The sequence below is a fragment of the Micromonospora sp. WMMD734 genome (assembly GCF_049178975.1).
Classification (GTDB): Bacteria; Actinomycetota; Actinomycetes; order Mycobacteriales; family Micromonosporaceae; genus Micromonospora; species Micromonospora wenchangensis.
On sequence record NZ_JBMHMK010000001.1, the window covers coordinates 1,089,275 to 1,319,960 of the forward strand.

At 73.3% G+C, this 230,686-nt stretch carries 140 protein-coding genes, 3 pseudogenes and 1 riboswitch (2 of these 144 cut by a window edge); of the genes and pseudogenes, 89 read left to right on the forward strand and 54 right to left on the reverse strand.

All coding sequences use genetic code 11. The features are described from left to right. Together ACN267_RS04735 and ACN267_RS04740 are read right to left on the reverse strand one after the other, a co-directional pair. Nucleotides 1-9,100, reverse strand: a pseudogene (locus tag ACN267_RS04735) (SDR family NAD(P)-dependent oxidoreductase) (its annotated part extends 962 nt beyond the left edge of the window); the annotation flags it as partial. 52 nt (nt 9,101-9,152) lie between these two features. Further along, a complete protein-coding gene (locus ACN267_RS04740; protein WP_421488018.1) occupies nt 9,153-22,628 on the reverse strand; it encodes an SDR family NAD(P)-dependent oxidoreductase in 13,476 nt (4,491 codons plus the stop codon). A 154-nt stretch (nt 22,629-22,782) separates the two neighbouring features. On the opposite strand from ACN267_RS04740, the gene ACN267_RS04745 reads away from it, so the two are divergent. The 4 genes from ACN267_RS04745 to ACN267_RS04760 all read left to right on the forward strand — a co-directional run bounded on the left by ACN267_RS04745 (nt 22,783) and on the right by ACN267_RS04760 (nt 27,770). Then, nucleotides 22,783-23,181 (forward strand): YybH family protein, encoded by a 399-nt coding sequence (locus ACN267_RS04745; protein WP_204961473.1) that lies wholly within the window; start codon nt 22,783-22,785, stop codon nt 23,179-23,181. 183 nt (nt 23,182-23,364) lie between these two features. Further along, on the forward strand, nt 23,365-24,543 hold the full coding sequence (locus tag ACN267_RS04750) for an acyl-CoA dehydrogenase family protein (protein ID WP_204961474.1): 1,179 nt from the start codon (nt 23,365-23,367) through the stop codon (nt 24,541-24,543). 172 nt (nt 24,544-24,715) lie between these two features. Then, nucleotides 24,716-26,134 carry a flavin monoamine oxidase family protein gene (locus ACN267_RS04755; protein WP_421488019.1) on the forward strand — a complete coding sequence of 473 codons (1,419 nt, stop codon included), beginning with the start codon at nt 24,716-24,718 and terminating at the stop codon, nt 26,132-26,134. Nucleotides 26,135-26,276: 142 nt separating this feature from the next. Next, on the forward strand, nt 26,277-27,770 hold the full coding sequence (locus tag ACN267_RS04760; RefSeq protein WP_421488020.1) for an aldehyde dehydrogenase family protein: 1,494 nt from the start codon (nt 26,277-26,279) through the stop codon (nt 27,768-27,770). Between the two features lie 61 nt (nt 27,771-27,831). Here ACN267_RS04760 and ACN267_RS04765 read toward each other — a convergent pair whose 3' ends face one another. The 3 genes from ACN267_RS04765 to ACN267_RS04775 form a co-directional block, all read right to left on the reverse strand. Further along, nucleotides 27,832-29,082, reverse strand: a complete 1,251-nt coding sequence (locus ACN267_RS04765) for a cytochrome P450 family protein (RefSeq protein ID WP_281896273.1) — start codon at nt 29,080-29,082, stop codon at nt 27,832-27,834. 200 nt (nt 29,083-29,282) lie between these two features. Next, nucleotides 29,283-30,164, reverse strand: a complete 882-nt coding sequence (locus ACN267_RS04770; protein ID WP_204961478.1) for an NAD(P)-dependent oxidoreductase — start codon at nt 30,162-30,164, stop codon at nt 29,283-29,285. A 126-nt stretch (nt 30,165-30,290) separates the two neighbouring features. After that, a complete protein-coding gene (locus ACN267_RS04775; protein WP_281896275.1) occupies nt 30,291-30,791 on the reverse strand; it encodes a flavin reductase family protein in 501 nt (166 codons plus the stop codon). Between the two features lie 299 nt (nt 30,792-31,090). Here ACN267_RS04775 and ACN267_RS04780 point away from each other — a divergent pair, with 299 nt between their 5' ends. Beyond that, nucleotides 31,091-32,635, forward strand: a complete 1,545-nt coding sequence (locus tag ACN267_RS04780) for an aspartate aminotransferase family protein (RefSeq protein ID WP_307821457.1) — start codon at nt 31,091-31,093, stop codon at nt 32,633-32,635. Between the two features lie 185 nt (nt 32,636-32,820). Beyond that, nucleotides 32,821-33,120, forward strand: coding sequence for a winged helix-turn-helix transcriptional regulator (locus ACN267_RS04785; RefSeq protein ID WP_421490388.1), 300 nt, complete (start codon nt 32,821-32,823; stop codon nt 33,118-33,120). 102 nt (nt 33,121-33,222) lie between these two features. On the opposite strand, the gene ACN267_RS04790 is transcribed toward ACN267_RS04785, so the two are convergent. After that, nucleotides 33,223-35,376, reverse strand: a complete 2,154-nt coding sequence (locus ACN267_RS04790; protein ID WP_204961481.1) for a BTAD domain-containing putative transcriptional regulator — start codon at nt 35,374-35,376, stop codon at nt 33,223-33,225. 767 nt (nt 35,377-36,143) lie between these two features. Between ACN267_RS04790 and ACN267_RS04795 the strand changes: the two genes are divergently transcribed. The 8 genes from ACN267_RS04795 to ACN267_RS04830 all read left to right on the forward strand — a co-directional run bounded on the left by ACN267_RS04795 (nt 36,144) and on the right by ACN267_RS04830 (nt 45,020). Continuing rightward, the gene (locus tag ACN267_RS04795) at nt 36,144-37,316 is read left to right on the forward strand and encodes an acyl-CoA dehydrogenase family protein (protein ID WP_204961482.1); all 1,173 of its coding nucleotides are present in this window, start codon (nt 36,144-36,146) and stop codon (nt 37,314-37,316) included. 41 nt (nt 37,317-37,357) lie between these two features. Then, entirely contained in the window at nt 37,358-37,756 is a 399-nt protein-coding gene (locus tag ACN267_RS04800; RefSeq protein ID WP_281896287.1) for a YybH family protein, read from the forward strand. A gap of 216 nt (nt 37,757-37,972) precedes the next feature. After that, a complete protein-coding gene (locus ACN267_RS04805) occupies nt 37,973-39,748 on the forward strand; it encodes a fatty acyl-AMP ligase (RefSeq protein WP_421488021.1) in 1,776 nt (591 codons plus the stop codon). Then, on the forward strand, nt 39,745-40,713 hold the full coding sequence (locus ACN267_RS04810; protein WP_204961484.1) for a beta-ketoacyl-ACP synthase III: 969 nt from the start codon (nt 39,745-39,747) through the stop codon (nt 40,711-40,713). Before ACN267_RS04805 ends, ACN267_RS04810 begins: the two co-directional genes overlap by 4 nt. Nucleotides 40,714-40,799: 86 nt before the next feature. Next, nucleotides 40,800-42,377, forward strand: coding sequence for an acyl-CoA carboxylase subunit beta (locus ACN267_RS04815; RefSeq protein ID WP_204961630.1), 1,578 nt, complete (start codon nt 40,800-40,802; stop codon nt 42,375-42,377). Next, a complete protein-coding gene (locus tag ACN267_RS04820) occupies nt 42,374-42,655 on the forward strand; it encodes a hypothetical protein (RefSeq protein WP_204961485.1) in 282 nt (93 codons plus the stop codon). The genes ACN267_RS04815 and ACN267_RS04820 overlap by 4 nt, the downstream gene beginning before the upstream one ends. A 23-nt stretch (nt 42,656-42,678) precedes the next feature. Beyond that, the gene (locus ACN267_RS04825) at nt 42,679-44,424 is read left to right on the forward strand and encodes an acetyl/propionyl/methylcrotonyl-CoA carboxylase subunit alpha (protein ID WP_204961486.1); all 1,746 of its coding nucleotides are present in this window, start codon (nt 42,679-42,681) and stop codon (nt 44,422-44,424) included. A 158-nt stretch (nt 44,425-44,582) separates the two neighbouring features. Then, the gene (locus tag ACN267_RS04830; protein WP_204961631.1) at nt 44,583-45,020 is read left to right on the forward strand and encodes a cold-shock protein; all 438 of its coding nucleotides are present in this window, start codon (nt 44,583-44,585) and stop codon (nt 45,018-45,020) included. A gap of 43 nt (nt 45,021-45,063) precedes the next feature. On the opposite strand, the gene ACN267_RS04835 is transcribed toward ACN267_RS04830, so the two are convergent. Genes ACN267_RS04835 through ACN267_RS04860 form a run of 6 tightly spaced genes read right to left on the reverse strand, consistent with a single transcriptional unit; the run spans nt 45,064 to nt 51,092 of the window. After that, the gene (locus tag ACN267_RS04835; RefSeq protein WP_421488022.1) at nt 45,064-46,644 is read right to left on the reverse strand and encodes a hypothetical protein; all 1,581 of its coding nucleotides are present in this window, start codon (nt 46,642-46,644) and stop codon (nt 45,064-45,066) included. After that, on the reverse strand, nt 46,644-46,967 hold the full coding sequence (locus ACN267_RS04840; protein ID WP_204961488.1) for a YciI family protein: 324 nt from the start codon (nt 46,965-46,967) through the stop codon (nt 46,644-46,646). Before ACN267_RS04840 ends, ACN267_RS04835 begins: the two co-directional genes overlap by 1 nt. Beyond that, nucleotides 46,964-48,286: a hypothetical protein gene (locus ACN267_RS04845; protein WP_204961489.1), complete on the reverse strand. Its 1,323-nt coding sequence runs from the start codon at nt 48,284-48,286 to the stop codon at nt 46,964-46,966. The genes ACN267_RS04840 and ACN267_RS04845 overlap by 4 nt, the downstream gene beginning before the upstream one ends. A gap of 43 nt (nt 48,287-48,329) precedes the next feature. Further along, entirely contained in the window at nt 48,330-49,187 is an 858-nt protein-coding gene (locus tag ACN267_RS04850) for an SDR family NAD(P)-dependent oxidoreductase (protein ID WP_204961490.1), read from the reverse strand. Next, nucleotides 49,184-50,164, reverse strand: coding sequence for an alpha-ketoacid dehydrogenase subunit beta (locus tag ACN267_RS04855; protein ID WP_204961491.1), 981 nt, complete (start codon nt 50,162-50,164; stop codon nt 49,184-49,186). The genes ACN267_RS04850 and ACN267_RS04855 overlap by 4 nt, the downstream gene beginning before the upstream one ends. After that, entirely contained in the window at nt 50,157-51,092 is a 936-nt protein-coding gene (locus tag ACN267_RS04860; RefSeq protein ID WP_204961492.1) for a thiamine pyrophosphate-dependent dehydrogenase E1 component subunit alpha, read from the reverse strand. Before ACN267_RS04860 ends, ACN267_RS04855 begins: the two co-directional genes overlap by 8 nt. 130 nt (nt 51,093-51,222) lie before the next feature. On the opposite strand from ACN267_RS04860, the gene ACN267_RS04865 reads away from it, so the two are divergent. Next, a complete protein-coding gene (locus ACN267_RS04865; RefSeq protein ID WP_204961493.1) occupies nt 51,223-52,353 on the forward strand; it encodes a mandelate racemase/muconate lactonizing enzyme family protein in 1,131 nt (376 codons plus the stop codon). Between the two features lie 65 nt (nt 52,354-52,418). Here ACN267_RS04865 and ACN267_RS04870 read toward each other — a convergent pair whose 3' ends face one another. The 6 genes from ACN267_RS04870 to ACN267_RS04895 all read right to left on the reverse strand — a co-directional run bounded on the left by ACN267_RS04870 (nt 52,419) and on the right by ACN267_RS04895 (nt 58,169). Then, a complete protein-coding gene (locus ACN267_RS04870) occupies nt 52,419-52,739 on the reverse strand; it encodes an L-rhamnose mutarotase (RefSeq protein WP_204961494.1) in 321 nt (106 codons plus the stop codon). A 26-nt stretch (nt 52,740-52,765) separates the two neighbouring features. Next, complete coding sequence (locus tag ACN267_RS04875; protein ID WP_088644292.1) at nt 52,766-53,599, reverse strand: carbohydrate ABC transporter permease; 834 nt, start codon at nt 53,597-53,599, stop codon at nt 52,766-52,768. Then, nucleotides 53,596-54,552, reverse strand: a complete 957-nt coding sequence (locus ACN267_RS04880) for a carbohydrate ABC transporter permease (protein ID WP_204961495.1) — start codon at nt 54,550-54,552, stop codon at nt 53,596-53,598. The genes ACN267_RS04875 and ACN267_RS04880 overlap by 4 nt, the downstream gene beginning before the upstream one ends. 62 nt (nt 54,553-54,614) lie before the next feature. Further along, nucleotides 54,615-55,910, reverse strand: coding sequence for an ABC transporter substrate-binding protein (locus ACN267_RS04885; protein WP_232377010.1), 1,296 nt, complete (start codon nt 55,908-55,910; stop codon nt 54,615-54,617). 28 nt (nt 55,911-55,938) lie between these two features. Next, nucleotides 55,939-56,925 carry a Gfo/Idh/MocA family protein gene (locus ACN267_RS04890; protein ID WP_204961496.1) on the reverse strand — a complete coding sequence of 329 codons (987 nt, stop codon included), beginning with the start codon at nt 56,923-56,925 and terminating at the stop codon, nt 55,939-55,941. Beyond that, nucleotides 56,922-58,169 (reverse strand): M20 metallopeptidase family protein, encoded by a 1,248-nt coding sequence (locus ACN267_RS04895; protein WP_421488023.1) that lies wholly within the window; start codon nt 58,167-58,169, stop codon nt 56,922-56,924. Before ACN267_RS04895 ends, ACN267_RS04890 begins: the two co-directional genes overlap by 4 nt. Before the next feature lie 111 nt (nt 58,170-58,280). On the opposite strand from ACN267_RS04895, the gene ACN267_RS04900 reads away from it, so the two are divergent. The 3 genes from ACN267_RS04900 (at nt 58,281) to ACN267_RS04910 (ending at nt 64,144) form a co-directional block, all read left to right on the forward strand. Then, entirely contained in the window at nt 58,281-59,105 is an 825-nt protein-coding gene (locus ACN267_RS04900) for an amidohydrolase family protein (RefSeq protein ID WP_421488024.1), read from the forward strand. Nucleotides 59,106-59,250: 145 nt separating this feature from the next. Then, nucleotides 59,251-60,624 (forward strand): glycoside hydrolase family 43 protein, encoded by a 1,374-nt coding sequence (locus ACN267_RS04905; protein ID WP_421488025.1) that lies wholly within the window; start codon nt 59,251-59,253, stop codon nt 60,622-60,624. A 97-nt stretch (nt 60,625-60,721) separates the two neighbouring features. Further along, on the forward strand, nt 60,722-64,144 hold the full coding sequence (locus tag ACN267_RS04910) for an NACHT domain-containing protein (RefSeq protein WP_421488026.1): 3,423 nt from the start codon (nt 60,722-60,724) through the stop codon (nt 64,142-64,144). Nucleotides 64,145-64,162: 18 nt separating this feature from the next. Here the strand turns inward: ACN267_RS04910 and fxsT are convergent, their stop codons facing one another. The 4 genes from fxsT to ACN267_RS04930 form a co-directional block, all read right to left on the reverse strand. After that, entirely contained in the window at nt 64,163-68,098 is a 3,936-nt protein-coding gene (gene fxsT, locus ACN267_RS04915; protein WP_421488027.1) for an FxSxx-COOH system tetratricopeptide repeat protein, read from the reverse strand. After that, a complete protein-coding gene (locus ACN267_RS04920) occupies nt 68,095-69,285 on the reverse strand; it encodes a TIR-like protein FxsC (protein ID WP_204961502.1) in 1,191 nt (396 codons plus the stop codon). The genes fxsT and ACN267_RS04920 overlap by 4 nt, the downstream gene beginning before the upstream one ends. Before the next feature lie 260 nt (nt 69,286-69,545). Beyond that, entirely contained in the window at nt 69,546-71,852 is a 2,307-nt protein-coding gene (locus ACN267_RS04925) for an FxsB family cyclophane-forming radical SAM/SPASM peptide maturase (RefSeq protein ID WP_421488028.1), read from the reverse strand. Nucleotides 71,853-71,857: 5 nt separating this feature from the next. Then, a complete protein-coding gene (locus ACN267_RS04930) occupies nt 71,858-72,031 on the reverse strand; it encodes a hypothetical protein (protein ID WP_204961504.1) in 174 nt (57 codons plus the stop codon). 289 nt (nt 72,032-72,320) lie between these two features. Here ACN267_RS04930 and ACN267_RS04935 point away from each other — a divergent pair, with 289 nt between their 5' ends. Further along, complete coding sequence (locus tag ACN267_RS04935) at nt 72,321-73,265, forward strand: hypothetical protein (RefSeq protein ID WP_421488029.1); 945 nt, start codon at nt 72,321-72,323, stop codon at nt 73,263-73,265. Nucleotides 73,266-73,313: 48 nt separating this feature from the next. On the opposite strand, the gene ACN267_RS04940 is transcribed toward ACN267_RS04935, so the two are convergent. Further along, nucleotides 73,314-73,703, reverse strand: a complete 390-nt coding sequence (locus tag ACN267_RS04940) for a helix-turn-helix domain-containing protein (RefSeq protein ID WP_307821459.1) — start codon at nt 73,701-73,703, stop codon at nt 73,314-73,316. A 123-nt stretch (nt 73,704-73,826) separates the two neighbouring features. On the opposite strand from ACN267_RS04940, the gene ACN267_RS04945 reads away from it, so the two are divergent. Next, nucleotides 73,827-74,480 (forward strand): NAD(P)-dependent oxidoreductase, encoded by a 654-nt coding sequence (locus ACN267_RS04945; RefSeq protein ID WP_421488030.1) that lies wholly within the window; start codon nt 73,827-73,829, stop codon nt 74,478-74,480. Nucleotides 74,481-74,570: 90 nt separating this feature from the next. Here ACN267_RS04945 and ACN267_RS04950 read toward each other — a convergent pair whose 3' ends face one another. Next, on the reverse strand, nt 74,571-75,956 hold the full coding sequence (locus tag ACN267_RS04950; RefSeq protein WP_421488031.1) for a short-chain fatty acyl-CoA regulator family protein: 1,386 nt from the start codon (nt 75,954-75,956) through the stop codon (nt 74,571-74,573). Between the two features lie 239 nt (nt 75,957-76,195). Between ACN267_RS04950 and aceA the strand changes: the two genes are divergently transcribed. From aceA to ACN267_RS04970, 4 genes are all read left to right on the forward strand, one after another. Then, on the forward strand, nt 76,196-77,467 hold the full coding sequence (aceA, locus tag ACN267_RS04955; RefSeq protein WP_421488032.1) for an isocitrate lyase: 1,272 nt from the start codon (nt 76,196-76,198) through the stop codon (nt 77,465-77,467). Next, on the forward strand, nt 77,464-79,071 hold the full coding sequence (gene aceB / locus ACN267_RS04960; protein ID WP_421488033.1) for a malate synthase A: 1,608 nt from the start codon (nt 77,464-77,466) through the stop codon (nt 79,069-79,071). The genes aceA and aceB overlap by 4 nt, the downstream gene beginning before the upstream one ends. A 152-nt stretch (nt 79,072-79,223) precedes the next feature. After that, a complete protein-coding gene (locus ACN267_RS04965) occupies nt 79,224-80,765 on the forward strand; it encodes a glycoside hydrolase family 43 protein (RefSeq protein ID WP_421488034.1) in 1,542 nt (513 codons plus the stop codon). Nucleotides 80,766-81,021: 256 nt separating this feature from the next. Next, nucleotides 81,022-82,653, forward strand: a complete 1,632-nt coding sequence (locus ACN267_RS04970) for an ABC-F family ATP-binding cassette domain-containing protein (protein ID WP_421488035.1) — start codon at nt 81,022-81,024, stop codon at nt 82,651-82,653. Nucleotides 82,654-82,689: 36 nt separating this feature from the next. Here ACN267_RS04970 and ACN267_RS04975 read toward each other — a convergent pair whose 3' ends face one another. The 3 genes from ACN267_RS04975 to ACN267_RS04985 all read right to left on the reverse strand — a co-directional run bounded on the left by ACN267_RS04975 (nt 82,690) and on the right by ACN267_RS04985 (nt 87,346). Beyond that, a complete protein-coding gene (locus ACN267_RS04975; RefSeq protein WP_281903002.1) occupies nt 82,690-83,667 on the reverse strand; it encodes a ribonucleotide-diphosphate reductase subunit beta in 978 nt (325 codons plus the stop codon). A gap of 53 nt (nt 83,668-83,720) precedes the next feature. Beyond that, entirely contained in the window at nt 83,721-86,096 is a 2,376-nt protein-coding gene (locus tag ACN267_RS04980) for a ribonucleoside-diphosphate reductase subunit alpha (protein ID WP_204961512.1), read from the reverse strand. 121 nt (nt 86,097-86,217) lie between these two features. After that, nucleotides 86,218-86,431: riboswitch (cobalamin riboswitch) on the reverse strand. Between the two features lie 27 nt (nt 86,432-86,458). Then, on the reverse strand, nt 86,459-87,346 hold the full coding sequence (locus ACN267_RS04985) for a helix-turn-helix transcriptional regulator (RefSeq protein ID WP_204961513.1): 888 nt from the start codon (nt 87,344-87,346) through the stop codon (nt 86,459-86,461). A gap of 129 nt (nt 87,347-87,475) precedes the next feature. Between ACN267_RS04985 and ACN267_RS04990 the strand changes: the two genes are divergently transcribed. Then, nucleotides 87,476-88,378, forward strand: coding sequence for an oxidoreductase (locus tag ACN267_RS04990; protein ID WP_421488036.1), 903 nt, complete (start codon nt 87,476-87,478; stop codon nt 88,376-88,378). Between the two features lie 54 nt (nt 88,379-88,432). After that, a complete protein-coding gene (locus tag ACN267_RS04995) occupies nt 88,433-89,152 on the forward strand; it encodes a hypothetical protein (protein ID WP_281896346.1) in 720 nt (239 codons plus the stop codon). A gap of 54 nt (nt 89,153-89,206) precedes the next feature. Here the strand turns inward: ACN267_RS04995 and ACN267_RS05000 are convergent, their stop codons facing one another. The 5 genes from ACN267_RS05000 to ACN267_RS05020 all read right to left on the reverse strand — a co-directional run bounded on the left by ACN267_RS05000 (nt 89,207) and on the right by ACN267_RS05020 (nt 95,564). Next, nucleotides 89,207-89,773, reverse strand: coding sequence for a TetR/AcrR family transcriptional regulator (locus tag ACN267_RS05000; protein ID WP_204961516.1), 567 nt, complete (start codon nt 89,771-89,773; stop codon nt 89,207-89,209). A 7-nt stretch (nt 89,774-89,780) separates the two neighbouring features. Further along, a complete protein-coding gene (locus ACN267_RS05005) occupies nt 89,781-91,970 on the reverse strand; it encodes a PEP/pyruvate-binding domain-containing protein (RefSeq protein ID WP_421488037.1) in 2,190 nt (729 codons plus the stop codon). A 326-nt stretch (nt 91,971-92,296) separates the two neighbouring features. After that, on the reverse strand, nt 92,297-94,087 hold the full coding sequence (locus ACN267_RS05010; protein WP_421488038.1) for a sensor histidine kinase: 1,791 nt from the start codon (nt 94,085-94,087) through the stop codon (nt 92,297-92,299). Continuing rightward, a complete protein-coding gene (locus tag ACN267_RS05015; protein ID WP_204961519.1) occupies nt 94,084-94,773 on the reverse strand; it encodes a response regulator transcription factor in 690 nt (229 codons plus the stop codon). The genes ACN267_RS05010 and ACN267_RS05015 overlap by 4 nt, the downstream gene beginning before the upstream one ends. Nucleotides 94,774-95,006: 233 nt before the next feature. Further along, complete coding sequence (locus tag ACN267_RS05020) at nt 95,007-95,564, reverse strand: hypothetical protein (protein ID WP_421488039.1); 558 nt, start codon at nt 95,562-95,564, stop codon at nt 95,007-95,009. A gap of 124 nt (nt 95,565-95,688) precedes the next feature. Here ACN267_RS05020 and ACN267_RS05025 point away from each other — a divergent pair, with 124 nt between their 5' ends. Further along, entirely contained in the window at nt 95,689-96,279 is a 591-nt protein-coding gene (locus ACN267_RS05025; protein WP_421488040.1) for a DinB family protein, read from the forward strand. A 48-nt stretch (nt 96,280-96,327) separates the two neighbouring features. Here the strand turns inward: ACN267_RS05025 and ACN267_RS05030 are convergent, their stop codons facing one another. From ACN267_RS05030 to ACN267_RS05045, 4 genes are all read right to left on the reverse strand, one after another. Next, on the reverse strand, nt 96,328-96,996 hold the full coding sequence (locus ACN267_RS05030) for a DUF2306 domain-containing protein (RefSeq protein ID WP_421488041.1): 669 nt from the start codon (nt 96,994-96,996) through the stop codon (nt 96,328-96,330). 131 nt (nt 96,997-97,127) lie between these two features. Then, nucleotides 97,128-97,799 carry a response regulator gene (locus ACN267_RS05035; RefSeq protein WP_421488042.1) on the reverse strand — a complete coding sequence of 224 codons (672 nt, stop codon included), beginning with the start codon at nt 97,797-97,799 and terminating at the stop codon, nt 97,128-97,130. After that, complete coding sequence (locus ACN267_RS05040) at nt 97,796-98,926, reverse strand: sensor histidine kinase (RefSeq protein ID WP_421488043.1); 1,131 nt, start codon at nt 98,924-98,926, stop codon at nt 97,796-97,798. Before ACN267_RS05040 ends, ACN267_RS05035 begins: the two co-directional genes overlap by 4 nt. A gap of 82 nt (nt 98,927-99,008) precedes the next feature. Continuing rightward, nucleotides 99,009-100,118 (reverse strand): FAD-dependent monooxygenase, encoded by a 1,110-nt coding sequence (locus ACN267_RS05045; protein WP_421488044.1) that lies wholly within the window; start codon nt 100,116-100,118, stop codon nt 99,009-99,011. Nucleotides 100,119-100,192: 74 nt separating this feature from the next. Between ACN267_RS05045 and ACN267_RS05050 the strand changes: the two genes are divergently transcribed. The 11 genes from ACN267_RS05050 to ACN267_RS05100 all read left to right on the forward strand — a co-directional run bounded on the left by ACN267_RS05050 (nt 100,193) and on the right by ACN267_RS05100 (nt 119,908). After that, nucleotides 100,193-100,795 (forward strand): TetR/AcrR family transcriptional regulator, encoded by a 603-nt coding sequence (locus tag ACN267_RS05050; RefSeq protein ID WP_204961530.1) that lies wholly within the window; start codon nt 100,193-100,195, stop codon nt 100,793-100,795. Nucleotides 100,796-101,530: 735 nt separating this feature from the next. Further along, nucleotides 101,531-109,018 (forward strand): beta-ketoacyl synthase N-terminal-like domain-containing protein, encoded by a 7,488-nt coding sequence (locus ACN267_RS05055; RefSeq protein ID WP_421488045.1) that lies wholly within the window; start codon nt 101,531-101,533, stop codon nt 109,016-109,018. A gap of 2 nt (nt 109,019-109,020) precedes the next feature. Then, a complete protein-coding gene (locus tag ACN267_RS05060) occupies nt 109,021-110,235 on the forward strand; it encodes a hypothetical protein (protein WP_421488046.1) in 1,215 nt (404 codons plus the stop codon). Next, nucleotides 110,229-112,094 carry an FAD-dependent oxidoreductase gene (locus ACN267_RS05065; RefSeq protein ID WP_204961533.1) on the forward strand — a complete coding sequence of 622 codons (1,866 nt, stop codon included), beginning with the start codon at nt 110,229-110,231 and terminating at the stop codon, nt 112,092-112,094. The genes ACN267_RS05060 and ACN267_RS05065 overlap by 7 nt, the downstream gene beginning before the upstream one ends. A 37-nt stretch (nt 112,095-112,131) precedes the next feature. Continuing rightward, nucleotides 112,132-113,130, forward strand: coding sequence for an NAD(P)-binding domain-containing protein (locus tag ACN267_RS05070; RefSeq protein WP_204961534.1), 999 nt, complete (start codon nt 112,132-112,134; stop codon nt 113,128-113,130). A 1-nt stretch (nt 113,131) separates the two neighbouring features. After that, the gene (locus ACN267_RS05075; RefSeq protein ID WP_204961535.1) at nt 113,132-114,514 is read left to right on the forward strand and encodes an aminotransferase; all 1,383 of its coding nucleotides are present in this window, start codon (nt 113,132-113,134) and stop codon (nt 114,512-114,514) included. 29 nt (nt 114,515-114,543) lie between these two features. After that, entirely contained in the window at nt 114,544-115,980 is a 1,437-nt protein-coding gene (locus tag ACN267_RS05080) for a diaminopimelate decarboxylase (RefSeq protein WP_204961536.1), read from the forward strand. Between the two features lie 3 nt (nt 115,981-115,983). Continuing rightward, entirely contained in the window at nt 115,984-116,862 is an 879-nt protein-coding gene (locus ACN267_RS05085) for a hypothetical protein (protein WP_204961537.1), read from the forward strand. A gap of 6 nt (nt 116,863-116,868) precedes the next feature. Further along, the gene (locus ACN267_RS05090; protein ID WP_281896371.1) at nt 116,869-117,915 is read left to right on the forward strand and encodes a TauD/TfdA family dioxygenase; all 1,047 of its coding nucleotides are present in this window, start codon (nt 116,869-116,871) and stop codon (nt 117,913-117,915) included. After that, nucleotides 117,912-119,132 carry a phosphoserine transaminase gene (locus ACN267_RS05095; RefSeq protein ID WP_421488047.1) on the forward strand — a complete coding sequence of 407 codons (1,221 nt, stop codon included), beginning with the start codon at nt 117,912-117,914 and terminating at the stop codon, nt 119,130-119,132. The genes ACN267_RS05090 and ACN267_RS05095 overlap by 4 nt, the downstream gene beginning before the upstream one ends. After that, nucleotides 119,129-119,908 carry an inositol monophosphatase family protein gene (locus ACN267_RS05100; RefSeq protein ID WP_421488048.1) on the forward strand — a complete coding sequence of 260 codons (780 nt, stop codon included), beginning with the start codon at nt 119,129-119,131 and terminating at the stop codon, nt 119,906-119,908. Before ACN267_RS05095 ends, ACN267_RS05100 begins: the two co-directional genes overlap by 4 nt. Here ACN267_RS05100 and ACN267_RS05105 read toward each other — a convergent pair. The 3 genes from ACN267_RS05105 to ACN267_RS05115 form a co-directional block, all read right to left on the reverse strand. Further along, nucleotides 119,895-120,380, reverse strand: a complete 486-nt coding sequence (locus ACN267_RS05105; RefSeq protein ID WP_204961541.1) for a YbaK/EbsC family protein — start codon at nt 120,378-120,380, stop codon at nt 119,895-119,897. The genes ACN267_RS05100 and ACN267_RS05105 overlap by 14 nt on opposite strands. Nucleotides 120,381-120,585: 205 nt before the next feature. Further along, nucleotides 120,586-121,857, reverse strand: coding sequence for an MFS transporter (locus tag ACN267_RS05110; protein WP_281896379.1), 1,272 nt, complete (start codon nt 121,855-121,857; stop codon nt 120,586-120,588). Continuing rightward, on the reverse strand, nt 121,854-123,017 hold the full coding sequence (locus tag ACN267_RS05115) for an ATP-grasp domain-containing protein (RefSeq protein WP_281896382.1): 1,164 nt from the start codon (nt 123,015-123,017) through the stop codon (nt 121,854-121,856). The genes ACN267_RS05110 and ACN267_RS05115 overlap by 4 nt, the downstream gene beginning before the upstream one ends. A gap of 588 nt (nt 123,018-123,605) precedes the next feature. Between ACN267_RS05115 and ACN267_RS05120 the strand changes: the two genes are divergently transcribed. The 8 genes from ACN267_RS05120 to ACN267_RS05155 all read left to right on the forward strand — a co-directional run bounded on the left by ACN267_RS05120 (nt 123,606) and on the right by ACN267_RS05155 (nt 131,758). Then, nucleotides 123,606-124,316, forward strand: coding sequence for a ThuA domain-containing protein (locus tag ACN267_RS05120; protein WP_204961544.1), 711 nt, complete (start codon nt 123,606-123,608; stop codon nt 124,314-124,316). Beyond that, the gene (locus ACN267_RS05125) at nt 124,286-125,389 is read left to right on the forward strand and encodes a Gfo/Idh/MocA family protein (RefSeq protein WP_421488049.1); all 1,104 of its coding nucleotides are present in this window, start codon (nt 124,286-124,288) and stop codon (nt 125,387-125,389) included. The genes ACN267_RS05120 and ACN267_RS05125 overlap by 31 nt, the downstream gene beginning before the upstream one ends. A gap of 125 nt (nt 125,390-125,514) precedes the next feature. Next, nucleotides 125,515-126,180 carry a GntR family transcriptional regulator gene (locus ACN267_RS05130; RefSeq protein WP_204961546.1) on the forward strand — a complete coding sequence of 222 codons (666 nt, stop codon included), beginning with the start codon at nt 125,515-125,517 and terminating at the stop codon, nt 126,178-126,180. Nucleotides 126,181-126,312: 132 nt separating this feature from the next. Next, nucleotides 126,313-128,148, forward strand: coding sequence for an allophanate hydrolase (gene atzF, locus ACN267_RS05135; protein ID WP_421488050.1), 1,836 nt, complete (start codon nt 126,313-126,315; stop codon nt 128,146-128,148). Between the two features lie 36 nt (nt 128,149-128,184). Then, entirely contained in the window at nt 128,185-128,874 is a 690-nt protein-coding gene (locus ACN267_RS05140) for a cysteine hydrolase family protein (protein WP_421488051.1), read from the forward strand. Nucleotides 128,875-128,883: 9 nt separating this feature from the next. After that, on the forward strand, nt 128,884-129,576 hold the full coding sequence (locus ACN267_RS05145; protein WP_281896391.1) for a cysteine hydrolase family protein: 693 nt from the start codon (nt 128,884-128,886) through the stop codon (nt 129,574-129,576). 12 nt (nt 129,577-129,588) lie between these two features. Further along, on the forward strand, nt 129,589-131,259 hold the full coding sequence (locus tag ACN267_RS05150; protein WP_421488052.1) for a regulator: 1,671 nt from the start codon (nt 129,589-129,591) through the stop codon (nt 131,257-131,259). Nucleotides 131,260-131,353: 94 nt separating this feature from the next. Continuing rightward, nucleotides 131,354-131,758: an AtzH-like domain-containing protein gene (locus ACN267_RS05155; RefSeq protein ID WP_204961551.1), complete on the forward strand. Its 405-nt coding sequence runs from the start codon at nt 131,354-131,356 to the stop codon at nt 131,756-131,758. A gap of 23 nt (nt 131,759-131,781) precedes the next feature. Here the strand turns inward: ACN267_RS05155 and ACN267_RS05160 are convergent, their stop codons facing one another. Next, the gene (locus ACN267_RS05160) at nt 131,782-132,852 is read right to left on the reverse strand and encodes a GNAT family N-acetyltransferase (RefSeq protein ID WP_421488053.1); all 1,071 of its coding nucleotides are present in this window, start codon (nt 132,850-132,852) and stop codon (nt 131,782-131,784) included. 31 nt (nt 132,853-132,883) lie between these two features. On the opposite strand from ACN267_RS05160, the gene ACN267_RS05165 reads away from it, so the two are divergent. After that, nucleotides 132,884-133,390 (forward strand): MarR family winged helix-turn-helix transcriptional regulator, encoded by a 507-nt coding sequence (locus ACN267_RS05165; protein WP_421488054.1) that lies wholly within the window; start codon nt 132,884-132,886, stop codon nt 133,388-133,390. Here ACN267_RS05165 and ACN267_RS05170 read toward each other — a convergent pair. Both ACN267_RS05170 and ACN267_RS05175 read right to left on the reverse strand, forming a co-directional pair. Next, complete coding sequence (locus ACN267_RS05170) at nt 133,387-134,331, reverse strand: acyltransferase domain-containing protein (protein ID WP_421488055.1); 945 nt, start codon at nt 134,329-134,331, stop codon at nt 133,387-133,389. The two genes, ACN267_RS05165 and ACN267_RS05170, sit on opposite strands and share 4 nt — an antisense overlap. A 58-nt stretch (nt 134,332-134,389) precedes the next feature. Continuing rightward, nucleotides 134,390-134,956 carry a CPBP family intramembrane glutamic endopeptidase gene (locus tag ACN267_RS05175; protein WP_204961555.1) on the reverse strand — a complete coding sequence of 189 codons (567 nt, stop codon included), beginning with the start codon at nt 134,954-134,956 and terminating at the stop codon, nt 134,390-134,392. Between ACN267_RS05175 and ACN267_RS05180 the strand changes: the two genes are divergently transcribed. Further along, the gene (locus ACN267_RS05180) at nt 134,860-135,768 is read left to right on the forward strand and encodes an alpha/beta fold hydrolase (RefSeq protein ID WP_421488056.1); all 909 of its coding nucleotides are present in this window, start codon (nt 134,860-134,862) and stop codon (nt 135,766-135,768) included. The two genes, ACN267_RS05175 and ACN267_RS05180, sit on opposite strands and share 97 nt — an antisense overlap. A gap of 18 nt (nt 135,769-135,786) precedes the next feature. On the opposite strand, the gene ACN267_RS05185 is transcribed toward ACN267_RS05180, so the two are convergent. The 3 genes from ACN267_RS05185 to ACN267_RS05195 all read right to left on the reverse strand — a co-directional run bounded on the left by ACN267_RS05185 (nt 135,787) and on the right by ACN267_RS05195 (nt 140,166). Beyond that, nucleotides 135,787-136,953: a S8 family serine peptidase gene (locus tag ACN267_RS05185; RefSeq protein ID WP_204961557.1), complete on the reverse strand. Its 1,167-nt coding sequence runs from the start codon at nt 136,951-136,953 to the stop codon at nt 135,787-135,789. Beyond that, nucleotides 136,950-138,443, reverse strand: coding sequence for a S8 family serine peptidase (locus tag ACN267_RS05190; protein WP_421488057.1), 1,494 nt, complete (start codon nt 138,441-138,443; stop codon nt 136,950-136,952). The genes ACN267_RS05185 and ACN267_RS05190 overlap by 4 nt, the downstream gene beginning before the upstream one ends. Before the next feature lie 139 nt (nt 138,444-138,582). Then, on the reverse strand, nt 138,583-140,166 hold the full coding sequence (locus tag ACN267_RS05195) for a hypothetical protein (protein ID WP_421488058.1): 1,584 nt from the start codon (nt 140,164-140,166) through the stop codon (nt 138,583-138,585). Nucleotides 140,167-140,378: 212 nt separating this feature from the next. Between ACN267_RS05195 and ACN267_RS05200 the strand changes: the two genes are divergently transcribed. Beyond that, nucleotides 140,379-141,830 carry a S8 family serine peptidase gene (locus tag ACN267_RS05200; RefSeq protein ID WP_421488059.1) on the forward strand — a complete coding sequence of 484 codons (1,452 nt, stop codon included), beginning with the start codon at nt 140,379-140,381 and terminating at the stop codon, nt 141,828-141,830. 34 nt (nt 141,831-141,864) lie between these two features. Here ACN267_RS05200 and eccCa read toward each other — a convergent pair whose 3' ends face one another. Then, nucleotides 141,865-145,914, reverse strand: coding sequence for a type VII secretion protein EccCa (gene eccCa, locus ACN267_RS05205; protein ID WP_421488060.1), 4,050 nt, complete (start codon nt 145,912-145,914; stop codon nt 141,865-141,867). Nucleotides 145,915-146,087: 173 nt separating this feature from the next. Between eccCa and eccD the strand changes: the two genes are divergently transcribed. The 16 genes from eccD to ACN267_RS05285 all read left to right on the forward strand — a co-directional run bounded on the left by eccD (nt 146,088) and on the right by ACN267_RS05285 (nt 190,590). Then, complete coding sequence (gene eccD, locus ACN267_RS05210) at nt 146,088-147,479, forward strand: type VII secretion integral membrane protein EccD (protein ID WP_421488061.1); 1,392 nt, start codon at nt 146,088-146,090, stop codon at nt 147,477-147,479. Nucleotides 147,480-147,483: 4 nt separating this feature from the next. Beyond that, complete coding sequence (gene eccB / locus ACN267_RS05215) at nt 147,484-148,878, forward strand: type VII secretion protein EccB (protein WP_421488062.1); 1,395 nt, start codon at nt 147,484-147,486, stop codon at nt 148,876-148,878. 63 nt (nt 148,879-148,941) lie between these two features. Next, on the forward strand, nt 148,942-149,238 hold the full coding sequence (locus ACN267_RS05220; RefSeq protein WP_204923310.1) for a WXG100 family type VII secretion target: 297 nt from the start codon (nt 148,942-148,944) through the stop codon (nt 149,236-149,238). A 31-nt stretch (nt 149,239-149,269) separates the two neighbouring features. Then, complete coding sequence (locus tag ACN267_RS05225; RefSeq protein WP_204961564.1) at nt 149,270-149,566, forward strand: WXG100 family type VII secretion target; 297 nt, start codon at nt 149,270-149,272, stop codon at nt 149,564-149,566. Between the two features lie 60 nt (nt 149,567-149,626). Continuing rightward, nucleotides 149,627-150,013 carry a hypothetical protein gene (locus ACN267_RS05230; protein WP_421488063.1) on the forward strand — a complete coding sequence of 129 codons (387 nt, stop codon included), beginning with the start codon at nt 149,627-149,629 and terminating at the stop codon, nt 150,011-150,013. 4 nt (nt 150,014-150,017) lie between these two features. Beyond that, a complete protein-coding gene (locus ACN267_RS05235; protein ID WP_421488064.1) occupies nt 150,018-152,159 on the forward strand; it encodes a hypothetical protein in 2,142 nt (713 codons plus the stop codon). 24 nt (nt 152,160-152,183) lie between these two features. After that, entirely contained in the window at nt 152,184-154,262 is a 2,079-nt protein-coding gene (locus ACN267_RS05240) for a hypothetical protein (RefSeq protein WP_421488065.1), read from the forward strand. Between the two features lie 83 nt (nt 154,263-154,345). Beyond that, nucleotides 154,346-154,792 carry a YbaB/EbfC family nucleoid-associated protein gene (locus ACN267_RS05245; protein WP_204961568.1) on the forward strand — a complete coding sequence of 149 codons (447 nt, stop codon included), beginning with the start codon at nt 154,346-154,348 and terminating at the stop codon, nt 154,790-154,792. Continuing rightward, nucleotides 154,792-155,124, forward strand: coding sequence for a hypothetical protein (locus tag ACN267_RS05250; RefSeq protein ID WP_204961569.1), 333 nt, complete (start codon nt 154,792-154,794; stop codon nt 155,122-155,124). Before ACN267_RS05245 ends, ACN267_RS05250 begins: the two co-directional genes overlap by 1 nt. A gap of 114 nt (nt 155,125-155,238) precedes the next feature. After that, nucleotides 155,239-180,474 carry a hypothetical protein gene (locus tag ACN267_RS05255; RefSeq protein ID WP_421488066.1) on the forward strand — a complete coding sequence of 8,412 codons (25,236 nt, stop codon included), beginning with the start codon at nt 155,239-155,241 and terminating at the stop codon, nt 180,472-180,474. Between the two features lie 31 nt (nt 180,475-180,505). Beyond that, nucleotides 180,506-181,594, forward strand: coding sequence for a hypothetical protein (locus ACN267_RS05260; protein ID WP_421488067.1), 1,089 nt, complete (start codon nt 180,506-180,508; stop codon nt 181,592-181,594). Next, complete coding sequence (locus ACN267_RS05265; protein ID WP_421488068.1) at nt 181,591-182,679, forward strand: hypothetical protein; 1,089 nt, start codon at nt 181,591-181,593, stop codon at nt 182,677-182,679. Before ACN267_RS05260 ends, ACN267_RS05265 begins: the two co-directional genes overlap by 4 nt. A 6-nt stretch (nt 182,680-182,685) precedes the next feature. Continuing rightward, the gene (locus ACN267_RS05270; protein ID WP_421488069.1) at nt 182,686-185,238 is read left to right on the forward strand and encodes a hypothetical protein; all 2,553 of its coding nucleotides are present in this window, start codon (nt 182,686-182,688) and stop codon (nt 185,236-185,238) included. Between the two features lie 121 nt (nt 185,239-185,359). Then, on the forward strand, nt 185,360-188,737 hold the full coding sequence (locus ACN267_RS05275; RefSeq protein WP_421488070.1) for an AAA family ATPase: 3,378 nt from the start codon (nt 185,360-185,362) through the stop codon (nt 188,735-188,737). 202 nt (nt 188,738-188,939) lie between these two features. Then, a complete protein-coding gene (locus tag ACN267_RS05280; RefSeq protein WP_421488071.1) occupies nt 188,940-189,557 on the forward strand; it encodes a sigma-70 family RNA polymerase sigma factor in 618 nt (205 codons plus the stop codon). An 82-nt stretch (nt 189,558-189,639) separates the two neighbouring features. Continuing rightward, a complete protein-coding gene (locus tag ACN267_RS05285; RefSeq protein ID WP_204961576.1) occupies nt 189,640-190,590 on the forward strand; it encodes a hypothetical protein in 951 nt (316 codons plus the stop codon). On the opposite strand, the gene ACN267_RS05290 is transcribed toward ACN267_RS05285, so the two are convergent. The 3 genes from ACN267_RS05290 to ACN267_RS05300 form a co-directional block, all read right to left on the reverse strand. Further along, a complete protein-coding gene (locus ACN267_RS05290) occupies nt 190,587-192,326 on the reverse strand; it encodes a ricin-type beta-trefoil lectin domain protein (protein WP_204961577.1) in 1,740 nt (579 codons plus the stop codon). The two genes, ACN267_RS05285 and ACN267_RS05290, sit on opposite strands and share 4 nt — an antisense overlap. A gap of 187 nt (nt 192,327-192,513) precedes the next feature. Next, nucleotides 192,514-194,091 carry a class I adenylate-forming enzyme family protein gene (locus ACN267_RS05295; RefSeq protein WP_421488072.1) on the reverse strand — a complete coding sequence of 526 codons (1,578 nt, stop codon included), beginning with the start codon at nt 194,089-194,091 and terminating at the stop codon, nt 192,514-192,516. Next, entirely contained in the window at nt 194,081-195,625 is a 1,545-nt protein-coding gene (locus ACN267_RS05300) for an NAD(P)-binding domain-containing protein (protein ID WP_421488073.1), read from the reverse strand. The genes ACN267_RS05295 and ACN267_RS05300 overlap by 11 nt, the downstream gene beginning before the upstream one ends. 63 nt (nt 195,626-195,688) lie before the next feature. On the opposite strand from ACN267_RS05300, the gene ACN267_RS05305 reads away from it, so the two are divergent. The 11 genes from ACN267_RS05305 to ACN267_RS05355 all read left to right on the forward strand — a co-directional run bounded on the left by ACN267_RS05305 (nt 195,689) and on the right by ACN267_RS05355 (nt 207,641). Then, a complete protein-coding gene (locus ACN267_RS05305; protein ID WP_281896457.1) occupies nt 195,689-197,206 on the forward strand; it encodes an aromatic amino acid ammonia-lyase in 1,518 nt (505 codons plus the stop codon). Next, nucleotides 197,196-198,758: an NAD(P)-binding domain-containing protein gene (locus ACN267_RS05310; protein ID WP_204961581.1), complete on the forward strand. Its 1,563-nt coding sequence runs from the start codon at nt 197,196-197,198 to the stop codon at nt 198,756-198,758. The genes ACN267_RS05305 and ACN267_RS05310 overlap by 11 nt, the downstream gene beginning before the upstream one ends. Nucleotide 198,759: 1 nt before the next feature. Further along, nucleotides 198,760-199,821 carry an alpha-hydroxy acid oxidase gene (locus ACN267_RS05315; protein WP_421488074.1) on the forward strand — a complete coding sequence of 354 codons (1,062 nt, stop codon included), beginning with the start codon at nt 198,760-198,762 and terminating at the stop codon, nt 199,819-199,821. Further along, on the forward strand, nt 199,818-201,155 hold the full coding sequence (locus ACN267_RS05320; RefSeq protein ID WP_307821460.1) for a cytochrome P450: 1,338 nt from the start codon (nt 199,818-199,820) through the stop codon (nt 201,153-201,155). Before ACN267_RS05315 ends, ACN267_RS05320 begins: the two co-directional genes overlap by 4 nt. Further along, nucleotides 201,152-202,417 (forward strand): cation:proton antiporter, encoded by a 1,266-nt coding sequence (locus tag ACN267_RS05325; RefSeq protein ID WP_421488075.1) that lies wholly within the window; start codon nt 201,152-201,154, stop codon nt 202,415-202,417. Before ACN267_RS05320 ends, ACN267_RS05325 begins: the two co-directional genes overlap by 4 nt. 74 nt (nt 202,418-202,491) lie before the next feature. Next, complete coding sequence (locus ACN267_RS05330) at nt 202,492-203,139, forward strand: response regulator transcription factor (protein WP_239486328.1); 648 nt, start codon at nt 202,492-202,494, stop codon at nt 203,137-203,139. After that, nucleotides 203,139-204,419 carry a sensor histidine kinase gene (locus ACN267_RS05335; RefSeq protein ID WP_421488076.1) on the forward strand — a complete coding sequence of 427 codons (1,281 nt, stop codon included), beginning with the start codon at nt 203,139-203,141 and terminating at the stop codon, nt 204,417-204,419. Before ACN267_RS05330 ends, ACN267_RS05335 begins: the two co-directional genes overlap by 1 nt. A gap of 130 nt (nt 204,420-204,549) precedes the next feature. Beyond that, entirely contained in the window at nt 204,550-204,957 is a 408-nt protein-coding gene (locus ACN267_RS05340) for a YciI family protein (protein WP_281896466.1), read from the forward strand. A 3-nt stretch (nt 204,958-204,960) separates the two neighbouring features. Then, nucleotides 204,961-206,106 carry an RNA polymerase sigma factor gene (locus ACN267_RS05345; RefSeq protein WP_281896467.1) on the forward strand — a complete coding sequence of 382 codons (1,146 nt, stop codon included), beginning with the start codon at nt 204,961-204,963 and terminating at the stop codon, nt 206,104-206,106. 214 nt (nt 206,107-206,320) lie between these two features. Next, nucleotides 206,321-206,446 (forward strand): hypothetical protein, encoded by a 126-nt coding sequence (locus ACN267_RS05350; protein ID WP_255554102.1) that lies wholly within the window; start codon nt 206,321-206,323, stop codon nt 206,444-206,446. Nucleotides 206,447-206,573: 127 nt separating this feature from the next. Next, nucleotides 206,574-207,641 (forward strand): TauD/TfdA family dioxygenase, encoded by a 1,068-nt coding sequence (locus ACN267_RS05355; RefSeq protein WP_204961588.1) that lies wholly within the window; start codon nt 206,574-206,576, stop codon nt 207,639-207,641. A 189-nt stretch (nt 207,642-207,830) separates the two neighbouring features. Here the strand turns inward: ACN267_RS05355 and ACN267_RS05360 are convergent, their stop codons facing one another. Both ACN267_RS05360 and ACN267_RS05365 read right to left on the reverse strand, forming a co-directional pair. After that, nucleotides 207,831-210,164, reverse strand: a complete 2,334-nt coding sequence (locus tag ACN267_RS05360; RefSeq protein ID WP_421488077.1) for a cytochrome P450 — start codon at nt 210,162-210,164, stop codon at nt 207,831-207,833. An 81-nt stretch (nt 210,165-210,245) separates the two neighbouring features. Beyond that, nucleotides 210,246-211,328: an NAD(P)-dependent alcohol dehydrogenase gene (locus tag ACN267_RS05365; RefSeq protein ID WP_204961590.1), complete on the reverse strand. Its 1,083-nt coding sequence runs from the start codon at nt 211,326-211,328 to the stop codon at nt 210,246-210,248. Nucleotides 211,329-211,400: 72 nt separating this feature from the next. Here ACN267_RS05365 and ACN267_RS05370 point away from each other — a divergent pair, with 72 nt between their 5' ends. The 12 genes and pseudogenes from ACN267_RS05370 to ACN267_RS05425 all read left to right on the forward strand — a co-directional run. Next, nucleotides 211,401-212,870 (forward strand): aldehyde dehydrogenase family protein, encoded by a 1,470-nt coding sequence (locus ACN267_RS05370; protein WP_204961591.1) that lies wholly within the window; start codon nt 211,401-211,403, stop codon nt 212,868-212,870. Next, a complete protein-coding gene (locus tag ACN267_RS05375) occupies nt 212,867-214,102 on the forward strand; it encodes a PucR family transcriptional regulator (RefSeq protein WP_421488078.1) in 1,236 nt (411 codons plus the stop codon). Before ACN267_RS05370 ends, ACN267_RS05375 begins: the two co-directional genes overlap by 4 nt. 173 nt (nt 214,103-214,275) lie before the next feature. Then, on the forward strand, nt 214,276-215,298 hold the full coding sequence (locus ACN267_RS05380) for a zinc-binding dehydrogenase (RefSeq protein WP_281896499.1): 1,023 nt from the start codon (nt 214,276-214,278) through the stop codon (nt 215,296-215,298). Next, nucleotides 215,295-216,770 carry an amidohydrolase family protein gene (locus tag ACN267_RS05385; protein ID WP_421488079.1) on the forward strand — a complete coding sequence of 492 codons (1,476 nt, stop codon included), beginning with the start codon at nt 215,295-215,297 and terminating at the stop codon, nt 216,768-216,770. Before ACN267_RS05380 ends, ACN267_RS05385 begins: the two co-directional genes overlap by 4 nt. Next, a complete protein-coding gene (locus ACN267_RS05390) occupies nt 216,767-217,846 on the forward strand; it encodes a BMP family ABC transporter substrate-binding protein (protein ID WP_421488080.1) in 1,080 nt (359 codons plus the stop codon). The genes ACN267_RS05385 and ACN267_RS05390 overlap by 4 nt, the downstream gene beginning before the upstream one ends. Nucleotides 217,847-217,883: 37 nt before the next feature. Further along, nucleotides 217,884-219,473, forward strand: coding sequence for an ABC transporter ATP-binding protein (locus tag ACN267_RS05395; RefSeq protein ID WP_421488081.1), 1,590 nt, complete (start codon nt 217,884-217,886; stop codon nt 219,471-219,473). Next, a complete protein-coding gene (locus ACN267_RS05400) occupies nt 219,473-220,801 on the forward strand; it encodes an ABC transporter permease (protein WP_421488082.1) in 1,329 nt (442 codons plus the stop codon). Before ACN267_RS05395 ends, ACN267_RS05400 begins: the two co-directional genes overlap by 1 nt. Then, nucleotides 220,798-221,712, forward strand: coding sequence for an ABC transporter permease (locus ACN267_RS05405; RefSeq protein ID WP_421488083.1), 915 nt, complete (start codon nt 220,798-220,800; stop codon nt 221,710-221,712). The genes ACN267_RS05400 and ACN267_RS05405 overlap by 4 nt, the downstream gene beginning before the upstream one ends. A 279-nt stretch (nt 221,713-221,991) precedes the next feature. Beyond that, nucleotides 221,992-222,936 carry an alpha/beta fold hydrolase gene (locus tag ACN267_RS05410; RefSeq protein WP_421488084.1) on the forward strand — a complete coding sequence of 315 codons (945 nt, stop codon included), beginning with the start codon at nt 221,992-221,994 and terminating at the stop codon, nt 222,934-222,936. Between the two features lie 4 nt (nt 222,937-222,940). Further along, nucleotides 222,941-224,188: a sensor histidine kinase gene (locus ACN267_RS05415; protein ID WP_421488085.1), complete on the forward strand. Its 1,248-nt coding sequence runs from the start codon at nt 222,941-222,943 to the stop codon at nt 224,186-224,188. Further along, on the forward strand, nt 224,185-224,787 hold the full coding sequence (locus ACN267_RS05420) for a response regulator (protein ID WP_421488086.1): 603 nt from the start codon (nt 224,185-224,187) through the stop codon (nt 224,785-224,787). Before ACN267_RS05415 ends, ACN267_RS05420 begins: the two co-directional genes overlap by 4 nt. Nucleotides 224,788-225,057: 270 nt before the next feature. Further along, nucleotides 225,058-225,276, forward strand: a pseudogene (locus tag ACN267_RS05425) (helix-turn-helix domain-containing protein); the annotation flags it as partial. Between the two features lie 6 nt (nt 225,277-225,282). On the opposite strand, the gene ACN267_RS05430 reads toward ACN267_RS05425, so the two are convergent. The 3 genes and pseudogenes from ACN267_RS05430 to ACN267_RS05440 form a co-directional block, all read right to left on the reverse strand. Continuing rightward, complete coding sequence (locus ACN267_RS05430; protein ID WP_421488087.1) at nt 225,283-226,260, reverse strand: hypothetical protein; 978 nt, start codon at nt 226,258-226,260, stop codon at nt 225,283-225,285. Then, nucleotides 226,257-228,821: a pentapeptide repeat-containing protein gene (locus ACN267_RS05435; RefSeq protein WP_421488088.1), complete on the reverse strand. Its 2,565-nt coding sequence runs from the start codon at nt 228,819-228,821 to the stop codon at nt 226,257-226,259. Before ACN267_RS05435 ends, ACN267_RS05430 begins: the two co-directional genes overlap by 4 nt. A 509-nt stretch (nt 228,822-229,330) precedes the next feature. After that, nucleotides 229,331-229,501: pseudogene (locus tag ACN267_RS05440) on the reverse strand (IS3 family transposase); the annotation flags it as partial. Between the two features lie 179 nt (nt 229,502-229,680). Between ACN267_RS05440 and ACN267_RS05445 the strand changes: the two are divergent. Next, nucleotides 229,681-230,686, forward strand: partial view of a helix-turn-helix domain-containing protein gene (locus tag ACN267_RS05445; RefSeq protein ID WP_421488089.1) — the 5' portion only. The gene runs 206 nt beyond the window's last position; the window shows 1,006 of its 1,212 coding nt (coding positions 1-1,006); the start codon lies at nt 229,681-229,683; its stop codon lies off the right edge, out of view.

The following is a 230,686-nucleotide window of genomic DNA, read 5'->3' on the forward strand; positions in this document are numbered from 1 at the left end:
GGATCTTGGCCAGTGCCTCCCGGCCGAGCCGTGCGTCGCCCACCGTCAACAGCCGTCCGACGTCGCGTCGGCGGGCCAACTGGGCGGCCAGGATCCGACCCGGCGTCGTCTCCGCCCCGGTCAACAGGACGGTGCCCGTCGGGTCCAGGACGCAACCCGGGCCGGCCGGTCGGGTGGCCTGCCGCAGCCGGGGCACGTAGAGCCGGGTGCGGCGCACCGCGACGTCGGGTTCGTCGAGGCCCAGGACCGCATCGACCAGGTCGGGAGCGACCTCGTCGGCGTCGGCGTCGACGAGGACGAACCGGCCCACGGCGGAGCGTTGCCGAACCCGCAGCAGCTCCCGGACGGCGCCGGTGGTGGCGTCGGGCATGTCGTCGTCGTCGACCCGCACCGCGCCGCGGGTGACGACCACGAGCGGCCGGCCGTCCGGCACGGTGTCGAGCAGGTCGGAGAGCCAACCGGCGGCGGCGTGCACGGCGTCGGCGACGGGGGCGTCGAAGCGCGGGAGCTCGGCCACCGTGGCCCCACCCGGCCGGTGCGTCGACATCTCGGCCGGCTGCCAGCCCAGGGCCAGCAGGGCCGGGGCGGCCGGGGACAGCTGCTGCGGCGCGACTGCCGTGTAGGTCAGTTCGTCGACCGTGCCCACGAGGTCGCCGTCCCCGTCGGTGAGCCGGACCCGGACCCTCCGCTCGTCGAGCACGGTGACGTCGGCGTGGACCGCCACCGGGCCCCGGTGCCGCAGGTGCACCCCGCGCCACCCGGTCGGCACCAGGACCGTCCCCGCCTCGACCGGGAGCAGGTCGCTGTGGACGGCCGCGTCGAACAGGACGGGATGCAGCCGGTAGCGGCCCGCCTCGTCGTGGAGGTGCTCGGGCAGGGCGACCAACGGGCCGCCGGTCGGCGCAGCGGTCGGCGGCTCGGGGGGCTCCGGGGCCAGCACACCGGTCCCGTGCACCTGCCACGGGCCGTCGTCACCGGGCCGCACGTACACGCTCACCGGGCGTCGCCCCTGCGCGTCCGGGGTGGCCACCCGTACCTGGAGCGCCAGGGTGTCCTCCGCGGGCAGCACCAGGGGGCCGCTGAGCGTGAGCTGTTCCAGCAGGGGCGTGCCGCCCCGCCCGCCGGCCTCGACCACCAGTTCGGTGAGGGCGGCAGCCGGCAGGACCTCCTCCAGCCACGGCAGGTCCCGTCGGGAGATCCGGCTGTCGAAGGTGAGATCGTCACCCGCGAGGGCGACTGCCGCGCCGAGCAGCGGGTGACCGGTCGCCGTACGGCCGGGGCCGGTGTCGGCCCGCGTCTGCGCGACGGCCCAGTAGCTGCGGGTCTGGAAGGCGTAGCGGGGCAGCTCGACCCGGGTCGCGCCGGTCCCGGCGAACCAGGCGGCCCAGTCGACGGGCACCCCCCGCGCCCAGGCCGTCGCGACGGCGGACACCAGTGACCGCGTCTCGGACGTCCGCCGGTGACCCGTCGCAACGGCCCCGTCGACCAGCGCGGCCAGCGTCGTGTCGGGGCCGATCTCCAGGAACGTGGTCACTCCCAGCTCGCCCAGGGTCGCCACCGCGTCGGCGAACCGGACGGTGGAGCGGATCTGGTTCGTCCAGTACCCGCCGTCGCTCCACTCGTCCCGGACGGGCCGGCCGGTCACCGTCGACACGGCGGGAATCCGTGGCGTCGCGTACCGCACCGCGTCAGCCGTCTCGGCGAACGCCTCAAGCATCGGCGTCATCAGCGAGGAGTGGAACGCGTGCGACACCGCCAGCCGGCGTACCCGCCGACCCCGCCGCGACCACGACGCCTCCGCCTCGGTGACGACGGCCTCGGGGCCGGCCAGCACCAGCGACCGGGGGCCGTTCACCGCCGCGACGTCGAGCCGGGGCTGCCCCTCGGCGACCTCCGCCTCGGTCGCCTCGACCGCCAGCATCGCCCCACCGGCGGGGAGGTCCTGCATCAGGCGGGCCCGTGCGCCGACCAGCGTGGCGGCGTCGGTCAGGGACAGCACGCCGGCCACGTGTGCGGCCGCCAGTTCACCGATGGAGTGTCCGGCCACGAAGTCCGGGGTGACGCCCCACGAGGACAGCAGCCGGAACAGGGCGACCTCGAAGGCGAACAGGGCCGGCTGGGTGTAGCCGGTGTCGTCGAGGCCGTCGCCGGAGTCGACGACGTCCCGCAGTGGACGGGGCAGCAGCGGGTCCAGGGCCGCGCACACCTCGTCGAAGGCGGCGCGGAACGCCGGGAAGGTCTCCCGCAGTTCGCGACCCATCCCCACCCGCTGCGCGCCCTGGCCGGTGAACAGGAACGCCGTGCGCACCTGCGGCGGGACGACAGTGCCCGACACCGAGCCCAGGCCGGCCAGGATCTCCTCCCGGTCCGCGCCCACGACCACGGCCCGGACCGGCAGCGCCGCGCGCCGGGTCAACGAGTACGCCACGTCGGTGGGGTTGAGGTGGGGGTGGTTGGTGAGGTGGTGGTGGAGTCGGGTGGCTTGTTGGGTGAGGGTGTGGTGGTTGTGGGCGGAGATGATGAGGGGTTGGTGGGGTGGGGGGTTGGTGGTGGGTGGTGGTGGGGTGGGTGGGGTGGGTGGTTGTTCGAGGATGACGTGGGCGTTGGTGCCGCTGATGCCGAAGCTGCTGACGGCGGCGCGGCGGGGTTGGCCGGTGTCCGGCCAGGGCTGGGGTCGGGTGAGCAGGGCGAGACCGGAGGTGGTCCAGTCGATGTGGGGGGTGGGTTCGTCGGCGTGGAGGGTGGGCGGCATGTGGGTGTGGTTGAGGGCGTGGGTGAGTTTGATGACGCCGGCGACGCCGGCGGCGGCCTGGGTGTGCCCGATGTTGGACTTGAGGGCGCCAACCCAGGCGGGTCGTTGCGGGGTGTGGTGTTGCCCGTAGGTGTGCTGCAGGGCTTGGGCTTCGATGGGGTCGCCGAGTCGGGTGCCGGTGCCGTGGGCTTCGATGAGGGTGATGTCGTGGGGTTGGAGTCCGGCGTTGTGGAGGGCTTGGTGGATGACGCGTTGTTGGGCGGGTCCGTTGGGTGCGGTGAGTCCGTTGGAGGCGCCGTCTTGGTTGATGGCGCTGCCGCGGATGATGGCGTGGATGTGGTGGCCTTGTTGTTGGGCGTCGGTGAGGCGTTGGAGGAGGAGGAGTCCGGCGCCTTCGGACCAGCCGGTGCCGTCGGCGTGGGTGGAGAAGGGTTTGCAGCGTCCGTCGGGGGCGAGTCCGCGTTGGCGGGCGAATTCGGTGAAGGTGTGGGGTTGGGTCATGATGGTGGCGCCGCCGGTGAGGGCGAGGTCGCATTCGTGGTTGCGGAGTGCGGTGGCGGCGAGGTGGAGTGCGACGAGTGAGGATGAGCAGGCGGTGTCGATGGTGATGGCGGGGCCTTGGAGGCCGAGGGTGTAGGCGATCCGCCCCGACGCCACACTTGCCGCGCTACCACCCGCCAGATATCCCTGTAGCTCCTGCGGTAACTGCTCCAGGCGGGAGCCGTAGTCGCTGTACATGGTGCCGATGAAGACTCCGGTGTTGGTGCCGTGGAGGGTGGTGGGGTTGATGCCTGCGTGTTCGAGGGTTTCCCAGGCGGTGTGGAGGAGGAGTCGTTGTTGGGGGTCGGTGGCGGTGGCTTCGCGGGGTGACATGTTGAAGAATTCGGCGTCGAATTGGTCGGCGTTGTGGAGGAAGCCGCCGTGTTGGGTGTAGGTGGTGCCGGGGTGGTCGGGGTCGGGGTGGTAGAGGGTGTCGAGGTGCCAGCCTCGGTTGGTGGGGAATGTGGTGATGGCGTCGGTGGTGGTGGTGATGAGGTGCCAGAGTTCGTCGGGGGTGTTGGCGTTGCCGGGGTAGTGGCAGCCCATGCCGATGATGGCGATGGGTTCGTCGGTGGTGTGGGTGGTGGTGCGGGTGACGGCGGTGGTGGTCGCGGTGGTGTTGGTGAGGCGGTCGAGCAGGTAGCGGGTCAACGCCCCCACCGACGGATGGTCGAAGGCCAGCGTGGTCGGCAGCGTCAGCCCGGTGGCGGCGGCGAGCTGGTTGCGCAGCTCGACCGCCGTCAACGAATCCAGCCCCAGTTCCTGTAGCGGACGCTCGGCCACCAACGCCACGGCGTCGGCATGGCCCAGGACACCCGCCAACCGGGTCCGGACCAGGTCCGCCACCACCCGGTCGCGTTCGGTCACCGACAGCGCCGCGAGCTGCGTGCCGAGGCCCTGTCCGGGGGACGCCGACGCCCGCGCCGACGGACGCCCCGCCGGTACGAGACCACGCAGCAGCACCGGTGGCTCGGCGCTACGCCGCAGCTGTCCGAGATCCAGGGCGGTGGCGGCGTACAGGGCCGCACCACCGGACAGGGCCTGGTCGAACAGGGCCAGTCCGGCGGCGGAGGAGAGCGGACGCAGCCCGCTGCGGGCCAACCGGCGCAGGTCCGCCTCCGCCAACCGCCCGGTGAGTCCGCTCGACTGCTCCCACAGCCCCCAGGCCAGGGAGACCGCCGGCAGGCCGGCGGCCCGCCGGTGGGCGGCGAGCGCGTCGAGGAAGGCGTTACCGGCCGCGTAGTTCGCCTGACCGGCGGTCCCCACCAGACCGGCGAGCGAGGAGTACAGCACGAACGCCGACAACTCCCGGTCGAGGGTGAGCTGGTGCAGGTGCCAGGCCGCGTCGACCTTGGGTCGCAGCACCGCGTCGACCTGCTCGGCGGTGAGCGCCGTGAGGACGCCGTCGTCGGTGACACCTGCGGTGTGTACGACCGCCCGCAGCGGCCGGTCGGACGGCACCGCACGGAGCACCTCGGCCAGCGCGTCCCGGTCGGCGACGTCGCAGCCGGCGAAGGAGACCTCCGCGCCCAGCGCCGTCAGCTCGTCCCGCAGCGCGGCGACGCCCTCGGCGCGGTCACCGGCCCGACTGACCAGCAGCAGTCGACGGGCGCCGTGGGCGGTCACCAGGTGCCGCGCGACCATCGCACCGAGCACGCCGGTGCCCCCGGTGACCAGCACCGTGCCCTCGTCGAACCGGGGCGGGCGGGCCTGCGCGGCCGTCGCGCCGTCCTCCCGCCGGCCGACGCCGACGCCGTCCGCGGGGCCGAGACGGGGCACCAGCAGCTGGCCGTCGCGGATCGCCACCTGCGGCTCGCCGCCGGCCACCGCCCCGGCGAGCTGCGCGGCGGTGGCGTCGTCGTCGAGGTCCACGATGGTCAGCCGGCCGGGCTGTTCGGTCTGCGCGGAGCGCAGCAGCCCCCACAGGGCGGCGTGGGTCAGCGTGGGGGAGTCCCCGGGCCGGGCCGCCACCGCGCCTCTCGTCACCACCACCAGCCTGCTGTCGGCGTAGCGGTCGTCGGCCAGAAAGCGTCGGGACACCCCGAGCGCCCAGCTGACCGTGGCGTGCGTCCCGGCCACCACGTCGTCGGCGACGTCCGACGGTGTCACGGCGATCAGGACGTCCGGCGGCTGCGCCAGCTCGGTCAGCTCGGCGTGCACCGGCCAGGTTCCCCCGGGGTCGGCGTACGCCAGCGAGGCCACCTCGGGCCCGGTGCCGAGCAACGCCCAGCGTCGCCCGGCCCCGGGGTCCACCGGGTCGGCCGGCTGCCACCGCAGGCTCCACAGCTGACCCGGGCGGCCCGGTCCGTCGTCATCGGCGGCGACGGCCAACGGTCGCAACGACAGGGCGTCGACGGTGGCGACGGGCCCACCGGCCCCGTCGGCGACCAGCACCGCCACGGTGTCCCCGCTGACCGGGGTCAGCCGCACCCGCAGGGTCGTCGCGCCGGCGGCCCGGACCCGGACCCCCGCCCAGGCGAAGGGCATCCGGGCCGGCAGGTCGTCGACGACCCCGGGCAGGAGCGGGTGCAGCGCGGCGTCGAGCAGGGCCGGATGGATCGTGAACCGGTCCGGGTCGTCGACAGTCACCTCCGCGTACCGTACGTCGCCCTGCCGCCACAACCGACGCAGGCCCCGGAAGGCGGGCCCGTAGGTGTAACCGGCCGCGACCAGGCGGTCGTACGCCCCGGTCAGGTCGACCTCGTCCGCGCCGGCCGGCGGCCAGTGGGGCAGGCCCTCCGGTGTGGACGTCCCGTCCGAGGTGAGCAGACCGGTGGCGACCGGGTACCAGTCGGTGTCGACGGTCCGGGCGTGGATGTCGACGCGGCGGCTCCCGTCGTCGCCGGTCGGGCCCACCACCACCTGCACCTGCGCCGCCCCTTCGTCGGGCACGACGAGCGGGGCGAGCAGGGTCAGCTCCCGGACCGTGGTGAGCCCCGTCTCGTCGGCCGCGCGGACCGCCATCTCCAGCAGGGCGGTCCCCGGCACGACCACCCGGCCGTGCAGGAGATGGTCGGCCAGCCAGGGTTGGGTGTCGGCCGAGAGCCGACCGGTCAGCAGCACCTCGTCGGTGTCGGCCCGGCGGACCACCGCGCCGAGCATCGGATGGCCCGCCGGGTCGAGACCCAGCCCGGTGGAGTCGGCGGCGGCCGGCCGGGGATCGAGCCAGTAACGGCGGTTGTCGAACGCGTACGGGGGCAGGTCGACCCGGTTGACGGCGGCGTCGGCGAAGTACGCCGGCCAGTCCACCGACACGCCGCGTGTCCACAGCGCGCCGGCGGCGGCCACCACCGCCTGCGGCTCCGGCCGGTCCCGCCGGCAGGTCGGCACCGCGCCCTCGGCCAGCACCGACAGCACCGCGTCCGGCCCCACCTCCAGCAGGGTGGTCGCCCCCTGGGCGCGCAGCGTCGCCACCGCGTCGGCGAACCGCACGGTCGCCCGGACCTGTCCCGCCCAGTACCCCGGGTCGCCCCATTCCCCGGTCACCAGCGCCCCGGTCACCGTCGACACGGCGGGGATCTCCGGCACCGCGTAGCTGAGGGTGGCGGCCGTCTCGCGTAGGGCGGGCAGCATCGGGTCCATCAACGCCGAGTGGAAGGCGTGCGAGACCGTCAGGCGGCGGACCCGGCGTCCCCGGCCGGCCCACTCGACGCGGGCGCGTTCGATGCCGTCCTCGTCGCCCGCGAGCACCACCGCGCGCGGCCCGTTCACCGCGGCCACGTCCAGCCCCTCCGGCAGCCACCCGAGCAGTTCCTGCTCGTCGGCCTCGACGGCGAGCATGGCGCCGCCGGGTGGTAGGGCCTGCATCAGTCGGGCCCGGGCGGCGACGAGGGTCGCGGCGTCGTGCAGGGTGAGTGTCCCGCTGACGTACGCGGCGGTGAGTTCGCCGACGGAGTGTCCGGCGACCAGGTCGGCGGTGATGCCCCACGAGGTCAGGAGCCGGTAGAGGGCGGTTTCGAAGGCGAACAGGGCCGGCTGGGTGTAACCGGTGTCGTCGAGGCCGTCGCCGGAGTCGACGACCTCGCGTAGGGGCCGGGGCAGCAGGGGGTCCAGTGCGGCGCACACCTCGTCGAAGGCGGCGCGGAACACGGGGAAGGCCTCCCGTAGTTCGCGTCCCATGCCGGTGTGCTGCGCGCCCTGACCGGTGAACAGGAAGGCGGTGCGACCTCCGGTGGCGGCGGTGGTCGGCGTCGCGGTCGCCAGCGCCGCCAGCAGGGCCGCCCGGTCGGTGCCGGTGGCCACCGCCCGCACGGGCAGCGAACCCCGGTGCGCCAACGACAGGGCGACGTCGCCGGCCTCGACGTCCGGCTGCTCCCGGAGGAACTCCGTCAGGCGGTCCACCTGGGCCCGCAGGCCGTCGGCGGTCCGGGCCGAGACCAGCCACGGCGTCACCGGCAGCGGCCCGCCGGTCGCCGGTGGCTGCTCGGGCGCCTGCTCCAGGACGACGTGGGCGTTCGTGCCGCCGAAACCGAACGACGACACGGCCGCCCGGCGCGGCCCCTCGCGCTCGGGCCAGGGTCGGGCCTCGGTCAACAGCGCGAGCCCGCTGGTGGCCCAGTCGACGTGCGGGGTGGGCTCGTCGGCGTGCAGGGTGGGGGGCAGCAGGCCGTGCCGGATGGCCTGGACGACCTTGATGATGCCGCCGACCCCGGCGGCGGCCTGGGTGTGCCCGATGTTGGACTTCAACGAGCCGAGCCAGGCGGGCCGGTCGGGGGAGTGGTCCTGCCCGTAGGTGGCCGCGAGGGCCTCCGCCTCGATGGGGTCGCCGAGGCGGGTGCCCGTGCCGTGGGCCTCGATGAGATCGACGTCGGCGGGGCGGAGCCCGGCGGCGTCGAGCGCGCGCCGGATGACGCGTTCCTGGGCGGGGCCGCTGGGCGCGGTGAGGCCGTTGGAGGCCCCGTCGGAGTTGACGGCGCTGCCCCGCACGACGGCCAGCACCCGGTGGCCGTGGCGCAGCGCGTCGGTGAGGCGCTCGACGAGCAGCAGGCCGACCCCTTCGGACCAGCCGGTGCCGTCGGCGTGCGCGGAGAACGACTTGCACCGCCCGTCGTCGGCGAGGCCGCGCAGGCGGGAGAACTCGACGAACGCCACGGGCGTCGACATGACGGCGACCCCACCGGCCAGCGCCAGGTCGCATTCGCCCCGCCGCAGCGCGGTCGCCGCCAGGTGCAGGGCGACCAGTGACGACGAGCAGGCCGTGTCCACGGTCACCACCGGGCCCCCCAACCCGAGGGTGTACGCCAACCGGCCCGAGGCGATGCTTCCGGCGCTCCCGCTGAACAGGTGACCCTGGAAGCCGTCCGGCGGCAGGTCGGGCCGGGAGCCGTAGTCGCTGTACATGGCGCCGGTGAAGACTCCGGTGTTGGTGCCGTGGAGGGTGGTGGGGTTGATGCCTGCGTGTTCGAGGGTTTCCCAGGCGGTGTGGAGGAGGAGTCGTTGTTGGGGGTCGGTGGCGGTGGCTTCGCGGGGTGACATGTTGAAGAATTCGGCGTCGAATTGGTCGGCGTTGTGGAGGAAGCCGCCGTGTTGGGTGTAGGTGGTGCCGGGGTGGTCGGGGTCGGGGTGGTAGAGGGTGTCGAGGTGCCAGCCTCGGTTGGTGGGGAATGTGGTGATGGCGTCGGTGGTGGTGGTGATGAGGTGCCAGAGTTCGTCGGGGGTGTTGGCGTTGCCGGGGTAGTGGCAGCCCATGCCGATGATGGCGATGGGCTCCTGCTGCCGGTCCTCGACCTCCTGGAGGCGGCGTCGCGCCTCCCGCACGTCCGCGACGGCCCGCTTCAGATATTCGCGGAGTTTGTCCTCGTCAGCCACGTCTTCCCAACTCTCCGGGTTCGTTGCGTCAGGGCCAGGTGCGGGCGGCCGGTCAGTCGCCCTCGTCGATCAGCGCGAACAGCTCCTCGTCACTTGCCACGTCCAGGTCGGCGTCGGCGTCGGCGTCGGTCGTGACGACCCGGAGCAGGTCGCGCAGCCGCGCCGTGATCGGATCGTGTGCCTCGCCCAGGACACCGCCCTCGACCGCCGCCCGCAGGGTCTGACCGAGGCGGTCCAGGTCGGTCAGCAGCGCCTCGGCTTCGGCCCCCTCGGCGGGTCCGACGAGGTCGTCGATGAAGGCGGCGAGGGCGTCGACCGTGGGATGGTCGAAGACCACCGCGGCGGGCAACCGTACGCCGACCGCGTGGCCGAGTCGGTTGCGCAGCTCCACGGCGGTCAGCGAGTCCAGGCCCAGGTCCTGTAGGGCCCGGGCGCCGTCGAGTCCGGTCGGGTCGCCGTGGCCGAGGACTGCCGCCACCTGGTTACGGACCAGGTCGGTGAGGACGTGCCGGCGCTGCGCGGGTGGCAGGTCGGCCAGTCGCGGACCTGCGGGCGCACCGGTGGCCGGCGCGCCGGACCGGGGGCGCGCGGGGGCGGGAACCAGTCCGCGCAGCATCGGGGGCACCTCGTCACCGGCCCGCAGCGTGGCCAGGTCGAGCCGGGTCAGCGCGTACGCCGGATCGTCGCCGGACACCGCGGCGTCGAAGAGGACCATCGCCTCGTCGCTGGCCAGCGGTCGCAGACCGGACCGGCTGAGCCGTTGGCGGTCGCCGTCGGTCAGGTGGCCGGTCAGCTCGCTCGCCTGCTCCCACAGACCCCAGGCCAGGGAGGTGCCGGGCAACCCCTCGGCGCGTCGGTGGGCGGCGAGCGCGTCGAGGTAGGTGTTGCCGGCCGCGTAGTTGGCCTGCCCGGCGGTGCCCAGCACCCCGGCCACCGACGAGTACAGCACGAACGCCGCGAGATCCAGGCCGAGGGTGAGCTCGTGCAGGTTCGCCGCCGCCGTCACCTTGGGGCGCAGCACCCCGGCCAGCTGGTCGTCGGTCAGCGCGGTCACCACGCCGTCGTCCAGCACCCCCGCCGTGTGCACGACGGCGTGCACGGGATGCTCGGCGAGGACGGCGGCCAGCGCCGCCCGGTCGGCGACGTCGCAGGCGGCGAACCGGACCCGGGTCCCCGACCCGGCCAGTTCCTCGGCCAGCTCCGCCGCGTGCGGGGCGTCCGCCCCCTGCCGACTGACCAGGAGCAGGTCCCGGACGCCGTGCTCGTGCACCAGGTGCCGGACCAGGACCCGGCCCAGTGAGCCGGTCGCACCGGTGACGAGGACGGTGCCCGCGTCCCAGCGCGGCCCCTCGGACCGGGGTCCGCCGGTGGCGCGGGCCAACCGGGGTACGAACATCTGCCCGGCGCGGACCGCCACCTGCGGCTCGCCGAGGGCCACGGCCGCGCCCACCACCGCCTCGTCGGGCTCGTCCGCGTCGACCAGGACGATCCTTCCCGGTTGCTCGGTCTGCGCGGAGCGGACCAGGCCCCACACCCCGGCCTGCGCCAGGCCCGCGCGGGTCGGTGGGCCCGGCCCGGCCGCCCCCCGGGTCAGCAGGACGAGCCGGCCGTCGGCGAACCGGTCGTCGGCCAGCCAGCGCTGTACGACGTCGAGGGCGTGCCGGACCACCGCACCCGGATCGGCGTCCGTCGCCAGCACGGGCACCACCACCAACGGGGGCACCGCGTCCCCGGTGACGGCGAGGTCGTCGGTCCACCACTGGGCCGTCGGCCGGGCGGGCGGCCCCGCCGGCGCCGGCACCCAGTCGACCCGTAGCAGCGCGTCCGCGACGACGTCGCGCCCCGGCTGTGCGACGGGTGGGCGCAGGGTCAGTGACCCGATCCGGGCGACGAGGGCGCCGCCGCCGTCGGTGACGGTCAGCGCCACGGTGTCCGGGCCGGTCTCCACGAGCCTGACCCGCAGGGTCGTCGCGCCCGCCGCCACGACCCGCACCTGCGACCAGGCGAACGGCACGAGGGAGCGTCCGTCGTCTCCGGCGGCGATCGGCAGCAGTGGGTGCAGTGCGGCGTCCAGCAGCGCCGGGTGGACGACGAAGCCTCCGGCGGCGGCACGGTCCGCCTCGTCCAGCGCCACCTCGGCGTAGTGCACCGCGTCGGCACGCCACATCCGGCGCAGGCCACGGAACGCCGGGCCGTACTCGTGGCCCTGTTCCGCGAGCCGGTCGTAACCGCCGTCGAGGTCCACCTCCACGGCGTCCGGCGGTGGCCAGGCCAGCAGGTCCGCGGCACCGGCGTCCTGCGCCGGGGCGACGGTGCCGGTGGCGTGGGACGTCCACGGCTGCTGCCCGTCGGCACGGGCGTGCAGTTCCACCCCGCGCGCGCCGTGCGCGTCCGGTTCGGTCACGAGCAGTTGCAGGTGCAGGGGTCCGTGGTCGGGCACCACCAGCGGCCGGAGCACCGACAGCTCCGCCACCTGTGCGCAGCCGATCTCCTCGCCGGCCCGGAGCACCAGTTCCAGCAGGGCGGTGCCGGGCAGCAGCACCACCCCCTGGATGCGGTGGTCGGCGAGCCACGGCGCGGTGGCCAGGTCGACCTGACCGCTGAACACGTGGGCGTCGCGTCCGGCCAGCTCCACGGCGGTGTGCAGCAGCGGATGGCCCAGGCTGCCACCGTCGGCGGCCGGCGTCGGCAACCAGTACCGTCGGGTGTGGAACGCGTACGTCGGCAGGGTGGTCCGGCGGCCGCCCGGGAACACCGCCGTGGCGTCCCACGGGGTGCCGGCGAGCCGGAGCCGGGTGAGCGCGGTGGTGACGGCGGACGACTCGGACGTCCTGGCATCGAGCAGCGGGGTGAGGACGAGGTCGGGGTCGGCGTCGGGCAGGCACTCCCGGGCCAGCGCGGTGAGCACGCCGGCCGGACCGATCTCCAGGTAGCCGCCGACCCCGAGCGAGTCGAGCGACAGGACGCCCTGGTGGAAGTGGACGGTGCCGCGGATCTGCCGGGCCCAGTAGTCAGGCGTGACCAGTTCGGCGGGATCGGCGAGGGCGCCGGTGAGGTTCGACACGATCGGGATCGACGGCTCGTGGAAGGTCAGCCCGGCCAGCACGGTACGGAACGCGTCGAGCACCTCGTCCATGTGCGCGGAGTGGAAGGCGTGACTGACCGGCAACCGGTGTGTCCTGGTGCCCCGGGCCCGCAGCGTCGCGGCGAGGGTGTCCACCGCGGCGCGGTCCCCCGAGGCGACTGTCGCCGCCGGTGCGTTGAGCGCCGCGACGGCCACCCCGGCCGGTGCCGGCAACTCGGCTATCGCGGAGCGCACCTCGTCCTCGCCGGCCTGCACCGCCAGCATCGCGCCGTCCTCCCGGGCGGACTGCATGAGCCGGCCACGGGCGGCCACCACCGTGCAGGCGTCGCGCAGGTCCCAGACGCCGGCCAGGTGGGCGGCGGTGACCTCACCGATCGAGTGCCCCAACAGGTAGTCCGCCCTGATCCCGTACCGCTCGACCGTCCGGTACAGCGCCACCTCGACGGCGAAGAGGGCGGCCTGGGTGTACCTGGTCTGGTCCAGCAGGGCGGAGTCGGCGGTGCCGGGTTCGGCGAACAGCACGGTCCGCAATGGGCGGGGCAGTTCGGGGTCGAGGTGGGCGCAGACCGCGTCGAGGCTCTCGGCGAACACCTGGTGCTGCGCGTACAGCTCGCGGCCCATGCCCAGCCGCTGGCTGCCCTGGCCGGTGAACAGGAACGCCACCCGTCTGCGGTCCGGGCCGGCGAGCCGGCCGTGCAGCACGCCGGGACCGGGCTCCCCGGCGGCCAGGGCGGCCAACCGGGTCAGGAGTTCCGTCCGGTCGCCGCCGACCACGGCGGCCCGCCACGGCAGCACCGCCCGCGTGGTGTCCAGTGAGAAACCGACGTCGGTGGGGTTGAGGTGGGGGTGGTTGGTGAGGTGGTGGTGGAGTCGGGTGGCTTGTTGGGTGAGGGTGTGGTGGTTGTGGGCGGAGATGATGAGGGGTTGGTGGGGTGGGGGGTTGGTGGTGGGTGGTGGTGGGGTGGGTGGGGTGGGTGGTTGTTCGAGGATGACGTGGGCGTTGGTGCCGCTGATGCCGAAGCTGCTGACGGCGGCGCGGCGGGGTCGGTCGGTGTCGGGCCAGGGTCGGGCGTGGGTGAGGAGTTTGATGTTGCCGGTGGTCCAGTCGACGTGGGGGGTGGGTTCGTCGGCGTGGAGGGTGGGGGGGAGGGTGGCGTGGCGGATGGCTTCGATCACTTTGATGATGCCGCCGACGCCGGCGGCGGCCTGGGTGTGGCCGAGGTTGGATTTGAGGGAGCCGAGCCAGAGTGGTTGGTCGCGGTGTTGTCCGTAGGTGGCGAGGAGGGCTTGGGCTTCGATGGGGTCGCCGAGTCGGGTGCCGGTGCCGTGGGCTTCGATGAGGGTGATGTCGTGGGGTTGGAGTCCGGCGTTGTGGAGGGCTTGGTGGATGACGCGTTGTTGGGCGGGTCCGTTGGGTGCGGTGAGTCCGTTGGAGGCGCCGTCTTGGTTGATGGCGCTGCCGCGGATGATGGCGTGGATGTGGTGGCCTTGTTGTTGGGCGTCGGTGAGGCGTTGGAGGAGGAGGAGTCCGGCGCCTTCGGACCAGCCGGTGCCGTCGGCGTGGGTGGAGAAGGGTTTGCAGCGTCCGTCGGGGGCGAGTCCGCGTTGGCGGGCGAATTCGGTGAAGGTGTGGGGTTGGGTCATGATGGTGGCGCCGCCGGTGAGGGCGAGGTCGCATTCGTGGTTGCGGAGTGCGGTGGCGGCGAGGTGGAGTGCGACGAGTGAGGATGAGCAGGCGGTGTCGATGGTGATGGCGGGGCCTTGGAGGCCGAGGGTGTACGCGATCCGCCCCGACGCCACACTGGACAGGTTGCCGGCGAGCAGGAAACCCTCGTGGTCCTTCGGCGGGTTCGGCCGCCCCGTCGCGTAGTCGTCGTACATGGTGCCGATGAAGACTCCGGTGTTGGTGCCGTGGAGGGTGGTGGGGTTGATGCCTGCGTGTTCGAGGGTTTCCCAGGCGGTGTGGAGGAGGAGTCGTTGTTGGGGGTCGGTGGCGGTGGCTTCGCGGGGTGACATGTTGAAGAATTCGGCGTCGAATTGGTCGGCGTTGTGGAGGAAGCCGCCGTGTTGGGTGTAGGTGGTGCCGGGGTGGTCGGGGTCGGGGTGGTAGAGGGTGTCGAGGTGCCAGCCTCGGTTGGTGGGGAATGTGGTGATGGCGTCGGTGGTGGTGGTGATGAGGTGCCAGAGTTCGTCGGGGGTGTTGGCGTTGCCGGGGTAGTGGCAGCCCATGCCGATGATGGCGATGGGTTCGTCGGTGGTGTGGGTGGTGGTGCGGGTGACGGCGGTGGTGGTCGCGGTGGTGTTGGTGAGGCGGTCGAGCAGGTAGCGGGTCAACGCCCCCACCGACGGATGGTCGAACACGACGGTGGCGGGTAGCCGCAGCTGCGTGGCTTCGCCGAGCTGGTTGCGCAGCTCGACGCTGCCCAACGAGTCCAGCCCCAGATCCTTGAACGGACGGTCCGGGTCGATCCTGCTCCCGTCGGGGTGCCCCAGGGCCCTCGCCGTCAGCTGCCGCACCAGTTCCCGTACCCGTGGCTGGCGGTCCTCCTCGGCCAGGGCGGTGATCTCGGCGGCGAGGCCCTGCGCCGCCCCGCCCGCCACCCGGCCCGCCTTAGCCGCCGGCCGTGCGGGTTGCCCGGGCCGGGTCCGGCCCCGCAGGACGGCGGCCACGGTGTCGTCGGCCGAGCCGTGGGCGCGGGTGACGATCCCCGCCGGCACCAGCAGCGCGTGGTCGGTACGCGCCACCGCCGCGTCGAACAGCGCCAGACCGGCCTGCGGCGACAACGGCGTGACCCCGGCCCGGTGCCACCGGCCGACGTCCGCGTCGGTGAGTCGCGCGCCCATCCCGGCCGAGGCGTCCCACAGTCCCCAGGCCAGTGACACCGCCGGTGACCCGGCCGCCCGCCGGTACGCGGCGAGCGCGTCGAGGTACGCGTTGGCCGCCGCGTAGTTCGCCTGCCCCGGCGTGCCCAGCAGACCCGAGACCGAGGAGAACAACACGAGGGTGACGGGTTGCCCGCGGGTCAGCTCGTGCAGGTGCCGGGCGGCGGTCACCTTCGGCCGCAGCACCGTGTCGATCTGCTCCGGGGTGAGGGCCTGCACCGTCGCGTCGGCCAGCACACCCGCCGTGTGCACGATCGTCGTCAGCGGATGGTCGGCCGGAATGTCGTCGCGTACGCGCAGGAGGTGGTCGCGGTCGGTGGCGTCCGCGGCGACGATCCGCACCTCGGCGCCGGCGTCGGTGAGTGCCGCCGACAGCTCGGCGGCACCGGGGCTGTCCGGTCCGCGCCTGCTGCTCAACACCAGCCTGCGCACCCCGTGCGTCGCAACGAGATGACGGGCCAGCAACGCGCCGAGCCCTCCGGTGCCACCGACGATCCACACCGTGCCGTCGGCCCCGGGAAACGGCACGGGTGGGGTCGGCCCGGGGTCGGCGAGCGGCGTCAACCGGGGCACCCGCAGCTGCCCGGCCCGCACCGCGACCTGCGGTTCCCCGGTCGCGAGCGCGACGCCCAGCAGGTCGTCGCCCCGGTCGTCGAGGTCCACCAGGACGAACCGGCCGGGATGCTCGGCCTGGGCGGAGCGCAGCAGACCCCAGACGGGCGCGGCGTCCAGGTCCCCGATGCCCTCACCGGGGCCGGTGGACACGGCGTGCCGGGTGACGACGGCCAGTCGGGTGTCGAGCAGTTCCGGATCGGCCAACCAGTCCTGCACGAGCCGCAGCACCCGGGCCGTGGTCGCGTACGGCTCCCGCGGACCGGGGTCGTCGCCGCCGGGGCGCACCACGGCGAACGGCGTGTTCCGGGCCGGCCCGGGATCGTCGGTGATCTCCACCCACGAGGGGACGTCTCCGGCCGGAGCCGCCACGGCGGGCCACTCCAGGACGTGCAACCGGCCCCCCGGGTCAGCGGTGAGCCGGTCGGCCGGCGCCGCGCGCAGGGTGAGGGCCCGGACGGTGGCCACCGGCCGGCCGGTGACCTCGGCCAGTTCCACCGTGGCCGCGTCGCCGTCGGCGTCGGTGATCCGGACCCGGACGTCCGTCGCCCCGGTCGCGTGCACCTGGACACCGGCCCAGACGAACGGCAGGTTGATCAGGTGACCGGCGTCCCCTGGCGCACGGTCCAGGACCAGGGCGTGCAGGGCGGCGTCGAGCAGGGCCGGGTGCAGGGCGTACCGGGCCGCCTCGTCGCGCAGCTCGGCGGGCAGGCTGATCTCGGCGTACCGGTCCGCGCCGTGCCGCCACCGGGCACGCAGGCCACGGAAGGCCGGGCCGTAGTCGTAGCCGAGGGCGGCCAGTTCCGGGTACGCGTCGTCGCCGGCCTCGGCCACCGCCCCGGCCGGCGGCCAGGCCACCGGCGTCGGCGGGGCCGCCCCGGCGGGGCTCAGCGCACCTGACGCGTGCCGGGTCCAGTCCGTCCCCGCCGGCCCGGTCGTCTCGTCGGCGGCGTAGATCCCGACGTCGCGGGTGCCGTCGGGGCCGGGTGCCGCGACCACGACCTGCACCCGGACGGGACGGTCGAGCCGCAGCGGCACCTCCAGGGTCAGCTCGTCGAGCTGCGGTGCGCCACACCGCAGCCCGGCGGCGACGGCGAGTTCCACCAGCGCCGCGGCCGGCAGCAGCACCGCGCCGCCGACCACGTGCCCGGCCAGCCAGGGCTGCTCGGCCAGGCTCAACCTGCCGACGAGCACCAGTTCGTCGCGGCCGGCGACGGTCGTCCCGGCCCCGAGCAGCGGGTGACCACCCCGGTCGAGGCCGAGGCCGCGCGGATCCGGCGTCGGGTCGCCGGCCAGCCAGAACCGGGTGCGTTGGAACGCGTACGTGGGGAGTTCGACGGTGCCGGCGTCAGGCGTCAGCGCCGACAGGTCGACCGTCGCGCCGGCCACGTGGGCCTGCCCCAACGCGGCGACGAACGTGCCGGTCTCGGCGAGGTCACGGCGGAGCACCGGCACGACGGCCACCGGCTCGTCGGGGAGGCAGTCGTGCATCAGCGGGGTCAGCGCCGCGTCCGGTCCGACCTCGACGAACAGTCCGGCCCCCGCGTCGCGCAGGGCGCGGGTCGCGTCGGCGAACCGGACCGTGTCGCGGATCTGCCCGACCCAGTAGTCGGCGGCGGCGAGGTCGCCGTCGGTGACGAGCCCGCCGGTGACCGTGGACACGAACGGGATGCGCGGCGGGTGGTAGGTGACCCGCCTGGCGGTGACCCGGAACTCGTCGAGCACCGCGTCCATGTGTGCCGAGTGGAAGGCGTGGCTGACCGCCAACGTCCGGGTCCGGCGGCCCTGCGCCGCCCAGCGCGTGGTGACGTCCGCGACCGCCTCGCCGTCACCGGAGATGACCACGGCCCGTGGCCCGTTGACCGCCGCGATGCTCACCGCGTCGCCCCACCCGGCAAGGTCGGGTCGGAGTTCGGCCTCACCGGCCTCGATCGCGGCCATCGCGCCGCCGGTCCGCGCCGCCTGCATCGCCCGTCCCCGGGCGGCGACCAGCCGCGCCGCGTCGTCAAGCGACCACACCCCGGCGACGTGGGCGGCGGCGAGCTCCCCGATGGAGTGTCCGGCGACCAGGTCCGGCACCAGCCCGTGGTGTTCGAGCAGTCGGGTGAGGGCGACCTCGACCGCGAACAGGGCCGGCTGGGTGTACGCGGTGTGGTGCAGCCGGTCGGCGTCCGCCGTGCCGGGCGCGGCGAACACGACGTCCCGCAACGGCCGGTCGAGGTGGGGCGCGAACGCGGCGCACACGGCGTCGAACGCCGCCGCGAAGACCGGCGCGGCGGTGTGCAGCTCGCGTCCCATGCCGAGGCGCTGGGCGCCCTGGCCGGTGAAGACGAACGCGGTCCGGTCCGCCCGCCTGGCGGTCCCGACGAGCACCGACCGGTGTGGCCGTCCCTCGATCAGGGCGTCGAGGCCGGCGAGGAGTTCGGTCCGGCCGGTGCCGAGCACCACGGCCCGCTCCTCGAAGGTCGTGCGCGTGGTGGCCAGTGAGCGGGCGACCGAGGCGGGGTCCACCCCGGGCGTCCCGGCCACCCGGGCACGCAGGCGACGGGCCTGGTCGGTCAGCGCCGCCCGGTCCCGGCCCGAGACCGCCCAGGGCACGGGGAACGGCCCGGGTGCCTGCGGCGGGGGCTCGGGCCACGGCTCGCCCTCCTCGATCACGACATGGGCGTTCGTACCGCTGATGCCGAACGAGGACACCGCCGCCCGGCGGGGACGCCCGGTGCGTGGCCACGGGCGCGCGGTGGTCAGCAGCTCCACCGTGCCGGCCGACCAGTCCACGTGCGGTGTCGGCCGGTCGACGTGCAGGGTGCGGGGCAGGGTGCCGTGCCGCATCGCCTGCACCATCTTGATCAGCCCGCCCACCCCGGCCGCCGCCTGGGTGTGGCCGATGTTCGACTTGAGTGACCCCAACAGCACCGGGCCGGTGCCGTCCCGGTCCCGGCCGTAGGTGGCCAGCAGCGCCTCCGCCTCGATCGGGTCGCCGAGCCGGGTGCCGGTGCCGTGTGCCTCGACCGCGTCGATGTCGGCCGGTGTCAGCCGGGCGTCGGCGAGCGCGGCACGGATGACCCGTTCCTGGGACGGTCCGTGGGGTGCGGTGAGCCCGTTGGAGGGGCCGTCGGAGTTGACCGCCGTGCCCCGGATGACGGCCAGCACCGGGTGACCGTGGCGGCGGGCGTCGGAGAGCCGTTCCACCACCAGCATCCCCACCCCCTCGGCCCACGAGGTCCCGTCCGCGGCGGCGGCGAACGGCTTGCTGCGCCCGTCCGGGGCGAGGCCCCCCTGGCGGGAGAACTCGGCGAACATCCCGGGGCCGGACATGACCGCCGCGCCGCCGGCGAGCGCCATGGACGATTCGCCGGAGCGCAGCGAACGCACCGCCGTGTGCAGGGCGACCAACGACGAGGAGCAGGCGGTGTCGATGGTGAGGGCCGGCCCGAGCAGGCCGAGCTGGTAGGCGATGCGTCCCGACATCAGGCTGCTGGTCGAGCCGGTCAACACGTGACCGGCGACCTCGTCGGCCGCGTGGTGCATCCGGGGTCCGTAGTCCAGGGTGGTGCCGCCGACGAACACCCCGGTCCGGCTGCCCCGCACCGATCGCGGGTCCAGACCGGCCCGTTCCAGGGCCTCCCATGCGGTCTCCAGCAGCAGCCGCTGCTGGGGGTCCATCGCCAGCGCCTCGCGGGGGGAGATGCCGAAGAAGTCGGCGTCGAACAGCGCGGCGTCGTACAGGAATCCGCCCTGGTCGACGGTGCCGGGTGGGGTGCCGTCCGGGTCGGCGGAGAGGTGCTCGGGCCACCCCCGGTCGGTGGGGAATCCCGCGACGGCGTCGGTGCCGTCGGCGACCAGTTGCCAGAGCTCCTCGGGGGAGCTGACCCCGCCGGGGTAGCGGCAGGCCATGCCGATGACGGCGATCGGTTCGACCGGGTCGGTGGGGGCCTGCGGAACGTCGACGGTCGGCTCACCGGCGGGGTCGAGCCGGGTGAGCAGATGGTCGATCAGCTCACCCGGGGTGGGCCGGTCGAAGAGCAGTCCGCTGGGCAGTGCCAGGCCGGTCGCCGCGGACAGGGCGTCGCGCAGCTCGACCGCCATCAGCGAGTCGAAGCCGAGGTCCCGGAAGGTCTGCTCCAGGGCGAGGTGACGTCCGGCGTCGGCCCCCAGGACCGCGTTGACGTGGGTCTGGACCAGCTCGGTCAGCGCCGCCGGGTCGGCCGGCGGCACGCGCCCGACGGTCGACGCCGCGAGCGCCGGTGCCGGTGCGGTCGGCTGCCGGGCGGCGGTGGCCGGTGCGGCGTCGGCCGGCGCGGGGGAGTCGCCGTCGCGCAGCCAGTGCCGTTCCCGTTGGAACGGGTAGGTCGGCAGGGCGATCCGCCGCGCGTCGTGCCGGCCGTGCACGGCGGCCCAGTCCACCTCGGCCGCGCCGGTGACGAACACCCGGGCCACGGCGTCGAGCAGGGTCCGCGTCTCGTCCCGGCCGGCGCGCAGCGCGGCGACCGCGGTGGAGCCCGCCCGGTCGACCACGGCGGCGTCGACCAGGGCCGCGCAGACCGCGTCGGGACCCAGTTCGAGGTACGTCGTGACGCCGTCGGCCTCCACCGCACGTACCGCGTCGAGGAAACGGACCGGACGTCGCACCTGGTCGACCCAGTACCCCGGGTCGGTCGCCTCCGCCGCGTCCAGCGGCCGACCCAGCACCGTGGAGACCACGGGTATCCGTGGTGGCCGTAGCTCCAGGGTGGCGACGACCGCCCGGAAGTCCGCGAGCATCGGTTGCATCAGCGGCGAGTGGAAGGCGTGGGAGACGGTGAGGCGACGACTACGACGCCCCAGGCCGGCCAGTTCGGCGCTGACCGCGTCCACGGCCTGCGCGGTGCCGGAGACCACGACGGCCTCGGGACCGTTCACCGCCGCTATCCCGGCGACGTCCCGGTACGGTTCGAGCAGGGCCGCGACCTCCTGCTCACCGGCCTGGACGGCGACCATCGCGCCCCCGGCGGGTAGCGCCTGCATCAACCTGCCCCGTGCGGCGACCAGGGTCGTGGCGTCGGCCACCGACAGCACGCCCGCCACGTGCGCCGCCGCCAGCTCGCCGATGGAATGGCCGACGAGCCGGGCCGGCCGGACCCCCCAGGACTCGACGAGCCGGTACAGCGCCACCTCCACCGCGAACAGGGCGGGCTGGGTGAAGCCGGTCTCGTCGAGATCCTCGCCCGAGGCGATCACCTCGGCGAGCGGACGGTCCAGGTGCCGGTCCAGGTGTGCGCAGACCTCGTCGAACGCCGCGGCGTAACGCGGGAAGCGGGCGTACAGCTGCCGGCCCATGCCGGCCCGCTGGCTGCCCTGACCGGTGAACACGATGCCGAGCGCACCGGGTCGGGCCGTCGCCGTCACCAGACCGGACGCCGGTCGGCCGGCGGCCAGCGCGGCCAGCCGCTCCCGGAGTTCCCCGCTGTCGTCGCCGAGCACGACGGCCCGGTGGGCGAACCGGGCCCGGCCGGTGGCCAGCGTCCAGCCGACGTCCACGATGTCCGGGTCGTCGGCCGCGACGGCCGAGCCCAACCGGTCGGCCTGGGCGCTCAGCGCCGCCCGGTTGCGGGCGCTGAGCACCCAGGCGACCGGTGCGGGGGCCGGGTCGCCGTCGGGTCGGGCGACGTCCGGGGCCGGCGGGGCCGCCGCGACGACGACGTGGCAGTTCGTGCCGCCCATGCCGAAGGAGCTGACCCCGGCGATCAGCCGGCGCTGCGGGTGCGGCCACGGGGTCAGCTCCCGTTGCACCTCGATACCGAGTTCGTGGAACGGGATCGCGGGGTTGGGCCTGGTGAAGTTGCGGTGCGGCGGAAGCTCGCGGTGTACCAGGCTGAGCAGCACCTTGAGTAGACCCACGATCCCGGCGGCGGCCTCGAGGTGCCCGACGTTCGTCTTCGCCGACCCGATGCGCAGGGTCTGCGCCGCCGGCCGGCCCCGCCCCAGCGCGTCGCCGAGTGCGGTGGCCTCGATCGGGTCGCCGAGCGGGGTGCCCGTGCCGTGCGCCTCGACGTACTGCACTTCGCCGGGCTCGACACCGGCCCGGCGGTACGCCTCCCGCAACACCTCGGCCTGGGCGTCGGCGTCGGGCACGGTGAGGGAGGGGGCGGCCCCGCCGTGGTTGACGGCGCTGCCGCGGATCACCCCGTAGATCCGGTCGCCGTCGGCCACGGCGCGGTCCAGCGGTTTGAGGACGACCACCGCGCCGCCCTCGCCGGGCACGAAGCCGTTGGCCCGCGCGTCGAAGGCGTAACTCTCCCCGTCGGGGGACAGCGCGCCGAACCGCTCCTGTACGACGGCCTGCTCGGCCAGCAGGTCCAGGGTCACGCCGGCGGCGATGGCCATGCCGGACTCCCCGCTGCGCAGGCTCTCGCAGGCCAGGTGCACGGCGACGAGTGACGAGGCCTGCGCGGCGTCGACCGTCACGCTCGGCCCGTGCAGGTCCAGGAAGTACGAGACGCGGTTGGCGATCACCCCGCGGTTCAGGCCGGCCATCGTGTGGGCGGTGACGGCCCCGGTCCCCTGCCGGTACAGCAGGTTGGCGTAGTCGTCGCGTAGCGCGCCCACGAAAACGGCCGTGTCGCTGCCCCGCAACGTCTCCGGCGCCGTCGCCGCGTCCTCCAACGCCTCCCAGGCGAGTTCGAGCACGAGCCGTTGCTGCGGGTCCATCGCCGCGGCCTCGCGTGGCGAGACCGCGAAGAACTCGGCGTCGAAGTCCCCGACCTGGTCGAGCCGACCACGGCGGCGTCCGTCGGTCCCCGTGCTCAGCCCACTCGCACCGGCGCGGAGCAGCGCCCAGAAAGCACCGGGGTCGGCGGCGGCCGGTAGCCGGCAGGACATTCCGATAACAGCGATAGACGTCAAAGCGCTTTTCCTTACCGGAGGAGGCGTTGGCTGGGCGCGGTGGCGTGATCTTCTCAACGTCATCCTGCGGTCGGTTGCTCAATGGGTGGTCATTGGCGGGTAACCATTGATGCCCGTTGACCCGATTTCTGCGTAATGACGGACGGTGGGCGCGCGATGAATTCGCGTCGCTAATTTCACTCGTAAGCCGTTTGCCGAGGACGCCGGGAGGCCCCAGATGACCACCGCCATCGACCACGAAAGTCTCGTCAGGAGTGCCGAGGAACACGGGAACCGCTACATCGAGGCGTTCAACAGCGGCGACCTGGCCGTGATCGACGCGATGTACACCGAGGACGCCATCTCGGTCTGGGAGCCCGGGAACCCGCTCAGCGGCGACGCCCGCCGGGAGGCGCTCGCGGAGTTCATCGCGCAGCGGCCGAGGATGACCGCCACCCTGCGTGAGTCGCACGTCACCGGGACCGCCGCGTTGCTCGTCGTCGACTGGGCGATCGACGTGCCCCTGGAGGACGGCGGCACCGAGCACCTGGAGGGCGTCGGCCTCGACGTGCTCCGGATGGGCCCCGACGGGAACTGGCGTTTCGCCGTCGACAACCCGTTCGGCACGGACGCCTGACCGTCCGGTCCGGACCCACCCGCCGCCGCACCGCACCCGCCCGGGTGCCGACCGGTCGGTTCATCAACCGGTCATCGAACGGTCATCGCACCCCGCCCCCGCGGCGATTGCCGTGCGATGACCGCCCCTCGTCACACTTCATCACTGTGTCCGCGGTGATCCGCAGGAAGCCAGGGAGACCCCATGACAGGCAGCGAGACCGAGTCGACGGCCGTGCGTGACGCGGTTCGTACGATCGTTCCGCGACTGCGCGACAACGGCACTCAGGCCGAGGAACAGCGCTGGATACCCGACGAGAACATCGCCCTGCTGGAGAAGGCAGGGGTGTTCCGGGTCGGTGTGCCCAAGCGGTTCGGCGGGATCGAGGCGTCACTCGCCGAGCAGTTCGCGATCGTCACCGAGATCTCCCGGGGCTGCGCCTCCACCGGATGGGTGGCGGCGGCCTGGATGGAGGGGGCCTGGGTCGCCTCCCTCTACCCGGACGAGGTGCAGGCGGACATCTACGCCTCCGGTGCGGTCCGCATCTCCGGCGGCCTCGCCCCCACCGCGATGTTCACCGAGGTCGAGGACGGGTTCCTGCTCAACGGCAGCTGGGGTTTCAACACCGGCTGCCGGGGCGCCGACTGGAACTTCGTGGCCGGGGTCCGTGAGCTGCCCGACGGTGAGATGGAGCCGCTGTACGCCCTCGTGCCGATGGACAAGTTCGAGATCGCCGACGACTGGCACGTCTCGGCCGCCGCCGGCACCGGCAGCTTCACCACCTCGGCCACCGACGTGCACGTGCCCCGCCAGTACGTCGCCAGCGCCGAGGAACTCGTCACCGGCACCACCGGGGGCCGCTCGAACGTGGGCGCGACGGGTCGCAACTACGGGCTGATCACCTATGTGGCGGCGCTGTCGATCGCCGTCTACGTCGGTGCCGCCCAGGGCGCGTACGACACGTTCGTGGAGCGCCTGCCGGGCAAGCCGATCGCCTACACCAACTGGACCGACGCGCGTGAACACCCGCTCGTCCAGCTCAAGGTCGCCGCGGCGGCGAACGCGATCACGGCGGCGCAGGCGTTGGCCGCCGGGTTCGTCAAGCGCCTGCAGCAGCGCGCCGACGCCGGTGAGCATCCGTCGGTCGAGGACAGCGTCACCGTGCGCGGCCAGGGGGGTTTCGCGTTGCGGTTGCTCAAGGACGCCGTCGAGGACCTGCACGACGTCAGCAGCGCCTCGTCGCTGGTGCGCAGTCTGCCGTTCCAGCGCTTCTACCGGGACCTGGAGGGCCTGTCCCGGCACGGGATGATGACCCCGAACACGAATCTGGAACTGCACGGCCGACTGTTGCTCGGCCTCGATCCGGACACCCTGTTCCTCTAGGACGGCCCGCCGCCGCGTCGGGCCGGTCACCCATCCGCCGGCCGAGCCGGCATCCGAGCCCCCCGCTGTCCAGCGGGGAGATCAATCCGACACACCGCAACCCGCCCGACGCCGCCCGGTGTCAGGCGGGTTGCGGTGGCCCGACCTTTCCGGGGGGAAAGTGCACGCGTCAGTGCAAGGAACACGCTCGACCGGCTCCGGTAACAGCCGTCGTACCTTCCTGAAGGGCGCCGGAGCGGCCCTTCTCGGTGCGGCGACCGGCCTGCCCGTCGCCGCGCGGGCAACCGCCGGCTCGCCCCGCACCGTCACCGATGCCATCATCATCGGAGCCGGGTTCGCGGGCATCACCGCCGCCCGCGATCTCAAGGAAGCCGGCCTCAGCTCGGTCATCCTGGAGGCCCGTGGGCGTATCGGCGGTCGTACCTGGAGCTCCACGTTCGCCGGGGCACCCATCGAGCTCGGCGGCGAGGCCATCGACCCGAAGCAGCCGCACGTCTGGGCGGAGGCCGCCCGGTACGGGATCGGCACCACCTCGGACGGCTCGATCGACAGCTTCGTGATGCCCCAGGGCAACGGTTTCGTCATCCTGCCGCCCGCCCAGGCGTCGGCCCAGCTCTCGGCCCTGTTCACCCCGTTCTTCAACGGGGCCGCCAGCCTGTTCCCGAACGCCTTCAACCCGTTCGCCGGTGCCGGTGCCGGGCTGACCACCGCCGACCAGTGGTCCATGCGGACCCGGCTCAACCAGCTCGGCTACTCCCCGGCGGACGAGGCGTGGATCAACGGGACCACCGCCGGCCTCTCCGGCGGGTCCAGCAGCCGGGGCGCCTACACCATGCTGGCCCAGTCCTGGGTGCTGGCGGGCAACTCCTACCAGGGCTACGTCAGCATCAACACCTACGGCCTGCAGGGTGGCACCATCGCCCTGCTCAACGCCATGCTGGCGGACTCCCAGGCGACCCTGAAGCTCAACAGCCCGGTGCTGGCGGTGATCCGCAACGGTTCCACCGTCTCGGTGTTCACCAGCACCGGCCAGGAGTACGTCGCGCCGCGCGTCATCGTCGCCGTGCCGGTGAACCTCTGGAAGACCATCGCGTTCGCGCCGCTGCTGCCCTCGGCGTACCTGTCGGTGTCCCTGGCGGGCATCGGCGTGCCGAAGAGCAAGAAGATCTTCATGCGGATCAGTGGTGGCGCGGCGGGTTCCTTCATCGCGCACCCGCCCGAGGGATTCCCCATCTCCACCACCGTGCCGCACACCGAACTGCCCGACGGCACCCGGATCGTCTTCTGCTTCAGCACCGACTCGTCGGTGAGCGGCACCAGCGTCAGCCAGATGCAGTCCCTGATGCAGCAGTTGTCCCCGGGTGTGCAGGTGCTCGCCACCACCGCGCAGAACTGGGGGACCGACCCGTACTCCCTCGGTGGGTGGTCCTGCCGGCAGCCCGGCCAGCTGACCGGCCCCTACCAGAGCATCCAGCAGCCGCAGGGCCGGATCGCCTTCGCCGGCAGCGACATCGCCAACGGCTGGAGCGGCTACATCGACGGTGCCGTCGAGTCGGGCAAGCGGGCGGCACAGCAGGCGCTCGCGATGTGATCCGCAACGCGGGACGGGTGCGCGTCGAACCGACGGGCACCCGTCCCGGGTGACCTTCCGGCCGGCATCGACACCGTCGATGCCGGCCGCCGTCTCTCCGCGAAGCAGCACCCCGTCGCGGACCCACGAAGGAGCAGCAACCGTGGACCAGTTGACCTCGACCCTCAGCCCGGCCGTCAGCGCGTTCGTCAGCCGGCCCCGGCACCTGTTCATCGGCAACCGGTTCGTGCCCGCCGCCGACGGCGCGGCCCTGGCCACGGTGGACCCGTCCACCGGCCGGCACCTGGTCGACGTGGCCCACGCCGGTGCGGTCGACGTCGACCGCGCGGTCACGGCCGCCCGGGACGCGCTCGACGGCGAGTGGGGGAGCCTCCCGGCCGCCGCGCGGGGTCTGCTGCTCGCCCGCCTGGCGGACCTCGTCGAGGCGCACGCCGGGGAGTTCGCGGAACTCGAGGCGCTCAACTCGGGCAAGCCGGTGACCGCCAACGAGTACGTCGACGTGCCGGCCGCGATCGAACACTTCCGCTACTACAGCGGTTGGCCCAGCAAGCTCGAAGGGGGCACGATCCCGGTGATCGCCCCCGACACCCTCTGCTACACGCGGTTGGAGCCGGTGGGGGTCTGTGCCCAGATCATCCCGTGGAACTTCCCACTGATGATGGCGGCCTGGAAGTTGGCGCCGGCGCTCGCGGCAGGGTGTTCCGTGGTCCTGAAACCCGCCGAGCAGACGCCCCTGACAGCGCTGCGGCTGGCCGAACTGGTGGTCGAGGCCGGTTTCCCGGCCGGCGTGGTCAACGTCCTGCCCGGTGACGGGCGGACCGGCGCGGCGCTGGTGGCCCACCCGGGGGTGGCGAAGGTGGCGTTCACCGGATCGACCGAGGTGGGCCGGGAGATCGCCGCCCGGGCCGGTGCCGACCTCAAGCGGGTCACCCTGGAACTCGGGGGCAAGAGTCCCAACATCATCCTGGACGACGCCGACGTGCCCGCCGCCGTGGCCGGCTCGTACGAGGGGATCTTCTTCAACAGCGGGCAGAGCTGTGTGGCAGGTTCCCGGCTGTACGTGCACCGCAGCTGCCACGAGCAGGTGCTCGACGGTCTCGTCGCGGCGACCCGGCAGGCCGCGGTGGGTCCGGCCCTGGAGCGGGGGACCCAGCTCGGCCCGCTCGTCTCGGCCGAGCAGTACCGCCGGGTCCGCGGCTACCTCGTGGACGGTCTCGCGGCCGGTGCCACGATGGTGGCCGGTGAGGTGCCTCCGGCCGAGCCGGCCGACGGCTACTACGTCCGACCCGTGATCTTCACCGACGTGACGCCTGACATGCGGATCAGCCGGGAGGAGATCTTCGGACCGGTGCTGGTGGTGACGCCTTTCGACGACATCGACGAGGTCGTCGCGCTGGCCAACGACACCCCGTACGGGCTGGCGGCGGGGGTCTGGACCCGCAGCCTCGGCCGGGCGCACCGGCTCGCGGAGCGGATCAGGGCCGGCATGTTCTACGTCAACACGTGGGCGGCGGGGGATCCGGCCGCTCCCTGGGGCGGCGTCAAGGCCTCCGGCATCGGCCGGGAGATGGGCCGGGCGAACCTCGACGCGTACCTTGAGGTGAAGACGGTCTGGGCCGGTTACGGCCAGCTCTGACGCACGTCGGCCCCGGACCGCTGCCACACCGTTGTGCGGCGGTCCGGGGCCGACGTGCCGCTCAGGCGACCGGCACGGGATCGAGCAGGACCGGCAGTTCCTGGTGCCCGTTGGACACGAACGAGGTCAACCGGGGGATCTCGTCCGCCGGCCGGGCCAGGCGTAGCCCGGCGAACCGCTCGAACAGCGCCGGCAGGGCGATGCGCGCCTCCAACCGGGCCAGTGGCGCGCCCAGGCAGTAGTGCACCCCGTGGCCGAATCCGATGTGGTCACCCCGGGTCGCCCGGGTGATGTCGAAGACGTCGGCGTCCTCGCCGTGCACCTTCGGGTCCCGACCCGAGCCGGCGAACGAGATCATGATGGCGTCGCCCTTGGTGAACTTCACCCCGCCCAGCTCGAAGTCCTCGACGGCGTACCGCATCGGCAGGTTGGCGAAGGGCGCTTCCGAGCGCAGGGTCTCCTCGATGACGTCGTCCCAGCTCGCCGCGCCGGACCGGACGAGCTCACGCTGCTCCGGGTGGCTGAGCAGGGCGAAGATCGCCTGGTCCAGGAGGTTGGCGGTCGTCTCGTGGCCGGCGGTGAAGGTCAGCAGGATGGTGTCGACCAGTTCCCGCTCGGTCAGACCCGGGCCGTCCCGGTCGTCCCGGGCGGCGATCAGCCCACTGATCAGATCCTCGCCGGGGCTCTGCCGCCGCTGCTCCACCAACCGGGCCAGCACGGTGTAGACGCGCTCTTCCAGCAGGGGCGCCTCCTCGGGCGAGATCGCCCCGGTCAGCCACCTGCCGATCATGTCCAGCAACTCGTCCCGGATGGCGTCGGGGACGCCCAACAGTTCGGAGATCACCCAGGTGGGCAGGGCGTAGGCGTACTCGGCCCGCAGGTCGACCGGCCCGTCCTTGCCCTGCGCGGCGATCGAGTCCAGCAGGGTGGCGACGATCTGCTCGATCCGGGGACGTAGCGCGTTCGTCCGGCGGGCGGTGAACGCCTTGGCCACCAGCCGGCGGAGTCGGCTGTGCTCGGCGCCGTACGCGGTGATCATGTTTCGGTCGGCGACCCACATCGCCAGCGGCCAGGTCCGGGCCAACTCGCCCTCGCCGTTCTCCCAGGCCGGCCAGTGCTGGTAGGTGTCCCGGGAGACGCGGGGGTCGGTCAGCAGCGCTTTGATGAGCGCCGTGTCGGTGACCGCCCAGACGACGACACCGCCGGGCAGTTCCACCTGGGTCGCCGGCCCCCGGCGGCGCAGCGCGGCGGCCTCGCCGTGCAGGTCGGTGCCGGTCGGGTCGATCGTGTAAGGGCATCGTTCGTCGGACATCGCAATCCTCCCGAGATGGATCGATGGATGGTGACCGGGCGGATCGACCCTATGGAGCAGGGTGTAATCCCCAGTTCATCGATCGCTCTCCGTGGGTGCACTGGTGCGCCGATGACCGGTGGGAGAACGCGCCGGGCCCGGGCCGTCCGTCGGAGGCGTCCCGGGCCCGGCGCGTCAGAAACGACCGTGCGGCAGCTGGATCAGGGCTTCTTGATGACCTCGATCAGGCTGGCCAGCGCCTCGTCGCCGTGCCCGCTGTCGGCCCGCTCCTGGAGCATGTCCCGGATCGGGATCATCACGTCCGGCCGGAGTCCCTGGCCCTTGCTGGCCTCCACCATCTTGGCCAGACCGACCGCGTTCAGCCCCACCGTGGAGATGGTGGTCGCGTACTGGCCCGCGTCGACCTGCTGGGCGGCCCCCTTGATGCTGGGCAGCACCACGTGGGTGATCCAGGACTCGGCGAACGGCGTCAGCGCCGCCGCCGGGATGCCCTCGCTGGCGAGCATCGCGAAGCCGTGCAGCGCGCCGGCGAGCGACGACCACAGGATGCCGAGCAGCGAGAGGTCGTACAGGCCGGCGACCCCCGGGTCCTCGCTCAGGAAGATGCTGTTGCCGCCGAGGACCTTCAGGGTCGACTCGTAGGTGTCGAAGACCTCCTTCGAGCCGCCGTAGAACAGCAGGGTCTGGGGGAGCCCGACGGCCGGCGGCACCGTCATGATGTAACCGTCGAGGTACTTCGCGCCGAGGGACTGGGCCCACTGCGCGGCGCCCCGGGCGTCCTCCGGCACGCCGGAGGTCAGGTTGACGATGACCTTGCCGTTGAGCGACTCCTTCACCGGCTCAAGGATCTCGTGCAGGGTCTGGTAGTCGACCACGCAGGCCACCAGGACGTCGCTCGCGGCGACCGCGTCGGCGATCGTGTCCGCACGGCTCGCGCCCTGCTCAACAAGTGCGTCCGCCTTGTTGGCGGAGCGGTTCCACACCGTCGTGCGGTGGCCGGCCCTGAGATATGCGCCCGCCAGTGCCGCCCCCATCATTCCGAGGCCGATCACCGAGACGGGTACGCGGTTTTCTTCGGACACCAGTGCCACTCTCCTCTGTGTTCCTGAAAAGGCAAAAAGACTGTCGGTGCTGGCCACGCAGAAAGCGCCCGCCATCGCCGATGCCACTTTTGGAGCCTAGACGCCGGCATGTGGGCACTCAAGTACTTACTGCAAAGTATGTGACCGGTTGTCGGTCGTCGCCGCCGCCGAAGTGCTGCCGATGCTGTGGAACGCACCGCCGAAGAACAGCAGACCAGCCCCGTCGTGGCCGATTTCCGCGCCGATCACCGAACCGACGAAGATGGTGTGGTCGCCGGAATCGTGGGCCTCGAACAAACGGCATTCCAGCCAGGCCAGGGCACCCGAAATGAGGGGTGCGCCGGAGGCCGGTCCCGGCCGGTGCGGCAGTTTCTCGAACTGGGCCGCTCCCAGGGGCCGGCGACGGTCGGCGAAGTGACGGGCCAGGTGCTCCTGGTCTGCGCCGAGCACCGAGACCGCGAAGTGCTCCGCGGCGGAGATGGCCTTGTGCATGACCGCGCTGTGCGCCACGCAGCACAGGATCTGCGGTGGGTCCAGTGAGACCGAGGCGACGGCGTTGGCCGTCATGGCGTGCAGGTTGTCGCCTCCGACGGTGACAACCGTCACCCCCGTGGCGAAGCGGGCCATCACCTCTCGCAACGAGCGGTGCATGGACGTCCTCCCGTCTGCGCGGTCGGCCGGACGGCGTGCCGGTCCGGTGCGGATCGAACAACGCACCTGTCGGCTCACGTTAACCAGCCGGGCGCACGTCGGGTTCATCGAATGGTAATTCCGGTGGCCGGTCGGCGTGTGGTCGTAGGTTACCGGCGCGTTACCGCCTATTGAGGGCCGCCCCGTCGGGTGGCGTTAACCTGTTTGCGGTTGCGAAAACGGCAGCCGTCCAGGTGCGATCGACCGACGACAGGACCGGAACCGGCATGCAATCCGTGACACCAGAGCAGACCCTCGCCGAGCCAGCGATGCAGGAATTGCTGAACATGCTCGGCATCAATGTCGAATACACCCGGGCCGAGGGCGACACCCTGCGGTACGTCGGCCCCGACGGCACGCCGGAGACGGTGGTGGACTATGCCGGTGGCTACGGTGCCCTGGTCCTCGGTCACAACCATCCCGCGCTCGTCGACACCGCCGTGACCTTCCTGAGCGAACGCCGTCCGGTGCTCGCCCAGGCGTCCCGACAGCCGGCGGTCGACCAGATCGCCGCCCGGCTCAACGACATCGTCGGCCGTGAGTTCGGCACCGACGAGCGCTACTTCGCCATCTTCTCCAACAGCGGCGCCGAGTCGATCGAGGTGGCGCTCAAGCACGCGGAGTTCGACCGGGTGCTGCGGGTGCGCTCCCTGCTCGACGAGGTGGAGGCCCACATCGCGGAGGTGGCCGCCCAGGCGCAGACGGTGGCTCCGCCGCCCGGGTCCGGGGCCGACCTGTCCACCGTCCTGTCCGGACTACGGCGGGACAACGCCGAGGCCGCCGCACGACCGCCGGTGTTCGTCGCCCTGGCGGGCTCCTTCCACGGCAAGCTGGTCGGCAGCGTGCAGTTGACCCACAACCCGAGTTACCGCACCCCGTTCGCCGGCCTCGCGCCCGCCGCCCGGTTCGTGTCCCTGGACGACCTCGACGCGTTCGACCGCATCGCCGAGGAGACCCGCACCGTCCTGCGGGACGTCCGGGTCGTCGACGGCGTCGCCGTGGTCGTCGAGCGCCCGATCCCGGTGGTGGCGGCGTTCGTCATGGAGGTCATCCAGGGTGAGGGCGGCATCCGGGTGGTCACGCCGGCCCAGGCGGACCGCATCCGGCAGGGGTGCGCGGCGTTGGACTGCCCGATCGTCGTCGACGAGATCCAGAGCGGTCTGGGGCGTACCGGCGCGTTCTTCGCCAGTTCCCAGATCGGCTTCGCGGCCGACTACCTGACCCTGGCGAAGGGCCTCGGCGGCGGTATCACCAAGACGGCGGTGACCCTGGTCGCGCAGCGGCGCTACCGTCGCGACTTCGCGCTGGTGCACAGCTCCACGTTCGCCCGCGACGGCCTGTCCACCGCGGTCACCGCGCGGGTGCTGGAACTGCTGGAGGCGGAGAACGGTGCCGCCTACCTGCGTGCCAAGGAGAAGGGCGAGAAGCTGGCCGAGATCTTCCACGACCTGCGCCGTCGCTTCCCCGGGGTGGTCCGCGAGGTCCGGGGGCGGGGGTTGATGCTCGGGTTGGAGTTCGACGACCAGTCCGGTTCCGCCGCACCGGCCATCGCCGGTGCCTCCGCCAACGGCATGCTGGGCTACGTCATCTCGGGCTACCTGCTGCGGGTGCACCGGATCCGCACGTTCCCCACCGCGAGCGCGGCGAACACGTTGCGGTTCGAGCCGTCGCTCAACCTCGCCGACGCCGACATCGAGCGGCTCCGGGTCGCCTTGGAGGCGCTCTGCGTCGCCCTGCGGGACCAGGACGAGCAGGCCCTGATGGGTGGTGGGGCGGGGTGAGGGGTGCGGCGAAATCGTCACGTGTCGTCATTTTCACCGCAACACAGCGCGACCGTACGACTCTCGCGCGCTAGACTCTACGGACACCGGAACTCACGGGGAGAGTGCCGCCGGCCGGTCGGGGAGTGAATGAATTGAGTGTCAGGGTGCGGCCGACACATTGTGGTCTGGATGCCGCGATCGAGGTGATCAGCGGCAAGTGGAAGGTCGTCATCCTATGGGCCCTCAGTGACAGCCATCGACGGTTCGGTGAGCTGAGGAGGCTCATCGGAGTGAGCGAGAAGGTGTTGTTCCAACACCTGCGCGAACTCGAGGCCGACGGCATCGTCCGTCGGGAAGCCTCCGAGGACCTGCCGATGCGGGTGGAATACTCGCTGACCGACCGGGGGCAGGCACTCAACGACGCGCTCAAGCCGCTCGGGGCGTGGGGTCGGGAATACCTGCCGGCCCGGGCCGTGCCCGTGCCCGTGCCGCGCGACAGCTGACCACCAGGTGCGGACAGGCCCGGCCCGCGCCGGGTGGCGGTTCCTCGACAGTGGTGGCCCGGTCGGCAGCCGCCACCCGACCGCTGCCGCGGCGGGGCGGGGTCACATCGACCGGGCACCGGAGGGGTATCCACTGAGGAAGTGCCGTGCCGACCGGGTGGCCAGCAGGGATCTGACGTAACCGCGTAGTTCGTCGGGACGGTCGCCCTTGATCACGCTGAGTGCGCGCCGGAACCAGTGCGTGGACTCGCGGGGTTGCAGTGGCGAGCTGGAGTGGACGAAGTCGACCAGTTCGTCGATCGCGGCGTCGGACAACGCCTCCAGGGTGATGGTGGTGAAGTTCTGCTTGCCCCGTCCCCAGTCGGGGCGGCGTTGCAGCAGTTCCGGGGTGGCCGCGGCCACCACCAGCAGCGGCACTCCGATGAAGTCGGCGAGACCGTCGACCATGAGCAGCAGGTCGTCGTCGCTGCGGTGCAGGTCGTCGATGAGCAGCAGCACCGGGCGGTCGAGCGGTGTCCCCTCCAGGAAGTTGCCCCACCGTGCCAGATCCTCGCGTACGTCCACCGCGAGGCCGGGTACGGGTTCGTCGGCCACGAACGGGGTGATGCACCGCAGCACCCGGTCCGCGTGCTCGTCGCTGTCGGCCAGCCGGCGTACCGTACGGGTCAGCCGTTCCATAGCCCGCTCCGGCGCGTCGGTCGGCCGGATCTCGCACAGCGCGCGGACCAGCGCGGCCTGGACGGCGAAGACCCCGTCCCGCCCCGGCAGCTCCGCCGGGTCGGCGCAGACGTGCGCGAGGTGGACCCGGTGACCGAACATCCGCTCCAGCTCCGCCAGGTATCTGGTCTTGCCGCTGCCGGGCTCGCCGAGGGCGGTGACGAAGTGCGGCGTACGCCGGTGGCGGGCCCGGTCCAGGAGCCCACCGAGCAGGTCGAGCTCGAATCCGCGTTCCACGGTGGGGATCGTGTCCAACCCGATGGAGGTGGGTCGGAAGCCGCGTACCCGCCATTCCCCGGGGTCCGCGGTCGGCTGACAGTCGATGATGGACGCGGTGTCCGTCCGGGTGGTGGCGCAGACCCGGATCTCACACTCCCCGGTGCGCAGCAGCATCGCCTGGGAACGGTCCAGTAGCGTCCCGCAGATTCCGGCCGGGCCGTCCGGCCGGTTCGGCATGAGCGCCTCGCCGGTGACGACGGTGGCGCGGAAGGACACCCGGTGGCCGTTGGGTGGTACGTCGCCGGCTGCCGGCGTCTCCACCGGGTGCCAGCGGTTGCGGATGGCCATGGTGGCCAGGACGGCCCGCTCGGCGTCGTCGCCCCGGGCGCCGTCGGCGTCGAAGAGCCCGACGGTGACCGAGCCGATGGTGGTGGAGACCGATCCGCCGAACCGCTCCACCGTCTCCCGTATCCACTGGCTGGCGCCCTCCAGCAGCCTGTCGAGGGCGGCGGCGTCGAGCCTGGTGGTCCCGGTGTCGATGTGGCTGCGGATCAGCATGACGCTGACCTTCCGCCGCTCGCTGCGCAGCGGCTCCGGCGGCTCCTCGACGATGGCCGAGGCCCGGGCCGGTGACGCGAGTGCAGCCGGGCCGTCGAACGCGGCGGCCCTGCGTCGGACGCCCATCGGCTCGGGGTCGGCCCTGCGGTGGACCTCGATGACCTGACCGGGCGGCACGCTCAGTAGCCCGTGGGTCGCCAACTGGTTGGTGTCGTCCAGGTTGAGCTCGGGACTCTGGTTGAGGATCGCCTGTTGCAGCAGTTGCAGCTCCCGGCCGGGTTCCAGGCCGAGTTCCTCGGCCAGCATGGTGCGGGCCCGGGCATACACGTTCAGGGCGTCAGCCTGCCGGCCGCAGCGGTACAGCGCCAGCATCAGCAGCCGGCAGGACCGCTCGCGCAGCGCGATGCCGTCGAGGTCGTTGCCGAGTTCGTTGATCACCCCCTGGTATCGACCGCAGGAGATGTCGGCGTCGAAGTAGTCTTCGAGCGCGTCCATCCGGGCATTGTGGAGGTTGCCCAGTTCCGGCCAGACGATGCCGGCCTCCGCGAGGTCCGCCAGGGCCGGGCCCCGCCAGAGGCTCAGTGCGTTGCGCAGCGCGACCGCGGCGGCCTCCGGTGAGCCGGCTCTGAGCCGACGGTTCCCCGCCTCGGCGAGCCGCTGGAACCGGTGCAGGTCGACGCTCTCCGGGTCGACGACGAGCCGGTAGCCGGGTGACCTGGTCAGGAGGTTGGGTACGTCGCTGCCCGGGGCCGGTTGGAGCACCCGTCGGCGTAGGCTCCAGACAGCGTTCTGCAGAATCTTCCGCGCTGAGACCGGCGCGTCGTCATCGGGCCAGAGCGCGGAGATCAGTTGACTGGTGGCGACAGACCTATTGGCCTGCAACAACAGATAACCGAGCGTGGCCCGTTGTTTTGTTCCTCCCAGGACAAGCGAGTGTTCCTCATCTATCACTTCCAGCGGTCCGAGGACGCGGAACTGCACATTGCCCCCATGTAAAAGGCTCGCGGGTGTGGGTCGGATGACTGTTTCTGCGGTGAAGGCAGCCGTCCGACGTCAGTCGGAGCAGGCGCGGTCTCGGTCGAAGCTCCGACGGGGCGATGCTGTGTGGCCAGGTCTGGTGGAGAAGGCAGCAGTTGGCCAAAATCTGACGTGCTACAATCCCCGCCCTCATTACGGCTCGGCCGCAGTCGCACCCATAAAGATTAGGTCAGTGGCAACCTGGAGGTAAGTGCTTACTTCTAGGTAAGTAAACAGGTTGCCGGGTGCGGGGCTGAAACCCGCTCATCGCCACCGCGCCGTGTGCGTGGTTGCCGCTGGTGAGCGCCCGGATCCAGTTTCTCGATGACGTCCACTCTTAGGTAACCGGACATCCACCTGCACCTCATCGGCATCGAGAATGAACGATTGATTACCGACAGTACAGGACTGTCCTGCAATAATTCTACAGGCTTGCTGAGGCGGGCCTCCCGCTACCGCCATGCGGATTCCTGCTGCGGTTTAACCATCTCGTAACGATTCGAGGGATGTAAATGCAACAAGCCAAGGATGACGTGCTCGCCGCCGTACGCGACATCGTACCCAAGCTGCGGGAGAACGGCCTGGAGGCGGAGCAGCGGCGCTGGCTGCCCGAGGAGAACCTCGCCCTGCTGGAGAAGGCGGGTGTCTTCGCGATGGCCACTCCGCAACGGTACGGCGGGCTCGACCTGTCGCTGGCCGAACAGGCGGAGGTGCTCGCCGAGATCGCCCGTGGCTGCCCCTCGTCCAGCTGGGTTTCCATGGTCTGGGCGTCGAGTGCCTGGATGGTGACCCTGTTCCCCGAGGAACTGCAGGACGACATCTTCACCCGGCCCGGGGTCCGGATCTCCGGCGGATTCAGCCCGACCGGCACGCTCGTGCCCAGCGGCGACGGGTACGTGCTCAACGGGACGTGGGGCTTCAACTCCGGCTGCCGCGGCGCGGACTGGAACATGATGCTGGCGATCGTCCAGCGTCCGGACGGCACCACCGACGAGGCCATCGCGCTGGTGCCGATGGACCGGTTCGCCATCGCCGACGACTGGGTCGCGTCCTCCCTGACGGCGACAGGCAGCTCCACCACGACCGCCACCGACGTCTTCGTGCCGGCCCACCACGTCGTCATCCCGGCCGAGGCGGAGGCCGCGATGGCCGCCGGAATCGAACTGCCGCCGCCGCCACCCGGGCGCGGGTACGGGCTCTACAGCTTCCTGTTCGCCCAGTCGGTGGCCACGTTCATCGGCATCGCCCGGGGTGCGCTGGACATCTTCCTGGAGCGGCTGCCCGGGCGCGGCATCAGCCAGACCCAGTGGACCGACCAGAGCCAGCATCCGCTCACCCACATCCAGCTCGGTGCCGCCGCCAGCCGGATCGCGGCCGCCGAGGCGCTGTGCCAGCAGATGTACGGCCTCCTCCAGGACCGGGCCGACCGGTACGAGGAACTGACGCTTGCCGAGCGGGCCGCCATCCGTGGCCACAGTGCCTACGCGGCGCAGCAGGCCAAGGAGGCGGTGGAGATCCTCTACAACGCCAGCGGCGCGTCGGTGATCAAGCGGGCGGTGCCGTTGCAGCGGTTCCACCACGACATTCAGGGCCTCGCGCTGCACGGCTGGATTCTGCTCAGCACCAATCTGGAGGTACAGGGCCGGGTCATCCTCGGCCTTGACCCGCAAACCCCGCTGCTCTGACGCCCCGCGCAGCGGCCACCGACAAGCCCAGGAGGAAAACCGTGGACAACCTCGTCGACTCCACCATTCCCGACGACCCCGACCTGCAGAACGATCTGTTCGTCAAGGTGTTCAACTCCGGAAACGGCGCGCTCTATGACTCCATGTACACGGAGGATGCGGTCTCGAACATCTCCGGCGCACCGCTGTCGGGCAAGGCCCGAACGGATTTCTTCGTCGACTTCCTCGCCACCGGACCGAGGATTCGTTCGAAGGTCCTGCAGACCTACACCACCTCCGACACGTCCCTTCTGATCGTCGACTACAGCCTGGACATCCCCGGGCCGGACGGTGAGATGACGCACATCAACGGGACCTGCACGGATGTGCTCGTACGCAATGAGGAAGGCGACTGGCGACTGGCCGTGGACCGTCCGGTGCCGTCCGAAGATCATTCCTGAGAATTCACGGGTGGCCCGGCGCCGGAGGTGGTCCGTCCGGGGCCGGGCCGCTTCCGCAGGTGGCCTACGGAGAATTCTCGGTGACTTCGACGTTACCGCGGTCGCGGAAGGCATTCGCTCGTGTGGACAGCCCGTCGCCCGAAGCGATGGCGATTCCGTTTGATCCGTGGCCGTGGCAGTGCGTGACGGTCCCGGCGCGACAAGGAGACGCAGACGATGGCTAGCAGCCTGCTCCACCCCTCCGGTCCGGAGACCCGGACCCTGCCGGACGTGTTGCGACTCCGTGATGCCACGGAGCCGGACACGACCGCGTACGTGTTCCTGCGGGACGGCGAGGAACCCGAGGAGACCCTGACCTTCCGGCAGCTCCACGACGCGGCGACGGCCCGGGCGGCCCGGTTCGCGGCCCTCGGGCTGACCGGCCAGCGGGCGGTCCTGCTCTACCCCTCCGGCCTGGAGTTCATCCGCACCCTGCTCGGCTGCATGTCCGCGCGGGTGGCCAGCGCCCCGATGCAGGTGCCCCGCCGCCGTGACGGGCTGGCCCGGCTGCGCCGCATCGCCGACGACGCGCGTACCACCACGGTCCTGACCACGCTGGCGGTGAAGACCGACCTTGAGTCGCGCTTCGGCGACGCACCCGAACTGGCCGGACTCGCCCTCGTCGCCACGGACGACGCCCCGTCCGCGCCGCCGCCGCCCGACTGGGGCGCGGTCGCGCCCGGACCTGACGACATCGCGTTGCTCCAGTACACGTCGGGTTCGACGGGCGACCCCAAGGGCGTCGTGGTGACCCACCGGCACTTCATGCACAACGCCCGGGAGACCGACGAACTGTGGCCCTTCGCCCCCGACGGGAAGGTGGTCAACTGGCTGCCCCTGTTCCACGACATGGGGATGCTCTTCGGTGTGGTGCTGCCGCTGTGGGCCGGGGTGCCGTCGTTCCTGATGGCACCCGAGTCCTTCATCCGCCGGCCCGCACGCTGGCTCGAAGCCATCGCCCGGTTCGGCGGCACCCACTCCGCGGCCCCCAGTTTCGCCTACGAGCTGTGCGTGCGCGCCGCTGCCGAGGGCGGCACGGGTGCGGTTGGCGACCTGTCCCGCTGGCGGGTCGCCGCGAACGGGGCGGAGCCGGTCCGCTGGGGGACGCTCACCTCGTTCGTCGAGGCGTTCACCCCGCACGGATTCTCCGCCGAGGCGATGTGTCCCGGCTACGGCCTGGCCGAGAACACCCTGAAGGTCACCGGCAGCAGCCAGCACCGCCCCCCGAAGGTCCTCTGGGTCGATCCGGGCGCGCTGGCCGACGGGGTGGTCACCCTCGCCGACGGACCGCGGGTCGACCCGGTCCCTGCGGTGAGCTGCGGGGCGACGGTGCCGTCCACCACGGTACGCATCGTGGACCCCACCTCGCGCGCGCAGTGCCCGCCCGGCCGGGTCGGCGAGATCTGGGTCAGTGGCCCCTGTGTGGCCGGCGGCTACTGGGGGCGTCAGGAACTGTCGGAGGAGTCCTTCCGGGCCCGCCTGCTCGACGATCCGGACACCCCGCACCTGCGTACCGGCGACCTCGGCTTCCTGCACGACGGCGAGTTGTACGTCACCGGCCGGCTCAAGGACGTCATCATCCGCAAGGGCCGCAACCACTACCCGCAGGACATCGAGGAGTCGGCGGAGCAGGCGGTCCCCGGGCTGCATCCGAACTGCGCCGCCGCGTTCTCCGTCGACGACGGCACCTCCGAGCGGCTGGTGGTGCTCATCGAGGTGGACGGGCGGGTGCTGCGCTCGCCCGGCCTCGCGGCGGCCCGGGAACTGGTGCGCGCGGCGATCTGGGAGAAGCACCGGTTGGAGGCCGACGAGATCCTGATGCTGCGCCGGGGCGCGTTGTCGAAGACCTCCAGCGGCAAGGTGCAGCGGCGCGCCTGCCGTCGGCGCTACGAGGAGGGCACACTGGTCGCGCTGCCGGTCAACGCCGTGCCGACGACGGGAGCCCACAGGTGAGCGGGCTCCGGGGGTCGGCGATCCTCGGTGTCGGTGCGTACCGGCCGAGCCGGGTGGTCGGCAACGACGAGATCTGCGCCCGGATCGACTCCTCGGACGAGTGGATCCGCAAGCGGTCCGGCATCGTCTCGCGGCGCTTCGCCGACGACGGGGAGACCATCGTCGGGATGGCGGCGGAGGCGACCCGCAAGGCGGTGGCGCAGTCCGGGACGCATCCCCGGGACGTGGACGCGGTCGTGCTGGCGTCCATGTCGATCCTCGAACAGTCACCACCGTCCGCCCCGAGGGTGGCCACCCTGATCGGGGCCCGTAACGCCGCCGGGCTGGATCTGAACGCCGCCTGTTCGGGCTTCTGCTACGGCCTGGCGGTCGCCGACTCGATGGTGCGCTCGGGTCAGGTCGACCGGGTCGTGGTGGTGGGTTCCGAGCGGATGAGCGACATCGTCGATCCCGACGACCGGGGCACCGCCTTCCTCTTCGGCGACGGGGCCGGCGCGGTGGTCGTGGGGCCGGCGGAGAACCGGGGGATCGGGCCGGTCGTCTGGGGGTCCGACGGGGAACGCCACGAGATGATCGCCCACGACGGGGCGTGGCGGCACGGCGGGGCCTGGCCCTACATGAGGATGGCCGGGCCGGAGGTCTTCCGTTGGGCCACCCGGCTGGTCCCCGAGACGGCGACCCGGGCGCTGGCCGCCGCCGGTGTACGGGCGGACGATCTCGGGGCGTTCATCCCGCACCAGGCCAACCTGCGGATCGTCGAGGCTGCCGCGCGCGCCCTGGGGCTCGGTCCGCGCACCGTGGTGGCCCGGGACGTGGTGCACGCCGGCAACACCTCGGCGGCGTCCATTCCGCTGGCCATGGACGACCTGCTGTCCCGGGGGGCGGTCGCGGCGGGGGAGTCGGCCCTGCTGGTCGGCTTCGGCGCCGGGCTCACCTACGCCGCCCAGGTGGTGACGCTGCCGTGAACGCGACACCACAGCCGGGCGCGGGACGCACCGCGCCGGACCCGACGTCGACCGGGCCGACCGCGACCGGGCGGTCCTCCGACGCCCTGGGCACGGACGACGGCTCGACCACCACCGCCGGGCGGCTCGCGGAGCTGGTCCGCCGCCGCGAGTCGGCCCACCACCCGGACGACGGACGGGCCGTGCGACGGCAGCACGACAAGGGCAAGCTGACGGCCCGGGAGCGGATCGAGGCGCTCCTCGATCCGGACTCCTTCGTGGAGCTGGACGCGTTGGCCCGACACCGCTGCCACAGCTTCGGGATGGAGCGGGAGCGCCCGTACGGCGACGGGGTGGTGACCGGTCACGGCACCATCGACGGTCGCCGGGTGTACCTGTTCGCCCAGGACTTCACGGTCTTCGGCGGCAGCCTCGGTGAGGTGTACGGCGAGAAGATCATCAAGGTGATGGACCTCGCGCTGCGGACCGGCACACCGATCATCGGCATCAACGACTCGGGTGGTGCCCGCATCCAGGAGGGGGTGGTGTCGCTGGCCTACTACGCCGAGCTGGTCAAGCGGCACGTCCAGGCATCCGGGGTGATTCCGCAGATCTCCCTGATGACCGGCCCGTGCGCGGGTGGTGCGGTGTACGCGCCGGCCATCACCGACTTCGTCGTGATGGTGGACGGCATCTCGCACATGTTCGTCACCGGCCCCGAGGTGCTGCGTACGGTCACCGGGCAGGAGGTGGACCGGGAACTGCTGGGCGGTGCGCACAGCCACAACACCATCTCGGGAAACGCCCACCACCTCGCCGCCGACGAGAAGGACGCGTTCGAGTACGTCCGGCTGCTGCTCGGGCACCTGCCGTCGAACAACATGACCGACCCGCCGGTGTTCGCCGTGTCGGAGCGCGCGGACGCCGCCGAAACCGACGCCGCCCTGGACACGCTCATCCCCGACGACCGCAACCGGCCGTACGACATGACGCAGGTGGTGCGGGCGGTCCTGGACGACGGTGAGCTGCTGGAGGTCCAGCCGCTGTTCGCCCGCAACATCGTCTGTGGGTTCGGCCGGGTCGACGGGCACAGCGTCGGCGTGGTGGCCAACCAGCCGATGCAACTCGCGGGGGTGCTCGACATCGACGCCAGCGAGAAGGCGGCCCGTTTCATCCGCACCTGCGACGCGTTCCACATCCCGGTGCTGACCTTCGTCGACGTCCCCGGCTTCATGCCCAGCCTGGAGCAGGAGCAGGGCGGCATCATCCGGCGGGGCGCGAAGCTGATCTACGCCTACGCGGAGGCCACCGTGCCGATGGTCACCGTGGTCACCCGCAAGGCCTACGGCGGGGGGTACGGGGTGATGGGCTCCAAGCATCTCGGCACCGACATCAACCTGGCCTGGCCCACCGCCGAGATCGCCGTGATGGGTGGGGAAGGGGCGGTCAGCGTCCTGCACCGGCGGACCCTGCGGGACGCCGCCGACCCCCGGGCCGAGCGGGAACGGCTGCGCGCGGAGTACGAGCGGACGTTGTGCAACCCCTACGTGGCCGCCGAGCGGGGCTACATCGACGCGGTGATCCTGCCCAGGGAGACCCGTACCCAGGTGGTCGAGGCCCTCCGTGCGCTGCGCGACAAGCGGGTCGACCGGCTGCCCCGCAAGCACGGGAACATCCCGCTGTGACCGGGCGGGACCTCCGTGGCGGGCGGTACCCGCAGGGGGCACGGCCCGGGCACGGTCCGGGGCGGCCGGACCGGCCCGCCGGGGACCGGGCGGACCTGACGGTACGGGCCGACGCGACGCCTGAGGAGATCGTGGCGGTCCTCGTGGCGGTACAGACACTGGCCGCGCCGCCCGCCGACCGGCCCCCGCAGCGGGTACGGGCGGCCCGGGTCGCCGTGCTGCGCCGGTCCCTGCCGGTGGACCGCAGCGCGACCGCCTGGCGCCGGGGTGCCCGGTGAGGACATCGACGAGGGGAGCAGGCGTGCGCAAGGTACTGATCGCCAATCGGGGCGAGATCGCCGTACGGGTGGCCCGGGCGTGCCGTGACGAGGGGCTGGCGAGCGTGGCGGTCTACGCCGACCCGGACCGGGACGCCCTGCACGTCGCCCTGGCCGACGAGGCCTACGCGCTCGGCGGGGACACCCCGACGACCAGCTATCTCGACCCGGACCGCATCCTGCGGGCCGCCGCCCTGGCCGGCGCGGACGCGGTGCACCCGGGGTACGGCTTCCTGTCCGAGAACGCCGACTTCGCCGAGGCCGTGCTCGCGGCGGGCCTGACCTGGATCGGGCCGCCGCCCGCGGCCATCCGTGCGCTGGGCGACAAGGTCGCCGCGCGGGCGATCGCCCGCCGGGTGGGCGCCCCGCTGACGCCTGGTACGCCGGGGCCTGTCGACTCCGCCGACGAGGTGCTGGCGTTCGCCCGGAAACACGGGTTGCCGGTCGCGGTCAAGGCGGTGCACGGTGGGGGCGGTCGGGGGTTGAAGGTCGCCCGTACCCTCGATGAGATCCCCGCGCTGTTCGAGTCGGCCGTCCGCGAGTCCGTTGCCGCGTTCGGGCGGGGGGAGTGCTTCGTGGAGCGTTTCCTCGACCGTCCCCGGCATGTGGAGACCCAGTGTCTCGCCGACCGCTACGGCACGGTCGTGGTGGTCTCCACCCGCGACTGCACCCTGCAACGCCGGCACCAGAAGCTGGTCGAGGAGGCGCCCGCGCCGTTCCTGACCCCGCAGCAGGACGCCGAGCTGCGGCGGGCGTCGCGGGCGGTCCTCGCCGAGGTCGGCTACGTCGGTGCCGGGACCTGCGAGTTCCTGGTCGACAGCGACGGCAGCATCTCGTTCCTTGAGGTCAACACCCGGCTCCAGGTCGAGCACCCGGTCAGCGAGGAGGTGGCCGGCATCGATCTCGTCCGGGAGATGTTCCGGCTGGCCGACGGTGCGCCGATCGGGTACGACGACCCGCCGGCCCGGGGCCACTCGATCGAGTTCCGGATCAACTGCGAGGACCCGGGGCGCGGGTTCCTGCCGACCCCGGGCACGGTCACCGCCTACGTACCCCCCTCGGGGCCCGGCGTCCGGGTCGACACCGGGGTACGCAGCGGCAGCACCGTGGGACCGTCCTGGGACTCGCTGCTGGCCAAACTGGTGGTCACCGGCGCCACCCGGGACCAGGCCCTGCAACGGGCCCGCCGCGCCCTGGCCGAGTTCACGGTGGAGGGCCTGGCCACCACGTTGCCGTTCCACCGTGCGGTCGTCGAGGACCCGGCCTTCGCCGGACCCGCGCTGCTGGTCCACACCGAGTGGATCGAGCGGGACTTCGACAACCGGCTGGAGCCTCACGACCGGCCGACCGCCGCCGGGACGGAGGAGCCCGCCCGCCGGCAGGTGGTGGTGGAGGTCAACGGCCGGCGGATGGAGGTGTCGCTGCCGGCCGCCCTCGCGGCGACGCCCGCCGGGTCGGCCCCGCCGGCGCGGCCCCGTCGGCGCAGCGTCGCGCAGGCCCGTCCGGCGGTGTCGGGCAGCATGGTGACCGCGCCGATGCAGGGCACCGTGGTCAGGATCGCGGTGGTCGAGGACGAACCGGTGGAGGCCGGCCAGCTCCTGGTCGTGCTGGAGGCGATGAAGATGGAACAGCCGGTGCTGGCCCACCGGGCCGGTGTGGTCAAGAACATGCAGGTCGAGGTGGGCGCGGTGCTGCCGGCCGACGGCGTCATCTGCGAGGTCATCGACTGACCGGTGGTGTTCGGCGGGCGGTGGCTGCGCGACCGGTGCGGTGGGGGACCGGGCCTCCCTTACCATGGGTACCGCGCCGATGACGGTGCCCCTAAGCTGGTTCCCGTTGCGGTGGTTCTTCTGTTCTGGTGGCTCTTGTTCGTGGGGTGGTGGTCGCGGTGGCGGTCGGTACGATTCTCAGCTTCGACGACGTGAAGGGGTACGGCTTCATCAGCCCGGAGGGCGGTGGTGAGGACGTCTTCGTGCACGCGAACGACTTCGGCGACCAGCGTCCGTCGGTCGCGCCCGGGATGCGGGTGGAGTTCGAGTCGGTGGAGGGCAACCGCGGGATCAAGGCGCTCTACGCGCGCCTGCTCAACCCGGGGGCCCCGGTCGCGTCGCGCCCGTCGGCGTCCGCCGCGCCGACGGTGACCCGGCTACCGGTGACCGACCGGGGCGACGACGACGAGTGCGACGTCCTGACCGCCTTCACCTTCCGGTCCAACATCACGGAACTGCTGGTGGAGCAGGTGCCGACGCTCACCGGTGCCCAGATCAGCCAGATCCGGCAGCACCTCACCCAGTTCGCCCGTTCCCACGGGTGGATCGAGGACTGACCCCGTCCGGTGCGGGCCCACCCCCGGTGGGCCCGTGCCGGCGTCAGCCGGCGGCGTAGGCGTACCGCGAGGTGCGCTCGGCGAGCCAGAGCCACCGCCGCCGCACCTCGCCGCTGGTGGCCGCGACCATGCCCAGCGCGTCGGCGGACACGGCGGCCAGCGCCGTACCGCTCGCCGCCGGGTCGTCGAGCAGCGCCGCCCCGTCGCGGAACGCCTCCGCCTCGGCCGCACCGCCGAACCGGGGCGCGACCTCGTCGCGCCAGAAGTCCGCCCAGGCCAGCCCCGGGTTCCAGGAGAACCGGGCGTACGCCAGGTAGCTGATCTCGTTGGTCGGGTGGTAGGCGGACGGTTCGGCGAAGATGGTCAACCCGCGCATCCCGGCCGAACCGGACCGGGCTGCCATGTCGGAGTACATCTCGGGCACCCAGGAGTGGCGCTGCCGGTTCCACTGCGAACCGGCGTGGGTGCGCAGCACGTTCGTGGTGTGCGGGAGCCGCTCGACGTGCGCGGCGGTCAACCGGTCCCGCTGGTCGTACCAGAAGGCCCGGTTCACGCAGTACTGGTAGGCGACGTCGTCGGGCAGGTCGGCCAGGGGCTTCTGGGCGTCGAGGTCGAAGATGTTGTCCCAGTACACCTCGACGAGGTGGCGCAGCGGCACCCCGGCCGGGCCGGGCCGGCGTGCCGTCGCCAGCAGCGTCGGGTAGACCGACCGCATCGCCTCGTACGACCAGGAGGTGCGCTCGCCGCCGGTGCGGGCGGAGCACCGGGCACAGGCGCAACTGCCGTAGTCGCCGGTCTCGAAGTTGATCCCGCCCACCGGCAGGGTGTCGAGCAGCCAGTCGATGGCGTCGCGGTGCCAGGCCAGGTTGTCCGGCTGGGACGGGCAGGCCGCCATCATGTACTCGCTGGCCGGGAAGTGCAGGTCACCGAACTCGTCGATGTCGAAGCCGACCTTCTTCGGCAGTTCGGCGGCGAGGTCGGGGCGCTGCCGCAGCCAGGTGGCCAGGTTGTAGCGGTGCCGGCCGTCGAAGTAGATCCCGCCGTAGGCGTTGATCCCCACCCCGGCGATGATCCGCACGCCCCGGGCGTTGGCGTACTCGCACAGGTCACGGGCCGCGGTGACGCCGCCGTGGGCGTCGCGCAGCAGCCCGTACACGACGATGCCGCCGATGCGTTCCCGGGAGCAGAAGTCGACCAGGCGGCGGTAGTCCGCGCCGAACGCGTCGGCCGACTTCGCGTACGGGTTGAGCGCGCCGATCTCCTGCTGACCGAGCTGCCGGGTGTCCCAGTTGGTGGAGTGGTCCCAGGTCCACAGGGTGCGCAGCGGCAGTCCGGGGGCGCTCACCGTGCTGCCCACCGGCAGTCCGGCGGGGGTGGCGGCGGCGAGCAGGGCGCGGGCGGCGTACACCAGGCCGGCGAACGGGTCGCCGACGAGCCGGATCTCACCCTGTTCCGGCACGTCGACGCGGTGGCCGCCCTCGGGCAGCGCCGGGTCGGCGACGAGCCGGACCGGCACCGCGTCGACGCCGCCCTCGCCCCACGCCGCGCGGAGCAGGTCGGCGGCGAACGGGGCGTGTTCGGCCCCGAGCACCCGGACCCCGGAAAGCTTTCGGAACGACGACATCATGACCTCCCGATGGTCGGTGCGGTGGCGGCCAGGTAGTCGACCACGTCGATCGCGGTCCACACCCCGTGCCGCCAGTAGGGGTCCTGTTCGAGGTGGGCGCGGGCGGCGGGCGCGTCGGCGGCCCGTAGCACCAGCACCGAGGCGCGCAGGTCGGCGCGGGCCCCCACGACGAGGGCGGTGCCGTCGGCGAGCAGGTCGCGCATGTGCGCCAGGTGCGCGGCCCGGTGCGGGTCCCGCCGGAGCGCGGCGTCGGCGGCGAAGGTGGCGGTGACCAGGTAGGTCGGTACGAAGAGCAGCTCCCCGGTGGCGGGGCGGCTCACCTGTCGGCTCCGATCGCGCCGAGCAGCCGCTGCATGGCGACCCGGTAGACGGTCTGCGGGCGGCCCGCGCCGGTGCTGACGTGCACCCCGACCTCCTCGGCGAAGCCGGCCGCGCGCAGCGCGTTGAGCAGCCGGCGGGCCGAGCGGGCCTCCACCCCGTACGCGTCGGCGAGGCCCCGGGCGGTGATCTGGTCGGGGTCCATCTGGTGCAGCGCCTCCAGCAGCCGTCGGGTGGACAGCGGTCCGATCCGCAGCTGCTCGGAGACGCGCAGCATGCCCGGGCCGGTCTCGCGCAGCCGGGGACGCACGGCGGTCTGCCGGCTGGAGTGGACCTCCCCGTCGGGGAAGACCACGTGGGTGTCGCCGCTGTGCCGGCCCAGCGCCAGGGCCTTGCGGGCGTTGTCCTCGGCGGCGGCGATGGTGGTGCCGGCGCCGAAGCCGACGGCGTGCTCGACGTCGATGCCGCGCAGGGTGAGCAGCGAGGCGTGCCCGTCGCGGTGCCGGGCCAGGGCGCTCTCCACGGTTCCCCGGGTGGTGGTGATGATCATCGTCCGGTCGTCGACGGTGGCGAGTCGGCCGCGCATCCGTTCGGCGTGCTCCAGCAGCGCCTCGCGGACCCGTAGCCGCTGCCGCTCGGCCTGGTACGGGTCCTGTGCCCGCTGGGTGGGGGCGCCCAGGTCGACCATCATCACCGCGATCTGGGTGGCCCGGGACTGGCGTACCTCGGCGGCGAGCCAGGCCCGGCGCAGCGCGTCACGGACCGACGCCCGGGTGTGCTCGACGCGCCACACCGGCACCCCGCTGTCGGCGAGGTCCCGGTGCACCGCGCCGAGGCAGGTCAGGCACGCCTCGACCGCGCCGGAGGCGTACCGTTCCCGGTGGTAGGCGGTGATCTCGTCGAGGCCGGAGAAGAGCAGCCCGGACGAGTCGGCGATGGGCAGGATCTCGGTGGGCGGCTCGACCTCGATGTCGTGGTACGTCTCCCGGACGGTCTCCGCCTCGATGGTGTCGACGCTGACCCGGGGCAGCCGCCCGCCGGTGGCCAGCAGCATCCGCGACAGCGTGCGGTAGAGGTCGATGCCGGCGTGCCGGACGTAGTCGATCTCGGCGCGCAGTTCCCCGGTGGCGGTGGCGAAGGTGTACGGGATGCGTCCGGTGAACAGCAGCACCTGGCACATCTCGTCGAGTTCGCGGGCCAGCTCGGGGGCCTGCTCCGGCCGGGTGTACGCGCGGGTGGTGATCGACTCCGCGCGGCCCTCCCCGGCCGCGACCTCCCGGACGAGCCGGATCGAGTCCTCCGGGCCGATGATGCCGATCACAATGCCTCCACGTGGTGTGCCGCTGCCCTGGTGGGTGGGGTGCTCAGCCGGTACAGACCGTGCCGGTGAGGCCGGCGCTCGCCGACGACGCCAGCAGGACCAGCGCCGAGGCGACGTCCTCGGGGCGGCCCAGCGTGGCCTCGACGGCGGCGATCCGTCCGCCGTCGGCGCCGTTGGCCCGTGCCTCGGACAGCGACCGCCGCATCAGTGGCGTGTCGATGTCGCCGGGGCAGAGCGTGTGCACCCGGATCCCCTGTGGACCGAGCTGGCGGGCCAGTGTGAGCGCCAGACCGTGCAACCCTCCCTTGCTCGCGCCGTAGGGTACCGAGCCTGAGCCGGTCTGCACGCCCGCCTTGGAGCCGACCAGCACGAGCACCCCGCCGTGGGGGAGCAGGTGCCGGGCGGCGTGCTTGGCGACCAGGAACGGACCGGTGAGGTTGACGGCGATGACCTGGGCCCAGAGCGCGACCGGCACGTCCCGGACGTCGAGGCCCTGCCCGCGCATCACCCCGGCGACGTGCAGCACGGCGTCGATCCCGCCGAGGTCGGCGGCGGCGGCGTCGAGCGCCTCGGCGACCTCGGTCTCGACGCTGACGTCCACCCGGTGCGCGCAGGCCCGGCCGCCGCCGTCGCGGACCTGCGCGGCGGCGGTGTCCGCGCCGACCGCGTCGGCGTCGAGCACGGCGACGGCCGCGCCGGCCGCCGCGGCGGCGGCGACGGTGGCCCGGCCGATGCCGGACGCGCCGCCGACGACCACCACCCGCCGGCCGGCGAGCAGACCGGCGGGTGCGGTGCCGGGGGTGCCGACGCCGGCCGGCGGGGTGCCGTCGTGCGGGTCCGCGCCGGCCGGCCGGTGTGCGTCGGGTGCGCCCGCGGCAGCGGGCGGGACGGCGTCGTTCACGCCCGGACCGTCCGACGGACGGCGTCGGCGACGGTGGCCGCCTCGGGCACCACGACGGCCTGGAGGGCGGGCGCGGCGGGCATCGGCACGTCCGGTGCGGCGACCCGGGCGATCGGGGCGCGCAGGTCGGTGAAGCACTCGGTGGCGGCGCGGGCGGCGATCTCCGCGCCGAAGCCGCCGGTCAGGTTGGCCTCGTGGGCGACGACCAGCCGGCCGGTGCGGGCCACCGACGCGGCGACGGTGTCGAAGTCGAGCGGGTTGAGCCAGCGCAGGTCGACCACCTCGACGTCGATGCCCTCCTCGGCCAGGGCGCCGGCGGCGTCGAGGGCCGCCGAGACCATCCGGGACCAGGCCACGACGGTGACGTCGGTGCCGGGGCGGACCACCCGGGCCCCGCCGACGGGCTCGACCGGGGCGTCGGTGCGGACCGGGCCCCGGGTCGGGTAGAGCATCCGGGCCTCGGCGACCACCACCGGGTCGTCGCTGACCACGGCGGTGCGCAGCATCTGGTACGCGTCGTCGGGGGTGGCCGGCAGGGCGACCCGCAGGCCCGGGGTGTGCGCGAAGTACGCCTCCGGCGAGTGTGAGTGCTGGGCGCACGCCCCGGGGGAGTAGCCCTGCTGCATCCGGATCACCAGCGGGGCCTTCCACCGGCCGGCGCTGGAGTAGTGGATGGTGGCGATCTGGTTGACGATCTGGTCCATCGCGACGAACGAGAAGTCGGCGTACATGATCTCGGCGATGGGGCGCAGTCCGGTCATGGCCGCGCCGAGGGCCATGCCGAGGAAGCCGGTCTCGGAGATCGGGGTGTCGAAGATCCGTTCGGAGCCGAACCGCTTGTGCAGTCCCTTGGTCGCGCCGAAGGGGCCGCCGGGCAGCGCGACGTCCTCGCCGAAGTAGATGGTGTCGGTCCGGCTGTCCAGGGCCCAGGTGAGGGCGGCGTTGACGGCCTGGATGTAGCGCAGCGACTCAGACATAGACGTGCTCCTCGGCGGTCGCCGGGTCCGGGTGGGGGACGGCGCGGGCGGCGGTGACGGCGGCTTCGATCTCGGCGGACACCTCGGCGTCGATGGCGTCGAGCCGGGCGGTCAGGTCGGCGTCGGCGGCCTGGCGGATGCGGGCCAGGGGTTCGCGTTGCCGGGCGGCGGCGATCTCGCCGGCCGGGCGGTAGTGCTGCACGTCGCCGCTGTAGTGGCCGACGAGGCGTTCGGTCATCGCCTCCACGATGGACGGGCCGGAGCCCTCCCGGGCCCGGTCGACGGCCTCGGTGACCGCCTCGGCGACGGCGTCGGGGTCGTTGCCGTCGACGACCCGGCCGGGCAGGCCGTAGCCGGCGGCCCGTTCGGCGAGCTGCTTCACCCGCACCATGTCGGAGATCCGGGACATCTCGGAGTAGACGTTGTTCTCCAGCACCAGCACCAGCGGCAGGTCGAGCACGGCGGCGAGGTTGAGCGCCTCGTGCACGTTGCCCTGGTTCATCGCGCCGTCGCCGATGCTGACCACGCTGACCGCCCCGCTGCCGGTGCGCTGGGCGGTGAGCGCCGCGCCGGTGGCGATCGGCACGCCCGCGCCGACGATGGAGTTCTCGCCGACGAACCAGCGTCCCGGGTCGGACAGGTACGGCGAGGCCGCCCGTCCGCCGCACAGGGCCGAGTCGCGTCCCATCATCTCGGCGAACAGGCCGGCGAGGTCGACGCCGCGGGCGATCGCCCAGCCGTGGCCGCGGTAGGTGGCGGTGACGTGGTCGCCGTCGCGCAGCGCCCGGCACGCGCCGACCGGGATGGCCTCCTGGCCGTTGCACAGGTGGATCGAGCCCGGGATCTCACCGGCGTCCTTGAGGGCGGTCAGCCGCTCCTCGAACCGGCGGATCCGGGCCATCAGCCGATAGTCGTCGAGCTGCCCCATCACACCCCCAGAGATAATTGAGCCCTATTCCGGCTCGTTGGTTGAGGAGCCTAGACCAGCAGTCCAGGGCTATGGAAGAGTGCACAAGCAAGTTTGTGGCCGTTATTGGTCTCTAATTGGGGGAGTCGGCATGGAGATCGTCGAGGTGGAGTCGGCGGTACGCGGAGACGCGCACTTCGTCCAGGTACGCACGTCCGACGGGCGGACCGGGGTGGGCCAGTCCGCGTGCTGGGGATACCCCGACGCGGTGCACGCCGTGGTGCAGACGTTCCGGCCGTACCTGCTCGGGGCCGACCCGGACCGCATCGAGCACCACTGGCACCACCTCTACCGGATGGGCCCGTTCCGCGGCTCGGTGCTCACCGCCGCCGTCTCCGCCGTCGACCTGGCGCTGTGGGACCTGCTGGGCAAGCGGCTCGGGGTGCCGGTGTGGCAGTTGCTCGGCGGCCGGGTCCGCGACCGCATCCGGCTGCACCTGCTGCTGCCCGGCACCGGCGCGCAGGCGCTGGCCGAACAGGCCGCCGCCGCGGTCGCCGACGGCTTCACCGCCGTGAAGTTCGACCCGCTGCCGGCCGCCTACGGCGACCTGTCGCAGGCCCGGCTGGTGGCCGAGACCGAGGCCACCACCGCCGCCGTCCGCGACACCGTCGGCCCGGACGTCGACCTGCTCATCGAGCTGCACCGCAAGCTCACCCCGTTGCAGGCGCAGGCGGTGGTGCCGGCGCTGGCCCGGCACCTGCCGCTGCTGGTCGAGGACCCGATCCAGATCGACAGCGTGAGCAGCCAGGCCGAGGTGGGCCGGCGGGCGTCGGGCGTGCCGATGGCCAACGGGGAACGGCTGCACACCATCTGGGAGTTCAAGGAGCTGCTGGCCCAGGCCGGCGCCCAGTACGTCCGGCCCGACGTCGGGCTGGCCGGTGGGCTCAGCCACGCCCGCAAGATCGCCGCGCTGGCCGAGGCGCACCACGCGGCCGTGGTCACCCACAACTGCCTGGGTCCGCTGCTCACCATGGCCTCGGTGCAGCTCGACACGGTCATCCCGAACTTCGTCACCCAGGAGTACTCGCCGCTGGACGACCAGCTCGCCGACGGCCCGGCGCGGGCCTGCGTCCGCCGTGAGGGCGGGTTCCTGCCGGTGCCGCAGGAACCCGGCCTGGGCGTGACCCTCGACCTGACCGACACCCGCCCGCTGGACCTGACCGGCCGGCCGCTGACCCGCATCCCGCTGCGCGCCGACGGTTCGGTGGCGTACGCGGTCTGACGGCGGGCACCGCGACGGCCCGGCCGGGATCTCCCCGCCGGGCCGTCGTGACGTGGTCGCGCCGCTCACGGCGGCGGCTGCCCCGGGTGGTGGAACACCGGGTACGCCCACAGCGGCTCACCGTCGGCGTCGGCGATCTCGGCGAACAGCTCCGACAGCGACGCCGTCCAGCGGGCCTGCACCGGCGAGGCGGCGGTCACCGCGCGGGCGTGCGCGAACCCGTGACGGGTCCGCAGCACGCAGATCAGCAGCAGGTCGTGCCGGTAGATGTGGTAGTCGTAGACGCCCGCCTCGTCGAGCAGCGCGGACAGCTCAGGCCATATCCGGGCATGCCGCCGCTCGTACTCGGCCTGCGCGCCGGGGCGCAGCCGGTACAGGTGGCACACCTGCTCACCCGGCCCGGCCGCCGGCGTCACTTGCCGGAGCCGGCGAGCGCGCCGGAGACGAGTTGCCGCTGGAAGACCAGGTAGACGATCAGCACCGGCAGCAGCGCCACGATCAGGCCGGCGCTGACCAGCGGGACCGACACGTCGTACTGGCCGCTGAGCAGGGAGACGCCGACCATCAGCGTCTTGCTGTCCGACCCGCCCATGATGACCAGCGGCAGCAGCAGGTCGTTCCACATCCAGACGAAGTTGAAGATGGCCAGCGCCGCGATGGCCGGGGTGGCGATCGGGGCGAGCAGCCGGAACAGGATGGTCAGGTGCCCCGCGCCGTCGACCCGGGCCGCCTCGATCAGCTCGTCGGGCACCTGCTGGAAGTAGCCGGCGAGCTGGTAGGTGCCCAGCGGCAGCCCGAACGCCGCGTACGCCAGGATCAGACCCTGGTACTGGCCGGACATGCCCAGGTCCAGCACCGTCTGGTAGAGCGGGTAGATGATCGCCTGGCTGGGGATGGTCAGCGTCACGATGATCAGCAGGAAGACCACCTTCCCGCCCCGGAACCGCAGCTTGGTCACCGCGTACGCGACCAGCAGGGCGGCGAGCACCGACAGCACCAACCCGCCGAGCGTGGTGACCAGCGAGTTGAGCAGCAGCCGGGGCATGTCCATCCGGCGGAACGCCTCCAGGTAGTTCTCGAAGGTGATCCCGGCCGGCAGGCCCAGCGGGTCGTCGGCGAAACCGGACTGCGTCTTCACCGAGCTGACCACGGTGAACAGCAGCGGGTAGATCGCCGCGACGGCGACGACGACCAGCGCGAAGGTCAACAGGTAGCGCCCGATCCGGGCGAAGTGTCGCGGGTTCATCGCGGCTTACGCGTCCCCTCGGTGAACATGTGCCGGACGCTGAAGATCGACAGCACGGCGACGAAGACGAACAGGGCGATGCCGATGGCCGAGCCGTAGCCGCGGTCCAGGAACTGGAAGGTGGTGAGGAAGACCAGGTACTCGGGGAGCATGGTGGCGTCGCCCGGCCCACCCTGGGTCAGCGCGTAGATCAGCGGGAACAGCCAGATCAGCACGCCCGAGGCGCACAGCACGCTCCAGTACGCCACGGTCGGGCGCAGCATCGGCACGACCACCGACCACAGCCGCCGGAAGAACCCGGCCCCGTCCAGGTAGGCCGCCTCCAGGGTCTCCTCGGGGATGGTGGCCAGGCCGGCGAGGTAGGTCATCACGCCGAGCCCGAAGAAGCTCCACAGGGCGACCGCCACCAGCGAGAACAGCGCGCTGTAGCGGCCGTTGAGCCACTCGATCGCCAGCGGTTGCAGGCCGACGAACCGCAGCAGGGCGTTCAGCGGTCCGTCGGGGGCGAGGATCTGCCGGAACATGATGCCGACCACGATCGGCGCGATGGTGTACGGCACGAAGTACACCGCCCGGAAGAACTTCCACCCGGGCGACCGTTGGTGGATCAGCAGCGCCAGGATCAACGGGAGGACGATCCACACCGGCAGGGTGGCCACCACCAGCAGCGCGTTGCGGAAGCTGGTGAGCACCATCGGGTCGTCGAACATCCGGGTGTAGTTGTCCGCCCCGGCGAACTCGCTGCCACCGAAGCCGCTTGACGACTCGAAGCTGGTGACCACCCCCCGGACCAGCGGCACCAGCTTGAACAGCACGGCCAGCACCACGGCGGGGAGCACCAGGGCGGCGCCCAGCCACCACTCCCGGGCGTGCCCGGGACGCCGTCGGCGGGTCGGCGCGGGTCGGCCGTCGGCGGCCACCGGGTCCGACACCGGCGCGGTGGAGATCGTCATCAGGGTTCCTCTCCCCGGGTCGGGCGGGCGGGGCGACACCACATCGCCCCGCCCGCCGGTGGTCACTTGCCCTGCTTCTTCGTGGGACTGCGCTCCAGCGCCTGCTGCATCTGGTCGGCCCACTTGTCCACGGTGAGCTGGCCGAGGGTGACCTGCTGCCAGCCCCGGGCCAGGGCATCGGCCTCCGGGCCGGAGAGCATCACGCCCGCGTGCAGGGTCGGCTGGGCGACCAGCTCCTGGATCTTGAGGAAGGCCGGCGACGACGGCAGCAGCGCCTTGTCGACGGTCCTGTTCAGCGGCTGGCCCTTGCCGTACTTCACCCAGAGCTCGCCGTTCTCCTTACCGGCGAGCCAGCTGATGAACTCCAGCCCGGCCTGCTTCTTCTCGCTCCACTGGGTGACCCCGTAGACCGCACCCTCGATGCCGGAGAACTTGCCGGCCAGCGGCGCGGCCGGGTCGATCGCCGGCCAGCGGGTGACGCCGAGCTTGTCGTCGCCCAACGCCTTGCCGAACGCCTCCCAGTTCACCGCGTCGGAGATGATGGTCCCGGCGAACGCGGCGTCACCGCGCTGGAAGATGTCCGCGCCGTCGGGCAGCATCGTGATCGACGGGGCGTTCTTGTTGGCCCAGCCCTTGGTGGTGATCTCGGCCAGCTTGCCGAGCACCGACACCAGCTTCGGGTCCTTCCAGGACAGCTTCCCGGCGAGCAGCGCCCGGATGTCGTCCTCGGTCAGGTAGTTACGGGCGATCTCCGGGAAGTCCCAGTACGCGGGGAAGGTGCCGGACAGTCCCAGCGCCAGGCAGGTCTTGCCGGCCTTCTTCACCGCCTCGCAGGCGGCCCCGAACTCGTCCCAGGTGGCCGGCGGCTGCTCCGGGTTCAACCCGGCGGCGGTCAGGACGGCCTTGTTGTAGTACAGGACGTTGCCCTGGTAGGAGAACGGCACCCCGTAGCAGGTCTTGCTCGTGTCGAAGCCCTCGCAGGCCCCGCTGTAGGTGACCAGGTCCTTGGTGATCTCGGCGGCCTTGTCACCCAGCGGCACGTACGCGCCGCGCCTGTCGAACAGCTCCAGCCCGGCGTTGTTGGCCATCACGTCCGGCCCCGACTGCGAGGTGATGTACGGGCCCTGCACCTCGGGGTACTTGTCGAACGGGACGGACTGCATCTCCAGTTTGATGTCCGGGTGGCTGCCCTCGAAGCTGGTCTTGACCTGCTTCCAGTACTCGGCCCCACCCGGCTCCCAGGTCAGCACCTTGAGGGTGACCGGGCCGTCGGCGGCGTCGTCGCCACCGCATCCGGTCAGCAGGGCGGCGGCGGCCATGCCGGCGGCGAGGGCGCCGGCCAATCTCCGTCGAAACATCGGTTAGCTCCTGTCACAGGTGGGGGGCTCAGGGGAGTCGGCGGACCGCGCCGCCGCTGTCGGCGCTGCCGGCCACGGCCTCGGCGACCTGCACCACGTGCAGTCCGTCGGCGAGCGGGACGACCGCCGTCGGTGCGGTGCCGTCGATCCGGCTCAGGAAGTGCCGCAGCTCGGCGGCGAGCGCGCCGCCGCCGTCGACCGGGGACAACAGCCAGTCCGGCGCCTCGGTCGGCTCGCCCTGGACGAGCAGCGTGGGGTGGCCGAGGTCGACGTGGGCGACCCCGTCGGTGCCGTACACCTCGACCAGGTCCGAGGTGTGGTGGGGAGTGTTCTCGGGAAGCAGGTAGCTGTTGCGGATCGACGACACGACGTCGTTGGCGTGTCGCAGCTCCGCCCACACCAGGACCGGGGTGGCCGATCCGGGTCGGGTCCGGGCCGCCGCGCGGACCTCGACCACCGGCGCTCCGGCGTACCAGAGGGCCAGGTCGATGTCGTGGACGGCGGTGAGCAGCGCGGGGTGTTCGCGCGGGAAGAGCCGGCTCAGGGTGCGGGGCCGGTCGCGGCGGGACGACACGGCGAGCACGTCGCCCAGCCGGCCGGCGCGGATCGCGTCGTGCAGGGCCCGGTGCGGCGGGCTGTGCCGCAGAATGTGCCCCGGCTGGCAGAGCACGCCGGTGCGGCCGGCGGTGGCGACGATGGCGGCGGCGTCGGTGACGGTGGTGGCCAACGGCTTCTCCACCAGCACCGGCACCCCGGCGTCGAGCAGCGCCACGGCCACCGTCCGGTGCGCCGGGCCGGGCACGCAGACCGAGGCGGCGTCCGGCGTCGCGTCGGCGAGCAGGCCGGCGACGTCGGCGTACGCCTGCGGCACCTGGTACTGGGCGGCCACCCGGGCGCGGGTCGCGGGGTCCGGCTCGACCAGGGCGGTCACCGGCACCCCGAGCGACCGGTACGCGGCCAGGTGCCGGACCCCGAACGCCCCGGCCCCGATCACGGCCACCGACGGGCGGCTCACGCCCGGACCGCCTCGACGGCGTCGGCCCGGTCACCCGGGCCGGGCCGGCCGGCCCCGGCGTCCCCGTGACCGTCGGAAGCGGCCAGCCGGCCGTCGAGCACCGCCCGGGTGAGCCGCTCCAGGGCGGTCACCCCGACGTGCAGGCAGCGTTCGTCGACGTCGAACGCGCCGGAGTGCAGCGGCGCGCCGCCCTGCTCGCCGGTGACGCCGAGCTTGACGTACAGGCTGGGGCCGAGCGCGGCGAGCAGCGCGAAGTCGTCGGTGGTCAGTGGGGGTTCGGTCAGGTCGGCGACCTCGACCACCCCGGGCAGTTCGGCGCGGGCGAGCGCCACCAGGGCCGCCGCGTTGCGGACCGGGGGCATCTCGTTGGCCCAGGTGAACCGCAGCCCGAGGTCGAGCGCCGCGGCCTGCTGCCGGGCGATCCGCTCGATGACCTCCTTGAGCCGGGCGCGGACGGCCTCGTCGTGGGTGCGCAGCGTGCCGGTGGCCTCGGCCCGTTCGGCGACCTGGCTCTGGCTGGCCCCGCCGGCGATCGTGCCGATGTTGAACGCCACCAGCTCATGCGGGTTGCGGGAGCGGGCCACCCCGGCGTGCAGCAGGTTGACGATGCCGGCGAGACCGAGGATCGCGTCGCGGCCCAGGGCCGGGGTGGCGGCGTGCGCGGCCCGGCCGGTCACCTCGAACCGGAACGCGTCCTTGGCCGCCATCGCGGTCACCCGGTCCACCCCGATCGTCCCCACCGGCAGGTCCGGCCAGCAGTGCAGGCCGAGGACGGCGTCGAAGCGCCGGTCGCGCAGGGCCTCGTCGGCGAGCACCGCGGCGGCGCCGGAGGTCGCGCCGAACGGGATCTCCTCGGCCGGCTGGAACAGCACGGTCACCGAACCCCGGGCGGGCGGGTCGGCGGCGAGCCGGGCGGCGACGCCGGCCATCACGGTCATGTGCACGTCGTGCCCGCAGGCGTGACAGACCCCCGGGTTGGTCGACGCCCATCCCACCTGCTTGGCGTCCTGCACCGGATAGGCGTCCATATCGGCCCGAAGCAACACCGACGGTCCTTCGGCATGTCCTTCGATCTCCGCGAGCAGGCCGGTGCCGGCGACGCCGGTGCGCACCCGGGCGATCGGCGCGAGCCGCCCGGCGAGCACGGTGGCGGTCTGCTGTTCAGTGAACCGCAGCTCGGGGTGCTGGTGAAGCTGCCGACGCAGCCGTACCAGATCGTCAACGTCCTCGTGCGCCTGCACCACGCGGTTCACTCCTCGCCTACGTCCGATAATCCGGACCTAATTGAGACAAGAACCTAAGCGAGGGGTCCTCCCGCGTCAATGGGCAGCTCAGAATCGGTTATGGTCCGCCCCATGGAACGCGCCGACGCCCACCTGCACCTGTTCGCCGACGGTTATCCCGGCCGGTACGGAAGGTCACCGGCCGGGGGTGACGAACTCGCCGTCTACCGGACGTTGCGCCACGAACACGGCATCTCCCGGGCCCTCGTGGTCGGCTACGAGGGCGGCCCGGAGTTCACCGGCAACAACCGGCACCTCGCCCGGCTCGCCGCCGCGCACGACTGGATCGCCCCGCTGGCGTACGTTCCGGTCACCGGCGTCGACCCGGCCGGACTGGACCGCCTCCGGTCGGCGGGATTCGCCGGCCTCGCCGCATACCTGCCGGACCCGGCCGCCGCCGACGCCTTCGCCGGGTGGCTGACGCAGGTCGCCGGGGCGCTCACCGACGCGGCAATGGTCCTCAGCCTCAACGCCCCACCCGAGGCCGCCGGACGGCTCGGCCGGGCGCTGGCCGCCCTCGACGGCTGCCCGGTGCTGTTCAGCCACCTCGGCCTGCCCGGCCGGCAGCCGGCCGTCCCGGACCTCCCGGCCGCCGCCGACCGGCTCGCCCCGCTGACCGACCTGGCCCGGCTGCCCCACGTCGGGGTCAAGGTCTCCGGCCTGTACGCCGTCAGCGACCCCGCCGAGGGCTACCCGCACCCCGCCGCCCGACCCTTCGTCGCGACGCTGCTGCACCACTTCGGCGCGCGCCGGCTCTACTGGGGTTCCGACTTCGCCCCCAGCCTCGACCACGTGTCGTTCGCCCAGACCCTGCACCCGGTCGGCCTCGACGGACTCTCCGCCGCCGAGGCGGCCGACGTGTTCGGCGGCAACCTGTTGCGCGCCCTGGACGGCTGAGCGGGAGTCGACCGGCCCGGGGCGCGATGCGTCCGACCTGCGGGGCAGGGGGGACCGGGCCCACCGAGACACTTGACGTCATCGATGTCAGCGATACCGTACGGGGACCACCGCCACCCCGCCTCCACCACCCCGAGGTGACCCGTTGAAGCGTCGTACCCTGCTGTCCGCCACCGGTGCCGCCCTCGCCGGCGCGACCCTGCTGCGCCCCACCGCCGCGTCCGCCGCCCCCGGCGACGGCTATGTCATGGCCTACTTCACCGAGTCGCCGAACATGACCGCCGCCAACTACGGCCTGCACCTCGCCGTCAGCACCGACGGCCTGAACTGGACCCCGCTGAACCAGAACCGCCCCGTCGCCACCCCGACGCTGGGCAGCCGGGGCCTGCGCGACCCGTTCGTCCTGCGCAGGCAGAACGGCGGCTTCGTGGTGCTCGCCACCGACCTCAACGGCACCGACTGGAACTACCAGAGCCAGTACCTGCACGTCTGGGACTCGGTCGACCTGCGCACCTTCACCGGCTACCGGCTGCTCAAGGTGCACTCCCTGGCCACCCACGCCTGGGCGCCCGAGGCGTACTGGGACCCCGGGCGCGGGCAGTACGCGGTGGTCTACTCCGCCGTCACCGGCGGCCGTAACGTGCTGATGGTCAACTACACCGCCGACTTCGTGACCGCGTCCGCCCCGCAGACGTTCTTCGACCCCGGCTACGACGCCATCGACGGCAGCTTCGTCAGCGTCAACGGGGTCAACTACATGTACTTCAAGAACAACACCAACAGCACCCTGCTCGGCACCCGTTCCACCACCCTCGACCCGGGCAGCTTCAGTGTCCACACCGCCGCCATCGGCCCCGGCCGAGGTGTCGAGGCCCCGCAGATCGTCAAGTCCCACACCGCGAACACCTGGTACCTGTGGGGCGACACGTGGAGCCCGAACGGGCGGTTCTTCTGCTGGCAGACCGGCAACGTGGCGGGTGGCACGTGGAGCCTGCTCAACGACCGGGCGTACACCCAGCCGTTGAACTCCAAGCATCCCGGGATCACCCCGGTCACCGCGGCCGAGCTCACCGCGCTCACCGCCGCCTGGGGGCTGCCCACCTGGAACCGGATCAAGTCGTACAACTTCCCGGACCGCTACCTGCGGCACGCCGACAACGTCGGACGCATCGACACGTACCCGTTCGAGCCGTACCAGGACCAACTGTGGACCCTGGTGCCCGGCCTGGCCGACCCGGCCGGGGTGTCGTTGCGCTCGGTGAACTACCCCGACCGCTACCTGCGCCACTACGACTACACGATCCGGCTGGCGGCCAACGACGGCACCAGCGCGTTCCGGGGCGACGCCACGTTCTACCGCACGGCCGGCCTCGCCGACTCCTCGTGGACGTCGTTCCGCTCGTACAACTTCCCCGACCGGTACCTGCGCCACTACGCCTACCTGCTGCGCATCGACCCGCTCACCGGCAGCTCACCGGCCACCGACCGGCAGGACGCCACCTTCCGGATCGGCTACTGACCCCCCGGGTGCTGCCAGCGGGTGAATGTCCGACAGCGCCCGGTCACCGGGTTGCGTATCCTCAGTGGATCCGACCCCCCGCAGCGGAAGGGGCGGCATGCCGCGCCGTTCGAGCCTCAGCTATCGGGATGCGTTACGGCTCCTGGCTCCCGGCAACGCCCGCATCACCGACGCCGGCAAGATCGTCAACGTGGGGATCCTGGGAGCCGGAGCGCTCACCAACGGTGCGGCGTTGGCCCTGCTCGGTCCGACGAACACGCTTCTGCAACTCGTCCGCGACGCGACAGGCAACCAGGCCGGCCGGATCAGGTCCTCCGGGGGGAAGTCCTACTACGAGCTGCTGGAGGCCAGCCACACGGTCCTGGCCTTGGCCGCCTTCTTCGACGGCTTCCGGGACGAGGTGGGGCCGGGCTTCGACCGGCTGGAACTGACCGATGCCGAGAAGACGGCCATGGCGTCGGCCGGTCGTCGTCAGCGCACCCTGCCGCAGGAGATCGACGCAGGACACTTCCCGCTGCCGTCGTCGGTGTACGGCATGGGCGATACCCGCCGCGACATGAAGAAGGCGTACGTCCTCCTGCACGATGCCACCATCGCCTTCTGCGAGGGTCTCGCCGCGTGGAGCGAGGTGCGGCGCGGGCTGGACCTCACGTCGCTGCGGTCCCGGGTCGTCGAGCGCAGCATGCAGTACTACGAGGCCCGGTTCGACCGCCTCGCCGCCGACCTTCCGGAGTTCGGATTCCGGATGCTCCGGCAGGAGATCGAACACAACCGCAATGACAACCGGCAGCTGTCCCTGGACGTGACGCACCGGTTGGACGCGTTGGCCGAGCTGTCGACGAACCTGTCGGGGCTGGTCGGATCGGCACCGGCCGACCGGCCCGACATGCTCCGCGAATCCCTCGACCGGCTCACCGCGTCACTGACCGCGGTGTTCCGCCAACCGTTGCTGAGAATCAAGGACATCGTCTTCGACCTGCGCCTGCCGACTGTGGAACACGGCTTCATCAGCCCCGACTTCCGGATCGCCACCCAGGACAAGGACGCCGCGCCGGAGCGGGACCTGTGGTGGGCGGAGCAGCAGCGAAGCAGTGACCTCGTCGGCTTCCTCTCCGACTACCTGACCGATCCGGCGAGCCTGCACCGCCCCCTGCTGGTGCTGGGCCAGCCGGGGGCGGGAAAGACGCTGTTGACCCGGGTCATCGCGGCGCGGCTGCCGGCGACCCGGTTCACCGCGATCACCGTGCCACTGCGTCGGCTGTCGGGTGCCACGTCGCCGACGGAACAGATCGAGTCCGCGATCGAACAGGTGATGGACGAGCGTATCCGGTGGGCGGACCTGCGCCGGGCCACGAGCAACACGACCATCGTGGTGGTGTTCGACGGGTTCGACGAACTCGTCCAGGTCAGCGGCACGGCCCACGCCCAGTACATCGAACGGGTCGCCGAGTTCCAGGAGGCCCAGTGGGACCTGGGCTGTTCGGTCATCCCGATCATCACGTCCCGGATGCTGGTGATGGACCGGGTCAGCGTCCCCCAGGGCACCGTGCTGGTCCGCCTCGAAGACCTGACCGACGCACAGGTGCACACGTGGGTGGCCGCCGTCAACACCGCCAACGAGAAACAGCCGGGCTACCGACAGCTGGCGGCCCAGGATCTGCTGTCGCACGGTGAACTCGCCCACCAACCGCTGCTGCTCACCCTGCTGGCCATCCATTACAACGAACACCGCGTCGACCGTCGCCCCGAAGCCGGGATCTCGCGGTCCGACCTCTTCACCGGTCTGCTCACGGCCTTCATCCGGCGGCAGGTCGCCGAGAAGTCACCTGACACCCTCGACCAGCACGAGCGGGACGCCCGTGAACACCGCCTGCGCCACGACCTGGCGGTCACCGCGTTCGCCATGTTCAACCGCAACCGCGAAGTGGTGAACCGGGCCACGCTCCGGGCCGACCTGGACTGCTTCGGCGGTGGCGTCGGTGACGGCTCCCGCTTCGAACTCGGTGACGTGCTCGGGCCGGAACAACTCGTCACCGCCGCCTTCTTCGTCGTGTACGGTCCGGACGACCTCCAGGGCGAGGACACCCGGCGGACGTACGAGTTCCTGCACGCGACCATCGGTGACTTCCTGATCGCCGAGTACGTGGTGGGATCACTGCGCGAACTCGCCGACCTGCACCGGCGCACCCGCACCCCCACCAGCTTCGGCCACCAGCTCGACACCGGCCAGTTCCGTGCCCTGCTGTCCCACCAACCCCTGGTCAAGCGGGAGGCGGTGGTCGCCTTCGTCGAGGAACTCAGTTCCCGGCACCCGGAGGAGCGCAGCGGCATGACCGCGGCCATCGTCGGACTGCTGGCCGGGGCCCGGCAACGGGGCAACCTCGCGGGGGTGGACGGCTACCGGCCCGCTCCCTTCGACCCGGTGCGGCTGCTCGCCGCCTACACCGCGAACCTGGTGACGCTGGCCGTGCTGGTGTCGGCCGACGGCGTGCCGTACACCGACCTGATGGACGACGACACCTGGGTGTCCACCGTCCGGCTGTGGCGGGCAGGTCTGGCCGAGAAGGACCAGGTGACCATGCTCAGCTGGTTCGGGCGGGACGTCGACGGCCGGGTCGGACGACGGCGGGTCCGCCGGGCCGGCATGTCGGTGGCCGCCGAGGAGGCCCGGCTGCTCGGTGACGTCACCACCTACGGTCAGCTCCAGGCCGGAGCGCGGGCCTGGCGTGACCGACAGCCGGACAGCTTCGAGGCGGCCCGCTTCCACGCCGAACTGGTGGCGCTGGCCACCAGGCGGTGGCCGGTGCCGTCCCTGCGTCACCTCATCCTCTACGACGAGCTGAGCTACCGGCGGCTGTGGGAACGGGCCGTGGACCGTCCCGACGCGGTGTCCAGCACGAGCGCCACGCTGCTGCTGGAGTGCCTGGCGGAGGACGCCGCCCAACTGCCCCGGGAGGTGGTCTGCGGGCTGACCCGGGTGGCGCTGACCCGGGTGCCCAGCTCGGTGACCGCACTACCCGAGCTGATCATCGCCTGTCCCTACCTGATCGACGAGTTTCCCGCCCTGCTCGATCTCATCGGCGTTCCCGAGGACCATGCCGTGCTGCACGCGCTGATCCTTCGGCGCGGGCTCGACCGGCTCCCGGAGCGTCACGTCCCCCGGGTGCGGACCGTGCTTGCCGACATCGAGGCGCGGCTGGCCGAGCTTCCCCTGGAGGACGGCGTGGTCTCGGCCGAGATGGCCGAGCAGTTCGCCGCCGCGCAGGTCGACAACCGCACCGCGCTGTGGCTGCTGATGGCGTTGGGCGAGTACGCCGATCTCGCCTGGCACAAGATTCCGCCCACCACGATGGCCGAACTGCTCGCACACCGGCTGCCTGACGAGTTCCTCGACGAGGGGAGACTGCGTCGTCTGCTTCTCGACTATCTGCGGGCGCACGGCCGGACACCGGCGGAGCCCACCCTGCCCGCCGCCCGTGCGGCGCTGCGCCTGCTCGGGCAGACTCCGCCTGCGACCTAGCCGGGGACCGGGCGCGGGTCAGATCGGATGGGGGTCGATGATGCGGCGTTGCAGCCGACGCTGGCGTACGGTGTCCACGGCCGGGTGGTGCTCACCCATCCGGTAGGCGAGCTCACGGATGACCGCCTCGATCTCTCCCCGCCGGCCGGAACCGGTCCGGTCCTGCATCAGCAGCAGGTTCGCCCGTGACCGCAGCGTGTTGGGGTGATCCGGGCCGAGCCTGTCGACGAGGCCCTCGCAGGCGTGCCGCAGCAGGTCGAGCGCCTGCCTGTCGGCGGCCTCCCGGCCTTCCGGGGGGTCCGGCTGGTCGGCGAGACAGATGCCCAGGTTCATCCACCCGGAGAGCGGATACGGATGGTCGGCACCCAGCACGGTCGCGAGCGCCGCTGCCGAATCGCCGGCGAGCTGCCGCGCCTGCGCGAAGTCACCGGCCCGGCGGGCGACCATGGCCAGGTTGACCAGACAGACCAGGGTCAACGGATGGTCGGAGCCGAGATTGCTCTGGTAGATGCGGTGCACCTCGGTGAGTTCCCGGCTGGCGCGTTGGAAGAGGTCGAGGGTGAGCAGGTTGATGGACAGGCTCAGCCGGCAGGTCAGGGTCTCGGGGTTGTCGGGTCCGAACCGCTGGGTGAGCAGTTCGTAGGCGGCTTCGAGGAGGGGGTCCGCCTCGACCGCGTTGCCGGCGGCGCGCAGCGAGACTGCCAGGTTCGTCTGCGTCCGCAGGGTGATCAGATGCTCGGGGCCCGCCGTGTGCAGCAGATCCTGGTGCACACTGCGCAGCCGGGTGACCGATTGTTCGTAGTCGCCCGCGTCGCGCATGTCGATGCCGACGTAGGCGGACGAGGCGAGCGCGTCCGGATGGTTCTCGCCCAGGATGGCACGGCGGCCGGCCACCACGGCCTCGTCGTTCCTGCGCGCCTCACGGAAGCGCCCCATCAACCGCTGGGTGCTGGCGAGGTTGTTGAGGGCGGCCAGGGTCCGGGGATGCTCCTCGGTGAAGTTGCGCTTCCAGGCGTTGAAGGTGCCCTCGTCCAGCCGCAGGGCCTCGCTGTACAGGCCGAGACCGCGCAGGTCGCGGGCCAGCCCGCCGGCCGTCATCAGGGTGTGCGGGTGGTCCTCACCGAGCAGCTCACGCTGCGCCGAGAGCACCTGCTCGTCGAGCGCCCGGGACTGCGTGAACTGCCCCAGGAAGGCGAGGATGTTGGCGAGGTTGAACTGTAGGTGCAGCAACTGTCGGCGCAGGTCGTTGCGCGCGGACTCGTCGGTCTCCGCCGCCAGTAACCGCTCCCACGCGTCGGCGACCTCCTGGCCGAGCAGCCGGCCGCTCTCCAGGTCACCCCGCAGCATCAGGTAGCGGACCCGGTCGATCATCAGGGAGCGTACCTCGACCCGGCTGCTGAGCAGCGCCTTGGAGGCCTCCAGGTGCGGCCAGATCACCCGGAACCGGGGCCATCCCTCCGGATCGTCGACCTCGCCGTCCGGGCGGGCGGCGGCCAGCACGAGGTGCACCTGGCGATGCGCCTCGGCGAGTTCCTCCTCGGTCATCCGGGACCGCACGGCGTGCTGCAACAGGCGGTGCATGATCACCAGTCCGCCCCTGCCCCGCTCGCCCCCCGCCTGGGTGTCGGCGCGCAGGTCGACCCGGACCAGGGCGAGCCGGTTCGCCTGCTGCACCAGCTGTTGACGGACCAGCCGTTCCTTGGCCTGGGGATGGAAGGGCACCAGCGCCTCGGCGAACTCGTCGCTGTAGACCAGGTCGGCGGAGATCTCCGGCGCGAGCACCGAACACAGTTGCAGCACCCGGTAGGCCGCCGGACTTCCGGTCCGCAGGTGGCTCAGCGACAGTTCCCAGGTGGCCTCCACCGAGACGTTGCTGTTCGGCTCCATCACCGCACCCGGACCGAAACGGGTGATCTCGGCGAGGTAGTCGTCGACCGAGTGGCCGGTGTCAGCCAGCCAGGCCGCAGCGGCGGTCACCGCGATCGGCAGGTCGCCGAGCAGGGAGGCGACCCGGTCGGCCTGCTCGGCCCGCATGTTGGGCACCCGCTCCATGAGGTGCTGGATGCTCTCCGGCCGTTTGAACACGTCGACCTGGACGGTGGCGGCCCGCTCGATCCACTGGAGGTTCCGTGACGTGATCAGGACGTGACCCCTGCCGTCCGGCACATACGGCAGGACGCCCTCGACCTCGTCGGCATTGTCCATGATGAGCAGCCACCGCAGATCGGTGTGCCGTAACGCCTGGAGCACCAGCCGGGCGTTCTCCCGGTTCGACTCCGACAACGGCACGCCCAGGTGGGGCGCCAGGTCACCGATGGCGGACTCGATGAACGGCACCTGGTCGGCGTCGATCCACCACACCATGTCGTAGGCGGCGCGGTAGCGGTGGGCGTACTCCAGCGCCAGCTGACTCTTGCCGATGCCACCCATGCCCTGCAACGTCACCGGACCGGTGCCGGCCAACACCACCTTCGGGCTGCTGCGCAGCAGCGTACGCAGTTCGCGCAGGTCCTCCTCGCGACCGGTGAACCGCTTGTTGCGGCCCGGCACCTCGAAGACGGTGTTGTCGCGTCCGGGGAAGCGGGGTCCGGTCGGCAGTTCGATGTCGTCGGCCAGCCCGTCCCGGCCGACGAGGCGCAGGATCCGTGCGGCTGCCGTCCGCGCCTCCAACCCGGCGACCGAGGCGGCATGCGCGGCCGGCACGTTGGCGAGCCGCCGGACGTCGGCGACGTAGACCACCAGCGGGACCTGGTCGGGTGACCGGTCCGCCGCCGCGAGCACCGCCTCCTCGTTGGCGTTGGCCTCGGAGACGATGATCAGCTCGCGGGCGGTGCCGGGCACCACGTCGTCGACGAACCACGGGTCGGTCACCCGTACGTCGGCCGAGGCGAGCAGGTGGCCGATCCACTCCGCCCAGACCCGGTCGTAGGGTGCGTGGCGCAGCAGGATCTCGTTCTCCACCGACGTGGCCGTACGGGTGAAACGGACGTTGATCCGGTCGCGTACCGTGCTGCTCATCGGGGGCAGCGAGTCGACCTCCCCCCGGGTGATCTCCCGGGCCAGGACCTCGTACGCCGACAACAGCGAGCCGTTGACGCCTGGCTGGTCGGCGAAGGTGGCCAGCAACTCCTCGTAGGCGTAGAAGGCCTGGTAGGGAACCTGCATCCGGGCCCAGTACCGGTCGCGCTCAGCCTCGTTCATCCCGCTCGGCAGACCGCTGAAGCGCTGCTGGGCCACGGCGCGACCGGTGTCCGCCTTGACCTTCTCCGCGGGATCGATCCGCATCGGCACGGGCAGCACCCGGATCTGTCGCGCCTCGGAGCGGTGCTCGACCAGGCGGGCCACCGTGGCTGCGCCGCTGATGCCCTGGTCGCTGAGCGTGAAACAGGCGACGAGGATGTCGGGCAGTTGCATGGTGCAGATGTCGGCGACGTCGGAGAAGCCGGTGCGGCTGTCGATGAGGACGTAGTCGTAGTTGCGCCGCATGTCGGCCCGCAGCGCGTCGAAGAAGTGCCCGCCGCCCTGCCGCTCGTAGAACTCGTCCCAGTTCATGCCGGCGAGCGCGCCGGCGTAGTCGTTGTTCTGCTGGCCGGCCGAGAGGAAGTCGAGGGTGCCGTCACCGGGGAAGTTGGACCAGTTCAACGAGAAGGAGTACTTGTGGACCCGCGCGTACTGCTCGTGCCAGCGCTCGTCGCCCTTGTCCTGCACGGTGGCGGTCGCCCACTCGTACTCGCGGATCAGGTCGATCACCCCGCCGGTACTCTCCAGCGCGTTGCGGTCGATGAACGGTGTGAAGAAGCGCGCCAACCCGGGTGATTCGAGGTCCCAGTCGACGGCCAGCACCCGCTTGCCGTTGGCGGCGAGGATCCAGGCGACGTTGGCCAGGGCCATCGTCCGGCCGGTGCCGCCCTTGTAGGAGTAGAAGGTGACGACCTGTCCCTCGCGTCGGGTCATGTGTCCATTCCTTCGTCGGGCAGGGGGTGCTCCGAGAGCCGGGGTTTGCTGATCGGCGGCCCCGGTGGCGGGTAGGCCGGCCTCGCGTCGAGGTAGCGGCGTCGCATCCGGTCGACCAGGCCGAGAATGCCGGCCTGCCACTCGGCGTGCGTCGTCACCGCGAGGGGCCGGGCCGGTGCGGGGATCATCGCCACCGTCCGGTCGAGTAGCGCCGTCGCGTGTGTGCGGTGGTTCGGCACCGAGGCGTCGACGATCACCACGACGCCCACCCAGTTGCGGAGGCAGTCCACGGCTGCGCGGACGGCCTCCGCACCGTCGTCGGTCTCGACCACCAGTGGATCGATCATGATCACGCCGGGACAGTCCCGGAACAGATCGGTGTCGGGTACGAAGTCCCGGACATCGATCGGCAGCCGTAACCGTTGGGCGGCGTCGGTCACGTCGTCGACGACCGGCCGTTGGCCCGGGAACGGCCGCCACCGGTCGGCGTGGGTGTGGAACCGCCCGTTGAGCCGGCCCGGGCTCGACGGCTGGTCGGGGGCGATCACCACGGACCGGAAGGGCACCTCGCTGGTGGGGGACGAGGGCACGTCGGTGCGCCCGGAGGGCGGCTCCGCCGGCTGCAACGGTGTCCGCTCGGCGGTGTCGACGATGTGCCGGGCCAGCCGGCCCAGGAGTTCCTGGTAGGCCTTCTGGTGGGTCTGCAACCGGCAGAGCGCGCTCATGCCGTCGGCGACGTAGGCGTCCACGTCGGTGCCCATCGCCAGGGCGCGGGCCTGGTCGGGCGCGTGGACGGCTGCGGGCGACGGGGTCCACAGCACCGGGAGGATGTTGTCCCCGTCGGTCGGTCGACCGGCCCGTTGCAGCCGTTGCCGGAACCACTCCCGTTCCCGTCGCGTGTCGTCGCGGTTGAGATAGTCGGGTGAGTAGAGCGGAACGAACACCTCGGCCTCCGCGAGCGCCAGCCGCCGCTGTTCCGCCCGGTCCTCCGGTGGACGTACGGTGAAGGCGGCGAAGCCACGCCGGCGTAACCGAACTCCCGGCTGCCCGTCGATGGCCAGGTTGAGGTCGTGGTAGAAGCGACGCACCCAGTGGTCGCCGGGGGTGCGCTCGTTGTGCGTCGGTGGGGGGACGTAGCTGAGGAAGAAGTAACGGGTGCCGGCGGGGAGGGGTCGGTCATGGTTCACGTCGACACGACCCTGTGCGCGCGGACAGAGCGTCCCGACCGCCAACCGGCAATGATCACGCTCTGCTCTCCAGTCGACACGTTGTGGAGTGTATCGATCAGAGTAAAGACGTTGCCCTGCGGTGACCAGGTCTTCACCTGACGACATGACGGACCGTCCATCGGCCCTCAGGGGCGCGGTCGCCGCCCCTGAGTCGACGGGCGCGGACGCCCCGTTGCCCGGGTCGCCGCCAGGTCGGTGCGTCGTGCGGGCGGCGACGGTCAGGAGGGCCAGCCCGTCACGCAGTGGGCGATGCGCCGCAGGAGCCGCGAACCCGCCGGAGTGAGCGCGTCCGTGCGGTCGAGGGCGGTGATCGCCTCGATGGTCCAGTCGCGGTAGCGACGGTAGGTGGCCAGTGCGCCGTCGACCCGGCGGTCGGCCCGGATCCGCCAGATGTCCGCCACCGCCGCATGCGCGTAGATGCCGTGCAGGACGGCCTCCGCGGGACGCGGGTCGGGCCGCCAACCGACCACGACGCTGGTCGGCCGCGCGCTGTCGACCAGGTCGACGATGTCGAGCAGGGCGTTCATCTTGCTGTGCTGGAACTCGTGCACCAGCAGGACCGCCAGGGACCCGGGGTCGGTCTCCGTGGCGGCCACGCCGCCGAAGGCCTGCCGCGCGGTCGAGGCTTCGCTCACCCCGCCGCCGCTGCGCCGCAGGGGCACCAGGGCGCGCAGACCCGCCCCCAGCTCCTCGGCGCGGCCGGGGACCTCGTCGGTGATGATCTCCCAGGCCGTCGCGAAGGTGACGCCCCACCTGGCGGCATCCGCGTCGGCCAGCCGTCCGGTGGCCGGCAACCGGTGGCATTCGCGGTGCGGGTCACCGTCCTCCAGCAGCACCGTCACGTCCGAGGTGACCAGCCTGCGCGTCGGTTGCCACCGGGCGGTGTCGCCGCCCGCACCGGCGCGGATCGCGACGGCCACGTCGTCACCTGTCACCCGCAGGCCGCCCTTCTCGACGTGGACCCGGGCCGTGCCGTCGCCGACCTCGGGCAGCAGCACCGTGCCGATGGTCGGCAGGTGCAGGCGGTCGTTGCGGACCGGCACGGTCAGGGTCAGTGGCACACCGGCGTCGATCGCCGCGGCGGCGGCGATCGACCCGAGGTAGTCGACCCCGTGTCGATGGCCGGCCGCCATCCCGGCCAGGCAGTCGACCGCCCACACGCGCACGTACGGGTGGGCGGTGACGCGGGCGACGGATCCCGGCGCGCGCCGGTCGAGCTCGGTCAGCGCCGCCCAGCCGTCCGCTGCGGCGCCACCGGGGGGCAGGTCGTCGGCCACCCCCCGCAGCAGCGCACGGACGATGGCCGTCTGCGCGTCGACGAGGTGCTCGATGGCGAGCCGGTCACCTGTCGGGGTGGTCACGCGATCGATGAGGTCGTCGGTCGACCCGGTGTCGAGCCGGACCGGGGCGGGCGGGTTCTCTCGTACGTGCACGATCAGTTCTTTCAGGTCGGTGCAGTAGACGCTCGGGTGGTCGAACCGTCCCGCACGGTAGCGGTGGGCGAAGAGGCCGCCGCCGCACTGTTCGACCACCGGGCACCGGCGGCACTCGTCGGCGAGCCCGGAGCGGCCCGCCCGGCGACGGGCCAGTTGCGGGCTGGCGGCGACCTCGTCGGCCGGGTGGGAGAAGACGGTCATGCCGGTGGCTGGTGCGCCGTGGTAGGCGGTCTTGAGCGAGTCCGCCTGCTCCCACTCGCCGTCGGTCTCGATGACGGCGAGGTCGACCGGGTCGAGCCCCAGCATCTCCGTGCCGCTGGGGCCGCCCGTGGCCGTGGACAGCAGCGAGTCGTAGAGCCGGACCGGGACTGGCCGTCCGTCGGCGCACCACCTGTCGTAGATGGCACGCAGCCAGCCGCCGTAGCTGATGGTGGCCCCACGGGGCCGTGGCGGTGGGACGTCCCAGTTGGCATGGGGGAGCAGGAAGTCGATCCGGGGCGGCTGCTGGGCGAGGAGCGCCTCGTAGACCCCGACCGGGTCGTTGCGGATGTCCACGGTGCACAACAGACCCGACCACAGCCGGCGGTACGCCGGGCGTCGCAGTAGAGCGAGGGCCCGCAGGGCCTGGTCGTAGCTGCTGTCGCCATTGCGGAACCGTCGGTGCAGGTCGTTCGCGGCACGCCCGCCGTCCAGCGAGACCCCGACCGAGACGTCGTATTCGGCCAGCAGGTCGCAGAACTGCTCGGACAGGAGCACCCCGTTGGTCTGCATGCCGATCCGGAGTCGGGTGACCGCGCCGATGACGCGCCGTAGTTCGGCGAGAACGTCGCGCATCCGTACGGGTCCGAGCAGTAACGGCTCACCGCCGTGCAAGATAACCGATATGTCCGTAAGCTGATGCGCGGCGGCGTGTTCGGCGATTCGGCCCGCCGCAGCGGCGAGCACTTCGGACGTCATTCGCGCCGGACGTCGCCGCCAGCTCTGGTCCGCGTGTTCGTAGATGTAGCAGTGGTCGCAGGCCAGATCGCACCTGGCATGGACCTTGAGGACGAACTCGGTCAACGCCGCACGGGCCGGTACGGGATGCATGACGGTCAGATGAACGACGAGAACTTCGCCACGGGGCTTCTGCTCTGGTCGAGGTGAGCCGCTATCACCCGGCGCACGATCGGAGAGATGTCCGCAGCGGAGAGGCGGTCCAATGGCTCCGCGCGAACCGTGCCCAGTGACACCGGGTGATCATCCTGGCGCATGGGTGCGGTCGTCATGAGTCTTCCTTCGGTATTCGTGAGCGCGCCGGGGAACAGAAGTGACGGCCTACCGTAGTGCGTCTGTGGAGTTAATTCACCACCGACCCGACGGCAGGAGCCGGCGTTCACAGGGTTGAATGCGTGACAGGGGTGGGTTGTTCGGCCCCTGTCCGCCGGAGCCTGCTCCATTATGCTCACCGGTAGTGGCATTTCTGGGCGAATAGTCAAGCTTCAGGGGAAAATGTGCGGACGGCCGCGGCCGACTACCCGGGTTCGCCGATGTCGGACGGTGTCCTATCCTGGCCCGATGTCGTACGCCGAGCTCCGTGTCGACCAGTGGAACGACCGCTCGGAGCAGGCCGCCGATCGCCTGGCCCGGGAGATCGCGGCGCGGCACGACCTGACCGTAGTGGGCCTGCGGCACACCGTCTACGCGGGACGTCCGTACCGCACGGCGGTCTTCGACCGGGGCGGTCTGCGGTTCGCGCTGGTGCCGGGCGGCCGGCCGACGCTCGGCTACGACGCTTCCCGGTTCCACCCCTCAGCGGCCCAGCAGGCCAGCTACGCCGACAGCGCCGAGGAGTACGGCCTGCCCCCGCTGACCGAGTACGTTGACGCGATGACCTCGCCGGTGCGCGAGGTCGACCTGCCGGCGACGCTGGTCGCGGTGGAGGCGTTCGAACCCGGCGAGATGCCGGTGCCGTCGGACGATCCCCGGGTCGGTGAACTCGTCGGGTCGCTCGGCCACCGGGGCGGGCAGGCGGGCACGGTGAGCTCCGCCGACGGGCTGACCGTCGAGCTGGACGGGACCGGCCGGGTGACCCGGGCCGTGCTGGTCGAGGAGTTCGACCACGACGAGGCGATGGCCGCCCTCACCGCCCTGGGCCTGCGGACGACCAGCCCGGACGAGTGGGAGTGGGCCTGCGGCGCGGGCGCGACCACCCTGTTCCGCTGGGGCGACGACACCCCCGACCACGGCTATCCGGTCGAGCACCCGACCGGGGCGCACCGGACGCCGAACCTGTGGGGGCTGGCGATCGGCCAGGACCCCTACCGGTACGAGGTGACGACCGAGCCGACCGTGGTCTGCGGCGGCGACGGCGGGGTCGTCACCTGCGGCGGCAGCGGCTACTTCCTGGGCTGGCTGACCCTCGCCACCGCCTACCGCGACGGGGACTTCGGCCGGTGGCTCGCCTCCGCCGACGGGTACGCCGACGAGACCCTGACCCGACCGGTGATCAGCCTGACCTGATCCGCCGACAGGCGCGGCCGGTGCCGGCCACCCGACCGGAGAGCCCGGTCAGCGTGGTTCTGTCCGGCCCGGTCGGGCGTGCTCGCGGTCGTAGGCCTCCTGCGCGTCGAGCATCGCGCCGAGGTGATCGTGCGCCCACGTCACGGCCAACGCGACGGCGGGCAGCAGGGTCCGGCCCAACCCGGTGAGGCCATAGTGGACACTCCGGGGTGGTCCGGGGTGCTCCGACCGGGCGACGAACCCGTCCCGTTCCAGGTTGCGCAACGCCGCCGTCAGCACCTTCGCCGTGACCGGGCCGATCCGCGCCCTGATGGCGGAGAACCGCAGCGGCTCCTCGGCCAGCAGGGAGATCACCATCGCTGTCCACCTGTCGCCGATGCGGATCGGCGCGATGCCGGACGGGCAGACCGGATCGAAGCGCGCGTCGGGGTCCGTCACCGACCCAGCCTAACGAGGTTTCCCGCAGGAAACCCCGGTGCCCGTTACCGTGGCGCACCGGCGTCGTCCGCCGCGAGACGCGGGGCGGAACCGGCACGTCGGCATCGTGGAAGGGGACTGAACGTGACCAGGATCGTGGTGTTCGGCGCGGGCGGCCGGGCGGGCAGGGCGATCGTGGCCGAGGCCGCCGGCCGTGGGCACGACGTCGTCGCGGTCGTCCGGGACACCGCCCGGCACGCCGACCTCACCGGTCGTGGCGTCGGTCTGGTCGCGGGCGACGTCACCGACCGGTCGCAGGTCGCCGGCCTGGTCGGGGGCGCGGGCGCGGTGGTGAACGCGGCCGCCCCCGGCCTCGGGGACGACCCGGGAAGGTTCTTCACCGCCGCTGTGGGCGCGCTTGTCGACGCCGTCGCCGGGACCGGCGGGGGCCGCCTGGTCGGCATCGGCCTGTCGGCCTACCTCGACGTCGCGCCCGGCGTCCGGGTCATGGACACCCCCGGGTTCCCGGCGCAGTTCCGGGGCTTCGCCGGGGCGCACGCGGCGGCACTGGACGTGCTGCGGGCGGCCCCGGCGACGGTCGAGTGGTCGGTGGTGGTGCCGGCGACGGAGTTCGACCCGCAGGGCGAGCGGACCGGGACGTACCGTGCCGGCGACACCCGCCTGCTGACCGACGCCGACGGGGCCAGCCGCATCTCCTACCGCGACTTCGCCGTCGCCGTCGTGGACGAGGCCGAGCAGGGCGCCCACCCGCGCACGCACTTCGCCGTCGCCTACTGATCGCGGTGGTGCCGCCGCCCGTCCGGCCGGGCACGACGGGCGCGGTCGCCGCACCGGGTGACAGCCGTCGGTGCCGGTCCGCCGCCGTGGTCAGCCCTTCAACGGGTACGGGATGAAGGTGCTGCGGTTCTCGTCGAGGTCGAGCCGGCCGCTGATCGGCGCGGCGGCCCGCTGCGGGCAGGTCATCCGTTCGCAGGTCTTGCACCCCGGGCCGATCGCGGTGACGGCGTCGGCGTCGAACAGGTCGATGCCCCGGGAGTAGACCAGCCGGTCGGCGTGCCGGATCTCGCAGCCGAGCCCGATCGCGTAGACCTTGCCGGGCTGGTTGTAGCCGCCGTGGTGCCGGGTGATGGTGCGGGCGATCCACAGGTAGCGCTGCCCGTCGGGCATCGCGGCCACCTGCACCACCACCCGGCCGGGCGCGCCGAACGCCTCGTAGACGTTCCACAGCGGACAGGTGCCGCCGGTGAGCGAGAACGGGAACCCGGTGGCGGACTGGCGTTTGGACAGGTTGCCGGCCCGGTCGACCCGGACGAACGAGAACGGCACCCCGCGCGCCCGGGGTCGTTGCAGGGTGCTGAGCCGGTGGCAGACGGTCTCCCAGCCCATCGTGAAGTGCTGGGTGAGCAGGTCGATGTCGTACCGGTGCTGTTCGGCCGCCGCGAGGAACGGCCCGTACGGCAGGATCAGCGCGGCGGCGAAGTAGTTGGCCAGCCCGACCCGGGTGAGGATCTGGGTCTGCGGGTCGTCGAACCGTTCCTCCTCCACGATCTCGTCGATCACGTCGGCGTACTCCAGCAGGGCGATCTGCGCGGCCATCCGCATCGCCTCCTGCCCGGCCCGCAGCGACGTCGACAGGTGCAGGGTGCGGGTCTGCGGCCGGTAGCGGTGCAGCTCGTCGCCGAGCAGGGTGGCGTCGTCGTGGCGGACCCGCACCCCGTGCCGCTGGGCGAGCCGGTCCTGCAACCCGGCCCGGACCTCGCCGCGACGCAGGTCGATGGTGCCGGCCAGCCGCTCCGCCGCCTCGTCCAGGTCGGGCACGTAGTTCTGCCGCCGGTAGAAGAACTCGGTCACCCGGTCGTGCGGGCTGCGCCCGACCGTCTCCCGGTCGCCCAGCAGTTCGGCGAGCTGCTCGTCGGCCTGCCGGTAGCGGCGGTGCAGGTCGAGGACGGCCTCGGCGACCTCGGGCAGCCGGGTGGCCAACTCGGTGAGGTCGGCGACGCCGGGCCGGCCGGGTAGCGCCTCGCGCAGCCCGGCGACCAGCCGGGGGGTGTCCCGGGGGGCGAAGACCGTCGGGTCGACGCCGAACACCTCGGTGATGCGCATCAGCACCGGCACGGTCAGCGGCCGGGTGTCGTGTTCGATCTGGTTGAGGTAACTGGGCGAGATGTTGAGCAGCCGGGCCAGCCGGGACTGGCTCAACGCGCGGTCCTCGCGCATCCGGCGCAGCCGGGCACCCGCGAAGGTCTTGCTCACCACGCTCACCTCCCCGCTGCTCTTTCGGCAGCCCAGCACCCCTTGGCAGAGTGCGAATATACCTGTTCGCAACTTCGCAGAACCGGGTGTGAACTTCCCAGAACTTGGCTTCTTCCGTCCCTCGACCCCGCCCCGGACCCCGTGTGACCGTGGGTGACACGCCGGCCGGGCGACGCGTCCGCACCGCCGGACGGCACGACGGCCGGTGCCGGCGTCACGACATCCGAGGAGACGAGATCATGCAGAACGCCGTGGAGCGGTTGCGTACCGAGTGGGAGACCGACCCCCGCTGGCAGGGGGTGCGCCGCAGCTACCGCGCCGAGGACGTGGTCCGCCTGCGCGGGGCCGTCCAGGAGGAGCACACCCTGGCCCGCCGTGGGGCGGAACGGCTGTGGGAGCTGCTGCACACCGAGGACTACGTCCACGCCCTGGGCGCGCTCACCGGCAACCAGGCCGTGCAGATGGTCCGGGCCGGACTCAAGGCCATCTACCTCTCCGGCTGGCAGGTGGCCGCCGACGCCAACCTCGCGGGGCACACCTACCCCGACCAGAGCCTCTACCCCGCCAACTCGGTGCCCGCCGTGGTGCGCCGGATCAACAACGCGTTGCTGCGCGCCGGCCAGATCACCACCGCCGAGGGCGACGACGACGGCGTCGACTGGCTCGCGCCGATCGTCGCCGACGCCGAGGCCGGCTTCGGCGGCCCGCTCAACGCCTACGAGCTGATGACCGCCATGATCGGGGCCGGTGCCGCCGGGGTGCACTGGGAGGACCAGCTCGCCGCCGAGAAGAAGTGCGGCCACCTGGGCGGCAAGGTGCTCGTCCCGACCGGCCAGCACGTGCGCACCCTGGAGGCGGCGCGGCTCGCCGCCGACGTGGCCGGGGTGCCGTCGGTGGTGATCGCCCGCACCGACGCGCAGGCCGCCACGCTGCTCACCACCGACGTCGACGAGCGGGACCGGCCGTTCGTCACCGGCGAACGCACCGCCGAGGGGTTCTACCGGGTGCGCAACGGCATCGAGCCGTGCATCGCCCGGGGCCTGGCCTACGCCCCGCACGCCGACCTGCTGTGGATGGAGACCTCCACCCCCGACCTGGACGTCGCCCGCCGGTTCGCCGAGGCGATCAAGGCCGAGTACCCGGACCAGCTCCTCGCCTACAACTGCTCGCCGTCGTTCAACTGGCGCAAGCACCTCGACGACTCGACCATCGCGAAGTTCCAACGCGAACTCGGCCACCTAGGCTACCGGTTCCAGTTCATCACCCTGGCCGGCTTCCACGCCCTCAACTACTCGATGTTCGACCTGGCCCGGGGCTACGCCGCCGACGGCATGCCCGCCTACGTGGCGTTGCAGGAACGGGAGTTCGCCGCCGAGCCGGCCGGCTACACCGCCGTCAAGCACCAGCGCGAGGTCGGCACCGGCTACTTCGACCTGATCAGCACCGTGCTCAACCCGGCCGCCGAGACCACCGCCCTGCGTGGCTCCACCGAAGAGGAGCAGTTCGCATGAGATACGAGATCATCGGAGCGCTGGCCGACCGGTTCGACGAGGTCCTCACCCCCGCGGCGCTGGAGTTCCTGGTCGCGCTGGACAGCGAGTTCGCCGCCCGCCGGGTGGCCCTGCTGGACACCCGGCGGGCCCGTCGGGACCGCTACGCCACCGGCCAGTTCCCCGACTTCCTGCCGGAGACCGCCGCGATCCGGGCCGACCCCGACTGGCGGGTGGCCCCGCCCGCACCGGGCCTTGAGGACCGGCGGGTCGAGATCACCGGGCCGACCGACCGGAAGATGACGGTCAACGCGCTCAACTCCGGGGCCCGGGTGTGGCTCGCCGACTTCGAGGACGCCACCGCGCCGACCTGGCACAACGTCATCTCCGGTCAGCTCAACCTGATCGACGCCCTGGACCGGCGGATCGACTTCACCGACCCGCGCGGCAAGCGGTACGCCCTCGGCGCGCAGCTCGCCACGATCGTCGTCCGGCCGCGCGGCTGGCACCTGGTGGAGAAGGGCATCGTGGTGGACGGCCGGCCCATCTCGGCCAGCCTGGTCGACTTCGGGCTCTACCTGTTCCACTGCGCGCAGCGGCAGCTCGACGCGGGCGCCGGACCGTACTTCTACCTGCCGAAGCTGGAGGGCCACCGGGAGGCCCGGCTGTGGAACGACATCTTCGTCTTCGCCCAGCAGCGCCTCGGCCTGCCCCGGGGCACGATCCGGGCGACCACGCTGATCGAGACGATCACCGCCGCCTTCGAGATGGAGGAGATCCTCTACGAGCTGCGGGAACACTCGGCGGGGCTGAACGCCGGCCGGTGGGACTACATCTTCAGCGTGATCAAGAACTTCGGGCAGTGGTCCGACTTCGTCCTGCCCGACCGGTCCGAGGTCACCATGACGGTGCCGTTCATGCGGGCGTACACCGAACTGCTGGTGGCGACCTGCCACCGGCGCGGGGCGCACGCGATCGGCGGGATGGCCGCGTTCATCCCGAGCCGGGACCCGCAGGTCAACGAGGTGGCCCTCGACCGGGTCCGGGCGGACAAGCGGCGGGAGGCCGGCGACGGGTTCGACGGCTCCTGGGTGGCCCACCCGGGCCTGGTCGAGACCTGCCGTCGGGAGTTCGACGCGGTGCTGGGTGACCGCCCGCACCAGCTCGACCGGCTGCGCGACGACGTCGCCGTGACCGCCGCCGACCTGCTCGCCGTCGACAAGACCCCGGGCCGGGTCACCGCCGCCGGGGTGCGGGCCAACATCGCCGTCGCCGTGCGTTACGTCGACGCGTGGCTCGGCGGCACCGGCGCGGTGGCACTGGGCAACCTGATGGAGGACGCGGCCACCGCCGAGATCGCCCGCTGCCAGGTCTGGCAGTGGCTGCACCACGGCACCCCGCTGGCCGACGGCGGCTGCGTGACCGAGGACCTGGTCCGGACGATCCTCGCGGAGGAGTTGGCCGCCCTGGTCGCCGGACGCGACGGCGTCGACCGGGAACGGGCCGGCTGGGCGGCGCGGATCGTCGAGGACACCGCCCTCGGCGAGGACCTGCCCGCGTTCTTCACCACCGGCGCGTACGCCCGGCACCTCGGCCCGACCCGGCGGCCCGTGCCGGTGGGCTGACCCGGCAACCGCGCGGCCGGGAGGCGGCCCGACGGCTCCTCCCGGCCGGTGCCGGCCCGGCGGCCGGCGTCGGGTGGGGCAGCAGGCGGTGCCGCCCCCGTGGGATCGTGGGCGGGTATCCATCCCGATCACGATCCCAGGGGGGTTGGCGGATGAGTCCGGTCGGAGCCGACGCGGTGACCGGGGGTGTCGCCGGCTGGCCCGACGGCACCTTCGCCAATCCGGTGCTGGCCGGCTTCCACCCGGACCCGAGCGTCTGCCGGGTCGGCGACGACTACTACCTGGCCTGTTCCAGCTTCGAGTACTTTCCCGGGGTGCCGCTGTTCCACAGCCGGGACCTGGTGCACTGGGAGCAGATCGGCAACGTGCTCGACCGGCCCGGTCAGCTCACCCTGCCGGTCGACATGCCGTCGTCGGGCGGGGTGTACGCGCCGACCCTGCGCCACCACGACGGCCGGTTCTGGCTGATCGTCAGCAACTGCGCCGAGGGCGGCGGCACCCTGATCTGCACCGCCACCGACCCGGCCGGCCCCTGGTCGGACCCGGTCCGGGCCCCCGGGGTGGACGGCATCGACCCCGACCTCGCCTGGGACGACGACGGCACCTGCTGGTGCACCTACGCCGGGATCGCGCAGGTGCGCCTCGACCCGGAGACCGGACGCACCGTCGGCCCGGTCCGGCGGCTGTGGTCCGGGGCCCCTGGCGCGCAGGCCCCGGAGGCCCCGCACCTGTACCGGATCGGCGAGCACTGGTACCTGCTGATCGCCGAGGGCGGCACCGAACGCGGGCACGCCGTGTCGATCGCCCGCGCGGGCGCGCCCGACGGCCCGTTCGAGCCGGGCCCGGCCAACCCGATCCTCACCCACCGGGGCACCCACCGGCCGATCCAGAACACCGGCCACGCCGACCTGGTGCAGGGGCCCGACGGATCGTGGTGGCTGGTGCTGCTCGGGGTCCGCCCCGGCGGCGGCACCCCCGGCTGGCACGTGCTCGGGCGGGAGACGTTCCTCGCCTCGGTGACTTGGGTGGACGGCTGGCCGGTGGTCGGCGCGGTCACGCCGGAGATGCCCGCCCCGCCGTGGGCCGCGCACCCCGTGCCGCCGCCGCCCGTACGCGACGACTTCGACGCCGACCGGCTGCATCCCCGCTGGGTCTCGGTGCGGTCCCGGCCGGCGGAGGTCTGGTCGTTGGCCGAACGACCCGGTTGGCTCACGTTGCGGGCCCGGGGCGCGTCCCCGGACGCGCCGGACGTCACGTTCGTCGGCCGCCGCCAGCAGCACCCGTCGTGCCGGGTCCGGACCGTGGTCGACCCGGGTGACGGGCACGGCGGTCTGGTGGTCCGCCTCGACGAGCGGCACCACTACGACATCGAGGCGGGCGACGGTGAGGTGCGGGTGGTGGCCCGGATCGGGTCGGTGCGCTCGACGCTCGCCACCCGGCAGGTCGGGGCCGGCCCGGTCCACCTGCGGATCGAGATGCTCGCCCCGGCCCCCGGCGACTGGCACCCCGGCAAGGAACCCGACCTGCTCCGGCTCGGCGTCGAGCGCCCGGACGGGACCTTCGACGTGCTTGCCGAACTCGACGGCAGGTACCTGTCCACCGAGGTGGCCGGCGGCTTCACCGGCCGGGTCATCGGCATGTACGCAGCCCGGGGCACCGTCGCGTTCGACTGGTTCGACTACGAGGCGCGGTGACCCGCCCGCGCCTGGCGCGTGCCGACCCGTCGGTGCCGGTGCGTGCGGTGACCCGCCCGCGCCAGGCCGGGTTATCCTGGTCCGGTCGACCAGGACAGGGAGCAGATCGTGGCAGGTGACGACGACATCTCCGGGTGAACACCCGGCTGCGGTGACCGACGGCGGATGACCGCCCCGTCGCGTCGCCCCTGTCGTCTTGCCCTGTTCGCCCCGGGCAGCGCCTGCGCGCCCGGATCACCCGTCTCCGAGGTCCGTCATGTCCGACAGTTTCGTCGTCTGCTCCCACCTGTCCTTCTCCTGGCCGGATGACACCCCGGTCGTCGAGGACCTGTCGTTCTCCCTTCCCGGCGGCCGTACCGGCCTGGTCGCGGCGAACGGGGCCGGCAAGTCCACCCTGCTGCGGCTCATCGCCGGCGAGCTGCGGCCCACCGGGGGCAGCGTCACCGTCGAGGGGGTGCCGGGCTATCTGCCACAGCACCTGCCGTTCGCGATGCGGCAGACCGTCGCCGAGGTGCTCGGGGTCGACCGCGTCGTTGCCGCGCTGCACGCCATCGAGTCCGGTGACGCCGCCGAGGAGCACTTCACCACCGTCGGCGACGACTGGGACGTCGAGGAACGCACCCGCGTCGCCCTCGACCGCCTCGGCCTGACCGGGGTGACGCTGGACCGCCGGCTCGGCACCCTCAGCGGCGGCGAGGTGGTCTCCCTCGGTCTCGCCGCCGAACTACTCAAACGGCCCGACGTGCTGCTGCTCGACGAGCCCACCAACAACCTCGACCGGTCGGCGCGGGAACGCCTGCTCGCCGTGCTGCGGTCCTGGCCGGGCGCGCTACTCGTGGTCAGCCACGACCGGGCGTTGCTGGACGAGATGGACCGCATCGCCGCCCTCGACCACGGTCAGATCCGTTTCTACGGCGGCAACTTCACCCACCACGAGCAGGTGGTACGGGCCGAGCGGGAGGTCGCCGAGCGGCAGCTGCGCCAGGCCGAGCAGGACGTCAAGCGGCAGAAGCGGGAACTCCAGCAGGCCCGCGAGCGGGCGGCCCGCCGGGCCTCGACCGCCGCCCGGAACCTGTCCGACGCGGGGCTGCCCCGGATCGTCGCCGGCAACCTCAAACGGGACGCGCAGGTGTCGGCGGGCCGGGCCGACGACGTGCACACCGCCCGGGTCGCCGACGCCCAGGCCCGGCTGGACCAGGCCGGCGAGGCGGCCCGCCGCGACGACCAGCTCGTCCTCGACCTGCCCGACACCGTGGTGCCCGCCGGTCGCACCGTCTTCGCCGGCCACGGAATGCGGGCCGGCTACGCGGGCCGGCCGGTCTTCGCCGGTGACGGGATCGACCTGACCATCAGGGGTCCCGAACGGATCGCCCTGACCGGGCCCAACGGGGCCGGCAAGTCGACCCTGCTGCGGCTGGTCGGCGGCCGGCAGGAGCCGGACCTGGGCACCGTCGCGCGGGCGTCGGGGCGGGTGGCGTACCTGTCCCAGCGCCTCGACCTGCTCGACCCGGCCCGCACGGTGGCGGAGAACCTGGCCGGGGCCGCCCCGGCGCGGACCGAGGCGGAGCGGTTGAACCTGTTGGCCCGGTTCCTGTTCCGGGGCGCCCGTGCCCACCTGCCGGCGGGGGTGCTCTCCGGCGGTGAGCTGCTCCGCGCCACCCTGGCCTGCCTGCTGTTCGCCGAACCGGCACCGCACCTGCTGCTGCTCGACGAGCCCACCAACAACCTGGACCTGGTCAGCGTGGCGCAGTTGGAGAGCGCGCTGCTGGCGTACCGGGGGGCGTTCGTGGTGGTCAGTCACGACGACCGGTTCCTGGCGGGGATCGGGGTGGACCGCTGGCTCCGGCTGGCCGACGGCCGGCTCACCGAGGCCGGGCCACCGCAGTGACCCGGCCTCCGCAGTGACCCGGCCCGGCCGCGCCGGTCAGAAGTCGTCGTCGAAGGTGACGCTGCCGCTGACCCCCACCTGGTACGCCGACACCCGACGCTCGAAGAAGTTCGACAGCTCCTGCACGTCCTGCAGGTCCATGAACGCGAACGGGTTCTGCGCGCCGTAGCGGGGCGCGATGCCGAGCTGGGCGAGCCGCCGGTCGGCGACGTGCTCCAGGTAGGACCGCATGTCCGCAGGCGACAGCCCCGACACGCCCTGGTCGAGCAGGTCCTCGGCGAACTGCACCTCGCACTCGACGGCCTCGGCGAGCATCTCGGTGACCTGTCGTTCCAGCTCGGCGTCGAACAGGTCCGGCTCCTCCCGCCGGGCGGTCTCCACCACGTCGAAGGCGAACGCCATGTGCATCGACTCGTCGCGGAACACCCAGTTGGTGCCCGACGCCAACCCGTTGAGCAGGCCCCGCGAGCGCAGGAAGTAGACGTAGGCGAACGCGCCGTAGAAGAACAGCCCCTCGATGCAGGCGGCGAAGCAGATCAGGTTGAGCAGGAACGCCCGCCGGTCCGCCCGGGTCCGCAGCTCCCGCAGCTCGAACACCGAGTCGATCCAGCGGAAGCAGAACTCGGCCTTACGCCGGATCGACGGGATGTTCTCGATGGCGGCGAACGCGGCGAACCGTTCCTGCTCGTCGGGGACGTACGTGTCGAGCAGGTTCAGATAGAACTGCACGTGCACGGCTTCCTCGAACAGCTGCCGGGACAGGTAGAGCCGGCCTTCGGGAGAGTTGACGTGCTGGTAGAGGTTGAGCACCAGGTTGTTGGCGACGATCGTGTCACCGGTGGCGAAGAACGCCACCAGCCGGGACACCAGGTGCCGCTCGGCGGGCGACAGCCGTTCCAGGTCGGCCAGGTCGGAGTGCAGGTCGACCTCCTCCACCGTCCAGGTGTTGCGGATGGCGTCCTTGAACCGGTCGAAGAAGTGCGGGTAGCGCATCGGCCGCAGGGTGAGGTCCATGCCGGGGTCGAGCAGCAGGTGCCGCCCGCCGGTGCGGGTTTCGTCGACGGTGGTCACTGGCACGCCTCGCAGCTCTCGGGGTTCTCCAGGGAACAGGCCAGCGCCTCGGCGTCGGCCGCGACGACCGGGGCGACGGTGACGGTGGCCTGCTGGATCCGGGTCGCCGGACGCGACCGCAGGTAGTAGGTGGTCTTCAGCCCGGACTTCCAGGCGTGCAGGTACATCGAGGACAACTTGCCGATGGTCGGCGCGCTGAGGAACAGATTCAGCGACTGCGACTGGTCGATGTAGGGCGCCCGCGCGGCGGCCAGGTCGATCAGCGCCCGCTGCGGCAGCTCCCACGCGGTACGGAACAGCTCCCGCACCTCGGCGGGCAGGTCGACGATCCCCTGCACCGACCCCTCGGCCCGCTTGATCTGGTCGCGGATCTCCGGCGTCCACAGGCCGCGTGCCTTCAGCTCGCGTACCAGATAGGTGTTGATCTGGAGGAACTCCCCGGACATGGTTTCCCGCTTGAACAGGTTGGACACCTGTGGCTCGATGCACTCGTAGCAGCCGGCGATCGACGCGATCGTGGCGGTCGGGGCGATCGCCACCAGCAGCGAGTTGCGCAGGCCGTGCGCCGCGATCCGGGTGCGCAACGCCGCCCAGCGCGCGGTCTGGGTGGGCTCCACCCCCCACAGGTCCGGGTGCAGGTCACCCCGGGCCGCCCGGGTCTGCGGGTACGCGGGATGTGCGCCGAACCGTTCGGCCAGACCGGTCGACGTCTCCAGGGCGGTCAGGAAGATCTCCTCCTGGACCCGGGTGGACAACTCCCGGGCCCCGGCCGAGTCGAACGGCAGGCGCAACGCGAACAACGCGTCCTGCAAACCCATCAGCCCCAGCCCGACGGGCCGCCAGCGCGGGTTCGACGCCGCCGCCTGCTCGGCCGGGTAGTAGTTGATGTCGATCACCCGGTCCAGGAACACCACCGCCGTGCGGACCGTGGCGCGCAGCTTCTCCCAGTCGACACCGTCGCCGGTGAGGTGCGCGCCGAGGTTGACCGACCCCAGGTTGCAGACCGCCGTCTCGGTGTCGCTGTTGACCTCCAGGATCTCGGTGCACAGGTTGGACAGGTGGATCGTGTTGCCCGGCACGCCGGTCTGGTTGGACAACCGGTTCGACCGGTCCTTGAACGTCATCCACCCGTTGCCGGTCTGCGCCAGGGTGCGCATCATCCGCCCGTACAGGTCCCGGGCCTTGACCGTGCGGACCGCCTTCTTCTCGGCGACCCGGTACGCGGCGTCGAACTCCTCGCCGTACAGGTCGGGCAGCTCCGGGGCATCCGACGGGTCGATCAGCGACCAGTCGCCGTCGGCCTCGACCCGGCGCATGAACTCGTCGGGGATCCAGTTGGCCAGGTTGAGGTTGTGGGTGCGCCGGGCCTCCTCACCGGTGTTGTCCCGCAGCTCCAGGAACTCCTCGACGTCCGGGTGCCACGGTTCCAGATAGACGCAGGCCGCCCCCTTGCGCCGGCCGCCCTGGTTGACCGCCGCGACCCCGGCGTCGAGGGTTTTGAGGAACGGCACGATCCCGTTGGACCGGCCGTTGGTGCCTCGGATCAGCGCCCCCCGGCCACGTACCCGCGTGAAGGAGATGCCGATGCCGCCGGAGAACTTCGACAGCTTCGCCACCTGGTGGTAGCGCTCGTAGATCGAGTCCAGTTCGTCGCGCGGCGAGTCGACCAGGAAACACGACGACATCTGGGTGTGCCGGGTGCCCGAGTTGAACAACGTCGGGGAACTCGGCAGGTAGGCCAGCGACGACATCAGCCGGTAGAACCCGACCGCCTCGTCGGGCGTGCCGGACAGCCCGCAGGCCACCCGCAGCAGCCAGTACTGCGGGGTCTCCACCACCAGCCGTGACCGCGGGTGCCGCAGCAGGTAGCGGTCGGCCACCGTACGCAGCCCGAAGTACTCGAACCGCAGGTCACCGGCCGGGTCGACGGCGTCGTCGAGTTGGCTGGCGTGCCGGGCCACGAACGCGGCGGTGTCGTCGGCGATCAAGCCGAGGCCGTGGGCGTACCGGATGGACTCGCTGAAGGAGGTCACCTCCTGCCCGCGGACCTCCTCGTCCACGTAGGCGGCCAGCAGCCGGGCCGCCAGCCGGGAGTACTGCGGTTCCGTGCCGATCAGCTCGGCCGCCGTCTGGATCGACAGTTTGTCCAGCTCGGCCGTTGTCGCCCCGTCGTAGAGGCCACTGATCGTCCGGGTGGCCACCCGCAGCGGGTCGACCTCGTCCAGGTCGGTGGCCCACCTGGCGACGGCCGTGACGATCCGGTTGACGTCCACCGGTTCGGTGTCGCCGTCGCGCTTGCGGACCCGCATCGCGGGCCGGCGTGGCTGCGCGCCGTCGACGTCGGACGGTGGGCTCTGCGCTGTGCTCGTCATGACCTCTCCTCGCTGTCACCGATGGCCATCGGGACGCGGGAGAACGCCAACGGGCGCGGCGCGACGGCCGGCCCGGGTGCTGGCGTCGGTCGTCCCGCGCGACCTCCGACCGCCGCGCGCAGCAGCGCACGGCGCACTGGCAGGTCTTCGGACTCGCGGGCGTGACCGGGGTCGGTCGCCTACTGGCCGTCGCTTCCCAGACCTCGCGGTCCAGTGCTCGATGACGGCGGTCGTTCCCACTTACCGCTGCGGGGCAGTCCCGGATTCCCACCGGGTTCCCTGTTGCCTCGACCGGACCACCGGGCCCGGCCGAACCAGCTGCGTGGCACACCATATATGGCGTAGATGGGGGAGAGGCAACACTAGATGTCGCGTCGGCGTGTCAGATAACTCTCACCCGAGCGGCCGGTGGCCCGCAGTGACGCCAGCAGCCGCAGCGCGTCGGCGTCGGCGCTGCCCGGCTCGGCGGTGAAGACCAGCATGACCGGGCCGGGGTTGCCGGGCAGCGGGTAGGTGTCCCAGTCCAGGACGATGTCGCCGACCTCGGGGACCTGGAAGGTCTTGGTGCCGCTGACCGAACCGCGCACGTCGTGCCGGGACCACAGCCGCCGGAACTCGGCGCTGCGGATGCTCAGCTCACCGACGACGGCGGTGGCCCGGGGATGGGTGGGGTCCGTGGCGACGGCGGCGCGCATCATGCCGATGTAGTCCATGGCCTGCTGCTCCCAGGCCGCGCAGCGCCGCACCGGGGCCGCCGCCTCGTCGAACATCAGCAGCAGCATGTTGAGCCGGTCCGGCGGGTGGTCCGCCGGGTCACCGAGCAGCGCCACCGCCCACGCGTTCCAGGCGAGCAGGTCCAGGTGACGGCCGAGTACCACCGCCGGGGTGTCCATCACGCGCAGCAACCGCCTGGTGCTCTCCGGCACCCGCTCCGGGCCGTGGTCGACCCGGGCGGGCACCGGCCGGCGGGCGGCGCGGGCCAGGGTGAACAGGTGCCGGCGTTCGTCGTCGTCGAGGCCGAGCGCGGCGGCGAGCCCGTCCAGCACGTCGTCGGACGGGCGAACCTCCCGGCCCTGTTCCATCCGCTGGTAGTAGTCGGTGCTCAACCCGGCCAGCAGCGCCAGTTCCTCGCGGCGCAGCCCGGTGACCCGGCGTCGGCCGCCCGGCTCCAGGCCGACGTCCCGGGGGTGCAGCCGGCCGCGCCGGGCGCGCAGGAAGTCACCGAGTTCACGGGCGTACGGATGGGTCATGTCGCCAGTGTGACGCGGCCCGGACCGGCGCGGGTAGGTCTGCGGGACCTAGGCAACCGGCTACGACGGAGTCCGCCCGGCCGGTCCGTAGCGTCGGTGCTCCCACCCCCGACCGCTCAGGAGCAGCAGATGACCTGGACCGCCGACCACATTCCCGACCAGCGTGGCCGCACCGTCGTGGTGACCGGCGCGAACTCGGGCCTCGGTCTGGTCACCGCCACCGCGCTGGCCCACCGGGGCGCGCGGGTCGTGCTCGCCGTCCGCGACACCGCCGCCGGCCGGCGGGCCGCCCGCAGCATGGGCGGCGACGTCGAGGTACGCGAGCTGGACCTCGCCTCGCTGGCCTCGGTACGGGAGTTCGCGGCGGCCCTGGCCGCCGACCATCCGAGGATCGACCTGCTGGTCAACAACGCCGGTGCGGTGCTGCTCGGCCCGCGCCGCACCACCGTCGACGGCCACGAGCTGCATCTGGCCACCAACCTGCTGGGGCACTTCGCGCTGACCGGCCTGCTGCTGGGCAACCTGGCCGCCGCGCGGGCGGCCCGGGTGGTCAGCCTCAGCTCGATCACCCACCGCAACGCACACCTGGACTTCACCGATCTGATGGTCGAGCGTGGCTACCGGGGTTCCACCGCGTACGGCCGATCCAAGCTCGCCACCACCGTCTTCGGCATCGAACTGGACCGCCGGCTGCGCGACGCCGGATCACCGGTGCTCAGCGTGCTGGCGCATCCCGGCGTCACCCGCACCAACCTGACCCCCCGGGCCTGGTCCCACCAGGGCCGGCCCGGCCGGGTGTTGGCGCGGCTCAGCCTGCTGGCCACCCAGTCGGTCGAGCAGGGTGCGTTGCCCCAGCTGCGCGCCGCCACCGACCCGGCGGTGCGCGGTGGCCAGTTTTTCGGCCCGGCCCGCCTTTTCCAGACCTGGGGGCCGGTCACCGAGGTACGGGCCAGCCGGGAGGCCACCGACCCGGCCGTCGGCCGTCGGCTGTGGACGACGGCCGAGGAACTGACCGGCGTGAGCTATCCCTGACGCAGGGCGCACTAGCATGGCTGCGGTCGGTGACGGCGGCGGAGACGAGGCGACATGGGATGGCTCGGGCGGGTGCTCGGCGGCGGGGGCCGGCAGGTCCAGGACGATCCGGTCCGGCAGGCGGCGCTGTCGGCCGAGGTGCGGCAACGCTTCGGCGCGCACCTGGCCGTCCGACCGTCCGACCAGGTGGCGGGGATGGTCCGGCTGCTCGACGACGGCGACGGCCTGGCAGTGGCGGCGGCGATCGTCGGTGAGTTCGCCGATGCGGCCCACGCGGACCTGTCGGCCCAGACGGCGGAGCTGTACCGGCGTACCGGTCAGCGGTTCCCGGTGGACCGGCGCAACTACCGGCCGCTGTGGCGTGCGGCAGGCGGCCGGCTGCACTGGCCGCTGTTCGCGTTGCCCGGCGGCCTGCACCCGTACGTGCACGTCGCCGCCGCCACCACGGTGGTCGGCACCCGGGCGGCGCAGTTCGTCCGGGCGACCGACCCGCATCCGCTGCTCGCCCGCCTGTTCGAGGTGCTCGACCTCACCACCTGCGGTTGGGAGTACGGCCGGGTGCGGGTGGACCACGACGGGGCGTCGCTGGTGGGTCGACTGATCTCGACCACCCGGGACGTCCGGGCGGCGATGAAGGAACCCCCGTCGCTGCCGCCGTCGGTGCGGGAACTCATGCGCACCAACCGGACGGTCGACGTCTTCGACCTCACCGGTGACCGGGTGGTCGGCACGATCAACGTGGGCGGCGAGCTGCGCCCGGCCCTGCTCACCTGACGTCACCCGGGGTGGACGCCGTCGGCGTCCACCCCGCTCCCGACCGGCGTCGGGTCAGGCGAAGAGCAGGTCCAACTGGTGGTCGAGGACCGCGGTCGCCCGCGCCGGGGTGTACTGCCCGCCGAGCAGGTACACCCCCAGCCCCTCCACCAGCGCCAGCAGTCCCGCCGCGGCGTCCGACGCCGGTGGACGCGGCAGCAGCCCGGCGATGAACTCCACCAGTTGCGCGGTGTCCGACCGCAGGCCGGGGGTCGCCGCCGGGTGCAGGGCGGTCCAGGAGAGAAACGCCAACGCCACCCGCCCGTCCGCGCGTGCCGCCTCGTCCAGCGGCAGCAACGCCGCAAGCAGGGTGCGCAGCAGCAGCCGGGGCTGCGGGTCCGGCCCGAGCGCCGCGACCGCCGCCTCGACCCGGGCCCGACCCCGGTCACGGACGACGGACAGCGCGAAGGCCATCATCTCCTCCTTGGTGGTGAAGTAGTGCTGCACCATGCCGGCGGAGACCCCCGCCTCGGCGGCCACGTGCCGCAGACTCACCGCCTCCAGACCCCGGTCGGCGGCGACCCGCATGAGTGCGTCCGCGATCAGCGTGCGGCGTTGACGGGGATCGACCTTCCTGGGCACCGGGGGCCTACCGTGCCGTGGTCACGGTGCCGGCCGCGCCGTCCACGGTGACCAGCTGACCGGTGACGATCCGTGCGGTGGCGCCCGGCACGCTGATCACGGCCGGGATGCCGTACTCGCGGGCCACCGTGGGGCCGTGCGCCATGATCGCGCCGGTCTCGGTGACCAGCGCCCCGGCGGTCAGGAACAGCGGCGTCCAGCCCGGATCGGTGGTGGCCGTCACGAGGATCTCCCCGGGTTCGAGGTGCGCGGTGGCCGGGTCGGTGACCACCCGGGCCGGGCCGGTCACCCTACCCGTCGCCGCTCCCACCCCCCGCAGCACACCGGTCCCGTCGGCGGGGGCCGGCAGGGTGCTCTCCACGTCGGTCCCGTCGGACAGCAGCGCCACCGGCACCACCCGACGGCGCAGCTCACGCCGGTGTGTCGCCCGGCGTCGGGCGACCAGCCCGGTCAGGTCGGCACCGTCGAGGGCCGCCTCGACCTCGTCGAGGGTGAGGAACATGACGTCGTCCGCCGTCGGGAACAGCGTCGCCCCGATGAGCAGCAACTGCTCGCGTACGGTCCGGAGCCGGTACAGCCCGGCGAACTTCCCGGCCTCCCGCAGCCCTGCCAGCCGTCGTGCCCGCCGCAGCAGGAGGACCGCGATCCGGCCCCGGACCGGGCGACGTCGGTGGACCCGGGCGGCCAGTTCGTCGAGCGCGGCCCCGGCTGCTGCGGCGGCCTCGGCGAAGCGCCTGTCGGGTGCCTGCGCGGGGTCGGTGAGCCGTAGGTAGTTGGCGATCGCCGCGAAGACCGGGGTGGGGTCCTCGGCCCAGCGTGGCACCCCGACGTCGGCCTCGGCCGCCGCGCGGTGGCCGTAGCGGGACAGGAACCCGGACAGGCCGATCTCGGGGAGCGCACCCCGCAGGTAGCGGGCCGAAAGCTCGGCCGGTGGCGTGTCGAGGAGCAGTTCGCGGTGCTCGCGGGCGGCGCTGGCCAGCGCCCACAGCGCGAGGTCCATCTCGATGGTCACGTTGTGCGGGACGCCGCGCAGCACGGCGTGTATCTCGTCCTCGGTGGCGACGCCCTTGAGCAGGTGGGTGGGCAGGGCCGAGGCGAGCATCCCGGCCACGATCGGCCAGGTGATGTCGTCGGCGGCACCGCCGTCGCCGTGGTCGCGGACGAAGCGCAGCCGTTCGTGGGCCGTCCGCAGCTGTGGCGGGGCCGTCGCCTCGTCCCGAAGCCGGTCGACGGCCGCGACCAGCCGCCGCCGTGCCGCGTCCGGTCGCGCCAGCGCCCGCAGGATGCCCCGCAGGGCCCGCAGCGCCGTGCCCAGCGAGGCGTCGGCCGGGCGGCGGCGGGAGTTGTGCCCGGACGGCGCGAACCGGGGGTCGCGCAGGACGTGTTCCATCACCGCCTGGGCGCGCGGCCCGAAATCGACGGCCATCAGCCGGACGAGCCGCCGGCGGCTGGCCGGTCGGCGGACCAGCTCGGTCAGGTCGCCGTAGAGCCGCCCGCCGATGTCCACGATCTCCACCCGCATGCCGAGCGAGGCGACCATGGCGGCGATCAGCTGGCGGAGCGTGGCCATGCCCATCGGGGTGACCGGTCGCAACATCCCCTGCACGTTGCCGAACTCGACGTACAACCGCAGGTCGTCGGTCTGCGGCGGCAGCGGGAACAGGGTGCTGACCGGACGCGACTGGAGCACCCACAGGGTCCCGTCCCGGTCGAGGGCCCACTCGACGTCCTGGGGCGCGCCGAAGTGCGCCTGGAGCCGCCTGCCGACGGCCCACAGATCGTCGTGCCAGCCGGGCTCCGGCCGCCCCTCGGCGTCGCTGGTCGGACGGTGGGCCGGATCGGTCAGGACGAGGCGGGTCACGTCGGTGCGGCCGTCGACGACCGTCGTACCCGGGCCCGGCGCGACCTCGACGAGCATCTCGGTGCGGTTGCCGGTGACCGGGTTCGCCGTGTGGAGCACGCCGGCCTGGACCGGGGCGACCATCCGTTGCACCACCACCGCCATCTGCACGTCGGCGGGGTCGGTCCCGCGTGCCCGGCGGTAGGCCGCCGCCCGGCTGCCGTGCAACGATTTCCAGCACGTGCCGATCGCCGCCAGCAGGTCCGCCTCGCCCTCGACGTCCAGCACCGTGTCGTGCTGACCCGCGAAGCTGGCGTCCGGCAGATCCTCGTCGGTCGCGCTCGACCGCACCGCCACCGGGCGTCGCCCAGCCGCGCGTACGCCGCCCGGACCTCGTCCCGCGGCACCACCCCGGCCCGGTACGCCTCGGTGGTCACGCAGAACCCCTCGGGCACCCGTTCACCGGCACGGATCAGCTCGCCGAGCCCGACCGCCTTGCCGCCGACCAGCGGGACCAGGCCGGCATGTGCCTCCGCCAGGGGGATCACCGACACCTGCGCCTCCCGTTTGCAATACGACTGCATTGCCATGAAGCTACGCGGGTTGCAGTGCAACTGCAACGTAAAAAGTCGGCGGCACCCGCACGCCGGCCTCAGCCGGAAGGGACGGACGGCGGCGTGGCCTCAGCCCCGGGCCGGCACGACGATCGGCAGCCGGACGGTGAACGTGCTGCCCCGACCGGGGACGCTCTCGACGCCGATCGTGCCGCCGTGCGCCTCGGCGAGCTTGCGGGCGATCGACAGCCCGAGTCCGCTGCCGCCGGTGCTGCGGGTACGCGAGTCGTCCGCCCGCCAGAACCGGTCGAAGATCTTCGCCTGGTCGGCGGGGGCGATGCCGGTGCCGGTGTCGGACACGGCGATGGCGAGCTGGTCGTCGCGTACCTCCAGGCGCACGACGACCGACCCACCCGCCGGGGTGTGCCGCACCGCGTTGGCGACGATGTTGCCGACGATCTGGCGCAGCCGGGCGCCGTCGACCGCCATCTCCAGATCGGTGCCCACCGAGGTGCCCAGCCGGACCCCGGCCGCCTCGGCCGCGCCCCGGTGCGCCTCGACGACCTGCTCCAGCAGATCGGCCACGAAGTACGGTTCGCGGTGGATCCGCAGGTCACCGGCGTCGGCGGCGGCCAGGTCCCGCAGGTCGTCGATGATGTGTTGCAGCAGCAACGCCTCGTCGAGCAGCAGGGTGAGCAACTGCGTGTCGAGCTGCGCCAGACCGTCCTGCGCGGCCTCCAGCCAGCTGCGCATGTTGGTCAGCGGCGTCCGCAACTCGTGTGCCACGTCGCTGACCATGCTCCGGCGCAACGCCTCGGTCTGCTCCCGCCGGGCGGCGAGATCGTTGAGCGCGGTGGCCAGCATGCCGATCTCGTCGCGGGTGGTCACCGGCACCCGGGCCGGTTCGTCCATCGGCTGGCGGGTCGCGTCGGTGAGCGCCCGCAGCGGCCGGACCAGCCGCCGCCCGACCAGCACGGTGATCAGCACGGTGGCCACCAGCACCGCGCCGGTCACCTGGGCGATGCGGACCACGTTGGCCCGGGACAGGTTGAACACCGGCTCGGCGCCGCCCTGTGTCTCGTCGGTGACGAACAGCAGCGCCGGGGGTGCCACGTACGCCCGGAGCTGGGCCGTCCGGGCCTGCCGCAGGCAGCCGTCGATCTGCCGGTCGAAGCTGGCGTCGCGGCTCGGTACCGCGGTCCGGTCGGCCCGGATCTCTACCCGGGTCGGTGCGCCCAGCTCCCGCAGGCAGGTCTTGGTCAGGGTCTCCAACTGGGCGATCCCGGCGACCTCGCTCGGCATCGGGCTCGTCAGCTCGTCGGGCAGACAGAACCCGACGATGCCCCGGTCCTTCGGGTCGCTCACCTGTACCGAGGCGCGGCCGGCCGGATCCACCACGACCCGCGCGTCCGCCCGGGACTCGGCGCGTACGCAGCCGAGCTGCCGCTCGGCCATCTCCCGGGTGGTGTTGCTCTCCCGCTTGGTCAGCCGGTACGGCCCGACCGCGCGCGGATCGACCCGCTCGGTCCCGCCGGTCAGCCCCAGGTCGACCTGCAACGGGTCGACGGTCGCCGACGGCCGGGCGGTCTGCAACGACGGGCCGTCCGGTGCGGAGTCGGCGATCACCTGCCGGTCCGGGGTCATCAGGGTGATCCGCCGTTCCAGCCGGTCGGCCCGCTCGGCGAGCACCGCGTCGACCCCGGCCCAGTCCCGGTGGGTCGCCGCGTGGTCCAGCAGCGTGTCGTAGATGCTCTTGTCGTCGGCGAGCGAGCGGCCCTGTTCCTGCCGGATCGCCCGGGTGGTCGACTGCACGGCCAGCCAGGTCGTCGCCAGGATCGCACAGACCGCCACCAGCAGCGAGGTGGCCAGCAGCCGCACCACCAGGCTGCGGTGCAGGGGGACCCGTGGCTGCCGGGTCACGGCGTGCCGGCGCTGAGCTTGTAGCCGACGCCGTAGACGGTCAGCAGCTGCTGCGGCCGGCGCGGATTCGCCTCGATCTTGCGGCGCAGGTTCATCACGTGGACGTCGATGGTGCGTCCGGTCGACTCCCGGTCGACGCCCCGGGTGTGTTCGAGCAGTTGTACCCGGCTGAACACCCGGCCGGGCTGCCGGATCATCGCGGCGAGGATGGCGAACTCACCGGCGGTGCAGTCGACCGTGGTGTCCCCGGCGGTGACCAGGCGTCGGGACTCGTCGACGGTGAGCCGTCCGAGCCGGTGCACCGGTGACTCCTGGGGCGTCGTACGCACCCGCCGCAGCAGGGTGCGCACCCGGGCCACCAACTCACGCGGGCTGTACGGCTTGGTCATGTAGTCGTCGGCGCCCAGGTCCAGCCCGCGCAGCAGGTCGTCCTCGGCTGACCGCGCGGTCAGCATCAGCACCGGCACGTCCGACTCCTGCCGCAGGATCCGGCAGACCTGCATGCCGTCCAGTTTCGGCAGCATCACGTCGAGCAGGAGAAGGTCGAACGCCTGCTCCCGGGCCTGGCGCAGCGCGGTCTCGCCGTCGGCCACGACGGTCGCCCGGTGACCCGCTGCGGTGAGGTAGCGGCGCAGCGCCTCGGCCTGCCGCGGATCGTCCTCCGCGAGCATCACGTGTGCGCACATGCTGGGGAATATAGAGCAGGTCAGGGGGGTCGAGGATCGGGCGGAAGGCGGTGACACCGGGCACCTCCCGGTCGGTGCGCAGCTCGGCGGGCGGGTGGCGGGGAGAACCGACGATCGTGAGAAAAAGGTCATGCTCGGCCCTGACCGGTTCCTGACAAACCGCTGGCACGATCGCCAGCGGACGACCGTCGGCGGCGTCGCCCGGGGGAGGGCGACGCCGCCGGGTGGTACGGCTACTTGCGCTTCGCGGCGACCTCGCGTTCACACGCGGGGGAGTACTTCAACCCCTTGGAGATCGACTCGGAGTCGTTGTTCTTGCCGCCGAAGGCCCAGCCCGTGCCGTCGGCGCCCACCTCGACGTACCGGACGCCCTTGTCCTTGAGGCACTTCACCACGTCCCGGGCGAAGTCCTTCGCCTCCGGGTTGGCCGGGTCGAACTCCCACGGCGGCAGTGGCATCAGATGCTCACACGCCTTGCCCGCCTTGCTGGTCCCGTCCGCGCCGGTGCCGTCGCTGCGCCGTCTGGTGACGTCGACGCCGTGCTCGCTCAGGCACTTCATGTACGGTTTGAGGCGTTCCTTCTTGTCCTCCGGGGTGTCGTCGAGGCGTTCCCGTGGCCGCTCGTCCTGCGGCGTCGTCGCCGACGCGGCGGGGGTGGGCGTGCCGGTCTGGAGGGTGGCCACCTCCGCCCCGCCGGTGCTGCCGGCGGCGGGTGGGGCCTCCTCGGCGGTCGAGCACCCGCCGACCAGCAGTACGCCGCTGCACAGCGCAGCCATCAGTTGCTTTCTCATCGTCCCGCCTCCGGTCAGCTCTGCGGCGATCCCGCCGGGGCCCAGCATCACCGTCGACTGTCAGGAAGCTGTTTGCCGCGACGGGCCCGCCCTCGTGTCGTACCGGTGGGGGAGACTGCCGGGCATGACGGAACGGGACGATCCGAAGGCGGCACTGCGGCACTACCTCCAGGCCACCCGCGACGACCTGGTGTGGAAGCTGGAGGGGCTCGACGAACGCGAGGCCCGGCTGCCCCGCACCGCCACTGGCAACAACCTGCTGGGTCTGCTCAAGCACTGCCTGAACGTCGAGGCCGGCTATTTCGGCCCCACCTTCGGCCGGGAGTTCCCGTCGCCCGACGAACTGGTCCCCATGGCGGCGTACGACGAGGACCCGCAGGCGGACTGGTACGCGCGGGCGGACGAGACGAAGGACGGCCTGATCGACCTGTACCGCCGGGTGGCCGGGTTCGCCGACCAGACGATCGCCGAGTTGCCGCTCGACGCGCCGGGGCGGGTGCCGTGGTGGCGGCCGGGGCACCACGACGTGACCCTGCACCAGATCATCATCCACGTGACCTGCGATCTCGCCCGGCACGCCGGCCACGCCGACATCATGCGCGAGCAACACGACGCGACGGTCGGCTGGCGGCGGGAGAACCCGCAGGTCATCGACGACCAGCAGTGGCCGGCGTACGTCGCCAAGCTGACCGCGCTCGCCGACCGGTTCGCCTGACCCGCCGACCGGCCAACCCCGGAGGGGACGGTCCCGTCCCGTCTGCGCTCAGCCGGTGGCGGCGAGCGTCGTCGGGCGGGTCGCCGGGACCGTGCCGGGCCGCCGCCTGCGGATCAGCCACTCGGCGACGAGCAGGTTGAGCGTCCAGGCCGCCCCCATGAGCAGTGCCCGGGACAGCTCGGTCGTCGGCCCCACCGCCAGCGCCCAGGTCGACAGCAGCACGCCCTGGGTGCCCGCGCCCTGGGCGACCGCGTAGCCCCGCATCATCCAGGCCCGGTGCTGGGGTAGCCGTCGCCGCCGGACGGCCACGAAACCGAGGGCGACGGCGACGAACATGCCGGCGGCGAACAGGTAGCGCAGCACCATGAGCAGCGGGCCGTCGCCGGCTGGCAGCGGATAGGTGGCGTTCATCCACCACCCGGTCGCGGCCACCACCAGTCCACAAACGACAAGCGCCCGGCCCGCCCGGCGGTGCCAGGCCCGGTGACGCTGCCGGAACCCTGGGGCGAACTGGAACGCCCCCAGCAGGCTGAACGTGACGGCAGCGGCGATGTGCAGCAGCACCGGGACCGGCGCGGCGAAGAAACGTTCGTTGGCGGCGGTCACCTCGGCCCCACCGGCGAGGGCGGCCACCCGCAGCGCGCTGCCGAGGGTGGGCAGCGCGCTGAGCGCGATGAGCCCGGTGAGGAGGGGCCAGTCCCGTCGTCGCGTCGTCATGATCCGAGCATGGCGACCTGACCCGGCCGGCTCATCGGTCCACGGGCCGCCGTCGTGCCGGCCGATGGTCGGGTTCGTCGACCGTACTTTCGGCGGCCATCCACCATGGAGGGAATCGGCGGAGGTCGGCCTCAGCCGCCGCGCAGCCGGTCGGTCTCGTACGCCCACATCGCGACCTCGACCCGGTTACGGGCACCCAGCTTCGCCATCAGGCTGGCGACGTGCGTCTTGACCGTGCTCAGCGTGATGTGCAGCTCGGTGGAGATCTCGGTGTTGGTGCGTCCCCGGGCCACCGCTCCCAACACCTGCTCCTCCCGGTCGGTCAGCCGCTCGACCGGCTGGCGGGGCGGGGTGGCCGGGCCGGCGTCGGCGAACGCCCGGAGCAGCCGGGTGGTGACCTGCGGCGCGATCAGCGCGTCCCCGGCGGCCGCCGCGTGGACGGCCTGGGCGAGCAGGGCCGGGCCGCAGTCCTTGAGCAGGAAGCCCCGGGCGCCGGCGCGCAGCGCGGCGTAGACGTACTCGTCCAGGTCGAAGGTCGTGATGACCACCACCGCCATCGGGTCCGCGACCCCCGGCCCGGCCAGCAGCCGGGTCGCCTCGATCCCGTCCACGCCGGGCATCCTGATGTCGAACAGGCACACGTCGGGGCGCAGCCGCCGGGCCAGCTCGACCGCCCGCTGCCCGGTGGCCGCCTCGCCGATCACCTCGACGTCGGGTTGGGCGGCGAGGATCATCGCCAGCCCGGTCCGCACGATCTCCTGGTCGTCGGCCACGAGCACCCGTACCCGGGTCCCGCCGTTCATGCCACGGCCCGGGGCAGTGCGGCGGTGACCGTCCACCCGTGGTCCTCCTCGGGGCCGGCGTCGAGCGAGCCGCCGAGCAGGTGGGCCCGTTCCCGCATCCCGACCAGCCCGTAGCCGTCGCGTCCGGGTGTCGGGGGGCCGACACCGTCGTCGTTGACCCGCAGCCGCACCGTCTCCCCGTCGGCCACCACCCGGACGGTGATCCGGGTCGCGTCCCGGGCGTGCCGGCGGGCGTTGGTGACCGACTCCCGGGCCAGCCGGCAGATCGTGGCCGCCACCGGGGCCGGCAGGCCGTCCAGGTCGCCGACCAGGTCCACCTCGACGGCCGGCCCGTCACCGGTCCGACCCGCCAACTGCCGCAGGTCGGCGATGCGGGGGCTCGGCAGCCGGTCGGCCGGCTCGTCGCGGCGCAGGGCCCGGACCAGGGCGCGCATCTCGGTCAGCGCCTGGCTCGCCTCCGTCTCGATCAGCCGCAACGCCTCAGCGGCGGCCGGGGGATGGGTCTGCATCAGGGCGAGCCCGGCCTGGGCCCGGACGGCTATCGCGGACACGTGGTGGGCGACCGTGTCGTGCAGGTCGCGGGCCAGCCGTTCCCGCTCGCGCAGCGTCACCTGCTCGACCTCCCGTCGCCGGGCCCGTTCCCGCCACCGCAGCGCGGCCCCGACCGCGAGGGCCGCCGCGACCACCCCGGCCCCCGCGAGGGCGTCGTCCGGGCCGAGGTGACCGACCACGGTCGACCAGGTGATCTTCGCGGCGACGAGGGCCACGCCGAATCCGGCCTCCCGCCCCGACCCCCAGCGGGTCAGCGCGAACACCGCCAGCAGCAGGTAGGCAAGCGTGTGCAGGCCGAGGTCGCCACCGACGAGGATCTCGCCCACGGCGCAGACCGGGAAGGCGACAAGCGTCACGAGCAGCGGCCGGCTCCGCCGCCACAGCAGGACCGGGGCGAGACCGACGCCGATCAGGACCGGCACGGCCGCCGGCCGCGGCAGGCTGCCCCACCGGATGAGCCCCTCCACCAGCGCCGCCGCCACCAGCAGGGCGACCAGCGTCCCGTCACGCCACCCGGGTGGTTCCGGACGCGCCGGGCGGGGCTCACGCCACCAGGACCGCAGCAGCTCGCGCACAGGGAAATCGTACGGGCGGCGGGCATCCGTCCGGTGCCCCGGCGGCGCGGGTGGGAAGCATCGCGGGGGTGCCCTCCGGGGGTCAGCCGGCCGGCAGCAACCGGGCGAGCGCGTTGCGGACGGCGACCCCCGGGCGGCTCCTCGGGACCAGCACCGCCGCCACGAGGCCGGTGGTCCGCCCGCGCCGGTCGGTGCGGCGTCGGTGCTCGGCCTCGTAGCGGCGCAGGGCGGCGGCGGGTTCGTTCCCGGCGAGGGCCGCGGCCAGGGTACGGGCCCCGGCGATGGCCAGGCTCGACCCGTCGCCGAACAACGACACCGAGGCCGCCGCGTCGCCGAGCAGCGTCACCCGCCCGGTGGACCAGGACGGCAGCACCACCCGGGTGACCGCGTCGAAGTAGAGGTCGTCGGCCTGTCGGGCCCGGGCCAGCAGCTCGGGGATCCGCCAGCCACGTTCCCCGGCGTACGCGTCGGTGAGGATCTGCCGGTGCCGGGCCGTGTCGGTGTGGTCGAAGTCGGCGACGGCGGGGTGCCGGAAGATGAAGGCGCCCCCCGCCTCGCCCCGGACCGGGTGGATCGCGACGAGCCGGCCCGGTGTGTTGTGCAGCAGGACGTCGTGGGGGTGCTCCGGTGCCTCGCCGAGCGGTGTGGTGGCCACGTAGAGGCCGAGGTGGCGGACGACGTCGCGCTCCGGGCCGAAGGCGAGCCGGCGGACCGTCGAGTGCAGCCCGTCCGCGCCGACGACCAGGTCGAACCGGCGGGGCGGGCCGGTGGCGAAGGTGACGTCCACCCCGTCGGGGTCCTGGTCGAGTCGGGTGACGGTGTCGTCGTACCGGAACTCGGCGTCGTCGCGGGCCGCGTCGTGCAGGATGCGGGCGAGGTCGGCGCGGGGCACCTCGATCTCCGTGGTGCCGGTCGGGCTGCGGGTGGCGGGCATCGCGATGCGGCGACCGGGCCGACCCGCCGGGTCGACGATCCGCAGGCCGGTGGCGTGGGTGGCCGCCGCCCGCAGAGCGTCCACCAGACCCATCTGTTCGACCACCGGCAGGGCCGGTCCGCGGACGTCGACCGGGTTGCCGCTGGAGCGCTGCCCGGCCGCGCGTTCGACCACCGTGGGCCGCCATCCCGCGCGGGCCAGCCAGTAGGCGAGGGTCGGGCCGGCCACGCCGGCCCCGGAGATGAGTACGGTACGCATGACCCGAACTTTTCCGCACTCAGTGCAGAAATGCAATGAGTGCAGATTTGCGTTCGGTGCGGTACGGTGTGCCGATGTCCCTCCGCGACCGCAAGCGGGCCCGCACCCGCCAAGCGCTTGTCGACGCCGCCGTCGACCTGTTCGGACGCCAGGGCTACGAGGCGACCACCATCGCCGAGATCGCCGCCGCCGCCGACATCGGCACCCGTACCTTCTTCAGTTACTTCCCGAGCAAGGAGGATCTGCTCTTCCCGGAGGCCGACCGTCGGGTGCGCGTCGCGGTCGAGGCCATCGCCGGCCGGTCGCCGGACGAGGAACCGGCCGAGGTGCTGTTGCGTGCGCTGCGGCAGGCCAACGACGAGAGCGGGGACATGACCGGTCCGCTCGCCGCGCTGCGGATCCGGCTGACCATGGAGGTGCCCGCCGTCCGGGGTCGGGCCCTGCAGTTGCAGTGGGAGAGTCAACGCGAGATCGCCCGGCACCTCGCCGCCGCCTATCCCGACCGCCTCGACGAGGTCAGCGCCGCCGCCCTGGTCGGCGCGTTCGTCGGCGCGGCCACCGCCGCCCTGACCACGCTCCTGGAGGACCCGCGCCGCCGCGCCGACCCGGCCACGATCCGGGCGTCCCTCCAGCAGGCCACCGAGGTCGCCCTGCGCCCGTGGACGCCCCGGCCCTGAGTCGCATCCCGGCCAGGGCCTGAATCGCCTCCGTCTCGACCCTTCGTCGCCGGGCCCGTTCCCGCCGGCGCAGCCGGCCCCGACCGCGAGCGGCGCCGCAGCAGGGCCGGGGTGGGACCGACGCCGATCGGCCGCGCGGTGCCGTCCCGGTGCCCCGACCTGCCGCCGACCGGTGTCGGATGGGCGAATTCCGCTGGGCCGGAACAGTGCGGGATTAACGTCCGTTTTACCCGGCTGGGGTCGCTGCCGGCGTTTGGGTGCGCCCATTGCCGGCCATCCCCCCGAAATGTCGATTCCGGTGTGGACTGCGCCTGGTCCGGATGCCGGTCGCGTGTCGAGCCGATCTGCGGCCGGGCTGCGGCGGCACGCGGGTATCCGTCCTGGGCGCGGGAATTCCACGGAACGGAATTTGCTTCCACGCTGGCGGGAGGGGTCTGTCAACGGCGGCATGACATCGGCGTCAAGGTTGATGAGCGGCGCAAACAAGACTCCAATATCTATTTTGCCGATAGGTTGAATAGATATTCCTGTGTTTCCGGCAGGTGAACTGTGACCCGTGACATGTGAATGCCAAAAGCTGTTCCGATCCGGTATTGCGTGGTGCATCTTGCGGCCGTAGTCGGCTCCGTCTACTGTGGCTCGGTATAGCTTGGCGTCGATGAAAACGGGGACCGTTGGGTGTCAGTCGTCAGTGGGGGCTCTTCGGTAAACATTGACGTCGAGCCCATTGTCTTCGTGCGACGCGACGACGTGGCACTGCGGTTGTTCGCCTTCCCCCACGCCGGCGGCGGTCCGCAGAGCTTCGCCGAATGGCCGGCCGGCCTGCCCGCCGACGTCGAGGTCGTGAGCTTCGCGCTGCCGGACCGGGGTCAGCGACGCACCCCCGCCGACCAACGGCACCCGGCCGGCGTCACCGACCACCGTTCCTACACCGACCGCGCCCGGTTGGTCGACGACCTCGCCACCCTCGTCGACCGACTGGACGACGGCGCCCCGTTCGCGTTCTTCGGGCACAGCTTCGGGGCGCTCGTCGCGTTCGAGGTGTGCCGCAGGCTCGCGGAGCGCGGACTGCGCGTGCCCCGGCTGTTGATGCTGTCCGCGCACCGCGCACCGCACCTGCCGCCGGCGCGACCGACAGTCGACCTCCCTGACGACGACCTCGTCCACCTGGTACGACAGTGGGGGCTGGTCCCCGCCGACCTGCTGGCCGATCCGGACCTGCTCGCCCTGATGCTGCCCCCGCTCCGCGCCGACCTGGCCCTCGACGAGGCCGCCGTCGCCCCGGCAGGCGCGCTGCCGGAGGAGATCTCCTGCGTCGTCTACGCCGGCACCGACGACCCGACGGTCACCGCCGCCGAACTCGCCGGCTGGAGCACCGATCTCGGCAGGACACCCGACCTCCGGACGTTCGCCGGCGGGCACTTCTTCACCCTGGGTGAGCGCGCCCCCCTCCTCGCCGACATCACCGACCGCCTCGACGCGGTGCGGGCCGCGGTCGGCCCCAGCGTCGTACTTGCCGGGCCGCCGTACCCCCCGCCCGCCGAGAGCGTCTGGCAGCGCTTCGAGGCGCGCGTCGACGCGACCCCGGACGCTCTCGCGCTGCTGGAGACCCCGCGCCGGTGGACCTACCGGGAGCTGCGCGACCACGCCACCGCGGTCGCCGGTGCGCTGGCCGCACGCGGTGTCGGGGCGGGCGACGTCGTCGGCCTGCTGCTGCCCCACACCGCCGAGTACCCGGTGGCCCTGCTCGCCTGCTTCGGTCTCGGCTCGCCGGCCTGCCTGCTGGAGCAGAACTGGCCCGGCACCCTGCTCGCCCAGTTCCTGGCCAGCGCCCAGGTCCGGATGGTCGTCACCACGCCGCAGCTCGCCGCGACGGTGCCGACGGAATACCCCACCCTGGTGCTGGACGCGACGCCGGCCCCGGGCCCCGTACCCGTCCTCGGCCGGGCCGCCCCGGACGACATCGCCCTGATCTCGATGACCAGCGGCACGTCCGGCACACCGAAGGCCGTCCTCAACACCCATCTCGGTTGCCTGTACTGCTTCGACGCGCGGGAGGCCCGCTACCCGTACACCGCAGGGTCGCGCGACGGACTCCACGTCTTTCTCGCATGGGAATGCCTACGTCCCCTGCTCAGTGGCCGCCCGGCCGTCATCATCCCGGACGACCACATCGTCGACCCGGTACGCCTCCTGGCCACCCTGCACGAGCAGCGGATCACCCGGATCGTGGTGACGCCCTCCCTGTTCGAGGGTCTGCTCGACCACCCGCTCACCGGACCGGCCGTGGCCCGCGACCTGGCCCACATGGAGATCGTGTTCCTGATGGGCGAGGTGGTGCCCACCCGGATCGTCGACAAGGCGGTCGCGCTCATGCCACCCGGGGTCCGGCTGGTCAACGCGTACAGCACCTGGGAGAGCCTCGACGTCTCGTACGCCGACCTGGTGCCCGCCCGCGACGGACCGGTCTCCCCCTTCGCGCCCGTCGGGCGGCTGCTCGACGGCAGCGCGGCGGTGCTGCTGGACGACACCGGTCGACCGGTGCCCCGCGGCGGCGTCGGTGAACTGCTCGTCGCCGGGCCCGGGGTGGCCACCGGCTACCTCGACGATCCCGCGAAGACGGCCGAGCGGTTCGTGGCCGCCCCCGACGTGTTCGCCGGCACCCCGTTCGCCACGTCCACGTTCTACCGCACCGGCGACCGCGCCCGGCTGCGCCCCGACGGCGAGTGGGAGGTGCTGGGTCGGACCGGTGACGTGGTGAAGGTGCGGGGCTTCAAGGTCTCGCTGCGCACGGTCGAACACGTGCTCGCCGAGGAGGACGGCGTCGCCCGCGTCGTGGTGCGGCCCGTGCCCGACCGGCGCACCGGTCAACCCGCCGAACTCGTCGCCTACGTGCAGGGGGCCACCGGTGAACCGACGCCGACCGTGCTCGCCCGACTGCGCCGCCGGGCCGCCCGCGAACTGCCCGAATACGCCCGGCCGCGACACCTCGTCGGCCTCGCCGCGATGCCGGTCAGCGGCGGCGACGCCCGCAAGCTGGACCTGACCGCGCTGCCGCCCCCGCCCGCCGCGCCGGTGCCCGAGGAGACGGCCGCCGACCCGCTCAACTCCGTCGAGCGGCGGATCGCCGCCGCCTGGCGGGAGGTGCTCGGCAGCACACCCGGCATCGACGACAGCTTCTTCGCCGTGGGCGGCGACTCCCTCAGCGCCGCCCGCCTCTCGGGGGTGCTCGCCAGCCGGTTCGGGATCGCGCTCCCGGTCGTCGACATCTTCCAGGCCCCGACGCTGCGGATGATGGCCGCCCGCTGCGCGGGCGGGAGCGGCGTCGCCGAGCGGACCCGGCGGGCCCGGACCACGGGCAGCGGGGAAACCCGGGTAGCCGTCGTCGGGATGGCCGGCCGGTTCCCCGGGGCGGACGACATCGACACGTTCTGGGCGAACCTGTGCGCCGCCACCGACTCGCTCACCGTGCTCACGCCACAACAGCTGCGGCACAAGGGCGTCGCGGAAGAAATCCTGGGCCACCCCGGATGGGTGCCCGCCGCCCAGCTCGTCGACGGCGCGGACACCTTCGACGCCGCGTTCTGGGGCATCGGACAGCGGGAAGCGGTCCTGATGGACCCGCAGCACCGGGTCTTCATCGAGACCGCGTGGACCGCCCTCGAACAGGCCGGCTACGCCCGCCGGGACAACCCCTACCGGGAACGGACAGGTGTCTTCGCGGCCTGCGGCATCGACGGCTACCTGATCCACCACCTGCGTGGCGGTGGCCTGACCGAGCCGTTGGACCCGGTCGGGGTGTTCCTCACCGAGATCGGCAACGAGAAGGACTACATCGCCACCCGGGTGGCGTACCTGCTCGACCTCGGTGGCCCCGCGGTCACCGTGACGTCGGCGTGCAGCAGCGCGCTGGTCGCCGTGGCCCAGGCCGCGCAGTCCATCGCCACCGGCCAGTGCGACATGGCGGTGGCCGGCGCCTCGGCGCTCACCTTCCCGAACTTCGGCTACCGCTACGAGGAGGGTCTCGTCGGCAGCGTCGACGGCGTGGTCCGCCCGTTCGACGCGGCGGCGAGCGGCACCCTGTTCGGCGACGCGGTCGGTGCGGTGGTGCTGAAGCGGCTGGATGTCGCGCTGGCCGACGGCGACCCGGTGTGGGCGGTGCTCACCGGATACGGCGTCTCCAACGACGGGCGGATGAAGGCCGGCTACACCGCGCCGAGCGCGCAGGCGCAGGCACGGTGCATCTCCGACGCCATCGCCATGGCCGGCGTCACCTCCGACCAGATCTCGTACGTGGAGTGCCACGCCACCGCCACGCACGTCGGCGACGCGATCGAACTCGCCGGGCTGCGTGCCGCGTTCGAGGAACACCGCGACGGCGCGGAGCCGGTCACCGGGAGCTGCGCGATCGGCAGCGTGAAGGGCAACATCGGGCACGCCAACTGCGCCGCCGGCATCACCGGCCTGATCAAGACGGTGCTCAGCCTGCACCACCGCACCCTGGTACCCACCGTGCACCACGACACGCTCAATCCGAAGCTGGTCGACCTGGTCGACACGCACGGTTCGCCGTTCACCGTGCGGACCACACTGGGGCCCTGGACCGTGGTCGATCCGGAGCGGCAACTGCCCCGCCGGGCCGGGGTCTCCAGCTTCGGCATCGGCGGCACGAACGCCCACGTGATCCTGGAGGAGTTCGTCGGTGCCGACGCCGTGGGCCCCACCGCGGAGCGGGCGTCCGGCGACGACGTCCTCCGGTACGCACCGCAGCTGGCGACCGTGTCCGCGCGCGACGAGGAGTCGTTTCCGCGTCAGGCGGCGGCCGTCGCCGCCCACCTGGCCGAGGTGTCCGACGGTGACCTCGCCGCCGCGACCCGGGCGCTGCACCTCACCCGGGAGTCCCACCCGTGGCGCGCCGCGGTCGTCATCGACCGGCCCACCGCCGCCGCCGCGCTCGGCACCGCCGTGCCGCGCCACGGTGGACGGCCGGCCACCGTCGCGTTCTGCTTCTCCGGACAGGGATCCCAGCGGGCCGCCACCGCGCGCTCGCTGGCTCGGGGCCGGGTCGACGGCGGCCGGTTCCGCCGCCTGTTCGACGAGGCGTGTGCGCACCTCGCCGGGCACCTGGACGTCGACCCGGGCGAGCTGATCCTCGGTGCCGACGAGAGGTCCGTGCGCCGCCCGCTGACGACCCAGTGCGGGCTCTTCGCCGTCGGGTACGCCCTCGCGCGCACCCTCGTCGACGTCGGCGTCGTCCCGGTCGCGGTGGCCGGACACAGCATCGGCGAGTACGCCGCCGCGGCCGTGTCCGGGCTGCTCGACCTCGACGAGGCCGCCGAGTTGGTGGCGGTGCGGGCAACGGCGACCGAGCGGCTGGCCCCGGGGCCGCAGGGGGCCGGCGGCATGCTCGGTGTGCACGGCGACGAGCAGCGGCTCGCCCACTGGCTGTCCGGCCGTACCGACCTCTGGCTGGCCGCCGAGAACGCCCCCGGCCGGACGGTGCTCTCCGGCCCGTCCACCGTGTTGCGTGCCGCCGCGGCGGAACTGTCCGACATCGGGTTCTCCTGCCGGGCCCTGCCCGTCTCGCACGCCTTCCACAGCGGGCTGATGGCACCGGTCGCCGACCGCCTCGCCGAGGCCGCCGGCCGGTTCGCACCACGGGTTCCCGCCGTCCCCGTCGTCAGCAACGTGACCGGCGCCTGGTTCGACGCCGGCTACCGGCCCGGCGAGTACTGGGCGGAGCACGCCCTCGCGCCGGTGCGGTGGCGCGGGTCCGTCGACACGCTGCTGCGCTGGGAGCCCGACATCCTCGTCGAGATCGGGCCCGGCACGGTGCTGACCACGCTGTCGGCCAAGTGCCTGGCGGCCCACCCCGACAGCGCCGCCCGCACGCTGGCGACGCTCGCCGACCCCGCCGACGACGAGACGGGCCTGCTCAGCGCGCTCGGGCAGCTGTGGTGTCACGGCGTCGACCTCGACTTCGCCGCGCTCCACGACGGCGCTCCCGCCGTGCCGCCGGCGGTGCGCCGGGCGCTGCCGACGTACCGGTTCGCGCCCACGAGTCACTGGACACGGCCCGAGGCGTCGGTGTACGTCGACCCCCTGCCGACCCCGACCGGAGCCGGCGCGGGCCCGCTGACCCGGTTCGCCGACCGGCCGGCCGGCCGGGTGCGGCTGTACTGCTTCCCGTACGCCGGTGGCACCCCCGACATGTTCCGCTCCTGGGCCCACACGGCACCCGACTGGCTCGACGTCGTCGCCGTGGACCCCACCGCAGCCGACCTGGCGGCGCGGATCGAAGCCGACGCCGGGGACGCGCCTGTCGCGTTCTGCGGCCTGAGCTCCGGCGCCTCCCACGTCGTCGACCTGCTCACCGGTGACCTGGCCCACTGGGCGGCGGACGGCCGGGTCGACGCCGTGTGTGTGGTCGGCCGGGCTCCGCTCACCGCACCGCAGCCCGGTGACGAGCTGCCGGTCGAGGGCTACCTCCTGGCGCCGGACGAGCTGCGTGCCGATCCACGCTGGCAGGCGGAGGTGCTGCCCCGGCTGCACGAGGACCTGGCCCGCGACGCCCGGCACGCCGCCCGGGTCGCCGTCCGGGGTCGACGCCTCGACTGCCCCGTGCAGGTGCACCACGGCAGCACCGACGTGTCGTTCCCGGCCGGGGCGGCCGACGGCTGGGCCGACATCACGACGAGCCCGATCGTCGAGACCAGGGGGCACGAGGGCGGTCACGACTTCATGGTGCGGCACCGCGCCGACGTCCTCGCCGGCCTGGTCGCGTTCCTCGACCGGCTCGTACCGTCGAGCAGCGGCGGCCGGCTGTACGACATCCGCTGGCTGCCGGTCGGGGCCGTCCGGCCGGCGACCGTCCCGGACCTGCCGCGGGCTGAACTCGGCAGGCCGGAGACCGCCGCACTGCTGACGGCGGCGCTGACCGGCCCGGAGGCTGTCGCCGTCCTGCACTGCCCGACGACGCACGACGGTGGTGCCGCCCTGCTGTCGGTGCTGCGTCACCTCGCCGGCGTCGAGGCCCGGGGTCGGCTGGTCCTGGTGCTGCCCGTCGACCGGTACGGCGGGTTGGCCGCGGCGATGAGCCGCTGTCTTCCGCACGAGGAGGCGGGGCTCACCGTGCTGCGTTACCACACGGACGAGGCGACACCCGAGCTGCCGGCCGGCCTCACCGAACCCGATCTGCGTGCCCACGACGGCGTTCTGCTCGCACCGCGCCGTATCCCGATCGACCAACCCGACCTACCGGCCGGCACGTTGGGCGCCACGGGCGGCAACGTCCTGCTGGTCGGCGGCACCGGTGGCATCGGCCGGGCCGTCACCGACTGGCTGCTGCACCACCAGCGGGTCACCCCCGACCGGGTGGTGGTCACCGGCCGGACGGACCCGGGCACACTGCGGCCCGGCGTACGGTTCGCGCGGGTGGACCTCACCACCGGTGACGGCCTGGCCGACCTCGGACGTCTCGGCGGCTTCGCCGGCGTGGTGCACCTCGCCGGGGCGCTCGACGACGGCCTGGTGCGCCATCTCGACCCCGGTCGACTCCCGGCGGTGCTCGCGCCCAAACTCGCCTGGGACCGCCTCGTCGAGTGGGCACGGGTGGCCGGCACCCGCTGGATGGTCGCCTTCTCGTCCACGAGTGCGCTGTTCGGCGCGGCCGGCCAGGCGAACTACGCGGCGGCGAACGGGTGGCTCGACGCGGCGGTGACGTGGGCGACGCCCGCCGCAGGACCGGCCGTGGCGTCCGTCGCCTGGGGCACCTGGGGTGAGGTGGGAATGGCGGCGGGCAACGCGCGGGCGCTCGCGGCGGCCCGGTCGGCGGGCGAGACACCGTTGCCCACCGGGGCCGCGCTGCGGCTGTTCGGTCAGGTGGTCGGCGGGTTGCTGGCCGGCACCGCCACCGGTCTGCACCTGGCCGCCTACGACCTGGGGGAGCAGGCACCGCAGGACCGCTCCCCGGACCGGGCCGGGCCAGGGGCCGCAGCGGCGGGTGGACCGCCGACCGCCGACCACATCCGCGACTTCCTCGGTGCGTACGTGCACCGCTGGGACGAGTCGCAGCGGCTCAGCGATCTCGGCCTCGACTCGCTCGACTTCGCCCGGCTGCGCGGCGACTTCGCCCGCCGGTTCGGCCGGGACGTTCCCCTCGCCGACATCGCACGCCAGGGGCAGCGCCTGGGCGAACTGTACGAACTCCTGACGGGCCGGTGACCATGCCCGGGTCAGCGACAGCCGAGCAGATCGTCAGGTGGAGCCGGAGCGCGCCGGACGCGGCGGCGGTGCGGTTCCTGCTGTCGGCCGAGGCACCGGCCGTGCACGGCGGACCGGAGCTCCTGCGGTCGACGGTGGACCGGCACCTCACCCCGGTGCTGCACCGGGTCATCGCGGGCGCGCACCTCGACGCCGCGGACCTCGACGCGTTGACCGCGCCCGACCCGCTCACCGAGCCGTTCACCGTCGACGCCCCGACCGGCGTCGTCCCCGGCACCGTGGACGAGCGGATCGACGTGCTCCGCCGGGCGTACGGGCCGTTCGCCGACTGGTGGCGGGGGTACTTCGCCGGTCACGGCGACGATCCGGTGCCGCTTGCCGACCTGTGGCGGCTGTACCTGCCGCTCGCCTGCTGGATAGCGGCCGGGAAGCGGCGACGCCGGCCCGACGGGCTGTTCGTGATGGGGTTCAACGGCAGCCCGGGTTCCGGCAAGACGGTCCTGTCGACCGCGCTGGCCGTCCTGCTCGACGTGTTGCTGGACCCGGAGACCGAGGGGCGGGCGGTGGCCCGCAGCGGCGACGACTGGTATCTGTCGCGTGCCGAGCGTGAGCCGTTGCGGGCGCTGGGCTACGACCCCGGTATCCCCGGCGTCACCAACCGGTCCGGCCCCGGCACCCACGATCTGGCCTGGTTGCGCCGCAACCTGGCGGAGCTGGCGGACAGCAGCCGTGCGGGCGGCGTCATCCGGATGGGCAACTTCGACAAGAAGGCCGACGACCAGCCCACCGGCCCGGACCGGTACTTCGAGGTGCGGGGGCGGGTCGGGGTGTTCCTGTTCGACCTGTGGTTCGCCGGTGCCGAGACCGACGTCGATCCCGCGCTGGTGCCGGACGGCCTGCGCCGCCGGGTCGCCGAGCAGCTCCGCCGGTGGCGTCCGGTCTTCGACCGGATGGACGCGTTGTGGAGCTTCGAATGGCCGTCGTTCGCGCAGATGGTCAGCGACCGGGAGGCACAGGAGGTGCTCGTCGCGCGTCGACGTGGCGCCCGGGGGATGAGTTCCGAGCAGATCCGCGCGTTCATGACGTACATGATCGAACGGACCTGGGACTGGCGGACGACGTCCCCGGTGCCTCCGGACCACGCCGTCACCTTCCACGCGAAACGCGCTGCGAACCACCGGATCATCGCTGTTCAACGAGGAGGTCGTGCATGGTGAAGTCGTCGTCCCTACGTCCGCCGGTCACCCGGACGTTCGCCATGACGGACGTGGTGCGGCAGTACCGCGAACTGGTCGAGGAAGACGCCGCCGACCCGGCGAGGGTGCACGACACGCTGATCGTCGGTGGCGGCGCGGCGGGCGCCGGGGTGCTGCGTGACCTGGCCTCCCGGGGGGACGTCAGCGCGTTGCTCGTCGACCGGGGGCCGTTCGGCGGCGAGACGTCGAGCAAGACCGGCAAGGCCATCCACCCCGGCATCCGCTACCTGCGGATGGCGTTCCACCGCATGTTGCTCGCCGCCCACCTGCGGCGCGACCCGAAGATCAGGCAGAGCAGCCTGCAACACCTGCGCAGCGCCTGGCTCGACCTGCAACTGGTCTGGTACGGCACCCGCGAGCGCAAGATCCTGTTGGAGACCACCGGCGGCACCGTCGAGGAGATCCCGAACATCGTGTTCGTCCTTCCCGACAGTCCGGAGAAGAAGTGGTCGGTATTCTTCGGGATCTCCCTCTACGATCTCTTCACCACGCTGTGGGCCTGGTGCGGGCTGGTGCCGCGGTTCAGCCGGGTCAAGGTGTTCCGTGACCGGGCGGCGCTGCACCGTGAACTGCCCCACCTCGCGGCGTCCGACGTGGTGGGCGGCATCCGCTACTGGGACGGCAAGGCCAACAACGACAAGATCCTGGTGGTCAAGACCATTCGGGACGCGTACCTGCGCGGTGGCCCGGAGCACCCGATCCGCGCCCTGTGCCACGTCGAGGTCGACGGCTACGAGTGGGACCCGGCCGGCTACTTCCGGGTCACCCTCGCCCGCCGGTTCGCCGACGACAGCCTGCCCGAGACGGTGGTGGTGCGGGCGCGCACCATCACCAACGCGGCCGGCCCGTGGATCGACGAGGCCCGGCACCGTACCGCGGAGCCCGACGGCCGTAGGTCGGTGGCGTACTCCCGGGGCACCCATCTGGAGGCCACCAACCGGTTCATCCACGAGACGATCGCGGCCGACCCCCGGCTACAGGTCGGTCTGGTGCCGCTCAACGCCGAGCGGCAGCACTACCTGCGCCCGTTCCACCAGCACGGCCTGTGGTACGTGCAGTGCACCACCACCGACCGAGGCCAGCAGGATCCCTACCGCACGGTGCCCGAGGCCGACGAGTACGAGGAACTGCTGCACTCGTACAACGACCTGGTGGACGACCGCTGGAAGATCGACAGGCGGGACATCTTCAACGTCTTCTGCGGCATCCGGCCGCTCGCCTCCACCGACGGCGGCGAGATCTCGGTCAAGGACATCTCGCGGATGTTCCGGATCCACCGGCGCGTCGTCGGTGACGGCCTGCTACTCGACCTGGTCAACGTGAAGCTGACCGACATCCGCTGGGCCGGCCAGGTGGTCTCCGGGATACTGGCCCGGGAACTCCGCGACCGGCACGGCCGGCGGATCGGGCGCTCCACGACGAAGCGGCTGCCGTTCCTGCCCGTCGTCGACGAGCAACGGTACGCCCCCGACCACCCCGCCACCCGCGGCGACCGCGAGTTCATCCGGGCCAAGGCGGCCCATCACGTCACCTACCAGATGGTCGGCAGCTACTCGGACTACCTGCTCAACACGGGAGCGGTCCGCGACGCGGTGGTGTTCGACGCGGACGGCAGGGCCGATCTCGACCTGTCCGTCCTGGACCTGGTGCTCGCCGAACTCGCCGAACGGCTGGGCTGGGACGAGGCACGCCGGCGTGCCGAGTGGACGGCGTTCCAGGAGATCTACACCCGCAACATGGCGTACGCCGACCTCGGCGCGCGTGTACGTGACCACGAACCCGTGAAGGTCGATCGACTGATGGCCGGCGGGGTCGACTGACCAGCTGGCCGGCATCCGGCGACCCCGGTACCGGCCGATGGCGAAGGGACCCACCATGTACTTCGACAAGGACGCGAGCGTCACCGACATCGCAGGCGAGACCGTCGCCGTCATCGGCTACGGCATCCAGGGCAGGGCGTTCGCAGCGAACCTGCGCGACAGCGGGGTGCCTGTCGTCATCGGCAACCGCGACGACGAGTACCGCCCGGACGCCGTCGCCGACGGATTCGACACCAGGTCGATCGCGGAGGCGGCCGCCGCCGCGTCGATCGTCATCCTGCTCATCCCCGACGAGGCGCACCCGGCGGTGTTCTCCGCCGACCTCGCGCCGAACCTGCGCGACGGGGACCTGTTCCTGCTCGCGCACGGCTTCTCGCTCCGGTTCGACCGGGTCGATCCCGCGCCGGGCCTCGACGTCGCGCTGCTCGCCCCGAAGATGTTCGGTCGGCCGATCCGGCGGCGCTATCTCGACGGCAGCGGCGTGCTCGCGTTCGTCGACGTGGTCCGTGACGCCACCGGCCGGGCGTTGGCCCGTACCCTCGGCGTCGCGGCCGCGGTCGGGTTCACCCGCTACGGGGTGCTACCCGTGTCGACCGCCACCGAGACCGAACTCGACCTGTTCCAGGAGCAGTTCCTCACCCCGTTGCTGCTCGACTCCGTCCGGGTCGCGTTCGAGGTCCTGGTCGAGCAGGGGTGCGACCCGGTCGCGGCGTTGCTGGACATGCACGCCTCGGGCGAGATGGCGGAGATGATGGTCGAGGCGGCCACGATCGGCCTCTACGAGGTCATCGAACAGCAGGGCTCGCCGACGTGCCGGTTCGGCGTCCAGCGTCAGCTCGGCACGCTGCTCGGTGAGGACGTCCGGGAGCGGGGGCGGGCGATTCTCGCCGGCATCCGCGACGGGAGCTTCCTGACGGCCCTCGAACGGGAGGCCGCAGCGGACTACCCCAGCCTGGAGCGGTACCGCGAGGACTACCGGTCCGCCCCGCTGACCAGGGCACACGAGGAGTACCGCGCCGTGCTGAGGTCGGCCTGAGATGGGGGAGAGCATGAACGACCTTGAGGCGTTGGACGCGCGGCACGTCGTGCACCCGTGGGCCGACCTGTCGGTGCTGGGCAAGCAGCAGCCGCTCGTCGTCAGCCGGGCGCATGGGGTGGAGATCGTCGACAGCCACGGCAGGTCCTATCTCGACGCGATCGGCGGCATGTGGTGCGTCACGGTCGGCTACGGCCGGCAGGAGATCATCGACGCGGTGCGTGACCAGGCGGCGCGGATGCCGTACTTCACCCCGTTCGGGGACGTGGCCAACGAGCCAGCCGTGCGACTGGCCGGGCTGCTGGCCGGACTCGCACCGGGGGACCTGAACCGGGTGCACTTCACCACGGGTGGGTCGACCGCGGTCGAGTCGGCGGTGCGGACGGCGCAGTTCTACTGGGCCAGCGTCGGTCGTCCGGACAAGTTCCACGTGCTGTCCAGGGTGGACGCCTACCACGGCAGCACCTACCTGGCGGCGTCGTTGTCCGGGAAGGCCGCCGACCGTACCCGCTTCCACTACGAATCCGGCTGGGTGCACCATCTGGACAGCCCGGGCCACGACCCCGACACCTCGGACGTACCGGCGGACCGGCGGCTCGACGAACTCCTCGACGGGATGACGGCGGCGATCGACGAGATCGGCCCGGAGAACATCGCCTGCTTCGTCGCCGAGCCGATCCTCGCCTCCGGCGGGGTGCTCATCCCGCCACCGGGCTACCACGCCGCCACCCGTGAACTGTGCCGCCGTCACGACATCCTGTACGTCAGCGACGAGACCGTCACCGGTTTCGGTCGGCTCGGCCACTTCTTCGCCTCCGAGCCGCACTTCGGGATCGTGCCGGACCTGCTCGTCACCGCGAAGGGGTTGACCTCGGGCTACCAGCCGCTCGGCGCGGTGCTGATCGCCGACCCGATCGCCGAGACCCTGGCCGAGACGGCCGATCCGGCGAAGCCGGTGTTCTCCAACGGGTTCACCTACTCCGGGCACCCGGTGGCGTGTGCGGCTGCCATCGCCAACATCGAGGTGATGCGCCGGGAGGACATCTGCGGCCACGTCCGCGACGTCGGACCGTACTTCGTCGAGCGGTTACGGGCGTTGCGGTCCTCGCCGATCGTCTACGCCGTACGCGGCGACCACCTGATGGCGTGCGTGGAGTGCCAGGTACCCGGCGAGACGGGTCCGACCCCGCGCAACATGGCCCTCGCCGGGCGGGTCGACGCGTACTGCGAACGGGCCGGCCTGCTGGTCCGTCCGTACGAGAACCTCTGCATCATGTCGCCGCCGCTGGTCGTGACGCGCGCCGAGATCGACCGCATGGTGGACATCGTCGCCGGGGCGCTCGCGGCCGCGCAGGCCGATCTCGACGCGGGTCGGATCGGTTAGGTCCGGAACCGGTGGAGGTGGGAGTGAGCATGGAGGGACAGCCGACCGTCCTCGACTGCCGTGGACTGAGCCCGGTCCTGACGGTCATGCGGATCAAGCAGGCGGTCACCGCCGGGCACGGGGAGGCCGAGCCGCTGGAGGTGATCCTCGGCGACGGATGCAGCCGCGAACACATCACCGGTGCGTTGGCCGGGGCCGCCGAGCGGGTGCGGTACCTGACCACGGCGCCGTGGTGGCAGCGCGACGACCTCAGGTACCGTGCCGGTCGGCTGCACCTCGGCGGCACGGACCTGGTCGAGTTGGCAGCGCAGGTCGGCACGCCGAGCTACGTCCTGCGGGCCGACCGGGTACGGGACAACCTCGACCGGGTGAGCGCCGCACTGGACGGGGCGGGGATCGACCACCGGGTCCACTACGCGGTCAAGGCCAACCGGACGCCGGCCCTGTTGACGTACCTGCGCGCGGCCGGCCTGCCCGGGGTCGACGTGTGTTCCACGGGCGAGTTGGCACACGTCCTCGCCTGCGGCTTCCCGGCCGAGGCGGTCTCGTTCACCGGCACCTCGCTGTCGACGAGGGACATCGAGGTTCTCGCCAGGTCCCCACGGGTGCGGGTCAACCTCGACTCCGTCGCGTCGCTGGACGCGCTCGGCCGGGCCGGTCCGGGCCGTGACGTCGGACTGCGGGTGAACCCCGGGGTCGGCGTCGGCTACCAGGACGACGACCGGCTGCGGTACTCCGGCGCCGCGACCACCAAGTTCGGCATCTACGCCGAGCACGTCGCCGAGGCGTTGGCGGTGGCCGCCCGGCGGGACCTGCGGGTCACCCGGCTGCACCTGCACGTCGGCTGCGGCTACCTCGACGCACAGCTCGACCAGCTCGACCGGGCGCTCGCCACGGCGGCGGGGTTCCTGCCCTTGTTCCCCGACGTCACCGAGGTCAACCTCGGTGGCGGTCTGGGTGTGCCGCACACCGCCGAGGACCGGCTGCTCGACCTGGACCGCTGGGCGGGCGTCGTGGCCCGGCACTTCGGCGGCCGTGGGCTGACCGTCGCCGTGGAACCTGGTGACTACCTCGTCAAGGACGCCGGGGTGCTGCTCACCACGGTCACGTACGTGGAGCGTCGCCGTGACGTGCTCTTCGCGGGCCTCGACGCGGGCTTCAACCTCGCGATGGAACCCGCCTTCTACGGCCTGCCCTGCGAGCCGGCCGCGATCGCGCCGCGCTGGGACGAGGGGACCGAGACGTACACCGTGGTCGGCAACATCAACGAGGCGCTCGACGTGTGGGCGACCGGCCACCGGATGCCGAAACTGCGGGCCGGCGACCCCGTCGCGCTGCTCAACTCCGGCGGGTACGCCGCGTCGATGAGTTCCGACCACTGCCTGCGGGGTCAGGCCGGCTCGGTGCTGCTGATCGAGGAAACCGTTGGTGCATCCCGCCGGCCACCCGCCGTCACAGGAGGCTGAGACATGTCGGTTGACGCCGCGTCAGGGGTACGGCCAGCCGTGCCGAGCTACGCGTTCGATCCGTCCGATCCGTGGACGACGACGATGCAGAGCGGTCTGGCCCGCGCGGGTCTGCGCGGGTGCCGCGTCTACGAGGTCGGCGTCGGCAGCGGCACGAACGTGGTGTTCATGCTGCGGGACTGCGACGCCGAACTGGTGCTGGCGAGTGACCTGGATCCGCGTCTGGTGCAGCTCGCGGAGCGCTGCGTCGGGGAGGCCGCGCCGGAACTGCGCGACCGGTTCCGCCCGATCCACGGGGCGGTCAACCTCATCGACCTGCCGGCCGCCGGGGCGGCCGGGGTCGACGTGGTCGTGGCCTGCCTGCCGCAGGTTCCCGATCCCCACGACGCGATGTGCGCGCGGTTCCACGTCGCGTCGTTGCGGGCCCCGGCCGGGCAGGCGCCCGAGGCGGCCGACCACCTCGCCCACTACTACCCGTGGACGGTCTTCCACGGGTACCCGTACAACGCGGTCGGGCTCGGCCTCATCGAGGCGCTGCTGCGGCAGGTCCGGGCCGGTGTGCCGAACGCCCAGGTGGTCCTCAACCTCAGCTGCCGCACCGGGCGGGAGGTGCTGCTGCGGTTGCTGCGCGCCAACGGCTACCGACCCGAGGAACTCGCCTCCCGGATCGTGCGTCAACACCCCGGCACCGACATCTCGTTCTTCGTCGCGCTGGAGGCCGCCATCGGTGGCACCGGCTTCGAGCGGGACTTCGTCTGCGAGTTCTACCGCGACCCGCTGGGCCGCGAACCGATCTCCGCGCACGAGGCGAGGGACCGGCTCGCCGCCGGCGAGCCGGTCCACCACGAAATCTGTGTCCTGCGCGGACACCCCGAGAGGTAGGCGGCGATGACCGAGACCTGTACACCGACGTTCCGGCGGGTACCGCCCGACGCCCCGTTCCGCGTGCCGGTGCGCGGGCGTGCCTATCTGGCCGGCTCGGCGCACGACAGTTTCCCCGAGAGCGTGCCGGACAGCGGTGACCTGATCCCGACCCTGGCCCTCGACGCCGACGTCGCGCCGGGACCGCAGCTCTACGCGGCGGTCCGGGACGCCGTCGACCGGCAACTGCCGACGCACGGCGGACTGCTCCTGCGGGGGATGCCGCTGACCGACCGTAGGGGTTTCGAGGCGCTCGTCGCGGGCCTCGGCTACGACCTCGTCGGCTACCGGGGTGGCATCGCCGTGCGTCGCAACGACTCGGACGTGGCGTTGCACGCGAGCGACGAGGATGCCCGGGTGACGCTGTCGCCACACCACGAGATGGCGTACCTGCCCGGGTATCCCCGCAAGATCCTCTTCTTCTGCGAGAAGCCGGCCGAGCGCGGCGGTGAGGTGCCCGTCAACGACATCCGGCAGACCGCCGCGCTGATCCCCGCCGCCGTCCTCGACGAGTTCCGCGCCCGGGGCGTGCGCTACCACCGCAACCTGCCGCGTGCCTCGACGGAGGGCGAGACCGGCTGGGTCGACACGTTCGGCACCGACGACCCGGGCACGGTCGAGGAACACCTGCGCGCCTGCGGTTACGAGTGCACCTGGGACGCCGACGGCCGGTTGCGCTACCACTATCGGCGGGACGCGTTCGTCACCGACCGGGTGACGGGTCAGGAACTGTGGTTCAACCAGGTGACCGAGCTGCACTGCTCGTACTGGCGGGCGCATCCAGGTTTTCCCGCCGACCTGCCGGACGGTGACTATCCGGCGACCACCACGTACGGCGACGGCGGGCCGATCCCGCCGGAGCTGGTGTCGTACCTGCGCGGCATGCTCTGGCGGACGACCGTCGCGGTCCGGATGCGGGCGGGTGACGTGCTGGTCCTGAACAACCAGGTGGTGCAGCACGGGCGGTTCGCGTACGAGGGCACCCGCCGGCACTTCGTCAGCCTGACCTCGTGACCAGGTCCTCCGCCGCGCCGGGCCGGCCGCAGCCCGCACCCCTGTCGGTGCCGCCGCCCGGACGTCCGGCCCGGCGTCCGGCCCGACCGTGGTTCTCGTCGGGGCCCTGCGCGAAGATCCCCGGCTGGACGCCCGGCATGCTCGCGGAGGCGTTCGTCGGCAGGTCGCACCGGCACCCGGCCGGGCAGCAGCGGCTCCGCGAGGTCATCCGCACCTCGGCGCGGTTGCTCGGTGTTCCGGACGGCTACCGGGTGGCGATCGTTCCCGGCTCCGACACCGGCGCGATCGAGCTGGCGATGTGGAACCTGTTGGGTCCGCTCGGGGCGGAGGTGTGCTGTTGGGAGAACTTCGGCTACACCTGGCTGGCGGACGTGGTGTCCCAGCTGCGCGTGCCGGGGGTACGGGTGCACCGGGCGGACGCCTACGGTGAGCTGCCCGACCTCACCGCGGTGGACTTCCGCCGGGACGTGGTGTTCACCTGGAACGGCACCACGTCCGGGGTGTGTGTGCCGGGCTCGGACTGGATCCCGGCCGACCGGTCGGGGCTCACGATCTGCGACGCGACGTCCGCCGTGTTCGGCCTCGACGTCGACGTCGCCAAGCTCGACGTGGTGACCTGGTCGTGGCAGAAGTCGCTGGGCGGCGAGGGCGCGCACGGGATGATCGCGTTGTCACCGGCGGCCGTGCACCGGCTGCAGACGTACCGGCCGGACCGGCCGCTGCCGAAGGTGTTCCGGCTGACCCGCGACGGGCAGCTGCTCGACGAGGTGTTCGACGGCTTCACCATCAACTCGCCGTCGATGCTGGCCGTCGAGGACGCGCTTGTCGCTCTCGACTGGTGCGTCCGGGCGGGCGGGCTGCCCGAACTGCTCGCCCGCTCGCGGCGCAACCTCGCCGTGGTGTCCCGGTGGGTGGCCGGACGTTCCTGGGTGGAGTTCCTCGCCTCGGATCCGGCGACGGTCTCGTCGACGAGCATCTGCCTGCGGCTGCGACACCCCGCGTTCGACACGTTGAGCCCGCAGGCGCAGCGGGCGTTCGTGGACCGGATGTGTGCGTCGATCGAGGAGCACGGGGCCGGCTACGACCTCGCCGGGCACCGGGAGGCACCGCCGGGGCTGCGGATCTGGGGTGGCCCGACCGTCGAGGCCGACGACATCGAGGCGCTGCTGCCCTGGCTCGACTGGGCGTTCGCCGCGACCCTCGCGGAGTGCTCATGAGGGTCGGGACGGACACCCTGACGGCGTTCGCGGTGCGGTTGGCTGCGGAGAGCCGGCGGATGCTGGCCGCAGCGGCGCTGACGGTCACGGCGGTGGAGGCGAAGGCCGACCGCAGCCTCGTCACCGAGGTCGACCGGGCGATCGAGGTCCGGCTGCGGGAGCTGATAGCCGACGAGTTCCCGGGACACGGTGTCCTGGGCGAGGAGTACGGCCCCTGCGATCTGGACGCGGACCTGGTGTGGGTACTCGACCCGGTGGACGGCACCGCCGCCTTCATCGCCGGGATTCCCGTGTACGGCACCCTGGTCGCCCTCGCCCGGGGTGGCCGTCCCTGGATCGGCGTCCTCGACTATCCGGCCACCGACGACCGGTGGGTGGGCGTGGTCGACGGTTTCGCCTCACGCAACGGTTCCCCGGTCCGCACCCGCCGGTGCCCCGATCCCGGGGAGGCACTGCTGACGTGCTCGAACCCGGACTTCTTTCCCCCGGCCGAGCGGCAGGCCCTGGACCGGGTCCGCGACCGGGTCCGTTACACCCTCTACGGTGCCAGCTCCTACGCCTTCGGCCTGCTGGCCGGTGGCCGTACCGATCTGTCGGTGGACTGTGGCCTCAAACCGTACGACGTCTTCGCCCCCGCCGCGGTGATCGGTGGCGCCGGCGGCCTCATGACCGACTGGGCCGGCGCCGACCTGGGCTTCGACAGCCGGGGTGCGGTCCTGGCGGCCGGCGACCGCTCCCTGCACACGCTGACCCGGTCCCTGCTCACGCCTCCATGATCGACTCGATCCGGGGTTCGGCGATGGCCAGATAGTCCTTGGTGGCCACGCCGATGGTGCGGTCCAGCCGACCCGCGTTGAAGAAGACCTCGTCGTACTGCAACAGCTCCGGGTCGAAGATCAGCTCCAGCCGCTCGTCGAAAGCGAACGGCGGGATGGTGCCCACCGGGGTCCCCGCGAGCTTCTCGGCGACGTCACGCTCGGCGAACCTCGCGAACGTGCCGCCGGTAAGTGCCTTGAGCTTGTCGAAGCTCACCCGCCTGTCGCCGGGCAGCACCGCGGCGACGAACCTGGTGACCTTCTTGCCGATTTTCACCATGACGATGATGCATTTGGCGGCCTGTGCCGGATCGTGTCCCCGCAACGCGCTCACCGCGGCCGTCTCACCCTCCGGGTCATGCTCGATCACCCGATAGGTCGCACCACGTTCGTCCAGCAGGTTGACAAGTTTCTGGTAAATGTCGTCTGCCATCGCTCCTCCATTCTTCCGGTCGGCGCGTTCAGCCGAAAATCATGTCACACCACGCCGTCCCGATGCGCCAGAGACTCACCCTGACGTCCAGCCGGACCCCGAATGATCGCGATGTCGACCGCGCGACGAACCGCACTCACGCACATTGTCCAGGTGGGAACTGTCGGGCCGGTGCCGTGGACACCCGACGTCCCACCCGCACCGGTCATCCGGGCGCGGCGACCGGTGCGGGCGTCGAGGAGACCACCGGGCGGGCCCGCTCGGCGAAGCGGACAGCCGGGCCGGTCAGCAACGTCAACAACAGCAGCGCCACACCCAGCCCGAGCCAGCCCACCAACCCGTGGGCCAGGCAGGTGGCGGCGAGGACCGCCGGTGACGCCGCGTTGGCGGCGCCCTGCCCCAGACCGAAGGCACCGGCGTACTGCCCCTGGGCGTACGGCTGGGCCAACCCGAACGCCAGCTCGAACGATGCCGCGGCGTGCCACAACTCGCCGAACGTGTAGACGACGGTGGCGGTGACGAGCAGGGCGAGCGCCGGCCACAGCGACACCTGCGGCATCGCCCCCATCATGGCCAACGACCCCAGCAGCGCCACACCCGCCCAGACCATCCGTTGTGCCGCGGCCCGCGGGTTCACCACGCCACGGCTGACCCGGACCTGTAGGGCGACCACGAGAATGCCGTTGAGCAGCATGAACCCGGTGATCGTCGCGCGCGGGAGGGTGGTGTGGTCGGCGATCCACAGCGGCAGGGCGAAGGCGGGGATGGCCAGGTGCAGCGACACCCCGCCGTTGATCAGGGTCACCGCCAGGTACGGGCGGTCGGCGAAGGCCACCCAGCGGCGCTTCGTGTCCGTCGGGGGCAGCGGTGCCACGTACGGCACCCGGGTCAACACGGCCGCCGCCACCAGGAACGTCGAGGCCCCCAGCAGAATGAGCCCCACGTACACCGGGCCCGAGTCGAGTTGGATGGCGATACTGGCGATGAGGACGCCCGCCATCACGCCGACATTGGTGATCGCCCGCTGGTACGACAGGAACCAGGTGAGCCGGTCTCCGGCGAGCGCCCTGACCATCGGGGCCCGGCTGGCGGCGGCGGCCGTGCCGACCAGCGTGACCAGCAGCGAGACCAGGACCAGTGACCAGAACGAGCGAACCAGCACGAACCCGGCGGTGGCCACGGCGCCGAGCAGCAACGTGGCGATGTGCACCGCCCGTGGCCCCAGCCGGTCGGCGGCATGCCCCGCCAGCGGGCCGGCGACGAGCCCGACCGCCGCACCGACCGTCAGACCCACGCCCACCGTCCCGGCGGACATGCCGACGATCCGGGTCAGGTACAGCGAACTGCTGAACATCATGCCGCCACCGATGGTCACGGCGAAGACGGAACCGGCCAGCGCACGCTGCGGCCCGGTGGGCGGCAGCATGCGGCTGACCAGGACACGCATCGAACTGGCCGCCGTCGAGGCAGCCGTCATGCCAGCGCGAACAGGCTGTCGGAGTAGTTCCGGTCCGGCCACTGCCGACGGACCCACTCCCAGCGCTGCCCGCCGGTGAGCACCGGCTCGGCGACCGCCAGCCGGCTGTCGAACCACTCCCGCGTCTCGACCACCCGCTTGTCGAACCCGGCGACGGAGTCACTGATCAGCAGGACCGCGCCGAGCATGTCGGCGGAGGCGGAGAACTTGGTGTTCAGCGTCGCACCGGGCGGCACCCAGAACTGGACGAAGGCGACGTCGGGCCGGGCCATCAGCGCATCGACGTCGGGATAGCCGAGGATGGTGCCGGCCGGCCCGTACAGCCCTGCGCAGCCCACCACGCCGGGATTGACCTTCACGTCGAGCTGGGGCTTACGCCCGACCGCGCAGAGCAGGGCGGCCTCGCCGAGGTCGACGTTGAACTTGGCCATGACCTGCTCCTGGGTGAGCGCCCCACCCCGCCGGGCCGCGCACTCGCTGAACACGATCCGGCCGGTCGCCCGCTCACGGAACAGCTCCATGTGGAACACGCTGTCGCGCAGACCCAGCGCGGCGATGGCGCTCCGCACGACCGGCTCGGCGGCGGCGTACGCGTCCGCCTCGTCGGTCGGGTCGATCCGGCGCAGCGACAACGGCTTCTGCCCGGTGATCGCCGTCAGGCACGGCTCGGTGTAGACACCCAGGCCGAAGAAGAGGATCTCGCCGTTGTAGACGACCCCCTCGGCCATCCACTCGTCCCCCTCGACGAACTCCTCCAACAGGAAGGTGCGGCTGGTCTCCTTGTTGTCGCGGCACTCGCGGCTGAGCTTCTCCAGCTCGGCGCGGCTGTGCACGACGCTGGTCGAGGTGGTGCCCCCGCCGGCGATCGGCTTGATCACCGCGCTGTCGAACTCGAACTTCACGGTGCTGACGTCGTACAGGTCGTGGACGACCTCCGTACGGGCCACCGGGACACCGGCCTCGGCCAGCCGGGCCTTCTGCAGCGACTTGTCGCGGAAGTGCAGCGCGACCTCGGGCGCGATGCCCCGAACGCCGAGCGCCTGGGCCAGCACGGCGGCGTTGACGACCGAGAACTCCCAGGTGGTCTGGATCGCGTCGAAGGTGCGACCGCCCATGCCGGCCCGGTACAACCCGCCCAGCAGATCCTCCGGGCTGGTCACGTCGTCGACGCGAATCATCGTGCCCCCGGCCGGCATGCGAATCCGCCCCGAGTCGTATGCGCCGGAGTTGCACAACAGGACCGGTTCGATGTCGTGCACCTCGCACGCACGCAGTGCATACGGGTCGGCGCCGATCATGAGAACCGATGTCCTGCTCACATGTCCTCCAAGCACTTTCGGGCCTCAGCGGAATCGTTCAGGCCGTGGCGAGCTTAGCAATACGTGCTGCTTTCCGGACACCGGGCTGCCGGGCACGCGACAGCAGTGCGGCCCGCCTAAATCAACAAAGTGAAGCGGGCTTCGTCCACGGGCGCGGCGACTGCGCGGATGCACTCGGATGAATCTTCCACCGTTTCCTGTTTTCGCTGATCGTGGCGTTTTCGGTCGGCCGGGGAGCGGCACGGGGCAGGCCCGCCCGTCAGGTCCAGGTCGACGCTTGCGGTGCCGTCGCGATCCGTGCCGGGCGGCCCGCGACGGCAACCGCGAGTACGGTTCTGGTGCCCGACAGGTGAAGAAACAGGTCTCCTCGTCGGCTCGTCGCGGCGCACGCGGCCGGCCCGGCGGTGACGGCCCGTGGAGGGAGCGAGGATGACGATGCGTACGGCACTCGTGGTACGGGGCGGATGGGAGGGGCACCAGCCGGTCCGGGCGACCGAGCTGTTCCTGCCGTTCCTTGAGGACAACGGCTACACCGTACGGGTCGAGGAGTCCACGGCGGTCTACGCCGACGCCGACGCGATGGCCGGCACCGACCTCGTCGTGCAGTGCATGACGATGGCCGAGATCACCGCCGACGAGGTGGCCGGCCTGCGGGCGGCGGTCGTCGCCGGGACGGGCCTGACCGGCTGGCACGGCGGCATCGTGGACGCGTTCCGCGCCTCGTCGGACTACCTGCACCTGGTGGGCGGCCAGTTCGCGACCCACCCCGGCCGGGAACCCTGCGAGCGGCAGGGCGGGGAGCAGGACAACTTCCTGCCGCACACGGTGACGGTCACCGACCTCGGCCGCCAGCATCCGATCACCGCCGGGATCGCCGACTTCGACCTGGTCACCGAGCAGTACTGGGTGCTGCACGACGACCTGGTCGACGTCCTCGCCACCACCGTCCACCCCACCCGCGACTGGCACCCCTGGCACCGGCCGGTCACCTCGCCTGCGGTCTGGACCCGGCAGTGGGGGGCCGGGCGGGTCGTGGTGACGACCCCCGGGCACAGCCTCGACGTGCTGGAGCACCCGTCCGTGCGGACCGTCATCGAGAGGGGCATGCTGTGGGCGACCCGCACCGCGTCGGCATCGTAGGGCTCGGGGTCATCTCCCGCGCCTACCTGGACACCCTCGCCGACCACCCCGAGCTGCGTATCGTCGCGGTGGCCGACCTCGACGCCGACCGGTCGGCCGCCGCCGCCGCGACCCTCCCCGACGCCGAGGCGATGGGCGTCGCGCGCCTGCTCGACCACCCCGACGTGCAGACGGTGCTCAACCTCACCATCCCCGCCGCCCACGTGGAGGTCTCGCTCGCCGCGATCGACGCCGGCAAGCACGTGTACGTCGAGAAGCCGCTCGCCGTGGAGCTGCCGCAGGGGCGCACGGTCCTCGACCGGGCCGCCTCGGCCGGGGTGCGGGTGGGTTGCGCGCCGGACACCGTCCTGGGCACCGGCACCCAGACGGCCCGCGCGGCGATCGACGGCGGGCTGATCGGGCGTCCGCTGGCCGCCTCGGCCGTCATGGTCACCCCCGGGCACGAGCGCTGGCATCCCCACCCCGACTTCTACTACGCCCCGGGCGGCGGCCCGTTGCTGGACATGGGCCCCTACTACCTGTCGGCGCTGATCCACCTGCTCGGTCCGGTACGCGCGGTGACCGGGGCGGCCAGCCGGCTGCGCCCGGAACGGGTGATCGGCAACGGCCCGCGCCTCGGCCAGCGCGTCCCCGTCCTGGTGGACACCCACGTGTCGGGCGTGCTCGAACACGACAGTGGGGTGCTGTCCACCATCACCACCAGTTTCGACGGGGTGACCACGACGGCCGCGCCGATCGAGGTGCACGGCGAGACCGGCACCCTCGCCGTGCCCGACCCGAACTACTTCGCCGGCGAGGTCCGGCTGTGCCCGCTCGGCGGTGACGGCTGGCAGGTGCTCGCGCCGACGGCGGGCTACCGGGACGGCGCCCGGGGTCTCGGGCTGGTCGACGCGGTCCGGGCCGACGACACCCGGGCCCCCCGGGCGGGCGGTGACCTGGCGCTGCACGTGCTCGACACGATGACCGGGCTGCTCCGCTCGGCGGCCGAGGGCCGGCGGATCGCACTGGACACGACGGTGCGGCGACCCGCGCCGGTGCCGCTCACCCCGGCCGGGGACTGGCAGGGACGCTGAGCGGGCCGGACGGGCCGGTGCCCCCGCCGGTCGCGGGCGGCGGTGCCGGAGCGGGCGGCGCGGCGTCCCCCCGGGTGGGGATGCGCCGCGCCGCCCGTCAGGTGACAGATGGCAGACTCGGCGGAGTGAACGACGTGGCCGCATCGCCGATGGATGGTGAGCTGGAGAGTGTCAGCCTGGTGGAGTTGGCCGTCACCCGGCTCACCCAGGAGATCCTCAGCGGCCGGAGCGACCCGGGTGAACGCCTGGTGGAGGAGCAACTGACCAGGCGGTTGGGGATCAGCCGGGCGCCGCTGCGGGAGGCGCTGCGGTTGCTCGCCCAACAGGGGCTGGTGGAGCACGTGCCCCGGCGGGGCGTCCGGGTCGCCACCCTCTCCGACCGCGACGTGCGGGAACTCTACGAGCTGCGCGACGTGCTGGAGCGGTTCGCGGTGCGGGCCGGCATCCCGGTGGCCCGCGACGACGACCTGGCCGGCCTGCGGGCGGCGCTGGAGCAGATGCGCGAGGCGGTGCGGCGCGGCGACCGGATGCTGGTCGCGCAGGCGCACCGGGCGTTCCACGTCGCGCTGGTGGCGCTCGCCGGCAACCGGAAGCTGTCCGACGTGTACGACTCGATCCTGGTGAAGTTGCAGCTCTACATGGCGATCAACCTGCGCCGTGAGGCGGAGCTGGCTCAGCCGCTCGACGGCGTGCACCGGCACGAGCGGCTGTTCGAGGCGGTCGCCGGGGGAGACCCGGAGGAGGTGCTCGCCGTGCTCTCCGCGCACGGCGCGCGCTCGTACCTCGGCTAGGTTTCCGTCGTCCTGATTGGTCGGGTACGGCACGTGGCCGGTCCGGGGTGGTGGCGGCCCGGCCTGCGGGCCGTCATGGCGTCGTTACGAGGCGGACCGTCGCTCGTAACAAGACAGTCGACAATCGACAGTATGTCAGAGCGCATCGGCACCGTCGCGGAACTACGGTCGGCCTATCGAGACGGTGCGACCAGCCCCGTCGACCAGATCGAACGCGTCCTGGCCGGGCTCGACGGGCGGGACGGCGGACCGGTCTGGATCAGCACCGTCCCGGCGGCCGAACTGCGCGCCCGCGCCGAGGAACTGACCCGCCACCACGACCCCGCCGCGCTGCCGCTGTACGGCATCCCCTTCGCGGTCAAGGACAACATCGACGTCGCCGGGATGGTCACCACGGCCGGCTGCCCCGACTTCGGTTACCGGGCCGCGCAGGACGCGCCCGTGGTGCGCCGGTTGCGCGACGCCGGCGCGCTGCTCGTCGGCAAGACCAACCTCGACCAGTTCGCCACCGGCCTGACCGGCTCCCGCTCGCCGTACGGCAGCGGTGAGAGCGTCTTCGGCGGCGGGCTCGTCTCCGGCGGCTCCAGCTCCGGATCGGCCGTCGCGGTCGCCGCCGGCCAGGTCAGCTTCGCCCTGGGCACGGACACCGCCGGCTCCGGCCGGGTCCCGGCGGCGCTGAACGGCATCGTCGGGCTCAAACCCACCCGGGGTCTGCTCAGCACCGCCGGGGTGGTGCCGGCCTGCCGCTCGCTGGACTGCGTGTCGGTGTTCACCACCGACGTCGCGGGCGCGGTCGACGTGCTGCACGCCGCCCGGGGCGTCTCGCCGGCCGACCCGTGGGGCCGTGCCCTGCCGGCGCGACGGGCGAGCGCGGACGTGCCGGCGACGCTGCGTCTCGGGGTGCCCCGGCCGGAGGACCTCGACTTCTTCGGCGACGACGGGCAGGCCGACCGGTTCGCGGTCGGCGTACGGCGGTTGAGCGCGCTGGTCGCCGACGCGCTGCCGGTGCCGCTGGACGACTACCTCGCGGCGGGGGACCTGCTCTACCAGGGGCCCTGGGTAGCCGAACGGCTCGTCGCACTGGGCGACTTCCTGCGGGCGCATCCCGGGTCGGTCCTCCCGGTCACCCGGGCCGTGCTGGAGACCGGTCGACGCTACGACGCGGTCGACGCCTTCCGGGGCCGGCACCGGCTCCGCGAGCTGCGGGCCCGGGTGGACCGGCGGTGGCAGGAGATCGACGTGCTGGTGGTGCCCACCGTCGGCACCACGTTCACCCTCGACGAGATCGCCGAGGACCCGATCGGCCGCAACGCCGTGCTCGGCCGCTACACCCAGTTCGCCAACCTGCTCGACCTGGCCGCGGTGACCGTGCCCAACGGGTTCACCGAGGACGGCCGGCCGGCCAGCCTGACCCTGCTCGGCCCGGCGTTCAGCGACCTCACCCTGGCCCGGCTCGCCGCCGCCCTCACCGAGCCCACCCCGGTGGACGCCCACCCGGCCGGGACGGGCACCGCTGCGGCGACGGTGCCGCGCGGTGGCGTGGCGGCGGCTCCCGGCCCGGCGGAGCTGCTGATCGCCGTGGTGGGGCGGCACCTGGCCGGCGAGTCCCGCAACGGTGAGCTGACCGGGCACGGGGCCACCCTGGTCGGCGCGGACCGGACCGCGCCGCTCTACCGGCTCTACCGGATGGACACCCCTGACGACGAGGGACTGCCCGGCCTGGTCCGGGCCGCCCCGACCGGCCCGCCGGGCCTACCGATCGACGTCGAGCTGTGGCGGCTGCCCACGTCCGCGGTCGGCGCGTTGCTGGCCGGGGTGCCGGCACCGCTCTCCCTCGGCTGGGTCCGGCTGCACGACGGGCGGGACGTGCTCGGTTTCCTCTGCGAGGCGTACGCGGTGGGGCCGCAGGTCGAGGACATCAGCGCCACCGGTGGCTGGCGGGCCTGGCGGACCGCCGCCCGCCGCTGATCCGGACACCACCTCCGACGACGACAGGGAGCGAGGATGGGCAGCATCGGGCCGGTACCGGCCAACCCCTACCCGTGGCCGTACGACGGCACGGTGGACACCACGCGTACCGCGTTGCTCTGCATCGACTGGCAGACCGACTTCTGCGGGCCGGGCGGCTACGTCGACGCGATGGGCTACGACATCGGACTGACCCGGGCCGGACTGCCGGCCACCGCCCGGCTGCTGGCGCACGTCCGGTCGCTGGGGATGCTGGTCGTGCACACCCGCGAGGGCCACCAACCGGACCTGTCCGACCTGCCGGCGAACAAGCGTTGGCGCTCGGCCCGCATCGGTGCCGAGATCGGCGCCGCCGGACCGGCCGGGCGGATCCTGGTCCGGGGCGAACCCGGCTGGGAGATCGTCCCGGAGGTCGCCCCGGCGGCCGGCGAGGTGATCGTCGACAAGCCGGGCAAGGGCGCGTTCTACGCCACCAACCTCGACCTGGTGCTGCGGACCCGGGGCATCACCCACCTGATCCTCACCGGCATCACCACCGACGTCTGCGTGCACACCACGATGCGGGAGGCCAACGACCGGGGCTTCGAGTGCCTGATCCTGTCCGACTGCACGGGCGCGACCGACAAGGGCAACCACGAGGCGGCCCTGCACATGGTGACCATGCAGGGCGGCGTCTTCGGCTGCGTCGCCACCGCCGACGACGTCATCGCCGCCACGGTGAGGTGAGGAATCCCCATGTCGACAGTCGCCGCGGCGCGGCCTACCCCGTACTCCTTCGAGCCGGCCAGCACGGCGCTGCTGGTCATCGACATGCAGCGCGACTTCCTGGAGCCCGGCGGCTTCGGGGAGAGCCTGGGCAACGACGTCGGTCAGCTCCGCCGCACCATCGCGCCGCTCGCGGCGCTGCTGGCCGACGTCCGCGCCGCCGGCCTCACCGTCGTGCACACCCGTGAGGGGCACCTGCCCGACCTGTCCGACTGCCCGCCGGCCAAGCTGCACCGGGGTGCGCCGAGCCGGCGCATCGGCGACCCGGGCCCCAACGGCCGCATCCTCGTGCGGGGCGAGTACGGCCACGACATCATCGACGAGCTGACGCCACTGCCCGGCGAGCCGGTCGTCGACAAGCCCGGCAAGGGTGCCTTCCACGCCACCGACCTGGACGCCCTGCTGCACGCGCGGGGCATCCGCAGCCTCCTGGTCACCGGGGTCACCACCGAGGTGTGCGTGCACACCACCGTCCGGGAGGCCAACGACCGCGGGTACGAGTGCCTCGTGCTCGCCGACTGCGTCGGGTCGTACTTCCCCGAGTTCCACCGGGTCGGACTCGACATGATCGCCGCCCAGGGCGGGATCTTCGGGTGGGTCGCCGACTCCCCACAGGTACGCGCCGCGCTCGCCACCACCTCCGTGTCGCACCCCTCCTCCTGACCGGGAGCAGCCATGGTCCCCACCAAGCCCCCCGCCGTCGCTCTGCCGTTCTGGGTCCGCGGCGACACCAACGCGTTCTTCGGTTTCGGCGTCAACGTCCTGGTCAACGTGCTCACCCTGACCGGGCTCTGCGTCGCCGTGGTGAACCTCCCCGAGGGGGAGGTGTTCGGCACGATCCTGCCGGCGCTGGGCATCGCCCTGGTGGTCGGGAACGTCTACTACACCCTGCTGGCGCGGCGGCTGGCCCGCCGGGAACAGCGCACCGACGTGACCGCCCTGCCGTACGGGCCGAGCGTGCCGCACATGTTCATCGTCATCTTCGTCATCATGCTGCCGATCTACCTGCGTACCAGGGACCCGGTGCGGGCCTGGGAGGCCGGCCTGGCGTGGGCCTTCATCATCGGCGTGATCGTGCTGATCGGCGCGTTCGTCGGCCCGTACATCCGCCGGTACGCGCCCCGGGCCGCCCTGCTCGGCACGCTGGCCGGGATCTCCGTCACCTTCATCTCGATGAATCCGGCCGGGCAGATGTGGCGCATGGCGTGGGTGGCGTTGCCGGTGTTCGCGCTGCTGCTGATCGGTCTGCTCACCGACGTGAAGCTGCCCTTCCAGTTTCCGATCGGGCTCGCCGCGCTGCTGGTCGGCACGGCGATCGGCTGGGCCGGTGGGGCGATGTCGGTGCCGGACGTCACCGCCGCCGCCCGGGATGTCGCGGTCGCCGTACCCTCGTTCAAGCTGGACCTGCTGCTCACCGGTCTGGGCGACATGGCGCCGCTGCTGGCCACGGCGATCCCGCTCGGGGTCTACAACTTCACCGAGGGCATGTCCAACGTGGAGAGCGCGGCGACCGCCGGTGACCACTACAACCTGCGCAGCGTCCTGCTCGCCGACGGGGCGGGCGCGGTGATCGGCGCGGCTCTCGGTTCGCCGTTCCCGCCCGCCGTCTACGTCGGACACCCGGGCTGGAAGGCGGCCGGTGGCCGCACCGGCTACTCGATGGCGACCGGCGTGGTGATCGCGGTGCTGTGCTTCCTGGGCATGTTCGGTCTGCTCGCGACGATCTTCCCGACGGCGGCCATCGTGCCGATCCTGCTCTACATCGGGCTGCTGATCGGCGCGCAGGCGTTCCAGGCGACGCCGAGGGCGCACGCCGCCGCCGTGGTCGCCGCGCTCATCCCGAACATCGCGGCCTGGGCCACCAGCCAGATCGACAACACCCTGGCGGCGGCCGGCACCACCGCCGCCACGGTGGGCGACGAGGCGCTCAACGGCGCCGGGGTGGTCTACGACGGGTTGCTCGTGCTCGGCCAGGGGGCGATCCTCGCCGGCCTGGTGCTCGGCGCGGTGGTGGTCTTCATCATCGACAAACGGTTCGTCCGGGCGGCGGTCTTCGCCGGGGTCGGTGCGGTGCTGTCGTTCGTCGGGCTGATCCACGGTGAGAAGATCGAGTGGAACGCCAACGGCCCGGTGGCGCTCGGCTACCTCTTCGTCGCGGCGATCTGTGCGGTCTTCGCGCTGGGCCGGCCCGCGCCCCGCGTCCCCGACCCGGACGAGGCCGAACTGGACCGCCGGCACGAGCCGCCCGCCCCGGCCGTCTCCACCGCCCCGGCCACCGCCACCGCCCCGCCCGCCCCGGGCGGTCCGGCCGACGGCACCCGGCCGACGTCGGCGGTCAACGGCTGAACCGACCGGCCCGGTCGGTGGTCGGTGACCCCCCACCCCGACCACCGACCGGGTCAACAGGCCGCCCATCCGACGGTGGAAAGGGACGCACCACATGGAGATCGACCGGGCGGAGGTGGTCGCCGAGGTCACGGCGGCCTTCGCCGGCTACGAACAGGCGCTGGTCGACGGCGACGCGGACCGGATCTGCGGCTACTTCTGGCAGTCCGACCGGACCGTGCGGTTCGGCCTCGCCGACCACCAGTACGGCTGGGACGAACAGCGCACGTGGCGGGCCGCCCAACCGGCGTTACCGCCCGGCCGCCGGCTGGTCGACCCGGTGGTCACCACGTTCGGCCCGGACCTCGCCGTGGTGACCACCCGGTTCGGCTACCCCGGCGCCGCCGCCACCGGTCGGCAGACCCAGACCTGGGTACGCCTGCCCGTCGGCTGGCGGATCGTCACCGCGCACGTCTCCGAGCCGGCCTGCGCGCCGGCCGACGGCGACACAGCGACCTGACCCGGCGTGGGTCGGCGGGCCGGTCAGCGTGCGGTGTCGGGCAGGTGCTTCGCCAGGTGGACGGTGCCGTCCGGGCCGGCCGGTGACAACGGCCGGTAGCCGACGCTCCGGTAGAGCGCGATGTTGCGCAGGCTCCTGGCCCCGGTGAACAGTTCGATGCGGCGGCACCCCGGTCCGGCGGCGACCTCGGCGGCCCGCAACAGCCACCGGCCCACCCCCCGCCCGCGCAGGTCGGGTACGACGGCGAGCCGCCCGAGGTGGCAGTCGGTGCCGTCGGTGCGGGTCCGCACCATGCCCAGCAGCCGACCGTCGCGCCAGAGGCCGATGGTGTGCCAGTCCGCCAGCCACTGGCGCACCTCCGGCACCGACTCGGACAACGGTGGGATGTCCAGTGTCTCGTTGACCAGGGCCTCCTCCGTCCAGCAGCACCGTTGCAGCACGGTGACCTCGGGCGCGTCGTCGCGGGTCAGCCGCCGGGCGTACGACCCGGGCAGCGGGCCGGGGGCGGCCCGTTCCCGCTCGCGCATCGGCCGCAGGGCGTGGGCGAGCCGGACCACCTCGTCCAGCAGGGCGACGCCGGCCGCATCGCGGTCGGCGTCGGGCCGCAGCCGGCCGTCGCGCACGGCGTCACCGATGCGCACGGCGACCGTGCTGCCCGTCGGGACCATGCGCAGGGCCGTCACCACCTGCTTGGCGTGCTCGACGGCCCGGGTGCCGGCCGAGGTGTGGCCGTAGCTGACGAAACCGATCGGCTTCCACGCCCACTCGCCGCCGAGGTAGTCCAGCGCGTTCTTCAGCGTCGCCGGCATCCCGTGGTTGTACTCCGGGGTGACGGCGAGGAAACCGTCCGCCGTGTCGACGGTGGCGCTCCACCGGCGGGTGTGCCCGTGCCGGTGGACGCCCGACGACGGCGACTCCTCCTCGTCGAGGAACGGCAGGTCCAGGTCGCCGAGCGCCACCGGCACCACCTCGACGTCCAGTGCCGCCGCCCGGCCGGCGACCGCGTCGAGCAGCCACCGGCTCACCGCGGGACCGAGCGCGCCGGGACGGGTGGCGCAGGTCAGCGCGAGGACACGGAGCGGTTTCGTTGACATGGAAACGAAGGCTAGGTGCTAGATTGATTACATGTCAACAAAGCCGGGGTCGGTGCGGTGGCTGACACCCGCCGAGGAGCGGGCCTGGCGGGCCCTGCGGCGGGTGATGGTCGCCGTCCAGACCGGCACCGCGCACGACCTGGCGGCGATCGGCCTGTCCGAGGCCGACTACGAGGTGCTGAGCACCCTGTCGGAACAGCCCGCGCAGACCAGCACCCTCGGCGTGCAGGCCGACAAGATGGGCTGGTCCCGCAGCCGGCTGTCCCGGCACGCCAGCCGGATGGAGGCACGCGGACTGCTGCGCCGCGCCCCCGACCCGGCCGACGGGCGGGGCTGCCTGCTCGTGCTGACCGCGCCGGGGATGGCCGCCCTGCGCGACGCCGCGCCGGTGCACGTCGAATCGGTACGGCGGCACCTCGTCGACCGGCTCACCCCGCAGGACCTCGCCGCCCTCGAACGGATCGCCGGCCGGCTGGCATGGCCCCGGCCCGACGACGAACCCGACGGGCCACCGCCGGCAGGGGCGAGCCGACCCTAGAGCGGGAACCGCCCGTGTCGCCAGTGCCAGTGACCGCCGGCCGCCAGGTGGTCGATGATCGCGCGTTGCAGCACGGTCCGCCGGGGCAGCCGGTCGAGCGGCGTGCTGAGCGTACGGAAGGCGAACCGGCGCACCTCGACGTCGGCGTCGGGCCCGTCGGCCGGCACGTACGGGAGCAGTTCGAACCGGCGCTGGAACCGGATGATGTTGGAATCCTCGGGGAGATATTCGCGCAGCTGGGGGTCGAGCAGCCAGGAGCCGCAGGAGAACGCGGTGTGGTGCTCGTCGGGGAAGTGCCGGGGGAAGAACTCGCGGGCCTCGTCGAGGGACGCGTCGACCGCCTCCGGGCTCAGCGGCCCGGCGTCGGGGACGTGCAGGCCGATGGCGGTGCCGGACCGCTCGTGCTGGAGCCGGCCCAGCTCGTAGAGGCCGCCCCGGACGTGCAGGGTCAGCCAGCTCTGCATGACCGGCCAGCCCTCGCCGCGCATCCGCCGGTCGATCGCCAGGTTACGACCCAGGTCGGCGAGAGTCGCCCAGGAGACGCCGGCGGCGATGCCGTGCTCGCGGTGGTATCCGCGGACCACGTCGACCAGGGCCAGGTAGGCGTACACGTAGAGGTGACGCCAGGCGGGACCCCGGTCGCGGGGCAGCTCCGGGCCGGGCGACAGCCACTCGTGCCCGCCGAGGTCGGCGCGGACCAGGGCAGTCGAGCGGTCGAGCAGCCAGCGCAGCTCCGGCGTCCACTCCGGAGAGTCGCGGTCCGGCCAGCCGGCCATGATCTCGGCGGCGTCGTCCGGCCGTACCGCCAGCCGGTCGAGGAGGGCGGGTGCGTCGGCGCGGGTGGGCAACGGGGCCGACGGCCGGTCACCGGCGAGCCGGTGCACCCGCTCGACCTCCTCGACGGGCACCCCGAGCCGGGCGGCCACGGCATCCAGGTCCACCGGCCGATCCTACCGGCCACCGCCCCACCCCACGGCCCGGCGTGACCCCGGCCGCCGGTCAACGGTGCAGCGCCCCCACGGCGAGCACCACGAAGGCCACCAGGTTGACCAGCACGTGGGTGGACATCGCGACGACCAGGCCGCGCGGGCGTCGGGCGACGACCGCGAGCGGCAGCGCGAAGACCGCCACCGTCAGCCAGGCGTACGGCTGCCACAGGTGGTAGAGCGCGAACAGCACCGCACCGGCGAGCGCCGGCCGGCTGGTGGGCAGGCGGTGCAGGAGCACGCCCCGGAAGTACAGCTCCTCGACGACCGGACCGACCACGACGAAGCAGACCAGCCAGCCGGTGACCGTGACGGCGGTCTGCCAACCCGGGCGACCGGCACCGGCCACCACCGGGTCCAGTCGCCACCAGGACGGCAGGGGGACCAGGTCGTGCAGTTGCGGCTCCAGCCACTGCACCAGACCCGGTGCCAGCGCCGCGACGGCGAGCGTCGGGGCCAGCAGCCGGGCCAGCCGACCCGGCCGTGGCCAGCGGGTGTCGGGCTCGTCACGGTCACGTCGCAACCGGTGTACGAGATACAGCTCCAGCGGGGCGAGCACCAGCAGCACCGCCGCGTACATCGCCCAGACCGGCGGCAGGTCGGCCGCCGCCAGGAAAACCCCACCTGGTCGTTCGTCTGGCGGGACGTCATCACCCGGCTCGCCGCCGACTTCCGCTGCGTCGCCCCCGACCTGCCGGATTCGGGCTCTCCGTGGCACCCGCCGGTTTCGACGGCCGTCCCGCGTCCCTCGCGGCGGTGATCGAGCGGTTCGTCGTCGACCTCGACCTGACCGACGTCGTGCTCGTCGCGCAGGACTGGGGCGGCCCGATCGGGCTGCGGGTCGCCGAACTCCTGCCCGAACGCTTCGCCGGCACGGTGCTCGGCAACACCTGGGCCTGGCCGGTCACCGGCCACCGCCACTTCGAACGGTTCTCGACGCTGATGGGCGGACCGGTAGGTGGGTGGTTGATCCGACGCGCGAACCGCTTCGTCAACGTCATGATCCCGGCCGGCCACCGGCGACGGTCCCTCGGCAGCGCCGAGATGCGGCACTACCGGGCGGCGCTGGCGACCCCCGAGCGTCGGCAGGCATCAGCGGTGCTGCCCCGGGAGATCGTCCACAGTGCTCCCTTCCTCGCCGACGTCGCGTCCTGCCTGCACCTGCTCCGGGACCGGCCCGCACTGCTGCTCTGGGCCGACCGCGACATCGCGTTCCGGCGGACGGAACTGGACCGCTGGCGGCGGGAACTGCCCGACGCGACGGTCGTCGAGATTCCCGGTGCCGGCCACTTCCTCCAGTCCGACGCGCCCGTCGAGTTCGCCGACGCGCTGCGGGCCTGGCACCGCACCGCCTTCGCCACCCGGCAGGCGTCCCCGGAGAGCACCGACTGATCCCCGCCCACCGTCAGCTCACCCGGGCCGGCGGGAGCCCCGACGGGTGAGCGTGGCGGCGGCGACGAGCAGGGTCACCACGAACGCGCCGAGGACGGTCAGGCCGGCCACCCGGGCGGCCCGCGACGGGCCCGGCGTGACCGGCACGACGACCGGTCCGGCCGCGACCGGCACCGGCGGGTCGCCCTGCCGGGGCGCGAGCGCGGCGACCGCCGCGTACGCGTCGAGCATCCCGCCGCCGACCTCCCGGGTCGACCCGCCGCCCGGGACCGCGGTGCGCTCCAGCCGGGCGCGCACCTCGGCCTGGGACAACCCCGGGTGGTACGCGCGGACCAGCGCGGCGACCCCGGCGACGTACGCGGCGGCGACCGCCGCGCCACCCACCCGGTAGTGGCCGGACCCGCGCGGGGCGATCCCCAGCCCGGCCCCGGGGGCGGCCAGGTCGGTGCCCGCGTCGGCGGCCACCGGCCCGGCCGTACCGTCGGCACCCACCGCGTTGACCGCCAGCACGGTCGGAAACCCGGCCGGGTAGCCCACCGGCGGGTCCCCGCCACCGTCCCCGCCCCGGTCGGTGACGGCGGCGACCACCAGGACGTCCCGGTCGACCGCGGCCCGTACCGCGTCGGCCAGCTCGGGGGTCGCCGTGGTGACCCCGGTGGCGACCAGGATGACGTCCGCCCCGGCGGTGGTGGCGAGCCGGATGCCTGTGGCGAGCCGGGCCGGGCTGATCCGCCGGTTCGCGTCGGTGATCCGCACCGGCAGGATCTCGGCGTCCGGGGCGATCCCGCCGGGGCCCCCGCCGGCGGTAGGCCGGGCCGCGACGATGCCGGCCAGGGCGGTGCCCCGACCGACGCAGTCGCTGTCGGCCCGCCCGCCGGTGACGTCGGCACCCGCGCGTACCGCCCCGGCCAGGGCGGGCGCGGCGGCGCTCACCCCGCTGTCCACGACGGCGACCACCACCCCGGCCCCCCGGGTCAACGGCCAGCTGCTCTGCGGGGCGAGCAGGCGCAGCGCCCACGGCGTCTCCCGGACCGTCACCGGGGACGGCCCGACGCAGCTCCCCGCCGTCGCCGGCAGCGGTGGCGGTTCCCCGTCGGCGGCCCCGGCCGGCGACCCCACCAGCACCGCGACGGCGACCAGCGTCCCGACGACCCCGGCCCGCCGACGACCGGCCGCACCCGTCACGGCAGCACACCCCGGGCCACCGCCGGCTCCACCGGTTCCGGCAGGGCCGCCGGCTCCACCGGTTCCGGCAGGACGGCGGCGTCGGCCGCCCGGCGGGTGAGCCGGCGGGCCCGGCGGCCGAACACCCCCACTGCGGTGAGCAGGAGGAGCCCCAGCCCGGCGGCCAGCAGCGCCGGCCAGGTGCCGGAGCCGGCGTGGTCCGGCTCCGCCGCCGCGTCCGGGCCGGTGCTGACCGCCGCCAGCGGGTCGACCATGCCCCAGCCGTGCTCCGGGCTCGGGCTCGACCGGGTGCCCGGGTCGGCGGTGGCGGCGATCCGGCGGGCCACCTGGACGGCGTCCGCCCCGGGCAGCGCCGTGCGGACCAGCGCGGCGACCCCGGCGACGTAGGCGACGGCGTACTCGGTGCCGGTGCGGGACCGCGGCGTGGTCGCGCCGACGCCGAGGGTCGGCACGTCCAGGCCCGGCGCGGTCACGTCGACCCCACCGGCCGGATACGCCAGGACGGGCCGACGGTCGGGGCCGACCCCGGCGACCCGGAGCAGCCCCTCCTGGGCCGCCGCCGGGGTGCCGTCGGCGGTGGTGGCGGGGGCGACCACCACCACGTCGTGCGCCACGGCCGACCGGACGGCCTCGGTCACGGCCGGATCGGTGAGTTTCGCGTACCCGCCCAGGGCCACCACCGTCGCGCCCGCCGACACGGCGACCTCGATGCCGAGTGCCGTCCGCCGTGGATCGGCGTCGGTGGCGTCGGCGACGACCCGTACCGGCAGGACCGCTGCCTCGGGGGCGACGCCGACCACCGGCGGCCCGGGTGAGCCGGTGCCGGCGGACGCCGCGATCACACTCGCCATCGCGGTGCCGGTGCCCAGGCAGTCGGTGTCGGCGCGGGCCTTGCCGGTGATGACGTCCGAACCCGGCGCGACCCGCCCGGAGAGGGCGGCCAGTTCCCCGTCGACGCCGGAGTCGACCACCGCCACCAGCGCGCCGGCACCGGTGCTGTGCGGCCAGGCGCGCGCCGGGGACAGCTCCGGGTCGACCCACGGGGACCCGGCGTTGTTCCCGGAAGCGGCGTCGACACAGCCCGCAACGCGCGCACCGGCGGGGGACCGGCCGGGCTTCGCCGTCGGGGTGTCCGCCGGCAGCAGGCCGTAGCGGACCTCGTCGCCGGACGCGTCCCAGGGCAGCACCAGCAGCCAACCGGGGGACAGTCGCTGCCCGACGGCGGTGAGGGCCCGGCCGTCGGGCTGCCGGCGTCCCTCGTTGAGCCGGTAGACCTCGTCGGCCCGGTCGGGGTCGGCCAGGAACCGGGCGGCCACCCCGGTCAGGTCCGTCACCGCCTCCTCGGACCCGCCGGAGACCGTGTAGTACTTCACGTACGTCGGGGGCGGTGCCGGGGCCGCCCGGGCCACACCGGGCGGGGCGAGCAGCAGCGCGCAGGTCGCCATGAGGCAACCCAGCGACCGGGTCCAGGACACCAGCAACCGGCTCATCCACCGTCTCCTCGTCACCTGCGGGCATCGGCCGGTGGGACGCCCCGGCCCGGCGGGGCCGTCCGACGTGGCACCCCGGGACCACAACGGCGCGCCGCCGGTCACGGTTCACCCCGGCCGTCGGGAAACCGGCCGCCGGTCACGGTGCCCCACTGCCGGCAGCGGACCCGTCGCCGTGGGCCACCCCGCCCGGTGCGACGCCACCCGAACCCATGCCGGTCGGGGCCACGGCGGCGACGGGGTCGGGTCGGGCGGGGACGCCCGGCCGGACCGTCACCGACCAGCGCGCCCGCAACGCCCGGCCGACGACGACAGGCACCAGCCGGTGCCCGGTGAGGGCGGTTATCCGGCGGGCGAAGGCCAGCTCGGGGCCGGTCAGGGCGGCGCTGCACAGCACCCCGGTGCCGTCGGGCAGGTCCGCCTCCCCGGTGGGGAAGGCCGCCCGGCGGACCCAGCCGTCGGGCAGGTCGGGGCCGAACAGGTCACCGATCACGGTGACCGAGTGCCCGGCGGTGTGCACCTGCTCGGCGATCGTCCGGGCCCGGTGCCGGGCGGCCTCGACCGGGCCGGTGACCGTGAACACGTCCGAGGTGCCGGCCAGGTCGACCCAGAGCGCCCAGCCCCGCCGGTGGCCGAGCCGGACCGGGAGCCGCATCGACGGTCGGGGTTGCGCCGGGATCTGCCAGGCGTGGTGCGGCGGCCCGCCGCCGGCCGCCGCCCCCGGCACCCGGACCACCAGGGTGCCGGCCGGCGAGGTCACCTCGGTGTCGAGGTCGCCGTCGACGCCCGGCGGCACCGGGCCGGCGTCGGGACCATCCACGGTACGGCCCGCAGCGGGCCGTACCGTCGCGTCGGTGCGTACCCCGGCTTCTGCCACCGGGGCGGGACGGTCCGCGGGGGACGGTCGTCGCGGTGGGTCGGGTCGTGCCGGGTCCGGAGCGCCGGCCGGCACGGCGGCGCAGGCCCCGTCGGCTGTCGGGTCGGCCCCGGCCGTCGGGGGGATCTCAGCTGTAGGGTCGGCCCCGGCGGCCTGGTGCGGGACGGGGGACACCGCGTCGCCTGCCGGCCCGGGCCGGGCGGGCCGGGTGCGCCGGCGTCGGGGCGTCCGGCGCAGCAGGGTGGCGACGAGCAGGGCGACGGCGGCGAGTCCGGCCAGGACGACCAGTTGACCTGTGTGCCCCGGGTCGGCCGTGGCCGGCGGGGCGTCGTCTTCGCCGGTCGGGGGCAGCGGTCCGATCCGCACGCCCGGCCCCCGCGCGTCCGGGGGCAGCGCCAGCACCCAGCCGGGGCGTAGTTCGGCCGGGTCGGTCAACCGTCCGCCGTCGGGCTGGCGGCGGCCCCGGTTCAGCTCGAAGACCTCCCGGTACCGGTTGCCGTCGCCGAGGGTGGTGGCCGCGATCTGGTAGAGGTACTCCCGCTGCCCGCCCACCGGTGGCCCCACCACGTAGTACCGTCCGGCCGGCGTCGCCTCGGCGGAGTGCGTGGCGGGCGGCGTCGCGGTGGCGGACCCCGTCCCGACCGACCCCACGTGTGACGGTGCCGGGTGGACGGACCCCGGGCCGGGTGGCGTCGCCCCGGCGGGCACCGTACCCGCGGCGTGGCCGGCGGCGAGCAGAAGCGCGGCCAGGACCGCCGCCGTCGTGACGACGACGCCGCTCCGCCCGGACCGGAGGGCGACCCGTCGGATCACCTGTCGCCCGCCGGTGGTGGTCGGGAATCGCACGGTCAGCCTCCTTGATCCTCCACCGGGGCGTAGCCCTTCCCCGGCCGCTGCCTACAACGGCGGCGACCGGCGAGCTGTTCAGTACGGCTTCGCCGTCCGCCCGTCCGGTTGGCCGAATCGCAATCGACCGGACCCGGGCCCGCCACGCAGGAGGCCGTAGCCTGGGCGGGCCACGACGACGCTGGGAGGTAGCGCTGTCCCGCCCGCTTCCGGTGACCGGACGCCACCGGACCCGCTGGTCCCGTCCACTGGTCGCCCTGCTGCTCGGTGGGCTCGCCGTCCCGGCGTCGACGGCGGCCGTGGCGACGTCGGCGACGGCCGCCCCCGCCCCCTCGCCCCCGACCGGCGCGCCGGCCCGGCCGGGCACCGCGCCGAACGGCTTCGTGAAGTACCTGGTGGTCGGCGCGGAACAGGGCCGGGTCGAACACCTCTGGGAGGTCGCGTTACGGGTCCTCGGCGACGCGCAGCGGTATCCGGAGATCTTCGCCCTGAACAAGGGCCGGGTCCAACCGGACGGCACCGCGGTCACCGACCCCGCCGTGCTGCGCCGGGGCTGGGTCCTGGTGCTGCCCTGGGACGCCGTCGGCGCGGGCGTCAGCTACGGCCCGTTGCCGGCGTTCACCCCGGCCCGTCCGACGGCGACGCCCCGCCCCCGGCCGAGCACCCCGCCGGCCAGCGCCCTGGTCTGCACGGTGGCCCCGAACCGGCGGATCGGCGGGGTGCCGTGGGCGCAGCTGCGGCTGACCCCGGAGGTGGCCTGGACCCGGGGCCGGGGCGCGGGGGTCACGGTCGCGGTCATCGACTCCGGGGTGGACGCCACCGTGCCGGCCCTCGCCGGCCGGGTCCGTCCCGGTGCGGACGCCGCGGCCGGCGGCGACGCCCGGGGGGACCGGGACTGCACCGGCCACGGCACCGCGCTGGCCGGGATCGCCGCCGCCGCCCGGCAGCGGGGCACCGACTTCGTGGGTCTCGCCCCCGAGGCCACCGTCCTGCCGGTCCGCGTCGGCATGGCCGCCGGCACAGCGGAGTCGACCGAGCTGGTGACCGCGCTGCGGATGGCGAGCACGGCCGGGGCCGGGGTGGCCGTGGTCGGCGGTTCGGTGGACACCACCGACAAGCGGGTGGTCGCGGCGCTGCGCGCGGCGGTGACCCGGGGCACCACCGTGGTGGTGGCGGCCCGCCCGGCGACGGCCGCGCAGGGTGCCGCCCTGCCGCCGGGGGTGCTGCGGGTCGGCGCGGTGGGCCCGGACGACCGGTTGGCCGAGGTGCACCGCCCCGGCGAGGTCGACGTGGTGGCGCCGGGCGTGGACGTGGCGGGCCTCGGGGTCGGCTCGGGCGAGGTGCAGGGCACCGGCACGGACTACGCCGTGGCGTTCGTCGCCGGGCTGGTCGCCCTGGTCCGCTCCAGCACACCCCGGTTGGACGCGGTCGAGGCGGCGGCCCGGATCACGGCCACGGCCGATGGGGCGGCGTCACCGGCGGCCGGACCCGACCCGTGGCACGGCTGGGGCATGATCAATCCGGCGGCGGCGGTGAACGCCACCCCGGCCGGTGTCGCCACCACCGTGGAACAGCGGAGTCCGGCCGGCGCGATCGCCGCGCTGGCGGCGATCCTCACCCTGGTCACCCTCACCGTCGGCCTGCGGCGTCGGCGTCGGCGCTGACCCGTCCCGCCCGTCCCCGCCGCCGGGCGGACGCTCAGCCGACGGGCACGGGGTCGGGCTCGACGTACCCGGTCTGGATCATCCGGTGTCCGCGCCGGGTCAGCACCATCGCCCGGCCGGGCGGCAGGTGCCGTCCCTTCACCCCGCCCAGCAGCGGCCCCTCCGTCGGCGGGCAGGACAGGGCGAGATCCGGGCTGCTGGCCTCCTGGAGGCGACGCAGCAGCGGATCCATCGACATCCGCATCAGGTTCGCGGTGCCCCGTACGACCACCATGTGCAGCCCGATGTCGACGCCGTGCGGAACGTACGGGATGAGGGGTTGCAGGGGGTTGTCCTGCCCGGCGAGCATCTCGAAGTCGTCGACCAGGACGAACAGCCGCGGCCCGGTCCACCAGTCGCGACGGCGCAACTGCTCGGGGCTGATCTCCTTGCCCGGCAGCCGCCCCTTGAGGCCGACCACCGCGTCGGCGACCGTCTCCCGGGTGGAGTCGGTCGAGACCGAGTAGCCGAGGCGGTACTCGGCCGGCACCGAGTCGAACAGCTGCCGCCGGTAGTCGACGATCAGGATGCGCGCCTCGGCCGGGGTGAACCTGCCGACGATCAGGCGGGCCAGGTGGCGCAGCAGGTTGGTCTTGCCGCTCTGGCTGTCGCCGAGCCCGGTCAGGTGCGGCAGCTCTGAGAAGTCGTGCCAGTACGGCTTCAGGTCGGTCTCGTCCAGACCGAGCGGCACCCACAGGTCGCCCTCGGCCGGCGGCAGGTCGGCGGCGGGCAGCACCGCCGGCAGGGTACGCACCGGCGTCGCCACTGGCCCGGCCCAGAACTCGGCGACCGTGCCGGCCAGCTCACGCGCCCCCTCGGCGGTGCTCGCCGGGTCGGGCACCCCGTCGATGCGCGGCAGCGCCCCCAGGAAGTGCAGCTTCTCCGGGGTGAGGCCGTGCCCCGGCGCACGTGGCACGGTCGCCGCCAACCGCAGGTCGATGGCGGAGTCGACGGCGTCGCCGAGGCGCAGCTCCAGTTTGATGCCGAGCTGGTCGCGCATGCTGTGGTGCACCTCCGACCAGCGGGCCGCGCTGACGATCAGGTGGACGCCGAAGTTGAGCCCCCGGGCGGCGATCTGCCGCAGCGCCACCTCCAGCGCCTCGAACTCCTGCCGCAGCGTGAACCAGCCGTCGACCACCAGGAACACGTCGCCGTACGGGTCGTCGGCGACCCGACCGTCGGCCCGCAACTGCCGGTAGGTCTGGATGCTGTCGATGCCCTGCTCGGTGAAGCGCCGCTCCCGCTGGTTGATCAGGCCGGTCACCTCGGCGACGGTCCGGCCGACCCGGTCGGTGTCGAGCCGGCCGGCGACGCTGCCCACGTGGGGCAGCCCGGCGACGGTGCCCAGGGTGCCGCCGCCGAAGTCCAGGCAGTAGAACTGCACCTCGGTGGGACGGTGGGTGAGCGCCAGCGCGCAGATCAGGGTCCGGATCAGGGTGCTCTTGCCGCTGCGGGTGCCGCCGGCCACGCCGATGTGCCCACCCACCCCGGACAGGTCCACGGTGAGCAGATCACGCAGCTGCTCGTAGGGCTTGTCGATGAACCCGAGCGGGACGACCAGCCGGCCGTTGCCGGGCCAGTCCGCGGCGACCAGCCCGAGGTCGGGGTCGGGGGTCAGCGCCGGCAGCAGGCTGTCCAGGGTGGGGGATTCGGCCAGCGGCGGCAGCCAGACCTGGTGGGCCGGCGGGCCGGAGTCGACGAGCTGGTCGGCGACGATCGCGAACACGCTGCGCGCGGCCGGCTCCGCCCCGTCCACCGGCGGCGGCGTGCCGGCCCCGGCCGCCGTGGTGTCCGCTGCGGCGCTCGGTGTACCGGCTCCGGCCGGGTCGGTCGCGGGTGGGCCGTCGGCGGGCCGTACCGCCGGGGTCGGCTGCTCCGCCGCCACCGGGTCCAGCCGGTAGGGCACCACCTGCCGCTGGACCACGTCCTGCCGGACCCGGGCCCGGCGGGGACGGTACTCCCCGGAGACGTACGCGGCCTTGAACCGCAGCAGCGTCGACACGTCCATCCGCAGGTAGCCGTTGCCCGGGGCGGCCGGCAACTCGTAGGCGTCGGGCACCCCGATCACCGAGCGGGACTCCATCGCCGAGAAGGTCCGCAACCCGATCCGGTACGACAGGTGCGACTCCAACTGCCCGATCCGGCCGTCGTCGACGCGTTGGCTGGCCAGCAGCAGGTGCACGGCGAGCGATCGGCCGAGCCGCCCGATCATGACGAACAGGTCGATGAAGTCCCGGTGTGCGGCGAGCAGCTCGGAGAACTCGTCGACGACCACGAAGAGGGTGGGCAGCGGGTCCAGCGGGGCGCCGCCGGCCCGGGCCTTCTCGTACTCCAGCACCGAGCTGTAGCCGCCGGCGGCCCGTAGCAGCTCCTGCCGGCGGACCAGCTCGCCGTGCAGGGCGTCGCGCATCCGGCCGACCAGCGACGCCTCGTCGGCCAGGTTGGTGATCACCGCCGAGGTGTGCGGCAGCCGGTCCAGGCCGAGGAAGGTCGCCCCGCCCTTGAAGTCGACGAGCACCAGGTTGAGCGTCTCCGAGGAGTGCGTGACGGCCAACGCCAGCACCAGCGTCCGCAGCAGCTCGCTCTTGCCGGAGCCGGTCGCGCCGATCAGCATCCCGTGCGGGCCCATGCCGCCCAGCGCGGACTCCTTGATGTCCAGCTCGACCGGGGCGCCGGTGGCGTCCACCCCGATCGGCACCCGCAGCCGCTCGTCCGGCCCGCGCCGGTCACGCAACGCGGCCAGCTCCAACCGTTCCAGCTCGGGGATGCGCAGCAGGGTGCCGAGGTCGAAGTCGGCCTTCATCGGTTCGGGGGCCAGTTCGGTGCTGACCGCCAGCCGGTAGGGCGACAGCAGCCGGGCGACCGTGCGGGCCGCCGCCGGGCCGAGCAGGTCGGGGGTGGCGAGCACCTGTCGGGTCTCCTGGCCCACCCGGTCCCGCCCGAGCATGGTCAGCGTGCCGTCGGCGACCTCCAGGTTGAGGATGCCCTTGCCGGTGGCCACCGGCGGGTCGTCCAGGTCGACGAAGACCGCGTTGCGGTAGCCGCCGGCGGTGAGCCGGTGACCGGCCGGCACCCGGCCGCCGTCGCGGACCACCACCACGTACGGCTCCTCCCGGTCGGGGGTGACGCCCGGCTCGTAGCGGGGACGGCCGGTGAACTCCGCGCCGAGCAGCCGTTCGAGGCGTTCGATCCCGTCGGCGGCCAGCCGTGACGCGCCGGCGGCGTCCTGCTCGGTGGGGTGCTGGGCGTGCGGCAGCCACTTGACCCACTCCCAGGCCGCCGACCCGGCCGGGTCGACACAGAGCGCCACCCGCACCTCCTCCGGTGCGTGCAACGCGCCGAGCTGGGTGAGCAGGGCCCGCAGCAGCGCCCGCGCCGCCGTCCGGTCCCCGGTCACCCGGATCTCGGCGAAGCCCGGCAGGAACAGCGCGACCGGTTGGTCCGGCAGGGTGCTGTACGCCCGGATGAACCGGCGCAGCGCCTTCGCGGCGACCGGTTCGAGATCCTCCACCGGCTTGGTCTGCATCGGCGCGATCCGGACCGCCAGCCGCTGCTCGCCGGTGCCGACCCGGATCTCCAGGAAGTCCGGGTGGGTGGGGCGGCGCTCCCAGCGACGCGTGGTCATCGCCAGCGACCACAGTGACGCCGGGTCGGGGTGCCGCCACAGGCTGGAGTCGCGCTGGTCCTGGGCGAACCGGCGGGCCCGACGGCGGTGCTGGGCGAGGTAGCGCAGGTAGTCGCGGCGGTCACCGCCGTGACGCTGCTTGCGTTCCCCGCTGCTGGCGATGACCGAGCCGATCATCACCCCGCCCATGGCCACCGCCATCATGCCGGCCATCACCCAGGTCAACGGGCCCCGCGACGGGCCCATGAACATCAGCATCATCACGCCGGTCATCAGCGCCATCGGCAGCACCATCATCGCCTGCCGGGCCCCGTTGTGCTGCGGCTCGCTCAGCTCCGGCGGCTCCTGGAGGGTCAGCTCCCCGGTGGGCATCTCCGGCCCGTTGCGCCGTGCCGGCCGCCGGAACAGCACCGTCCCCATGGTCGTCTCCCTCCACCCGGGCCGTCGGCCCCCTCCAGGGCCGTCGGCCCCCCTCCACAACGGAGCAGGGGCCGATCCGGGTCGATCCCGGTTTCCGGCCGGGGTCCGTCGGCGGGCGGAGAAAATTCCCCCGGGCCGTTGAACGTTCTCGGCCGGTTGCCGTTGAAGGGGCCGTGACAGGCACCGAGACCGAGCAGATGTGCCGGCTGGTCGTACGCGGACCGAGCCGGCAGATCGAAGTCGCCGTGCCGGTCGGGGTGGTGGTGGCCGACCTGCTGCCGGCGCTGCTGCACCACCTCGGCGACGGGTTGGCCGACACCGGGCTGAGCCACGGCGGTTGGGTCCTGCAACGTGCCGGTTCGGCCCCGCTGGACGAGGAGAGCAGCGTCGCCGCGCTCGACCTGCACGACGGCGACCTGGTGTATCTGCGTCCGCGCGCCGACCAGTTGCCCGAGGCCGACTTCGACGACCTCGTCGACGGGATGGCGACCGGGGTGCGGGACCGCCCCGGCCGGTGGCGTCCCGAGCTGGTCCGCCCGGTGGTGCTGGGGCTGGCCGGGCTGCTGTTCGCCGTCGGGCTGGTGGCCCTGGCGCTGCCCGGCCCGGTGCCGCTGCGGGCGGTGGCGGCGCTGGCGGTGGCGGCGGTGGCGCTGGGCGGCGGGGCCGCCGTGGTCCGGGCCGCCGCCGAGCGGGGGTTCGGCGTGCTGCTGGCCGTCGCCGCGACCGGCTATGCCGGCCTGGCCGGGCTGGTGCTGCCCGGCGACGGCGGGGCGCTCGGCGCGGGGATGACCGGGCCGCAGGTGCTCGGTGGGACCGCCACCGGGGCGGCGGTGGCGGTGCTCGCCGCCGGCCTGCTCGGCGCGGCCACCCCGCTGTTCGTCGCCGGCTCCGTCGCGCTGCTGCTGGGGGTGCTCGGCGGGGCCGCCGCCACTCTGGGCGGGCTGACCGGGCCGCAGGCCGGGGCGGTGGTCGCGCTGGCCGCGACCGCCCTGGTGCTGACCGTGCCCCTGGTCGCGTTCCGGCTGGCCGGGATGCGCCTCGCCCCGCTGCCGACCCGACCCGAGCACCTCCAGGAGGACATCGACCCGGAACCCGCCGGCCCGCTGATGGACCGGGCGCGGGCCGTCGACCGGCTGATGACCGCCCTGTACGCCGGCCTGGCGGCGGCCACCGCCGTGGCGCTGCTGCCGGTGGCCCACCGGGCGGGGTGGGCGGAGGTGACCCTGGTGCTGCTGGCCGCGCTGGTCTGGTCGCTCAACGCCCGACCGATGACCAGCGCCTGGCACCGGCTGACCCAGGCGGTGCCGGCGCTGGTCGGGCTCGTCGCGGTCGCCGTGGACGCCCTGGCCGGGGCGGGACCGCTGGCGCGGGTGCTGGCGTTGGCGGTGCTGCCGGTCGCCGTACCGGCGTTGCTGCTGGCCGGGCGCAGCCTCACCGGGCGGCGGGTGACGCCGTACTGGGGGCGGGTCGGTGATCTCACGCTGACCGCGGCGGCGGTGGCGCTGCTGCCGATCGGGCTCGCCGTCCTGCACGTGTACGACTACTTCCGGTCGATCGGGGGCTGAGGTCGTGCAGTCCCGACGTGACCAGGTGCAGGCGCAGTCTCATCTGCTCGGCCGGTTGAGCGCCGCGCTGGTGGCCGGCGAGCCGGACGGCCTGGAGACACCGCACCGGCGTACCACGGTGGGGTTGCTCGCCGGGGTCCTGGTCGCCGCGCTGGTGGTCGGCGGTTTCACCCTGTACGGCTTCTTCGCCCCCGGTGGGGCGACCGCGTGGCGCAGGGCCGGGGCGCTGGTGGTGGAGAAGGAGACCGGCTCGCGCTACCTCTACCTGGACGGGCGGCTGCGTCCGGTGCTCAACTACGCCTCGGCCCGGCTGCTGCTCGGTGAGGAACTCGCCGTGGTCACCGTGTCGGCGAAGTCGCTGCGCGGGGTGGCGCACGGGCAGCCGCTGGGCATCGTCGGCGCCCCCGACGTGCTGCCTGCCGGTGGCCTGGCCGGTGTCGGGTGGACCGCGTGCGCGCCCGGCGTCACGGACCTGGCCGGCACCGAGACGACGGCGTTGACCCTGTCGGTCGCCCCGGCGGCCGACGGGACCCCGCTGGCCGCCGACCGGGCGGTGCTGGTCCGGCCCACCGGCGACCCGACCGCCGGCTATCTGATCTGGAACGGTCACCGGTTCCGGCTCACCGCACCGTGGCTGCCGGCGGTGCTGGGCCACGACGGGCCACCGGTCACCGTACCGGCGGCCTGGTTGGACCTGGTCCCCGCCGGGGTGGACCTGGGGCCGGTGCCGGTGCCCGGGCGCGGTGAGGCCGGGCCGACGGTGGACGGGCAGCCGACCCGGATCGGTCAACTGTTCACCGCCCGACCGGCCGACGGCGAGCAACGGCACTACCTGCTGCGCCGCGACGGGCTGGCCCGGCTGCCCCCGCTGGCGTACGCGCTGCTGGCCGCCGACCCGGCGACCGTCGCCGGCTACGGCGGCCGGGCGGTGGTGCCGACCGTGCTGAGCCCGGCGGCGCTGGCCCGGCTGCCCCTGGCGGCCCGGCCACCCGTGGCCGAGGAACTGCCGGCGGTGGCGCCGGGGGCGGCCATCCGGAGCCCCGGGCTCGCCTGGTGCCTGCGCTTCGGGGCCGACGGCCGGCCCCGGGTCGTCGCGGCCCGCCCGGCACCGGCGTCCGCCATCGTGCGCGGCGGTGTCGGGGTGACCCGCACGACGCACACCGCCGACGCGGTGACGGTCGCGCCCGGATACGGCGGGCTGGTGGTCGCCGGCCGCGCCGGGCAGCCCGGCACCACCTACCACCTGGTGACCGACGCCGGGGTGAAGTACCCGCTCGCCGGTGCGGCGGTGGCGGAGCGGCTGGGTTACGCCCCCGCGACCGCGACCGTGGTGTCACCGGACCTGATCGACCTGCTGCCGACCGGTCCCGCCCTCGACCCCGCCCGGGTCGTCGGATGACCGCCGGGCAGCGGAACCGGCGACGCGGAACCGCCGCGGCCGCCCCAACCGGAAGGAGCGCCGATGCCACTCGGCAACGAGGTAGACGAGCAGACGATCCGCAGCACCATCTCGGCGATGAACCAGACCGACGCCCAGTGCGACGCGGCGCAGCGCGCCGTCGACAACACGTCCAGCTTCCTGGACACCCAGTGGCGCGGGGAGGCCAAGACCGCCTTCACCACCTCCATCCAGCAGTGGCTGGAGGGGCTGAGCAAGGTCAAGCAGGGGCTGCTCGACCTGAACACCGCGATGACCTCGCACTACCAGACCAGCGCGCAGGTGGAGCAGGACAACGCCCTCTCCGCGAGCTGGACCTGACCACCGACCGACCCCTCACGAAGGACGACCCATGCCGTCGTACGGACTCAACCCCAACGGTCTGCTGGACAGCTCGGCCGAGTTGCAGGGCGTGACCACCAGCATCCAGAACGCGATCGACGAACTCAACACCGTCGTCCAGACGTACGTCAACGCCAACTCCGGTGACACCCGGGAGGCGTTCACGGCGGCGCAGGCCAAGTGGAACGCCGGGATCGAGGAGATGCGCCGGGCGATCGCCGACGCCTCGTCCCGGCTGGACCAGATCCACGACAACTACCGGCTGGGCGACGCGCGGGGTGCCGCGCTGTTCCAGGGCAACGTCTGACCCCCGGTGCGGCGGGCGGTCCCGGGCCGCCCGCCCCACCCTCACCCAACGGAGGAACCGATGCCGATCGTCATCGACGAGCCGTACATCAACCAGCTCATCGCGAAGCTCAACAGCCTGCGGGACGCGGTCGACACCGCCACCTCCGGGCAGGGCCAGTACGTCTCGCAGACGCTGCGCGACCTGGTCGTCTCGGCCGGGACGAGCAACTTCGAGCCGGGCAAGACCATCCGCGACCAGCTCAACAAGACCGGTGACACGCTGCTGGCCCGGATGACCAGCCACCGGACCACGATGAACAGCCTCGCCGTCGGGCTGACCGAACTGCTGGCGAACTCGGAGTACATCGAGTCGCTCAACGCGGTCACCGCCGAACGGTTCCTGGAGTTCCTGCCCGGCACCGGCACCGGCGGCACCCCCACCCCCACCCCCACCCCGACGGCGTGATCCGGTGACCGCTCCGTACCAGGACATGTCCCAGTGGACCTGGGAATCGATGCTCCAGAACGTGCTGGGGGAGGGCCGGGACGGTCCCGACGGCACCAGCGGCACCATGCTGGACCGCAAACTGGTGGCCGGTCCGGACGTGCGGTGGCTGCGCCTGGTCGACCACACCGATGCGGTCACCGAGTCGTCGGACCCACCCAGCGACGGTGACGTGACCAACCGGATCGACTCGCTCGACGGCAACGAGTTCTTCCTCTACCGGATCAGCTCGGTCGGCTCGCTGCGCGACGGGAAACCCCACTACACCACCCGGACCCAGTTCATCCAGGTGAAGATCGTCTTCAGTGACTCGCAGACCGAGGGGGCGCCCTCGCCGCGCGGCGCGTTCGAGACCTTCTACAAGTCCAGCGAGGGGGCGTTGCAGCGGCTGACCAGCGGTGCCAACCCGGTGTTCAGCTGGAAGAGCTTCACCGACGCCGCCAAGATGCTGCACGACGTGGAGACCAGCCTGGTCAGCACGGAGCGGGAGCTGAAGACCATCCTGGACCGGGTCGGCGACGACGCCTCCGGGTTCCAGGGCAACGCCTCCGGGGTGTTCATCGGGACGATGGCGAACCTGCGGCGCGACGTCCACCGGCTGGCGGTCGACATGAACGCCAACAGCACCGACCGGGCCTGGTCCGACCAGGTCGACGACGTGGTCGACGACATGACCGCCTTCCGCAACAAGATCGCCAGCTCGTTCCGGGAGTTCAGCGACCACACGTTCCAGTGGTTCAACGGCTACAACCCGACCACGCTGATCGACTCGTTGAAGAAGATCGTCACCGAGGTCAGGACGGGCAACTTCAGCCAGGTCACGATCACCCTGCCGGACGCGTACGGCAACGGCACGGTGAACAGCGGCACCTTCAACCTGATGACCGAGGCCGGCTGGCAGAGCGTCGACAACATGATCAAGGGGGCCTGGCTGGGTCAGCTGCGGGAGCTGGACGCCACGATGCGTACCGAGCTGGCGCGGCTGACCACCCGGCTGCGCTCCGTCACCCACCTGGTGAGCGTCATCTCACCCCCACCGACCACCACCGGCGCCACCCCGCCGCCGGGCGGCACCCCCGACCTCAACGGTCCGGACCTGAACGGCGGTGGTGGCCCTGGCATCGGCGGTGGCGGTGACCTGGGCATCGGTGGCGGTGGTGACCTGGGTATGGGCGGTGGCGGTGACCTGGGCGTGGGCGGTGGCGGCGACCTCGGTATGGGTGGCGGTGGTGACCTGGGTATGGGCGGTGGCGGTGACCTGGGCGTAGGCGGTGGCGGCGACCTCGGTAAGGGCGGTGGCGACCTCGGCGGTGGGTCCGGCCTGGGTCTCGGTGGCGATCTGGGCCTGGGCGGTGGGTCCGGCGTCGGGGGCGGGACGGGCGGACTGGGGCTCGGTGGCGGTGACCTCGGTGCCGGTGGGTCGACCGGCGGGCCCGGCACCGACTGGGACGACCTGCTCGGCGGTGGCACGGGCTCCGGCTCGGCAGGTGGCGGCAGCGGTGGTGGGCTCGGTGGTGGGATCGGCGGCCCCGGTCTGGGCGGCGGTGTCGTCGTACCCGGCCTGCCCCCCGTGCTGGGCGGGTCGGGCAGCCTGGGTGCGGGCGGCGTGGGCGGGGTCAGGGGCGGCGGGGCGGCTGGCCTCGGCGACGACACGACCAACCCGTCGGCGCAGTTCCCGACCGACGTGGACGGGGTCGACGTCGGCAACCTGGGCGGCGGCTCGCCTGGCCAGTCCTCGACCAGCGGGGTGGCGCTCGGCAGTGAACTGGCCGCGCTGCTCGGCGAACCGGCCGGTCTCGGCCCCGGCGGCACCGGGGCAGGCAGCACGGACTCCGCCTCCTCGGCGGCCGGCGGGTTCCCGATGATGCCGCCGATGGGTGGCATGGGCGGCATGGGCGGGGGCGGCCAGCAGGGGGAGAAGGACCGTGAACGCAAGACCTGGCTGGAAGAGGAAGAGGACGTCTGGGGCACCGACCCCGAGTGCGGGATGGCCGTCATCGGCCGGTCCGAGCACACCGAGGAACCGGCCACCACGATGCCGGTCGCGCCGCGCCGACCCGGCCAGACGCCAGGGCCCACCCGTACCACGGGACGTCGCCGTGGCTGACCGTCGACCCGGGCGGGCCGCACGGTGACCGCCCCGAACCCGGAGTACCTCGGCTGGACCTGGGAACGAATGCTCCAGGACGTCCTCAACGAGGGCCGCGACGGCACCGACCAGGGCGGCGGCACACTGATCGACCGCAACCTGGTCGCCGGCCACGGGGTCACCTGGGTCCGGTTCGTCGAACGGCGTACCCAGGAACTGGACCGGGGCACCCGTCCCACCATCGACCCGGGCGACCGGGAGCTGATGGGCTACCGTCGGGTCGGTCCCGGGGTGGACGACCCGCAGCGGGACCTCTGGGAGATCGTGCGGGGCCACGTCACCTTCTGGGAGGGCAGCGGCGGCCCCCCACCGGCCACCGCGTTCGACAGCTTCTACCGGGCGAGCGTCAACGCCCTCACCCGCCTGTACGCCGGCACCAACGGCTGGTTCAGCGAACGCAGCTTCACCGACGCCGGCAACCTGCTGTGGCGGGTCGAGCAGACGTTGCTCACCACCGCCGCCGAGCTGCGGGTGCTGCGCGACGGGATCAGCGGGGCCGGATCCGGGTTCGAGGGCTCGGCGTCGGCGGTCTTCGTGGCGGCCCTGAACACCCTGCACGCCGACATCGACCGGCTCACCCGCGACATGAACGCCACCGACGAGGCCAACGCCTGGTCGGACCGGGTCTTCCGGCAGTCCAACGACCTGCTGATGTTCCGCGAGCGGATCAACGACGCGTGGCGGGAGTTCAGCGACCACACCCACCAGTGGTTCAACACGTACCACCCAAGCGCGCTGTTCGGCGCGGTCCGCAGCATCCTCGCGCAGGTCGACCAGGGCAGCCTGAACGCGGTCGGAGTCACCATCCCGGACACCTACGGCACCGGCCCCGTCAGCGGCACCTTCGACCTGACCACCGCGGCCGGCTGGACCGCCCTCGACGTGCTGCTGCGCACCGCCTGGCTGCGTCAGCTCGTCCGGCTCGACCTGGCGATGCGCGACGCGTTGGCGCAGCTCGTCACCGCATTGCGGGAGACCAGCGGGATCGTCAACCGGTTCGCCGGCCCGCCCGGCGGCGGTGACCTTCCGCCGCCACCGCCGGGCACCTCGGACGGCCCCACCGGCGCTCCACCCCCCGAGGAGGTGCGGTCCACCATCCAGTCCGGCGGCGGCGGCTTCGACGGGACCGGCGGCGGTGGTGCCGGCTTCGACGGGGCCGGCGGCGGTGGGCCGGACCTGTCGTTCTCGTCGTCTTCCTCCTCGGGGGCCGGCGGGACGGGTGCCGCGCTCGGCGGCGGCCCGGCGGCCATCGGCGCGATCGGAGCGATCGGAGCCTCGGGCGGCGTCGGGTTCGGCGGGGCAGGTCTGTCGGCGCTCGGCGCGACGAGCCTGGCCGGCGGGTCCGCGGACCGCAGCGTCCTCGGCACCTCTGGGAAGGCCGGCGACGGCGTCGCCGCGCTCGGTGCCCTGGGACGTGGCGGCGTGGGCGGCTGGGGCGGCGGTGCGCTGGCCGGGGTGGGTGGTCTGGCCGGTGGCGTCGGCCCGGTGATCGGCGGACGGGCCGGCGGTGGCGTCCCGGACGGCGACCGCCGCTCCGGCGGCGCGCTGGGCGACTGGGCCGGCGGCGGCGTCGACATCGGTGACCTGGCGGACGGGCCGGTCGCCCCGCCGTCGCGGGGGGCCGTCGGCGGCTCCGCCGTCGGTCGGGAACTCGCCGCCCTGCTCGCCGGCCCGCTCGGCGGTGCCGGCGGCGGGGGGTTGCCCGCAGGCGCGGGGCTGCCCGGCGGTGCCGGGGCGTCAGGTGCGGCCGGCGGCCCGGGGTCGTCGGGCGCGGCGGGCAGCGGTGCCCCGGCACCCGGACAGCCCGGCAGCCGGCCGTTCGGGCCGCCGGTCCTGCCGTCGATCGGCGCACCGGGCCGGGCGGGCGACGACACCCGCCGCACCACCCGGTTGACCGAGGACGAGCAGGCATGGGGAGCCGACCCGACGTGTACGGCGGCCGTGGTCGGCCGGACCGATCCGCCGAGGCGGCGGCCGGCGGCGACGCCGGTGCAGGTGGAGCAGACCCCCACCGCCGGCCCGGTGGTGCACGGCCGGGACCAGGCGCGCGGTCGGGGTTGACCGCCGTCGACGCCGCCCGACGGGTCGACCGTCGCGGTGCCCGGCAGCAGACGAACCGTAGCGACAACCGGAGGTGAGGACAGATGTCGAGTCCGTTGTCCAACCAGGTCGAGCAGGCGCTCGCCGAACTCGAACGGCAGAAGGCCGCGATCGACGAGATCCAGGGTGGCCTGCACACCGTCTACAGCACGGTGACCGCGAAGAACCGGGCGGTGGCGGTGACCGTTGACAGTCGGGGTGCGGTCACCGCGATCAAGTTTCCGACCTCGGCGTACCGGTCGATGGCCGGCCCGGAGCTGGGGGAGCTGCTGGTCGACACGATCGAGGCGGCCCGGGGCGAGGCGATGGCCCGTACCGTCGCCGCGTTCGAGTCGCTGCTCCCCGCCGGCCTGCCCATGATGGACCTGCTGACCGGCGGAGCCGACCCGGAACACGGCCCGCTGCCGATGGACAAGCTGCTCGCCGAGATGTTCCGGACGGCCGGGCCGGACGACGACCCGACGCCGGCACCCCCGGCCGGGGCCCACTGATGCCCCCGGCCGAGGGGCCGATCGGTGCCGACACCGGCCGGCTGACCAACCCGAACTTCGACCCGTTCACCGAGGAACTGGACCGGGTCCAACAGGCGCTGCGCAACAGCGACACCGACCATCCCGGGCTCGTCGGGGAACCGTACGCGGACATCGACGAGATCGTGGCGAACCTGCCGAAGGCGTCGGTCGGCGCGGACCTCATCAAGCTGCTGGGCGCGGTTCCCCAGGGCTACCAGGAGGACCTGCGGGAACTGGGCCGACTCCTGGCGGACATGGAGGCGACCAACGCCGACATCTCCGGCGGGGTCAACACCGGGCGGCACACCTAACGGCCGACGGTGGCTCCGCCGCAGGCGGGGCGGCGGCCGGCACTGCTCCGCCGCCAGGCGGACGGCGGTGTGCGTGACAGCTGACAACGACGTGACGACGAGGGGTGGTCTCCGGTGGCGATCGAGGTTTCGGCCGAACTGGCCAACTTCCTGCGGTTCCTGATCGGGGAGAAGTTCCCGAAGGCCGACGAGACCAACCTCTTCGCCACCGCCGAGGCGCTGCGGCGGGCCGCCGAGCAGGTGGTCGCGTCGAGCGAGACGTTCGGCGACGGGGTACGGGCGTACCGGGCCGGGGTGAACGGGCAGGCCGAGGACTCCTTCGTCGACACGATGGAGCGCTACGTCCTGCACAGCCCGGGTTACCTCGGTCTGGTGTCGAAGTACACCAACCGGATGGGGGACAGCTACCGGGGCACCGCCACCGAGGTGCAGTACGCCAAGCTGATGATCATCGCGTCGCTGCTCGCGCTGATGGTGGAACTGCTGACGGCGCTGGCGATCGCCTGGATCAACCCGGGTGCCGCGCTGGCCCGACTGGCGGTCGGCCGGGTGATCATGCGGATCATCTTCCAGAACGTCACCACCCGGGTGCTGTTCCAGGTGGCCATGGCGCAGGCCGTCGGGATCGGCCTCCAGACCGTGATGGACCGGCTGGTGCAGCTCTACCAGATCCGCAACCACACCCGCGACGGCTGGAACAACGAGCTGACCCGGGCCGCCGCCGAGGTCGGCTCGCTCGGCGGCGCGGTCGGCCTCGGCCTCGGCGGGCTCATGCAGGGGCTGGAGCGGCTGGTCCGGTCGACGAACATCGGCCGGCGGGTCGGGCTGACGGCATCGTCGAACACCCCGGACCCGCACGGCTTCCGGCCGGGTGAGGCGGCCCAGGAGATCGCCAACGAGGGCGTCAGCGAGTGGCTGACCGAGTTCCTCTACAACGGCATGACGACAGGCGAGTGGGAGGCCGACGGGGCGGCCGTCATCGCGGGCGCGGCGTCGGGGATGGCGAGTGTCGCCGGCACCGCCATCGGCCAGCAGCTGAACAAGGCCACCGGCGGGGACCGGGACCGCACGGCGAAGCCGACGGTGTCCGCCGAGCCGAATCCGCCGACCGTCCCGGGCACGGCCGTCGAGGAGCCGTTGCCCCCGTACGACCCGGTCCGGCTGCCGGCGTACGACGGACCACCGTCGTACGCCGAGGCGGTGGCCGGCGTGCCCGGCCCGGGCGCCGGCACCGGCGGTGCGACCCCCGGCGGTACGAACCCGGGTGGTGCGGGCCGGGGTGGTGCGGCGGGGGGCACGGGCTCCGGGGCCGGCGGGACCGGGCCGACGGCCCGTCCCGGTGCCGGTGGCGGTTCCGGCGTCGCCGGGTCCCGACCGGCCGACGGTGTGTCGACGTCGCCGGGGGAGCCGGCCGGGCCGGGGCCGGTGGACCCGGACAGCCTCACCGCCACCGACCGCCCCGACCTGGCGGGCCTGTCGGATCTGCTGACCGGGCCGGATGCGTTCACCGGGCCGAATGCGTTCACCGGGCTGGATGCGTCCACCGGGCCGGATGCGTCCACCGGGCCGGACCCGTCCACCGCGCCGGACGCGGCTGCCCCGGCGGGCCCGACCTCGACGGCCGGTCTGCCCGGGTCGACGGTCGGCCAGCCGGCTGGTGCGGCTGCCGGCGGCGCGCCCTCCGGCATCCGGTCCGCCGGGTCCGGGCCGGTCCCGGCCGCCGTGGCACAACCCGAAGCCGCCGGGCCGGTGAACGGCGGGCGGGCGAACGGCCCCGCCCCCGGACGGCCGGTGTCCGGTTCCTGGGCGGGCGGACCGCAGCCGGTCGACGCGTCCCCGGTGGGTGGGCCGGGCACCGGAGGGCAACCGGTGACCACCGCCGCGCCCGGTGCGGCGTCGGTGGCCGACCCGGTGTCACCGGGTGAGGTCACCGGCACCTCCGTCGAAGGCCGGGCCGCGCTGGAACAGCGCCTGGCCGCCGTGCTGCCGCCGTACGACGGTACGGCGCTGGACTGTGTGATCCGGCTGACGGCGGTGGTCGGTGAGTTCTCGGCCATCCCCCGGGTGACCCGGGACGAGGCTGCGGTCGACTCCACGCGTCCGGAGCGGGACCTCGCCACGCAACTCGGCGCCGAGTGGCAACCGGTCTCCGAGTGGGCGCAGGTGCTCGGCCCGGTCAGTGCCGCCGGCCCGAATGCGTTCGCGGCGGTGCTGGTGGAGCCACCGAACGCCCCGCGGCACGCCTTCGCCCTGCTCAACGACGGCGGCGAGCTGTACTGGGTGGAGACGCAGGCGACCGAGGGCCGACGGGTCCGGCCGGCCGGCGATCCGCCGGAGCTGCCGGTGGGCGCGCGGGTCATCATGCGCGACGGGCAGGGCAACCCGGTGCCGGTGCCGCCGGGTGGCACGGCAACCGTCCGCGCCCTGGTGGACCCCGCCAGCACCAGCCGGTACGGCATGTACCGGCCGGACCGGACACTCCCGGCCCCCGTCACGACAAGCCGGCCCGTCGAGCCGGTGACCGTGCCGACGGCCGGGCGGTCCACCCTGCCGGCGCAGGGGCTGCCGGCGGACCTGGTGCGGGTGCCGGCGAACGGACGGTGCCTGCCCTACGCGGTCCTGACGTCCGCGCCGGGGCTGGTGTCGCGCCGGTTGGCTGACGCCGGTCCGCTGACGCCGGAGGTCGAGCGCTGGCTGGCGGAGCCCGACGACGTCCGCGCGGCGGTGACCTGGCATGCCGAGCAGCTCTCCATCGGCGCGGCGTCCGTGCCCGACGGCACGCCGATGGACCGTACCGCCGACGCCCTGATCGATCTCGTCGCCGGATATCTGACCATGCACCGCGACGCCCTGCCGTCGGTGATCCCCGAACTCCGTCAGGCGCTGGCCGACCGGGAACGGGTGGAACCCGACCTGGTCTCCCGCGCCGACCGGATCGCCCTGCTGGAGCGCAACGGGTTCACCGACCTGGCCGAGTCGACCGACGATGACCTGCGCACCACCTACCTCGACTGGTACGCCTTCCAGGCCGGGCCGCTGACCGACCAGGAGTTCGACGTGCTCCTGGCCGCCGTACGCGACTGGTCCCGATCCTGGTCGGAACCGGTGGGCGTGGCCCTGCTTCCGCTGCTGGCCTTCGCGCTCGACGTGTCGTTGAGTGTCCGCAGCCGCGCCGACGGCCAGGTGCGCGCGGTGTATGGGCCGGCTGACGCCGCAGCAGTGTCGGTCTACCACAACGACCGTGACCACTTCGACGCCTCGTCCGCCGGGTCGGACACCCCCGCCACCGCCACTCCTGACCAACAGGCTGCTCGGGAGACGCCGGTCACTGACAACCCCCCGGCCGTCGCCGACGTCACTGACGAGCCCCCGGCCGTCGCCGACGTCGCGGACGAGTCGCCGGTCGGCGCGGATCTCGACGAGAGCTACGGGCCGGCGGTACGGGCCGCCCGGATCACGCCCGGGGAACGCGACGACACCGGGGACGTACGCCTCAATCCGCTCTGGTACCGGTTGGCCGACTTCCCTGCCCATCTGCTCGACCCGGCGCGGGCGCGGTCCTGGCGTTACGTGGTGGCCGAGGACGGCGAGATCTACCTCGGTGCGGCCGACGCCGCAGCGGCGCTACGGCCCCGGGACTTCCGCGCCCTGCTGGCGGGGATGCGGCAGCATGATCCGGAGCTGACCGCCGAGCGGTTGCGGGAACAGCTCGGCGGGCAGGGGCATGCGGGGCTGGCGGTGGGCTTCGACGCGCGGGGCCGGGCGATCGAGCGGCACGCCCGGGTGGGTGGCGAGCTGACCTGGAACGAGTCGGCCCGGCGCTGGCAGGTCGACGACCGGTCGGCACAGTACATGGGGACGACCCGCCCGGCGGTGGGCCCCGACGAGGTGCAGGGCTGGTTGGGCACCGTCGCGGCGACGGTCGGCGACCGGTTCGACCGGGACGTCACCGCGGTCCGGCACACCCCCGACGACGCCGACCCGGTGGCCACCGTCACCGTCGACTTCACCCCCGGCCAGCGGGCGGCCGAGGACGGGCAGTTGCCCGAGCTCGACCTGTTCGTCGACCAGGTCGTCGCCCAGGTCCGTCGCGCCTGGGAATCCGACCGGCCCCGGGTGGTGCGGGTCCGGATCGAGGGCGGCGGCAACGGCGCCCGGCTGCTGCGGCGGGGGGCCGCCCGCACCGGCCGGCGGCGGGCCGCCTCGCTGGCGGAGTTGGTCGGCACGATGGTGGCGGCACGACTGAGGGCCGAGGGGATTCCGCCACGGATGGTGCGGGTCGACCAGAGCAGCCGCGGTGCCGGCCGGTCGAAGGCACCCGGCGGCCCGCAGCGTCCGGCGACACCGGGGCAACGCCGCCGGGCGGTGCTCTGGACCGAGCCGGGGGCCGCCTACGCCAACCGGATCCGCCGCCGGGGGCCCGCACCGGCCGACCGTGCCGGCCAGGACCGCACCGGCCAGGATGGGCGACGGTTGCGCAGATCCACCCCGGCCGGTCGGGTGGACCGGTCCGCTCCGGGACAACTGCGCAAGGACCCGGACGGGACCTGGTGGTTCGGTAGCGCCCAGGTCGTGACCCACGACCTCCCCGGCCGACCGGGGAGCATCGCTCTGCTGTCGGACCGGGAGTGGCGGCGGATGGCCCGCAACCCCCGGCTGCCCGCCGCGACCGACGGGGTGACGGTGCTGGTGCACGGGGCCGGCGACCGGTTCCGGGTGCCACTGCGGCACCCCGACGGCCGTACCGGCGAGGTGACCCTGACCGTCGACGAGCTGCACACGATGCTGGAGTCGCCCGAGCGGGACGGCCGGCGACTGGCGCTGCTGTCCTGCGCGGCGGGTCGGCTCGGCGCGCGGTCCGTGCAACGCCTGGCCGACCTGCGCGACACCGACGTGTACGCGCCCGAGGGCGACCTGGTGGTGGCCGGGACGACGGGGCACCTGCCGGTGTCGGTCGACGGCCGGCCGTGGGCACTGTTCGTGCCCGAGGGCACCGGGGCGTGGGACGTGGTCAACGACGAGATCGTCGACCCCGACCGGTCGGACGCGCCGTTCGCCGTGCCGTTCGCCGGGTACGCCAGCCGGGCCGGTGACGCCGACCCGGACGGCGTACGGCTGACCAACACCCCGCCGCCGCCGCCGACCGGGTGGGACCGGATCCGCATCATCGGCGACGGGCTCTGCCTGCTCAGCGCGGTCGCCGTCGCGGCACCCGAGGCGATGGCCGACATCGCGGGCATGCCGCCGGACGCGGTGGACCGGCTACTGCGGGTACGTCGCGCGGGCGTCCACGACACCGACCTGACCGACATCGACAGGGCGCTGCGGGACGAGATCCTGCGGCGGTTGGCCGATCCTTCCCCGGCGATGGTCGCACTGTTCGACCAGGTGGCCGCGACCTGGCTGTTCCCGGTGGGGTACGACGTGCAGACCACCCTGCTCGACGCGGTCGACACCTGGGACTGGCAGCGGCTGCTGCCCGGCCAGGACGATCCGGACCACGGTGGCCGGGTCGGTGACGTGCTGCCCCTGGTGATCGGTGCGGCGCTCGGCCGGCCGGTATGGCAGGGGCGGCTCGACCCGCCGTCGGCGACGGTGCTCTGGCCGGACGGCGACGGGACGCCGGTGCGGTTGCTCTACAACGGGCACGACCACTACGACGCCTGGGTCCCCGACGCCCTGGTCACCCCGGCCACCCCGGTCGGCATCCCCGACGACGACGGCGGCCGGACCGTCGACACCGGCGACAGCGGCAAGGAGCCCGACTGGCGAGGGGTGGCCGGCAGCCCGAAGCAGCGGGGGGTGCTGTGGCCCTGGGACGGCGAGGACCTGGCCACGACGATGACCACGCTCATCCGGCAGGTCGACGCGGTGGACCTGCCCGGCCAGCACCTGCTCGTCCTGCTCGCCGACGCCGAACGTGCGCTGCTGCTCGGTGGGCGGGTGCTGCCCGAGGCGATGCTGGACGCCTTCTTCGCCGGCGGGCACACCGGCGGGCCGTGGACGTCGCCCCTCGACGTCGACCCGCGGGCGCCGCTGGTGCTCACCGTGGTCAGCGACGACGACGCGAACGCGGTGGCGTTCGGTCGCTCCGTCGAGCGGGAACTACGCCGCCGCCTGGACGCGGGCCAGGCGGCACCGGCCCACCTGAGCGTGGTGGTCATGCAGGAGTCGCAGGTTCCCGTCGAGCCGGTACGGATACCCCGGCTCCGCTTCCGGCTCCCCGTACCCCCCGCCGGGCAGCTGTCCCGGGCGCAGCTCGCCGGCCTGCCCGAGCGGGTCCGGCAGGCGTACGTCGCGCTACCCGACTACACGGCCGGCGACCCGGCCCCGGCGTACGAGCGACTGTCGCAGGACCAGCGGGAGCAGCCGCGGGTGGCGGCACAGCAGGCGACGCCGCTGCGCGTGGAGTCCACCCCGCCCGGCCCGGTGCGGCGGGTGACCGTCGCGGACACCGGTCTGGCCGACGGTCTCGGCGGGCACCGGGGCTGGTTGCTGCGCGGCGGATGGCCGTCGACGGTGACCGACACCACCGGGGCGGCTCCGGTGGAGCTGACCGTGGCGGCCCCGGCCGACACCACCCGGTTGGTCCGGCTGTCGTTGCCCGCGATCGAGGACCAGCCGGCGCTGGAGGTGGACGCGCTGGTGGAACCGCCGGCAGGGGCGTCGCTCGACGTCGAACCACGCCTGATCACCGTGGTCCCGCTGTGGCGCAACGACTTCGTCGACGGCCCGGTGGCCCAGCCGATCACGGACCCGCCCGAGATGGTCCGCCGGGCCTGGCAGTACGTGATCGAGGACACGGAGCAGACCGAGACCGCCGGGATCCTGGCCGAGCGGTCCGACCAGCACGACGACAGCCCGCTCGACGGGACCGAGCGCCGGATGCTGCAGGCCCGCGTCCTCGCCGCGATCCGGGAGACCTTCTGGGAGACGTTCGGGGATACCCCGGCGTACGCCGCCGGGCTGGCCGCGTTCCTCGAGATGCCCGAGGACACCCCCCTGGCCGACTACTGGCAGCACGAACCGGTCCGCGAGCTGATCCTGCGGCGTCCATGGCAGCTGCTCTCCGGGGTGCTGATGACCTACGTGGACCGTTACGGCTGGCGGGGCGCACACCGCATCGTCGTACAGCCCGGCCGGCTGGACGCGGAGTCGACCGACGCGCTGGTCACCCCGGACGGCACCCGCTACACCGCGGCCGACTACCTGGCCCGCCTGCCGACCACCGGGGGCACCCGGGTGCTGTTCTTCCCGGACCTCGACCACGCCGCCGTGGTGGATTCCGGCTTCATCCAGGCGGTACGGGCCTCCGCCATCGTCGTCCTGCCGACGCTGCTGCCCGCCGACGTGAACTGGATCGTGCTCGGCACCAGTGCCGTCACCGGCGCCGAGGTGAGCCAGCTCGTCACCCAACTCGACGACGCGCTCGCCCGGGCCGCCCTGCATGCCGCGGACCCGGTCGAGGGCCGTGAGCTGGCCCAGGCGCTGCTCGCCGACCCCGCCCTGCGGATCTACGAGGACGACGACTGGCTCGCCGAGATCTTCGACAGCGGGCTGCTGGCCACGCCGACCGAACCCGTGCGGCTGCTGCTCGGTCGGGCGGAAGGGGGAGACGTCGCGAGCATCCGAACGGAGTTGCGGCAGGCCGGGGTCCTGTTGATCGATCCAGCCGTGCTGCCGAGGCACCGCGTGTTGATCGAGATCACCGATCCCCATCCGGAGCTGGTGCAGTCCTTCCAGAGCACCAGTGGTGGGACACGCCGGGCGCAGTTCCTCTTCGACGGCAGGTACGCCGCCGACCATCCCGACACGTGGCGGGTGATAGGCGAGCCCTGGTCGCGCATCCAGTCCTGGCTGGCCGTCCTCGACCCGGGCCGGACCTATCCCTGGGACCAGTTCCTGCTGGCCATGGCACATCGGGACCAGGTTGCGCGGCGCATCGGTGAAACCCCGGGTGCCTGGCCGGGGGCCGGTCACCGCTTCGCCCCGGTGTCGCCCGCCGCACTGGCGCAGGTGCAGGAACTGTTCGCCGGCCGGTCCACCCGGGAGGGGGTGATCTGGACCGAATTAGCCGAGTCGCCGAGTCCGACGTTGTTGCTGGTCGACGCGGCCGCCCGGAGAATCGTCGATCATCCGATGGTCTACTTCGTCCCGCAGCCGCCGGAGGCCCGGGCGGTGGTCACCATCCCGCAGCGCGAGGACCTGAGCGGCCGGGGGTTGGTTGTCGCCACCGGGCAGCTCGACGGCGACCGGCTGACCGGCGACGGCTGGGAGGTGACCGCCGACGAGGTGATCGCGAGCGAGGCGTTACGGGCGCATCCCCGGGTCGTCCTGCTCGACCGGTCGCCTCCGGAGGGGAGCCCGTTCGTCGAGCGGCTGCTGGAGCGGGGCGTCGGCGTGCTCGCGCCCGACGCCGACCTGGCCGGCTGGACCGCCGTCTACCAGCTCCCCGGCTGGCAGCTGGAGTTGACCGGCCCGGACAGCGCGGACCTGCTGCGCGAACTCCGGCACGAGTTCGACGCGGTGGTGCTCAGCGCGGCCGAGGCCCGCCGCCGGACCCCGACACAGACCGCGCTGGTCCGCGCGGTCTTCGACCTGCTCGGTCGGCCGTACGAGCAGGAGGTCGTCGACGGTCAGCTCCACCTCCCCCTGGACCGGTGGGCCGCGACCGAGGCGTTCGCGGCCGAGGCCGGCCACGACGGGCTGCTCCTCGTCGGCAACTCCGGCCAGCACCGGCACGACCTGACCCTGCGGGTCCCCGTCGACCAGGTCCGGGTGTTCCAGCGCTGGTCCGGCGAGGAGCTTCACCTGGTCACGGTGGACCGGGCCACGATCGCGCCCGTCAGCGACTTCCTCCGCGACCGGATCGCGACCGGTCCCGTCGTCCGCTGGACGCCCGACCTGGGCCGGGCGGCGCGGGCGGCGGACGTGGGCCAGCCCTATGCGGACCACGTCACGCGGGGCGGGCTGCCGATCCCGGCCGGCCACGTCGACGACCTGATCCGGACGATCCGCGACAACCCGTCATGGCGCGGCCTGGGCTGGGCGGTGGACCCGGACGCGGACGACGATGCCCTGGTGTGGCTGGGCCCGGAGATGGCCGCCGTGGAGTTCCCGGTCGACGCCGGTGAATCCCTGCTCGCCGTGGGCATGCCGGCGTCGACCGTGCCCACCGCCGACCGGTACGGCAACGGCGTGGTGCTCTGGTCGGCCGGTCGCTCCGGCCTGCCGGACTCCCTGCGTGCCGCGTCCCGGGTGGCAGTGGTGCCACTGTCCGAGCTGGACGACATCGTCGACGGTGTACGGGCGGGTTTCCCCGCGGTCGACGCGGTCGCGGTCCTGAAGGAGCGGCTACCCGAGGGGACCCGGATCATCGTGGTGCCCGGCGAGGTCGAGTCGATCGCGGAGATCCCCGAGATCTTCGACGTGGTGTTCGCGGTGGTGACCCGCTCCACCATCGGCGACCCCGGAACGTGGACGGCGTATGCGTGGTCCGACGAGGAACGACGCATCGGTGTGCTGACCGGCGCGGACCTGTCCTACGTCATCGCCGGGTTGGCCGCCACGGACCCGACGCTGCAGGAGCAGGTCGTGCCGGCCCCGACGATGCTGGCGCTGCCGCAGGCCGCCGTGCGGTTCCTGGCCGACCGGGTGGCCGCCCGGGACGCCGACCCACCCATCGGACACGCCGTCACCGACGTCGCCTTCGTCGCCGTCGAGGAGATCAGCGCCGACGACCGCGTGTACACCCTGCCGGAGGGTTCGGTGCTGCGCGTGATGGCACCAGGTCCGGACGGGGAGCACGTCCTGCACGGCTGGTTCATTGACGGGGACGTCCTGGCCGAGGCCGGGCACGACATCCTGGGTGAGGAGGACGGATCGCTGGCTACCGCCCTGCCGAGCCAACTCGCCGACGACCTGTCCTACGACCGGCGGCTCGCGCTGCTCGAACTGGCCCGTCTCGTCGGAGTCGGCCAGCCCGTCACCGAGAATCCGCTGCGCCAGCACGGGATCCGCCCGGCCGACCGGACCTTCGTGCCCGACTGGACGGTGCCGGTCGGCCCGCCGGTCGGACCGGCCTGGTGGGTCGGCGCGGACGTGTCGGTCATCGAGATCACGTCGGCCCCCGCCGGCCGGCTCCCCGCCCGGCGGGTGCTGGCGTGGGAGGTGACACCCCCCGCCACCGGGCAACCGTCCGACGACGTGCCGCCGCCGCAGCTGGTGGCGGTCCCCTACCGGGACGGACCGCTGCTGGGAGTCATGCCCGACCAGGTCTGGGCGTGGGGACTGGGCCCGCTGCTGGGCGAACGGGGCGTCCTCGTCGAACCCGGCGCGGTGAGCGGCGACGGGGTGACCACCGGGCGTCCCGACGGGCGCGGCGCGCTGCCCGCCGACCTCTACCGGGCGATTCTGCCGGACACCGCCGCCGGCCTCCCCGTCGTCGTGCTGCTCGACACCGGTACGGCGGCCCAGGAGTTCGCCGGGGCGCTCGCCGCGCGGTCGGCCGTGGTGCTGGTCCGCACCGGCGACGGACAGTGGCAGGCCCACCATCCCCGGCCGGGCACCGGCGTTCCCGACGTCATGACGGGACCCCAGGCGTACCCGCTGTTCCACCAGGCCGTCGCGGCGGTCACCGCCGACCTGGCCGAGCTGGCGGGTGCGGTCAACGACCTGGGCCAGGAATGGGGTGGGACCGTCCCGCCCGACGGCGTCAACCTGTGGGGCCGGCTGTCCGGGCTGCCCACCGGCACCCTGGCGGACCGGGCCGCCCGGCTCGCCTCGGCCCTGTTCGGGATGGACCGGCTGCGGGCCGCTGTCGACGGTCCCTCCGGCGAACAGTCGGTGGGCCGCGTGCTCACCCACCTCGGGCTGCCCGGAGCGGCGGGGCAGCACCCGGCATTGCTGGCCCGACGGCTGCACGCGCTGCAGTTCGCCCCGGTGCCGGTCACCGCCCTGGGGCTGCTGCCGGACAACGCGGTCGCCCTGGTCTGGCTGGGTGACGCCGTGGTCCTCGTCCATCGCGCCCCCGACGGCACGCTGACGCTCGTGCGGCCGCAGGCCGAGTCGGCCGACCGGCTGACCGCGCTCGACCCCGACGGGCTGACCGAGCCGCCGTGGATGCTGCTGGCGCGGGGACGGCTGGTGGCGGTGCGCGTCGCGAGTGGCCATCGGGTGCTCGGCGGCTACGTCGTGTCCGATCCGCCCTCGTATCCCGCCCGGGAGCGGCTGGCGGACCAGGACCCGGATCTGCCGTCGGATGCCGACCAGGACCCGCCGTCGGACTCCGACCAGGACCCGTCGTCAGAGCCCGACCAGGACCCGCCGTCGGACCGGGAGCCGGAGCAGGACGCCTCGTCGGACCGGGACTCGGACTCCGCGTCGACCGGCGCGGCGGGGACGGAGTCCGGCTCGGTCGACACCGCGTCGGTGTCGACCGGCTCGACGGAAGGGATCACAGCCGCCGCGGCCGGCCCGTCCCCGGCGGCGCTGCACGCCGTGGGGGAGGCGCTGCGCCGGCTGCCGGCGGCCCGCCTCGCGGCCGGTCGGCAGGTCCGCCGGGGCAGACCGTCCCTGCCCCGGCTCGCCGGGTGGGTCGACGCGGTGCAGACCGACGACGCCGGTGCCACCGAGGACAGCTCCCGGGTCCGGGCGGTCGGTGCCCACCTCGTCCTGCACGGGCGGATCGGCGACCTCCCGGTGACCGAACCGGCGGTGACCACGCTCAGCCTGGACGGGTTCCACCGGGCACTGGGTGGGCGGCCGGTGGCAACCGACGCCGGCCGTCCCGGTTCGCTCGTCCAGGCGTTGACCCGCCGGCCGGGGGCGATGCTCCTGGTCCACGAGCAGCCGCCGGGTGCGCCCGGCCGGGTGTTCTGGTTGGTCGCCGACGACCGGGACGGTGCCGTGGTGCCCCGGGTGGTCGACCCCGCCCGGCCGGGGGTGTTCGCCCGGTCCGCCACCGACGACCCGGTCACCGCCGCGGCGCTGACCCGCGCCGGCACCACCGTGCTGGCGGTGGACGCCAACGGCGACGCGATGGACCTGGCCGACTTCCTCACCCCGTCGCCGGCCGGCCTCACCCGGGCCACCGGTGACCCGGCGCTGGTCGTGGCCGACGCCACCGACCTGGTCCAGGCCATGGTGCGGCTGGTCGACGGGTACTTCGGGCGGACACCCCGCACTCTCGGCGGGCAACTCACGGTGACCCCGGAGACGATCCCCGGCACCCTGGCCGCCGCGCTGGGCGGGCAGTTCGAACCACTGCACGACGTCGAGGCCACCATAACCGCGCTGCGCGCCGCCCCGGGCTCGTTGGCGCTGGCGTACCTGCCCCGGGCGCAGGAGCCCGGACACCTGCTCATGTTCGTCGTCGAGCCCGGGTTGGCGACGGTGCCGGCCCAGCTCATGGTCGTCGGGGTCGACGCCGCCGGGATCAGCGACGCCGACCTGACCCGGGCGCTGTCCACCGGGCGGGCCCAGGTGCTGCTGCTCGACGCGACCGGCGAGGCCCACCAGGTGCCGGGTCGGGAACCCACGGCGGAGCAGGTCAGCGCGGTACGGACCGCGGTCACCGCCCAGCCGCTGCTGATTGGGGTGCCGCACACCGGCCACCCGGCCTGGAGCGACAGGCTCACCGCCCGGGTGACCCGGCGACTGGGCACACTGGGCGTGACCATGGCCAGCGCCCGGCCCCTGCTGCACGCGCTGGCCACCGACCCCACCGGGTTCCTGCACCACGGCACCGGCCACCCGGTCCGGGTCGGTCGGGACAAGCGGTTCGCCTGGGTACGCCTCGTACCCCGGCCGAGCGACACCGACGAGGTGCGGCTCGCCCCCGGCCTGGGTGGCGTCGAGGACCGGCGGACCGCAGGTGTGTCGGCGTCGACGTGGGCCCAGCCCCAGGCCACCACCGCCCGGGTCGTGGTGCCGGTCCCCGCCGGAGGTGTCGGGGTGACCGTCCTGGGTGGCGTGCTGAGCAGCCGGGCCGTCCGTACGATCGGGCAGTCCCTGACCACAGGTGACAACGGCATGGTGATCGGGGTGCCCGACTCGTTCCTCACCCGCAGCGCGGTGTTCGTCCAGGTCGAGATCACCGAGCGGCCCGCCCCGCCGGCCTGGGCCGAGGTCCCGGCCACCTGGGTGCCCGGCGACGGCGACCGCCTCTGGTTCCGTACCCCCGAGGTGCTGGCCACGATGCGGCCGATCAGCGACGGCACCGCGCTGACGGTGACTCGCGCCGGGGCGGCGTTCCTGCGGGACGCCAGCTACCCGGTGGAGGTCGTCGACGACGGCGCCCTGCCGACCACCGTGCAGTCCGGCATCCCCGACGTGGTCCGCCGGGGGAGCAACCTGCGGGTCTGGCGGCTCTGGGGCGGCCAGCGGGCACTCGACGCGGTACAGCCCGGCGCGACCGCCCTGACCGCGACCAGCTCGTCGTGGCTTCGCCGGCCCGCCTACGCCCAGGGGGTCCGGCCCGCCCTGCGGCTCACCCGGCTGACCCCGATCGGTGAGCTGCCCGAGTCGGCACTGCTGCGCGCGGCGGCGGCGGTCACCACCGGCCAGTCGGTGCAGTCCGCCTCGGACCGGGGCGGCTTCCTCGCGGTGCTGATCGGTCGGGCGTTCGGCCTGCTCCGGCTCTCCGCCGGACCGACCGTCTCGGTCGTCGACCGCCGGGCGCAGGCCGTCGCACCGCAGGTCGAGACCACCGCCGGGCAGGAGACCGGCGACCACGCCCTGAGGCTCTACCTGGCCGAGTACACCGGCACGGTGCAGTGGAGCATGCACCGGTCGGTCACCAGGTCGCTGGCGTACCGGGGGCTGCGGCGCGGGTCGCAGCAGGTGTCGGTGCGGACGCTGCTGGTCGTGCCGCAACAGCACGTGGCGGCGCTCGCCGGGGTGACCCCGTCGGCGCGGCCCGACCGCGACCTGGTGGCCCTGCTCGCCGGCACCGTCGAGGACGACCCGGACGACCCGCGTACCCTGCCCGACTACCTGTGGCAGGGCGACCGGCTGCGGATCGGACGCGGCTTCCTGCACGGCGGGGACCTGGTCGCCGGCCTGGTCGCCGACCGCTTGCGGCGACTGCTCGACGACGACCGCAACGCGGTGTACCGGCAGTACCTGCCCGACTGGGACAACCCGCGGGTGCAGACCGACCGGATCCGGCGGGCCCTGGACCGGCTCGGCAACGAGGAACGCCTCGCGGCGCAGAACGGCCCGAGCCGTTACTCGGCACGCCTGCTGGCCGCCGCCGACGGGGAACTGCTGATCGAACTGCGGGTACGGGACATCTTCTCCGGCCGTACGCTGGAGGTGCGGATCGGGGTCCGGCGTCGCCACCCGGACACCGCACCCCGGTACCTCGGCCGGCGGGGCACCCACCCGGACCCGGTCACCGCCGACCTCCCCGAATCCAGCGACAGCGAGACGAGCGAGTCGGAGGACGACGAGCCGACGGTGAAGCTGCGTACCAGCCAGGGTCGGGCGCAGGCGGCGACGAACCGGGCGGTCCGCAGTGTCGCGTCGGGCGTACAGGCGGGCGCGTCGGTGGGCAGCGACGCGATCGGCGGCGCCGCCGGGATCGGGTTGCGGCTCCAGGGCATCTGGCGGGACGTCATCGAGGTGACCCAGGGCAGCCAGGCCGGTGTCGTCGGCATCGGCGGCGGCGCGGTCGCCGTGTTCGCCGACGACGTCCGGTTGGAACTGTCGGCGTCGGTCATCGTCGAGTACCGAGGGTATCTCGCCGACGGCTGGCGGTGGCTGGCCGACCACCCCGTGCATGCGCAGCCACTACGCTTCGCGGGCGACGCCACCATCGACCTCGAACTCGGTTTCTCGGTGCCGTTCACCCAGACCATCGCGGTCGGGCAGCCGCAGCCGGTCGTGCTGCCCACGCCGGTCGGCGCGCCGGGTGCGGGCATCGTGCTGCGTGAGGCGCTCGGTGAACTGCTGCCCGCGACCGTGACCCCGCCGCGGCAGCGGCTACGCAGCCTCGGCGCGGCACTGGCCCAGCACACCGTCACCCATCACGTCCACGGCCTGCCCGAGCTGCGTGAGCAACTGCTGGACGCGTTGCGGGGCGCCACCGCGGACTACATGGACGCCGGGCACCTGCCGTCCGGCACCGGTGGTCGTCGGCGGGGCACGGCGTTCAGCGGCGACATCCCCGGCACCCCCCTGCACCAGTGGCTCAACGCCTTCGTCGACCAGGGCCACCTGGCGGCGCTGCTGGCTCCGGCGACCCAGCAACCCCAGCCGGTGCACGCCCCCAGCGTGGTCGTCGGCGACGACGTGCCGGTCACGGTGTTCGTCTTCGCCGAGGTGACCGGGCACGACCAGACGCCGTCCGGCGCGCTCACCGGCGACGGGTACGAGAGCGCGGTCGCCGGGTACGCGGTCCGCCGCTCGGCCACGGACCGGGGTGGACAGTTCCGGCTGGAGGTCGGCGGGGGCGGCGCGGCGTGGCGGGCGGACGAGCCCAGCGCCCCCGCCCAGCCCGGTGACGCGGGTGGGGGAACGCCTGGCGGTCAGGCACCCGCCCCGAACCCCACCCAGCCGGCCGCCCGCACCCCCACCCAGCCGCCCGCGACCCTGGCGCTGCGGCTGTTCGGCCGGCGGCAGATCGAGTGGACCAACGGCGAGACGGTTCTCGCCGTCGCCGAGGTCGAACGGACCATCAAGCACTCCGAGTCCCGGACCGTCCTGCTGGGTGTGCACGGTCGACTGCGGGTCCACCTCGCCGTGGTGCTCACCGAACCGAAGTGGGTGCTGCCCGACCGGTCATTCACCCGCTACCGGCAGGTGGGTGACGTGTCCCTGCTGGGTCAGATGTCGGCCGACGAGTACCGGCGGGCCCTCGGCCTGACCTCCGGTGGCTGGCGGCTGCCGCGCGAGGTCACCCCGCCGCCGGCACAGGTGATGCACCAGACCAGCCGGCTGGTGGACGTCCCGGCCATCGGTCAGGCGATGCTGGGCTGGCTGCGTTCGCTGCGCCTCGGCGGCGACGAGGGAATGGAACTGGTCGGCCACGACCGGAATACCGGCATGAACATCAGCACCGTCCTGCACCACACCGACCCGGTCACCGTGGCCGCGCACCTGGGCGACCTCTTCGACGGTGGCCTGAGCTTCGTGCTGCGCTACCCGGGGCTGCTCAGCCGTCCGGCCGTGCAGATCATCGTCCGGGCGGTACCTGCCACCGACCCGCCACAGGTGGGTGAGCTGCGGGCGGGCGCCAGCAACCTGGAGTTGAGCACCGTCAGCGAGGTCGGCGGCGGACGCCAGTCCGGCGAGGCCGTCACCGACGAGGTGGTCCCGGTGGCGCACGTCGGAGAGCGGGCGGCGCTCAACGCGCTCGGGGCGCTGGGGCGTACCGCCGCCGGCCGCTCCGGCGACGTCACCCTCGGCCGGGCGGTCACCGCCGTCGAGACCCCCGGCCCCTGGCTGTCTGTCGACTACGGGCCACAACGGCTGGTCTTCACCGCCCACCGTCGCCGGCAGGAGATCGGCCGGCACGAGATCACCGTGCCGCTGCACACCGAGACCGCCGCTGAGCACCTCAACCTCACCTACCGACCGAACGGCCCGGCCACCGTGCTGCCCGACCCGACCGCGGTGACCGCCGCCCCGTTGACCCTGGATGGAACGGACGGGCCGCTGCGGTTGGTGCCGATCCCGGCCGACAACTGGCTGGCCTGGCGGGGCGACGCCGTGCCGGTGCCCGCCGGGTATGCGGCGCTCGGCTTCAACGGAGCCGCCGCCCTCCAGGCCACCGCGCTGCGGGCGCTGCGGATCGTCGGCACCGCAGCGACGATCGGGATGCCCGGAACGACACTCAACTACCAGCTGATGACCCTGCTGGGACGGACCCACCTGTGGGCCGCCACCCCACACCGGATGGCCGGTCCCTACGAGATCACCCTCGCCGACGGGTACCGGATCGTCCTGCACACCCGGGTCACCGCGGTACGGCTGGACACCGTGCTCGTGCCCGCCGAGGGAAGCTCCGGTGTCGGTGGGGCCGGCCGGCACGGCGACGCCCGCCTGGTGGCCCGCGCGGACGCCGCCCTGCCGGACACCCTCGGCACCTCGGTCGGGGTCGTGCCGGCGCTCGGGGTCTCCGTGCCGGGCAACTCCAGCCACCAGGAGGCCGCCGGGCACCGGACCGACGTGCTGCGGCTGGGGCTGGACGACGAGGGTGCGCGGGCGAAGGTGTGGTGGACCACCGAGACGATCGTCGTCGCCGAGCACACCGACCTCACCGGCACCCGCCGTACCGCCCTACAGGTGACCCTGCCCGACTCGCAACCGGTGCTGGTCGACCAGGCCGAAGCCCTGGACCACCTGCTGGCCGGTGACGCACCCGGGAGCGCGCCCGTCGACCGGGTGGTCGTGGCCGGGCTCCTGGAGCAGGCGGTCCACGCCGCGAAGCAGGCGCAGAAGGCGCTGAAGTCCTGGCGGGAGCTGGAACGGATCGCCCTGGTCGCCGAGTTCCCGGGTGCCGCCGGCACCGCCGCCGACACGGTCGCCAGGGCTGCCGCCGCGAACGCGGCGGAGCGGGCCGAGGCGGAGGCGTCCGCCCGTCGCCGCTGGTGGGAGGCCCGGGCCGAGGTCGAACGGCTGGTGGCGCTGGCCGCCGGCCACCTCGGCCGGGGTTCCGTAGCCGACCCGCTCCTGCTTCCTCCGACCGACGGCACCGATCCGACGTCGCCCGGTGGGCGACCCGCCCCGCCAGCGGCCGGGCGGCGCGACCCGGTTGACCCGGTCGAGCCGGTTGCCCCCGTCGAGCCGGTTGCCCCCGTCGACCCGGTCGACCCGGTTGACCCGGTCGTCGACGACCGTGCGCCGGCCGGGTCGGTGGCAGCCTCGGCCGGGCCGACGCCGCCACCGGTGCTGGGCCGTGAGGTCACCGACAACCAGTTCACCGCGCTTCCTCCCCCCGCCGCCGGGGAGGTCGTCGACGTCAACCGCAACGGCCTCTGCCTGCTCGAATCCGTGGTCGTCAGCGCGCTGCCCGAGGTGCGCGGCCTGCTGCCCGACGGGTACCACGGGCAGCTCGACGAGATCCAGGCCTGGCGGGACGCCCGTGGGCCCCTCGACGTGACCCTGCCCTACCGCCTGCGCCCCTTGGTCCTGCGGGTCGCCGACGGCCTGCGCGCCCAGATCCATGCCCTGCTCGTCGACGGCCGGCTCGCCGAGGTGGAACAGGTGATCGCCGACGGCGGACTACTGGGCCGGGGTGTCAGGGGACAGCGGCGGGTACGCGTCCAACTCGCGCGGACCGTCAACAGGTGGCAGGCGGACTGGGCGGCCGACACCGGCGACTACCTCGTCCTGTTGGTGGGAGCGGCGCTGCGCCGGCCGGTGGTGCTGGCCACCCCCGTTCCGTCGGCCCGTCCGGGTGACCCGACCGCCGGCTCCAGGTCCGCCGGCGACGCACCGGCGGCGGTCGGTGATCAGACCGCCGACGACGCGCAGGCGAACGTCGGGGGCTGGTCGATCCGGACGGTCTACAACCCGCGCTTCGACGGTGCCGAGGCCCGGATCAGCGAGGGACCGGTGCTGCTCTACCTGGCGAACGGCCACTACCGGGCGTGGCTGCCGGAACCGGACGTGCTCGATCTGGCCCGCACCCGGGAGGAGGCGCTCGAACTGCCCCGCCCGACGGCCGGCCTCTGGCGCGAGAGCACCGATGCGGCGACCCTCCGACCCACGACGACCGGGAGCGATCCCGGGTACGACGCTGCGGACAGCGACGCCGTGCTCAGCGACGCCGTGCTCAGCGACGCCGTGCTCAGCGACACGGACAGTGACTCCGTGCTCAGTGACGCCGAGAGCGGTGCCGGGTCCGACGGTGCCGTCCTCGGCCATCCGGGCGGTCATCCCGGCGTGCCCCGGTCGACCGGCCGGGGACGGCACCCGTTGACGCTGGCGGGGTTGGAGACTGCCGTGCAGGAGACCCAGGACGTGCAGGCTGCCGTCCGTCCGTCCGGCTCGGTGACGGATTGGCGCCCGCCCGAGGATCCGTTGTCGTGTCTGGCTCTGGCCCGCCGGTTCGCGGCCGTCCTGCATCCGGGCATCGACGGCTTCGTCCGGCCAGGGCTGCGGGTCGGTCGGACCCGGGACGACGCCGCGATCGGCAGCCGGTGGGCCGGCGCCTTCGCCGGCGACCGGTCCGACTGGGCGGTGGTGGATTCCTGGGCGCAGGTCGAGCGAGCGCTCGTCGCCGCCGTGCCCGGCACCGCCGTCTTCGTCCTGCTGGAACGCCCCGGCAGCGCCCCCGGGCACGCCTTCGCGGGGTACCGGCTGGACCGGGAGACCGATCCGGTGCGGTGGGTGCAGTTCGGCGGTGACCGGGGCGCGGTGCTGCTGCCCGGGGCCGCGGCGGACAACCGGCTGCCCCGGCTCAACGCCCTCGGCCCGGAGGTCGCCGCCCGTGCGGTCCTGGTGGATCCCGACGGCACCGTCGATCCGGCGGCGCTGGTCGACGCCGGGACGTCCGCGCCCGTCGCCTCTACCTCGGTGGCGCGGGCGATCGTGGACGCGCCGGTGAACCGGACCTTCCTGGGCCACGGCTCGGAGTTCGAGTTCTTCGAGACGCTCGACCTCAGCGCGGCCGCCGACATGTTCACCGTAGCCGCCGACCAGACGCTGCCCGATCGGGCCCGGACGAAGGCGCTTGCCGAGGACCCCGCGGGCACGGTAGCCATCGAGGTGGAGACCAAGACCTACTTCCGTGACAGCGGCGACGGCCAGCTCTACCGGCGACCGGCCCCGAAGCGGACCGAGGAGGTCGTCGCCATCCTGGAGGTCATCGTCGGCGTCGTACCCGACACCGACGCCGAGATGGACGCCCACCACGGCGGCGAGTCGTTGTACCCGGCGATGACCGCGTTGGGTCAGGCGCTGTCGGCGCTCACCGGGCCCGTCCCGTTCGCTCAGCTCCTGGGCGCGGTGCAGGCCGCCGGCCACCTCTCCCAGGTGGTGCTGACACCGCTCGGGCGCAAGGTGGACGTCGGCCCGCGCCCGTCGGACAGCGAGCCCGGCGCCCGGGTGCACCACAGCGTCGGGGTCCCGCTCGCCGGTGCCCACTCGTTCCTGACCTACGTCGCCCGGCACACCTGGCGCAGCCCGACGAGTGTGTCCCCCTCCTACGCCCGCCCGCACCTGCAGGACGCGTTGTCCTTCGCCGACACCGTGGCCGAGCACTTCGCCGACGAGGGCGGCAGCCCCCGGGACGTCGCGGAGCTACGCGGGTTCGCCACCGTGCTGTACTCCAACACCGCAGGCATCGCCGGACGCTGGCTCCACGCCGGTCTGGTCAAGGAGAACGTCGCGGCCTTGTCCCGGCAGGACATGCGGATGCTGCTCGACTCGTTGTCACCGGCGGCGCAGGCCTACTTCCAGGCCAACTTCACGGGGATCACACAACTGTTCCGCAGGATGTTCACGGACCGGATCCCGGATCTCGAAGAGCGCTTCAAGGCGAGGAACGGTGCCGAGCTGGCCGGTGACTTCTTCCGGAACATCGCCTTCGTCGACAAGAAGAACGGGAACAAGCAACAGTCGATCATCGACTACCTCCGCGGAGACGTGCGGCAGCATCTCGGGTACGGCGGGATGACCGTGATCAACGGTTTCGACACCTCCAACGGCGCGCTGCCGCTGATGGTGCTGGAGGTCAGGTACTTCGGCGCGCAGCACGTCGACGGCGCCACCGCCCAGGCGGAGGCAGCTGCCCTGCGCCGGGAGGCCGGGGCGGCCTTCGACGAGGCGCTGCAGGTCACCGGCACGGCGGTGGAGCGTCCGGGGGGCATTCAGCTGGCCCTGCCCGACCGGGAACTCTGGCCGATGTGGCGGCACGCCGGCCCGCCCGGCCTGCTCACCGTCGAGTTGCCGCTGTACACGCCGGACTGGTCGCTACGCCCCCTGTTGCCGGTGTCCAACGACGTGACGGCGATCCGGGTCGTCCAGCACGTGAGCCTTCCCGAGCAGTACGTCGCCCTGCAACGCCTCGCGGACCTGACCGGCCGGCCCGTCTACACGTTGGCCGAGGAGGCGACGCCGAGGTGGGATCCGGATGCGGGGGAACTGCGGGTCGACTGGCCCGACGGCACGCGGCCCTGGCTGGAGTTCCTGCCGGCGCTGTACGACGCCGACAGCGACCGGGCAATCCGGCGGGGAATCGACCCCGACGGGGTGCTCGTCCCACTGGACGGCCGGGTCGACCTGCTGGATCCGACGACGGTCCACCTGAACCTGTTTCCGCCGGACGTGGCGCATGTCCTGCCCCCTCTCTACGGCACCGAGGACCTCGACGTGCTCGACCTCGTGCCACTGATCCAGGCGACCGACAGCCGACAGCTGATCTTCGCCGGTCCCGACGCGCCGACGTACCTGCCCGGCTGGGCGACGACCGTCGTCGAGACGGTCATCGCCCAGTCGACACCGGTCGCGGGTCTCGTCCTCGTCGGGCACCCGCTGCCGCACGCGGCGGCGCAGACCCTGGTCGACGTGCTCGGACAGGCGGTGGCCGAGCAGCCGGGACTTCTCGTCACCCCGGTGGTCCTGACCCACGGGGCGGACATCAACATCACGACGCGCGCCGGCGCGGCCCGGATGGTGTCCACCGGCGACGGCCTCGGCGGATGGCGGGTGTTCCGGCCGGACCACAAGGGCCGCACGAGTGCCGTCCCCGACGACCTGCGCGCGGTGATCACCACCCCGACCGTGGCACCGGAACAGCCGCAGGACAATGCGGACCCGCTGGGGCCCGACGGGGCGGAGCCGGCCCCGCCCCGCCCCGAACCCGGCACGGTGCCGCGCGGGGAGGACGAGCCGTTGGAGTGGACGATCCGGCGCGCGATGGCACAGGTGGCGGTCCGCGAGCACCACTGGGTCGACCCGGTCAGCCGGCCCGGCCCCGCCCGGGACGACCGCTACGAGGTCGTGTCGCGGTTCGAGGCCCGCCGGTTCCACTACGGCGGCCAGCCGGTGACCGACCTGACCGTGCGGGTGTGGCTCGACGACGACACCGGTCGGGCGATGTTCGCCGCCCTCAAGCGGGGGGTGGACCGGGTGTTCAACAGCAGCGTCGACGCGGCGGCGTACCAGCTGCCCAACCGGGCCGGCGACCTGCTGCACGTGACCGTGGAGCGGGCCGCCTCCCCGCACGACGCCCACCTGCGGGTGCAGGTGATCGACGACGGGCCGACCGACCAGTTCCACTGGCGTCGCGACGCCGCAGAGGAGGACCTGGTACACGAGTTCGCCCACCAGCTCGGCCTGCGCGAGGAGTACCGCGACGACACCGCACCGCACCGCCCGCACGTGCCGGGAAGCCTGCTCGGCGACCTCGCGGGTCGTGCCACCGACGCCCTGTCCGACGAGGAACGGGCGGCGCTGTCCGACGAGGAGAAGGCCCAGCTGCGTGGCATGCGGTGGGCCGGGCTGCGATCGCGGCACCTCCAGCTGCTGGCGGCGCTGGTCGGCGAACCGGACGCCGACGGGGAGTACCGGGGGGTGGACCCGGTGCTCCGACCGATCGGTGTCGCGCCCTTCGCACCGCAGACCACGACGGACCAGCCGGGGCAGCAGCCTCCGGCACCCGATCCGACGGTGCCGCCGGTCAGGGCGGCCCAGCTGGAACGCACCTGGCGCACCCGGCCCGAGCGCCTCGACGTCGAGGCTCCGGTCCGGATCGCCGCGGACCACGCCGTCCAGGCGGTTCTCGACCGGGTGGAGCTGCTCCGCCGGCCGTGGAACCTGGAACTGCTCGGCGACACCCCGCCGTCGGCGACCGCCGGGGGCCACCAGCGGCTCACCCCGGCTGAACCGGTAGTCGACTGGGCGGTGTTGACCGGACCGACCCGCGACGCGATCGCCCGGCGGGCCGCGCTGGTCACCTCCTGGTTGGCCGGCCTGCCGCAGCAGGCGACAGCCGGCACGGCGGTGGAGTTCGGTCTGGTGCTGGGTGTGCCCCCGGAGCTGCTGGCCGATTCCCGGGACAACGCCGTGGCCCGCGTCCTCGCCGACGCCGCTGCCGACTTCCTCCGGGGCCAGCTCGACGCCCAGCTCCCCGTCGGGATGCTCCCGGTACGGGTCATCGTCGAGGTCACCGCCTTCGACGGGGTCGTCGACGGGGTTCGTGAGCAGATCCGGATGCAGATCGAGTTGTCGCTGCGCCGGGTGCTCCCCGGCCCGGTGTACGCCGACGACCCGACGTCCGGCAGCGCGGTCGGCGGCGTCCACGACGGTCGGGACCTCCGCAACGACGTGCTGCTGCGCGTCACCCAGGCGCGGCAGGCCCTCGAAGGGCTGCCCACCGGGGAGCCGGAAACCGCGGCGGCGGTCGTCGTCCACCAGCTCGGCAGCGTCCTGGTCCGGCTGCTGCCGGTGCTCGTCACGCCGGCCCTGGCCGCCCCGTTCGCGGTCCATGCCGCCCAGGTGCGCGGTGTGCTGGACGACTTCCGGTGGCTGGTGGGCCGGTGGGCACAGCAGTGGCGGACCGGCGACATCGAGGTCGCCGATCTGGTCACCCGCGCTACCGGGACGCTCGATGCGATCGCCGACCTGACGCCGCTGGTCGAGCTGGCCCCGGCCGCCCATCGCGACCTCGACCTGACCCCGCTGGTCGACGGCTACCAGCCGGACGACGCGGACCACGTCGCGGCGCTGGCCCGGTTCCGTACCGAGCTGACCCGGCTGCGCGGCGTCACCGGGATCGCCCTGGACGGGCCGATCATGCAGGTCTACGGCTGGCAACTGCTGACCCAGGCACTCGGGGCGCTGTGGTTCGGCGTGACCGGGGGCCCCGAACCGGTCGCGGACGGACGCGCTCTCGGGGCTGCCGCTGCGGCGCTCGACGCGTACCACGAGGTGGTCGGCGGGCTCGGCGTCGGCACCGCCGATCTCGCGGCGTTCGACCGGGCCGCCGGGGCCGTCGGGGTGCTGGCCGGCTGGCTGCGTCCCCGCCCCGACCCGGAGGCGACAGATCGGGAGCTCGCCCGGCTCGACGACGCGCTGGCGGTGGTGGGTCTGCGCACCGACGCGCAGCTCGACCGGCTTGCCCTGGACACCCGGGAGGCGATGCTCGACGGGCTCCTCGACGCGGCGACCGCCGCCCTGGACACGTTCCGGATCAGCCGCGACCCCGGCCGTGGCGCGCTCGCCGGGATCCCCGGCGCGCCGGGTCCGCTCGCCGACTGGATGACGCTGCTGCGCACCGTCCAGCAGATGAGCGCCCTCTGGAAGGGTGGGGAGCCGGACCTGCCCCGGCTGCGTGCCATGCACCGCCTCGCCGGACAGGTCCGCGACGGCATCGCGGCTGGTCGGGCCGACTTCGTCCGGCTGGCCAACCGGGAGGCTTCCGGTGGCGACCCGCGTGCGGTGTCGGACCGGGTCCTCGACGCGCCGGCTGCCGGGGCCCGCCGTCCGGCCACCCCGGTCCGGTCCGCCGCAGGCCTGACCGGCCCCGGGACGGTGCGGCCCGGCCCCGGTCAGGTCCTGCTGCACCTGGTCGTCGAGGTGCCCCGGGGGCAGCAGAGCGAGTCCGCGGAGCCGGTGTCGACCGACCTGTACCAGGACCCGGCCACCGGACGGCTACAGGTCACGACCGGTGACCCGTACGCCCCCGTCGCCGTGTTCACCCGGCCGGAGACCGCGTACGGGGTGGCCCGGGGGATGGCCGAGCACCTCGCGCAGGTGGGTCTGCCCCCCGGCGACGGCCCGGTGGTACGCCGGTTCGTGGTCGACGCCGACGCGTTCACCGCCCCGGACGACGCGCAGGTGTACGTCTTCCCGGCCCGTGACTTCGCGGCCCTGGTCGGCCGGGCCGAACCCGGCTCGCTGGACAGCTACGCGACCGACCCGGAAACGGTCGACCACACCACCCGTGCCCTGGACACGCTCGCCCCCGCCGACACCCCGGTCGTCACCGTCGACGAGGCCAGCCGGATGCTGCCGACGCGGGAGCCGAACGCCCGACACCGACCACGCCCCGAGCCGGCCCCGGTCGCCACCGGCGACCGACCTGCCGTCCCGCCGGTCGTCCGTCGGGACGCCGGTCCGGCTGCTGCCGTCCCGCCGGGCATGGTTCCGGCCGGTCCGGTCCCGCCGGGCACGGTGCCCCCGGGCGTGGTCCTGGTGGGGATGGTCCTGGCGGGGATGGCCCTGCCGGACACCGTCGTCGTGCCGGGACTCGGTGACATCCTGGTCACCGGACTCCCCGGACTGCCGGTGTACCCGCCCGGCGCGCGGTCGACCACACCCGCCCCGATACCGGACCGCCCCGGCAGCCCGCCACGCCGGCGACGGCGCACCCCGCGACCGACGGCCGATCGGGGGTGAACCGGCCCGCCCCGCCGGCCGTTGTGGGGGCATGACCACGACGACCGGGCCGACCACCGACAGGCGTACCGCCGTGCACCGGCTGCTGCTGCGTCTCGCCGGGCAGGCCCCGGACGAGGTGGTCAGCGCGGCCCGGCAGTGGCTCGCGGCGGGTCAGTTGGCCGAGGTGGCCCAGGCGGTGGCGTTCACCTGCCTGACCGGGGGCGTCGCGCTCACCGCGTCCGAGCGTGTCCTGCTCACCGGGATCCTGCACGACACCGGCGCGGACGGCGACGTGCTCGCCGGACTGGTCACCGGCGAAGCCCCGCCGGTGGCGTACGGGATGGCCCCGGTGGGCCCGCAGGTGCTGGCCGGGGCCGACGGGCGGATGCCGTACAGCATGGACCTGACCGTCGGCGGGGACGGCCCCGGCGGGCCCGACGACCTCGACCGGGCCGCCGTCGCCGCCGTGACCGCCGCACCCGGGCCGGTGGGGCTCTGGCGGTCCTGGCGGTACCCGGCCGTCGCCGCGCGGTATCCGCAACCGAAGCGGCTCTACCTCGTGCAGGGCCCGGAACCGGTGGCCCTCGCCGCCCGGATCGCCACCACCCTGGAGGCGGCAGGTGAACGGCATCCGCTGGTGGAGGTCTTCGGCGAGCCGACGGACCTGCCGGAGTACCAGCGGCGGGCGTTGGCCTACTCGGCGCTGCTCTGGGCGGACCGCCCCGCCACCCCGCTGCGGCTGGCCACCCCGCCGGACCCCGCCGCCCCACCCGGCACCCTCACCGACGACGAGGCGGAACGGGTCGTCGACTACCTCGGCGCGGGGGTGCCGCTGCTGGCCAGCCCGCACCGCTCGGCCGACGGCTTCGACCCGGCGTCGGCCGCCGACCCGGTGCCCACGGGCGTCCGGGGCGACGGCCGGTGGCTGTGGTCGGAGGCGGTCACCTACTACGCCGACCAGTACGGGTTCGCCCCCGAACCGGACCTGCTCGCGGCGATCCGGGCCGCCGACTACACCGCACCGACCCTCGACGCGGTGGCGGTGCACCGGTCGTTGTCGTACCTCTTCGCGGCGATGTGCGACCCCGACCGGACCGGGGTGAACCAGCACGCCGGACCCGCCGTTGTGGAGGCATGAGCGTGCCGTCGGCGATGCACCGGCTCCTGCTGCGGATCGCCGGGCAGGCGCCCGCCGCGTTGCTCGGCACCGCCCGCGCCGGGCTGGCCGACGGTGCGGTGACCGAGGTGGCCCGGATGGTGGCCTTCGCCGCCCTCGCCCGGCAGATCCGGCTGACCGACCCCGACGTGCTGCTGCTCACCGGGGTGCTCACCGCCGCCGGTGTGCCCGACGACCTGCTCGCCGACCTGCCCCGCGCCGGGGACGACCACACCCCGCCGTACACCTGGACGCCGGACCCGCCCACCGGGCGTGCGCCGACCGGAGGCGGTCACGCCGCCGGCACACCCGCCTCGGCCGCAGAGGTCCAGGGCACGTCCGGCGGGGAGGTCCAGGCCGTCTCCGGCGGCCTGGACGAGGTCGACCGGGCCGCCGTCGACGCCCTCGGCAACGGGGAGACGCAACCCGTCGGGCTGTGGCGGGTCTGGCGACGCCCCGCCCCGGCGACGCCGTACCCGCCGGCCACCCGGGTCTACCTGGCCCAGGCCCGCGCCGGGGCGGTCGCGCTCACCGTCCGGCTCCAGGCCGCCCTGGTGGCGGTGGGGGAGACCGATCCGCTGGTCGAGGTCTTCGGGCACCTGGCCGGGCTGCCCGCGTACCACAGGCGTGCGCTGGCGGGGGCCGTCCTGCTCTGGGCCGCCCGACCGGCCGAGCGGGTACGCGTCGCGGCGACCTTCGACACCCTCGACGCGACCGGGAACCCGACGTTCGGCCCCGACCGGGCGCGACTGTCGATCGAGGAGGCGAACCGCGTCGCCGGCTACCTCGCCGCCGGAGTTCCCCTGCTCACCGGCGTGGCCCGGGTGCCCGACGTGGTGACCCCGGGCCGTACGGTGCCGGTCGACCTGCTCGGCGACGGCCGGTGGATCTGGTCCGCCGCCACCGGGCACTACCTCACCCGGTACCGGATCGCCCCGGACGAGGGCCTGCTGGCGGCGATCCGGGCGGCCGGCTACGCGCCCCCCGACGTGGACGCGGTGGCGGTGCACCGGTCCCGGGCGGCGCTGGTCGAGGCCACCGGCGTGGTCGGACGGTCGGCGGGCTGACCGGCGATGACCGACCCTCGTGAGCCCGTCCACACCGGCACCGTCGGTGCGGTGCTCCTCGTCCATGCCGCCACGGAGCCCTACGCCGCCCTGGCCGGGGTGGCCGCCAGGTTGCCGGCCGATCCGGACCGTACCGTGGTGCTCTGCTCGACGACCGTGTCCGCCCGGCCGGACCTGTTCGACCTCCTGGCCGACCTGCTGCCCCGCCAGCTCGGCGGGTCGGCCGCCGGGTTCCGGCTGGTCCCGCTCGGCGGCTACGCCGACCCGGCGGCGGTGCCGGGCCGGGCGGCCGGGCTCGCCACGGATCTCGGGATCGACGGGGCGGTGCCGCTGGACGCCCCGGCCGTGTCCACCCGCGCGGTGCCGGCGGCCCGCCGGTGGATCGTCGCCGACGGCGGGCCGGCCCGACCGGAGCACCCGCCCGCCGCCTGGTGCCCACCGCCCGCCGGACCGTCCGGACCGTCCCGACCCGACGGCGGCCCCGAGGGCTGGCTGGTCGCCCCGGTCGGGGACGGCTACACGTGGCTGCCCGCCGGGTGGCCACCGCCGGCAACCGGGCCGCACCACCCCGGACCCGCCGGACCCGCCGGGCCCGCCGGGTCCGCGCTGGCTGCCGAACCTGTTCCTCACGCTGTGCCTGCCCCGTCCGGCGGGCCTGCCCCGTCCGACGGGCAGGTTCCGTCCGGCGGGGGCGCGGAGCGGACGGGTGACGGTGGCCCGGGAACCCCCGGCGGCGTGCCGGGACGGCCGGTCCCCGGCGGCTGGTCGTTCCTGCCCGCTCCTGCCGACACACCGACGGTCGGCACGCCGGCGGGGCGGGACGACCCCGCGGACCCGGGACGACAGGCCCCGGTGCCGCTCGACGTGTTCCTGGTCGAGGTGGCGCTCGGTGCTGGCGGCTTCCAGGTGGCCGGCCGACCGGTGCCGCCCGGGGTGCTCGCCGGTCACCTCGCGGCCCTCCGGCGCGACGGACGACCCGTGGTGCTCTGTGGGGACGTGCCTTACCCCGCCGCCGCCGGGATGCTGTTCGGGGCCCTCGCCGACGCCCTCGGCGCTCCGGTCGTCGCCGGTGACGCCCGGGTAGAGGTCACCGCGTCGGGGCTGCTGACCACCACGGGCACGTTCCGCCGGTGGCGTCCCCGGTCGGCGGCCGGCACCGCCCGGACGGTGACCGACCTCGGTCCGGTGCTCCCCACCCCGGCCGCCCTGCCCACGGGGCCTGCCACGCCACCTGTCGCGCCCGGCACACCCGAACCGCCCGCTGCCGCGCCTGCCACGACAGGTGCCGCGCCTGCCGTGACCGCCGCCCGTCCGGCCGGGCCGGCCGCCGCGCCGTCGGACGGCTCCGGTGCGGCAGGCGACACCCCGGGCGTGCTCCTGGTCGGCGTGTCCGCGTCGGCCGTCGACCCGGCGGTCGTGCCGGCGGACGGTGCGCACCGGTGGCAGCGGCTCGCCGTGCCCCGGCTCGACCTGCTGCGGGTGGCGTCGCCGGCGGTGACCGGGGACGGCGCTCCGCCGGCCCCGGAGCCGACGGCCGCGCCCCCGCCCGTCCCGCAGGACGCCCGGCCCGGCCCGACCGCGCCGCCCGCCGCAGCCGACGACCCGGTGACCGTGCCCCCCGGGCGGACGGACACCCCTGCCGGGTCGCCCGGGCCGCCGGCCGGCCGGCCGGAACCGGTTCCCGGCCCGGTGGCCGGCGACCCCGGCGTGCCGCCGGTCGTCGTTCCCGGGCCGCGTCCGGCCCCGCCGGGCCCGACGCGGGTTCCGGTGACGGTCCGGCTGGACGCAGGCACGCCCACCGCCGGGGACCGTACGGCCCTGCGGCGGATCCTCGCCGGGCGCTACGACTCGTACACGCAGGTGGTGACGCGGACCCTGGCGGAGGAACCCGGCCTGCGGGTGGCCGCGGTGAGCGCGCCGGACCTGCCGGCGGGCCTGGTCGCCGTCCGTGCCTACTGCACCGGCGAACGGGAGGCGGTGAACGCGGTCCTGCGTGGCGACGCCGCGCCGGCCGACGATCCGACGGCGCTGGCCCGCTGGGTGGGCTACGGACTGCGTCGCCTGCCCGTGGTCTTCGGCCCGGTCTTCCGCGCCGCGACCGGCCCGCCGCCGGGCGGCTACCCGCCCGGCACGCTGCTGGTGGAGCCGGCCTTCCTCGACGTCGACGCCACGCCCACGCCGGTGCCGGACGCCGGGGTGCAGTTCGTGATCTGGTCCGTCGGCGCCCGCCGGCTGGGCGGTCTCGGCGCGGCCGGCACCGGGGCCCGCGCCGCGCCGGCCGGCGTCCACACCGGACCCCGGGCCGACGGTACGGCGGTCTTTCCCGCCGGGACCTGTTTCCAGGTGCTCGCGGACGAGCCGGTGGGCGACGGTGGGCCGCGGCAGGTCTTCCTGCGGGAGTTGCCGGGCGGCCGGCCGGCCCCGGGCGGGGAACAGACGCTGCGGCGGTTGCGGGCGGTCGCCGGGGTGGGCGATGCGGCAGACGGCGGCACCCCGCCGTTGCCGGTGGGGATCGGCGTCGACGGGGCGGGGCGGTTGTTCGCCCTGCCGTCGGGGTGACCGCGGTGGCGGCGGGCGGCACGACGCGACCCGCCCACCGCCGGCCGGACGGCGGCGGACGGTTCCGGTGGGCGGACGGGACGCGGGGCGCGGGATCAATCAGACGAAAGTGTGGTGAGGGGTGAGCAGCACCGTGATGGCGGTTTCCCAGACGGAGCCGGGCTGTCAACCGACGATTGCCGGCGCGTTGGCGGTCGCCCCGGTGGGCGCCACCGTCGTCGTACAGCCGGGGGTGTACCGGGAGCAGGTCCAGCTCGGTGGCGACGTCACGTTGATCGCCGAGGAGGGGCCGGGCACGGTCACCATCGACGGCGGTGAGGGGGTGGCGCTCTTCGTCGGTGCGGGCGAGGTGACGTTGCACGGGATCGAGCTGGTAGGTGGCGGTGGGCAGCTCCCGACGGTCCAGGTCGGCGGCGGTCGGCTGGAACTCACCAGGTGCGGCGTACGGGCCGCGGGCGTCGTCGCGGTGCACGTCCCCCGTGGGGAGCTGTCCATGCGGGACTGCCGGGTGGGCAACCCCGCCGGAGCGGGTCTGCTGTTCGAACGCGCCGGCACCGGCGAGGTCGTCCGCACCACGGTCGCCGGGATCGGCACCGTGGCGGTGGCCGTCGCCGGGGGCGACCCGGTGCTGCGCGGGTGCACGGTCACCGACGTACGCGGCACGGCGGTGCTGTGCACCCGGGGCGGCCGGGGGCTGGTGGAACAGTGCGTGGTCACCGCCGTCGACGGCCCCGGCCTGCTGGTCGAGGACGGCACGATCCGGCTGGTCGACACCCGGATCGTGGACACCGCCGGCCCCGCGGTGCTGGTGACCGGGGGCAGCCCCGAGCTGACCGGCTGCGAGCTGCGTACGGCGACCGGCCCGGCGGTGCTGGTCGACGGGACGGCCGACCCGACGCTGCGCGACTGCGTCGTCGGGGCCGGCAGCGGGCACGGGCTCAGCGTGCAGGCCGCCGCCACCGGCAGCTACCTGGGGTTACGGGTCGAGGTGGACACCGGTGCGGCGGTGGTGGCCAGTGGCACGGCGGCACCCCGGATCGAGGGCGGCACGCTGACCGCCACCGACGGGGTCGGCCTGCTCTTCGCCGACGCGGCGACCGGCAGCGCCCGGGAGGTGACGATCGTCCGGACCCGGTCCGGACTGCTGGCCCGGGGCACCTCCCGGCCCGAGGTCGACGACCTGACCGTCACCGCGCCGACCCAGGAGGGGCTGCGGGTCGCGGAGGCGGCCCGGCTCCGGGCGCGACGGGGGGCGGTGACCGACGCCGGCTCGGCCGGGGTGTCGGTGACCGACGGGGAACTGACGGTGGAGGGGATGACCCTGCGCGACTGCGCCACCGGTCTCGTCGTGTCGGCCGGGCGGCTGCGGGCCACCGGCGTGGACGTGCTCGGCAGCCGGGGTGCCGGGCTGACCGCGCAGCGCGGGGCGACGGTGCAGCTGCGGCGCAGCCGGGTGCGGGGTAGCGACGGCCCCGGGGTGTGGTTGGCCGGCGAGTCGCAGGGTGAGGTGACCGGGTGCGAGGTGTTCGGCAACACCGGACCGGGGGTGCTGGTGCAGACCCGTCGGCCGGTCCGGCTGGTCGACACCGCGCTGCGGGGCAACGGGGGCGGTCGGCTGCGTACCACGGTGGACGACGCCGCGGTGGAACTCGTCGGCACCGACGCCGGTCCCGCGCCCACCGGCCGGGGCGGTGACCCGCTGCCCGCCGGCCCGGCGGACGGGCCGCACCGACCGCCGGAGCCGGCCGGGCGACCCGACCCGGCGGTCCCGGCGCGCGCCGCCGAGCCCGCCGTGCCGGCGACGCCGTCGGCCGGTGCTCCGCCCGCCGACGACCCGGCCGCGCCGCTGCTGGCCGAACTGGACACGCTGGTCGGCCTGGCCGGGGTGAAGCGGGAGGTGGCGACCCTGGTCGGGTTGCACCGGATCAGCCGGCGACGGGCCGCCGCCGGGCTGCCCGCCCCGCCCATGTCCCGGCACATGATCTTCGCGGGTGCGCCGGGCACCGGGAAGACCACGGTGGCCCGGCTCTACGGCCGCATCCTGGCCGCCCTCGGCGTGCTGCCCGGCGGGCAGCTGGTCGAGGTGGCCCGCGCCGACCTGGTCGCCGAACACATCGGCGGTACGGCGGTGAAGACCACCGAACGGTTCAGGGAAGCCATCGGCGGGGTGCTGTTCATCGACGAGGCGTACACCCTGGCCCCGGTCGACGGCGGCGGCTCGGGGCACGACTTCGGTCGGGAGGCGGTCGACACGCTGGTCAAGCTGATGGAGGACCACCGCGACGAGGTGGTGGTGATCGTCGCCGGTTACTCGGCGCAGATGCGTACGTTCCTGGCGGCGAACCCGGGGTTGGCCTCCCGGTTCTCCAAGACCGTCGAGTTCGAGAGCTACACCTCCCCGGAGCTGGTGCAGATCGTCGAGCGGCTGTGCAGCAGCCACCACTACGCCCTGGAGTACGACACCCGGATCGCCCTGGAGTCGTGGTTCGAGTCGATGCCGCGTACCGGGTCGTTCGGCAACGCCCGGGTGGCCCGGCAGACCTTCGAGGAGATGGTCAGCCGGCAGGCGTTCCGGCTGTCCGGCAGCGGCGCCGCCTCCGGGGTGGAGCTGGCCCAGCTGCTGCCGCAGGACCTCGACGAGTCGGCGGCCGGCCCGCCCGACGACGAGCCGCCCGCCGGTGCGGTGGACGCGCTGCTGGCCCGGCTGCACGCCATGATCGGGTTGGACGCGGTGAAGCAGGAGGTGGCCGACCTGATCGACCTGCTGGCCGCTGCCCGGACCCGGGTACGGGCCGGCCTGCCCGCGCCGTCGGTCTCCCGGCACCTGGTCTTCTCCGGGCCACCGGGAACTGGCAAGACCACCGTCGCCCGGCTCTACGGGCAGCTGTTGACCGCGCTGGGGGTGTTGCGGGGCGGCCAACTGGTCGAGGTGGCCCGCGCCGACCTGGTGGGCGAGTACGTCGGGCACACCGCGCACCGCACCCGGGAGGCGTTCGAACGGGCCCGGGGCGGGGTGCTGTTCATCGACGAGGCGTACACGCTGGCACCGCCGGACGCCCGCAACGACTTCGGTCGGGAGGCGATCGACACGCTGGTGAAGCTGATGGAGGACCACCGCGACGAGGTGGTGGTGATCGTCGCCGGTTACGAGGCGGAGATCGCCCAGTTCCTCGCCGCGAACGCCGGGCTGGCCTCCCGGTTCTCCCGCCGGGTCCACTTCGCCCCGTACACCGCCGACGAGCTGGTCGCCATCTTCGAGGGGCTGGCCCGCGCCGGCGGGTACGACTGCCCCGGGGACACGCTGACCGCGCTGCGCCAGCACTTCGAGCAGGCCCCGCACGGTCCGGCCTTCGGCAACGGCCGGTACGCCCGTCAGGTGCTCGACGAGGCGGTGACCCGGCAGGCGGGTCGGCTGCGTGGGCTGACCGGGCCGACCGTCGCGGACCTGCGTACCCTGCGGGCCGAGGACGTCACCCCGGTGGCGGCGTCGCATGGCTGACCGGCCCGGTGGCACGGTGTGGCGGCTGCGGCCGGTGGACCGTCCGCATCGGAGCCGGCCGCGCCGCCGGACCACGGGCGGCATCAGCGGCAGCGGGTCCGACGGTGCCCCGTATGCTCTCCTGGATCGACGTGGGACCGGAGCTGCGGGCGCGCCCGCGCGGCCGGTCACGCGGACGGTGAGCGTGCTGGGGAGGCACCGGTTGGCAGGTCTTTCTCGCGGGCCGGACGCGGACGCGCCGGGCGGGGCGGGCATCGGGGTGGCGGCAGCAGTCGACCCGGACGCGTCGGCCGTCGACGCCGGGCCCCCGCCACCCGCCCCCGACGCGCGCCTGCGGGAGCTGCACGCGGTGCACGCCGAGCCGCTGTTCCGGTTCCTGCTCCGGCTGGCCTCAGGTGAACGGCAGCTCGCCGAGGATCTGCTGCAGGAGACGATGATGCGGGCCTGGCGCAGCATCGACAGCCTCGCCGCCGACCTGGAGACCCAACGGCGCTGGCTGTTCACCGTGGCCCGCCGGGTCGCCATCGACGTGGCGCGGGCCCGGCAGGCCCGCCCGACCGAGGTCGGCGCGCTGGACCTCAACCGGATTCCGGCGACCGCCGACGTGGCGGAGCGGGTGGTGACGGCGCGAACCATCCGCGACGCGCTGCCGAAGATCAGCGTCGAGCACCGCCGGGTGGTGGAGGCGGTCTACTTCCGGGGGCTCTCCACCGCCGAGATCGCCGCGGAGTTCGGCATCGCCGAGGGCACCGTCAAGTCCCGCGCCCACTACGCCCTGCGCGCGTTGCGCGCCGTCATCGGGGAGGTCGACGGTGCGTGAGGCGTCCACCACGACCGCGATGGCATACGATGACGGCGGCGGGGCCGCGAGGCGCTGCCTCCCCGAGCAGAGCTGACAGGCCATGACCGACCTCCGAAGCGACAGCGACGCCCCCGGTCCGGTGGCCCACGCCCCCCTGGAGCAGTGCGCTCCCTACCTCTGGGGTGACCTCGATCCGCAGGACGAGTGGGAGTTCGAACGCCACCTCGGCACCTGCACGATCTGCCTCGACGAGTGTGACCGGCTGGCCCCCCTGGTGGGGGCGTTCGCGGGGCTGACCCCGGGCGAGATCGCCGACCTGCGTACCGATCCGGTCGACGTCACCGCACCGGCCCTCCCGACCGCCACCCCGACCCCTGACGCCGTCCCGACCTCCACCGCCGTCCCGGCCCTCGGTGAGGCTCCGGCCCCCGCGCCCGCCCCCGACCTGCCGACCCCCGAGCCCACGTCGGTCTCCGAGACGCTGCCGGCCCCCGGACTCCCGCCGGCCGCCGCGTCGCGCCCGGGACCGGCGGACCGGCCGCCCTCCCGGGACGCGGGCGGGCGGGGTCCGGCCGGCCGCGCGTCCGACCGGTCCCGGCGGGGTCGACGGCGGTGGCTCGTCGCCGGCACGCTCGCCATGGTCGCGGCGGTGTCCCTGGGGGTGACCCTCGGGCAGCGGCAGCAGGGCGGCGCGCCCGACGCCCGGCAGTCCACCGTCAACCCGGTCGCCGCCGGGGTGACGGTGGAGGGGGTCGGTGCGGCCACCCGGTTGTCCGTCACCGTCTCGGCCCGCCCCGACGGCCCCGGGTCGGCTTCCGACGTACGGGCCACCGTGCTCGGCCTGACGGCGGGGGTGGAGTACCGGCTCTATGCGGTCGCCGCCGACACCCGCACCTACCAGGTGGCACAGTGGACGGCGACCGCCGGGCCGCAGGAGGTCACCGGGGAGATCCCCGCCGCCGTCGACACGCTGGCGTTCTTCGCCGTCGCGGAGACCGACGGGACGGCACTGGTGTCGGCCCGGATCGGCCGCCCCGCCGGCCCCCGCTAGACCTTCACCCGCGTCCACTTCTGGTTGGCCTCACCGGTGCACGTCCACAGTTGCAGGCCGGTGCCGTTGGCGGTGGACCAGTCCCGGATGTCGACGCACCTGCCGATCGCCGAGTTGACCAGGTCACCGGAGCCGTTGATCCAGAATTTCTGCGCCCAGCCGCCGTTGCAGGTCGCCAGCTGGATGCGGGTGCCGTCGGCGCTGGAGGCGTCCGCCAGGTCCATGCAGAGCGACCCCATCCGGATCGTGCCGTCGCCGCCGAACGTCCACTTCTGCCGGGCCGAGCCGTTGCAGTCCCAGATCACCAACTGCTGGCCGTCCACGGCCGACGGGGCGTACAGGCAGGTGCTGCCGTACCCGCGGATGCGGTAGCCGGTGGAGGCCGCCGGCGCCGGCGCGGGGGTGGTCGGACGGGCCGCCGCCTGCGTGGACGGGGCGCCTGCCGCCGGGGCGGGTCTGGTCGGGTTGACGCCGGCTCTGGTCGGGTTGCCGGCCGGGCCGGGGCCCGCGCCGGCGGGCGTGGGCGGCAGGGCCAGCACCGGGCCCCGGGTGCCGGCCGGCAGTGGCGGACGCGGGGACGGACGCCCACCGAGCCGGGGGTCCTGGGCGTAGAAGGCGGCGTAGGCGAGGACCCGGCCGGCGTTCTCGTCCACCGTGCCCAGGTCGGGTGCGCCGCCGGCCTGTACCCCCGGCCCCCACTGGAAGGCGGCCAGCGCGAGCGGATACGGGTCGGCGGTGAGCCCACCCAGGTCGGTGGTGAGGGCGCACATCGTCTTGCCGAGCGTGGCGATCGCCGTCGCGGCGTCCCACGGTGACTGGCCGGCGGTCGCGTAGCGGCTCCACACGGTGGGCAGGAACTGGGCGATGCCCTGCGCGCCGTTGGGGCCGAGCAGGTTCGGGTTGAACCCGGACGCCGCCATGAGCTGACCGGCGATCTTCGCCGGGGTCACCGCCGGGCAGGTCCGGCCGGCGGCGAGGATCGCCGCCAGGTGCTCGTCGGGGATGGGGCGTGGCGCGCTGCCGGCGGGCGGCGCGGGTGGGGCGGGCGTCGGTGAGGCGTCCGCCGCGTCCGGGTCGAAGTCGGGCTGCCGGGAGTACCACTCGGCGTAGCCGACGACGGTCCGCACGTACCCGGCCGCCGCGTCGGGGACGCCCCGGTCGGCCTGGACGGCGGGCATCCCGGAACGGTGCGCGGCGAGCGCGAGCTGCCAGGTGTCTCCGTCGATGTCGCCGTGCGACACCTGCCCGACGAGGTCGCACATGTGGTGGGCCAGCGCGACGATGTTCGCGGCGACGTCCAGCCGGGGCGCGTCGGGCCAGGGCAGCCACCGCTGCCAGAGTTCGTCGGTGAGCCCGGCCACCCCGGAGCCGCCGTCGTCGGTGCGGGCGTCGGCCACGAACCCGGAGGCGGCCATGAGCTGACCGGCCAGCCGGGGCGCGGTGAGGGTCGGGCAGGAGAGCGCGGCCTGGGCGATCAGGGGCACCTGCTCGGCGGGGACCGGTTTGCCCTCCACGGTCTGGGCGGTGGCCGTGCCGAACCCGGTGCTGGCGGCGAAGCCGGCGAGGACGGCGAGCGCCAGCGCCATCAGCCCGGCGACGATCCGCGCCACGATCGGCGGGCCGGGCAGGCGGGACATTGCCCGTCGGACGACGCCGGCCAGTGGTGACAGCCGTTGCCGCACCCCACCGACGAGTCGTTCTAGCCGCCGGCGGTGGGACGTGGAGGTCAGTGGCACCGGTGCGCTCCTCGACAGGCTGTGGCTTCGACCTCTCAACGCACTGAGCCAGCCGAAGGTTCAGTCGGATCAGTGTGGAGTTTGCCGGGTGCCGGTGATCGTGGCGCTGCCGGGGTGGATGGTCCGGGCCGCCGGGCTCTGCGGGCAGCGCCGACGCCGCCGGTCGCGCGGAAACGGTGGCCGCCGCTCAGGAACCGACGCCCACGCCCAGGGCGCGCTTGTCGGGTTTGCCGCTCGGCCCCACCGGCACCCCGGTGATCACCTCGACGGTCGTCGGGACGGCGGCCGCACCGAGGGCCGCCGCGACCCGGGCGCGCAACCGGCCGACGTCCAACGGGTGGCCGGCCGCCGGCACCACGTACGCGTGCACCGCCTCGCCGGTGACGTCGTCGGGACGGCTGACCACGTACGCCTCGGCGACGGCGGGGTCGGCGGCGAGCTCCCGTTCGATCGGGCCGGCGTACACCAGGTTCGCGTTGACGATGATCACGTCCCGGGCCCGGCCGGACAGGTGCAGGTAGCCGTCGGCGTCCAACCGGGCCAGGTCGCGGGTGCGTACCCAGCCGTCGGTGAACACCTCGGCGCTCTCGGCCGGGTCGCCCCAGTAGGCGTCGGCCTGTGCCGGGGTCCGGACGAAGAGTTCGCCCTCGGTGGCCGGCCGGCCGTCGGCTTCGCGGATGGACAGGTCGACCACCTCGGGCGCGCGTCCGACCGAGGCGAGCCGGCCCGGGTCGGCCAGCAGCTCGGCCGGGGTGACCATCGCGATCATGCCGGTCTCGGTCTGCCCGTAGCCGTGGAAGACGACCGGGCCGAGCACGTCGAGCGCCTCGGCGAGCCGGGACGCGGTGAGCGGTGATCCGGAGACCAGGAGCGCCCGCAGGCTGCCCAGGTCGACCGGGTCGGCGCGCTGGTCGCGGACGAGCTGGTGCAGCTTGCCGACGGTGATCACGCTCGCGGTGGCCCGGTGCCTGGTGATCATGCCGGGGAAGCCGGGCGGGCGGGCGGCGACCAGGGTGCCCCCGGCGGCCAGGGTGAGGATGCCGTACTCCAGCATCACCTGGCTGCTCAGCGAGCCGAAGACCAGGTAGCGCCCCAGCCGGGGGGCGAGCTCGGCGATCGCCGGCGGCCACCGGTCGGGGTGGGCCGCCCAGGCCGCGCTCATCGCCGCGTACGTCTGGGCGCAGCCCTTGGGGTGGCCGGTGCTGCCGCTGGTCCAGGTGATCCGGGCGACGTCACCGGGCCGGCCGGCGGCGACCAGGGGGCTGCCGTCGTCGCGGGTCCGGGCCAGGGTGGCGAGTCGGGCGTCGTCGACGAGCAGCGCGTCATCGCTGGCCAGCAGCCGGTCGAGTTGCGCCGGGGTCAGCTCGGGCCGGATGCCGGAGACCCGGGCGCCGACGGTGAACGCGGCGAGGACACCGGCGAGCGCCTCCGGGGTGACCCCGATCCGCAGCGCCACCGCGCGACCCGGCCCGATGCCGGCGGCGCGCAGGCCGCTGGCGGTCCGCCGGACCAGGTCCGCCAGTTCGGCCGCGCCGACGGTCCGGTCGCCGTCCTCGAAGACCGGCCGGTCACCGCCGGTGGTGAGCAGCCGCAGCACGGGCTGCGGCCACAGCTCACCACCGGCGGTGGCCCCGGCCCGGTCGCGGTCCGCCGACCCGCGACCGGTCCGGTCGTGCCCGCCGTGGTGGCCGGGCCCCGTCGCGCGGCGGTCGGCGTGCTGGTGCTCCGCCGCGCGACGGCCGTCGTTGTCGTGCTCAGCCGGCATCGGACAGGACGCCCTTGAGGAACAGCGCCAGGGGTTGCTGGTGCACGCCGGGCAGGTCCCAGTTGTTCTCCAGGTTCTCGGCGAGGTGGTGGGTGGCGACGAGCCGCCCGCCCCGGTGCACCCGGACGACGGGGTGCAGGTAGCTGGCGTCGTGGGCGCGTTCGGCGTCGTTCTCGGCGATCCGGGGGACGGTGATGTCGAACGGGTCGACCTGGTCGTGGTCCGGGCCGTACTCCAGGGTGGTCACCACCGCGAACGGCTCGGGTCCCAGGCCGCCGTCGTGCAGGTAGGCCACCGGCACCTCCTCGTGGTAGCGCGCGACACCGTCGGCGATCACGACGACGTCGCCGAGGACGGTGAACTGCTGCCACAGCGCGGAGGTGCGGTTGATCCGGGCGATGATCGCATCCGTGATCGCCTCGGGGGTAGCGTCCAGGGTGGTCGACGGCCACGGCGTGCCGTGGTGCCTGGCGTTCAGCATCCGGTGCAGGGCGCGTACGCCGTACCGGAAGCCGTGGATGAAGCCGTTGGTGGAGCGTTTGAAGTCGCGCTGCTGGGTGAGGGTGCCGGCGAAGTACAGGCCGGGCACGTTCACCGACTCGAAGCCGGAGGTCTGCTCGGGGAAGCGGTCGTTGATGACCAGCCGGGGCCGCGCCGACGGGTCGAAGATGTCCGCGTCGAACCGGAAACCGGTGCACAGGATGATCCGGTCGTAGTCGAGCTGCCGCAGCGACTCGCGGGTACGGGCGTACCGGAAGTCGATCCGGTAGCCGCCGTCGTCGCGGCGGGCGATCCGCTCGACGGTGCCGTCGAGGACGGCGTTCTGCGACTTGAGCTGGTAGGTGTCGAGGAAGTTGTTGTTCACCGCGCGCAGGTGCCCGACGTAGTGCGTCTGCCAGGCCAGCCGGATCGAGTGCGGGCCGGCGACGTGGATGACGGCGGCGGTCTCGACCAGGGCGTCGGCGGTCTCGAAGGCCGAGTTGCCCTTGCCGATGATCAGGACCCGCTGGTTGGTGAAGTCGTCCGGGTCGACGCTGACGGTGTCGTAGCGTTCGGCGAGGTCGACGCCCTCGATCGGCGGCACGTACACCTGGGAGACGCCGGTGGCCACGACGACCCGGCGGGCGGTCAGCGTGTCGCCGCCGGCCTCGACGGTGAACAGGTCGCCGTCGTGGGCGATCCGGGTGACCCGGGTGTCGTAGCGGACCCGCAGCCCGTCGGCGAAGGCGGCGAGGTAGCGCACCATGTCGTCGGCGTCGGGGAAGTAGCGCCGGCTGAAGTTGCGGAACAGCAGCGCCGGATCGTCGGTGAGCAGCGAGTTCCAGTCGGAGCGCAGGTTGAACTCCGGATCGTCGGAACCGGTCCAGACCTTGTTGATGGAGATCAACTGGCGGTGCCGCGGGTAGCGGCCGAAGAACGTGCCCGGCGTCGGTCCGGCCTCCAGCACCAGATGGTCGCGGCCGTCGCGCTCCAGCAGGGCGGCGAGTTGGAGCCCGGCCGGCCCGGCTCCGATGATCAGGTAGTCGAGCGTCATGCGGCGCACCGTATCGGCCCGATTTCAGAGCGTTCTGAGAATCGCTCTCTAGGGTCCGGTCGCATGACGACAGAGGTTGATCTCGCGGCGCCGCTGCGGATCGCCGACCTGAGCGCCGCCCGCGACCCGGTCCGGGTCGTGGTCGGGCCGCAGGTCCGCGACCGGGTCACGCACACCCGCACGTTCCTGTCCGAGGTGCTCGGCGAGGACCGCGCGGTGTACGGCAGCACCACCGGTTTCGGTGCCCTCGTCGGGTACGCCGGCCGGGCCGACCTGCGCGACCAGGCCGACAACACCCTCGCCCACCTCGGCGCGGGCCACGGCCCGGATCTCGCCCCCGAGATCGTCCGGGCGACCGTGCTGGTCCGGGCCTGGTCGCTGGCGCGGGGCGCGTCCGGGGTGTCCCCGCACGTCGTCGACGCGCTGGCGGCGATGCTCGGCACCAGCTTCGTGCCCGCCGTGCCGCGGTGGGGTTCGGTCGGCGCGAGCGGTGACCTGATCCCGCTGGGCGCGGCGGCCCAGGCGCTGCGCGGTCGCGGCCACGCCTACCTCGACGGGGTACGCCTGCCGGCGGCGCAGGCGCTGGAGCAGGCCGGCCTGACCCCGTTGCCGCTGGACGGCCGCGACGCCCTGGCACTGGTCAACGGCACCTCGCTGACCACCGCGGCGACGGCGCTGGCGTTGTCCGCGGTCCGCGCCGCGCACCGGTCGGCGCAGGTGCTCACCTGCCTGCTGGCCGACCTGCTCGGCTGCGACCCGCAGTTCCTCGACGCCCGGCTGCTGCGCGCGTACGGACACCCGGGGGCGATCGCCGTGGGCGCGCGGATGCGGCAGGTCAGCGAGGGGCTCGTCCCGTCGGGCAAGCGCGCGTTGCAGGAGCCGTACAGCATCCGGTGCGCCCCGCAACTGCTCGGCGCGGCCGAGGACGCGCTGCGCCACGTCGATTCCGTGGTCACCGCCGACCTGGGCAGCGTCAGCGACAATCCGCTGTTCTTCCCCGACGACGACCTGGTGGTGCACGGCGGCAACTTCTTCGGCCAGCCCGCCGCGTTCGCCGCCGACCTGCTGTCGATGGTGGTGGCGCAGGTCGGCAACCTCGTCGAGCGGCAACTCGACCTGCTCGTCGACCCGCACCGCAACGGGGGCCTGCCGCCGATGCTGGCCGCCGGCCCGGGGCAGCAGCACGGGCTCCAGGGGGTGCAGTTGGCCTCCACCGCGCTGATCGCCGAGATCCGCCGCGACGCCATGCCGGCGAGCATGCAGAGCCTGCCGACCAACCTGCACAACCAGGACGTCATCCCGCTCGGCACCCAGGCCGCCCTGCGGGTCTTCGACCAGGCCGGGCTGCTGCGCCTGATCGTCGGCTCGCTGGCGCTGGGGTTGCGTCAGGCCGCGTACGTGGGTGCCCGTACGCCCACCGCGCCGGGCTGCGGCGCGGCGCTGGCGGCGCTGGTCGCGGCGATCCCCCCGGTCGACCCGGACCGGCCGCTCGACGGCGACGTCCGGCGGGCCGCCGACGTGATGGACGCACTGGAACTTCCGTTGACCCCTCTCACCCTGGATGGCCGTCGTGACGCTTGACTGTCTGATCATCGGAGCCGGCCCCGCCGGCCTGCAACTGGCCGCCCTGCTGGAAGCCGACGGCCGGCGCGACTACCTGGTGCTGGAGGGCGCGGACGTCCCGGGCGCGTTCTTCGCCACCTACCCCCGGCACCGGCAACTGATCTCCATCAACAAGCCGCACACCGGCTCCGACGATCCGGAGCTCAACCTGCGGCTGGACTGGAACTCGCTGCTCACCGACGATCCGGCGCTGCGGTTCACCACGTACACGCAGCGGTACTTCCCGGACGCCGACGTGATGGTCCGCTACCTGGCCGACTTCGCCGCGAAGACCGGGGTGAAGGTGCGTTACGGCGCGCGGGTGACCTCGGTGTCCAAGGTGGACGGGATCTTCGAGGTGCACGCCGGGGAGACGTTCCGGGCCCGGCGGGTGGTCGTCGCCACCGGCGTGTCCCGGCCGTACCTGCCGGACATTCCCGGGCTGGAGCTGGCCGAGCAGTACGCGGACATGCCCGTCGACCCGCGCGACTACCTCGACCAGAAGGTGCTGATCATCGGCAAGGGCAACTCCGCGTTCGAGACGGCGGACAACCTGATGGAGACCACCACCCTGATCCACCTGGCCGGGCCCAGCTCGGTGCGGATGGCCTGGCGCACCCACTACGTGGGGCACCTGCGGGCGGTGAACAACAACTTCCTCGACACCTACCAGCTCAAGTCGGCCAACGCGATCCTGGACGGCACCGTCCGGCGGATCACCCGCGACGCCGACGGCTACACGGTGACGTTCGCGTTCTCCCGCGCCGACGAGGTGACCAAGGAGCTGCGCTACGACCGGGTGCTGGTCTGCACCGGGTTCGCCTTCGACGCGTCGATCTTCGACGGGTCGTGCCGGCCGGAATTGGCGATCCGGGACCGCTTCCCGGCCCAGACCGCACAGTGGGAGTCGGTGAACGTGCCCGACCTGTTCTTCGCCGGCACCATCACCCAGCAGCGGGACTTCAAGCGCTCGACCAACGGGTTCATCCACGGTTTCCGGTACGCCGTGCGGGCCCTGCACCGCATCCTCGAACGCCGGTACGGGGACACGCCGTGGCCGACGGAGAAGCTGGACGCGAACGGGGCGTCGATCGCCGACGCGATCATCGCCCGGGTCAACCGCACCTCCGCGCTGTGGCAGCAGTTCGACGTCCTCGCCGACGTGGTGACCGTCGCCGACGCCGACGCGCGCTACCACGAGGAGGTGCCGGTGGACTACTTCACCGAGACCGGCCTGCGCACCGCCGACCACGACTACTCCGACGCGTTCGTGGTCACCCTGGAGTACGGCCCGGAGCACGACCAGGTGGACCCGTTCGACGTCACGGTGAGACGGGTCGCCCAGGACGTCGTCGGCCAGGCCCACGACGCGGCGTACCTGCATCCGGTGGTGCGTCACCACCGGGCGGGGCAGGTCGTCGCGACCCACCACCTGGCGGAGAACCTGGAGAACCGGTGGGACCGGCCGCAGGTGCACGTGACACCGTTGGCCGCCTTCGTCGACAGGTGCCTGCGCGGGGCCGGGGACTGACGTGCCGGCCCTCGACGAGGTGGCGCTGAACCTGGCCGACGTGGCCACCGTCGCCCGGCGTCGCCTCGACCCGGTGCACTGGGACTTCTTCGCCGGCGGCGCGGGCGACGAGCGGACCCTGCGGGCCAACGAGGCGGCCTTCGCCCGGCGCTTCCTGGTGCCCCGGGTGCTGCGCGGCACCGGCGACCGGGACCTGCGGATCTCGTTGCTCGGCAGCGAGGTCTCGATGCCGGTGCTGGTCGCGCCGACCGCGTTCCACCGGCTGGCCCACCCCGACGGCGAGCTGGCCACCGCCCGGGCCGCCGCCGACGCCGGCACGGTCATGGTGGTGAGCATGGCGGCCACCCGGCCGGTCGAGCAGATCGCGGCGGCCGGCGGGCCGCTGTGGTTCCAGCTCTACCCGCACACCGACCTGGAGTTCACCACCACCGTGGTCCGGCGGGCGGTGGCCGCCGGCTGCCGGGCCCTGGTCGTGACGGTCGACTCGCCCGTGTTCGGTCGGCGCGAGCGCGACCTGCGGCACGGATTCGTCGACCTGCCACCCGGCCTGGTCTGCGAGAACATGCGTGACGCGGACGGCCGGGTCCGGGATATCGAGATGACCGCCCGGGTGGGTTGGGAGCTGGTCGCCCGGCTGCGCCGGCTCACCACCGTGCCGATCCTGCTCAAGGGGGTGCTGCATCCCGAGGACGCCCGGCTGGCCGTCGAGCACGGGGTGGACGGGGTGGTGGTCTCCAACCACGGCGGCCGGCAACTCGACGGGGTGACGGCCACCCTGGACGCGTTGCCGGCCGTCGTGGCGGCCGTCGGCGGGCGGCTGCCGGTGCTGGTCGACGGTGGCCTGCGGCGCGGCGTCGACGTGCTGGTCGCGTTGGCGCTCGGGGCGACGGCCGTGCTGGTCGGCCGTCCGGTGCTGTGGGGGCTGGCGGTGGGCGGCGCGGCCGGGGTGCGGCACGTGCTCGACCTGCTGCGCGCCGACCTCGACCGGGCGTTGGCGCTGGTGGGTGCCGCACGGCCGGGGGACCTGAGCGCCGATCTGGTCACCACGGGAGCCCCGGCGTGAGCGCGCCGGTGCTGTGCGGCGCGCTGGTCGTGCTCGGGGTGGCCTGGACCCTGCCCGGGTGGCTGCCGGCGGCGGTGGTGCGGCTGCGGCAGTGGGTGTTCGCCCGGGTCAACGGCGGGGAGGGCATCCCGGTGCCCGGCCCGCTCGTCGACGTCGAGGACTTCGAGCGGCTGTACGCCGATCCGGCGGCTGACGGGCGCAGCCGGGGCGCCGGCCTGTCCGACCTGTTCTGGTACTGGCTGTCGCCCGGCCCGCACATGCACCAGGAGCACCTGGAGCCGGGGGAGCGGTACCGGACGGTGGCCGGGGTGACCCGGCAGGTGCTCGCGGTGCGACCCCAGCGCGCCGACGCGCTGGCCACCGCCGCCACCCGGCGGGTGCTCGACGAGTTGCCGGCCGGGCGGGTCCACGTCCGGCTGCGGGACCTGATGATGCCGGTGTGGGCGGAGGTCTACCACGAGCTGATCTTCGGTGAGGTGTGCCCGCCGGAGGTCCGGGCGCTGTTCGTCGCCAACGCCGCCGACGTGGCCGCCGCGCTGAAGTGCACCGGGCTGCGGCACATGGACCGGCGGGACCCGTTGACCCGCTACCTGCGTGGGCGGGTCGAGGCGGGCACCTGCCCGGTGACGTTGCCGGCCCCGTTCACCACCGAGGAGACGGCCTGGTACCTGCACGGCGCGTTCGGCACCACGGCGGTGGTGCAGATGTCCGAGGCGATGGCGCACGTGCTGCTGGCCCTGGCCAACCGGCCGGACCTGCAACGGGGTCTGGACGACGACGACGCGTTGGACCGGGTGATCGACGAGACGCTGCGGCTGCACCCGCTGTTCGGCGTCGCGCACCGGATCACCTCCGCGCCGATCGGGTTGCCCTCCGGAGTGACCCTGCCGGCTGGGTCGGTGCTGCTCTTCAACTACCTGGCCTTCCAGCGCAGCGGACCGGCCGGCGACGAACGGTTCGACCCGGACCGGTGGCGCACGCTGCGCCGCCGCGACGCCCGGTTCATCCCGTACGGCGTCACCGCGAACCGGGCCTGCCCGGCGCGCGGGGTCGCGCCGGTGATGCTGCGCGCCGCGACCCGCGAGGTGTTGCGCCGGTACGCCCTGGCGTCCTCGGCCGCGCACAGCCGGTCGCTGCCCAGCCGGGGTCCGGCGTACCTGACCCCGGCCGGGGTGGCCGGTCCGGGGTGGCTGCGGTTGGCCGCGATGCGGGGGCGGGACCGCTGGGCCGACGTGGGGCGCGGTGTCCGGCAACTGGTGTTCGGCGCCTGGATGGTCGTCGACGCCCGGCGACAACGGTTGTGCACCAACTACTTCGAGGAGGCGGTCCGGTGACCCCCACCCAGTTGGCTCCACGGTTCTTCATCGCGGTCGCGGTGATCCTGATCTTCTGCAAGGCGGTGGCCTGGCTGCTCGGCCGGGTGGGGCAGCCCGCCGTGGTCAGCGAGATGCTCGCCGGTGTGCTGTTGGGCCCGTCGCTGCTCGGGTTCGTGCTGCCGGAGGTGAAGGACGCCCTGTTCCCGGCCGCGCTGCTGCCGGTCCTGTACGTGGTGGGCCAGGTCGGCCTGGTGCTGTTCATGTTCCAGGCCGGGTACGCCTTCAGCGCCCACCGGGTCACCGGCCTGGTCGGCACCGCCGGCCTGGTGTCGCTGGCCGGGGTGACCGCGCCGCTGGTCCTCGGGGTGGGGCTGGTCGTGGTCACCGCGGACGCCGTGCCGATGCGGGCCGACGGGACGTCGATCGGGGTGTCGGCCGCGTTCGTGGGGGTGGCGTTGGCCATCACCGCCTTCCCGATGCTGGCCCGGATCATCACCGAACGCGGACAGGCCGGCACCCGGCACGGCACGTTGTCGTTGGCCAGTGGCGCGCTCGACGACATGGTCGCCTGGATCATGCTGGCCGTGGTGCTGGCGTTCGCCTCCGGCCGGGCCGGGCCGGCGGTGGTCACCGCCGGTGGGGCGGTGCTGTTCGCGCTGGTGCTCTGGCTGTGCGGGCCGCGGGTGACCACGGCGTTGATGACCAGTTCCCGCCTCAACGACTCCGCCCGCGTGCTCGGCACGGTGGCCCTGCTCTTCCTGGTCGCCTGGTACACCGACGAGATCGGCCTGTACGCGGTGTTCGGCGCGTTCGCGGTCGGCGTGGTGATGCCGCACACCGCCAACACCGACCGGGTGGTGGACACCCTCACCCCGGTCGCCGCGACGGTCTTCCTACCGCTGTTCTTCACCTATTCGGGGCTGCGTACGGAGTTCGGGTTGCTGGGCAGCGCGCCGGTGCTGCTGTTCGCGGTGGCCTGCGTGACGGCGGCGATCGTCGGCAAGTTCGGTGCCTGCTGGGCGGCGGCCCGGCTCCGGGGCGAGTCGCAGGGCGTCGCGTTGCGGGTGGGCGCGTTGATGAACGCCAGGGGTCTGATGCAGCTCATCGCGCTCAACGTCGGTCTGGAGGCGGGCATCGTGAACGCCTCGCTGTTCACCGTGCTGGTGCTGGTGGCGCTGATCACCACGATGATGACGACTCCGCTGCTGAGTTGGATCGAGCGCCGGGAGGCCCGTCGGGGCGACGCCGTCCGGACACCGGCACTCGCCACGGTGAAATGACAAAAAGATAGTTATCACTTTTTGGGCCTGCCCTGTGGGATTGTGGAGGCATGCACGGGGGAGGACCTAACCGGTTGCTGTTGGTCGAGGACGACGAGGAACTGGCCGACCTGCTCACCGAGACACTGAGCTGTGAGGGGTTCCTCGTCGACCGGGCCGCCGACGGCCAGCGTGGCCTGCACCTGGGGCTCACCCGCAGCTACGACGTGCTGGTCGTGGACCGGATGCTGCCGGTGCTGGACGGTCTCGACCTGGTCGCCCGGCTGCGGTCCCGGGCCGTCCCGACCCGGGCGCTGATGCTCACCGCGCTCGGTGGGGTAGGTGACCGGATCGCCGGGCTGGACGCCGGCGCCGACGACTACCTCGGCAAGCCGTTCGACCTGGACGAGCTGAGCGCCCGGGTCCGGGCGTTGTGCCGGCGCGGCGCGGAGTCCACCACCGTGCTGCGCATCGGCACCGGGCGGCTCGACCTGACCTCGCACGACGTGGTGCTGGCCGACGGCACCCGGGTGGCGCTGTCCGCCCGGGAGTTCGAGCTGCTGAGGGTGCTGGCGGCCCGGCCGAGCACCGTGCACTCCCGGGGTGAGTTGCGCCGCCGGGTCTTCGACGAGGCCGCCGCGACGTCGCTGGTCGACACCTACGTCTACTACCTGCGCCGCAAACTCGGCCGGTCGGTGATCCGTACCGTGCACGGGCTCGGCTACCGACTCGGAGCGCTGTGATGGAGCTGGTTGAGCAGTCGATGGTACGCCGGGCCCGACTGCGGATCGGGCTGCTGGTGGGGCTGGCCATCAGCGCCCTGCTGCTGCTGGCCGGCGGCATCTCGTACGCCGTCCTGGTCCGCAGCCAGGAGGCGCAGATCCACCGGGAGCTGGCCTGGGGCACCCGGCACGCGACCATCCCCGGTCCGCCGGCGTGCAGCTGGGTGTTCCGGTACAACGGGCTGACCACCGACACCGGTCTCAACCCGCCGCCTGCGGGTTTCCCGTTGACCGGGGCGCTGCGGTCGGTGGCCGCCACCGGGATCACCGAGGTCACCGCCGTGACCCGCAACGGCACCACCTACCACGTGCGCACCGAGTCACGCAGCGACGGGGTGGTCGTGCAGGCGGTGTTCGACGCGCGGTTCCAACTGTCCGACCGCCGGCACCTGCTGCTGGCGTTCAGCCTCGCCGCCACGGTCGGGCTGTTCGTCGCGGTGCTGACCGGCGCGTTGGTCGGGCGGCGGGCCGTCGCACCGCTGGCCGAGGCGCTGACCCGGCAGCGGCGGTTCATCGCCGACGCCAGCCACGAGCTGCGGACCCCGATCGCCCAGGTGCACATCCGCGCCCAGTTGATGGCGCGGCGGGCGCGGACCGGGGGCGGCGTCACCAGCCTGGAGGATCTCGACCGGCTGATCGGCGGCACCCGCCGGCTGGGCGAGATCGTCGACGACCTGTTGCTCTCCGCCCAGCTCGCCGCCGCTCCCGCCGACCGCCGCCCGTACCCTCCGGTCGACCTGACCGCGCTCGTCGGGGCGGCCGTCGCCGCCGAGACGGAACGGGCCGCCGAACGGCAGGTCACCCTCGCCGCCGACCTGCCCGACGGGTCGCTGCCGGTGCCGGGGGTCGCGTCGGCGCTGCGCCGGGTGGCCGGTGAGCTGCTGGCGAACGCGCTCGCCCACACCCCGCCCGGCGGCCGGATCGACGTGTCGTTGCGGGCCGGCGGCGACTACGTCGAGTTCGTGGTCGCCGACACCGGGGTCGGGTTCGACCAGGCCGACGCGCGGCGCATCTTCGACCGCTTCCACCGGGGCGGGGGTTCCGGTGAGCACCGGTTCGGGCTGGGGCTGGCCCTGCTCCAGGAGGTCGTGACGAGCCACCGGGGCACGATCGAAGCCGAGGGCCGGCCGCACCGGGGGGCGGTCTTCACCGTCCGGCTGCCCGCCACCCGGTCGCCCGAGGTGCCGGAGCGGGCCTCGGGTATCCGCCGCCTGCGGGTCCGGCAACTTGTCGACAGGTGAGCCGTGCCGGGTCCCGACACTCCGGCCGGAGAAAAAGTTCCGCCACCGATGTCGAGAACGACGGACCGGCGTCGTCCCCGGGGTGAACGCGGCCAGAATGGGGGTCGCGCCGGCACCGAGGAGAGACCTGATGGCAAAGTACCTGCTGCTCAAGCACTACCGGGGTGCCCCACCCGCGGTCAACGACGTCCCGATGGACAAGTGGACGCCCGAGGAGGTCACCGCCCACGTGCAATACATGAACGACTTCGCGGCCCGGCTGGAGGGCACCGGCGAGTTCGTCGACGGTCAGGCCCTCGCCCCCGAGGGGACGTTCGTCAGGTACGACGGGCCGGGCCGTCCGCCGGTCACCGACGGGCCGTTCGCCGAGACCAAGGATCTCGTCGCCGGGTGGATGGTGATCGACGTGGACAGCTACGACCGGGCCGTCGAGCTGGCCGGGGAGCTGTCCGCCGCGCCGGGGGCGGGTGGGAGGCCGATCCACGAGTGGCTGGAGCTGCGCCCGTTCCTGACCGCGCCGCCGACCGTCACCGAGTGACAGGTGGACGGTGACCTGCTGCGCCGGCTCATCCCGGAGGTGATCGGGGTGCTCGTGCGGCGCGGGGCGGACTTCGCGGCGGCCGAGGACGCCGTGCAGGACGCGCTGGTCCGGGCGCTGGACGTCTGGCCGGCCGACCCGCCCCGGGACCCGAAGGGCTGGCTGGTCACCGTGGCCTGGCACCGGTTCCTCGACGCGGGCCGGGCGGACGCCGCCCGCCGTCGGCGCGAGGATCTCGTCGTCGAGGAACCGGTGCCGGGGCCGACGTCGGAGGTGGACGACACGCTCCGGCTCTATTTCCTGTGCGCCCATCCGTCGCTGAGCCCGTCGTCGGCTGTCGCGTTGACCCTGCGTGCCCTCGGCGGGCTGACCACCCGCCAGATCGCCCGGGCCTACCTGGTGCCGGAGGCGACCATGGCGCAGCGGATCAGCCGGGCCAAGCGCACGGTGGCCGGGGTGCGCCTCGACCGGCCCGGCGACGTCACCACCGTGTTGCGGGTGCTCTACCTGGTCTTCAACGAGGGCTACTCCGGTGACGTCGACCTGGTGGCCGAGGCGGTCCGGCTCACCCGGCAGCTCGCCGTGCTGGTCGACCATCCGGAGGTGGCCGGGCTGCTCGCCCTGATGCTGCTGCACCACGCGCGGCGGGCGGCCCGGACCACGCCCGACGGCGGTCTGGTCCCGCTCGCGGAGCAGGACCGCAGCCGGTGGGACACCGGTGCGATCGCCGAGGGGGTCCGCATCCTGCAGGCGGCGCTGGCCCGGGACCGGTTGGGCGAGTTCCAGGCCCAGGCGGCCATCGCCGCGTTGCACGCCGACGCGCCCGTCGCCGCCGAGACCGACTGGGTGCAGATCGTCGAGTGGTACGACGAACTCGTGCGGTTGGCCGACAGCCCGGTGGTGCGGCTCAACCGGGCGGTGGCCGTCGGGGAGGCCGACGGGGCGCGGGCGGGGCTGGCGGCCCTCGCGGCGGTGGACCCGGCGGTGCCCCGCCACGCGGCGGTGACGGCGTACCTGCACGAGCGGGCCGGTGATCCGGTGACGGCGGCCCGGTGGTACGCCGAGGCTGCCCACCGGGCCGCCCACCTCGCCGAACGCGACCATCTGATCCGCCAGGCCGCCCGGCTCAACGCCCGCCTGCCCGGCTGAGTTCCGGTGCGCCCGCCCGGGACCCGGGGCTGACGGCGGCGTCGTCGGTGGTCACCGGGCTGCTGCTGGCCGAGCCGCTGGCCGCCCGGGGCGGTACGGCGCGACGGGCCGTCCGGGGACGAGAATAGATCGTATTGCGAGATGGTGTCTCTGTTGACGTTGCGGCGGGGGTTGGTTAGCCTGGACCGATCATCGCCAGCCGCAGGAGAACGCCATGATCCGAGTTCCGCAAGGCTCTGGGTTGCTGGTGCGCGGTTACGAGGAGCCGCTGCGGGTCCACCCGCCGCGGGAGGGCATGCGCCCCGGGACCGCCGCCGGGGACCCGCAGACCCCGTTCTGATGGATCGGCCCGCCGCCTCCCGCCCGGGACGCGGCGAGCGCCCACGTCGTTGATCAGCCCGGTGGCGGCACCGCCCGCCCGGGACACCGACCCGTTTCCGCAGAACCGAACCTCGGAGCGCATCATCATGACCACCGCAATCGATCTCGCCCCCATCTCCGGCCCGTCCGCCTGGCGCGGCGACGAGCTGCGCACCTCGACCGAGTGGGTCTACCAGCTCAGTGACGCCGAGCGCGCCGAACTGGAGACCGTCGGCCGCCAGTTCGTCGCCGACAACCCCGACCTGCGTACGGTGACCGCCGCCGACTACCCGCTGCCGGCCTGCGCCGGCCTCAACGAGGAATGCGCCCGCCAGCTCGACTCCGGACGCGGCTTCATCCTGGTCCGGGGCCTGCGTACGGAGGAGTACGGCGACACCCTCGCCGGGGCGATCTTCTTCCTGATGGGGCTGCACCTCGGTGTGCCGATGGGGCAGAACCAGATGGGTGACGTGCTCGACCACGTCATCGCCACCTCCAACAAGACCCTCGACGACCCGTCGGCGCTGCCGTCGCGGGTCCGCGACCGGCTGCCGTTCCATTCCGACAGCTCCGACGTGGTCGCGCTGATGTGCCTGCGGGCGGCCAAGGCCGGCGGGGCGAGCAGCCTGGTCAGCGGCACCACGATCTACAACGAGATCCTGCGCCGGCGGCCCGACCTCGCGCCGCTGCTGTTCGAGTCGTGGCACTGGGACTGGCACCGGCAGGACCCGGACGCCCCGGCACGCACCTACACCTCGCCGATCTGCAGCTACGTCGACGGCGTGTTCAGCACCTACGCCGGCAGCTCGATGATCTTCTCGGCGCAGGACTACCCGGAGGTGCCCCGGCTCACCGAGGCGCAGATCGAGCTGCTGCACCTCTACGACGAGGTGTCCCAGGCCCCCGGCCTGGCCCTGGACATGGACTTCCAGCCCGGCGACGTGCAGTGGCTGCTGAACTACGCCGCCCTGCACTCGCGTACCGGTTACGTCGACTTCCCGGAGCCGGAGCGTCGCCGGCACCTGCTGCGGCTGTGGCTCAAGCGCGACGTCGGTCGGCCGCTGGTCGACGGGTTCGGCAAGCACGTGGTGACCGAGCGCGGCAGCGAGATCGCGCCGGGCGGCCGGTTCCGCATCGCCGAGGCGGTCGAGCCCAACTTCGAGTGGGGCAACTGACCCACCGGCCCCTCGTCAGGACGGCCCGCAGCGCCCCAGTGTCGTGGCGCGGCGGGCCGTCCGCGTGCGGTCACCCGTACGGCCGGGCGGTCACGTTCGACGCGCTGGCGAACGCGGCCTGACGACCACCGGGGACGGACGTCCGGACGGGCCGGCCCTGGGACCTGGGCCGACCCGTCCGGACAGGACCTACAGGTCCAGCACCAGCCGCTCCGAGCGGCACCGCCCGACGCAGATCATCATGCTGCGCCCGGCCGTACGCTCCTGCTCGGTCAGCAGCGAGTCGCGGTGCTCCGGCGTGCCGGCGAGCACCCGGGTCTCGCACGCGCCGCAGTAGCCCTTCTCGCAGTCGTAGGTCAGGCCCGGCACGACCTCGCGCAGCACGTCGATCATGCGACGGTCGCGGGGTACCCGCAGGGTCGCCCCGGTCCGCGCCAGGTGCACCTCGAACTCGGTGTTCGCCGCGGGGTCGAACGCGACCTCCAGGTCGTCCCCGGCGGTGAACCGTTCGACGTGCAGCCGCTCCGACCGGCCGGTCGCGGCGCAGACCCGCTCCAACGCGTCGATCATGCCGGCGGGCCCGCAGCAGTAGACGGCCGTGTCCGGCCCGGTGGAGTCGAGCAGCGCGCCGAGGTCGGGCAGGCCGGTCTCGTCCTGCGGCAGCAGGGTCACCCGGTCACCGGCGAGCGCCGTCACCTCGTTGACGAAGGCCATCGAGGCCCGGCTGCGACCGCCGTACACCAGCCGGAACGGCACGCCCCGGCGGTCGGCCTCGCGGGCCATCGCCAGGATCGGGGTGATCCCGATGCCCCCGGCCAGGAAGAGGTAGTCGGGGGCGTCGACGAGCGGGAAGTGGTTGCGCGGGCCGCGTACCGACAGGGTGACGCCGGCGCGGGCGAGCGCGTGCAGCTCCACCGAACCGCCCCGGCCGGCGGGCTCGCGCAGGGCCGCGATCCGGTAGTGCCGGGTGTCGTCCGGGTCGCCGCACAGCGAGTACTGCCGGACCCGCCCGGACGGCAGCCGCACCTCCAGGTGCGCGCCGGGCGTCCAGGGCGGCAGTTCCGCGCCGGTCGGGTCGGCCAGGCGGACCTCCAGCACGTCGTCGGTGGCGGTGGCGGTGCCCGCCATGACCAGTTCCCGGTCGCCGGTCAGGCTGGCGGTGGGCCGGGTCCCCGCCGCGTCGGCGTCGCGGCGGGGACCCGGGGTGAAGACGGCCGGGATCGCGTCCCAACCGCTCTGGTTGCCCCGGGTGGGGTAGGCGACGAGCCCCTCCTCCACCACCCGGAAGTCGGGCAGCCGGGTCAGCACCTGCGTGATCATCTCGCGGAACATCAGCCGGGCCAGGTGGGCACCGGCGCAGCGGTGGCTGCCGATGCCGAAGCTCAGGTGCCGGGCGGCGTCGCGGTCCAGCCGCAGCTGCTCCGGGTCGGGGAAGACCGCCGGGTCGTGGTTGGCCGCGACCCAGGGGATCAGCACCCGCTCACCGGCGCTGACCGGGCAGCCGCCGACCTCGGTGTCGGTGCGGACGGTACGGGCCATCGACTGGGACGGGGCGAACACCCGCAGGAACTCGTCGGTGGCGGTGAGCAGCAGGTCGGGGGAGTCGATCAGGCGTTGCCGGTCGTCGGGGTGCCGGCTCAGGTGCACCAGGGTGGAGCCGGTCAGCGAGGTGGTGGTGTCCACCCCGCCGGCGATCAGCAGCCCGATGACCGAGACCAGCTCGTCGGCGTCGAACAGTTCCCCGTCGGGGCGGCGCTGGGCGGCCAGGTAGCTCACCGCGTCGCCGGTCGGCACGGCCCGCCGCTCGACGATCAGCTCGCGGATGCGCTGGTCGAGGTAGGCCAGGCCGGCGGCCCCGCGTACGGCGCGTTCGCTGCCGGGCAGCGCGGCGAAGATGTCGTGGATCGGGCCGGCGAGCTTGGCCCAGTCGGATTCGGGGAAGCCCAGCCAGTCGAGGGTGACGGCGGCCGGCAGCGGGTTGGTCAGGTCGCGGACGAAGTCCACCGACCCCTCGGCGATGAAGGCATCCACCACGCGGGTGGTGTGCCGGGCGACCATCGGGGCCAGCTCGGCCACCGCGTCCTGGGTGAGCAGCGGGTTGATCAGGTCGCGGTAGCCGGTCGCGGCGGGCGGGTCCAGCTCGATCGGGTACTGCTCCAGGCCGGGGCCCCGGGGGATGACGATGGCGGTGCCGTCACCCCCGGCGGTGGCGCGGGCGGAGGAGAAGGTGTCGTCGTCGCGGGCGATCCGCACCACGTCGGCGTACCGGGTGGTGTAGACGAAGCCGCCGTGCGCGTCGGTCCGGCCGACCGGGCAGGTCTGGCGGAACTCCCGGTAGTAGCCCACCGGGTCGGTGTTGCACTCGGCCGAGTGGTGGTCGAAGGGCGCGACGGGCCGGTCTTCGGTCGCGGTCTGCGTGCCGGCCGGGGCAGTGCGCTGCTGTTCGGTCATCGGGACGTGCTCCACAGGTGCGGGACGCTGCGCGGTGTTGCCCAGCCGCGCCACTGGGTGTGGGTCTGACACCAAGGGTAATGTCGCTCACATTGCGAGACAATGTTTCACGATGAGATGCAGAAGCGTCGATGGGGTGGGTGGTGTCCCCGCTCAGAGGGTCAGGACGGCCTTGCCGACCTCGCCGGAGCGCAGCGCCGCCACCGCCTCGTTGATCTGCGTGAAGGGGAACCGGGTGATCAGGCGGTCCACCGGGAAGTTGCCGGCGGCGTGCAGGTCCAGCAGCTTGGGCAGGAACACCTGCGGCAGGCTGCTGCCGCCGATGATGCCGGTGATGCTGCGGCCGTTGAGCACGCTGCGCCACTCGAAGCTCATCTGCTCGCTCGGGCCGATCCCCACCACGCCGCACCGGCCGAGCGGGCCGAGCGACTCGACGGCGAGCCGCAGCACGTCCTCCCGGCCCGTGGTGTCGATCGCGACGTCGAAGCCGTGCGGAGCGATGGCGGTCAGCAGCTCGCGCGGGTCGCCCTCGGTGGAGTTCACCCCGTGGGTGGCGCCGAGCAGCCGGGCCGTGTCCAGCTTGCCGGTGTTGACGTCGACGGCGGCGACGACGGCGCAGCCGGCCGCCCGCGCGGCCAGGATCGCCGCCACGCCCACCGCGCCCGCGCCGAAGACCACCAGCGAGGAGCCGACCTCCGGGCGCAGCACGTTGAGCACCGCGCCGGCGCCGGTGCCGAAACCGCAGCCGAACGGTCCGACCACGCCCAGGTCGATCTCCTTGCTGATCGGCACCACCGCGCGGGCCGGGGCGACCACGTGACTGGCGAACGACGACTGGCCCAGGAAGTGGCCGTTGACCTGCTGCCCGTCGCGCGACAGCGCCGAGCTGCCGTCCGGCCGTCGGCCGCTGAAGTTGACCGCGTCGAACTGGCGGCAGTAGGCGGGGTTTCCGCCCCGGCACAGCGGGCAGTCGCCGCAGGAGGTGAAGCTCATCGCGACGTGGTCGCCCGGGGAGACGCCGGTGACCCGCTCGCCGACCTGCTCGACGACCCCGCTGCCCTCGTGGCCGAGCACCGCCGGGGTGGGGAAGAAGTTGGCGAACTCCAGGTCGGTGGCGCAGATCCCGACGCTGTGCACCCGGACCAGCACCTCGTCCGGCCCCGGGTCGGCGAGGTCGATCTGCTGGAGGGTGAACGGCCCTCCCGCGCTCTCCAGCACCGCCGCTGTGATCCGCACGCGCCCTCCTAGTGACTCATAAAGCGAGATTGCATCTTGACATGCGAAACGTGAAGGGTCAAGGATTCGCACATGGCTGACCTGGACATTCCCACCGCCCGCCAGCTCGTCGACGGCGACTGGACCCCCGCGGCCGACGGCGGTGAGCTGCCGGTGCTCGATCCCGCCACCCGGGAGCCCATCCAGTCGGTGGCCCGCGCCCGCGAGGTGGACGTCGACCACGCCGTCGCCGCCGCCCGCCGGGCCGCCCCCGGCTGGGCGGCCACCTCGCCCAGCGAGCGCGGCGCGATCCTCTCGCGCTGGGCCGCGCTGATCGGCGAGCACGTCGAGGAACTCGCCGCGTACGAGGCGCGTGACGTGGGCAAACCCCGCTCCGGCGGGCGGCTCAACATGTACATCACCCAGGGCATCGTCGACTACTTCGCCGGGGCCGCCGACAAGCTCACCGGGGTCACCCTGCCCACCCGTACGCCCGACTACTTCGGCTACACCCGGCCCGAGCCGTACGGCGTCTGCGCGGTGATCATCCCGTGGAACGTGCCGGCCGTGCTCACCGCCGCCAACGTCGCCCCGGCCCTGGCCGCCGGCAACACGGTGGTGCTGAAGCCGTCCGAGGTCGCGCCGCTGTCGCCGTTCGCGCTGGCCGAGCTGGGCCGCCGGGCCGGCCTGCCGCCGGGCGTGCTCAACGTGGTCACCGGCCTCGGTCCCGAGGCCGGGGTGGCGCTCACCGGGCACGCCGACATCGACCACATCAGCTTCGTCGGCTCGACGGTGACCGGCCGGTCCGTCATGCGCGCCGCCGCGCAGCACCTCGTCCCGGTCAAGCTGGAACTGGGCGGCAAGTCCCCGAACGTGGTCTTCGCCGATGCCGACCTGGACGCGGCGATCCCGGCGATCATCGCCTCGATCACCGAGAACGCCGGGCAGAACTGCTACGCCGGCTCCCGACTGCTGGTCGAGGAGTCGATCCGGGCCGAGGTGGTCGAGCGGGTCGCCGCCGGCATGGCGGCCGTCCGGACCGGCCCCTGGGACCAGGACCTGGACATGGGCCCCCTGGTCAGCCAGGCCCAGTACGAGCGGGTCCGGGGGTTCCTGGCCGAGGCCCCGGCCGCCGGGGCCCGGCTGGTCGTCGGCGGCGAGCCGGCCACCGCCGCGTTCGACGACGGCTGGTACGTCGCCCCCACCGTCTTCGACCAGGTCGACTCGGACATGCGGCTGGCCCGCGAGGAGATCTTCGGCCCGGTGCTGGCGGTGCAGGGGTTCCGGGGCGTCGACGAGGCGGTGGCGATGATGAACGACACCGACTTCGGTCTGCTGGCCTGCATCTGGACCACCGACGTGTCGCGCGCGCTGCGGGTGGCCGGGCAGGCCCGCGCCGGGCAGGTGGCGGTCAACCAGTTCCACGACGCCGGGGTGATCGGCTTCCCGTTCAACATGCAGAAGGAGAGCGGCTTCAGCCGGGGCGGCGGCTACGCGGCGCTGCGCGAGTACACCCAGGAGAAGGCCGTCGCGGTCCGGCTGCTCGACCGACCGTCGGCGTGAGCCGATCGGGTGAGCTGGCGGCGGCCCGCCCGCGGCTGGCCGTCGCCGCCGCGCCCCCACCTGCCGCGTTCGCCCAGTGGCTCGCCGAACTCGCGTTCGGCGGCGCCGGCTGGCCGGAACTGCTGGCTGCGGTGGCGCAGCGGACCGGCGCGGCCTGCCGGCTGGTCGCCGAGACGGGGGAACTGCTCGCCGACAGCGACGGCACGGGTGGTCCGGGGCGCGACGCCGCACCGGACGACGTCCGCCGCGCCCTGGCCGCCGGTCGGACCGGCGGGGCGGGGCCGCCGGGGGGCGTGCCGGCCACGGTCCGCTGCGCCGACGGGTGGACCGGCCGGGCGGTGGCGGTCGGCGCGGGACCCCGGCGGATCGGCGCGCTGCTGCTGGCCGAGCCGGTCTCGACCGGGCAGTGGGAGCTGGCGGCGGCGGCGACCACCGCGCTGCTGATCGAGGCGGTCCGGCACGAGTCGCCGCCGGCTGCCGTACGGGACGCCGCGACGGTGCTGCGGGCCCTGCGCGACGGCCCCGGCGGGCCGGCCGGAGCGTCGACGACGCCCTGGATGGGCGAGGCGGATCTGTTGCGGGCCGGTGCGGTGCACGGCTGGCGGCTGGACCAGCCGCACGCCGTCGCCGGGATCGCGTACACCGGGGAACAGCAGCGCCGTTGGGCGTCCGCGCTGAGCTGGCTGGACCGGCCCGTGCTGGCCGAGGGGCGGCTGGCCTGGACCCTGCTGCACGGTGACGTGGAGCGCGAGGTGACCCGGCTGCGGGCCCGGCTGGACCAGATCGTCGGCCCCGGGCAGGTCCGGGTGGTCGCCGGGGCGTTGGTGACCGGGCCGGCCCGGACGGCGGCCTCGTTCCGCGACGCGGACCGGCTGCTGCGGCTGCTGCTGCGTTCGTCGGACGAGCGGCCCGAGCTGCCGTTCGGGCAGGCCGGGCTGGCGCAGGTCCTGCTGGCGGTGCCGGACGAGCGGCTGCGCTGGTTCGTGCACCGGCACCTGGGGCCGATCGCCCACCGCGACGACCTGCTGCGCACCCTGGACTGCTGGTTGGCCACCGGGGGCAGCCGGCAGGCGGTCAGTGAACGGCTGCACCTGCACCGCAACTCGGTGGGCTACCGGGTCGGCCTGATCAAGCGGCTGCTGGGTGTGGATCCGCTCGACCCGCAGACGGTGGCGGTGCTGCGTACGGCGCTTGTCGCCAGGGAGTTGCTGGCCGCGTCCGAGGCCGGTTGATCCCCTGGTGGGTGGCCTGTGAACAGCCTGGACGCCCGCCTTCGTTAACCGTTCCGCCTCTTTTGCGGCAAGCCGTTGACACGCCGCCGCCCCGCAGGCAGAGTACGACCCCAAGCAGCGAGAATCACAATGCAAGACGCCATATTGACTGGTAGACCGTGGGGGAGGTTGCGATGCGGGCGATGGTCCAGACCGGTTTCGGCGGCGCCGAGGTGCTGAGCCTGCGGCACCTGCCCGATCCCGAGCCGGGCCCGGCCGACGTGGTCGTCCGGGTGCACACCGCCGCCGTCAACCGCCTCGACCTGCTCCAGCGGCGCACCGCCCTGCTGCCCGGCTTCCAGCTGCCCCACATCGGCGGCATGGACGTCGCCGGCCAGGTCGACGCCGTCGGACCGCAGGTCACCACGGTACGCCCCGGCGACCGGGTGCTGATCGACCCGACGATCGGCTGCGGAGGCTGCGCCACCTGCAAGGACGGCCAACCGGGCTACTGCGCCACGCTGGCCGTGGTCGGCGGGAACCGCCCCGGCGGCTTCGCCGAGTACGTCACCGTCCCGGCCACCGTCGTGCACCGGGTGCCCGCCCACGTCGACCTCGCCGAGGCCGCCGCGCTGCCCACCGCGTGGAGCCTCGGCTGGCACGCCGTGCACCGCGTCGGCGCGGTCCGCCCCGGGGAGTGGGTGCTGGTGCAGGCCGCCACGAGCGCGGTCAGCATCGCCGCCGTCCAACTCGCCCGCCGGGCCGGCGCCCGGGTGCTCGCGGTGGCGCGTACCGAAGCCAAGCGGGCCGTCGCCGCCGACCTCGGCGCGGACGTGCTCGACCTCGACGAGCACACCGTCGAGCGGGTACGCGAGCACACCGACGGCCACGGCGTCGACCTGGTCGTCGACCACGTCGGCACCGCCACCTGGGCCACCTCGCTGGCCAGCCTGCGCACCGGCGGCCGGATCGTGCTGCTCGGCAACACCACGGGCGACCAGGTCAGTTTCTCCCTCTCCGACGTCTACCGGCGCGGTCTGCGGCTGCTCGGGGCGGGGGCGTACCGCCCGGCCGACTTCGCCGACATGCTCGACGCCTACTTCGCCGGCGGCCTGCGGGTGCTCCGGGGCGCGGAGTACCCCCTGACCGACCTGGCGCAGGCGTACGCCCGGCAGGAGTCCGGCGACCTCGTCGGCAAGATCCTCGTCCGGCCATGACCACCACCCCGACGGCGACCCCCGCCGACCCCCGCCCGGCGGACCTGCTGATCGTCGACGCCGAGATCGTCACCATGGCCCCCGACCGGGCGGTCGTCCCCGGCGGCACGATCGCCGTGGTCGACGGCCGGATCGCCGCGATCGGCCCGGCGGCGACCCTGCGCGCGGCGTACCCGGGCAGCCCCGAACTCGACGCCACCGGCTGCGTGGTCGTCCCCGGCCTGGTCAACGCCCACCAGCACACCACCGCCGACCCGCTGGTGCGCAGCAGCATCCCCGACGACGTCCCGGCCCAGCAGGCGATCTTCGACTGGATCGTGCCGCTGCACGCCGCGGTCACCGGCGACGACGACGAACTGTCGGCCACCCTCACCGCCGTCGAGTCGCTCAGCTACGGGGTCACCACCCTGCTGGAACCCGGCACGGTGGCGCACCCGCTGCGGGTCGCCGCCGGGCTGCGTACCGCCGGCATCCGGGCCCGGGTCGGCGGCTGGGGGTGGGACGCCCCCGACGCGCCGTACGCCATGCCGGCCGCCGACACCCTCGCCGTGCAGGCCGACACCGTCGCCGCCCTGGCCGGCGACCCGCTGGTCACCGGCTGGATCACCCTGGTCGGGCACGACCTGGTCAGCGACGCGCTGTTCACCGGCGCGGCGGAGCTGGCCGACCGGCTCGACGTGGGCATGACCTGGCACCTGTCGCCCGGCCCCGAGGACGCCGCCGCCTACGCCGCCGCCGGCCGGGCCCGGCCGGTACGCCACCTGGCCGACCTCGGCGTGCTCAGCCCCCGGCTGCTGCTCGGCCACGCGGTGTGGCTCGACGACGCCGAGGTCGACGCGCTCGTCGGGACCGGCACCGCCGTCGCCTCCTGCCCAGGGGCCTACCTGCGGCTCGGCCAGGGCTTCACCCGGGCCGGCCGGCACACCGCCCTGCACCGGGCCGGCGGCCGGCTCGCGCTGGGCTGCGACTCGCACAACGCCGGGGACACCCCCGACCTGTGGCGGGCCGCCCGACTCTTCGCCGGCCTGGAGCGGGACCGGGGCGTCCCCGACCCGCTGCGCGCCGACGAGGTCTTCGCCCTGGCCACCGTCGACGGCGCCGCCGCCGTCGGGCTCGGGGCACTGACCGGCTCGATCGAGGTCGGCAAGGCCGCCGACCTGGTGCTGCTCGACACCCGGACCATCCCCTGGATTCCGCGCGGTGACCTGCCCACCCAGCTCGTCTGGGGCGCGGCCGGGCACACCGTCCGGGACGTCCTGGTCGACGGCCGGCTGGTGGTCCGCGACCGGCGGATCACCACCGTCGACGTCGACGCCCTGCGCGAGGAGGCCGCCCAGCGTCGGGCCGCCCTGCTGCGCCGGGTCGGCATCGACATCCCCCCTCGCTGGCCCAGCGTGCCAGCGACCGAGTTCTCCGCGCGCCGGTCCGTGCCGGGCGGCGCGCCGACCCCACGTGAAGGGAAAGCACCATGACAATGAGGATTGCTCGGGGTCCGGCGGCGCTGCTCGCCGGAGCGCTGGGATTCGCCCTGGTCGGTTGCGCGAGCAACGACGCGACCGCGCCGTCGGCGGGAGGGTCGGCCAGCAGCGGTACGGCCCCCGCCGGGCAGCCCGACGCCAACGGTGACGGCAAGGTCGTCATCGGCGTGCTCAGCCCCGGCGACATCAACGACAACGGCTACTACGAGAGCTTCGTCGTCGGTGCCGAGAAGTTCGCCACCGAGAAGGGCTGGCAGGTCATCAAGCGCGGCAACGTGCCGCCGACCGAGGCGCTCAGCGCCGCCCGCGCGCTGTGTCAGCAGGGCGTGGACATGGTGGCGCTCGGGGCCTCCGAGCTCAAGGACGCCATCCCGGCCTCCGAGGAGCCGGTCTGCGCCAAGACCTCCTGGTACGTGCCGTCGTCGGAGAACATCCCGCAGACGCCCCGGGTGACGCTGTCCAGCGACGACCCCAACCAGAGCATGCTCGCCGCCGGGTACGCCACCGGCCTGGTCATGCAGGAGAAGAACGCCACCAAGGCCGGCTTCGTCACCGGCATGGAGGCCGACTTCTCGGTCAACGCCGCCAAGGCGTACAAGGCCGGCATCCGGATGGTGGTGCCGAACGCGACCCTGGTGACCACCTACACCGGTGACTTCAACGACTCGGCGAAGGCCCGGGAGGCCGTCCAGGCGCAGATCAGCCAGGGCGTCAAGGTCGTCTACCCGTACCTGGGCGGGGCCACCGACGCCGCCGCCAAGCTGGCCAACACCGGCGGCGCGCTCACCCTGACCCCGGGCACCGACCGGTGCGACTCGACCGACCCGCGCTTCGACATCTCGGTCATCTTCGACCCGGGCGCGTACTTCGCCGCCGCGCTGGAGCTGTTCGCCAAGGGTGAGATGACCCTCGGCACCACCAAGAAGTGGGAGCTGGGCAAGGACCCGTACCCGGCCGTCAAGATCTGCAAGGCGACCCCGGAGCAGACCCAGAAGATGGACGCCTTCGTCGCCGACGTGGCCAGCGGCAAGACCGACACCGCCGCGACGGTCGCCAAGCTCGGCTCCTGACCCCCGCTGCCCGACGACCAACGAGGTGAAACGGACTGTGGACGTTGACGACCAGCTGACGCCGGCTCTCACCCTGCGCGGGGTCAGCAAGCGTTACGGTCCGGTCGTCGCCTGCGACGCCGTGGATCTCGCCGTACGACCCGGCGAGATCCACGGCCTGCTCGGCGAGAACGGGGCCGGAAAGTCGACCCTGATGAAGATCCTGCTCGGGTTGGTACACCGCGACGCCGGCACCATCACGCGCGGCACCGAACCGGTCGAGATCGACAGTCCGCAGGTCGCCGCCGACCTCGGCCTGGGCATGGTGCACCAGCACTTCAGCCTGATCGAACCGCTCACCGTCTGGGAGAACGTCATCCTCGGCGACACCGGGCGGATCGACCGGGCGGCGGCCTGCGCCCAGGTCGAGGAGGTGTCCCGCCGCTACGGGCTGCCCATCGACCCGAACGTGCGGGTCGACCGGCTCTCCGCCGGGGAACGGCAGCGGGTCGAACTGATCAAGTGCCTGCGCCGTGACCCGTCCATCCTGATCCTGGACGAGCCGACCTCGGTGCTCACCCAGGCCGAGTCGGCGGAGCTGTTCACCGTGCTGCGCCGGGTGGTGCAGGCGGAACGGCGGGCGGTCATCCTGATCAGCCACAAGCTCGCCGAGATCATGGCGGCCACCGACCGGGTGACCGTGCTGCGGCGCGGCGCGGTGGCGTTCCACGGCGCGACGAAGGACACCACCGCCCAGCAACTCGCCCGGCAGATGGTCGGCCGGGAGGTGTCGTTGCAGTCCGAGAGCGCGGCGCTGGGCCTGCTGCCCGTCGAACGTCCCGAACCGGTCGACGGCGTCGCCACCGGTGCCGCCCCGGCGGCCGGCGACCCGGCAGCGCCGGAGCAGCCGGCGGCACTGCGGCTGCGCGAGGTGACCCTGCTCGTCGGCGGCCTGCCGGTGCTGGACAAGCTCAGCCTCGACGTCGCCCCCGGCGAGATCGTCGGCCTGTACGGCGTCGAGGGCAACGGCCAGGCCACCGTCGGTGAGCTGCTGTCCGGGCTGCTCGTCCCCGACTCCGGCACCGTCGAGCTCGACGGCCGGCCGGTCGACCTGGTGCGGCCCGGCGCGCTGCACACCGCCGGGCTCGGCATCGTGCCCGAGGACCGGCACCACTCCGGCGTGGTGCTCGACATGAGCGTCGCCGAGAACCTGGTGATGAAGTCCCTCGCCGGGGTCAGCTCACGCGGGGTGCTCAGCCGGCGGCGGATGCACCGGATCGCCCAGCGGCAGATGGTCGAGTTCAACATCGTGGCCCCCTCGCCGGACACCCCGCTGCGCAGCCTCTCCGGCGGCAACCAGCAGCGGGTGGTGCTGGCCCGGGAACTGTCCGCCGGGCCGAAGGCGCTGGTCGCCGCCCAACCGACCCATGGGCTGGACGTCGGCGCGATCGAAGACATGTACGTGCGGCTGCGGCAGGCCGCCGCGGAAGGGGTGGCGGTGTTGCTGATCTCCACGGAACTGGAGGAGGTGATGGCCCTGGCCAACCGGATCGCGGTGATCTCCTCCGGCCGGATCGTCGGGGTGCTCCCCACCGCCGAGGCCACCGCCGAGCGGCTCGGCATGCTGGTCGGCGGGGTGAGTCACTGATGGCCACCCTCGGTATCGACGGCACCGGCCAGCGGCTGCTGCGTCGGCTCAACCCCGGCCCCGGTGGCTGGCAGGTCGGCCTCGCCACCGTCGCCACGATCGGCGTCGCGCTCGGCCTGTCCGCCCTGCTGATCGCGGTCACCGGCGGCTCACCGACCGCCTCCACCAAGGCCCTCTACCAGGGCAGCATGGCGTCCCCGGCGGCCTGGTCCACCTCCCTGCTGTACGTCGCGCCGCTGCTGCTGGTCGCCGTCGGGGCGTGCGTCAGCGCCCGCTCCGGCTTCTTCAACATCGGCCAGGAGGGGCAGGTGCTGATCGGCGCGCTCGCCGGCGCGTGGGTCGGCCTGCGGCTGGCCGTACCCGGACCGCTGCTGCTGGTGCTGGTGCTGCTCGCCTCGGTGGTCGGTGCCGGCGTCTGGGCCGGGCTCAGCGCGCTGATGTACCGGTTCCGGGGCGTCAACGTCGTGGTCAGCACGATGCTGATGACGTTCCTCGCCCAGCAGCTCATCTCGTTCGCGGTGAACACCCCGTGGCTGCTCCAGGAGTCCCGGCTGGGCCGGGGCACACTGTCCCCGCAGTCCAACCCGGTGCCGGAGAACGCCCGGCTCACCTCCCTCGGCGAATACCCGAACCTCCAGCTCAACGGCGGTCTGGTGCTGGCCGTCGTGGTGGCGGTGGTGCTGGCGCTGGTGATGGCGCGTACCCGCTGGGGTTTCCGGTTGAAGATGGTCGGTCTCAATCCGGCGGCGGCCCGGCACGCCGGGGTGCGGGTCGGCGCCCTGGGCGGCATCGCCCTGGCGATCTCCGGCGCGTTGGCCGGCCTGGCCGGGGCGCTGCTGCTGACCAGTCCGGTCGGCACCAACCGGTTGCAGCCGGGGATGTCGCTCAACATCGGCTGGGACGGCCTGCTGGTCGCCCTGGTCGCCCGGAACAACCCGCTGCTGGCCATCCCGGTGGCGGTGCTGTTCGGCGTGCTGCGGGCCGGCGGCAGCTTCCTGGCCGCCACCGGCGTGCCGTCGTTCCTGGTCGACGTGGTCAAGGCACTGCTGGTGCTGGCGTTCGTCGCACCCCCGGTGGTGATCGGCATGCTGCGCCGACGCCGCCTGGCCGACCAGCCGGCGGCCCCCACCACCCCGACGGTTCCGCCGGCCGCCGCGTCGACCGACCCGGTCGACATGTCGGCCCCGGTTGCCGGGTCCGCCCCGGCGGCACCGGCCCCCTCGACGGCCCCGGTGCCCGGCCCCCGGACCACCGCGCCACGACCGGGGGACCCCGGCGACGCCGGGACCGCCGGCACCAAGGACGCCATGGAAGGCAGGTTGGCATGAGCGCCGCCGACAACATCGCCACCATCCTCTCCAGCGGGGCCCGGCTCACCGTGCCCCTGGCCTTCGCTGCCTGCGGGGAGTACGTCGCCCAGCGCGCCGGCACCCTGAACATCTCGGTCGAGGCGATGATGCTCGGCGCGGCGTTCGGCTCGATCGCGGTCGCCAGCGCCACCGGCAGCGCCACCGTCGGCCTGGTGGCCGGCGCGCTGGTCGGGGTGGCGGTGGCGTTCGTGCACGGCGTCCTGTCGCACCGGGTGCAGATCAACACGTTCGTCGTCGGCCTGGTGCTCAACGCGCTGGTGCTCGGCCTGACCAGCTACCTGATCACGGTGAGCACCTTCACCGGCCACCAGGTCTGGCAGGTGGACGTCCCGGTGCTGCGGGACATCCCGATCATCGGACCGATGCTGTTCGTGCAACGCTGGCCGGTGTATCTGCTGCTGGCGGTGATCCCGCTGACCTGGTGGCTGGTCGAGCGCAGCCGGTGGGGGCTGGAGCTGCGGGCGGTGGGGGAGAACCCGCAGGCCGCCGACGTCAGCGGGATCGAGGTCAACAAGCGACGGCGGCAGGCGCTGCTCTGGTGCGGGCTGCTCGCCGGGCTCGGCGGGGCGTACCTGGCCGTCGGCGAGGTCGGCTCGTTCAACCAGAACATGACCGCCGGCCGGGGCTACCTGGTCATCGCGGCGGTCATCTTCGGGGCCTGGCGGCTCGGCCGGACCCTGATCGGCTGCGTCGTCTTCGGCCTGGCCGATGCGATGCGGCTGGCGCTGCCGGCGCTCGGGGTCACCATGAACTCGCAGCTGCTGATCGCCGCGCCCTACCTGCTGGCCCTGCTGGCGATGCTGGTGTTCGCCACCACCCACCGCGAACCCCGAGCGCTGGCCCAACCGTTCCAACGCGGCACCACCTGACGGGGGACTCCCCGACTCCGGTCCGCCCACACGGCGCAGCGGCCACCCTCCTCCGGTGGCGGTCGCTGCGCCGTGTGGGTTCCTGGGTCGGCACCCGCCCGCCGTGGGGGTCGTTTCTCGTTGCTCACGAGGACCCGGCGGTCCCATGGGGCATACCATGACTTCTTGTCACGATCGGTCGTGACAGCGGGACACTTCCGCAGCGCCTCGCGCGCTTGATTGGCTGGTCAGGCATCCCGGGAGCGATCCGGATGCGCCGCCGATCCGAAAGAAGAACCCATGCGAAAGCCCGTGCGAGTCGTGCTCACCACCCTCGGCGTCCTGGTCGCCGTGCCGGTGCTCCTGCTCGCGACGACCGCCGTGGTGAACGTCGTGGCGACGAAGTCGGAAGCCTCCTCGATCACCCGTTACGGGCAACTCGTCCCCGTGGACGGCAAGCAGATGAACGTGGTGGTCGCGGGCAGCGGTGCCGAGACGATCGTGCTGCTGCCCGGCCTCGGCACCGCCGCCCCCGGACTCGACTTCCAGCCGCTGATCACGGAACTCCAGGGCACCTACCGGGTCGTCGCGGTCGAACCGTTCGGCACCGGCCTGAGCGACCCCGCCGACACCGACCGCACCGCCGCGAACATCACCCGGGAGGTGCACGAGGCGCTGCGGCACCTCGGCGTCGACCGGTACGTGTTGATGGGCCACTCGATCGCCGGGATCTACGCCCTCACCTACGCCGCCAGCTACCCCGACGAACTCGTCGCCTTCGTCGGCATCGACAGCAGCGTCCCCGACCAGCCCGGCTGGGACGACCCGATCCCGACCGGCGTGATCGTCGGCCTGAGCAGGCTCGGCATCACCCGGGCGCTGGCGGCGATCACCGACGACCCGTACGCGGGCCTGCCCTACGACGAGCGGACCCGGGAACAGTTGCGGTTGCTCACCTCCAAGAACACGGCCGCCCCGACCATGGTCGACGAGATGGAGCACGCCCCGGCGAACTTCGCCGCGGTCAGCGGGAAGACCTTCCCGAAGGGGCTGCCCGTCCTGTTGTTCGTCCGGTCGAACGACACCGACGTGGTCGACTGGGTCGCCCTGCACGAGCAGCAGGCGGCCAGCGTCGACACCGGTGAGGTGGTCATCCTGACGGGCGACCACTACCTGCACCACACCCTGTCGCCGGAGATCGCCCAGCGGACCAGGGCCTTCCTGGCGGCCCGGTCGCTACGCTGAGCCGGTGACGGACACCGGGCCGGGCGCACCACGGGTGACCGCCGACCTCCGGGCGATGCGCCTGTTCACCGCGTTCTCCCTGGGGCTGGGGATGCTCATCGGTGGCGTCGTGCAGCTGGTGCTCGGCGTGGGTGCGGCCACCGGCGTGCGGGCGGTTGCCCTGGTCGTCGCGACGGTGGCCGCCGTGCTGGCCGGACTGGCCACGATCCCGCTGTTGCTGCGGGGCCCCGACGACGCGAGGCCCCGCCACCCCCTCGTCCTCGTGCTGCTGGCGCTGTCCGGCGCGGTGTGGGTGGTGGCCGTCGTGCCACCGTTCGCGGGCTGGGGGTGGGCGTTCACCCTCGCGCTGGCGGGCGGGGTGCTCAGTTGTCTCGTCCCTGGCTGGTGGCGCGCGACGGTGATCCTCTGCTCCTGGGCCGCGATCGGTCTCGGCGGCCTCATCGGCGTGCTGGTCCCGCCGCGTCCCACCGTCGCGCCGTGGCGCGCCGAAGCGGGTGCCGAGGCTATCGTGATCAGCACCCTCGCGCTGTTCACGCTGCTGCCCCTGAGCGCGGTCTGGGTGCAGCAGGTGGTGCTGCGACTGGAACACGCCCGCAGGCTCGCCTCCGACCTGGCGGTGGCACAGGAGCGGCTCCGGTTCGCGACCGACCTGCACGACATCCAGGGCCACAACCTTCAGGTGATCGCGTTGAAGAGTGAACTGGCGGAGCGCCTGCTGACCGGTCAGCCCGAGCGGGCCGGCCGGGAGATCGCCGAGATCCGCCGGATCGTGCAGGTGGCCCTCGACGACACCCGTGCCGTGGTGAACGACTACCGCACCGTCACCGTGGCGACGGAGGCGCGCAACGCGGCGGCGGTGCTGCGGTCCGCCGGCATCCGCTGCACGGAACGCATCGACACCCCGGACCTGCCCGTCGCCCTCGGCGCGGTGTTCGCCGTCGCGATCAGGGAGGCCGTGACCAACGTGCTGCGGCACAGCAGGGCGACCGAAGCCACCATCGAACTCGTCCGCGTCGCGGCGGAGTACCGGCTGACCGTCACCAACAACGCCGCGGGGGCGTCGCGTGGCGACGGAACGGGCCTGGCCGGCCTCGCCGACCGCGTCGCGGCCCAGCGCGGGACGGTCGAGACCACCCGGGAGGACGGCACCTTCACGCTGATCGTCCGGGTGCCCACGACGGACGCCGACACGCCGGGGCCGGTTCCCGAGGCACCGACCCGGCCGAGAAGACGACGGAGGACCCGCCGGTGATCCGGATCGTGATCGCCGACGACGAGGAACTCATCCGGGGCGCGCTCGTGGCGTTGCTCTCCCTCGAACCCGACATCGAGGTCGTCGCGGACGTCGCCGACGGTGAAGCCGCAATCGCGGCTGCCGTCGCCCACCACCCCGACCTGACCCTGCTCGATCTGGAAATGCCCGGACTCGACGGGGTCGACGCCGCCCGACGACTGCTGCGTCTCGTCACGACACAGGTCGTCATCGTCACCCGACACGCCCGACCGGGCACCCTGAAGCGGGCGCTGAACGCCGGAGTGCACGGGTTCGTGCCGAAGTCCACCCCGGCGTCGGAGCTGGCCAGGATCATCCGGTCGGTGGCCTCCGGCGAACGCTACATCGACGCCCGCCTCGCCGCGTCGGCACTCACCGAGCAGGAGAGCCCGTTGACGCCCCGGGAGATCGACGTACTGAGACTGACCCGGGATGGCCTGCCCACCAAGAACATCGCGCGGCAGCTCGGCCTCGCCCACGGCACCGTCCGCAACCACATCTCGTCCGCGATGGCGACGTTGAACGTCGATTCGCGAGCCGCCGCCGCCACGATCGCCTGGGAACAGGGCTGGATCTGAACGCCCCGCCGACGCTTTTCACTATTTCGCCGAAGTAGCGGTATCGAAGCGCCATGATGCCACAACATCGGCGCCATTGAGTCGATTACGCGACGCGTGTCCGACGGATGGTCACCGTTATCCGGTGGCGGGCCGGGTGAGCGGGCGTCACGCATCCGGTGGATCGGGTGTACGTTCCGTGGTGGCAGCCTGCCGGTTCAGGCCAGGGGGGATCTCGTGTCACCCGGGAGTGTGCTGATGCCCCGTCGCCCAATTCCTGTTGATCCGTCGATCGGTGATCGTATTCGCGCCCGCCGTGAGCTGCGTGGCTGGAGCGTGCGGTACGCGGCCAGCCGGGCCGGCATCTCCCACACGTCGTGGTCATGCATCGAGCGGGGGCAGCAGCGCACCGACCGGTACATGGTGGTGGATCTGGCGGCGGCCCTGGAACGTCCGCCGTTCCCGTGTCCTGTCCGCCCTGGGCAGCTAGGAGAACCCGCCCAGCGTCGAGGCGGGTCATCTTGTCAGGTTGGTCAGGCAGGCGCCGAACCTGAGTTCTCCACCTGGTTGGTAGGCGTTGTCGGGGGTGAGAATGGGTTCGTGCAGGGCCACCAGGTCCCGGGTCTTTGACGGCCGGGAGGTAGCGGCTAGCCCTGCCCTGATCGCCTTCTCCAGACGGTCGCAGGCGAGCAGCCGCCGCTGGCCTGTGTGCTGGTGCCACCACCACTGACCGTTCAGGTACCGCATCAGCTCGGTGGCCAATTGCATGTCATCCATGGGCTCGATGACTCCAGGAGCGACGATCGCGCGAATCTCGCTGGACAGACCCACCGCCCTGATCATGTGGGCGACCATCGCGGTGGTGCCGAATGCGGGCAGGGTGCGTCCAGTGGCGCGGACCGCTTCAAAGGCGAGCGGGGCGTTCAACAGGGGAGAGACCACGACCGGCGCGACGCCGACATAGGCCAGAGCAGCGCTCTGGCCGAGTCCGGGCAGCTCGACGCCGTGTAGGACGGCGACGTCGTACAGGTCGGTCCGAACACCTTCCGAATCGTGCATGACCCGCAGCTGGTCATCGTCGAGCAGCAACACGTGCACGTCGAGCTCGGTGGCTGCGGTGTGCTCGTCGGCGAACAGGTCGGCGTAAAGATAGCCCTGACCGGACAAGCCGCCGGCCACCACGTCAAAACCGCGGAGCCGCGCGGGCAGTACGGGGACGACGGTGCCACGACCGGGTGCGGCATATCGGTAGTGGCTCATCTTGAGGCGCAGGGTGGCCGGGTTGCGGTTGCCGCCGTACGCGAGGACGGGATAGCGGGTGGCGATGGCCGGCAACGAACGGGTGTGGAGCAGATCGTTGAGTGATGTTCCGTCAGTCAGAGTGAGACTCCGGTCCAGGCCATGAACCTCGTTGTCCACGAGGACGAACGGGCCGTCCGGGTGGGCGCCGGGGTAGGTGAACGGATGGCTGCGCGCTGCCTCCCAGTAGCTCATGAAGCGGACTGTGCCTCCTCCAGCGCCTGAAGGCAATATCGATTGCCCGGATCGTCGGCGAGGCCTTCCTGCGCGACCTCTGCCGCCTTGTCCGGATGACCGACCAGGATGAGCCGGCTGGCGAATTCGGCGCGTAGCTTGGCGCGCACTGCGGGAGCTGAGCCCTCGGTCACGGCCCGCCGATGTGCGGTCCAGGCATCGTCGTCACGACCACCGAGATCCAGCAGCACGCAGGCCAGCTCGTTCCAGCCCTGCGGGTACCTGCCGCCCTCGGCCGCCACGATTGCGAGGGCACGTTGGTAGCTCTTCTCGGCGGCGGCCGGGTTGCCGAGCAACCGGTCCACGTTGCCCAGGTTGGCCCAGCCGAAATGCAGGTCAGGATGCGCCTTCAGGGATTCCAGGAAGTAAGCCCGGGCCTTCCGGTACGACTGGGCATCCGAGCCACGTTCTTTGAGACCGGCCTCAGTCATGTGCTGGTAGCCGAGGTTGTTGTACAGCACGGCTGGGACCGGGGCGTTCACAGCACGTAGCGTCTCGATTGCATCCTCATAGATCGGAATGGACGCCCGCACGTCGTCCTCCTCCTCGGTGACGTGCTGGGCGAACGCCTCGGCGTATCGGGCCAGGGCGTAGCCCTCCATCGCATTGCGGTATACCCGTCGCGACAGGTTTCTCTGCTTCAGACGTTCTCTGGTCTTGACCACAGCATGTGCGGCGGCGCTGCGGCTCGCCGCCAGCACACCCGGGGTTTCCATGCCGAACCGGTGGTAGAGCTGACAGTTGGCTAGTGCGGTGCCTGTCAGGCAAAGCCCGATCAGCCCGTCCATGCCGGGAGCGAGACGTCCCGAGGAAGCGTAGGCAACCGCGAAGTGTTCTAAGGACGTCTTCGTTGGTTCGCCCTCGTATTCGTTGTAGCCGAGCGCTCCAAGAGCGTAGTTGACGACCGGACTGAGTGGGTCTGCTTGGCGCGCGGAGAGCAGGATTCGCCGACACCGGGCGGTCGACGGACGACCTTCGTCGATCCAGATCCGGTTAGATGCGGTCGCGCACGCACGGACGAACCAGTAAGCGCCGTCACGCGGGTCTACCACGTTGAGAATCCGGGCCGTCACCTCGTCGATCGCGGTCAGCTTCAAGCCTGCGTCCGGGACCCCACTGGTCAGGCCCCGTTCGATCGAGACGGGCGGTAGGACACAGGATCGCCCACGAAACACCACGGTGGCGATGACCGCCTCTCCGGCCACGCTGACTCGGACGGTCGCAGTCGACCAGATCCTCGGCGACAACCTTCCGGCCCGGACTCGCAGCGCCCGCGGCGGCCGCACAGCGAGTGGCAACGACATTCGCACACCTTCCACCTGTCGGGAAAGTCCCTGCTGACGGGTCATTTCGGCAGCGATATCCCGGGCGGTGTCGGCGGCATGAGGCGTGGCCGGGACGAGGAGCACCCGACGCACCTTCATCCACCTCTCATCAACCGACTGCGGGAGTGCGCCGTCCGGATCGTCCTCTGGCCAACGGGTGCGTTCATCGGAACGGGCGCTGCAGCGTCCCTGCACCCCGTCCAGCCGGGCATCGGTCAGGTCGGCGCCGCGTAGGTCGCAGCCGGTGAGGACCGCTCCACGGAGGTCTACGGACCGTAGTACCGCGCCAATGGCCTTGCACCCGGTCAGATCGGCCCGGGCCAGCGAAGTGCCGGTGAGTTCAGCGCCGGAGAGATCGGCCAGGGTCAGGACGGCCTCGGAGAGGTTGGCACCGAGCAACTGCGCGCCGGTCAGATCGGCGCGTGCCAGATGGCCGCCGCCGAGGTCGGCGAAGTGCAGGACAGCGCCGGTCAGACGGGCTCCGGCGAGCCGTACCGAGGTAGCCCGGACGTACCTGAACTGGGCACCGTCGAGCTGCGCCTCCTCCAGATCCGTACGCAGCAACGACGCCCGGGTCAGGTCCGCTCCACTGAGGCGGCTGCCGCTCAGGTCGGCGTCGTCGAGAACCGCGGCCGAGAGCACGCTCCCGGTGAGGTCCGTGCCGCTCAGATCTGCCTCGGTTAGCCGACACCGGGTCATTCGGGCCTCACGTGCGCGCGCCGCCTTCATGGTGGCCCGGCTGAGGTCGGCATCGGTCAGGTCAGCTCCGTCGAGCACGATCCGGTCGAGGACCGCGTGTGTTAGGTCGCTACCCACGAGCTGGGCCGATTCGAGGTTCTTGCCGCGCAGGTAGACATCAGTGAGCCTGCGACCCGACAGGTCGATACCAGGCAGATTGATGCTAGAGGTGAGTAGGAGCCGCAGGTCAGCCTCCTTCTCCTGGGACTGATTGCGCTGGGCCATCGTGTACTGCACAAAAGCGAAGACCAGACCGGTGATCGCGCCGCCGATAAGGCTTGCGCCGATGTCAGGCAGAATCGTGTTGCTCGGATTCACCAACCCCAGGGTCGCGCCAAAAATGAGCGGAACCAGCGCGAGCAGGAACACGGCAACCCATGGCGCTGGCCGCGCGCCGGTGAGAAACGATGAACGGATGCTTTCCGGCTTGTCTTGCGGGAACTTGCGCTTCCGCCTCATCCAACTATTGGAACGAAGCGATCAGCCGGCCGGCGAGTCGCGTTCCCGACAAGGTGCAGCCACTTCTCGCGCCAAACGATGCCTAGCTAGGACTGAGCCATCGCCTTCGACTCCTGGCGCGTCAACGGACCCTTCTGGCGTCGACGATCAAATCAACCGAATAGGGGCTCCCGCTGCCGCTACTCAGATGATCGACAGTGGACAAAGGCTGCGGCGTTCCTGGGCGACAGGCCAGAGATCGGCGAAATGGCGGCTGGGCCTAGCCTGTCTTGTCGATCAGGAAACGAGTGGCAGAGCGTCTTGGCTAGAGTCTCGCCGTGGTTATGGCCAACATGGTGGAGAAGTTTGGCGTGGACACTTTTCTTGGACGTGCATGGGATCTGCCATGAGAGGTCATCGAGCCGCTGCGTGCGCATGTGGGGCGGGTCTGCTGCACCGATAGATGACCGTTTCAGTCACGCGGTTTGACTGGCCGGTGGGGTCACGGTGGTCTCGTACTCGATGGGGGTCTACCGGGACAGGGATCGTTGGCGTCGTCGGCGGTGGTAGGCCCGTTCGGCCCAGGTCACGATCGCGGCCCTGAGCTGTTGGCGGGTGGTCCAGGTGCGCCGGTCGAGGACGTTGTTCTGCAGCAGGCCGAAGAACGATCCCATGGCAGCGTTGTCGCCGGTGGGGGCGATGGGTCGTCCGCCGGGCAGCACCGACCCGAGATGTCGTCGATCCCCTGCTCCCGTAGACCTCATCCCCCGGTCTACCCAGTCAACAGAAGAGGGTTATGCGGTGCCGGGGCGGTCGGTAGCGTTGGTGTGACGGCGGCCGGTGGGCCGGCGGCGCATCCTGTGCTGACAAGGAGGTCGGGGTGGATTCTTTGCCGGAGTTGACGTTCGGGCAGCGGCTGAAGGTCTACCGGGAGCGTTCCGGGAAGACCCGCGCAGTGCTCGGCGGGTTGGTCGGCCGGAGTGCCGAGTGGGTCAAGGCGGTGGAGACCGATCGCATTCTGCCGCCGCGTATTCACATGTTGGACCGGATCGCGCGCGCCCTCAAGGTCGACGTCTCCGTCCTCGCTGGCGAACTGGGCAACCGGTCGGCGGTGGTCAACGGCCCGGAGCATCCGGCACTGGCGTCGGTGCGGGACGCGGTGAACCGCTTCGTGGTCCTCCCGGACGCCCCGGCCGAGTCGTTGTCCAGCCTGCGGGAGCGGCTCGCGGCGGCGTGGCGGGCGCGTCATCAGGCGTCGGATCACCGGACGGTGCTGGGCGCCCTGCTGCCCGGGCTGCTGCGGGATGTGCACCATGCCGCGTTGGCGTATGAGGGTGGGCAACGACGACAGGCGCAGGCGTTGTTGGCCGAGACGCTCGGGCTGGTGCAGATGTTCCTCGCCTACCAGCCCGCTGCGGAGCTGATCTGGCGGGTTGCGGATCGGGCGATGGTGGCGGCACAGGAGTCGGGCGACCCCGAGGCGATCGCCCGCGCGGGGTGGTTCCTGGGGCAGGTGCACCGCGACACCGGGGACTGGGACACCGCGATGGCGGTGACGCTGGACGTGCTGTCCGCCCTGGACTCCCGGGCGGCTGAGGGGGATGCGGGTCTGCTGGCCCTGTGGGGGGCGCTGAACTTCGAGGCCGCCTACACCGCCGCTCGGGCGGGGGAGGAAGGCCGGGCATGGCGGTACTGGGACCGCGCGGACCGGGTCGCGCAGCGCCTGCCACAGGGCTTCTACCAGCCGCAGACGTCGTTCTCCCAGGTCATCATGGGTGCTCATGCGGTGACCGTGGCGGTGGAGTTGCAGAAGCCCGGCGAGGCGGTGCGACAGGCGCGTCGGCACGAGGCGGCGGCGATTCCGTCGAGGCCGCGCCGGGCGCGGC

Excerpts from the sequence above, each read along its gene's own strand:
- ACN267_RS04795 (WP_204961482.1), top strand. The coding sequence starts at position 36,144 with ATGCAACAAGCCAAGGATGACGTGCTCGCCGCCGTACGCGACATCGTA.
- ACN267_RS04965 (WP_421488034.1), top strand. The coding sequence starts at position 79,224 with ATGAGTCCGGTCGGAGCCGACGCGGTGACCGGGGGTGTCGCCGGCTGG.
- ACN267_RS04925 (WP_421488028.1), bottom strand. The coding sequence starts at position 71,852 with ATGCATCCCGTACCGGCCCGTGCGGCGTTGACCGAGTTCGTCCTCAAG.
- ACN267_RS05265 (WP_421488068.1), top strand. The coding sequence starts at position 181,591 with ATGAGCGTGCCGTCGGCGATGCACCGGCTCCTGCTGCGGATCGCCGGG.
- ACN267_RS04875 (WP_088644292.1), bottom strand. The coding sequence starts at position 53,599 with ATGAACCCGCGACACTTCGCCCGGATCGGGCGCTACCTGTTGACCTTC.
- atzF (WP_421488050.1), top strand. The coding sequence starts at position 126,313 with ATGTCAGAGCGCATCGGCACCGTCGCGGAACTACGGTCGGCCTATCGA.
- ACN267_RS05380 (WP_281896499.1), top strand. The coding sequence starts at position 214,276 with ATGCGGGCGATGGTCCAGACCGGTTTCGGCGGCGCCGAGGTGCTGAGC.
- ACN267_RS05070 (WP_204961534.1), top strand. The coding sequence starts at position 112,132 with ATGGCGAAGGGACCCACCATGTACTTCGACAAGGACGCGAGCGTCACC.
- ACN267_RS04975 (WP_281903002.1), bottom strand. The coding sequence starts at position 83,667 with ATGGACCTCACCCTGCGGCCGATGCGCTACCCGCACTTCTTCGACCGG.
- ACN267_RS04900 (WP_421488024.1), top strand. The coding sequence starts at position 58,281 with ATGGAACGCGCCGACGCCCACCTGCACCTGTTCGCCGACGGTTATCCC.
- ACN267_RS05110 (WP_281896379.1), bottom strand. The coding sequence starts at position 121,857 with ATGACGGCTGCCTCGACGGCGGCCAGTTCGATGCGTGTCCTGGTCAGC.
- ACN267_RS05045 (WP_421488044.1), bottom strand. The coding sequence starts at position 100,118 with ATGCGTACCGTACTCATCTCCGGGGCCGGCGTGGCCGGCCCGACCCTC.
- ACN267_RS05410 (WP_421488084.1), top strand. The coding sequence starts at position 221,992 with ATGCGAAAGCCCGTGCGAGTCGTGCTCACCACCCTCGGCGTCCTGGTC.
- ACN267_RS05230 (WP_421488063.1), top strand. The coding sequence starts at position 149,627 with ATGCCGATCGTCATCGACGAGCCGTACATCAACCAGCTCATCGCGAAG.
- ACN267_RS05150 (WP_421488052.1), top strand. The coding sequence starts at position 129,589 with ATGGTCCCCACCAAGCCCCCCGCCGTCGCTCTGCCGTTCTGGGTCCGC.
- ACN267_RS04775 (WP_281896275.1), bottom strand. The coding sequence starts at position 30,791 with ATGGCCCGCTTCGCCACGGGGGTGACGGTTGTCACCGTCGGAGGCGAC.
- ACN267_RS05335 (WP_421488076.1), top strand. The coding sequence starts at position 203,139 with ATGGAGCTGGTTGAGCAGTCGATGGTACGCCGGGCCCGACTGCGGATC.
- ACN267_RS05075 (WP_204961535.1), top strand. The coding sequence starts at position 113,132 with ATGGGGGAGAGCATGAACGACCTTGAGGCGTTGGACGCGCGGCACGTC.
- ACN267_RS05370 (WP_204961591.1), top strand. The coding sequence starts at position 211,401 with ATGGCTGACCTGGACATTCCCACCGCCCGCCAGCTCGTCGACGGCGAC.
- ACN267_RS04765 (WP_281896273.1), bottom strand. The coding sequence starts at position 29,082 with ATGTCCGACGAACGATGCCCTTACACGATCGACCCGACCGGCACCGAC.
- ACN267_RS05165 (WP_421488054.1), top strand. The coding sequence starts at position 132,884 with ATGTCAACAAAGCCGGGGTCGGTGCGGTGGCTGACACCCGCCGAGGAG.
- ACN267_RS05390 (WP_421488080.1), top strand. The coding sequence starts at position 216,767 with ATGACAATGAGGATTGCTCGGGGTCCGGCGGCGCTGCTCGCCGGAGCG.
- ACN267_RS04855 (WP_204961491.1), bottom strand. The coding sequence starts at position 50,164 with ATGTCTGAGTCGCTGCGCTACATCCAGGCCGTCAACGCCGCCCTCACC.
- ACN267_RS04995 (WP_281896346.1), top strand. The coding sequence starts at position 88,433 with ATGGGATGGCTCGGGCGGGTGCTCGGCGGCGGGGGCCGGCAGGTCCAG.
- ACN267_RS05080 (WP_204961536.1), top strand. The coding sequence starts at position 114,544 with ATGGAGGGACAGCCGACCGTCCTCGACTGCCGTGGACTGAGCCCGGTC.
- ACN267_RS04835 (WP_421488022.1), bottom strand. The coding sequence starts at position 46,644 with ATGTCGTCGTTCCGAAAGCTTTCCGGGGTCCGGGTGCTCGGGGCCGAA.
- ACN267_RS05250 (WP_204961569.1), top strand. The coding sequence starts at position 154,792 with ATGCCCCCGGCCGAGGGGCCGATCGGTGCCGACACCGGCCGGCTGACC.
- ACN267_RS04740 (WP_421488018.1), bottom strand. The coding sequence starts at position 22,628 with ATGACGTTGAGAAGATCACGCCACCGCGCCCAGCCAACGCCTCCTCCG.
- ACN267_RS05225 (WP_204961564.1), top strand. The coding sequence starts at position 149,270 with ATGCCGTCGTACGGACTCAACCCCAACGGTCTGCTGGACAGCTCGGCC.
- ACN267_RS04985 (WP_204961513.1), bottom strand. The coding sequence starts at position 87,346 with ATGACCCATCCGTACGCCCGTGAACTCGGTGACTTCCTGCGCGCCCGG.
- ACN267_RS05400 (WP_421488082.1), top strand. The coding sequence starts at position 219,473 with ATGGCCACCCTCGGTATCGACGGCACCGGCCAGCGGCTGCTGCGTCGG.
- ACN267_RS05160 (WP_421488053.1), bottom strand. The coding sequence starts at position 132,852 with ATGTCAACGAAACCGCTCCGTGTCCTCGCGCTGACCTGCGCCACCCGT.
- ACN267_RS05300 (WP_421488073.1), bottom strand. The coding sequence starts at position 195,625 with ATGACGCTCGACTACCTGATCATCGGAGCCGGGCCGGCCGGGCTCCAA.
- ACN267_RS04745 (WP_204961473.1), top strand. The coding sequence starts at position 22,783 with ATGACCACCGCCATCGACCACGAAAGTCTCGTCAGGAGTGCCGAGGAA.
- ACN267_RS05025 (WP_421488040.1), top strand. The coding sequence starts at position 95,689 with ATGACGGAACGGGACGATCCGAAGGCGGCACTGCGGCACTACCTCCAG.
- ACN267_RS04990 (WP_421488036.1), top strand. The coding sequence starts at position 87,476 with ATGACCTGGACCGCCGACCACATTCCCGACCAGCGTGGCCGCACCGTC.
- ACN267_RS05100 (WP_421488048.1), top strand. The coding sequence starts at position 119,129 with ATGAGGGTCGGGACGGACACCCTGACGGCGTTCGCGGTGCGGTTGGCT.
- ACN267_RS05260 (WP_421488067.1), top strand. The coding sequence starts at position 180,506 with ATGACCACGACGACCGGGCCGACCACCGACAGGCGTACCGCCGTGCAC.
- ACN267_RS04935 (WP_421488029.1), top strand. The coding sequence starts at position 72,321 with ATGTCGTACGCCGAGCTCCGTGTCGACCAGTGGAACGACCGCTCGGAG.
- ACN267_RS05190 (WP_421488057.1), bottom strand. The coding sequence starts at position 138,443 with ATGAGCCGGTTGCTGGTGTCCTGGACCCGGTCGCTGGGTTGCCTCATG.
- ACN267_RS05305 (WP_281896457.1), top strand. The coding sequence starts at position 195,689 with ATGACGACAGAGGTTGATCTCGCGGCGCCGCTGCGGATCGCCGACCTG.
- ACN267_RS05015 (WP_204961519.1), bottom strand. The coding sequence starts at position 94,773 with ATGTGCGCACACGTGATGCTCGCGGAGGACGATCCGCGGCAGGCCGAG.
- ACN267_RS05430 (WP_421488087.1), bottom strand. The coding sequence starts at position 226,260 with ATGAGCTACTGGGAGGCAGCGCGCAGCCATCCGTTCACCTACCCCGGC.
- ACN267_RS05050 (WP_204961530.1), top strand. The coding sequence starts at position 100,193 with ATGTCCCTCCGCGACCGCAAGCGGGCCCGCACCCGCCAAGCGCTTGTC.
- ACN267_RS05355 (WP_204961588.1), top strand. The coding sequence starts at position 206,574 with ATGACCACCGCAATCGATCTCGCCCCCATCTCCGGCCCGTCCGCCTGG.
- ACN267_RS05295 (WP_421488072.1), bottom strand. The coding sequence starts at position 194,091 with ATGCCGGCTGAGCACGACAACGACGGCCGTCGCGCGGCGGAGCACCAG.
- ACN267_RS04930 (WP_204961504.1), bottom strand. The coding sequence starts at position 72,031 with ATGACGACCGCACCCATGCGCCAGGATGATCACCCGGTGTCACTGGGC.
- ACN267_RS04860 (WP_204961492.1), bottom strand. The coding sequence starts at position 51,092 with ATGGGGCAGCTCGACGACTATCGGCTGATGGCCCGGATCCGCCGGTTC.
- ACN267_RS05435 (WP_421488088.1), bottom strand. The coding sequence starts at position 228,821 with ATGAGGCGGAAGCGCAAGTTCCCGCAAGACAAGCCGGAAAGCATCCGT.
- aceA (WP_421488032.1), top strand. The coding sequence starts at position 76,196 with ATGCAGAACGCCGTGGAGCGGTTGCGTACCGAGTGGGAGACCGACCCC.
- ACN267_RS05405 (WP_421488083.1), top strand. The coding sequence starts at position 220,798 with ATGAGCGCCGCCGACAACATCGCCACCATCCTCTCCAGCGGGGCCCGG.
- ACN267_RS05385 (WP_421488079.1), top strand. The coding sequence starts at position 215,295 with ATGACCACCACCCCGACGGCGACCCCCGCCGACCCCCGCCCGGCGGAC.
- ACN267_RS05155 (WP_204961551.1), top strand. The coding sequence starts at position 131,354 with ATGGAGATCGACCGGGCGGAGGTGGTCGCCGAGGTCACGGCGGCCTTC.
- ACN267_RS05060 (WP_421488046.1), top strand. The coding sequence starts at position 109,021 with ATGCCCGGGTCAGCGACAGCCGAGCAGATCGTCAGGTGGAGCCGGAGC.
- ACN267_RS05285 (WP_204961576.1), top strand. The coding sequence starts at position 189,640 with ATGACCGACCTCCGAAGCGACAGCGACGCCCCCGGTCCGGTGGCCCAC.
- eccCa (WP_421488060.1), bottom strand. The coding sequence starts at position 145,914 with ATGGGGACGGTGCTGTTCCGGCGGCCGGCACGGCGCAACGGGCCGGAG.
- ACN267_RS05220 (WP_204923310.1), top strand. The coding sequence starts at position 148,942 with ATGCCACTCGGCAACGAGGTAGACGAGCAGACGATCCGCAGCACCATC.
- ACN267_RS05020 (WP_421488039.1), bottom strand. The coding sequence starts at position 95,564 with ATGAGAAAGCAACTGATGGCTGCGCTGTGCAGCGGCGTACTGCTGGTC.
- ACN267_RS05065 (WP_204961533.1), top strand. The coding sequence starts at position 110,229 with ATGGTGAAGTCGTCGTCCCTACGTCCGCCGGTCACCCGGACGTTCGCC.
- ACN267_RS04910 (WP_421488026.1), top strand. The coding sequence starts at position 60,722 with ATGCCGCGCCGTTCGAGCCTCAGCTATCGGGATGCGTTACGGCTCCTG.
- fxsT (WP_421488027.1), bottom strand. The coding sequence starts at position 68,098 with ATGACCCGACGCGAGGGACAGGTCGTCACCTTCTACTCCTACAAGGGC.
- ACN267_RS05145 (WP_281896391.1), top strand. The coding sequence starts at position 128,884 with ATGTCGACAGTCGCCGCGGCGCGGCCTACCCCGTACTCCTTCGAGCCG.
- ACN267_RS04805 (WP_421488021.1), top strand. The coding sequence starts at position 37,973 with ATGGCTAGCAGCCTGCTCCACCCCTCCGGTCCGGAGACCCGGACCCTG.
- ACN267_RS05085 (WP_204961537.1), top strand. The coding sequence starts at position 115,984 with ATGTCGGTTGACGCCGCGTCAGGGGTACGGCCAGCCGTGCCGAGCTAC.
- ACN267_RS05035 (WP_421488042.1), bottom strand. The coding sequence starts at position 97,799 with ATGAACGGCGGGACCCGGGTACGGGTGCTCGTGGCCGACGACCAGGAG.
- ACN267_RS05350 (WP_255554102.1), top strand. The coding sequence starts at position 206,321 with ATGATCCGAGTTCCGCAAGGCTCTGGGTTGCTGGTGCGCGGTTACGAG.
- ACN267_RS04885 (WP_232377010.1), bottom strand. The coding sequence starts at position 55,910 with ATGTTTCGACGGAGATTGGCCGGCGCCCTCGCCGCCGGCATGGCCGCC.
- ACN267_RS05245 (WP_204961568.1), top strand. The coding sequence starts at position 154,346 with ATGTCGAGTCCGTTGTCCAACCAGGTCGAGCAGGCGCTCGCCGAACTC.
- ACN267_RS04865 (WP_204961493.1), top strand. The coding sequence starts at position 51,223 with ATGGAGATCGTCGAGGTGGAGTCGGCGGTACGCGGAGACGCGCACTTC.
- ACN267_RS05270 (WP_421488069.1), top strand. The coding sequence starts at position 182,686 with ATGACCGACCCTCGTGAGCCCGTCCACACCGGCACCGTCGGTGCGGTG.
- ACN267_RS05140 (WP_421488051.1), top strand. The coding sequence starts at position 128,185 with ATGGGCAGCATCGGGCCGGTACCGGCCAACCCCTACCCGTGGCCGTAC.
- ACN267_RS05090 (WP_281896371.1), top strand. The coding sequence starts at position 116,869 with ATGACCGAGACCTGTACACCGACGTTCCGGCGGGTACCGCCCGACGCC.
- ACN267_RS05030 (WP_421488041.1), bottom strand. The coding sequence starts at position 96,996 with ATGACGACGCGACGACGGGACTGGCCCCTCCTCACCGGGCTCATCGCG.
- ACN267_RS04980 (WP_204961512.1), bottom strand. The coding sequence starts at position 86,096 with ATGACGAGCACAGCGCAGAGCCCACCGTCCGACGTCGACGGCGCGCAG.
- ACN267_RS05120 (WP_204961544.1), top strand. The coding sequence starts at position 123,606 with ATGACGATGCGTACGGCACTCGTGGTACGGGGCGGATGGGAGGGGCAC.
- ACN267_RS04750 (WP_204961474.1), top strand. The coding sequence starts at position 23,365 with ATGACAGGCAGCGAGACCGAGTCGACGGCCGTGCGTGACGCGGTTCGT.
- ACN267_RS05340 (WP_281896466.1), top strand. The coding sequence starts at position 204,550 with ATGGCAAAGTACCTGCTGCTCAAGCACTACCGGGGTGCCCCACCCGCG.
- ACN267_RS05105 (WP_204961541.1), bottom strand. The coding sequence starts at position 120,380 with ATGGCAGACGACATTTACCAGAAACTTGTCAACCTGCTGGACGAACGT.
- ACN267_RS05175 (WP_204961555.1), bottom strand. The coding sequence starts at position 134,956 with ATGTACGCGGCGGTGCTGCTGGTGCTCGCCCCGCTGGAGCTGTATCTC.
- ACN267_RS04970 (WP_421488035.1), top strand. The coding sequence starts at position 81,022 with ATGTCCGACAGTTTCGTCGTCTGCTCCCACCTGTCCTTCTCCTGGCCG.
- aceB (WP_421488033.1), top strand. The coding sequence starts at position 77,464 with ATGAGATACGAGATCATCGGAGCGCTGGCCGACCGGTTCGACGAGGTC.
- ACN267_RS04880 (WP_204961495.1), bottom strand. The coding sequence starts at position 54,552 with ATGACGATCTCCACCGCGCCGGTGTCGGACCCGGTGGCCGCCGACGGC.